Origin of the sequence: Nitratireductor sp. StC3 (assembly GCF_003015025.1) — a bacterium.
Classification (GTDB): domain Bacteria; phylum Pseudomonadota; class Alphaproteobacteria; order Rhizobiales; family Rhizobiaceae; genus Mangrovimarina; species Mangrovimarina alexandrii.
The window spans coordinates 1-215,259 of record NZ_PYBP01000007.1; the positions used below are offsets into that span (position 1 = coordinate 1).

Here is a 215,259-nt window from a genome sequence, read left to right on the forward strand (position 1 = left end):
TGATCGGCAAGTGACGGCTCAGTAATTGCCATTCGCGCCGGGATAGGCACCATCAACTCAGCATCGCCATTCCAAACATGGGGACACCGCACCGGACCGACAGAGACGGCTGGCAGAAGTGGCGGCTTTGGTGGGCGGAACTGTCTGAAACCCGCCCCGTCTTTGGATAAATGGAGCCGCAACCCACGGAAAAGACGCAGCTATTCCGAGACGGCGGGGAGACGGGAGTGGTGCAGGAAAAGAGTGGTGCCGANCTTGCGTGACTCGAACACGCGACCCCATCATTACGAATGATGTGCTCTACCAACTGAGCTAAAGCGGCCCTATGCCGGCGTCTGGACGAGCCGACGATACGGTGTGCGGGTGATATCGACAATGACGGCCGATTTCAAGCGTCCTGTGGCGACAAATCCGCGTCGCGCCGGAGCGCCCGCTGCCGATCGCGTTGCCGGTGGCGGGCCGCCGCGGCGCGCCGTTGCCGCCGGTGGCACCATGCGACCAAATTCCCATCGCGCGCACTGGAAAAACAATGCTGTGCCAATGGACTCTCGGTGCCGCTGCGTTAATCTTCGGCACCAGCCTTTCTGCGTTACAGATCGCGCGGTTTTCAAAACGAAGCGCTTTGGAGGAGGATCGATGTCTGAGGTTTCGATGAGTGTGAACGGCCGCGAGGTGTCGGCGACGGTCGAGGGCCGAACGCTGCTCATCCATTTTCTGCGCGAACATCTCGGCCTGACGGGCACGCATGTCGGCTGCGACACCTCGCAGTGCGGCGCCTGCGTGGTCCATGTCGACGGCAAGGCCGTCAAGAGCTGCTCGATGCTGGCCGCCCAGGCGGCCGGCAGCCAGATCACCACGATCGAGGGGCTGGCCGACGGCAACGATCTGCACCCGGTGCAGGCGGCCTTCAAGGAGCATCACGGGCTTCAGTGCGGGTTCTGCACGCCCGGCATGATCATGGCCGCGACCGACATGATCGAGCGCCATGGGCCCGGCAATCTCGACGAGGCCACGGTGCGCGCCGAGCTGGAGGGCAATATCTGCCGCTGCACCGGCTACCACAATATCGTCAAGGCGATCCTGGCCGCGTCGAAGACGATGGCCAAGGGCAAGGGCAAGGCAAAGAAGGCGGCCTGAGCCGCGGCCGGCTCGACGGCGGGCGGACGGCTTGTCCAGCGGGGCCCCGTGCCGGGCGTTCCGTCCCGGCCCTGCCCTCGAGCGGGATCGACGTGGTTTAAGCCCCAGATTTCCGGGAGGATATGAGAATGGGTGTTGAAGGTATCGGCGCGCGGGTGGCGCGCAAGGAAGACAAGAGATTCATCACCGGCGGCGGCCGTTACGTCGACGACATGGTGGTGCCGGGCATGAAGCATGCCGCGTTCGTGCGCTCGCCGCACGCCCATGCCGACATCAAGAAGATCGACGTCAAGGCGGCCAAGAAGATGCCGGGCGTGATCGACGTGCTGGTCGGCAAGGAACTCAAGACAGACGGCATCGGCAATCTGATCTGCGGCTGGATGGTCCATTCCAAGGACGGTTCGCCGATGAATATGGGCGCCTGGTCGCCGTTGGCGGTCGACCGCGTGCGTTATGTCGGCGATGCGGTGGCGATCGTCGTCGCCGAGACCAAGGGCCAGGCGCGCGACGCCGCCGAGGCCGTCGAGGTCACCTACAAGGAAAAGAAGGCGGTCACCGACACCGTCTCGGCGCTGAAGAAGGGCGCGCCGCAGCTTCATCCCGAGGCGCCCGGCAATCTGATCTACGACTGGGAGATCGGCGAGGCCGAGGCGACCGACAAGGCGATCGCCGCCGCCCACCATGTCACCACCTTGCAGATCGTCAACAATCGGCTGGTGCCCAACGCCATGGAGCCGCGCGCCGCGCTCGGCCATTACGACAAGGCGGAGGACCACTACACCTGCTGGACGACCTCGCAGAACCCGCATGTCGCCCGGCTGGTGATGAGCGCCTTCTACAATGTCGCGCCGGAAAACAAGCTCAGGGTGATCGCCCCCGACGTCGGCGGCGGCTTCGGCTCCAAGATCTTCATCTATCCCGAGGAGATCGTGTGCCTGTGGGCATCCAAGCGCACCGGCGTGCCGGTCAAATGGGTGGCCGACCGTACCGAAAGCTTCCTGACCGACGCGCATGGCCGCGACCACGTCACCGAGGTCAAGCTCGCCTTCGACGCCGACAACAAGATGACGGCGATGAAGGTCGACACGATCGCCAATTTCGGCGCCTACATGTCGCTGTTTTCGTCCTCGGTGCCGACCTATCTCTACGCCACCTTGCTGTCTGGCCAGTACAATATTCCGGCCATTCACTGCAATGTGCGGGCCGTCTACACCAACACCGCGCCGGTCGACGCCTATCGCGGCGCCGGCCGCCCGGAGGCGACCTATGTGGTGGAACGCGTCGTCGAAACGGCGGCGCGCGAACTGGGCATGAGCCCGGCCGAATTGCGGCGCAGGAATTTCATCACCGAGTTCCCGCACCAGACCCCGGTGATCATGAATTACGACGCCGGCGACTATGCCGCCTCGCTCGACGCGGCGATGAAGGCGGCCGACTATGCCGGCTTCGAAAAGCGCCGCGAGCAGGCCAAGAAGGCCGGCAAGCTGCGCGGCATCGGCATGAGCTGCTATATCGAGGCCTGCGGCATCGCGCCGTCGGCCGCGGTCGGCTCGCTCGGCGCCGGCGTCGGCCTGTGGGAATCGGCCGAGGTGCGCGTCAACGGCGTCGGCACCATCGAAGTGCTGACGGGTTCGCACTCGCACGGCCAGGGCCACGAGACGACCTTCTCCCAGCTCGTCGCCGATCGTTTCGGCGTGCCGCTCGATTCGGTCTCGATTGTGCATGGCGACACCGACAAGGTGCAGATGGGCATGGGCACCTACGGCTCGCGTTCCGGCGCGGTCGGCATGTCGGCGATCGTCAAGGCGCTCGACAAGGTCGAGGCCAAGGCCAAGAAGATCGCCGCCCACTTGATGGAGGCCGACGAAGGCGACATCGTCATCGAAAACGGCGAACTGAAGGTGGCGGGAACCGACAAGACGGTGCCCTGGTTCCAGATGGCGCTCGCCGCCTACACGGCCCACAACCTGCCGGAAGGCATGGAGCCGGGCCTGAAGGAAGGCGCCTTCTACGACCCGGCCAACTTCACCTTCCCGGCCGGCTGCTACATCTGCGAGGTCGAGGTCGATCCCGAGACCGGCCGCACAGAGATCGTGCAGTTCGTCGCCGCCGACGATTTCGGCAACATCATCAATCCGATGATCGTCGAAGGCCAGGTCCATGGCGGCATCGCCCAGGGCGTCGGCCAGGCGCTGCTGGAAGGGTGCCACTACGACGATAACGGCCAGCTGATCACCGCCAGCTACATGGATTACTGCATGCCGCGGGCCGACGATCTGCCCTCGTTCCAGGTCTCGACCTCGAACACGCCGTGCCCGTCCAATCCGCTCGGCATCAAGGGCTGCGGCGAGGCCGGCGCGATCGGGTCGCCACCGGCCGTCATCAACGCCATCACCGACGCGATCGGCAACAACGACCTGACCATGCCGGCGACGGCGCAGAAAGTGTGGTCGATACTGAACGCGGCGAAACATTGAGGACGAAACCCGTGCGGGGACGCCTGCAAGCCAGGCCGAGCGTGGTCGCGGACAAGGCCCGTCGGGCGCCGCGGCCCGCGCCCCCGCAAACGGCCGGCGCGCAGGCGCGCGCACGGTCCGCAAGCGAAAGGAATGCCAGATGTATTCGGTAAACTATCACCGTGCTTCGTCCGTGGCCGATGCGGTCAAGCTTTTGAAAAAGGCCGAGGACGGCCAGGTCGTGTCGGGCGGCATGACGCTGATCCCGGCGATGAAGACCAGGCTCGCCGCCCCGTCCGATCTCGTCGACCTGCGCCATGTCGATGAGCTCAAGGGCATCAAGGTCTCCGGCAAGACCGTCACCATCGGCGCGGCGACCACCCACGCCGAGGTCGCCGGCAACGACAAGCTCGCCAAGGTCTGCCCGGCGATCTGCGGTCTCGCCGCTCATATCGGCGATCCGCATGTGCGCCACATGGGCACGATCGGCGGGTCGCTCGCCAACAACGACCCGGCCGCCGACTATCCCGCGGCGATGCTGGCGCTCGACGCCACCATCGTCACCAACAAGCGTGAGATCGCGGCGGCGAAATTCTTCAAGGGCCTGTTCGAGACGACGCTCAAGGACGGCGAGATCGTCACTGCCGTCACCTTCACAGCACCGGCCAAATGCGGCTACGCCAAGTTCCCCAACCCGGCCTCGCGCTACGCCATGACCGGCGTGTTCGTCGCCAAGGGCAAGGACGGCGTGCGCGCCGCGGTCACCGGCGCCGGCGATGACGGCGTTTTCCGCTCCAAGGAGATCGAGGCGGCACTGGCCAAAAAGTTCGACGCCGCCGCGCTTGAGGGTGTCGCGGTGTCGTCGCGCGACCTGATGAGCGATATCCACGCCTCGGCCGAATACCGCGCCAATCTGGTCGTGGTGATGGCCAAGCGCGCGGTTGCCGCCGCCAACGCCTGAACGGCGTCGCGACGACAACGGCAGCATCCGTGTCGATACCCCCGCCGCGTGCGGGGGTATTTTTTTGCCGGGTGTTCCGGGTCACGGATTGGCAAGCATGAATGATCCTTGCCAGTGGACAGCGGGCGGCAAAACCGCCTAATTCGACCGGTCGTCCGATTTCCGTTCCCCAGGCCGGAGTAAGTCCATGGTTCGCCTGTGCCGGCAGCTCGCCGCTGCCCTTCTTGCCTCGTCGGTTGCCGGTTTTGCCGCCACTCCGGCCGCGGCCGGTCCGCTCCTCGACGAGACGGTTTCGTTCGCAGCCGAGATCTTCTTTCTCGATGTCGACGTGCCCGGCGTCGTCGTCGCGGCCGTCAAGGATGGCGAGACGACGGTGGTCGGGCTTGGCGAGACCCGCAAGGGCAATGGCCGGACGCCGACCGGCGACACGGTGCTGCGCATCGGCTCGATCACCAAGGCCTTCGCCGGCGCGATGCTGGCCCATGCGGTCGCCGCCGGCGAGGCCGGCTTCACCGATCCGGTCGCGCCGCTTCTGCCCGACTCGCTCGGCGCGGCGGCGGCCAAGCGTCAGCCGATCCGGCTGATCGATCTTGCCACCCATGCCGGCGGCCTGCCGCGCGAGGTGCCGCGCGCGCCGGGGCCGGACGGCGATCCGTTTTCCACCATCACCGACGATGCCTTCGCGACCTGGCTCGACGGCAACGACTTGCTGTTCCGGCCGGGCAGCGCCGTGCTCTACTCCAATTTCGGCTTCGACCTTCTGTCGGCGGCGCTGGCTGGTGCAGGCAAGAAACCCTATCCGCAACTGCTCGCCGAGCGCGTCACCGGCCCGCTGGGTATGGTTGACACGCGCTTCGAGCTCGCCGGCGACATGGCCGAACGGCTGATGAGCGGTCACGGTTTCGATGGCGCGCCGCTGCCGGACGTGCCCTCGGGCGCCGTGATTACCGGGTCGGGCGGCCTGCGCAGCACCGCCAACGACATGCTGCGCTGGCTGCAATGGCATCTCGACGACACCGCCGATGGGATAGCGCGCGAGGCGCGGTTCCTCGACCACGCCGTCTATCTCAGGCGCGACGGGCTGGCGACGGTCGTGGGGATGGACGAATCCGGCCGCATGGATGGCATGGGGCTTGGCTGGGTGGCGATGAACGCGACCGCACAACGCCCGTTCGTGCTGCAAAAGGCCGGTGCGCTGCAGGGGCAGATGTCTTATCTGGCCTTTGCGCCGGAAAAACAGGTCGGCATTTTCGTGAGCATGAACAAGTTCGATTTTTCCGCCGCCTATGCGATGGCCGCCTTCGCCAACCAGTTGCTGGTCGAGTTGGCCGGTGATTGACATATGCGGCGGCAACGCTGCGCAAGCGGGCGAGGGCGCTGGCAGCGCCGCTTGCCGGTGTTGGCCCATTTTGCCGTGCCGCCGGGATGTTTAACCTTAAACGATGACCAAAGACCGTCCTCTTCTCGGCATCGCGCTGATGACCGGCTTTTGCGCGCTGGCGCCGCTGGCCGATTCGATCGCCAAGATCCTCGGCGACACGATCCCGCTGATCCAGCTCCTGCTCGTGCGCTTCGCCTTCCAGGGCCTGCTGTTGTTGCCCTGGGTCGGCTGGCGGACGATCCGGCTGGCGCTGTCGCGCCGCTTCCTGTGGCTGACCGGATTGCGCACGCTGTTCCACATGATCGGCATCGGGGCGATGTTCGCCTCGCTGCGCTACCTGCCGCTGGCCGATGCGATCGCGATCGCCTTCGTCATGCCCTTCATCATGCTGTTGCTCGGCAAGCTGGTGCTCAAGGAGGAGGTCGGCCCGCGCCGACTGGCGGCCTGCGCCGTCGGATTCGCCGGCACGCTGCTGGTCATCCAGCCCAGCTTCCAGGATGTCGGCTGGCCCGCCCTGCTGCCGCTTGTGGTGGCGGTCGCGTTTTCGTTCTTCATGCTGGTGACGCGCCAGCTCGCCCGCGAAAGCGACCCGATCGCGCTGCAGGCGGTCAGCGGCCTGATGGCGAGCGCGGTGCTCGTGGTCGCGGTCGCCATAGGCTGGCGGTTCGCGGTTCCGCAACTGACGATGATTGCGCCAGAGGCGAACGAGATCGCGCTTCTGGTCACGATCGGCGTTTTGGGCACGTTCGCCCATCTGCTGATGACCTGGTCGCTGCGCTACGCGCCCGCGTCGACGCTGGCGCCGATGCAATATCTCGAAATTCCGTTCGCCACGATCATCGGCTGGGTGATCTTCCGCGACCTGCCGGACGGACTGGCGGCGCTGGGGATCGCGATCACCATCGCCGCCGGGCTCTATATCGTCGTGAGGGAGCGTCGCCTGGCGCGCGCGCAGAAAGCCGTGGCGCCGGCGGCGGAATAGAAGGGCCGGACCTGAAAGACCGCTCTACGCCTCCAGCGCGTCGACCAGCCGCTCGGCGCCGTCGCGGAACGGATCGACGGTCGGCAGTCCCATCCGGCTTTCGATCGCAGACAGGCACTCGGCCGCTTCTTCCGGGCTCAAGGCGGCGGTATTGACCGAAATTCCGGTCACGCGGACCTCGGGATTGACGATCCGAGCGACCGACAGCGAAAGTTCGCGCAAATCTTCCAGCGACGGCAGCCCGTAATGGGGCAGGCCGCGCATATGGGTGCGGGTCGGTTCGTGGCACAGCACCAGCGCGTCGGGCTGTCCGCCATGGATCAACGCCATCGTCACGCCGGAAAAAGACGGGTGAAACAGGCTGCCCTGGCCCTCGATCAGGTCCCAGTGATCGTCGTCATTGTCCGGGGTCAGCCATTCGACGGCGCCGGCCATGAAGTCGGCCACCACCGCGTCGAGCGGGATGCCGGAGCCGGTGATCAGGATGCCGGTCTGCCCGGTGGCACGGAACGTCGCCTTCATCGCCCGTTCGCGCATGGTCTTTTCCATGGCGAGCGCGGTGTACATCTTGCCGACCGAGCAATCGGTGCCGACCGCCAGGCAACGCTTGCCCCTGCGTTTCTTGCCGTCGGCGATCGGGTAGGTGTCTTGCGGCACGCGAACGTCGAACAGCCGGGTGCCGGCATCGCGCGCGGCCGCGACGAGTTCGGGAATGTCGGCAAGCTGATTGTGCAGCCCCGAGGCGATGTCCATGCCGGCGCGGCAGGCTTCGATCAGGCTGGCGCGCCAATTCTCGGCGATGACGCCGCCGCGATTGGCCGCGCCGACGATCATCGTTTGGGCACCGGCCGCACGGGCCTCGGCGATGCTCATCTCCGGCAGGCCGAGATCGGCCTTGCAGCCGTCGAGCCGGTGCTGGGCGAGCGCGAATTCGGGCCGCCAGTCCTTGACGCCCTGGGCCACCTTGGCCGCGAGCGGATCCGGCGCGTCGCCGAGAAAGAGCAGGTAAGGTGTCTTGAGCATGGGCGTCGCAACGTTTTTTGAAAATCAGTGCCGGAACGGCCCGCGATAGAGCCGCAAGCCGGCCGGCAATGTCAAGCATGCGTTTTATCCGCCGCTGATCGCGGTGAGGATGTGGACCTGGGCGCCCGGTTCGAGTGTCGCCTCGAGCCCGCAGCGCTCGCCGTCGACGAACACGTTCATATGCCGGCGTATCGCCGGCCGCGTGTCGCAGATGCGGTCGCGCATGCCCGGCCAGCGCCGGTCGAGCGCGTCGATCAGGCCGCGCACGCTGTCGGCCTCCACCTCGAGGTGGCGCGGCGCGCCCGGAAACAGGTCGGCCAGCACGCCGGCAAGGGTCACCCGTACCGGTTTTGGTTGCGTCATCGGCAAAGTCCCTTCAGGCGGGTGAGGCGGAGGACCGGGTTTCGCCCCTAACCGTCGAGCACCATCGTTTCCACCGAGAGGATCGCCGGCAGGTGCTGGGCGATCGTCTGCCAGCTTTCGCCCTCGTCGGCGCTGGCAAACAGCGCGCCGCCGCTGGTGCCGAAATAGACGCCGGCCGGATCGAGCCGGTCGCTCGCCATCGCCTGGCGCAGGACGCCGAAATAGGCGTTTTCCTGCGGCAGCCCGCGGCGCAGGTCCTGCCAGCTCTTGCCGCCGTCGCGTGTGCGCCAGACCGCGGCCCTGGCGTCGGGCACGTAGCGGCCGGCCGAATCGCCGTTGAGCGGCAGCAGGAACAGCGTGTCGGGCTGCCTGGGATGCGCGGCGGCGGGAAAGCCGAACGAGGAGGGCAGGCCGTCCTCGATACTGTGCCAGTTTCGTCCGCCATCGTCGCTGCGATACATGCCGCAATGGTTTTGCTGATAGAGCCGGTCGGGCATGCCGGGCGCCATCACCAGGCAGTGCACGCATTGGCCGAATTCGGGATAGTTCTGGCCCTCGGGCAGGAAATCGGCGCGCGTGCCCAGATTGCGCGGCTCCCAGCTATCGCCGCCATCGGCGCTGTAAAACACGCCGGCGGCCGAAATGCCGACCCAGATGCGCCTGGCGTCGGCGGGGTCGAAAACCAGCGAATGCAGGATGAGGCCGGCACCGCCCGGGTTCCATTCCGGCCGGGTTGGATGTTTCTGCAGCCCGTCGAGATGACGCCAGCTTGCGCCGTCGTCCTCGCTCTTGAACAGGCCGGCCGGCTGCACGCCGGCGTAAAGCCCGTCGGGCGCCAGCGCCAGGCTCCAGCCGGCCGCGACCGGCTCCTCGCCCTCGTCGTAGGCGAGCCCGTCGCTGGAATGCGTCCAGCTTGCGCCGAGATCGGGCGATTTCCAGACCGCCGGCCCGAACCATTCATTGCCGCCGGTGCCGTAGATCGTGCCGCTCCGCGGATCGCCGATGACATGGTTCATCGGCCATGTTTCGCAAAAGGGGCCGCGCAAGGTCCAGCCCTGACGGGTCTTGTCGCTTTCGGCGATGAAGACGCCCTTTTTGGTTCCGATCAGAACAACTACCTTAGCGGGCATTGCGCTCCTCCTCGTGCTGCCAGCGATCAGCCGGTGCTGGACAATGCGTTGATATCAACATAATACGGTGACCATGTCAAAACCCGAACCGCTGACCTTCGCCACGACGCTGGAAGTCCGCGACGCCTGCCTTTGTCTCCACGTCCAGCGGGCGGCGCGCGCCTTGGCGCGCCATTTCGACGAGGTGTTGCGCCCATACGGATTGTCGAACGGCCAGTTTTCCCTGCTGATGGCGCTCAACCGGCCCCAGCCGCCGCGCATGAAGGACGTCGCCGCCACGCTGGCCATGGATCGCACCACGTTGACGGCCGCGCTCAAGCCTCTGGAAAGGCGCGGCCTGGCCTCGTCGCAAATCGATCCGGCCGACCGGCGCAACCGCGTGCTTCATCTGACCGAGGCCGGCCGCGCCGCGCTGGCCGCCGCCGTGCCGGCCTGGCGCGCAAGCCACGCCGAGATCGAGGCCAGGCTGCCGGGGCGCGACGCCGACGGTTTGCGCGCCGCCCTGTTGGCTCTGTCATGAGCCGGCTGCGGTGTTGCGGCCGGGCCGGGTTTCAGCCGCGCAGCCTCTCCCGCCAGGCGATGGCGACCGCGCCGGTTACGATTAGCACCGAGCCGGCCAGGCTGTAGATGCCGGGCTTTTCGCCAAAAACGGCGAAATCGTAGAGGCCGGCGAAGACGAGGGTGGTATAGAACAGCGGGACGATGAAGCTGGCGTCGCCGCGCCGCAGCGCTTCGAGGAAAAGCGCCTGGGCGGCGACCATCGCAATCCCGATCGCGGCAAGCAGCGCCCATTGCGACGCGCTCGGCTGGCGCCACACGAACCCCGCCGCCGCGACCGACAGCACGGTGCCGAGGAAATTGCCGACCACGAGGATGCGCAGCGTCGGTTCGCGATTGGTCAGCTTTTTGACCAGCACGACTTCGAGCCCGATGAAAAGCGCCGCCGCCAGCGCGATCAGCGCCGCTGGCTGGAAGGCGTCGCTGCCCGGATTGGTCAGCACGAGCGCGCCGGCGAGCGCGATCGTCGCCGCGCCCCAGCGCCAGCGACCGACGGACTCGCCGAGGAGCGGGATCGCCAGCACCATCGCCACGATCGGGTTCAGGAAGCTGATCGCCGTGGCGTCGGCAAGCCGCATCAACGCCGAGGCGGCGAACAGGCAGGTAACGCCGGACCATCCGGCCGCCACCCGTGCCAGATGGTTGCCCCATGCGGTGCCGGCAAAGCGCGGGCGGCGCCATAGGATGATCGGCACCAGCGCGAGCAAGGCGAAGAAATAGCGGCCTGCCGAAACCTGCAGCGGGTGGATCGGCGCGCCGTCCAACGCGCGGCCGAGCATTTTGGCGAACAAGGTGGTGCCGGCGACCAGCGCGCAGGCAAGCACCATCATCCCGACGGCGGCGGCGACGTCTCCGGCGCGCCGCGTCCGGTTCACACGGCCAGTCTGGTCTTGGCGGCCTCGTATTCCTGCGCGAGGCGATCGACGAGTTCGCCCGCGCCGACGATGTCGGTGACGGCGCCGATGCCCTGGCCGCAGCCCCAAATCTGTTTCCAGGCCTTGGTTTCGCGGCTGTCGAAATTCATCTTCGACGGATCGGAGACCGGCAGGTTGGCCGGGTCGAGCCCCTGGGCCTCGATCGAGCCCTTGAGGTAGTTGCCGTGCACGCCGGTGAACAGGTTGGAATAGACGATGTCGGCGGCCCTGGAGTCGACGATCATCTGCTTGTAGTCCTCCACGGCCCGCGCCTCGTGGGTGGCGATGAAAGGCGAGCCGATATAGGCCATGTCGGCGCCCATCGCCTGTGCCGCCAGGATCGCACCGCCATTGGCGATCGCCCCCGACAGCAGCAGCGGCCCGTCGAACCATTGCCGGATTTCCTGGACCAGCGCGAAGGGCGACAGCGTGCCGGCATGGCCGCCCGCGCCGGCGGCGACCGCGATCAGCCCGTCCGCGCCCTTTTCGATCGCCTTGCGCGCGTGCCGGTCATGGATGATGTCGTGCAGCACGATGCCACCGTAGGAGTGGACGGCCTGGTTGACCTCCTCGACCGCACCGAGCGAGGTGATGACGATCGGCACCTTGTGTTCGACGCAGGCCCGCAAATCGTGATCGAGGCGCGAATTGGATTTATGCACGATCTGGTTGACGGCGAACGGCGCCGCCGGCCGGTCGGGATGCTTGGCGTCATGGTCGGCAAGCGTCTCGGTGATTTCGGCCAGCCAGTCGTGCAGTTGGGCCTCGGGACGGGCGTTGAGGGCGGGAAAAGCACCGACGATGCCGGCCTTGCACTGCGCCAGCACGAGCGGCGGGTGCGAGATGATGAACAGCGGCGACCCGACCACCGGAATCCTGAGGTTTTTCTTCAAAATGTCCGGCAGCGCCATGCGCACCTCCCGCGTCGGCTTGATTGACGTTTCCGTAAACGTCGCTTTTCTAGCAGATGCCGTCGGGCAGGCAACCGGGAATCTCGTTCGCCCGGCCCGGCTCCGTTCGCCGGGTGGCGATTTGCGGACCGACTGTTGCCGTAGGGGCATCATCGTCCGGAATCGTCGCCCGTGCCGTTCCGCGCCGGTCGGGTTTGGTTGATTGACGGCGGCACTGCCGCTAACGGTTACGAAAGGCGCAATGGGAATGATGCATTGAACCCGATTGAAAAGGCGATCAGGAACGCCCTCGACAAGGGCGATGCCGGTGACCGCGCTTTTCGCGAAAAGGTCTACCGATCCGTTCATGCCGCGCTCGAAAGAACGCTGCAGGCAAATCCCGACGTCACGCCGGACATTCTGCGCCAGCGCCGCCAGGCGCTGAAGACGGCGATCAGCGCCATCGAAACCGAATTCATTCCCGCCGTGGCGCCGCCCACCGCCGCTGACGGGCGGCCCGGCCCGGGCGACGAAGACCCGGCGGATGCGGCGCCGGCGGTGGATGCGGGGCCGCGCGAGCCGGCCGCGAGCAAGGCGCCGGGTGTGGAACTCGACGTCGCGGAAAAGCACGCGCCGGCGGCGCCGGCGGTGGAGATTGAAACCCCGCGCTCCCCGGCAGCGGCCGACGTCCCCGCCGCCGGGCCGCGCCGGGCGCGCGCGGCCGAGCGGCGCGAGCCGGCTTTCGAGACGGGCGGCGAAACCGTTGCCGTCAAACGCGACGAGAACGGCGATTTGCGCGCCGAAACCCGGCCCGCGCCGCGGCGCCGTCGCGGACGGCTGTTTGCCGGGCTGTTTCTGGCCGCGACCGTCGTGGCCGCGGTCGGCATCGGTGTGTGGTGGGTGTCCGAACAGGGTCTGCTGCGTTCGCCCGAGGAGCGCGACACGTCCGTGCCCAACCCGCCCAAGACGCTCGAGGAAGAGGAATTCCAACCGGCCGACCCGCCAAGGCTTGGAAGCGAGCCGAGCGAAGAGCGGAACTGGATCACGATCTTTTCCCCGGATAATCCGGGCGCGGTGGTGACGCCCGCCGGGGCGAGCGCGGAGGTGGTCGACTCCGATGGCGAGCCGGCGCTGCGGATCCGCGGCGAGGGTGCCGACACGCCGGTCCTGTTCGATGTCGGCCAGGGCGTGCTGCAGCAGATCGCCGGCCGGCGCGCTTTGTTCGACATTGTCGCGCGGTCCGAGGAGGGCGAGGAGACCCAGGTTTCCGTTACCTGCAATTTCGGCGAATTGGGCGATTGCGGCCGCAACCGCTACAGCGTCGTGCCGACGCGTTCGGACTACCTGTTCGACCTCGCCATGCCGGACGCGGCGCCGGGAGCCGCTGGCACGATCGCCATCGTGCCCGACGTCGACGCCGGCGCCAAGGCGATCGAGATTTTCGAGATCCGCGTGTCGGTTGCGCAATAGCCGGCCTACCGGTCGAGCAGCGCCTGAAGGGTTTCGAGCCTGTCGGCCTCGGCCGCCGGCTTGTCCCAGCGTAGACGCGCAATGCGCGGAAAGCGCATGGCGAGACCCGAGCGATGCCGCTTCGAACGGTTGAGGCCCTCGAAGGCGATTTCCAGCACCAGCCCGTGCCCGGGTTCGGCCCGCACCGCCCTGACCGGGCCGTAGCGCTCGACCGTGTTGTCGCGCACGAACTTGTCGATCTGTCGCAGTTCGTCGTCGGTGAAGCCGAAATAGGCCTTGCCGACCGGGACAAGCTCGGGCGCCTCCGGCGGGCCGGTCCACACCCCGAACGTGTAGTCCGAATAGTAGCTCGACCGTTTGCCGTGTCCGCGCTGGGCGTACATCAGCACCGCGTCGACGGTGAAGGGATCGCGCTTCCACTTGAACCAGGGACCTTTCGGCCGGCCGGCGACATAGGCTGCGTCCCAGCGCTTGAGCATGACGCCTTCGATCACCGGGTGTGGCGGCGCGCGCCGCAACGCCTCGAGCGCGCTCCAGTTCTCGAACCCGACCAGCGGCGACAGGTCGAATTTCGGCGAGGCGAGCGTGCCGACAAAATCTTCCAGCCTTTTGCGTCGTTCGCGAAAGGGTTTGTCGCGCAGCGTCTCGCCCTCGATCTGCAACAAATCGTAGCAGCGGATGAAGGCCGGATAGGTCTCCAGCGTGCGGGCCGAAACCGTCTTGCGGTTGAGCCGCTGCTGCAGGTCGGAAAAGCTGCCGGTCTCGCCGTCGGGTCGGCCGACCAGCAATTCGCCATCGAGTGCGGACTCGAAATCCAGACGGTCGATTATGTCGGGAAAGGCGGCGGAGATGTCGTCGCCGGTGCGCGAGTAGAGCCGGGCGCGGCCCCGTTCCGCCACCGCCTGCACGCGGATGCCGTCCCATTTCCATTCGGCCGCATAGTCGTCGGGGTCGAGGGTCTCCAGATCGCGATCGCCGAGCGGACTGGCGAGCATGACCGGCTTGAACAGCGCCGGCGCGGTCGCCGGCGGCCGTTCCGCGCGCCCTTCGAGCCAGGCGAACAGGCTAAGATAAGGCGGTTCCAGCCCGTGCCACAATTCCTCGATCTGGGCGATGTCGACGCCGCCCATCGCGGCCAGCGCCTGTTTTGCGCTGCGCGCCGATACCCCGATCCTGAGGCCGCCGGTGGCGAGCTTGATCAGCGCAAAGCGGGAAGAGGCGTCGAGCCGGTCGAGCAGGCTGGCCACGACGGCGGCGCCGCGCACGCGTCCAGCCGCCATCAACGCCTCGATCGCCTCGCTAAGCCGGGGCGACGGGCCGTCGGGCGGCTCGTCCGGTGCCGGCCACACCAGCGAAACCGTTTCGGCGAGATCGCCGACATAATCGTAGGAATAGGCAAACAGCACCGGGTCCATACGCTCGCCGACCAGGGTGCGCAGCATGGCCGGTTTGACGCCGGGTATGTCGAGGTCGCCGGTCAGCGCTGCCAGCGCCAGGCCGCGATCTGGGTCCGGCGTCGTTGAGAAATAATCGACCAGCAGCCTGAGCTTGGCGTTGCGCGACGGCGTCAGCACGAGCCGGTCGAGCAGTTCGGCGAAGCGGTCCATCAGTCGCCCTCGTCCTCGTAGCCGACGAGGTGGAGCGGCCGGGCCTTGATGCCGTTGAGTTCGCACCAGCGCACCAGGGCCTCCTCGCGGCCATGCGTGACCCACACCTCGCCGGCGCCGGTCTCGCCGATGGTGGCGACCAGTTCGTCCCAGTCGGCATGGTCCGACACGATCAGCGGCAGCTCGACGCCACGCTGTCTGGCGCGTTGGCGGATAAGCATCCAGCCGGACGCAAAGGCCGACACGGGGTCGGGGAAGCGCCGCGCCCAGCGCTCGGCGAAGGCGGCCGGTGGACCGATCACCACCGCGCCGGCGAAGCGGTCGCGCTGGCCGTCGTCGACGGTCGCCGGCGCAAGCGGACCGAGCGCGATGCCGCGGCTTTCGTAATAGGCGCACAGTTTTTCCAGCGCGCCGTGAATGTGGATGGGGCCGTCATGGCCGGCGGCGCGCAAAAGCGCGATCACGCGCTGCGCCTTGCCGAGCGAATAGGCGCCGACCAGATGGGCGCGCTCGGGAAACTGGGCCACCGACCTGATCAGCCTGGCGATTTCGCCGCGGTCGTCGGGATGGCGGAAAACCGGCAGGGCGAACGTGGCTTCGGTGATGAAGACGTCGCAGGCGACCGGCTCGAAGTCTTGGCAGGTTGGGTCGTGCCGGCGTTTGTAGTCGCCGGAGGCGACGATGCGCAACCCGTCCTTTTCGACTGCGATCTGGGCCGAGCCCAGAACGTGGCCGGCGGGATGAAACGAAACCCGCACCCCGCCAAGCGTCGTCGTCTCGCCCAGCTTGGCGGCCTGGCTGCTGGCGGCGAAATCCGCGCCGTAGCGCAGCGCCATGATATCGAGCGTTTCCCGGGTGGCCAGCACGGCACGGTGACCGGCGCGGGCGTGGTCGGCATGGCCGTGCGTGATCAGCGCGCGCGCAACCGGCCGCACCGGATCGATGAAGAAATCGCCGGCCGGGCAATAAAGCCCCTCGGGGCGCGGATGAAGCAGGTCCGGGGCGCGCATGGGAGCAAGATAGCGCGTTGCCGGCCCGGAGGAACCCCGCGAAAAAATCCTCTTGCCAAAGCGGGAAAGCCGGCGGATAAGCCTCGCCCGCTTTTTGCGGTTTTGGAAAAACCGAATGACCATGCCCTTTTTCTGCTCCGGAGATCGCATCGCCGACCGGCGGGCGGATTATGCCGCTATGTTGTGGGATATGGGCGACAAGCCCGCCGCCATCGATCTGATGGCCGACGCGCTGGCGTTGGCACCGGGCTGGGCGCCGGGTTGGTTCCGGCTCGGCGAGATGCGCGAAGAGGTAGGCGATCTGACCGGCGCGGCCGGAGCCTGGACCGAGGCGCTGCGGCTCGATCCCTCGGACCGCATGGGCGCCAGCCTCAAGCTCTGCCTGATCGGGGCCGCGCAGGGGATCGAGACGGCGCCGGCCGCCTTCGTGGAAACGCTGTTCGACCAATATGCGGACCGTTTCGACATGTCGCTGGTCGAGAAGCTCGGCTACCGGGTGCCCGACCTGATTGCCGGGGCTCTCTCCCGCCTCGGCGCGCGCACCTTCGCGCATGTCGTCGATCTCGGTTGCGGCACCGGCCTGATGGGCGAGAGGCTGCGTGGCCGGGCCAGTTTCCTGGAGGGCAACGACATTTCGCGCGCCATGCTGCGCAAGGCGGAGGCGAAACGGTTCTACGATCGGCTCGACCGCGTCGATCTTTCCGTGATGGAAGCCGGCGCGTGCCGGGCGGATCTCGTCGTCGCCGCCGACGTGCTGATCTATCTCGGCGCGCTGGACCGGATCGTGTCGGTGGTCGCGGGCATGGTGAAGCCGAACGGGCTGTTCGCCTTCTCGGTCGAACTCCACGATGGCCCGGAGCCGATGATGTTGCGGCCGTCGCGGCGTTTCGCGCATGCCCCGCATCATCTTCGGGCGTTGTTGACGCGCAGCGGTTTCGAGCTCGTTTTCATAGAGGAGACGGAACTGCGCCGCGATCGCGGCGAAGCCGTCGCCGGCCTGATCCTCGTCGCGCGCCGCACCGTCTCGGTCGGCGCCGTAGAACGGCTCGACGATCCCCACGCCGTCGGGCCCGCCCGCCCGGTGGCGCGATAGCGGCTTGGCGGCCAGTTCGTTCTGGTTTAGTTCTGGCGTGTGAGCGAGCAAATCAGCCTTTTCGACGGCGAGACAGCCGCGCGCCTGCCCGAGCCCTTCCTGCGCTGGTTCGCCGAGCGGGGCTGGTCGCCGCGTGCGCATCAGATCGAGCTCTTGGCCCGCGCCCAGCGCGGCGCCTCGGTGCTGTTGATCGCGCCCACCGGCGCGGGCAAGACGCTGGCCGGGTTTCTGCCCAGCCTGACCGGGCTCGCCGCCCGCGCACCGCGCAAACCCGGCCAGGCCTTCCGCGGCGTGCATACGCTCTACATCTCACCGCTCAAGGCGCTCGCCGTCGACATCGAACGCAATCTGGGTAAGCCGGTCGCCGAGATGGGCCTGCCGATCGCCATCGAGACGCGCACCGGCGACACGCCCACCCACAAGCGGCAGCGTCAGAAACACGTCCCGCCGGACATCCTCCTGACGACGCCCGAGCAACTGGCGCTTTTGATCGCGTCCGCGGACGCCGAACGGTTTTTCGCCGGACTGCGTTATGTCGTGTTCGACGAGCTGCATTCGCTGGTCGTCTCCAAGCGCGGCCATCTCTTGTCGCTTGGGCTGGCGCGGCTGCGCCGGCTCGCTCCGGACCTGCAGACAATCGGCCTGTCGGCGACGGTCGCCGATCCAGACGCGCTCAGGCGCTGGCTGGTGCCGCAGCACCCACCCGGCCGCATGGCCGACCGCATCGCGGTCGAGGGCGGAGCCAAGCCTGAGATCACCATTCTCGCCTCCGACGAGCGCGTGCCCTGGGCCGGCCACTCGGCGCGCTATGCCGTGCCCGAGCTTTACCAGGCGATCCGCCGTCACAACACCACGCTGTTGTTCGTCAACACGCGCAGCCAGGCCGAAATCCTGTTTCAGGAATTGTGGCGCGTGAACGAGGACGGCCTGCCGATCGCGCTGCATCACGGATCGCTCGACGTCGGCCAGCGCCGCAAGGTCGAAAAGGCGATGGCAGACAACGCCCTGCGCGCCATCGTCGCTACCTCCACCCTCGATCTCGGCATCGATTGGGGCGACGTCGACCTGGTCGTGCATGTCGGCGCGCCCAAGGGCGCCAGCCGGCTCGCCCAGCGCATCGGCCGCTCCAATCACCGCATGGACGAGCCGAGCCGCGCCATACTCGTCCCGGCCAACCGTTTCGAGGTGATGGAATGCCGCGCCGCGCTCGAGGCCAATTATATCGGCGCCCAGGATACGCCCGCTTTGCTCGACGGCACGCTCGACGTGCTTGCCCAGCACGTGCTGGGCGCGGCCTGCGCGGCGCCGTTTTCGGCCGACGCGCTGTTCGACGAGATCCGCACCGCCGCGCCCTATGCCGCGCTCGACCGCGCCACGTTCGACAAGGTGGTCGATTTCGTCGCCACTGGCGGCTACGCGCTCAAGAGCTACGAGCGCTATGCACGCATCCGCCGGACCAAGGATGGGTTGTGGCGCATCAGCCATCCGCGCGTCGCCCAGCAATACCGGCTGAATGTCGGCACGATCATCGAGGCGCCGATGCTCAATGTGCGCTACGTGCGCGCCGGTCGCGGCACGGCCTCGCGCGGCGGACCGGTGCTCGGCAAGGTCGAGGAATATTTCCTGGAGACGCTGAGCCCCGGCGACACGTTCATGTTTTCCGGCAAGGTGCTGCGTTTCGAGGGCATCCGCGAGAACGAGGCCTATGTGTCGAACGCCGCCGGCAGCGACGCGATGGTTCCTTCCTATGCCGGCGGCAAGTTTCCGCTGTCGAGCTATCTCGCCGATCAGGTGCGCGGCATTATCGCCGATCCGGCGCGCTGGCAGGCCCTGCCGGCGCAGGTTGCCGACTGGCTGCGCCTGCAGCGCGACAAGTCGGTGCTGCCGAAGCGCCGCGACCTGCTGGTGGAAACCTTTCCGCGCGGCGACCGCCATTACATGATCGTCTATCCGTTCGAGGGACGGCTGGCGCACCAGACGCTCAGCATGCTGCTGACGCGCCGGCTGGAGCGCGCCCGCGCCCAGCCGCTCGGCTTCGTCGCCAGCGAGTACGCGCTGGCGATCTGGGGGCTGCGCGACATGGGCGGCATGATCGGGTCGGGACGGCTGTCGCTGGCCGAGCTGTTCGACGAAGACATGCTGGGCGACGACCTCGAAGCCTGGCTGGCCGAGAGCTGGCTGTTGAAACGCACCTTCCGCGCTTGCGCGGTGATCGCCGGCCTGATCGAGAAACGCTATCCCGGCCAGGAGAAATCCGGCCGCCAGGTGACCGTCTCGGCTGATCTGATCTACGACGTCCTGCGCGCCCACGAGCCCGACCATATCCTGCTCAGCGCGACCCGCGCCGATGCCGCCGCCGGGCTGCTCGACATTCACCGGCTCGGCGAAATGCTGTCGCGGATTCGCGGGCGAATCGTGCATAAGCATCTGGAGCGCATCTCGCCGCTCGCCGTGCCGGTGATGCTGGAGATCGGGCGCGAGCCGGTGACGGGCGAGGCCAACGACGTGTTGCTGTCGGAGGTTGCCGGCGATCTAATCGAGGACGCGATGGGACCGACATGAATCTGGCAGCAAGGCCGCAGGACGCGACATCGCTCGCCGATTTGAACGGCGAGGCGGCGATGCTCGATCATCGCGGGGCCTTGTTCTTGCCCGACCACCGCCTGCTGGTGGTCTCCGATCTGCATCTGGAAAAGGGCTCGGCGCTGGCACGGCGCGGCGCGTTGATGCCGCCCTACGATTCGGCCGCCACGCTGGCGCTGCTGAGGGAACTGATCGAGGTCTACCGGCCCGAGATCGTCATCAGCCTGGGAGACAGTTTTCACGACGGCTGGGGCGCCGCGCGCATGCCCGAGCCGTTCCGGGCGCGATTGATGGCATTGATGGACGGCCGCGAGTGGTTCTGGGTCGCGGGCAATCACGATCCGGAGCCGCCCGCCGGCCTGCCCGGATCGACGGTGCGCGAAATCGCCGTCGGTCGCCTGGTCTTTCGCCACGAGCCGAGTCGCGCCGACGCGGCCGGCGAGGTCGCCGGCCATCTCCACCCCGGCGCGCGCATCGTGCGGCGCGGGCGCTCGGTGCGGCGGCGCTGCTTTGCCACTGACGGGCGGCGGCTGGTGATGCCGGCTTTCGGCGCCTTCACCGGCATGCTGAACCTGCGCGAGCGCGTGTTGTGGGGGCTGTTCGAGCCGGCGCGCCTGCACGCCTACATGCTGGGACGCGACCGCGTCTATCCGATCGCAGGCGCCCTGCTGCGGCCCGGATAGGGCCGGGCGCTTCTGGAGTCGTTCTGCTTTTCACGGTTTCACAGACCGGCTCCACCCTATTGTTTTAACGCGTTTCCGAACGGCGAACCGGCGTCCACCTCGCCTGGGAACGCTTCTAGGCCGTGGTCAGAAAGGCGAGGATCATCGCGCCGACGATCACGACGGTCGCGAAAAGGCGGGAACGGGCGAAGCGGGCGGTCGCGCCGCCGTCAGGCGCGGCGACCGCGTTCCAGGCGCCCTGCGCGGCAAAGGCGACCGCAAACAGCGCGAAGCCATAGGGCATGGGAACGAAAAAAAGCGCCCAGCCGACGAACAGTGCCAGGAGGCCGGCCGCCAGATCGCGCGGTGCGGTCGCGACGCCCCCGTCGGCGATGCCCCAGCGCGCCCCGCCGACGAAACACAGGGTCAGCGCCGCATAGGCTTTCAGAAGATCGACGGTCGCGCCGCGCCAGGGGTGGTCGTCGGCAATTCCGGCCAGCCACAGGGCGAGCACGACGAACGGCGCCAGCGCGAGCGCCGACAGGAAGCGGAAACTGCGAAGCGACGGTGCCGGCTGCTGGTCGTCTGGATCGGACATCGCAGGCTCTGGCCTCATGTCGGGCGAACGTCAGTCGCGCCGGAAGATGATGCGCCCCAGCCAGCCGGTGAACACGGCCAGAACGGACGCGAAAATTCCGTAGAACAGGCTGTATTCGTGCGCGAAGCGGAACACGCTCTGCTCGAAGCCGGCTTTGACGATGACGAGCTGGGCGGAGTTTTCCTTGATGAAGATGCCGTTGCGGAACAGGAAGGCGCGCGCCTTGTGGGTGCCTACCGGCACGTTGGGGGCGAGCGTCAGCGTCGCGCGGAACAGGCTCTGCGTGAGGAACTGCACGCCGCCGATGCGCTCCGAATAAAGGCCGGTGGTTTTCTTGAGCTGCCGCAGCGCGGTTTCGAATTCCTTGATGGTGGCCGTGTCGAGGTCCTTGTCGAGCGGTTCGATGTAGATGTTGTCGGCGCCGAGCGCGAGCTGGCGATAGTTGATCGGATCGGTGATGTCCTGGGGAACCCGCGTCGTGGCGACCGAATAGGACACCGGCACGTTCACGAACACCTCGGACTGGGTGTTCATCCACACGCCGAGAATGCGCTGCTTGCGCCTGACCATGACCGGGCGGGCCGGTCCTTCCAGCACGACGATGACGTCGTAGCGGCCCTGCCTGTTGATCAGCGGATCGGCATTGTCGAGCGCGCCGAAGATCGTCAGATCGGCGCCGGAGAAATCCGAGGTGATCGAAATCCTGTCCGTCGACAGGCCGATCTGGATGCTTTCGGCATTCGCCGGCGGTTCCGGGTCGGCACGCGGCACCGGCCCCTGCGCGCGTGCGCAGGCGACCGCCAGGAGGAGCGACAGCACCGTCACGGCGGGAAGGGTCGGGCCGCGCACGCGCATCACAGCGCCCCCAGCGCCGACAGCGAGTAGAGATTGGGCGGACGCACGAACAGATCGTAGGCCAGCCTGAGGGCGACGGCGAGCACCAGCGAGGCAAGCAGGGCGCGCAGCTGCTCGCCGCGCAGCTTCTGCCCCGCCTTGGCGCCGTACTGCGCGCCGGCCACGCCGCCGACCATCAGCGCCATGGCCAGAATGATGTCGACCGTCTGGTTGGTGGTGGCGTGGACGATGGTGGTGTAGGCCGACACGACCACGATCTGGAACAGCGACGTGCCGATGACGACGTTGGTCGGCACCTTCAACAGATAGATCATCGCCGGCACCATGATGAAGCCGCCGCCCACGCCCATGATCGAGGCCAGAAAGCCGATCGCCGCGCCGAGCACCAGGACGGGGATGATGCTGACGAACAGTTTCGAGGCGCGAAAGCGCATCTTCAGCGGCAGACGATGGATCCAGTTGTGCTGACCGGGCCTTTTCAGGCTCGGATTGACCCCGCGCCGTGCGTTACGGATGGCGTTGACGCTTTCCACGAACATCATGCCGCCGACCGTGCCGAGCAGGATGACGTAGAGCAGCGATACGAACAGGTCGAGCTGTCCCATCTGCCGCAGCAGCGAAAACACGTAGATGCCCAGGGTCGAGCCGACGATGCCGCCGGCAAGCAGCACCGTCCCCAGCTTGATGTCCAGCGTGCCGCGCTTGAAATGCGCCAGCGCACCGGAAAAGGATGAGGCCACGACCTGATTGGCGCCGGTGGCGACCGCGATCGCGGGGGGGATGTTGTAAAAGATCAGAAGCGGCGTGATCAGAAACCCGCCGCCGACGCCGAACAGACCGGACAAGAAGCCCACCGCCGCGCCCATCGCCAGGAGCACGAAGATATTGACTGACATTTCAGCGATGGGGAGATAGATGCCCACGCGACGAACTCGACCGATCTACCTGAGACAAGAGCCTGATTTGGCTCTTACATTATCGTAGGAAGCTTAAGGTGTTCTTGCGCCGACATTGAGGCCATGTCAAACGCCGCGCCGGCCGAAACGGCAAATCGTGCCGTCTTGGGAGACGGCACGAGCCTGGAGGCGTTTCGATGGCGCCGAAAACGGCCGGACGATCGGGCGGCTCAGTCCTGCTCGAGCAGCGAGCGCACCAGCGCCTCGTTGATCTGCCCGGTCGGCTCCATGCCCTGTTCGGCCTGGTAGGCGGCGATTGCGCTCTGTGTTTTGGCGCCCATGATCCCGTCCGCCGGACCGGCGTTGAAACCGCGCTTGTTGAGGATGTCCTGGACCGCGCGGATCGCCTGCTTGACGTCGACGGCGGCGGTGACAGTCTCGCTCTCGCGCCAGGATTCGGGGATGTCGACCGTATTGGCCTCCTCGACGACCGGCTTGGGCTTCCACAATTCGGTCGCAGCGCGCGCCTTGGCGAGCTGCTCCGGCCGCAGCGCCTTGGCGACTTCGTCGCGCTTGACCGCGGCGTCCTTGTCGCCGGCCTCCGCGACGAGCGCGAACCATTTGTAGGATTCTTCCAGGCTCTGCGGCACGCCGAGTCCCTTGGCGGCCAGGATGCCGAGGTTGAACTGGCTGTCCTTGACGCCGAGTTCGGCCGCTTTCATGAACCAGCGCGCCGCCGAATCGTTGTCGCGCGGCCCGTCGCCGCCCATGGCGAACAGCACCGCCAGATTGTGCATGGCGCTGGCATTGCCCTGGTCGGCGGCCAACTGGTACCAGGTCTTGGCCTTGGCGAGGTCGCGCGCCACGCCGACGCCTTTTTCGTAAAGATTGCCGATCCGGTATTGCGCCGGCGCCAATCCCAGCTCCGCCGAACGCTCGTACCACTGCGCGGCCTGCGCCATGTCGGTGTCGGTGCCGCGGCCCTGCTGGTAACGGTTGCCGATTTCGAACATGGCGCGCGGATCGCCGTCCTGCGCGGCCTCGCGCAGCGGCAGCGGTCCTGCCTCGTCCGGTATCGGCGCGGCGCGCGTGGCCGCCGCATCACTCGGCTCCGCAACCGGCTCGGCCGCGATTTCGGCGTCGTCCGCCATTGTCGGCTCGGGCCGCGCCATGTCCGTGTCCGGCGCCGGCGCGTCGATTTCGGCATCTTCCGCGGTTCGCGCCTCCGCTTCGGCGTCCGCCGCCTGCGCCATGTCGGCCGGCTCGCCGATCATGCGCACGGGCTCGGTCCGGGTCTCGTCCACCGGGGTCTCTTCGGCGTCGAGCATCGGCGCGCTGGCGATCAAGGGTTGCTCGACGGGCGCCTCGATGTCGCCGCCCGCGATGTCCTGCGATCCGCCGATAAAGGCCTTGCCGAGCTGCAGGCCGGCCAGCGCCATCATGATCGCCGCCGCCGCCATCAGGATCGGCTTGCGCTTGGCGCGCAGGAACTCGCCGGGGCTCAACTTGCGCGATTTCTTGCCCTTGTCGGAGCCGCGCTTGAAGGAATCGGCCTCGGCGGCGGCCGCTTGGGCGGCGCGCCGGGCGGCGGCGATGAAATCGGCCTTGGCAGCGCCGGGGTCGCCGCCGGACGCCGCCGCCTGGGCCCGTTCGGTCCTGACGCGTTTCATGATCGCGTTCAGGTTGGGCGCGCCCGAGCCGGGTTCGAGCGGACGATCCACGGCTTCGGGGTCGACGGGCTCGGTCGTTTCCGGCGCCGCCGACAGGCTCGGCTCGGCCTTGTCCTTGCGCGGCGTGTCGGGCTTGTCGGTGCCCCTCTTGCTTGTCAGCGCGCGCGCCAACCCGCCCAGCATCGATGTCTTGACCGGTTCGGGGGCGGCCGTGTCGGCGTCAACCGCGCTGAGCGCCGCCTTTGCGGCAGCGGCGGCGGCCTCTGCCGGCGAGCGGCTGCCGACAGGCGGTTCGGGGGTGAAATCGCCGGCAAGGGCGGGCTCGGGCAGCCTCGGCTCCAGGGCCGGTCCGACGTCTTCGGGCGCGATCGACGGGGCGCTTGCCACTGGAATCTTGGCCTTATCGGCCGGCTGGCTTTGCCTGGTTTCCAGAGTGCCGAGCCGGTCGACCACTTTCAAAAGCGTGTCGTGGATGGCCTCGAAGGTGCGCGAGTTGCGTTCGTCGGATTTGCGCATCAAGCCTTCAAGGGCCTTCAGGTCACCGGCAAGCAGGGTCGCGTCTTCGTCGGCGATGCCGGCCGTATCGAGCGAACGCACGGCGTTTTCGGCCGCTTCGCGCGCCGCGGCGACGATCATGTCGCGCTGCTCGCTCAAGGAGCGTTCGATGTCGTCGAGGCGTGGCGACAGCGTTCCGAGATCGTCGCTCGGCTTCGTCGGCCGGGACAGATGCGCGGTCAGATCGGCAACCTGGCTTTCCAGGCTGCGAATGAGATCGGAATCGATGTCGGAGCTGCGCTGGCTCGACAGGTCGAGGCGTTCGGAGATTTCCGTCAGCCGGCGTTCCAGGTCGGCCGCTAGTTGCGGCTGCACAGCGGTCTGGCTGTCGATACGGTCGCTCAGGTCGGCGAACTTCTCGTCGAGGGCGCGCAGCAATTCGGGATCGGCGGCCGGCGCTACCGCGCCCTGGTCGGCCATCTGCGCGTGCAGGTCCTCCAACCGACGGTCGAACTCCCTGAACAGCGCCTTGCTCTCGGCCTGCGAGTGGCCCTGCCGCTCCTCGATGAACGCCGCCATTTCCGACAGGCGCCGCTCCAGGCTGTCGACGATATCCTGCGCGCCGGCCTGGCCGCCGCCACGGTCCAGCTTAGCGGCGATGTTGGCGACCTGGGCAGTCAGGTGCTCGATCGCCTGTTCGGGCATCGCGACGCGGCCGGCAAGGTCCTCCACGCGCCTGGACAGCACGTCCATGCGCTGCAGCAGCTTGTCGCCGGGTGCTTCGCTGGCGACATCCTCAAGCAGTTCGGCGAGCGCGGAGATCCGCGCCTCGATACGATCCAGGGGCGCGTGGTCGACGGACGGGCTGCCGGCCGATGCCGCGATCGCGCGCGAAATCTCGTCGAGCCGGTCCTCGAGCTTGTCGATCAGGCCGGAATCGGGCTGCCCGGTCTGGGCGGCGAAATGTTCCAGTGCCGTGGCGAGCGAACGCACCTTGTCTTCCAGCGAGTGCAGCGACATCGAATCGGGCAGGTTGCCGACCGCCGCGCTGATCTGCTCGAGCCGGTCGGACAGGGCGCGGATTTCGGGATCGGGCACGCCGCCGGCCGCGCGGTCCTGCAATTTCTTCCATCGACGGTCGAGCGACCGGACCGTGTCCTCGCGCGCCAGTTCCGAGAGCGATTGGCGCACCTGCTCCAGCTCAAGCCGCAGCAGGCCGATGCCGCGGTCGTCGCTGCGTTCGGCGAGCGACTGGATCGTTTCGGACAGGCGTTCCAGCTCGGCATGCAGAGCCTGTCCGTCGGCGTGCGGGCCGCGCTGGGCGGCGACGCCGTCGATCTTGCGGCGCAGCGCGCTAAATTCCTGGCTCAGGTCGCTGGCGATCTGCTCATGCAGTTCCCGGCGCAGCGCCTTCAGGTCGCCGGTCAGGGCCCGGTGCGCGCCGTCGTCGCGATGATCGTCCTCGAACCGTGCCTGCGACCGCTCCCAGGGATAGGGCCGTACCGGGTCGTTGCCGCCCGCCGGGCGTTGGCGGCGGGGTTCGTCGCCGGAAAAGGTCCGTTCCAGCGACGTTCCGGAGGCCAGACGCCGGTCCCGGCGCGAACGCGCGTCGATGCCTTCGGTCTGCGGGCCGCGTTCGGCCGCGCCGCTGCGCGGCATGCCGAAGCGGCTCTCGAGATCGTCGAGTGTTTGATTGAGGTCCTCGATCGACGTGCGAGGCCGCCTTTGGCGCCCGACATTGAGGGACTCGAGATAGGAACGATGGCTGCTCATCAAGACGTCCGTTCGAGTTCGGCGTCACGGGCGGGTGCCCGTGTCATGACAGGGTGCACCAACGGGCTGGACACAAGGCCTGGCCGCTTGCGGGCCGTCTGCGCGGGCAATGTGCCTTCAACCCCGGTGCGCATCGCCGTGAATAACGCGAAACAGAATAACCACGGAAAATCGACAGCCGAACAATTCCCCACACGTGGTAAACAAGGCGTTAACCAAGCTTACCAAAGTGCTGACCGGCCCCTGATTTGCCGGCAATGCGGGCGCTCCGGTCGTGGATTGAAACAGTTTGTCGTCAAACTTGAGTTGAAATTCCGCATCGGCGTATTAGGTGCACTGCACAATCGGGTCGTCGATGTCGTGATTCGCGACCGTACGGCCGAACCAGCGATAGACCTGACAGGACCGTTCGGCGCGCGATGCGTTTGACGCCGTCGCCGCTGACACGCTTTTTTGGAACCATTGAATGATGAAGACTGTCTCAGCCATCGAAGCGATGGCCAACGCCGCCGAGGCGTTCGCCGAACCCCGGGACGGCTACGCGCGGATCGGCGATCTCGCCAAGACATTCGGCGTGTCGTTGCGCACACTGCGTTTCTACGAGGACAAGGGCTTGCTGAGCCCGCGTCGAGACGGCAGCGTGCGGCTTTATTCGCGGCGCGAAAGCGCGCGTCTGAAGCTGATCCTGCTCGGCCGCCAGGTCGGCTTCTCGCTGCGCGAGATCAAACAGATGCTCGATCTCCACGATCCCTCGGGCAGCAATGTGAAGCAGCTCAGGGTGACGCTGGAAAAGTCGGAAAAGCAGCTCGCACGCCTTCACAGGCAGCGCGCGGCGATCAGCGAGGCGATCGACCAGCTCGAGACCGCCGCCGACGTCGTCCGCGACAGGCTCGCGCAGCGCGCCGTCGCGGCCGCCGCCTCGTAAGGCGCGCGCGAGCACATTTCGACGTGGCAGCAAAAATTGACGTTTACGCAAACGTCAAAATTTGATACGGCTTGTCTCCGAAATCGGTGCCGCGCGCCGGCCTGTCGGCGCGCGGTCAGCTTTTGCCGGAGGAAATCATGCCGACCTATCGCGCGCCCGTCGAAGACACGCTGTTCGTTCTGAAGGATGTGCTCGGTTACGAGCGCTATTCCAATCTTCCCGGATTTTCCGACGCCACGCCTGACGTTCTCGAGGCGATCCTCGCCGAGGGCGCCAAGCTGGCCGAAAACGTTATGCATCCGCTGAACCGTGTCGGCGACGAACAGGGCTGCGTGCGCGCCGAGGACGGCTCGGTCAAGACGCCGGAGGGCTTCAAGGACGCCTACGACCAGTATCGCGAGGGCGGCTGGATGGGCCTGGCCACGCCGGCCGATTATGGCGGCCAGGGCCTGCCCTACACGGTGCATTCGGCCGTCGGCGAATATATGTCGTCGGCCAATATGGCGCTGATGATGTATCCGGGCCTCACCCAGGGCGCCATCGCCGCGATCCTGGTCCACGGTTCCGACGAGCAGAAGCAGACCTATGTGCCGAAGATGGTCGAGGGCCTGTGGACGGGGACCATGAACCTGACCGAACCGCATTGCGGTACCGATCTGGGCCTGCTGCGCACCAAGGCGGTTCCCGACGGTGACGGGGCCTACAAGATTTCCGGTCAGAAGATCTTCATCTCGGCCGGCGAGCACGACATGGCCGAAAACATCATCCATCTTGTGCTGGCCCGCATCGAGGGCGCGCCGGAAGGGGTGAAGGGCATTTCCTTGTTCATCGTGCCCAAATTCAAGCTCGACGCCGACGGCAATGCCGGCGAGCGCAACGCCGTCGCCTGCGGCTCCATCGAGGAAAAGATGGGCATTCACGGCAACTCGACCTGCGTGATGAACTACGACGAGGCGACGGGTTATCTGATCGGCGAGGAGAATGGCGGCCTCAAGGCGATGTTCGTGATGATGAACGAGGCCCGCCTCGGCGTCGGCATGCAGGGCCTGTCGGTTTCCGAGATCGCCTATCAGAACGCCGCCGCCTATGCCCGCGAGCGGATCCAGGGCCGCGCCCTGTCCGGGGCCAAGGCCAAGGACAAGAAGGCTGATCCGATCATCGTCCATCCCGACATCCGCCGAAACTTGATGACGATGAGGGCGATCAACGAGGCCGGCCGCGCGCTGGTGCTGTGGACGGCGCTGAAATCGGACGTGGCGCACCGCTCGGGCGACGAAAAGGAACGCCAGGCGGCCGACGATCACATGGGCCTGATGACGCCGGTCATCAAGGGCGTGCTGACCGACAAGGGTTTCGAGCATGCCGTCATGGCCCAGCAGGTCTTCGGCGGGCACGGCTATATCGAAGAGCACGGCATGAGCCAGTTCGTGCGCGATGCCCGCATCACCATGATCTACGAGGGCGCAAACGGCATCCAGGCGCTCGACCTGGTCGGCCGCAAGCTGCCGCAGAACGGCGGCCGCGCCGTCCAGGCCTTCTTCAAGGAGGTCGGCGATTTCTGCGAGGAAAACCGTTCCGACGAGCAGATGGCGCCACTTACCAAGGCGCTGAAAAAGGGCTTGAACGATCTGCAGGCGGCCACCATGTGGCTGATGCAGAACGCCATGCAGAAGCCCGACAATGCGGGCGCTGCCTCGAGCGACTACATGCATCTGTTCGGGCTGGTCGCGCTCGGCTACATGTGGGGGTTGATGGCCAAGGCCGCGCAGGACAAGATCGCCGCGGGCGCCGACGGCGCGACGGCGTTCTGCGAGAACAAGTTGGTGACGGCGCGCTATTTCATGGAGCGCGTCATGCCCGAAACGGCTGCCCATCTCGCCCGCATCTCGGCCGGTGCGGACTCCATGATGGCGCTCGATGCGGAGGCTTTCTGACCGCCGGCGGCGATCTACTCTGTTCAGACTTGAACGACTTTGCTATAGGCAATAACCAAAGAGGAGACGTCCATGGCCACCGATCCGGCAACCGTCCTCGCTCTTCCAAAGCCCGCCTGGGCGGACGAGGAGGTCACCATGCTTTACGACATGGCGACCAAATTCCTCCAGGCCGAGATCGCGCCGCATTACGAGGCGTTCGAAAAGGCCGAGATCGTCGATCGCGCAAGCTGGGAAAAGGCCGGCGCCAACGGCCTGTTGTGCGCCTCCATGCCGGAAGATTACGGCGGCGCCGGCGGCAGCTACGCCCATGAAAGCGCGATCATCGAAGCGATCAGCCATGTCGGCGTCGACGGCTTCGGCATCGCGCTGCACAATTCGATCGTCGCCCCCTATATCGCCCATTACGGCTCGGACGAGCAGAAGAAGAAATGGCTGCCGAAGATGGCGAGCGGCGAGCTGATCGGCGCCATCGCCATGACCGAGCCGGGCGCGGGCTCCGACCTGCAGGGCGTCAAGACGCGCGCCGAAAAGGACGGCAACCACTATCGCATCAACGGCTCCAAGACCTTCATCACCAACGGCCAGCTCGCCAATCTGATCATCGTCGTCGCCAAGACGGATCCCGAAAAGGGCGCCAAGGGAACGTCGCTGATCGTGGTCGAGACCGACGAGGTCGAGGGGTTTGAGCGCGGCCGCAACCTCGACAAGATCGGCCTGAAGTCGAACGACACGTCCGAGCTGTTCTTCAACGATATGCGCGTGCCGACGGCCAACCTGCTCGGCCACGAGGAAGGCCAGGGTTTTGTCCAGCTCATGCAGCAATTGCCGCAGGAGCGCCTGCAGATCGGCGGCACGGCGATCGCCATGGCCGAGCGCGCGCTGGCGCTGACCATCGACTACGTCAAGGAACGCGGCGCGTTCGGCCGCAAGGTGATTGACTTCCAGAACACGCAGTTCAAGCTGGCCGAGTTGAAGACCGAGGTCACGATCGGCCGCGTCTTCTACAATGATTGCGTCGCCCGCCATGTCGATGGCGGGCTCGATCCGGTGACGGCGTCGATGGCCAAATACTGGCTCTCCGACCTGCAGGGCAAGGTCGTGGACGAATGTCTGCAGCTTCATGGCGGCTACGGCTACATGAACGAATACCCGATCGCGCGCATGTATCGCGACGCGCGCGTGCAGCGCATCTATGGCGGCACCAACGAGATCATGAAGCTTTTGATCGGCAGGAGCCTTTGAAGATGGGCGCGGCGATCGTACCGGGCTTTTCCGCCGACCAGGCGCCGGCCACCGCCCGCTGGCTGGGCATGGATGTGGTGTCCTGGGACCGCGAGGCCGCCACCCTCAGGGTCTCGTTCGATCCGCCGCGCGACGTGATCAATTTCGGCGGTGTGATCCAGGGCGGTTTCCTGGTCGCCATGATGGACGACGCGATGGGCTTCAACGCCTTCATCAGCATGGACATGAAGAACGCCCAGGCCTCGATCGACATCCACACCCACTTTTTCCGTCCGGTCGCCTATGGCCGCACCGAGGTCGAGGCGCGTATCGTCAGGGCCGGCCGCAACGTCGCCTTCGTCGAGGCGGAGCTGTTCGACAAGGACGGCGTTCTGGCCGCGCGGGCGGTGTCCAGCACCAAGCTGACGCCGATCGGCGCCAGCCGAGCGGAGGCAAACCCGGCATGAGCGAGTTCACCCTGCATTGCTTCGCCGAGAGCGGCAACGCCTACAAGGCCGCGCTGATGCTGGAGATGTGCGGCGCCGACTGGCAGCCCAGGGGCATCGGCTTCTTCAAGGGCGAGACCCGCGGCGCGGACTATCGCGCCCTCAACGTTATGGGCGAGGCGCCGGTTCTGGTCCATCACCGCGCCGACGGCGATTTCACGCTGTCGCAATCGGGCGCGATCCTGATCTATCTGGCGCGTCATTTCGAAAAATTCGGCCACGAGACCGAGGCCGAGGAGTTCGAGATTCTGCGTTGGGTGCTGTTCGACAACCACAAGCTGACCAGCTACACCGCGACGGAGCGCTTCATGCGCCATTTCCGCGGCAAGGCCGGCGATCCGACCGCCGAATTCATCTATGCCCGCGCCAAGGACGCCTGGAACGTCCTGGAAACCCATCTGCGCGGTCGTGACTGGGTTGCCGCCGACCGGCCGACGATCGCCGATCTGTCGCTGTGCGGCTATCTCTATTGGCCCGAGCAGATCGGCGCGGACTGGAGCGACTATCCCGCCATCGACCGCTGGCTGCACAGGCTGAAGAAACTTCCCGGCTGGCAGGCGCCCGAGGCGCTGATGCCGTCCGGGCAATGACTGAACCAAAGACGCGACCCCTGCGCGGCCGCCCTCGGGCGCACCCGCCAGAAAAAGGAGACATCCAATGGCTGATGCATATGTCTACGACGCCGTGAGGACGCCGCGCGGCCGCGGCAAGAAGGACGGATCCCTGCACGAGGTGCCGGCCGTGCGCCTGGCCGCCCGCACGCTGGAGGCGGTGCGCGACCGCAACGGGCTCGACACGTCCAAGGTCGACGACATCATTTTCGGCTGCGTCGATCCGGTCGGCGAGGCCGGCTCGGTGATCCCGCGCGCGGCGGCCTTCGAGGCCGGCTACGCGACCGAGGCGCCGGGCATGCAGATCTCGCGTTTCTGCGCGTCCGGCCTCGACGCGATCAATTTCGGCGCGGCCAAGATCGCCGGCGGCTCCGACGAAATCGTGATCGCCGGCGGCGTGGAATCGATGAGCCGCGTCGGCATGGGCATGTCGGGCGGTGCCTGGTTCATGGACCCGTCCGTGGGCCTGCCGTCCTATTTCATGCCGCAGGGCGTGTCGGCCGACCTGATCGCCACCAAATACGGCTTTTCGCGCGACGATGTCGACGCCTACGCGGTCGAGAGCCAGAAGCGCGCCGACGCCGCCTGGAAGGACGGTCGCTTTAAGGACTCCGTGATCGCGATCAAGGACCAGAACGGGCTGACCATTCTCGACCACGACGAACACATGCGGCCGGGCACCGACATGCAGTCGCTGGCCTCGCTCAACCCCTCCTTCGTCATGCCGGGCGAGATGGGCGGCTTCGATGCCGTCGCCGTGCAGCGTTACCCCGAGATCGAAGGCGTCAACCACGTTCACCACGCCGGCAATTCGTCGGGCATCGTCGACGGCTCGGCTGCCGTCCTGCTCGGTTCCAAGAAGGCCGGCAAGACCATGGGCCTGACGCCGCGCGCCAGGATCAGGGCCTTCACCAATATCGGTTCGGAACCGGCGATCATGCTCACCGGGCCGGTCGACGTCACCGAGAAACTCTTGAAGAAGGCGAAGATGACGATCGACGACATCGATCTGTTCGAGCTCAACGAGGCCTTCGCCTCGGTGGTGCTGCGCTACATGCAGGCCTTCGACATCCCGCACGACAAGATCAACGTCAATGGCGGGGCGATCGCCATGGGTCATCCGCTCGGCGCGACCGGCGCGATGATCTTCGGCACGGTGCTCGACGAGCTCGAGCGGCGCGACCTCAACACGGCTCTGGTGACCTTGTGCATCGGCGCTGGCATGGGCACGGCGACCATCATCGAGCGGGTGTGACGCCTCGGTCCTCTCCGAAAGGGGAGGCAACGGGCGCCGGGAGGGTCGAACGGGCGAAGCGGCGGGCAGAGCGTCGAAATCGCCGCCCCGGCCCCTCCGGCGACAAGCCCGCGCCACCTGCGACGCACAGAGATTTCGAAAGGGAGAAATCCTAACATGGCCTACACGAATTTCACGGTCGAAACCGACAGCGACGGCATCGCACTCGTCACCTGGGACATGCCCGACCGCTCGATGAACGTCTTCACCGAGGAGGTGATGGACGAACTCGACCGCATCACCGACCAGATCGTCGCCGATGAGGCGGTCAAGGGCGTGGTGATCACCTCCGGCAAGGAAGCCTTTTCCGGCGGCGCCGACCTGACCATGCTGCAGAAGATGCTGAAGGTCTTCCAGCAGGAGGAGGCCCGCGACCACGAGGCGGCGATCAAGATGCTGTTTGAGGGCGCGGGCCGCATGAGCTGGCTGTTCCGCAAGATCGAGACCTGCGGCAAGCCCTGGGTCTCGGCGATCAACGGCACCTGCATGGGCGGGGCATTCGAATTGTCGCTCGCCTGCCACGGCCGGGTCGCGGCCGACGGCGACAAGGTCAAGATGGGCCTGCCCGAGGTCAAGGTCGGTCTTTTCCCGGGCGCCGGCGGCACCCAGCGCGTGCCGCGCCTGACCGACGGCCAGCAGGCTTTGCAGATGCTGACCACGGGTGCTGCCCTGTCGCCGAAAAAGGCCAAGGGCATGAACCTGATCCACGAGATCGCCGAGCCGGCCAAGCTGGTCGACGCCGCCAAGGCGATGATCAGGAACGGGCTCAAGCCGGTCCAACCCTGGGACGAGAAGGGCTTCAAGCTGCCGGGCGGGCCGGTCTATTCGGCCGCGGGCGCCAATCTGTGGCCGCCGGCGATCGCCATCCTGCGCCGCGAGACCTACAACAACTATCCGGCCGCCGCGGCGATCCTGAAATGCGTCTATGAGGGGCTTTTGGTGCCCTTCGAGACCGGGCTGACCATCGAGCAGCGCTATTTCACCGAAATCCTGCAGACCACCGAGGCGGCGATGATGATACGCTCGCTGTTCGTGTCGCTGCAGGAACTCAACAAGGGCGCGCGCCGTCCCGAGGGCGTGGCCCCGACCAAGTTCACCAAGATCGGCGTGATCGGCGCCGGCTTCATGGGCGCCGGCATTGCCTATGTCACCGCCAAGGCCGGCATTCCGGTCGTGCTCCTCGACCGCGACATGCCGTCGGCCGAAAAGGGCAGGGACCATTCCGCCGGCCTGATGGACGGGTTGATCAAGAAGGGCCGCGCCACGGCCGAGGACAAGGAAAAGCTGCTGTCGCTGATCACCCCGAGCGACGATTACGGCCAGCTCGACGGCTGCGAGCTGGTGATCGAGGCGGTGTTCGAGGATTCCGACATCAAGAAGGGCGTCACCGAGAAATCGGAGGCCGTGCTTGCCGCCTCGGCGACCTTCGCCTCCAACACCTCGACGATCCCGATCACCGGCCTGGCCAAGAACTCCAAGCGGCCGAAGAACTTCATCGGCATCCATTTCTTCTCGCCGGTCGACCGCATGATGCTGGTCGAGATCATTCTGGGCAAGAAGACCGGCGACGAGGCGCTGGCGGTGGCGATCGACTATGTGCGTGCGATCCGCAAGACGCCGATCGTGGTCAACGACACGCGCGGCTTCTACGTCAATCGCTGCGTGCTGCGCTACATGTCGGAAGCCTATCAGATGCTGATCGAGGGCGTGCCGGCACCGATGATCGAAAACGCCGCCAAGATGGCCGGCATGCCGGTCGGCCCGCTGGCGCTGACCGACGAGACCGCGATCGATCTCGCCCAGAAGATCATGAAACAGACGATCCGCGATCTCGGCGAAAAGGCGGTCGACCAGGAGCAGTTCGCGCTCATCAACACCATGGTCGACACCCATGGCCGCCACGGCCGCAAGAACGGCAAGGGCTTTTACGACTACCCGGCCAAGCCGGCGAAAAAACATCTGTGGCCGGGGCTTAAGGATCTCTATCCGCAGAAGGCGCCGGAGGAGATCGACGTCGAGGTGCTCAAAAAGCGCTTCCTCGTCACCATCGCGCTCGAAGCCGCGCGGGTGATGGGCGAGGGCATCGTCACCGATCCGCGCGAGGCCGATGTCGGCTCGATCCTGGCCTTCGGCTTCGCGCCCTATACCGGCGGGGCGCTGTCTTATATCGACGGCATGGGCTCGGCCGCGTTCGTCAAGCTCGCCAAGCAGCTGCAGAAGAAATACGGCCTGCAGTTCAAGGCGCCGAAAGTGCTGGTCGACATGGCCGCCAAGGACGAAAGCTTCTACCAGCGTTTCGACCCTTACGCGGATCGCCGGCAAAAGGCGGCCTGAGGACGACTCTGCTGCCGCGTCGCGGGCGCGGAAAGGATAAGCAAAGCAAAAGGGAGGACCGGCGCGCTGCCGGTCCTCCTTGCGCCCCTTCGGGGCCCTTCTTCCCGCCGATGGGGAGGAGGAAAGGAGCATTCCATGTATGTGTGGGGACGATTGTTGCGGGTCGCGCTGACCTCCAAATCGCGCGGCGCGTACCGCCTCGGCGAGGAAAGCAGGCTCTCTTTCCGCTGCCTGCCGTCCGATATCGATTCCAATATCCACTTGAACAATGCGCGCTACATGATGCTGGCCGATCTCGGCCGCATCGACTTGTTCCTGCGCGCCGGGCTTCTGGGGCTGGCGCGGAGCAATAAATGGGCGCCCATGATGGGCGGCGTGCAGTCGGTCTATGTGCGCGAGATCAGGCTGTGGCGGCGGTTCGACGTTTTGTCCTCGATCGAGACCTGGGAGGGCACCCAGGTGATCGGGCGCCACCGCTTCGTGCTCGAAAACGGCGAGACGGCGGCGCTGATCATGACGACGGCGGGCGTTTACGATTCCCCCAACCGGCGTTTCCTGGCGATCGACGAGGTCGTCGAGGCGCTCGGCGCGCGGGTGAGACCGCGTGCGCCCAATCCCGCGGAAGCCGAATTCATGGGCTCGCACGGACGCCTGCGGGCGCTCGCCAAATCGCTGCGCTGAGCGGTCCTGGCGCCCGGGGAGGCGGGAGGGCAGGGCCCCCGCGAATGTGAACGCCGTGGGCTTTCCCGGCCCTCGCGCGCCCTCTACTGTGCCGGGTCAAACCCTGGAGAGCAGCCAGCCATGTCCGCCGTCATCGACTATTATTTCACCGCCGTGTCGCCCTATGTCTATCTCGGCCACCAGGCCATGGTCGCCCTGGTCAAGAAACATGGCGCCTCCATCCACTACAAGCCGGTTCTGCTTCCCGGCCTGTGGGAGGTTTCGGGCTCGGTGCCGCTGGCCCAACGCTCGCCCACCCGCCAGCGATATCGCCTGCTCGAGCTGCAGCGCGCGGCGTTCCGGCGCGACCTGCCGATCAATCTGAAGCCAAAGTTTTTTCCAGCCGATCCGGCACTCGCCGACCATGTGGTGATCGCGCTGCTTCAGCGTCAGGCCGACCCGACCGGCTTCATGGGGCGCGTCTTTGCCGGTGTCTGGGCGAACGATGAAAACGTCGCCGACGCCGACACGCTCGCGCGCTATCTGGATGCCGAGGGGCAAGACGCCGCCGACGTGCTGAACGCCGCTCAGGGCGAGGCGGTCAAGGCCGAGCGCATGCAAAACACGGCCGATGCCGTCGCCGTCGATGCGATCGGCGTGCCCGCCTATGTGTTGAACGGGGAAGTGTTCTGGGGCCAGGATCGCATCGAGGACCTGGCGCTGGCGTTGGAGACGGGACGGGCGCCGTTTACCGCGGGCTGACCCCTCCGCGCCTTCGGGCGCCGGGCCGGTCGGCGACGGCCGGCCGCGGGCTGTTGCGGCACTGGCACTGGACAGCGGCGGCGCGGGGCATTAAAACGCCGCAAAAGGTATTTTTTCCTGTGTTTCCGCGAGGAATGCATCATGCTCTCGCATGAACGCGTGTGGGCTGCGATCGACGCGCTGGCCGAGCGTTATTCGCTGTCGGTGTCCGGCCTGGCCAAGCGGGCAGGCCTGGATTCGACGGCCTTCAACAAGTCCAAGCGCAGTTCCGCCGACGGCCGTCCGCGCTGGCCGTCGACCGAATCGCTTGCCAAGATCATGGAGGCGACCGGTGCCACGCTGGACGAGTTCGCGGCCCTGGTCGGTCGTGGACGGAGCGATGTGCAGGACGCGCTGCCGGTGCAGCGCTCGACCGTGCCGCTGCTCGGTTTCGCCCAGGCCGGCGCCGGCGGGTTCTTCGACGATGCCGGCTTTCCCGCCGGGCAGGGCTGGGACCTGGTCGACATCCCGGCCGGTGCGCGCGAGGGCGCCTATGCGCTCGGCGTCCAGGGCGATTCCATGCTGCCGCTTTATCGCGACGGCGACGTGCTGATCGTCGAGCCGGGGGCCAGCGTCAGGCGCGGCGACCGCGTGGTGGTCAAGACCGTCGCCGGCGAGGTCATGGCCAAGGTTCTGGCCCGCCAGACGACGCGTCAGGTCGAGTTGCGCTCCCTCAACCCGGACCATGAAGACCGCACCCTGGCGGTCGGCGAGATCGAGTGGATCGCGCGGATCGTGTGGGCGAGCCAGTAGCGGGTCGATGCGGGTCCTTCGTTTCGTCTCCCTGCTCGGCCTGTTGCTGGGGTCCGTGCCGGCCGTTTCCGCCCAGTCGCAGACGGCCCCCGCGCGCACGATCGCGCCCGACGTCGTCGCGCCGCCGGCGGTCGATCCGGAAGAGATCGAGCGCGTCGCGCCGCGCGCCCCGCTGAGCGAGATCGGTCCGGCCCGTCCGCCCGGGCCGCTGGCCGGGCAGACCGACTGGAGGCTGGCGCGCCCGCTGGTCACGGCCGCCGGCCGGCTTGAGGCGGGGGGCGTGACGGTGGTGCTTGCCGGCATCGACATCGTCGAGCCCGAGCGCCGGTGCCGTGGCCGGGACGGCAGCGATTGGCCTTGCGGCATGCGCGCCCGCACCGCGTTGCGCGGTTTTCTGCGCGGGCGCACCGTGGCCTGCGATCCGGTCGGCGAGGGGGACGGCGCGGTGCGTCGGGCCACGTGCCGGCTTGGCACGCGCGATCTGGGCGCCTGGCTGGTCGAGAACGGCTGGGCGATGGCGGCCGGACATGGCCCCTACGCCGACGCCCAGCGCCGGGCGATCGACAACAGGCGCGGCCTGTTCGCCCAGGGGCGCGGCAACCCGGCACCGGCCGCGGACGCGCCGCCGGTCTCCATCCTGCCGGCCGGCGAGGCGGCCTCAGGCCTCGGCGGCTGAGGCCAGGGTACGCGCGATCATCGCGCGGGTTTCCTCGATGCCGTAAAGGGCGACGAACGAGCCGAAGCGCGGACCGCGCTCCTGGCCGATCAGCACCTGATAGATCATCTGGAAAAACGCACCCGACACGCCGGGCCCGCCGCTCGGGCTGGTTTTCGTGTGGTCCTGGTAACGCTCGATGCCGCGCGCCACGTCCAGGAGCGCGTTCTGGATCGTCGCGCTGTCGGCGTCCGGCGGTAGCGTGGCGAGCTTGTCGGCCATGCCGGCCAGCGCCGCGCGCTCGACCGCGTCCGGCGCGCGGAACGTTTTCGCCGGCTTCACGAAATCGTCGAAATAACGGATCGCGTAGCCGACCAGCCGGTCGAGTTCGGGATGGGTTTGCGGCGTCACGCCGGGCGCGTAGCGGGAGATGTAGCCCCACAGCACGGCCGTGTCGTGGGCGTTGGAGGCGCTGACCAGGTTGAGCAGCATGGCAAACGGCACCGGCATGTCGATCGCCGGCGGCGCGCCGCTGTGAATATGCCAGACCGGGTTCGACAGGCGCGCCGCCCAGTCCTGGCGCGGATAGGCCGACAGGAACTGGTAATATTCGTCGACGGCGCGCGGAATGACGTCGAAATAAAGCCGCTTGGCGGTCTTCGGCTTCTGGAACATGTAGAGCGCCAGGCTCTCGGTCGGGGCGTAGGTCAGCCACTCGTCGATGGTCAGTCCGTTGCCCTTCGACTTGGAGATCTTCTCGCCGTTCTCGTCGAGAAAGAGCTCGTAGACGAAGTGCTCGGGCGGGCGGCCGTCCAGTGCCGCGCAGATACGGTCATAGACCGGCATGTTGGGGCCGTGATCCTTGCCGAACATTTCGAAATCGACGCCGAGCGCGGCCCAGCGCGCGCCGAAATCCGGCTTCCACTGCAACTTGACCTGGCCGCCGGTGATGCCGTGCGTGACTTCCTCGCCGTCCTCGTCGACATAGGTGATCGTGCCGGCATCGGCATTGACGGCCTTCATCGGCACGTAGAGCACGCGCCCGGTCTTGCGCGAAATCGGCAAAAACGGCGAATAGGTCGCGCGGCGCTCCTCGCCGAGTGTCGGCAGCATGATGTCCATGATCGCCTGGTAGCGCTCGGCCACCAGCAGCAGCACGGCGTCGAAGCGGCCGGTTTTGTAATAGTCGGTCGCGCTGGCGAAATCGTAGTCGAAGCCGAACGTGTCGAGGAACCGGCGCAGCATGGCGTTGTTGTGATGGCCGAAGCTCGCGTGGTCGCCGCCGAACGGGTTGGGCACGACGGTCAGCGGCTTGTGCAGATGCGGCTCCAGCGCCTTGGGGTCGGGCACGTTGTCGGGGATCTTGCGCATCCCGTCCATGTCGTCGGAAAAGCACAGCAGCCGGGTCTTGACCTTGTCCCCGGTCAGGACGCGGAAGGCATGGCGCACCATCGTCGTGCGCGCGACCTCGCCGAACGTGCCGATATGCGGCAGGCCGGAAGGACCGTAGCCGGTCTCAAACAGCACCGTGTCGGGAAAGCCGGACTTTTCGTAGCGTGCGATGACCTTGCGGGCTTCCTCGAACGGCCAGGCTTTGCTTTTTGTGGCTTCCGCAACGAGGTCGGGAGCAAGATCGATCGCGATCGCGGCTTTGTCTGACATGTCTTTCTTCCGTTCGGGCGCCCAACTGGAGCCAGTCCTGCGCTGAGGGGGTCGCACAGGCTCTAGAGCCGGCGGCTGACAGCGTCAATTGCGGGGCATATTTTTCCTTGCAGTGCAGCATACGGCTTTCTACTTTGCACCCGACCTTGCCGGACGGAGTTTTGCGGTGATCAAGCCAGAAAGCGTGCAGGAAGCCCTGATCCACATCATGGTGGTGGTGTCGGCGTCCGACAGCAACATGACCGACCGCGAACTGGCCAAGATGGGCAGTGTCGTGCGCACCATGCCGGTGTTCGCCAGCTTCGACCCCGACGCGTTGCTGGACGTGGCCAAGAAGAGCCAGGCGGTTCTTCAGCAGGAGGGCGCGCTCAACGCCATCCTCGCCTCGATCGTGGAAGCGGTGCCGGTGCGCCTGCACGACACCGCCTACGCCATCGCGGTGGAGATCGCAGCGGCCGATCTGCATGTCCGACCGGAGGAGCTTCGCATCCTGCAATTGCTGCGCGCGCAGCTCGGCGTCGACACGCTGACGGCAGCGGCGATCGAACGCGCGGCGGTGGTGCGCCATCGCACCGTATGAGCGCGCCGGAACCGCGCTCACCGCCTGTTGATTGGTGTTTGCCATTGCACGGTGGCACTGACCGCCTGAGCGAGCGAAAGCCGGTGGTGGAAATATGCAGGGGTTCGAGATATCCGAGGCGGCCGCGCGCCTAACCGCCTTTCTTGTCATATTCGGCGCCATGGCCGCGTTCGAACTGTGGTCGCCCCGTCTCGAGCGCGCCGAGATGGCCGGCACTCTGAAGGCCCGGCGCTGGTTCACCAATCTGTCGATGGTGCTGATCTCGTCGATCCTGCTGCGGCTGATCTTTCCCGCGGCGGCCGTCGGGGCCGCGGTGTGGGCCGAAAGCCGCGGCTGGGGCATCTTACGCTGGTTCGAGGTCGATCCGCGCCTTGCCGGGTTGATCGGTTTCGTGCTGCTCGACTTCGCTGTCTGGCTGGAACACGTCGCCAGCCACAAGATCCCGCTTTTGTGGCGCATCCACCGGATGCACCATGCCGATACCGGTTTCGACGTGACCACCGGCCTGCGCTTTCACCCGTTGGAGATCCTGCTTTCGATGGTCTGGAAGGCGGCCGTCGTTGTTGCGCTCGGTCCGCCGGTGCTGGCGGTGCTGGTGTTCGAGATCGTGCTCAACGGAACCTCGATGTTCAACCATTCCAATGCCAAGCTGCCGCTGGGCTTCGACCGGCTTTTGCGGCGGGTTCTGGTCACGCCCGACATGCACCGGGTCCATCATTCCTCGATCCGCGCCGAGACCGATTCCAATTACGGCTTCAATTTCCCGTTCTGGGACCGCCTGTTTCGCACCTATCGCGCCCAGCCGCGGCTTGGTCATGACGGCATGGAAATAGGGCTTTCGGACTATCGCGGCGAGGCGCCGTCCGGCCTCGCGTGGGCGCTGTTGCTGCCGTTTCGCGCCTTGCGGGCGGCGGGCTCCAATGCGCCGGGTGCCGGCAAGGAGGAACTGGCCGACGGAGCCGGGCCTAAAAGAAGCTGATCGGGAAATAACGCAGATAAAGCTCGGCGAAAGTGCCGTTGGCGTTGATCTCGTGCAGCGCATAGTCGAAGGCGGCGGCAAGCTCTGGCCTGTCGCGTCGCGTGGCGATCGCCATGCCGGGGCCGAGATAGGCCGGAAGCAGGTAGGGGCCGCCGACGAAACGGCAGCAGGATTGCGATCCGGAGCCCGAAAGCCAGAAGGACAGCGCCATGCCGTCGGCGAACGCGGCCGCGGTCTTGCCCTGGCGCACGTCGTCCAGCATCCAGTCGGAACGCGAATAGACCACCGGGCGCAGATCGGGAAACAGCGCCCGCAATATTTTTTCGTGCACGCTGCCGCCGCGCACGCCGACGCGTTCGCCGGCCAGCGCCTCGTGCATGGGCTCGGCGACGGTCTTGTCCTTGGCCGCCACGAAGCGGGCCGGCAGCCGCAGATAGGGCCGCGAGAAGGCGTAGAGCTGGCGCGTTTCGGCCGTGACCGCCAAGCCGGCCAGGATCGCCTCGCCCTGGCCCGCTTCCAGGGCGTTGGACAACTCGTCCCAGGGCAAAGCCTGTATCTGGCACAAATCTTCAAGCGACAATTCCGCGCAGATCGCGCGGGCGAGATCGACGTGAAAGCCGCTGAGGCGGCCATTGCGGTCGAGAAAATTGAAGGGCGGAAAATCGATCGTGGTCAGGAAGCGCAGGCGCGGCAACTCGCCGAGTTCGGGTTTCGCCAGCCTTTCGCGCGTGTCCCATAGGTTCGGGATGGCGGGCTCGGCGGCTGCCGGGGCCGCCGACAACGCCAGATAGACGAACACGGTGCACAAGGCTCTCAGCATGCATAAATCCCCAACCGCCCCGTGCGATGGCTAGCACGTGAGCGCGCCTTTTTCATCCTCCCGCGTTGTGGCCCAATCGTTTGTCGTATTTGCAACCACGGGTTAATAGATGAAAAATCCGTACACGCTATAGTGCGTTGCGATTCCAATCCGGCCATTTGGGGTCAAGAATGGGGCAGTTCGACGATACGCTGCAATTTATCGAAGAGCTGGATCGGGCTGAAACACCGGAAACGGTGTGTCGGCAGTTGCTCGGTCTGACGCGCAGCTTCGGCCTGACGGCGATCATGGCCGGTACCGTACCGCGCCCGGGAACGCCCAAGGGCAAGCAGAAAAGCCATGTCATGCTGTGCGACTGGCCGCAGGATTGGCTCGAGCGCTACGTGGCGCGCAACTATGTCGACCAGGATCCGGTGGTCACCTATATCAAACGCTCCCCCACGATGGTGAACTGGCGCAGCGCCACCAGCGAACTGCAGGCCGGCAAGACCGCCCGCCAGGTGATGGGCGATGCCGGCGAGTTCAAGCTCAAGGACGGTTTCGCCTTTCCCCTGATCACCATCGAGGGCACCATCGTGATGGTGTCGCTGGGTGGCGAGTTCGTCGACATCTCTCCCGAAGGGGTGGGGGTGGTTTCACTGGCTTCCACCTACGCGATCGGACGCGCCATGCAATTGCAAAATGCCCAGGCCATATTCGACCAGCGCCCCGATCTGACCCCGCGCGAGACCGAGTGCCTGAAATGGGCCGCGGAGGGCAAGTCGGAATGGGAGATCTCCCAGATCCTGGGAATTTCCGAGCACACATCGGAAAAACACCTGCTCAACGCCAAGCGCAAGCTGGGCGCGGCCAATCGCGTGCACGCCGTCGCCGAGGCCATTCGCCACGGATACATTTCCTGATCGCGTGAGCAGGCCGGGCATTACGTGATCACGTAATATTCGCTCTCCGGACTCGTCGTAAGTTTTTCTCTCCATCCACAGGAGGGAACCATGATCTACGCACTGACGACGAACGAGTTGGCCGACCGGTCCGATCTGTGGGACGAGGTTCGCCGGCTCAGGCACAAGATCTTCGTCGAGGAGATGGGCTGGGACGACCTTCGCAGTCCCGACAGCCTCGAAAGCGACCAGTTCGACCACGACGAAGCGGTCCATCACCTTTGCATGCGCAACGGCCGGCTCGCCGGCTACCAGCGCATGCTGCCGACCACACGTCCGCATCTGCTGACCGACATTCTGTCGGATCTGTGCGAGGGCGAAGGGCCGAAGGGCCCCAACGTGTTCGAATTGACCCGCTATGCGGTTGCCCACGCGCATCGGGACGGCCGGCGCGGCGTGTCCACGGTCGGCAGCGAGCTGATCGCCGGCTTCGTCGAATGGGGCCTGGAACGCGGCGTCGACCAGGTGATCATCGAATTCGAGCCAATGTGGGTGCTGCGCGCCCTGCAGCTCAGCTTCCTGGCCCGTCCGCTCGGCTATCAGCGGACCTATGGCCGCCAGCAGGTGGTCGCGACCTTGCTGACCTTCAACGAACAGACGCTGGACGTGGTGCGCAGCCGCCGCGGCCATCATGCGCCGGTCTTGAGCCGGGGCATGCCGGAGGACGAGGTCTTTCGGCGCGCGTCCTGACGCCAGATGGGGCGCCGCGCGCCGGCAAAGGCCGCGCGGCTTGGACGATGGGAGAAAATCATGGACAACGCACATGTCACCGAATTCGGCAATCACACGCTCGCGCTGACGCTGTCGGACGCGGACGGCCGTCCGGTGCTCGATCACCGGGCCTATCTGCGGCTCGCCCAGGCATTGCGCGAGGCGGAGGCGCGTGACGACGTTCGCGTGGTCGTCCTGCGTGGCCTGTCGGGATGCTTCTGCCTCGGTGGCGATCTTTCGGAATTCCTCGACGCCAACAAGCATCAATCCCTGATCGGGGCCGTCACCGACATGTTCCGCATGCTGGCGACCTTTCCCAAGCCGATTCTGGCCTGTGTCGACGGCGACGCGGTCGGCGTGGGGTGTACGGTGCTTTTCCACTGCGATCTGGTCTTCGCCTCGGTGCAGAGCACGTTCCGGGTGCCGTTCGTCGATTTCGGCCTTGTGCCCGACGCCGCGACCAGCATCCTGGCGCCGGAAAAACTGGGCTACGCCAATGCTTTCCGCTTCTTCTGCCTCGGCGAGACGCTCGACGCCAAAAAGGCGCAGGCGCTCGGCCTGGTGACCGATCTCGTGGAAACGGAAAAACCGGAAACCGCCGCCGCGCGGGTCGCCTGGCAACTGGCGAAGAAGCCAGTTCGGGCGCTCACCCAGACGCGGGGGCTTCTCAAGGGCGATGCCGCCCAGCTGTGCGCGCGCATCGACCGGGAGGTGTCGCTGTTTCACGACGCGCTGCAGGATGAAGCGACGCTGCGCCGGCTGAAGCGGATCGCGCGCATGGCCGCCTGAGCGCCGGCGGCAGAACCGGGCGTGCCCGGCCGGGGGGACAACGGCTACGGGCGCGCCTCGCCAGGGAGGGGAGACGGTGCAACAGCGCCTTGGAAAGGGCTGGCGCGGGCCGCAAGGCGCGCCGGGCGGGCTGAAGACGCCATATGCGCGGCGTCCATGGCGGCCGCCGTGGCACGACGGTGCGCGCCTGCTCGCCGGCATGGCGACCTTGGGCGGCTGGCGCGGGATGCTGCGCCGGCTGCGCCTGTCGGAGGACGAGGCGCTGCGGCTTGCCGTGCGCGCCGACCTCAACGGCACCGAACTGCTCGACGAACTCTACGTGGCCGGCCTCGTGCCCGAAGACGCGCTCTACCGCGCCCTGGCGGACGAGATCGGACTCGCCTTCGAACCGGCCACGCCGTCGGGCGCGCTCGTCCTGCGCGACCGGGAACTGCTTATGCTGCTTTCCCGGCCGCGCGGACAGCTTCACGTGCGCACCGATGCCGGCGGCCCGCCGGGGGTGCTGTTGTCGTCGACGAGGCTCAATCCGGGCGAGGCGCGCCGCCGCTTCGACGGTCGCGCCGATCTCGTCAGCCGCCTGCGCCTGGTCGCGCCAGGGAGCCTGCGCGCTGCGTTGCTGGATCTGGCGCGCCGTCTGTTGCTGGACGAGGCTTTGCGCGGCCTGTTCGCCGCCCGGCCGGACCTGTCCGCCCGCCAGGGCGCGACCTCCTGGCAGGGGCTGACGCTCGGGCTGCTGCTGATCGGTGGACCGGTCGCCTACGCCCTGGCGCCGGGAATTACGGTCTGGTCCGCCTTCGTGGTCATCACCGCGATGTTTTTCATGTGCGTCGGTCTGCGCCTGGCGGCGTTGACCCAAGCGCATCCCGCCGATCCGCGTCCGCCCGCCGTCGCGACCGCGCGGGCGCTGCCGGTCTACACGATCCTGATCGCCCTGCATTCGGAAGCCGAGATCATCGACGATCTTTTCGACGCGTTGGCGCGGATCGTGTGGCCGCGCAGCAAGCTGGAGATCAAGTTCGTCTGCGAGGCCGATGACGCGCCCACGCTCGCCGCCATCGCCCGCCAGCGGTTGCGACCGTGGATGGAGATCATTCGGGTCCCGCCGTGCCAACCGCGCACCAAGCCGAAGGCGCTCGCCTTCGCGCTGCCGGCGGTCGGCGGCGAACTGGTGGCGCTCTACGACGCCGAGGACCGCCCGCATCCCATGCAGTTGCTGGAGGCCTGGCAACGTTTTCGGGACGGCGACGAGCGGCTGGCCTGCGTCCAGGCGCCGCTGGTGGTGGCCAATGCCGCCGCCGGTGCGCTGCCACGCATGTTCCAGATGGAATATGCGTTGCATTTCAACGGGATTTTGCCCTGGCTCTCGCGGCACGGGCTGAGCTTCCCGCTCGGCGGCACGTCCAACCATTTCCGTCGGCGCGCGCTGATCGCGGTCGGTGGCTGGGATCCCTACAACGTCACCGAGGATGCGGATCTGGGAACCCGCTTCGCGCGGTTCGGCTATCGCTGCGAGACCATCACCTGTCCGACCCTGGAGGACGCACCCGACGAGGTCGGGGTCTGGCTGCGCCAGCGCACGCGCTGGTTCAAGGGCTGGATCCAGACCTGGTTCGTTCATATGCGTCGACCGGCGCGGTTTTATCGCGAGGTCGGGGCGGCGTCCTTCATCGCGGTCCAGGTGATGTTCGCCGGCATGATCGCCTCGGCGCTCGCGCATCCCGTCCTGCTGGCGAGCATCGCCTATCTGGGGGCCAAGCTGGGCTGGGCCGGCACGCTCGATGGCGGCGACGCCGTGCTGCTGGCGCTCGCGCTTTTCAACATGGTGCTCGGCTACGGCTCGTTCCTGGCTCTGGGCTTGCGCTGCCTCGACAAGGCCGACAGGCGCGGTTTCTGGAAGAACGCCGCGCTGACGCCGGCCTATTGGCTTTTGATGTCGGCGGCCGCGTTGCGCGCCTGCTGGCAGATCTGCTGGTGGCCGCATTATTGGGAAAAGACGCCGCACAAGCGCCACGCCGGCACCGAGGGCGAGACCGGCAGCCCGCATGCCCGCTTCCGGAGGTCCCCACGCCCGCCGCAACCGGCCGGTCCGCGCGTCAGCTTCCGATGATCTGCGGCCCGGCGCAGACGATCTTGTCGTCCTGATCGCCGATGAGCGCGTCGTCGCGGCCGTCATAAGGCAGCGACGACAGGATGTGGCGGATCGCCGCCAACCGCGCGCGCCGCTTGTCGTTGGTCTTCAGCACGGTCCACGGGGCGTGCGCGGTATGCGTGCGTTTCATCATCATGTCACGACGCCGTGTGTAGTCGTCCCAAAGGCCCATGCCGGCAATGTCGATCGGGGAGAATTTCCAGATCTTCAGCGGGTCGTGGCGCCGGTCATGAAACCGCTTGAGCTGCATTTCCTGGCCGATATTGAGCCAGAATTTGAAGAAATGAATGCCTTCATTGACGATCATGCGCTCGAAGGAGGGCGTTTCGCCGAGAAATTTCTCCATCTGTGCCGGTGTGCAGAACCCCATCACCGGCTCCACGACCGCCCGGTTATACCAGGATCGGTCGAAGGTGACGAATTCGCCCGCGGTCGGGAAATGCTCGATATAGCGTTGATAATACCATTGGCCGCGCTCGACCTCGGTCGGTTTCGGCAGGGCGACGTTGCGGGCCACGCGCGGGTTCATATATTGCCGGATGACGAAAATGGTGCCGCCCTTGCCAGCCGCGTCCCGTCCCTCGAAAAGCGACAGGACGCGATGTCCGCTGGCCTGCAGCCAGTATTGCAGCTTGACCAGCTCGATCTGCAGCCGTTCGAGCCGGTCTTCGTAGTCGTCCTTGTCCATCTTGTCGGCATAGGGATAGCCGCCGGACGCCATATCGTTGTCCTTGATCCAGTCCGGCAGCTTGGGATCGTTGATGTCGAACACGCGTTCCTCGCCGTCGATGGTAAGCTTGATCGGGTCTGCGTTCAGCTCAGGATGCGCGAGGTCGGCCTTGGACATTGATTTTTCTCCGAATTGCGGTCGCGGCCATGCTATGGGGCGCTCCGGCAGGCGTCCAGTGCAGCGGGTCGATTCCAAGACGCCCGCGCGTGGGGCGCGCACAGGCGGAGCGCGTTAGGCTCGATGGCGGTTGACGAGGCGATAGATCGGTGGATGCGGCGCGGCGCATCCAATCTGAGACGGGCGAAATGGCTCGTTGCGACCGGTTGCGCGGCGATCGTCGTCCTGGCCTGGCTCGGCGGCCTCGACTGGCCGGTCGCGGGGCTTGCGTTGGCCGCGGTTCTGGCGGTCGCCGCGTTCGGGCCCGGCGCGCGCGCACCGCTGCCGACTTCCGCGGGCGCGGCGGCACCGGCTTCCGCCGGGCTTCAGCCTTATTCGGCCGAATATCTGGCCGCCGCCATTCCCGATCCGCTGGTGATGATCGACCAGGCGGGCGCGATCGTCCATGCCAACGACGCCGCCCGCGCCGCGTTCGGCGATTTCCGGGCCGGGACGCTGATCCAGTTGCGGTTCCGCACGCCGGAATTCCAGAGTTTTTTGAGCGGGCTTCGCGAGGGTGCGGCCGAACCGCACGTTACCGACTATGCCGAGCGCGTTCCGATCGAACGCTGGTTCCGCGTCGTCGGACGGCCGCTCGGCCATGGCACCGGACTTTTCGTACTGGTCTTCAAGGACCAGAGCGAGACGCGGCGGATCGACCGCATGCGCTCCGATTTCATCGCCAATGCCAGCCACGAGTTGCGCACTCCGCTCGCCTCCGTGGCCGGGTTCATCGAGACCCTGCGTGGTCCGGCCCGCAACGACGCCAAGGCCCGCGATCATTTTCTGCAGATCATGCAGGACCAGACCGCGCGCATGGCGCGGCTGATCGACGATCTGCTGTCGCTGTCGCGACTGGAGATGAAGACCTATGCCGCGCCGTCAAGGGCGGTCGACCTGCGCCAGGTCATCGACCGGGTCATCGACGCGATGAACCATCTGGCCGCCGAGGTGGGCGTGACGATCGTCAGGGAAGTCCCGCCCGTGCCGGTGGAAATTCTCGGCCAGCCGGACGAGTTGATCCAGGTGTTCGAGAACCTGGTCGAAAACGCCTGCAAATACGGCCAGTCCGGCGGCAAGGTGGTGGTGTCGCTGGATGCGGGCACGGGCGCGGAGGCGAGCGGCCCCAGCGTGACGGTGCGCGATTTCGGGCCGGGAATACCTGAAGAGCACATTCCGCGCCTGACCGAACGGTTCTACCGCGTCGATGCCGAAACCAGCCGCGCCCAGAAGGGGACGGGGCTCGGCCTGGCCATCGTCAAGCATATTCTAACCCGCTACAATGCACGCCTGACGATCCGTTCGCCGTCTGGCGAGGGTGCGGCTTTCACGGTTCAGTTCCCGCCAAGCCAAAGCCGTTCGTCATGAGACGCGACGGCTGCAAGCCGTTCGCCCCGTTCTTTTTTAGGTCATGTGCATGGCGTATAGAGGGCCGATCCTGCGCCTTGGAGTGGCACCGCGATGAAGTCCGATCACATCATGAACGCCTACGACCAGGAACTGAAGTTCCTGGCCAATAGGATCGCCTTCATGGGCGGCCATGCTGAGCGTATGGTCGACCAGGCCGTCCAGGCGCTGGTCGCCTCCAACACCGATCTGGCGCGTAAGGTCGTCGCCGACGACATGGCGTTGGACGAGGCCCAGCGCGACATCGACGACAAGGCCGTCATCATCATCGCCCGACGCCAGCCGATGGCAGACGACCTGCGCGAGATCATCGGCGCGATCAGGATTTCCTCCGATCTCGAACGGGTCGGCGACCTCGGCAAGAACATCGCCAAGCGTGTCGTGTCGCTGAGCGACGCCGCGCAACCGATACAGCTCTTTCGCGGGCTCGAGGCGCTGGCCCAGCTTGCGCTGACCCAGTTGAAGGAGGTGCTCGACGCCTACGCCACGCGCTCCGTCGCCCGTATCGGCCAGGTGCGCGACCGCGACGACGATATCGACGCCATGTACACCTCGCTGTTTCGCGAACTGCTCACCTATATGATGGAGGATCCGCGCAACATCGCCTCGTGTACCCATTTGCTGTTCTGCGCCAAGAACATCGAGCGCATCGGCGATCACGCCACCAACATCGCCGAAACCGTCTATCACATCGTGACCGGCGATCAGATGCCGGCCGAGCGCCCCAAGGAAGACAAGAGCCACAAGGTCGTCATCCCGACCAAATGAGCCCGCCGGCCGGCGGGCCGCCTGAACGGTTCACAAGCTCCGACAGCCCGCACCGGTCGAGGCGCAGCAAGCGCAATTTTGAGGGATCGCGGTCGCCGCGCCTCGGTCAACGCTGACGTCTGCGCTCGGAGGCCGGCTGAAAGGCGAGGCGGGAATGGTAGGTGCAGTAGGGCCCGGTTTCCGCCGTTTCGTTGCCGCAGAAGTGGAAATCCTCGTGCAGCGGATCGCCGTTCGGCCATTTGCATGTCCGCTCGGTCAGCTCCGCCAGCGAAAGGCGCCGCGAGATCGGCACCACCACGTCTTCTGCCGGCCGCGGCATGGGGCGCGGGACGGCGTCGGCGTCGATCGCGGCATTGAGAGCGTTGGCGCCCACCGTCTGCGGCAGCGGGCGTGAGCCCGAGGAACGCGGCGCGGGCTTGCCGGTGGCGCCGGGCCGCGCGGTCTTCTTCGGCCGGCTCGGCGCAGCCGAGGCGCGGCCACGGCTGGAAAGCTTCAGACGATGAACCTTGCCGATCACGGCATTGCGGCTGACACCGCCCAATTGGGCCGCGATCTGGCTGGCGCTCAGGCCTTCCGCCCACAGCTTCTTCAGCAGTTCGACCCTTTCATCCGTCCAGTTCATCCGCTCACGCTCCTGGTGCATTCGGGTGGCGGAATCGGAATCGTTTCCCGTCCCGGCAAAGCCAGGAAGACACGAGATGTACCCGGTGAGATTGTCCGCCGCACGAAATATAGTTTTTTCTTGCGCTCAAACTACAATAGCGGCTGACTCCATGACAAGAGTCGCGCCGGTTCGCTGAATCCGATTTCTCGGTTTTCCCCAACTTGCCGCCGCCGCGTCCGGTCGGCCGGATTTGCGGCCTCGCTTCCCACGAAGCCGCAACATTGACTCTGGCGCCAAAAAAACCGATATGCTGACGACGCGGCCGCCCGGAGGGCGGCTTTTTGATTTGGTGGCCGCGGCCGGTTTTTACAAGGCTTTGCGGCCGATCCGAAACGCGGAACGGAGCGTGCGCTCATGAGTGGTTCAGCGCTGTATGAAACTTTTGCACGGGCTCCGCTCGCCTTCGAACGCGGCGAGGGCAGCTGGCTGATTACGTCCGATGGCGAGCGTTTCCTCGACTTCGCCGCCGGGATCGCCGTCAATTCGCTCGGCCATTCCCATCCGCATCTGGTCGCCGCCCTCGGCGAGCAGGCCGGCAAGCTGTGGCACGTCTCCAATCTCTACGAGATCCCCGGCCAGAGCCGGCTCGGCGAGCGTCTGGCGCAGAACACGTTCGCCGACAAGGTGTTTTTCACCAATTCCGGCGCCGAGGCGCTGGAATGCGCGATCAAGACGGCGCGGCGCTATCATTATGTCGCCGGCCGGCCGGAGCGCAATCGCATCATCACCATCGAAGGCGCCTTCCACGGGCGCACGCTGGCCACCATCGCGGCCGGCGGTCAGAAGAAATATCTGGAAGGTTTCGGACCCGACGTCCAGGGCTTCGACCAGGTGCCGTTCGGCGATATCGAGGCGCTGAAAAACGCGATCACGCCGGCAACGGCCGCCATCCTCGTCGAGCCGGTGCAGGGCGAGGGCGGCATTCGTCTGGTTGCCAACGACATGCTGAAAGCGATGCGCGATCTGTGCGACAGGCACGGCATTCTGCTTATTCTCGACGAGGTCCAGTGCGGCGTCGGGCGCACGGGGCGGCTTTTCGCGCATGAATGGGCCGGGATCGAACCCGACATCATGGCGATCGCCAAGGGCATTGGCGGCGGCTTTCCGCTCGGTGCGTGCCTCGCGACCGACGAAGCCGCCACCGGCATGACGGCCGGCGTCCACGGCACCACGTTCGGCGGCAATCCGCTGGCGATGGCGGTCGGCAATGCCGTTCTCGATGTCGTTCTAGGCGACGGTTTTCTCGACGAGGTCAACCGCAAATCCCTGCTCTTGCGTCAGGGCCTGGCCGAACTCGTCGACGCCTTTCCGGCTGTATTCGAGGAATTCCGCGGCACCGGGCTGATGCTCGGGCTGAAATGCCGGCAGGCCAATGCCGCCGTAACGCTCGCCTTTCGCGACGAAAACCTGCTCACGGTTCCCGGCGGCGACAATGTCGTGCGGCTGTTGCCGCCGCTGACGGTGTCGGACGAGGAAATCCGCGTCGCGCTTGGCCATATGCGCGATGCCGCCGAGAAGCTGTCCAAGGTGGCTGTCGATGCCTGACGCGACGGCAAACGCCCCGACCGCCAGGCGGCCGCGCCACTTCACCGATCTGTCGGCGCTGCCGCCGGAGACGCTGCGCGCCATTCTCGAGGATGCAAAAGCGCGCAAGGCGGTGTTGAAATCGGGTGTGCGCGAGCGGCCGTTTGAGGGCAAGGTCATGGCGATGATCTTCGACAAACCCTCGACCAGGACGAGGGTGTCGTTCGATGTCGGCATGCGCCAGCTCGGCGGCGAGACGATCATGCTGACGGGAACCGAAATGCAGCTCGGCCGCAGCGAGACGATCGCCGACACGGCCAAGGTGCTGTCGCGCTATGTCGACCTGATCATGATCCGTACGACCTCGCACGATCGCCTGCTGGAAATGTCGGCCAACGCGACGGTGCCGGTCGTCAACGGGCTGACCGACGACACCCATCCCTGTCAGATCATGGCCGATATCCTGACGTTCGAGGAGCATCGCGGTTCGGTCAAGGACCGGTTGTTCGCCTGGACCGGCGACGGCAACAACGTGCTGCATTCCCTGGTCGAGGCGGCTGCCCGTTTCCAGTTCGCGCTCAACATCGCCGTGCCCGAGGGCTCGGAGCCGGAGCCGTCCTATGTGGCCTGGGCGCGCGGCGAGGGCGCCAGCATCGCCTTCCACGACAAGCCCGAGGATGCCGTGCGCGATGCCGATTGCGTCGTGACCGACACCTGGGTGTCGATGGGCCAGGAACACCGCGCCCGCGGCCACAACGTCTTCGTGCCGTATCAGGTCAATGAGGCGCTGATGGAGAACGCCAAGCCCGACGCCTTGTTCATGCATTGCCTGCCCGCTCACCGCGGCGAGGAAGTGACCGACGCCGTCATCGACGGGCCGCATTCGGTGGTGTTCGACGAGGCGGAAAACCGGCTGCACGCGCAAAAGGCGGTGCTGGCCTGGTGCCTGGCGGGGACGGGCGCGGGTGACTGAACGGTTGAAGCTCGGCGATTTCGGTCATGCCGGCGACGACGTCATCGTGCCGTTCCAGGTCGAGGCGCTGGACGTGCGCGGCCGGGCGGTGCAGGTGGGGCCGATGCTCGACACCATGCTCGCGCGCCACGACTATCCCGAGCCCGTGGCCCGGCTGCTGGCCGAATGCGTGGTGCTGACCGCGCTTCTGGGCAGTTCGCTCAAATTCGACGGCAAGCTCATCCTGCAGACCCAGTCCGACGGACCGGTTGACATGCTGGTGGCCGATTTCGCCGCGCGCGGTGCCATGCGCGCCTACGCCCGTTTCGACGAGGCAAGGCTTGCCCGCGCCCAGGAAGAAGGACACACCGCGCCCGAGCAACTGCTGGGCACCGGCGTATTGGCCATGACGATCGACCAGGGCGCGCATATGCAGCGCTATCAGGGCGTCGTCCAGCTCGACGGGGCGTCGCTGGAGGAAGTCGCGCGCAACTATTTCAGGCAGTCGGAACAAATCCCAACCGACGTGCGGCTGTCGGTCGCCCGCCAGGTCCTGCCGGAGGCCGGCGGCAAGGCGTCGTGGCGCGCGGGCGGCATGCTGGCGCAGTTTTTGCCCGATGCGCCCGATCGCATGCGCCTGCCGGATTTGCCGGGCGGCGACGGCGAAAGCGACGCTGCCGAGCCGGTGCGTCTCGACGACGCCTGGGCCGAATTGCTGGCGCTGTTTGCCACCATCGAGGCGGACGAACTGCTCGATCCCACGATCGGGGCCGAACGGCTGCTTTATCGGCTGTTCCACGAGCACGGCGTGGTCGTCTTCCCCGGCCAGACGGTCGCCGACGACTGTTCGTGTTCGCGCGAGAAGATCAGCGCCATTCTCGACGGGTTTTCCGACGACGAGATCGCCGAAAGCGTCGAAAACGGCGAAATTCGCGTCAATTGCGAGTTCTGTTCCAAGGAATACCGGTTCGATCCGGCCGAATTCACGCGTTCCGACAGCGAGTGAAGACAGGACCGTTCACGCCCGTTCAATTCAACGTGCGCGCATCGTCTGGCAGATCGAGCGAGAAGGCGGGAATGTCGATCTCGAACATGGATCCGGCCGCGTCGCGCATCGTATAGTGGCCGGTCATGATGCCCGAAGGTGTGGAAAGCGGGCAGCCGGACGTATACTGGAAACTATCGCCGGGCCCCAGTTGCGGCTGTTCGCCGACGACTCCGGCCCCCCGCACTTCCTCGACGCGTCCCTCTGCGTCGGTGATGTGCCAGTAGCGCGACAGAAGCTGCACCGGCACCTGCGAATTGTTGGCGATCGTGACCCGATAGGCCCAGACATAGCGCGATTGTGACGGGTCGGAGCGTTCATCGAGATAGAAAGGCTCCACGCGCACCTCTATGTTTCGCGTTACCGCCTGGTACATCATTGAGGCTCCCGAACGTTCATGCACAGAATCCTTGCCGAGCCGGCCCGATGGGTCAAGCCGCGATCCGCACACGGGCTCTCGCGTGCGTCGTTTCGATCCGCGCGGCGATTTGGCCGGGCGGTCGGTCGGGATATCGGTCGTGCTTGACGGCTGGGTCAAGCCGCGGCTCGATCCGATGCTCGACGGGCTGGCCAGAAAACTGGCCGCCACCGGCGTCGGCGCCGACACCGTCACGGTGGTGGCCTGCGCGGTCGGGCTCCTGGCGACCGGCGCGATCGCCCTCGGCTATCTCTGGTCCGGGCTGGCGCTGTTGCTGATCAGCCGCCTCGGCGACGGGCTGGACGGGGCCGTGGCGCGGCTCAACGGCAAGACCGACTATGGCGGCTTCCTCGACATCGTGCTCGACTTCGTCTTCTACGGGGCGATTCCGCTTGGCTTCGTGCTGCTCGACCCGGCCGCCAACGCGGTCGCCGGCGCGGTGCTGATCTTCACCTTCTACGTCAATGGCGCGAGCTTTCTGGCGTTCGCCGTCATGGCCGAACGACGCGGGCTGTCGAGCGACGCGCGTGGCGAAAAATCGATCTTTTTCACCACCGGGCTTGCGGAAGCGACCGAAACCATCCTGCTTTTTGTCGCTTTCTGCCTTCTGCCGGCCAGTTTTGCCACGCTTGCCTATGCTTTCGCGGCGTTGACGGCCTATACGGCCGTCTCGCGCATCGTTCTGGCCAGGCGCAGCTTCTGAACCGTCCGTGACGCCGCGGCCGCGACGGGCCGCCAGGATCAGGCCGCCCGGGCCAGCGCCCGGTCGAGGTCGTCGATCAGGTCGTCGGCGTCTTCGAGCCCCACCGAAAGCCTGACCGTGCCCGCATTGATGCCGAGCTCCAGCCGCGCCGCCTCGGCGAGGTTCTTGTGCGTGGTCGTCGCCGGATGGGTAATCAGGCTCTTGGCGTCGCCGAGATTGTTTGAGATACGGACCAGGTCGAGCCCGTTCTGGAAGGAAAAGGCCGCGCTCTTGCCGCCCTTGACGTCGAAGCAGATTAGGGTCGAGCCGCCCGTCATCTGCCGCGCGACGATGTCGGCCTGCGGGTGGTCGTTGCGGCCGGGATAGACGACGCGCTTGATCGCCGGGTGGCAGGCGAGATGGCCCGCGATCCGGGCGGCGCTTTCGGTCTGCTGGCGTACCCGCAACGGCAGCGTTTCCAGCCCCTTGAGCAGAGTCCAGGCGTTGAACGGCGACAGGCTCGGCCCGGTATGGCGGAAATAGTCGTGCAGCTTGTCGTCGATCCAGGCCTTGTCCGACAGGACGACGCCACCCAGGCAGCGGCCCTGGCCGTCAATATGCTTGGTTGCCGAATAGACCACGACATGCGCGCCGAGCGCGAGCGGCTTTTGCTGCAGCGGCGTGGCGAACACGTTGTCGACCACCAGCCGCGCGCCGCACTCATTGGCGATCGCGGCGACGGCGGCGATGTCGATCACCTCCAGCGTCGGATTGGTCGGGCTTTCGAGGAAAAACAGCTTGGTGTTGGCGCGTACCGCGCTTTTCCAGGCGTCGATGTCGGTGCCGTCGACCAGCGTCGTCTCGATGCCGTATTTCGGCATCAGCGTTTCCACGATCCACCGACACGAGCCGAACAATGCGCGCGCGGCGACGACATGATCGCCGGCACCGAGCGAACACAGCAGCGCCGCCGCCACCGCCGCCATGCCGGATGCGGTTGCTCTGGCGTCTTCGGCGCCCTCCAGTTCGCACATGCGGCGCTCGAACATGTCGACCGTGGGATTGGCATAGCGCGAATAGATGAAGCCGGGCGCCTCGCCCTTGAAGCGCGCCTCGGCCGCCTCGGCGCTGTCGTAGACGAAGCCCTGCGTCAGGTAGAGCGCCTCGGAGGTCTCGCCGAAGGCGGAGCGCTGGGTGCCGCCGTGAACCAAAGCGGTTGCGGGTTTCCAGTTGCGCTTCGTTTCGCTTGTCATGGCCTTGCCTCGAACACAAAAAAACCGGTCGCGGAAAGTCGCGAACCGGCTTGCGTTCGGCCCTTTAGCGACTTGTTTAACGTGGCTGCAAGCCGACCGGCCAAATCACCACGGGATAAGTGTCCAATAAACGCCTACCGGCCTTGCGTCAACAATTTGCTCCGCTAATGCTCGCCGCGCCCGAAACATGACTGTCGATTGGCCCGGGAGCCGCCGACCTTGCGCAAGACTGGCATTCTGCCCGATCACGAAATCTCGGCCCTGTTCGAGATGGGCGCGCTCGCCGCGCCGATCCCGCTCGACGCCGACCAGATACAACCGGCAAGCCTCGACCTGCGCTTGGGCGAAAAAGCCTATCGCGTGCGCGCGAGCTTCCTGCCCGGTCCGCGCCATCGTGTCATCGACAAGCTCGATCGGCTGAAACTGCACGAGGTCGACCTGACGGGCGGTGCGGTTCTGGAAACGGGCTGCGTCTACATCGTCCCGCTTCTGGAGGCGCTGGATCTGGGCGAGGGCGTATCGGCGGCCGCCAACCCGAAAAGCTCCACCGGCCGGCTCGACATCTTCACCCGCGTCATGGCCGATTTCGGACCCGAATTCGACAAGATCCCCGCCGGCTACAAGGGCCCGCTCTATCTCGAGGTCAGCCCGCGCACCTTTCCGATCGTCGTGCGCACCGGCTCGCGCCTGTCGCAGATCCGCTTCCGCCGCGGCCGCGCGGCGCTCGACGAGGATGCGCTTCTGGCCCTGCACGACGCCGAAACGCTGGTCGCCTCCGACACGCCCAACATCACCGGGGGCGGCATCGCTCTGTCGATCGACCTCGAGGGGGCGGGCGGTGACGGCGGCCTGGTCGGCTACCGGGCCAAGCATCACACAGCGCTGATCGACGTCGACCAGCGCGCCGCGCACGATGTCCGCGATTTCTGGGAGCCGCTCGACATTCGCGACCGGCGCGAACTGATCCTCGATCCCGACGAGTTCTACATCCTGGTTTCGCGCGAGGCCGTGCACGTTCCCCCCGGCTACGCCGCCGAGATGACGCCCTTCGATCCGCTGGTCGGCGAGTTCCGCGTCCACTATGCCGGTTTCTTCGACCCAGGCTTCGGCCATTCGGCCGCAGGCGGCACCGGCAGCCGCGCCGTTCTGGAAGTGCGCAGCCACGAGGTGCCGTTCATCCTCGAGCACGGTCAGGTCGTCGGCCGGCTGGTCTACGAGCACATGGCCTCCGCGCCCGGCGCGCTCTACGGCGCCGATCTCGGCTCCAACTATCAGGCCCAGGGCCTGAAACTGTCGAAACATTTCCGCTGAGCCGGCGCTGCCCGCGGGCCCGCGCTCAGTCCGGCAGGAGCTCGGCCAGGAGCCGGATCTGGTTGCCGCCCATCACCCGCGCGACGTCCCGTTCTCCCAACCCTTCGGCAAGCAAGGCCTCGGTCAGGAGCGGCAGGCCGGTGGTGTCGAACGGCACGTCGACGGCGCCGTCATAGTCGGAACCGAGACCGACATGCTCGACCCCGATCAGGTCGATCACGTATTTCTGCGCCCGGGCGATCGCGGCCGGATCGGTGCCGCACACAGCCGTGTCCCAATAGCCGATGCCGACAAGTCCGCCATTGGCGGCGATGGCGCGCAATTGCCCGTCGCTGAGATTGCGGTTGTTGTCGCAGGTTCCCTTGACCCCGCCATGCGACACCACGACCGGCCGGGTCGCCATGGCCAGCACCTCGTCGATCTGCTTCTGCGAGCCGTGCGCGATGTCGACGATCATGCCGAGCTCCTCCATGCGCGCGATCATCTTCCGGCCGGCCTCGGTCAGGCCGCCCTTGTCGATGCCGTGCGCCGAGCCGGCCATTTCATTGTCGAAAAAATGGGTCGGCGCCATCATCCGGTAGCCGGCCGCGAACATGGCGTCGACATTGGCGGGGTCGCCCTCCAGAACCTGCGCGCCCTCGATGCCGAGAATGCCGGCGACGATCTCCGGTTCGGATTTGCGGCGTTCGAGAAACGCCGTCAGATCGGCCTTGGTCTTGACGATGACGAAACGGCCGTTCGAGGCGTCCGCCATCGCGTGCAGCCTTTCGGCCTGGTAGAGCGCGCGCTGCTTGAGGCTGAACCAGGTGCGCAGCGGCCAGCGCTGGCCGATGGCGAGCCAGGTGACGTTGTCGCTGTCGTCGGCGTTGCGCTCGATATTGAGGCCGCTCGGGGTCTTGGAAACCAGGGTGAACATCTGCACGGCGACATTGCCCTCGATCAGCCGGGGGATGTCGACATGGCCGCGTTCGCCGCGTTCGAGCAGGTCGCGGCCCCACAAAAGCGAATCCGCGTGCATGTCGGCGACAATCAGCGTCTCGTGCAGGCGCCGGGCGGCCGCCGTCGCCTCGTAGGGCGGCGCAACCAGCACCTGGTTCATCGAGCGCTCGACCATTGCAGGCGCGACGAAAAAGAAGATGCCGAGCCCGATCGCCACGACCAGCACGGCGGCGGCCGCGATTTTCAGGAACCGGCGCATCGATCGTCCCCCTTGGCGCTAACGCTTCACGGCCCGAACGGCCGTGGCTCAAGTCTTGCTTGTTTCGGCGCGCTGGCGCAACTCCTCGCGCAGCGCCCGGATCTCGGCCAGGATCAGTTCCTGCTCGCTTTGCAGGGCCTGGCGTTCCGCCGTCGCCTCGGCGTCGTGCTCCTCCTGCATGGCCGACACGATGATGCCGATGAACAGGTTGAGCACGGTGAAGGTGGTTGACACGATGAAGGGGATGAAGAACAGCCACGCCCAGGGGAAGACCTCCATCACCGGCCGCACGATGCCCATCGACCAGCTTTCCAGCGTCATGATCTGGAACAGCGAATAGGCCGACAGCGCGATGCTGCCGAACCAGTCTGGAAAGGCCGCGCCGAACAGCTTGGTCGCCATGACCGAAAACACGTAATAGACCAGCGACAGCAGCAGCATGATCGAGCCCATGCCCGGCAGCGCGGCGATCAGCCCGCCGACGACGCGGCGCAGCGACGGCACCATGCCGATGATCCTGAGCACGCGCAGGATGCGCAACGCGCGCAGCACCGACAGGTTGCCGGTGGCCGGCATCAACGCGATGCCGACGACCACCAGGTCGAAAATGCGCCACGGGTCGCGGAAGAAATCGGCCCGGTAGACGATAAACCGGGCCAGCAACTCGGCCACGAACACCGCCAGGATCGCCCGGTCGATCACCACCAGCAGCGGGCCGGCGGCGTTCATCGCGCGCTCCGACGTCTCCAGGCCCAGCGTGATCGCGTTGATGACGATCAGGACGGTGATGGCGAGATCGAAGCGACGGGATTCGATCAGAGATTTGAGCTGGTTCACGGCGGCGGGCTCCGGCAGGGTGGCAAGGTCGGCATCGCGGTCGCGGTGGACCTTTGCCGCCAGATAGGGGCTCGTCGGCGCCGTGGCCAGAGCCGCGGCGAATTATCATCGTGACTTCACGCCCCCCTCCGGCCTATGCGATGCTGGTTGGTGCCGGGTCCGCCTGGGCCTCGGCCTGGCGTCGCCCTCCGATCGCGGGACAATCGAATGAGCCGCCTCGACTCCTTCATCCGCCGCATGAGCGCACAGCGCGATCTGCTCGACGAGGCGGCGCGCCGGCTCGCCGAAATCGACGGCCCGGTGGTGGAACTGGGGCTCGGCAACGGCCGCACCTTCGACCATCTGCGCGCCCTGTTCCCGCAACGCCGTATTCTCGTCTTCGACCGCAAAATGTCGGCCTTCGCCGCGTCCAGGCCGGCGCCGGAGGATTTCGTCGAGGGCGAGATCCGCGAGCGCGCCGCCGCCTTCGCCGGCATCGGCGCAGCACTCGTCCATTGCGACATCGCCACCGGCTATGCCGAGGTCGACGACGCCACCATCGCCTGGCTTGCCGGTGTCGTCGCGCCGCTGCTGCGCCCCGGCGGTTTGGCCGTCAGCGGCATGCCGCTCGAGCATGACGAACTGGAAACGCTCTCCCTGCCGCCGAGTGTGGCCGAGGGGCGTTATTTTTTCTACAGGCGGCGTTGACGGCGGCGTCGTTCGTGTGGCGATTCCGCTTGACGCCCGCCCGCCGCTCGCCGATTAATGGCGCGAATGCGGGCGTAGTTCAGAGGTAGAACGCAAGCTTCCCAAGCTTGATGTCGTGGGTTCGATTCCCATCGCCCGCTCCAAATTCACGGATTTCGAACACACAGTGCCACTTCGTTCGCAAGGGTGCGAACGGAAATGGGCGCAGCGATGGTTACGGTTCGCGCCGGGCGACCGCCTTGCCGTTGCGGTCGAACAGATGCGTCTTGCCGGCCACAAGGTTGAGCGCGACCGTCGCGCCGGGCGCAAAGCGCCGCTCGGGCGGCGCCTTGGCCACAAGCGTTGCGCCCGATTGCGTCTCCACCTCCAAGAGCGTCTGGTCGCCGAGCCGTTCGACCAGGCGCACCGTTGCCAGCAGGTCGCCATTTGCGCCGGCGGCGGGAACGAGATGCTCGGGCCGGATGCCGAGCGTGACCGGCGCGCCCGGCGCAAGAGCCTGCATGTCGCGATCGGCCACCAGCAATTCGCCGGTTTCGGGACTGCTGACGCGCAGGCCGTTTGCGTCGGGGCCGACAATCTCGGCGGCGAGGAAATTCATCTTCGGCGAGCCGATGAACCCGGCCACGAACAGGTTTTGCGGCCGTTCGTAGAGTTCGATCGGCGTGCCGATCTGCTGGACGATGCCGGCGTCGAGCACGACGATGCGGTCGGCGAGCGTCATCGCCTCGACCTGGTCGTGGGTGACGTAGATCATCGTCGCGCCGAGATCGGCGTGGAGCTTGGCGATCTCGCGCCGCGTGCTGACGCGCAGCGCGGCGTCGAGATTGGACAGCGGCTCGTCGAACAGAAAGACCTGCGGATCGCGCACGATCGCCCGGCCGATCGCCACCCTTTGGCGCTGGCCGCCCGAAAGCTGGTTCGGGCGCCGGTCGAGCAGGTGTTCCATCTGCAGGATGCGCGCGGCCTCGCGCACCCTGGTCTCGATCTCCGCCTTCGGCCGGCGCGCCAGCTTCAGGCCGAAGGCCATGTTCTGGTAGACGGTCTTGTGCGGATAGAGCGCGTAGCTCTGGAACACCATGGCGATGCCGCGATCCTTCGGCGCCATTTCATTGCAGCGCTCGCCGCCGATATGAAGATCGCCGCCGGAAATCTCCTCCAGGCCGGCGATCATGCGCAGCAGCGTCGATTTTCCGCAACCGGACGGGCCGACGAAGACGATGAACTCGCCGTCGGCCACGTCCAGGTCGACGCCCTTGATCACCCGGAGATGGCCATAGGCCTTTTCGATACCGTCGAGCCTGACCGTCGCCATGGCGTTCCGCGCCCCTTTACAAAAGTCCGTCGCGGGCCGGCTTACGCCGAGCCCTTCATGCGGTCCTTGAAATGACCGAGATGCTTTTGCTGCGCCTCGATCATGCGTTCGCGGTACTGGCCGTAGATCAGGTCGGTGTCGGCCAGCGTCACCCCGGCGATCGTCGGCGAGGCGAAGGTCGGCAGTTCGATGCCGCGATCGGCGAGCTTTTGCGCGGTGCGCGCGATCAGTTCGTGCATCAGCATCATCGCAAGCACGGTCGAGGACCCGGAGACCGGCCGCGACCAGCCGTCCACCTTGACGATCGAATCCTCGATCGGCGCGCGCGTGTCGACGATCGCGTCGGCGATGTCGCCCAGCCGCTTGCCGGACGAATGGGTGGCCGGCTTGTCGAGATTATGGGTCGAGGTGATCGCGGCAACGAACAGGCCGCGTTTCTTAGCGTAGAGCGCGGTTTCGATGCCGGAGGCGTTGCGGCCGCTATGGCCGAAGATGACGATCGAATCGCCGGGATTGAGCGGCTGGTGGTCGAGAAATTTTTCGGCGTAGTTTTCGGTGCGCTCCAGCCACAGCAGTTCGCGCACGCCGCCCGCGCCGAGCACGTTGTGCCACATCAGCCGCGGATCGGTGAGCGGGTTGAACCCGACATAGGAGCCGTAGCGCGGAAACGCCTCCTGGCACGGCAGGACCGAGTGGCCGGAACCGTAGAGATGGACCAGGCCGCCATCGGCGAGCGAGCCGGCGAGTTTCGTCGACACCGTGTCGAGGGCCTCCTGGTTGGTTCGTGCGGCCTCCTCGGCGAGTTCGATCAGGCGGCTGATGTAAAGCGTGGACATGGGTGTGAAATGCCTTTCCCTTGCAGTTAAAGATGAAGGCGCGAGCGGATCTCGTAGCGATCGCCGCGCATGATGGAGTGGACGAATTCGAACGGGCCGATCGCGTCGCAGGTGATGCGTTCGACGACGAAGGCCGGACTGCCGGGCGCGATGCCGAGCAGGGCGGCGTCCTCTGCCGTGGCCGTGCCGACCCGGTAGACTTCCCGCGCCTCGCGCGGCGCGATCGAGAAATCGCGCTTCAGCGTTTCGTAGAGCGACGCGGAGGGCCGGTGCAGCGACACCAGGCCGGGCACGCGCGCGGCCGGCAGATAGGCCGTCTGCAGGCCGATCGGCGCCTCGTTGCCCAGCCGCAGGCGGCGCAGCTTGACCACCGGCGCGCCATCGCGGATTTCCAGCGCCGTCGCAACCTCGGGCGAAGCCGCTTCCTCGCCCAGATCGAGCAGGCGCGAGCCCACTTTCAGGCCGAGGCCGGCCATTTCCTGGGTGAAGCTGGTCAGGCCGCGCACCCCGGCGATCACCCGCGAGGACCGCACGAAGGTGCCGCGGCCGTGCTCGCGCCGCAGCAGGCCGGATTCTTCCATGTTGCGCAGGGCATGGCGCACGGTGATGCGGCTGACCCCGAGCAGGCTGCTCAGCCGCGCCTCGTTCGGCAATTGCATGCCGTCGGTCCAGGTGCCGTTTGCGATCAGCTCGCGCATCGCGGTTTCGGCCTGGTGCCACAGCGGCTCGGGCCGGCGCCGGTCGGGCAGGGCGGTGTTGCCGAGTTCGCTCATGCCGTCGTCTCCCACAAAGTGCTGCCGGCTGCCGCGGCCACGGCGCCCGCGAGCGCGGCGGTGTCGCCGAGTTGGCCCGGCCGGATCTCGATTTGGCGCAGATGCGGCGGCAATTGGCGCCGCATCGCCGCCGCGACGCGGTGCTCGATCACGTCGAACCCGGCCGCGACACCGCCGGCGACGATGACGATTTGCGGGTCGGTCAGCGCGACGGCGCCGGCGAGGCTGGCGCCGAGTGCCGCCGCCGGCCGGTCGAGCAATGCGTTGGCGGCGGCGTCGCCGGTGCGCGCGCGGGCGATCAGCGTGCCGCCGTCGGCCATGCCGTTGTTGCGTGCGATTCCGTCGAGCGCGCGGCCGGCCGCCTGCCGTTCGAGCCAGCCGGCGCGCCCGTCGCCGGGATCGTCCGGGTCCGCGCACGCCCAGCCGAACGAGGTCGCGCCGCCATGCGCGCCCCGAAGAATGCGTCCGCCGGCCAGCACCGCCGAGCCGATGCCGGTGCCGATCGCAAGCAGAAGCGCGTCTGCCATGCCGCGCGCTGCCCCGGCGCTGGCCTCGCCCAGAAGCGTCATATGGGCGTCGTTGCCGACCGCCACCGGCGTGTCGGGTACGAGCGTGGCCAGGTCCGCGCCCTCGAGCCAGGGCAGGTTGGGGATCCAGGCGCAGCGCGTGCCCAACACCAGACCCGGCACCGCGAGGCCGACGCGTGCCGCCTGATGCTGCTGAACCAGAGTGCCGATCAGGGCGACGAAATCCTCTAGGCAGGCGGGCGCGGCCCAGCGGCCGACCGGCTCGAGCGGGGCCGCCCGGCCCGGCCGGGCGATCGCGGCGCGCAGATTGGTGCCGCCGAGATCGATGGCGAGGATCGCGCTCATCCCTTCACCCCGGAACTGACGATGCTGTCGACGAAGAAGCGCTGCAGCAGAACGAACATCACCAGCGGCGGCAGCACCGCCAGTGTCGCGCCGGCCATGACCAGATGAGTGTTCATGGCGCCGCGATTATAGGACAGGAGCCGGCTCAGGCTGATGACGATCGGGTAGTCGTCGCTGTTGCCTTGCAGCACGGTCAGCGGCCACAGATAGGTGTTCCAGTGATAGACGAAGGCGAACAAGGTCAGCGCGGCGAGCGCCGGAACCACGCTCGGCGCGACGACGGAAAAAACGATCCTGAGTTCCGAGGCGCCGTCGACGCGCGCGGCGTCGATCAAATCGTCGGGCACGCCGGCGATGAACTGGCGCATCAGGAAGATGCCGAAAGCGTTGGCCAGATGCGGCACGATCACCCCGAACAGGCTGGCGTTGAGGCCGATCGCCGTGACCAGCCGGTAGAGCGGAATCAGGGTGACGATCGGCGGCAGGAACATGGTCGCGATCAGCAGCGCAAACAGCGCGTCGCGGCCACGGAAGCGATATTTGGCGAAAGCGTAGCCGGCCATCAGGCTGGTGATCAGGATGCCGGCGGTGGTCACGGTTGCAATCACCGCCGAGTTCCAGAACGAGCGGCCGGCATTGATGACGTCGGCGACCTCGCCATAGGCGTCCAAGGTTGGCGTGCCGGGCAGCCAGACCGGCGGCACCTGCATGCTTTCGGCCGGGGTCTTGAAGCTCGACAGCACCATCCAAACGAGCGGAAAGGCGGCGACCACCGCCGCGATCACGATCGCCAGCCGCAGGCCGGCGGATGCCGCATCGACGCGAATGCGAGGCCGGCGCGGCGGAGAGACGGTGCGCGGGTTCATTCCTCGTCCCTCCGACGGGCGAAGGCAAACAGCACCACGATGACGACGATCAAGGCGAGCATCAGCATGACCGCCATCGCCGAGCCAAGCCCGCCCTGGGCCCGTTCGATGCCGACCCGGCGGATGTGATAGGTGAGCACGTTGGTGGAGCCGGCCGGCCCGCCCTGGGTGATCAGGGCGACCGGCTCGAACACCTGCACGGCGTTGATGACGGCGATGACGGCGCTGAACAGCAGGGTGCGCTTGAGAAGCGGCAGGGTGATGCCGAAAAATTCCTGCATCCGGTTGGCGCCGTCGATCCGCGCCGCCTCGTAGAGCGCGGTCGGAATCTGCGTCAGCCCGGCGATGACCAAGACGGTAAAATAGCCGACCTGCTGCCAGACGTTCAGGAACACGATCGACAGGAGCGCGGTGTCGGGCGAGGACAGCCACGGCTGCGGGCCGAAACCGAGCCAGCCGAGCATCTGGTTGATCGGGCCTTCGTTCGGCGAATAAAGCTTCGACCAGACCAGCGCGACCGCGATCATCGGCACCATATAGGTGGAAAACAGGATGGTGCGCAGCACGTTGCCGCCGGCGACGCGGCGCTGGTAGACCAGAAGACCGAGCAGCACCGACAGCGGCAGGATGATGGCGACCGACAGGGCGGTGTAGAGCGCGGTGTTGGAGAAGGCGCGCTTGAAGTCGCGGCCGACCGAGATCGGCCCGAAAATGTCGTGATAGTTGCGCAAGCCGACGAAACGCGCGGTGGCGAACCCCGTCTGGGTCGACCAGTCGTGGAAGGACAGCCACACGGTCAGCGCCATCGGGATGACGATGAACACCCCGATCAGGCCGACCGCCGGGGCCAGCATGAGGCCGATCGGTCCGTTCGCTGTCCTGCTCATGGTCTCACATCCGCCCGTCGCGTGACCGGACACGAAGGCGTCCGTGCCCGGCCCACACGTTTCAACCTACTGGCGCGCGCGCTCCAGGATCGAGGCCGCGTCCGCCTGGGCGTTGGCCTGAGCCTCGGCGGCGGTGACTTGGCCATATTGCAGGGCTTCGATCACTTGCTGCAACGCTTCGGAGAACTCCTGGCCGCCCGGCACGACGGGGAAGGCCTTTGCATTGGCCAAGACGTCCACATAGCCGGCCAGGAAGTCGCGACCGAGCTTGTCCTGATAGGCTTCCACGTCCGAGCTGCGCGAGGGCAGAATGCCCATCGACATCAGGATGCCCGACATCGCCGAAGCGCCGTTCTCGCCCGACTCCGGACCGTTGATCCAGGCCAGGAAGTCCCAGGCCGCCTCGCGCCTGGCGTCCTCGGCGCCGGCATTGACCACCGTCAGCCAGGAATAGGAGATCGAGCGCGCGGTATCGCCGCTCGGTCCGACCGGGATCGGCGCCGTGCCGATCGTGGCGAAGGCGTCGCCCATGCCGGCGCGCAACGCGCTTTCCCACCAGTTCGCCATGATGATCATACCGGTATTGCCGGAGACGAAATTGTCGAGGAAGGGGCCGGTCGTGTTGGCGTCGGCCGTGCCCATGGCCGGATCGGTATAACCCTCGCCGATCATCGTCTCGTAGAGGGCGAAGGTCTCGCCGGCCGCCACGCTGTCGAGCGCCGGTTCGCCATCGAGAACCAGGTCGCCGCCATTGGAGACCAAGAGCGAGGCGAAGGGATGGACCACGCCCGCCGGCCAGGAATTGATCATGCCGAAACCCTGGCGGGTGATGCGCCCGCCCTCGGTCTTGGTGATCGCCGCGGCCGCCGCCTTCAACTCGTCCCAGGTCGTCGGCGGCGCGGCGATGCCGGCCTCCTCGAACAGGGTTTTGTTGTAGTTGAGGGCGTAGACATTGATCTCGTTCGGGATGCCGTAGACGGTGCCCTCGACGCCCGCCGCCGCGGCAATGCCCGCCGGCCATGCGGTGACGACCTCGCCAGCGACGGCCTCCGGCGCTTTTTCCACCAAGCCGTCGCGCACCAGCTCCGGCAGCCACAGATCGTATATGCCGGCAATCGTCGGGCCGCCGGCTCCCCCGCCCTGGGAACGGATGGTCGTCAACAGGTCGCCGAACGGCACGGCCTGGACGGTGACGGTCACGTCGGGATTGGCGCCGCGGTATTTTTGCGCCGCCGCCTCCAGCAGCGCGACCGTGTCGGGCGACCAGTGCGTCAGGTAGGAGATCTCGACGGGTTCGGCGAAGGCCGCGCAGGGTAGGGCCACGGCGGCGGCGAGGGCCAGCTTGATGCGCGTGAGATGTCTGATCATTTTCGTTCCTCCGGAAGCCTCTTTGACAGAGTGTTTGATATGTGTGTGCGCAAAATTGGTTATAACAACATAATCAATTTTGCAAATGCCGTTTCCCGGTTTGTCGGCTCAAATCGCCGGGCAAAGCCGGCAGCGGTGGGAATTGGCGTCGGATTCGTGTCATACGGTGCGCACAATTCGCGCTAGGCATTGCCGTCGGGGCGAAGCGTTCCGTCAGCCGCCGGTTGGCGGCAGCGGCCGCCCGACAGGCGGGCACCGCTCACGGTCCGTCAATCGCGCGCGATGCCGCGCGCATCGCCGGAAGAACAAGCGAAGGAAGACGATCATGTGCGGTTTCGTGTGTCTGTGGAACGTCGGCGACGAGGCGCTCGCCGCCGCGATGATCGACAAGATCGCCCATCGCGGGCCGGACGCCGTCGCCGTCGCCCGCGCCCCGCACGCGCCGGTGGTAATGGCGCATTGCCGTTTGTCGATCATCGGACCGCAGGACGGTGCGCAGCCGATCCATCAGGGCGACGACATTCTGGTGGTCAATGGCGAGATCTACAATCATGTCGATCTGCGCGCCATCCTCGGAGAAAGCGTCTTCGAAACCAAAAGCGATTCGGAGACGATCCTGCATCTGTCGCGCAACGCCAGCCAGCGCTGGGTGTCGCAGCTCGACGGCATGTTCGCTTTCGTGCTCGCCACGCGCGGGCGCATTCTTGCCGGGCGCGATCCGCTCGGCATCAAGCCGCTCTACGTCGCCCGGCTCGGCGGCGGTTTCGCCTTCGCTTCCGAGTTGAAGGCGTTCGACGGCTTGGCCGTGTCAGACATCGAGGCGATACCGCCCGGCTCCCTTTTCGACAGCGATGGCGACATGCGCCGCTGGTTTCGCCTGCCCCACGGCGCGGCCGAACCCGAGACGGGGCTCGACGAACAGGCGACGTGGCGTGAATTGCGTCTGGTGCTGGAGGACGCGGTCAAGAAATGGATGGTCGCCGATGTCGAGGTCGGCGCCTTCCTGTCGGGCGGGCTCGACAGTTCCATCGTTGCCGCGCTGGCGGCCAGGGCCGCGCCGTCGCGGCTGAAGACCTTTTCGGTCGGGCTGGACGGCAGCCCGGACCTCGTCGCGGCGCGGCGGGTCGCCGCCCATATCGGCAGCGAGCATTTCGAACACGCCTTCACCCCCGACGACGTCGCGCGCGTGCTGCCGCATGTGATCTACCATCTCGAAAGCGCGGATGTGGACCTGGTGCGCAGCGCCGTGCCGACCCATTTCGCCGCCGCGCTGGCGCGCCGCCATGTCAAGGCGGTGCTGACCGGCGAGGGTGCGGACGAGCTGTTCGCCGGTTACACCTATCATCACGCCTATGTCGACCGGCCGCGCGCGCTTGCCGACGAACTGACCCGTTCGCTGGCCACGATGCACAACATCAATCTGCAGCGCGTCGACCGCATTACCATGGCCGAGAGCCTGGAGGCGCGCACGCCCTTCCTGGACCGCGATCTGATCGCCTTCGCCCAGGCGATTCCCGCCTCCTTGAAAATGCGCCGCACCGACCCGTCCGCGGCCGAAAGCACGGGCCCGACCACGGAAAAATGGGTCCTGCGCAAGGCCTGCCAGGACCTGCTGCCGCACGATCTGATCTGGCGCAAGAAGGCGCAGTTCGACGAGGGGTCGGGCACGGTCGAGGCGCTGTCCGAGGCGCTGATGATCATGGAAGGGGCAAAGGCGCCGCTCGACCGGGAGGCCGAGGGCGCGGTCTACGAACGCCTGCTGCGTGCGCGCTACCGGAACCCCGAGCGCGTGCTGGCCAATGCCGGCAGATGGGAGGCTGGCCGGGTCGCGCTCGCGGTTTGACGCGGCGCGCGTCTACGGCCGCGCGTCGTTCCAGTGCACCATCGGCAGTCCGGCGACCGGGCTGCGAAAGGATGGAATGGTGGTGCCGCGCAGCGAACCGATATAGACCGTTTGCAGATCCGGCCCGCCGAAGGTGACGCTGGCGAACCAGGGCGCGATCGTGCCGCCGCAGGCCAGCATCAATTCCGGCGTCGCCTTGCCGGCTTCGAACGCCTCCATCAGCCGTCGGCTCGGCCCGGGATTGTCGTCGTCGAGGATGATGCGCAAATCGCCGTCCGGCGTGATGGCGAAGATGCGGTCGCTCATCACATGCGTGCCCCACAGATTGCCGTAGGCGTCGAAGGCGATGCCGTCGATGAAGGCGCCGTGGTCCTCGGGCCCGTAGGTCTGGCGCTGCGACAGCGTGCCGTCCTCGCCGACGCGGAAGCGGATCACCCTGCGGCCGGTGGTTTCCACGACATAGAGCCATTCCTCCTTGGCATCGAGGCGGATCTCGTTGGTGAAGGCGATGCCGTCGGCTACCGTGCGTACGCGCTCGCCCTCCACCAGCAGGATCGACCCGTCGCGGATCAGGCGGCCTGCGGCTTCCATCCAGTTCCTGATCTGGGTCGAGACCGTCACCCAGAGCCGGTCCCTGGAATCGCGCAGCACGAAATTGACCTTGCCGATCGGCTTGCCGTCGACCTGGTCGAGCAGCACTTTGGTGTCTCCATTGCGGGTCATCAGCTCGAGGCAGTCGGTGCCGAAATTGGAGATGTAGATCGAGCCGTCGCGGGCGAAGGCGAGCCCGTTCGGCAAGGTGCCTTCGGTAAAACGCTTGGCGTCGTCGGCCGCGGTGGCGAAGGCCTGGGCGTGGCTTTGCGCGATCAGTTCCTGCGAACCGTCGGGGCGGATATGCATGACGCCGGACCGTGCGTCGGCCGCCCACAGGCTGCCGTCGCGCTCGGCCAGAATGCATTCGGGCCGCTGCAGGTCGCGGCCGACATGGCGGATGTCAGCTTTGGAGACGGTGAAGCCGTCGATCGGGTTTTTTGTCATTTCAGACCTCCTGCCAGCCGTCCGCGGTCTTCATCCGGTGACGGATGGTGTTCCGCCGTCCCAGCGTCTGCTCGATGAAGCAGCCCTTCTTCGCCGTCTCGATCAGGGCGGCGACCTTGTCGTCCGCGTCCGGACTGTCGATCGAGACATCGATCTCGAAACCGCGCGGGGCGGTTTCGTAGACCCGGCCCGCCGCCTGCCAGTCCCATTGCACGCGGGCATCGACGGACAGGTCGTTCAGCGTGACGTCTAGCCGTTTGGCGAAGGCGCGGATCTGGGTCATGATGCAGCCGGTCAGCCCGGCCACGAACAGCGCCAGCGGCGGCGGGGCGCTGGCGTCGCCGCCGTGGAAGGCGCCCTCGTCGGTGGCCAGCGCGAACGGCCCCTCCTCGAAGGGCAGCACCATTGTCACGTCGAGCTCGTTGCGCATCTTGCCGGTCGCGGTGCCCCGGCAGTCGAATTGCACCATCGCCTTCTGCATTGCCGCGGCCATCAGAATTTCACCCGGTCGCCGCCCTTCAACTCCAGAATGTCGCGGGCCTCGGCCGGCGTGGCGATGGTGTGGCCGAGCTCCTCGAGGATTTTCCGGATCTTGGCGACCTGCTCGGCATTGGATTTCGCCAGCGTGCCCCGGCCGATATGCAGGGAATCCTCGAGCCCGACACGGACATGCCCGCCCAGCATGGCGGCCTGGGTGATGAACGGCATCTGGTAGCGGCCCGCCGCCAGCACCGACCAAACATAATCGTCGCCGAACAGCCGGTCGGCTGTCTGTTTCATGAAGATGACGTTTTCCATCTCCGCGCCGATGCCGCCCAGAATGCCGAAGATCGACTGCACCAGGAAGGGCGGCTTCACCAGGCCCCGGTCGACGAAATGGGCCAGATTATAGAGATGGCCGACATCGTAGCATTCGTGCTCGAAACGCGTGCCGCAGCCCTCGCCGAGATGTTTGAGGATATAGCCGATGTCGCGGAAGGTGTTGCGGAAGATGAAGTCGTCGCTGGCTTCCAGGAACGGCTTTTCCCAGTCGAATTTCCAGTCCTTGTATTTGCCGGCGAGCGGGTGCAGCGCGAAATTCATCGAGCCCATGTTGAGCGAGCACAGTTCCGGCTCGGCCTCAAGCGGCGCGGCCAGACGCTGCTCGATGGTCATGCCGAGCCCGCCGCCGGTGGTGATGTTGACGACCGCGTCTGTGGCCTGCTTGATGCGCGGCAGGAACTGCATGAACACCGCCGGGTCCGGCGTCGGCCTGCCGGTCTCGGGATCGCGGGCGTGCAGGTGGATGATCGACGCGCCGGCCTCGGCCGCCTCGATCGACTGGCGCGCGATCTCGTCGGGCGTTATCGGCAGCGCGTCCGACATGGTCGGCGTGTGCACGCCGCCGGTAACCGCGCAGGTGATGATGACCTTGTCGTTCTTGCGGGCCATGGGTCTGATCCTCAGTCGTTGAAAATGGCGACGGCGCGGGTGAAACCTGCCGAGGCCGCCTTGATCTTGAAGGGAAAGCAGGCGATCTCGTAGCCGGTCGCCGGCAGCTGATCGAGATTGGCAAGCTTTTCCAGGTGGCAGTAGCCGATCTCCATCCCGGCGCGGTGGCCTTCCCAGATGATTTTCGGATCGTGCGTTTCGGCGAATTTTTTCGCCGTGTGCACGAACGGCGCATCCCAGCTCCAGCCGTCGGTGCCGGTCACGCGCACGCCGCGCTCCAGCAGGTAAAGCGTCGCCTCCCGTCCCATGCCGCAGCCCTTGGCGACATAGTCTGGCTTGCCGTAATGCGCGCCGGCCGTGGTGTTGACCACGACGATGTCGAGCGGCTTGAGCGTGTGGCCGATGCGCGCCAGTTCCGCCTCGACATCGGCGGCGGTAACGACATAGCCGTCCTCGAAATGGCGGAAATCGAGCTTGACCCCGGGATTGAAGCACCATTCCAGCGGCACCTCGTCGATGGTGATGGCGCGCTCGCCATTGTTCATCGTCGAGGCGTAGTGCCAGGGCGCGTCGAGATGGGTGCCGTTATGGGTGGAGACGCTCAACTGCTCGACGGCCCAGCCTTCACCGTTGGGCAGTTGGTCCTTGTCGAGCCCGGGAAAGAAACCGGTGATCTGGTCGGCCGTCATTCGATGATCGAAATAGTCGATCTTCGGCAGCGCCATTGGCGGGTCCGAGGCGATATCGGTTTCGAGCGGAACGGAAAGGTCGACGATTCTGCGCGGCATGGGTGGTCCTCAACGGCCTAGGGGCAGGGTTGCAAGGGAGGGGAAGGCGAGCACGAGGATGAGCACGACGGCCATCATCAGCGCGAAGGGGGCGGCGCCGCGGAAAATGTCGCCGAGGCTGATCGTGTCGTCGTCGAGCGTCGACTTGATGACGAAGACGGAGATACCGAAAGGCGGCGTCAGCAGGCCGATCTCGACCGCGATCACCGTGACGATGCCGAACCAGACCAGGTCGACGCCCATCGGCTGCAGCACCGGCAGCATCAACGGCACCAGGATCAGCATGATCGAGGAGGAATCGAGGATCGTGCCCATGACGATGACCAGCAGCACATAGGCGATGATCACGCCCCAAAAGCCGATATCGGCGGTCGCCACGAAGGCGCCGAACTCGTTCGGCACGCCCGAAAGCGCCAACATACGCGAATACATCTGCGCCGCGATGATCAGGAAGCAGACCGAGGCCGTGACCAGTCCGGTATCGGTCAGCACGTTCCAGAAATTGGAGACGGTGAGCGCGCGCCGCCACAGGCCGATGACGATCGCACCGAGGCAGCCGACGGCGCCGGCCTCGATCGGGGTGAAGGCGCCCAGATAGATCCCGCCCAGCACGACGAGGATCAGGATCACGATCGGCAGTCCCTTGGCCATCATTTCGCGGCTCGACAGGCTGTGCAGCCGATCGCCGGACAGGTCCTCGCCGATGAAGCGCGGCCAGAAACGGGCCATCGCGATCACCCCGCCGGCGAAGATCGCGGCCAGCAGCAGGCCGGGAATGATGCCGGCGATGAACAGATCGCCCACCGATTGCTCGGTCAAGAGCCCGTAGAGAATGAGAAGCAGACTCGGCGGAATCAGCATGCCGAGCACCGAGGAGCCGGCGACGACGCCGACCGAAAACTGCTTGGTATAGCCGTGCCGCACCATTTCCGGCACGGCAATGCGGGTGAAGACGGCGGCCGAGGCGATCGAGATGCCGGTAATGGCGGCGAAGATCGCGTTGGCGGCGACGGTGGAGACGCCGAGCCCGCCTTTCAGGCGCTGGAAAAGCTGGGCGGCGACGTCGTAGGCGTCCCGGCCCATGCCGGTGACGGACACCAGGAACCCCATCAGCACGAAAAGCGGCACCACGCCGAAAAAATAGGACGAGATCGTCTCGGAAGCCGCGAGCGCCAGAAGCTTGCCGGCCAGGAGCGGCGAGCCCTTGATCAGCCAGACCCCGACATAGGAGCACAGCATCAATGCGATCGGCACCCACAGCCCGGCATAGACGAGCACGACCATGGCGCCGAGCGTGGCGAGACCGATTTCGAACGGGCTCATCGTCCGCGCTCCCCGCCCGCGCCGTCATCGTCTCCGGTCACCATAAGGTAGGCGGCGATCAGGCCGGAAATCGCCATTTGCATGATCAGCGCCGCGCAGCCGATCAGGATGACCAGCTTCACCGGCCAGTCCGGCGCGGTGAAGTCGCCGAACGTGCCGACATAGGTGTTGCGTTCCCAGGCTTTTTGAAACAGCGGATAGCTCGCCGACAACACGAACCAGATCAGCGCCAGCGCGGCGCTGGCATAGACCAGTTCGATAGCGTGGCGCAGGCGCGGGGCCCGTGCCGCGATCAGGTCGAGAAAGGCGTCCGTGCGGGTGAAGCGGCCCATGCGGAAGGCCTGCGACACCTGCAGGAAGACGATCGCCACGATCGACATCGAGACGATTTCCGGTACGCCGGAGATCGGCGCGAGGAACAGCTCGCGGCCGATCACGTCGGCATTGACCAGCACGACGAGGCCGAGGATCAGCAGCGTGCCGAGCACGTTGAGGCCGTTGGAGATGCCATCGGCGAGCGCGCGGAGGCGCCGTCCCGCCCCGGAGCCGCGGCGCGGCTCCGGCGTTTGCTGTTCTGTCATGGCCGCTTACCCGAGGAAGATTATTCCTGGTCCCAGTTGCGCACCGGCGCGCCGCCGGCCGCGCGGATCGCATCGAGATAGGCTTTCAGGATCTCGGTCCCCGCCTTGCCCTCGCTGTCGACCTGGGCCGCCCATTTCTTGGCGACGTTGTCCATGCCGGCGGCCCATTTCTGGCGGAACTCCGCATCGACGTCGGAGATCGTCGCGCCCTGTTCCTGCATCGCCTTGAAGCTCGCCGTCACCGCCTTGTCGAGATCGTCGAGATAGGCGGCCTTATAGGTGTCGGCGGCGTCCTTGAGTGCCTTTTGGACGGCGTCCGGCTGGCTGTCGAACCAGTCCTTGTTGGCCGCGATCGCACCGGCATATTGGGCGCCGAAGCCGATCCGTGTGATGTGCGGCGCGACCTCGTGCAGCTTGCCCGGCAGGGCGGCGGTGGCGAACACGATCACGCCGTCGTACACGCCGGTCTTGATCTCGTTGTAGTAGGTGGTGAGATTGCCCGAGACGCCGACCGCGCCGGTGCCTTCCAGCCAGTTCACCGCCGGTCCGGGCGCGCCGATCTTCTTGCCGTTGAGGTCCTCGATCGAGTTGACCGGGAACGTCGTCATCAACACGTAATCGTCAATGGCGATCGGCCCGCCGAGATATTCGAGCCCGTTTTCTTCCCAGGTCGACAGCATCGCCTGGTTGGTCTCGTGCAGGGCGTCGATGGTTTCCACCACCAGGCTCGGATCGCTGGAAACGAACGGCGTGTAATAGGTCACGTTCTGCAGCGACAGCTTGGCTGGATCGAAGACCGACGAGATGCCGCCGATTTCGGCCAGGCCTTCCTCGACGGCCTCGAGCTCGTCGCCGACCTTGGCCAGCGAGCCGCCATATTGCTCGTCCCAGTTGATCGTGTGCCCGCTGCCCTCCAACTGCTTGTTCACGGCCGGAATGAAGACCTCGTTGGCCAGCCGGACCCAGCGAAAGACCGGCGGATGCCCGGCCACGTAGGTCACATTGATGGTCTCGGCGCGGGCAGCCGTCGCCGCCGCCACGGCCAGGGCCGCGATCATCGTCTTGCGCAAGGTTGGTACGAACATCTTTTCCTCCCGGTGTTCGTTGGTCTGGCTTAGCGTTTCTGCATCAAGCTGCTGACGCCGCCACTGGCAAAGGCGACGACGGAGCGGATCAGTTGTTCGGTGTCGACGCGGTCGTAGCGATCGTGCGACATCGGGCCCGCGCGCCCCTCGATGCCGATCGAGGCGATGCCGGTGCCGAGCGACAGCAGATAGGCGCGGATGGCGTCGCTTTCGCTCATTGCGGGCGCGACCTCCTGGAACGCCTCCACGAATCGGCGCGCGATGCCGTCGAAATTCTCCGCCACGATCCGCTTGGCCAGGTCGTCGACGGAATGCGTCAGCACCGCCAGCAGTTTCACATAGGCGTAGCCGCCGCGCTCGCCGTCGGTTCCGAGCTCGATCAACGGGCGCAGGAACGCATCGATCAACTGCTCCACGCTCGGCGCGCCCGCCGCGCGCAGCGCGGCGAGCCGCTCCTGGCGCTGCGTGTTCACGAAGGTCGAACGCCTGCGCATGATCGCTTCGAGCAGGCCTTCCTTGGAGCCGAAATAATAGGCGATCATGGCCTGGTTGACGCCGGCCTCGCGAGCGATCGCGCGCATCGAGGCGCCGTTGTAGCCGAACTCGGCGAACGCCCTCTCGCCCGCGAACAGGATCGCGGTGCTGACGTCGTTATCCGCGCGCGACTGGGTGAGCACGGCAGCCTTCCTCCCTTATTCATTAAACGTTTGACGAATTCGCGGATCGTGTCAAGGCCGACGTCGCGTCCCCGCGCGGCGGCTGCGCCGCCGGGAGCGGGTGAGCCGAAGGGACCGACACGCTTGGAGCGCGCTATCGCGGGCTTTGACGGCCGTGGCGTGCGAGAGACGGTCGTTGGACAACGACCGTAACGTGTGGCGAATATCGGTGCGGCGGTTGACGTTGGCGCCGCGATGGTGCCTGAATACGCCACCACTTAACCCCAGTTAGAGGGAGGAAAACATGAAAAAACTGGTTGTCGGCGCCTTGTCCGGCGTGGCGCTCGCTGGGTTGAGCGGCCATGCAATGGCCCAGGATCAGCAGTTCATTTCGATCGGTACCGGCGGCGTGACCGGCGTCTACTATCCGACCGGTGGCGCGATCTGCCGTTTGGTCAACAAGAACCGCAAGGAACACGGCATTCGCTGCTCGGTCGAATCCACCGGCGGCTCCGTCTACAACATCAACACGGTGCGTGCCGGCGAGCTCGAGTTCGGCGTTGCGCAGTCGGACTGGCAGTATCACGCCTATCACGGCACCTCGAAATTCGAGGAGCAGGGTGCGTTCGAAAAAGAGCGCGCGGTGTTTTCCGTGCATGCCGAGCCGTTCACGCTCGTCGTGCGCAAGGACACGGGCATTGACGGTTTCGAATCCCTCAAGGGCAAGAAGGTCAATGTCGGCAATCCCGGTTCCGGCCAACGGGCAACGACCGAGATCGTCATGGAAGCCTTCGGCATGACCATGGACGATTTCTCGCTCGCAGCCGAGCTCAAGGGCTCGGAAATGGCGCAGGCGCTGTGCGACGGCAAGATCGATGCCATGATCTACACGATCGGCCACCCCGCCGCCGCAATCACCGAGGCGGCTACGACCTGTGACGTGGAACTGGTGTCGGTCGAGGGCGATCCGATCAAGAAACTGGTCGAAGACAACCCGTATTACCGCATCGCGACCATTCCGGCCGGCACCTACAAGGGCACCGACAAGGATGTGACGACCTTTGGCGTCGGCGCGACCTTCATTACCTCGGCCGACGTCTCCGAGGAGGTCGTCTACACCGTGGTGAAGGCGGTCTTCGACAATTTCGACGATTTCAAGAAGCTGCACCCGGCCTTTTCCAATCTCAAGGAAGCGGAGATGATCAAGGACGGCCTGTCCGCGCCGCTGCATCCGGGCGCTGAGAAATACTACAAGGAACGCGGTTGGATGTAACACCGCGCTGCGGCCCGGGCGGAAAACCGCCCGGGCCTTTTTGCATCGGCGGAGGGGCCGTTGCCGGGAGGGGAGAACAACGCGATGGCGGATAATCCAGCCACGAACAAAACCGGCGTCGATGTCGACATGATGGTGGCGGAGGTGGAGAGCGGCGCGCGCAACGCAACCGGTCTCGCCGGCAGGATCATCATCGCGATCGCCTTCGTCTGGGCCCTGTTCCAGATCTACATCGCCTCCAACATCCCCTTCACGTTGACCAGCCTGACCGGCGTCAACGTCGTCTTCAATAATCAGGAGGCGCGCCAGATCCACCTCGCTTTCGCGCTGGTGCTGGCCATGCTCGCCTATCCGCTGTTCAAGTCGAGCGCGCGCGATCGCGTCCCGGTCTACGATTGGGCGCTGGCGATCCTGGGGGCGGCGTCCTGCCTCTACCTGCTGTGGTTCAAGGAAGATATCGCCGGCCGCGCCGGCCTGCCGACCACGGCCGATCTGGTTTTCTCCTCGATCGGCATGCTCGCGCTCGGTATCGCCGTCTACCGTGCGCTCGGCCTGCCGCTGGTCATCGTGGCGAGCGTGTTCGTGTTCTACGTCTTTTTCGGCCATCTGTCGTGGATGCCCGACGCGATCCAGTGGAAGGGAGCCTCGTTCGGCAAGGCGATGTGGCACTACTGGATGCAGACCGAGGGCGTGTTCGGCGTCGCGCTCGGCGTCTCGGCCTCGATGATCTTCCTGTTCGTGCTGTTCGGCTCGCTGCTGGAAAAGGCCGGCGCCGGCAATTTCTTCATCAAGCTCGCCTTCGCCCTTCTCGGCCATTTGCGCGGCGGGCCGGCCAAGGCCGCCGTCGTGGCCTCGGCGCTGTCGGGGCTCTATTCCGGCTCCTCGATCGCCAATGTCGTCACCACCGGCACGTTCACCATTCCGCTGATGAAACGCACCGGATTCAAACCGGAAAAGGCCGGCGCGGTCGAGGTCGCCTCCTCCACCAACGGCCAGCTTACGCCGCCCGTCATGGGCGCGGCCGCGTTCCTGATTTCCGAATTCACCGGCGTTGCCTATCCCGAACTGATCAAGCACGCCTTCCTGCCGGCGATCATCTCCTATATCGCACTCGTCTACATCGTTCACCTGGAGGCGCTGAAGCTCGGTTTGAAGGGGCTGGAGCGCCCGCCGGTGATCGGCACGCTGGCCCAGCGTCTGGCCGGAGTTCTGTTCGGCTTTATCGCCATGGCCGTCCTGGCCGGCTTGGTCTATTACGGGCTCGGCTGGATCAAGGTCGTCTTTCCGGGCATGACCTTTTGGACCGCCGCGCTGATCTTCCTGGCGGCTTATGTCATCCTCGTGGAGCGCGCCGCGCGCCATCCCGATCTGGCCCAGGACGACCCCAACGCGCCGATGGACGTGTTGCCGCGCCCGCGCGATGTCGCCATCACCGGTCTCTATTTCATTCTGCCGATCGTCATCCTGATCTGGTGCATCCTGATCGAGCGTCTGTCGCCGACCCTGTCGGCCTATTGGGCGACGGTGTCGATGATCGTCATCGTGCTGACCCAGAAGCCGTTGAAGCGCATGTTCCGCGGCGAGGGCGGTTTCGGCCAGGGCTTTCGCGACGGCTGGGCGGATTTCTTCAACGGCATGATCGCCGGCTCACGCAACATGATCGGGATCGGGGTGGCCACCGGCGCGGCCGGGGTGATCGTCGGCACCGTGTCCTTGACCGGCGCACACCAGGTCGTCGGCGAGTTCGTCGAGTTCCTGTCGGGCGGCAATCTGATGGCCATGCTGCTACTGGTTGCGGTGATGAGCCTGATCCTCGGCATGGGCCTGCCGACCACGGCCAACTATATCGTCGTGTCGTCGCTGATGGCGCCGGTCATCGTCTCGGTCGGGGCGTCGACCGGGCTGATCGTGCCGCTGGTCGCGGTGCATCTGTTCGTGTTCTATTTCGGTATCCTGGCCGACGACACGCCGCCGGTGGGGCTTGCCGCCTTTGCGGCGGCGGCGATATCCGGCGGCGACCCGATCCGCACCGGCGTGCAGGGTTTCACCTACGACATCCGCACCGCGCTGCTGCCGTTCCTGTTCATCTTCAACACCGAACTGCTGTTGATCGACGTAACGGTCTACAAGGCGGTCTTCATCTTCATCGTCGCGGTGGTGGCGATGATGCTGTTCGCGGCCGCGACCCAGGGGTATTTCCTCACCAGAAGTCGGCTCTGGGAGACGGTGGCGCTGATCCTCGTCGCCTTCACCCTGTTCAGGCCAGGCTTCTGGCTCGACTATGTCCAGCCCCCCTATGAGGACCGCCCGGGGGCGGAGGTGGTGGCGATCGCCGCCGCACAGCCCGACGAGGCCAATTTGAGGCTGGTGATCACCGGCCCCGATTTCGACGACCCCGACAAGATCAGCGAGCGGACGATCCTGGCGGCACTCGGACCGACGGGCGACGGGTTGCAGAGGCTCGAGCAGGCCGGCCTGCCGGTGCGCGAGGAGGACGGCAAGGCGGTCCTCGATGAGCCCTTCGCCGGCACGCCCTTTTTCACCGATTTCACCGACACGTTCGATTTTTACGGCGACGTGCCGGTGGAGATCGCCACGGTGCAGCTTGCGGCCGAACGGATGCCCAAGGAGGTTTTTTACATTCCCGCCCTGTTGCTGCTCGTGCTGATCGTGCTGTCGCAGCGCCGCCGGCAGACCGTTCCGGCTTTTTAAGGAGCCCGTTAATGTTCGAGCGCATTCTTGTCCCGGTCGACCTGGGCGAACCCGCGATCGCTGCCCGCAGCCTGATCGTTGCCGAGGAACTCGCCGTCAAGCACGGTGCCCGGCTCGATGTCCTCACCGTGGTGCCGACCTATTCGATGTCGATCGTCGGCGCCGCCTTCCCGAAGGATTTCGAGGAGACCACGCTGGAGGCGGCCCGCTCGGCCTTGAAGACGATGCTCGATGCCCGCCCCGCCACCGAGGTGACGATCAAGGGACATGTCGCCCACGGCACGATCTACGACGAGATCATGAAGGCGGCCGACGCGCTCGGCGCCGACCTGATCGTCATGGCCTCGCACCGCCCGGCGCTGAAGGATTACCTGCTCGGGCCCAACGCTGCGCGCGTGGTGCGCCACGCGCGCCAGTCGGTGTTCGTCCTGCGCGACGCGGCGTAGCGGAGGGCGTGGAGGGCTGGCTGGTCAGGGGCGCTTTGCCTGCGTGCGGCGCCCAAACGTCATCCACAGAGTGGCGACCATCAGCAGCGTGGCGAGCATGAAGGTCAGTTGCATGCCGCTGGCGATCGCCGCACGGGATGCGCTGGCCAGGTTGGCCGTGCCGACGCCGAAGGCGAAGACCGCGCCCATGGCGGATGCGCCGACGACCAGGCCGATATTGCGCGACAGGCTCAGCAATCCGGAGATGCCGCCCCGGCGGTCTTTGGGCGCATCCGCCAGGACGGCGGTGTTGTTGGCGGCCTGGAAGAGCTGGTAGCCCGGTGTCAGAACGACCATCGCCAGGACATAGCCGGTTACGCCCAACGTTTCCGGCAGAACCGACAACAGAAATGCGCCGGCCGCAAGCATTGTCAGCCCGATCGCCAATATCCCTCGCGCTCCCCACGCGTCGACCGCGCGCCCGGAGGGGACGCCACTGAACATCGAGATGGCCGGACCGGCCGACATGACCAGACCGACCATCGCTTCTTTCAGACCGAGCCCCAGGCCGAGATAAAACGGGCCGACCACGAGTGTCGACATCATCACGGCGGCCACCAGGCAATTGGCCAAAAGACTGGGGACCAGGCTCCCGGTTATCATGGTCCGTAAGTTGGCTGTTTGCGTACGATCCTCGCCGGCATCCATGGGCAGTGAAATGAAGGCGAGAATCAGCGCCAATGCCGCGAGCGGAATTAGGACCAGAAAAATCCCACGCCAGTCGGTTGCCGCGATGATCATGCCCCCGAGCGATGGACCGATGGCTGTGCCGAGTGCCGAAACCGTGCCGAGCAGGCCCATGGCCTGGCCGATGCGCGTTTCGTTCGCCGTTTCGCGCATCAGCGCCAGGGTCAGGGTCATCAGAAAGGCCGCCCCGATGCCCTGAAGCGCTCTCGCTGCGATCAGCACCCACAGGGTTGGCGCGATGCCGCAAAGCAGCGATGCCAGCAGAAAAAGACCGAGGCCGAAAAGGTGCATGCGCCTCAATCCGTAGATGTCGCCAAGGCGTCCGGCCACGATCACCGAGACCGTCAGCGCCGCGAGATAAGAAATGACGACCCATTGGACGTGATGAAACGGCGCCGAAAACGCCCCGACCAGAACCGGCAACGCGATATTGGCGATGCTGGTACCCAGTGAGCCCAGCAGCATCGACAATGCCAGCGCTGCCATAACGCCCCAATTTGCACCGTCTAAAACAGATTGTCTGGTTTGCTCCATGGCTTTGCTGCCCCTTGTCTCGAATGTGATGAAAGGGCATCCTACGAATTCAAGTTGACTTGAGGTCAAGCATGGAATTTCTCGATATCGGAGATGTTTGCGACAGGACCGGGATACGGCCGTCGGCCTTGCGCTATTACGAGGAGATCGGGCTGATTTCCTCGGTTTTCCGCCATGGGTTGCGGCGTCAGTTTCCCGCCGACGTGCTATTGCGCCTGAAGCTGATCGCCATGGGAAAATCGGCGGGATTCTCGCTCGATGAGATTGCCGGCATCCTGGGCAAGGATGGCGCTCCGGAACTGCCGCGCGCGGTTCTGCACCAAAGGGCGGACGATCTCGACCGGCAGATTCGCGAACTGGCGGCGTTGCGCGATACGTTGCGCCATGTCGCGGATTGTTCGGCTCCGACCCATATGGAATGCCCGACATTCAGGCGGCTGGTGGATGTGGCCGGGCGACGGGCGGGTGGGCGCGTCCGCGCGCATGGGCGCAAGAAATCCGTCGGATAACAGCCGGCGCCCTGGCCGGCCTGGCGAGCCCCGACCCTAACCGACTTCCGCGACCGCGGCGTCGATCGCCGCGTCGAGCCGGTCGACGATCCGGTCCAGGTCCTGATCCTCGACGATGAAGGGCGGCGCGACAAGCACATGATCGCCGCGCGAGCCGTCGATCGTGCCGCCGGCCGGATAGACCAGGAGCCCGCGCGCCATCGCCGCCTGCTTGATGCGGGCATGCAGTTTCAGCGCCGGATCGAACGGCGCTTTCGTTGTCCGGTCCTCGACGACCTCCAGGCCGATAAACAGTCCGCGCCCACGCAGGTCGCCGACATGCGGATGCGTGCCCAGGCGCTCCGCCAGCAGGTTCCGCAGCCGTTCGCCCATCGTGCGCACGTTCTCCAGCAGCCCGTCTCGCTCGATCACCCGCTGCACGGCGAGCGCGGCCGCGCAGGCCATCGGGTGGCCGATATAGGTGTGGCCGTGCTGGAAAAGGCCCGACCCGGTGGCGAAGGCGTCGAAGATCGCCCGCGACAACAACACCGCTCCGATCGGCTGATAGCCGCCGCCCAGACCCTTGGCGATGGTCATCAGGTCGGGCGCCACGCCGTCCTGCGTGCAGGCGTGCAGCGTACCGGTACGGCCCATGCCGCACATCACCTCGTCGAGGATCAAGAGCACGCCGTGGCGGTCGCAGATCTCGCGCACCCGTTTCAGGTAACCGGGCACGGCCGGCACCGCGCCGGCGGTCGCGCCGACGACCGGCTCGGCGATAAAGGCCATAACCGTCTCCGCGCCGAGTTCTTGTATCTTGTCCTCCAGCGCCTGGGCGGCGCGCAGCCCGTACTCTTCCTCGCTCTCGTCGTCGCGCTTGTGGCGATAGGCGTAGCACGGCTCGATATGGTGGGTTTCGGCCAGCAGCGGCCGGAATTGGGCCCGGCGCATTGCGTTGCCGCCGGCCGCCAGTGCGCCGAGCGTGTTGCCGTGATAGCTTTGGCGCCGGGCGATGATGGCGCGCCGCTGAGGCTCGCCCTTTTCGACGAAATATTGCCGCGCCATCTTCAGCGCCGCCTCGACCGCCTCGGAGCCGCCGGAGACGAAATAGACATGGCTGATGCCGGCCGGCGCGTTGGCGATCAGCATGTCGGCGAGCGCTTCCGCCGGCTCGCTGGTAAAAAAGCCGGTATGGGCATAGGCGAGCCGGTCGGCCTGCTCGTGCAGCGCGCCGACGACGTCGGGATGGCCGTGGCCCAGGCAGGAGACGGCAGCGCCGCCCGAGGCGTCGATATAGGCGCGGCCGTCGCGGTCGAACAACTCGACCCCGCGGCCGGCAACGGCGACCGGCAGCGTGCCGTGAATCTGGCGATGCAGAATGTGGGTCATGGTCCTGTCCGTGGAGTGGGGGCGAGATGATGCACGCCGAAGGCGGCGAGTTGCTGTTCGGCCCGGGAGATCGCCGCCAGCGCCTCGGCGCCGCCGCGACCGGCCACCAGCGCGGCGAGTGTTTCGGCGGCCACGAAGGCCGGCGCCATCGAATGGAAGAAGGACGGGCTCTCCGTCGACACCAGGATCGTGTGCCGGGCGATCGCCGCCAGCGGCGAGACCGGGCTGTCGGTGATCGCCACCACGGGCACGTTCTCGCCGGCTGCCCAGTGGGCGATGTCGAGGGTCAGGCGCGAATAGGGCGCGACGCTGACGGCAAGCAGAGCGTCCTCGGCCCGGGCCACGCGCACGGCGTCGTAGCCGCCGAAACCGTCCGTGCCGAGCAGTACCGTCCTGTCGCCGAGAAAGGACATGATATAGGCGAATTGCGCCGCGACGGCGTGGCTCGACCGCAGGCCCAGGCAATGGATGCGCCGCGCCGTGGCCAGAAGCGCCGCCGCGTCGGCGAGTGCGGCCAGGCTGTCCGGCGCAGCGAGCCGGTCGATCTGGGTCGCGCCGGCGGCAACGATGTCGCGGGCAAGCGCGGTCTCGCCGCTTTCTTTCTGTCTGGCCGCCTGCCGTCCTGCCTTGCCGGCGAAACCGAGCTCGCCCTGTCTGATGGCTGTGGCGTGCAGGGCACGGATTTCCTCGTAACCGTCATAACCGAGCCGTTTGGCAAGCCGGCTCATCGTCCAGGGCCGGACGCCGGCGCGGCGCGCCTGTTCGCGCATTGAAAGCAACGCCACGTCGTCCGGATTGTCGACGATATAACGCGCCGCGATGGCGAGCTGAGCGGGCAGGTCGGGAAAGCTGTCGATGATCCTTTGGGCGAGCGCGTCACGGTCCATCGTCGGACTGTAGACCTCGAGTGAGAGATATGCAACAAATGTTGCACAATGTCCATTTGTGCAATGAACGGTGTTTTATGAGCGGCGTCCCGCACGCTTACCAGCCCGATCCGCGGCCGGTCGCGATTGCCGTCGCGCCCAATGGCGGTCGGCGCACCAAGGCCGACCATCCGGCCCTGCCGCTGACGCCGGCGGAGCTGGCCGAAACGGCTTTCGCCTGCCGCGAGGCCGGCGCGGCGATGATCCATCTGCACGTGCGCGACCGGCAGGGCGCGCATCTGCTCGACGCCCAGGCCTATCGGCATGCAACCGATGCCGTGCGCGGCGCGGTCGGCAACGATCTCATCGTTCAGGTCACCAGCGAAGCGCTCGGGGCCTACACGCCCGCCCAACAGATGCAGGTGGTGCGCGAGACGCGGCCGGAGGCCGTCTCGCTGGCCCTGCGCGAACTGGCCGGCGAGCCAGCCGACGAGGCCGAGTTCCTGCGTTTTCTGGCCTGGCTCGCCCGCGAACGCATTACCCCGCAGATCATTCTCTACGCGCCCGAGGAGGCGACGCGGCTCGCCGGGCTGATGCGCCGCGGGCTGGTGCCGTTCGAAACGGTGCCGGTCCTGTTCGTGCTCGGCCGTTACGTGCCGGGCCAGCGCTCGACGCCGCGCGACCTGCTACCTTTTCTCGACGGGCCGGCCGACCGCTTTGCGCACTGGATGCTGTGCGCGTTCGGGCCGCGCGAGACGGCCTGCGTGACCGCCGCCGCGCTGATGGGCGGCCATGCCCGTGTCGGCTTCGAGAACAATCTGCAACTGCCCGATGGCACGGTCGCCGCGGACAATGCCGCAATCGTGCGCGCGACCGCGCGGGCTTTGGAAGCCTGCGGCGTGCCGCTCGCCTCCGCCGGCCAGTTGCGCGATCTCTGGGCCGCCCTCCAGGCCTGAAAACCGTGCGCCGTGGCGTCAACCCATTTCGGAACGGACCTAATCGCGTCCCGGCCGGCCGCGATAAGCCTGTGTGAGTTCCGGGTCGACCTCGGCGTCGTCGTAGAGACCGATCAGAATGCCGGTGCGGCCGCCGCCATGGCGCATCGCCTCGATCTCGGCGTTTGAGCGCGTGGTGCGTTGCGACGGCCGCCGCGCCCAGGCCGCCAGCCGCTCGGCCATCATCGCGGCAACATCGGTATGGTCCGGATCGCCACCGAGATCGCGGAATTCGTCCGGGTCGGTCTCCAGGTCGAACAGCATCGGCCGAAACCCTTCGGCATGGACGTATTTCCAGCGCCGGTCCGCCACCATGAACAGCCGCGCCCGGTCCGGGGCGACACCGAGTTCGGCCGCCATCGGCGTCGGCCCGTAATCATATTCCGACACCGCGAAGTCGCGCCACGTCTCCGGCGTGTTGCCGTGCACGAAAGGCAGCAGCGAGCGGCCCTCCACGATATGGTCCGGCACCGCCGCGCCGGCGGCCTCGATGAAGGTGGCGGCTAGATCGATCGATTCCACCAATTGGTCGCAGACCGTGCCGCGCGTGGCGTCGGCCTCCGGCGACGGGTCGTAGACGATCAGCGGGACCTTGACCGACTGTTCGTGAAACAGATCCTTTTCGCCCAGCCAGTGGTCGCCGAGATAATCGCCGTGGTCCGAGGTGATGACGATCATCGTGTCGGCGAGGTCGCCCCGCTCCTGCAGGAAGGCGAGCAGCCGGCCGAGCTGGTCGTCGCATTGCTTGATCAGGCCCATATAGGCGGGAATCACTTTTTCGCGCACCGCCTCGCGCTGAAAGGCGCGGCCGATCTGGTTGTTCATGAAGGCCTCGTAGACGGGGTGCGGGTCCTGCCGCTCGCGTTGCGAGCGGATGGCCGGCTGCACATCCGCCGGCCCGTATATCGCGTGATAGGGTGCCGGAACGATATAGGGCCAGTGCGGCTTGATGTAGGACAGGTGACACAGCCACGGCCGGTCGTGTGCGGAGGCGATGAACTCCTCCGCCCGCCGCGTCATATACGGGGTCTCGGAATCTTCCTCGGCGATATTGGCCGGCCGGCCGGCGTTCTTCATGAACCAGCCCGAGGCCATGTCGCCGTTTTCGTCGAGCGCGGCATTGGCGAAATCGTGCCAGGGATTGTCGCCTGGATAGCCTTTGGCTTTCAGGTAGTCGTTGTAGGGTTGCGGTCCGCGATCGTAGTAGCCGTCGGGTCCCTTGCCCCATAGCCCGTCGTCGCGCTCCCAAAGGTCGAAGCCGCACTCGGCCACCCGCGCGCCGATCATCGTGTCGCGCGACAGGCCGAGCCGCTCCATCCCGTCGGCGTCGACGCGCATATGGGTCTTGCCCACCAGCACGGCGTCCATGCCGGCCTTGCGCAGATGGTCGCCGAGCGTGCTCTCGCCAACCTTGAGCGGGTAGCCGTTCCAGCTCGCGCCGTGCGAATGGACGTAGCGGCCGGTGTAGAAGCTCATCCGCGAGGCGCCGCAGATCGGCGACTGCACATAGGCGCGCGAGAAGCGTACGCCCATCGCCGCGACGCGGTCGAAATGCGGCGTCTTTAAGTGCGGGTGTCCCGTGCAGCCCAGATAATCGAACCGGAGCTGGTCATACATGATGAAGAGGATGTTTTTGCGCCGATCCGCCATCGATGCCCTTCATGGTGGCCGTGGAAACAGGCAGCGGCGTCGACAAGCAGCGCCGCTGTCGCGCGACGATAACGCACGCGGCCGGCTCTGTCGTCCCGTCGCAAACCGCGAAGAAACCGGACCAGGCCGGTCCGTTATCGTTCAGGCCATGCCGTGCGCGGCGCCGAGATAGATTTCGGCCACGCGGGGGTCGGCGGCGAGTTCGCCGGCCGGGCCGCGCATCGTCGCCGCGCCGAGTTCCATCACGTAGCCGTGGTCGGCGATCCGCAGGGCGGCACGGGCGTTCTGTTCCACCAGCAGGATCGACACGCCCTCGTCGCGCAGTTCCGACACGGTCTGCAAGATGTCGCGCACGATCAGCGGCGCCAGACCCAGGCTCGGTTCGTCGAGCATCAACAGGCGCGGCCTGGCCATCAATGCGCGCCCCATGGCGAGCATCTGCCGCTCGCCGCCCGACAGCGTCCCGGCTTCCTGGCGGTGCCGTTCCTCGAGCCGCGGAAAAAGCGCGTAGACCCGTTCCAGGCGCGCCGGGATCTCGGCGCGTCCGCGCCGGAAAGCGCCGAGCGCGAGATTGTCGGCCACGCTCATCGTGCCGAACAGGTCGCGCTGCTCCGGCACCAGGCTGATACCCATCGCCACCCGCTCCTCGGCCGGCACGCGGGCAAGGTCCTGGCCGTCGAAGACGACGCGCCCACGCGACGGCAAAAGTCCCATGATCGCCGCAAGCAGGCTGGTCTTGCCGGCGCCGTTGGCGCCGATGACGGTCGCGATCTCGCCGCTTTGCACGGCCAGCGAGACCGCGCGTACGGCTTCCACGCGGCCGTAATTGACCGACAGATCGCCGACTTCCAGCAGCGCGCTCACGCCGGGCTCCCCAGATAGGCCTCGATGACGGCCGGATCGCGCTGGATTTCGGCGGGCGCGCCGGTGGCGATCCGCGCGCCGAAATTCAGGACCACGATATGGTCGGTCAACTGCATGACGAAATCCATGTCGTGCTCGACCAGGAGCACGCTCATGCCCTCGTCGCGCAGCCGGCGGATCAGGTCGGCGAGCGCCTGTTTTTCCAGATGGCGCAGCCCGGCTGCCGGTTCGTCCAGCAACAGCAATTTCGGATCGAGGCAGAGCGCGCGCGCGATTTCGGCCAGGCGCTGCTGGCCGAGCGCCAGCGCGCCGGCCGGCTGATGCATGGCTTCTGCAAGCCCGACGCGCTCGATCTGGCGCGCCGCCTCGCCGAAGATCCTGCGCTCCTCCTCGCGGTCGAGCCGCATGATGCCCGAAACCATGCCGGCCCGGCCGCGCAGATGCGCGCCGATGGCGACGTTTTCGAGCACGCTCATCGTCGGCGCCAGCTTGACATGCTGGAAGGTGCGCGCGATGCGCCGGGCCGCGATTTGTTCCGGGCCGAGCCCGTCGACGCGTTCGTCTTCGAAATGGATTTCCCCGCCCGACAGCGCCAGCACGCCCGTCACTAGGTTGAAGGTCGTGCTCTTGCCGGCGCCGTTGGGCCCGATCAAGCCGACGATCTCGCCGCGACCGACCTCGAAGGAGACGTTGTCGACCGCGACTAGCCCGCCGAACAGGCGCCGCGCGCCCTGGACACGCAGCAGGGCGCCGTCGCCGGCGTCGAAGCCGCGGCCGGGCAGGGTGCCGGTCGCGTCGACGACGCGCGGCGCCGCTTTGCCGAGCCGGCCGGCGATCACCGGCCACAGCCCGTCGCGCGCGCCCTGCAGCATGACGATCAGCAGGATGCCGAACACGATGCCCTCGTAATTGCCACCGGCCCCGAAGAAAAGCGGCAACAGGTCCTGCAGGAAATTCTTCAACACCACGACGATGCCCGCGCCGAGGATGGCGCCGTAAATGTAACCCGCGCCGCCCAGAACGGCCATCAGCAGATATTCGATGCCGACGGTGAGGCTGAACACGCCCGGTGTGACGGCGCGCTGGAAATGGGCGTAGAGCCAGCCCGACAGGCCGGCGAGCAGCGCGGCATAGACGAACACGGTGAGCTTGGCGCGCCAGACATTGACGCCGACCGACTCCGCCGCCGCCGCGCCGCTGCGCAGCGCGCGGATCGAGCGCCCGACGCGCGAATCCAGCAGGTTGGCGGTCGCCAGGATCGCGGCGAGCACGAAACCCCAGACCACGAAATAGAACGACCGGCTGTCGAGAAGCGGCATGCCGAATATGGAAAGCGGCGGCACCGAGGAAATGCCGTCATAGGCGCCCAGCGTCTTCAGATTGCCGAACAGATAATAAAAGCAGATGCCCCAGGCGATGGTGCCGAGCGGCAAATAGTGGCCCGACAGCCTGACCGTGACCAGCCCGATAACAAGCGCGGCGGCCACGGTGACGGCGAGCGACACCGGCAGGGTCAGCCAGGGCGACCAGCCATAAGCCGTCGTCAAAAGTGCTGTCGCATAGGCGCCGAAGCCGACGAAAGCGGCCTGGCCGAAAGAGGTCATGCCACCGACGCCGGTCAGCATCACCAGCCCGAGCGCGACCAGGCTGGCCAGCCCGACGAAATCGAGCAGGGTGACCCAGAAATCCGGCACGAAGGGCAGGAACGGGATCGCGACCATGATGGCGGCGAAGACCAAAAAGCGGGTGAGGTCGCGTCGGTTCACCGGCCTTAATCCTCCTCGTCGCCATGGGTGGAGGTCAGCGAGCGCCACAACAGCACCGGCAGGATCGAGGCGAAGACGATCACTTCCTTGAAGGCGCTGGCCCAGAATGAGGAAAACGCCTCCAGCAGACCGACGGCGAGCGCGGCGGCGACGGCGGCCGGATAGGCGCCGAGCCCGCCGATGATGGCGGCCACGAACCCTTTGAGCCCGATGATGAAACCGCTGTCGTAATAAAGCGTGGTCAGCGGCGCGACCAGCACCGCCGAAACCACGCCGATCGCCGCGGCCATGGCGAACGCGATCCGCCCCGACAGCATCGTGGGAATGCCGACCAGGCGTGCGCCGCGCCGGTTGATCGCAGACGCCATCAGCGCCTTGCCGATCAGCGTGCGCCCGAAGAACAGCGCCAGCCCCGCAAGCAGCGCCAGCGTGGCACCGACCACCAGCAGGCTCTGGCCGGTGACGAATAGCGGTCCGATCTGAAACGAGCCCGACACGACCGGCGAGGTGCGGTAGCCCTCCGCGCCGAACAGCACCAGGCCGAGCGCGGTGAGCGCCAGATGCGCGCCGACAGACGCGATCAGAAGCACCAGCACCGAGGCGTCGGCGAGCGGCTGGAAGGCGACCCGATAGAGGTAGGGGCCCATCGGCACGATCAGCGCCGCGCACAGCACGATGTTGACGCCGAGCCCGAGTTGGAGCGGCACCATCGCCAGCACCGCCGCGGCGATGGCGATCGCCGGCACAAGGTTCCACGCGGCAAGCCGCACGGCCTTGGCGGGGCTGCGTTCGCGCAGCGCGGCGCCGGCGTCCATGGCCGCTGCAGCGGCCGCCAGCACAAGCAGCAGCCAGACCGCGCCGGGCACGCTGCCGGTTTCCATCGCCGCCAGCGACAGGCCGGCGAAGGTGACGAATTCGCCCTGCGGGATCAGGATCACCCGGGTGACCGCGAACACCAGCACCAGCGCCACCGCCAACAGCGCGTAGATCGCGCCGTTGATGATGCCGTCCTGGATCAGGAAGAGTGCGATGGTGACGTCCAAGTCCTGCCCGCCCTGTCGATGCCGCTCGTCCGATGAGCGGTCGTTAACCTATTCGAGGCCGATGAAATCGGCCGGATCCTCGCCGTGCAGACGTTTAACCTCGTCGGCTCGGCGGGAGAGTACGGCGCGCTGGTTGACGTAACCCTTGTCGGTGATTTCACCCGCGTCGACGGCGGGCGTGGCATCGAGCAGGCGCGCGCGGGTCGCATGGCGCGAGGAGCCGCCGCCGCGCGCCTTGAGCGCGGCCAGGCCATTGCGCACATGCGCGCGCACCCGCTCGTGATCGAGCACGGCCCTGAGCGGCGCGTCGTCGCCCAGCCCGGCCAGCTTTCGGCAGGCCGCAGCGTTGGGAAACACCAGGAAGCCGACCTCCTCGCGATCGTGGCCGGTGACGACGATGTCCTGCGCGACCGGATCGAGCGCGGCGATGCCCTGCACGCGCAGATCGCCGACGCTGACCCAGGTGCCCGACATCAGCTTGAAATCCTCCGCCACGCGACCGTCGAAGAACAGCCCGCGTTCGGGGCGCTCCGGGTCGGCGAGCCGCACCGCGTCGCCGATCTTGTAAAACCCTTCCTCGTCGAAGGCCGCCCGCGTGAGGTCGTTGTTCTTCAGATAGCCCGGCGTCACGTTCGGACCGCGCACCCGGATTTCGAGCTTGTCGCCGGCCGGCACCAGCTTGAGTTCGGTGCCGGGAACCGGAATGCCGATATTGCCGCTGCGCTCGGCCTGGAAATGGCAGTCCGTGGCGAGCGGCGCGGTTTCCGTCGAACCCCATGAACTCACCATCGGCACCGCCGCGCCGGTGGTCTCGCGCGCCATCGTCTCCAGCGCCGCCCACAGGTTCTGCGGCAGGGCCGCGCCGGCATAGAAGATGACCTTGGTGCGGGTGAAGAAGCGGTGGCGCAGGTCCGCATCGTCGCGCAGCGCGCCGATCAGCATGTCGAAGCCGCGCGGCACGTTGAAACAGATGTCGGGGCCGACTTCCTTCAGATTGGCGACTGTGTGATGAAACAGATGCGGGGCCGGCTTGCCGGCGTCGATATAAAGCGTGCCGCCGTTGCGCAGCACAAGGTTGAAATTGTGGTTGGCGCCGAATGTGTGGCTCCACGGCAGCCAGTCGACGATCACCGGCGGCTCGCTGGCTAGAAACGGCCAGGTCAGCGCTTTGGCTTCCTGACTCGCCGTCAGCATGCGGTGGGTGTTGATCACCGCTTTCGGCGCGCCGGTCGAACCGGAGGTGAACAGGTAGCGCGCGGTCGTGTCGAGGCCGACGGCGGCGAAGGCGGCGTCGACGGCCGCATCGTCGCTTTCGGCCAAAAGCGCGCCAAAATCGGTTGCCACGCCATTTTCGGCAAGGCGGCTGGTGACGACGAGACCGTCATGGCGGTCGGCGACCGCGGCCAGGGCGGTCGAAAACAGCGCCTCGTCGCTGGCATAGACCAGACCCGGCTGCAGCAGGGTGATCATGGCGCGCAGTTTTTCGTGATCCTGAGACATCAGCGAATAGGCCGGCGAGACGGTCGCCACCGGAACGCCGGCATGCATGGCCCCAAGTGCCAGAAGCGCATGGTCGATGGCGTTGTCCGACAGGATGGCGACCGGCCGCGCCGCCGAAAGGCCGCGCTTGAGAAGGAAGGCGGCGATCGCGCGCACCCTGGTCAGCGTTTCGCCGTAGGTGATGGTTCGCCAGGCGGCTGCCGGGTCGTCGCGCTCGGCGAGGAAGGTCCGTTGCGGGTCGTCCCGGGCCCAGCGGACCAGCCATGCGCCGACGCAGCGCGCCGGCTCGGGCAGCGCGACGGGGCTCGACAGGATCGTCGAGCCGTCGTCGCGCCGGGTCATGCACACCCGGGGTTCGGCAAACAGGGCAGACATCGGGCCGGAACTCCTCGCCGTGGCGACCATGACGAGGCCTATTCCATATATTTCCAAGCCCCGTTCTCGACCCTCACCAGCACGCGGCTGCGCTCGTCATGCCCGTAATGGTCGTCCGGCGAGGTGTTGAAGACGCCGTGCACGCCCGCGACCTCGTTCATGTTTTCCAGCGCGTCGCGCAGCGCGGCGCGGAACTCCTCGCTGCCCGGCGCGCTCTTTTCCAGGGCGACCGGCACGGTTGCCAGGATGATCTGGCCGGCATCGAACATATGGCCGCCGAAGGACGACAGCGAGCCTTCGCCATGCGCGGCCTCGTAGGCCTTGGTGTATTCGACGCCGAGCGCCTTGGAGGGATGGGAATCGGGCAACTGGGCGGCGACAACGACCGGGCCGACAGGCAGGATGCTGCCTTCGGCCGAGGCGCCGGCGACCCGGATGAAGTCGAGGCTGGCCGAGCCGTGGGTGTGGTAGATCTGGCCTTCATAGCCGCGCTCGGCCAGTGCCAGGTTGGGCAAGGCCGCCGGCGTGCCCGAGGCCACCACCAGCACGGCGTCGGGCCGGGCCGCCACCAGCTTCAGCACCTGGCCGGTCACGCTGGTGTCGTTGCGCGCGAAACGCTCGATCGGCTCCATCGTGATGCCGGTGCCTTCGAGCGCCTTGTTCATGACGTTCAGCCACAATTCGCCGTAGCCGTCGGCATAACCGATGAAGCCGAGCGTCTTGACCTCGTTCGCGGTCATGTGTTCCACCAGCGCGCCCGCCATCTGGCTGACCGGCTGCGGCGTACGGAACGCCCAGACCTCCGATTCCTCCGGCAGGCCGACGGGGGCAAGCGTGAGCACCGGCGTCTTGGTCTCGGCCGCAACGCCGGCGACCGCGATCGTCGTGGGCGTCGTCGACGAGCCAATCAGAAGGTCGGCCTTCTGCTCCTCGATGCATTTACGCACGTTCTTGACCGCCGCCGTCGGATCGGTCGCGTCGTCGAAGGAGATGTAGTTGATTGCCTCGCCGGCCACTTCCTTGGGCAGCATGGGGATGGTGTTGTTTTCCGGCACGCCGAGCGAGGCCGCCGGGCCGGTGGCCGAAACGGTGATGCAGACCGAGATGTCGGCAAGGGCCGGCGTCGCGGCGAAAAGGCCGCAAAGCCCGGCAAGCGCGAATTTCACTTTCATCGAAGACCTCCCTGTTGCTTTGAGCGCGTCCCGCCTCCTGCGGGGCGCTGCCCTATGGTCTAGGCCGGCGTCGAGGCCGAACCCGGCGCGCTATCCGTGGCATGAAGTCAGGCCCGGCGCACGCTGCAATGCACAAATCCACTCGCCTGGAATGTTGCATTGCGAAAAGTTCCTATACGGTAGCGTATGTTATTTTCTGTTTATTTTCCAAACGTTGCCGTAAAGCATAAAACATGTCAATACGGTTGCGTATGGTCATTGCAATCATGGCCGAAAATGCCAATTGCCGTCGGTGCCTTCATGTCGATTACGTCCGATCGAAACGAGCCCAGTCTTCGCAGTTCCGCCGCCGGCGGCAACCGGCTGACGGAGCGCGAATGGATCGACGCGGCCTTCCGGCATATCGCCAAGGCGAATTTCGACGACATCCGGGTCGAGGAACTGGCGCGCGAGATCGGCGTCACCAAGGGCAGCTTTTACTGGCATTTCCGCAATCGCCAGCATCTGGTCGAGCGCGTGCTGGAACATTGGATGGACCGCGCCACCATTCAGGTGACGCGCTGGGCCCGCTCGGAGGAGGGCACCGGCAAGGAGCGGCTGGCGCGGCTGTTGTCGCTGCCGGCCAACACGCCGCCCGACAAGCACGGCGCGGACATCGAGCTTGCGGTGCGCTCCTGGGCGCGGCGCGAGAAGCTCGCCGCCGAAACGGTGCGCAAGGTCGACGAGATGCGGGCCGAATTTTTCCTCGAATTGATGGGCGCGCTCGGTTTTTCCGGTGGTGAGGCGCGCCGCCGCGCCGCGATTGCCCAATCCTTTATGTTGGGAGAAGCCTTGCTGAAGACGCATCCGGACCGGCAGGAGCGTCTTGCCGCCGTCGACATGTGTGTTGCGTTCCTCAGCGGCGCCGCTCGATAGGTCGCCAGGATCGCCGGTTTCGGGCCCCGAGCGGCGTTGCCGTATCGGCAGCGCGCCCTGCCGCCACATCTCCCGTTGACGCAGAGCCGGAAATCCGCGCTAAAGGGCGCGCACATGACAGCGGACCGAGCTGGAAAAAACAGGACAGGAACAGACCATGGCGGAACTGCATCGCAACCTCATCGACGGCGTTTGGGTGGACGGCGAAGGAGTGGCCAACATCAACCCGTCCGATACGAACGATGTCATCGGCCATTATGCGGGCGCCACCGGCGATCAGGCTGCCGACGCCATCCGCGCCGCGCGGGCAGCGTTCCCCGCCTGGTCGCGTTCCGGCCTGATGGAGCGTCATGCGATCCTGCGCAAGACGGCCGACGAGATTTTCGCCCGCAAGGACGAACTCGGCCGGCTGCTGGCCCGCGAGGAAGGGAAAACGCTTCCGGAGGGTATCGGCGAGACGGTGCGCGCCGGTCAGGTTTTCGAGTTCTTCGCTGGCGAAGCGCTTAGACTGGCGGGCGAGACCGTGCCGTCGGTCCGGCCCGGCGTCGGGGTGGAGATCACCCGCGAGGCGGTCGGTGTCGTCGGCATCATCACGCCGTGGAATTTTCCGATTGCCATCCCAGCCTGGAAGATCGCGCCGGCGCTGTGCTACGGCAACACGGTCGTGTTCAAGCCGGCCGAACTGGTGCCGGGCTGCGCCTGGGCGATCGTCGACATTCTCCATCGCGCCGGCCTGCCCAAGGGCGTGCTCAATCTTGTCATGGGCAAGGGCTCCGTCGTCGGCCAGGCCATGCTCGACAGCCCCGACGTCGATGCCATCACCTTTACCGGTTCGGTGGCGACCGGCACACGTGTGGCGGCCGCCTGCGCAAAACACATGCGCAAGGTGCAGCTCGAGATGGGCGGCAAGAACCCGCTGGTCGTGCTCGACGACGCCGATCTGGCGACCGCGGTCGACTGCGCCGTCAACGGTGCCTTCTTTTCCACCGGCCAGCGCTGCACCGCCTCCTCGCGGCTGGTGGTGACGCAAGGCATTCACGACCGCTTCGTCGAGGCCGCGACCGAAAAGCTGCGCGCGCTGGTGGTCGACAACGCGCTCAAAGAGGGCACGCAGATCGGCCCGGTGGTCGACGAGAATCAGTTGGCGCAGGACGAGAAGTACATCGCCATCGGTCGCGACGAGGGCGCAAAGCTCGCCTTCGGCGGCGAGCGCCTCAACCGCGAGACGCCAGGATTTTACCTGCAGCCGGCGCTGTTCACCGAGGCCAGCAACACCATGCGTATCTCGCGCGAGGAGATTTTCGGGCCGGTGGCCTCGGTCATTCGGGTGAAGGATTACGAGGAAGCGCTGTCGGTTGCCAACGATACGCCCTTTGGGCTTTCCGCAGGCATCTGCACCACCAGCCTGAAGCACGCCACGCATTTCAAGCGCAATGCAGAGGCCGGCATGGTGATGGTCAATCTGCCGACCGCCGGCGTCGATTTCCACGTGCCGTTCGGCGGACGCAAGGGCTCCAGCTACGGGCCGCGCGAGCAGGGCCGTTACGCGGCCGAGTTCTACACGACGGTGAAGACCGCCTACACGCTCGCCTGAGCCGGGCATGCCGGCGGGCGGGTCGATTGCCGTCGCGTCCGCGCGGCGGATGGCGGTCGCCGGCAGCGTGTCTTCAAACGGGCCGTAGGGGTTGAGTTCGCGCCGGGCGATGGATATGTCAGGCCAAACCTGTCAGGCTAGTGTCATATGGCGCCACGTATTGCAGTTCTTGGATGCGGTTACTGGGGGAGCAACCACATCCGGACTCTCAAGAAGCTCGGCGTCCTTCATGCCGTCTCGGACGCCAACGGCGCGCGTGCGGAAGGTTTTGCCAGCGAACAGGAATGTCTGGCCATCGCGCCGGACGAGCTCCACCGGCGCGATGATGTCGACGCGGTGGTTTTGGCGCTGCCGCCGCAATACCATGCCGAGTTCGCCGAACGGCTGGTCACGGCGGGCAAGGACGTGCTGGTCGAAAAGCCGATCGCGCTGACCGTTGCCGACGCCGAGCGCACCGTCGCCGCGGCGCGCGCGCATGGCCGCGTCTTCATGGTCGGCCATGTGCTGCGCTTCCATCCCGCCTTCGAGACCCTGAAGGCGCTGATCGACAAGGGCGAGCTCGGCGAAGTCAGATATATCCACTCGCATCGGCTCGGCTTGGGCAAGTTCCACACCGAAAACGACGCGCTGTGGGACCTCGCCCCGCACGATTTGTCGATGATCCTGGCCATTACCGGCACCGCGCCGCTGGAAGTGCGCGGAGAAGGGGCCGCGATCCTCGACAATCTGAGCGATTTCGCGCATCTGCACATGCTTTTTCCCGGTGGCGTGCGCGGCCATCTGTTCACCTCGCGTCTCAATCCCTACCGGGAAAGGCGGCTGACGGTCGTGGGCACCAAGGCGATGGCGGTGTTCGACGATGTCGAGCCCTGGGAGCGCAAGCTCGCCGTCTACCGCCATGCGGTGTGGCAGGATTCCGGCCAGTGGGCGTTCACGGCCAACGAGCCGTCTTATGTCGAGGTGCAGCAGGGCATGCCGCTGACCCGCGAACTGGAGCATTTCATCGACTGTCTCGACACGCGCGCCGAACCGCGCACGACCGGCGAGGAAGCGGTCACGGTTCTGAAAATACTGACCGCCGGAACGGTCATTCACGATTAGAGTGGGCGATCGCGCCGACGCGCTGCGCCGGCTGTTCACTCAGCCATGCGCCGACACGGTGCGCAGGCGCGCCAGGGCGGCTTCGGCCTCGTCCGCGCGGCGCGAGCGTTCGATGAAGCCGCCGCCATACACCCGCGCTTCATCGCCGGGGTCGGAATAAAGCACGCAGGCCTGTCCTGGCGCCACGCCGGTCTCGCCGTCGAGAAGCTCCACCACCGCCGCGCCGTCGCGCCAGTGCAGGACGGCCGGCCCCGGCGGTCGCGTCGAGCGCACGCGGGCGAAGACCTCCATGCCTTCGGCCGGCAGGGTCTCGGGCGCGCCGTCGCCCAGCCAGTTGAAATCGCGCAGCGTCACCTGGCGGGTTTCGAGCGCCTCGCGCGGTCCCACGATCACGCGTGCGCTCTGTGCGTCGAGCTCGACGACGTAAAGCGGCTCGCCGGCCGCGATCCCGATGCCGCGACGCTGCCCGATCGTGTAGTTGACGATGCCTTCGTGACGGCCGAGCGTGCGCCCGTCGATATGGACGATGTCGCCTTGCGTGGCCGCTTCAGGCTTCAGCCGGGCGATGATGTCGGCGTAGCGGCCCTGCGGCACGAAGCAGATATCCTGGCTGTCCTGCTTGCCCGAAACGCTGAGCCCCATCTCCTCGGCCATCGCGCGCACCGCGTTCTTGGCCATGCCGCCGAGCGGAAAGCGCAGATAATCGACCTGCTCCTGGGTGGTGGCGAACAGGAAATAGCTCTGGTCGCGATCGGCATCGGCCGGGCGGTACAGTGCCCTGTGCGCACCGTTGGCGCGCGAGCGGATATAGTGTCCAGTGGCGAGCGCGTCGGCGCCGAGCTCGCGCGCGGTCGCCAGAAGATCGGCGAACTTGACCGTCTGGTTGCAGGCCACGCAGGGAATAGGCGTTTCGCCGGACAGATAGCTGGCTGCGAAGGGAGCGATCACGGCCTCGCGGAAACGCTTTTCGTAATTGAGCACGTAATGCGGCACGTCGAGCGTTGCCGCCACGCGCCGCGCGTCCTCGATGTCCCGGCCGGCGCAGCACGACCCGGACCGGTGCGCGGCCTCGCCATGATCGTAGAGTTGCAGCGTGATTCCGACGACGTCGTAGCCTTCGCGTTTCAACAGCCCGGCGACGACGGAGGAATCGACGCCGCCCGACATCGCCACGACGACGCGTGTATCTTGCGGGCGGCCCGGAAGGTCGAGACTGTTCATGATCGATACGGCTCGTCGTTCGAAGTCGCGGCGGTAATGCCAACACCCCTTAGATAGGTCAAGCGGACCGCTATCGCCAGTCGGCGGCGGGGTAGAGCGGACGATGCTGGTCGCGTCCGCCGAATGGGCCCAAAACGCTCAAGTTTTATCCAGTCTCGTTTCGCAACAGGGCGGTGTGGAACGTTTAGCGCTTTTTTAAAGCTGTGGGTCTAGTCTGGTGAGGATTAGTGTTTGAGTGAGTAGTTCAGAGAGTGCAATGACCGAGCTGGTTAGACCTCGCGTTAAGTACGTTATTGGGCCAGACGGCAGCCCGCTCACCATTGCCGACCTGCCGCCTTCGAACACGAGGCGCTGGGTGATCCGCCGCAAGGCGGAGGTCGTGGCGGCGGTTCGCGGTGGTCTGCTCAGCCTCGACGAGGCCTGTCAGCGCTACAAGCTGACCGTCGAGGAGTTCCTGTCCTGGCAGGCGTCGATCGACGAATACGGCCTGGCGGGCCTGCGTACCACGCGTATCCAGCAATATCGCCACTAGATAGTCCGGTTGCCGTCACCGGTGGCGCACAAGCGCCGCCGCCGTCGCCGTCAACACCACCGAGGCGGCGAAAAACCAAAGGCCGGGCTGGGCGGCGGCCGCGGCCAGACCGCTGGTCTTGGCGGCGAAAATCACCAGGGCGACCAAAACCACATCCAGCATCGACCAATTGGACAGGGCTGCCAACCAGCGCGGCACTGACCGGTGCGCGCCGTCGCCGGCATAGGCGGCGACATGCAGCAATCCGAGTTTCAGCGTCGGCAAGGCGATCGAAAACAGCCCGACAAGCAGGGCCAGCAGCCAGTCGCCCGCGGTCCACAGGCCGAAGACCAGGCCGACGAGAGACGGCTCCTCGGTGAACACCAGCAGCCTGTCGACGCGCAGGAGCGGCAGGACGATCCCGAGCGCAAAGCACAAGGTCGCGGCAAAAAGCAGAACGGGCAGCAGATAACGCATCCCCGCCCTATAAGCCAGCAATGACGGCAGGGACAGCCGCGCCATGCGGTGAGACCGCACGCGGCGGGTCTGTTGAGCGTAGCATCGCGAGAAAACGTCCGCCCGCCGGGGGAGCGGGAGGCGTGGCGGTTCTGGTGCCAGGATCAGCCGACGATGGCGCGGCGCAGTTCGTTTTCGGCCTCGCGTACGCGTGTGTCGCGCGTCTCGAGTTGTTCGGCCTTGGCGAGTTCGGCTTCCGCCTCGGCCAGCGCCGCCTCTGCATTGGCCTTTTGCTCGATCAGGTCGAGCCGCGAGTTGTTGAGGTTGTCCCGGCGCTGACGGGCCGCCTTGGCGAAGGTGGGATAGGCGAAATGCGACGTATCGGTGATGCCGGACTTCTTTTCCTCGTGCAGGATCTGGGCGTCCAATTCAGAGGCCATACGGTCGAAATCTGCGATCATCGCATCGATCTGAGCCAATTGCCGGCGGGCTTCACTGACCTTGAACTGTTTCAGTCGCACCAGGTTTCCACGTGATTTCATAACCCACACTCCACACTACGCTACTCACGATCGCGCGCATCGAACTCGTCGCGCGTCCCCCCGGTCGCGGCCGCCACCACAGATATCCTCAACTTTCTCTGTCGCGGTAACCATTCGTTTACGGGCACCGTTAATCATAGTGGGGAGGGCTTAAGGCCGGGTAAAGAAACCTGGTTCGCCGGAGACGAAACCGACAAGCTGAGTCGCCTGAGTCGCTTATGCCGGTTTTCTAAGCCAGAACATTAACGAGCGTGATCGAAGATTCATGTGTGGATTCAAGACGGTGACAAAACGTGCTCAACGTTTGGCCTGCGCTTGCCAGACTGAATCAGATTTTGTTAACCATTTGCTGGCAGCCTCCGATTCACGTAATGGCTGCTCCCGGGACGGTCGAGCCGCGACGGCGGTCGGGCGGCAGAGAAGGGGAATGAGATGCGCGTCCTTTTGATCGAAGATGATGGTGCCACGGCGCAGAGCATCGAGTTGATGCTCAAGTCGGAGAGCTTCAACGTCTACACCACCGATCTCGGTGAAGAAGGTGTCGACCTTGGCAAGCTCTACGACTACGACATCATCCTGCTCGACCTGAATCTTCCGGACATGTCCGGCTACGAGGTCTTGCGCACGCTGCGGCTTTCCAAGGTCAAGACGCCGATCCTCATCCTGTCGGGTCTCGCCGGCATCGAGGACAAGGTTCGCGGCCTCGGCTTCGGTGCCGACGATTATATGACCAAGCCGTTCCACAAGGACGAGTTGGTGGCACGCATCCACGCCATCGTGCGCCGCTCGAAGGGCCATGCCCAGTCCGTCATCACCACCGGCGACCTGATCGTCAATCTCGACGCCAAGACGGTGGAGGTCGGCGGCCAGCGCGTGCATCTGACCGGCAAGGAATATCAGATGTTGGAGCTTCTCTCCCTGCGTAAGGGCACGACGCTCACCAAGGAGATGTTCCTCAACCACCTTTACGGCGGCATGGACGAGCCGGAACTGAAGATCATCGACGTCTTCATCTGCAAATTGCGCAAGAAGCTCGACGCGGCCTCCGGCGGCCAGAACTTCATCGAGACGGTCTGGGGGCGTGGGTATGTGCTGCGCGAACCCGAGGAAGTACGCGCCAGCGCCTGACCGGGACGGGCCTCAGGATCCGAGACGATGCCCGGCCATGCCGGGCATTTTTCGTTCCGTTCCGGGTTTCAATTCGTTGCAGGTCTCAGAACGCGACCGGCTCTTTTACGGGAGCGGGACACAGGTCAAGCCGCATGCCCAAAGGTCGGAAATCCCACCGACACGGTGCCAACGGCTGCGGACAGGCGGGCGCGGCCGGCCTACGCGGCTTCCTGCAATTCGCGAAACCGCTCGACGAGCTGCGCCCGGTTGAACGGCTTGAACATGTAGCCATTCGCCCCAGCGCGCTTGGCGCGCATGATGGTTCCGATATCGAATTCCAGGATCGAGATCAGGATGCGCACGTTCTTGCCAGCGGGCAGCGCCTTGACGTCGCGGATGAAGTCGCTGGAGGCCATGTCGGGCAGCACGCAGTCGACGATGATCGTGTCGGGCATTTGCGTGGCGCACATCGCCAGGGCGTCGGTGCCGTTGGAAGCCTCTACGACCACGGTGTCCTGGCTTCCCAAAATCCGATTGACGACTTTGCGGATAATGCTGGAGTCGTCGATGATCATGCAGCGCTTCATCGTCCCAATCCCTGATTGCGGCCCAAAATGCCGGCATGCCGGCTACCCCGACTGCATCCTAGAACGGGATCGTAAAGGAATTGGCCTAACCGGGACCTAAAATTTGAACCGTCGCCGGGATCGGGTTTGGCCTGGCCTGGCCGGTCAGGCGGCCGTCAGGGTCACGTCGTCGGCCGTGGCGCGGATCGAGATCGTCATGCCGGCCTCGCGCGCCAGCAGCAAGGTGTAGTAGGGCTGCACGGCATGGGCGTCGATCGGCTCTTCGGGTTTGGTGCCCGAGTGCATCTCAAGGAATTTCGGCGGCACGCGCACCATCGGCCCGCTCGCCTTGATGGTGAAGCGCGGGCTGGTTTCCAGCTCGGCCAGGTCGACCGCAAGGCGGCCGCCGCGCGGAATGGCGCCGGCTGCCACCATCAACAGGTTCAACAGCAGCTTGACCTTGTTCTTGGGCAGCAGCGCCCGCGCGCCGTTCCATTCGAGCTCGGGTTTTTCATTGGCGAAAAACGCCGCCGCTACCGAGGCCGCGTCGCCGGTGTCGATCTGCATGCCTGCCGATCCCGCCGCGCCGAAGGCGATGCGCGCATATTGCAGCCGTGCCGAGGCGGTTCGGGCGCTCTGGCGGATCAGCGCCATGGCATCTTCGTCGGCGCCGCCTTCGTCGAGGAGTTCCAGGCCGTTATTGATGGCGCCGACCGGCGAGATGATGTCGTGACAGACGCGGCTGCACAAAAGAGCTGCCAGGTCGGGAGCGGAAAGTGTGAACAGTTCGGACATTGACCGTTTCTCCTCGCGCATACGGAACGCCGTGGCTTGCCGCGCCGGTCCCGCCTGAAATAACGCCCGTGTCGGCAAGCGGATGCCCGGCGCGAATCACCGGTTCCATGCCGGTCCGTTTCGTTACACATGGTCGCGGCCGCTGCAACAAAGGCGGAGGCACGCCGGCGCTGGTTCCGGCCTTTGAAGCGCCATCTTCGTTCGCTTAGTTGCGGCTTGGAAAACGTTTGGTAACCAGGTTTCGTCAATTATGAGGCTCGCCGAACCGCGATGCTTCGGCCGTTCATGGCCCGGCGCGCGCGCCTGAGCGCCGCCGTCCGGCGCCAGTCGGCGCCAACCCTCGTTCACGCCGCTCCGCAAGGGAGACCGATTTGAGATTTTTGCAAAAGCCCCGGACGACGGTCCGGCAGATATTCGCCGCGGCATTCGTCGCCATGGCCGCGCTGGTGATGGCGCCGTCTCCGGCCGCTGTCGCGCAGGAGGGGTACACGGCCCAGGAAATCGTCGATTCGGGGCATCGTTTCTTCGGCGCGACCTCGGGCGGTCTTGCCGCGGTGATCGAGAAGATCTTTTCCGCCTATGGCACCCCCAATGGCTATATTCTGGGCGAGGAGGGTTCCGGTGCGCTGGTCGGCGGGCTGACCTATGGCGAAGGCAACCTCTACACCAAGAATGCCGGCGACCACCCGGTGTTCTGGCAGGGACCTTCGATTGGCTGGGATTTCGGCGGCCAGGGCTCGCGCACCATGATGCTGGTCTACGACCTGCAGACGATCGACGGTCTTTTCCGCCGTTTCGTCGGTGTGGCCGGCTCGGCCTATGTCGTTGCGGGCGTGGGGTTCAACGTGCTCAAGCATGGCGACATGCTGCTGATCCCTGTGCGCACCGGCGTCGGTGCCCGGCTCGGCGTCAATGTCGGCTATCTAAAGCTCACCCAGCGTCCGACCTGGAACCCGTTCTGATCTCTATCGGGCCGGCGGGCTGCGCTCGGCCTTAACGTTAAGGCAAAGTAAACGCGCATGCACTATGGATCGTGACGACGCCGTCGTGGCATCTTGCCTGCGTGCAATCGCGACTTGAAGCTTGGCAGGGCGGCCGGTCTTGATCGAATCCACACTGTTCTTCTCACTGGGTTTTTTGTGCGCGGCCTTTCTCGCGCTGATGATCGCGCCCGCGCTGTGGCGGCGCGCCGTCGCGCTGACCCGAAAACGGATCGAGGCGTCGGTGCCTTTGACGCTGGGCGAGATCGAGGCCGACAAGGATCGCATGCGCGCGGAGTTCGCCATGTCGACCCGGCGTCTGGAAATGAGCATTCAGACGTTCCGCGACAAGGCCGCCAACCAGATCATCGAAATCAACCGCAATCACGAGCAGCTCAAGAAACTGGCTGCCGAGCGCGCGGAGAAGAACGATGCGATCACCGCGCTGGAAAAGCAGGCCGGCGAGTTGCGCGACGAGTTGCGCCAGCGTGAGGACCGCCTGCAGCGCCTCGGCGAGCGGCTGGCGGAGACCGAGCGCGATATCGAGGACAAGGCGGTCGAGCTCGACAAGCTCGGACGCATGTATGACGAGGCCAGCCTGACCGCCAGCAACCGACAGATCGAACTGGTCGCGCGCGAAGCGGATTTCGAGCGCGTCTCCGGCGACGTCGGCACCCTGCGCGAGCAGCGGAAGGACGCCGAGCGGCGCCTGCGCGAGGCGGTCGCCGAAAGCAAGAGTTTGCAGGACAGCCTGCGGGCGGAGAAGAAGAAGAGCGGCGGGTTGGAAAAGAAGCTGGAGCGACTGACCACGACGTTGAGCGATCGCGAAGACAAGCTCGACCGGCGCGAGAAGGAACTCGCCCGGCTGCGCGGGCAGCTCAAGGGCTCGTCCAAGACGGAAAGCGATCTCAGTGCCGAGCTTGCCGAATCGGAAAAGAACCGGGTCCAACTCGAAGCCGAAATCGCCGATCTGACATTGCAGATGTCGACGCTGCTGTCGGGAGCGACCGGCGGCGATGTCGAGAAGGCGGTTGCCAGGGTCGACGAGCAGCGCGCCCGGCTCGAGGAACGCATGAAACTCGTCTTGCGCGAAAACCGCAAGCTCAAGACCGAATTGTCGACCCATGCGCGGGCCCGCTCCGACGATTGGGACGAGCAGCGTCGCGAAAACGCGCTGCTGCGCGAGCAGATCAACGATCTCGCCGCCGAAGTTGTCAAGCTGACCGAGATGCTCGATGGCCCCGACTCGCCGATCGGCGAGGAACTGGCCAAGGCCGGCGAAGGGACGCCGTCCAAGGGGGCGCCGGCGACCAGCCTCGCCGAGCGTGTACGCGCCCTGAAGGAAGCGGCCTCAGTCCGCTGAGCCCGCGCCGTGCCAGAGCCGGTGCAGGGCGATGGCGGAGGCGGCGGCCACGTTCAGGCTGTCGAAACTGTCCGACATCGGGATGCGCACCGTGCGCATCGAGCGCATGACCGGTTCCGGCAGTCCGGGACCCTCGCTGCCGAAAAACAGCGCCCGACGCCGGTTGGGCCGGTATGCGCCGATGGCCGTGCCGCCGGACGGTGACAAGGCCAGGCAGTCGAAGCCGTTTCCGGAAAGACGGTCGACTATCTCCTCCACGGCACCGGCCCGCACGAACGGCACCTTCAGCGCCGCGCCGACCGAGACCCGGATCGCCTTGCGGTAGAGCGGGTCGCCCGCGGTTTCGTCGAGAACGATCAGGTCGGCTTCGAAGGCGGCGGCGTTGCGGAAGATGGCGCCGATATTGTCGTGATTGGCAAGCCCGGCCAGCACGACCACCAGCGCGTTGTCTCCGAGCGCGCCGAGTGCCGTATCGAGGTCGCGCGCCGGGCCCCGGCGGCCGAGCCCCAGAATGCCGCGATGGACGTGGAAGCCCGCCACCGCGTCGAGCACGGCGGCCGGACAGACATAGGCCGGCACGCCGTCGGGCGCGGCCTCGACCAGCCCGGCGACACCGGCGAGCCGGTTTTCCAGCAAGAGCAGCGATTCGGTCTCGAACCGGCTTTGGCGCAACAGGACGTTGAGCACCACCTTGCCTTCGGCGATGAAACGGCCCTGCCGGCCGACCAAATCGCGTTCGCGGATGTCGCGATAGTCGGCGAGCCGGGGATCGGCCGGATCGTCGACGGGAATGATCTGGGCTGGCATGCGGGGAGATCCGGAATCGGTAGCAAAATCCGATCATCGGCCAAATCGGCAAAACTGTGAACCGGGCCCGTCGCGCCGGAGTGCCTATGCTGGGGCGCCTATGCCGGGGCGCCTAAGCCGGGGCATTTGAGCCGGTCAGCGCTGCTCGGAAACCGCGCTCTCGTCTTCGTCTGCGAAAATGTCGTCGAGGGCCTTGAACAACCTTCTGACGTCGTCGGACCCGCAGGAATAGTAGATGGTCTGCTTGTCGCGGCGCGTGTGCACCAGACCGAGATTGCGCAGGCGCGCCAGATGCTGCGAGAGCGCGGACTGGCTGAGCCCGACCTTTGAGGCGATCACCCCGACCGGCAATTCGCGCCCGAGGATTTCGCACATGATCTGTATTCGCTTGCTGTTTGCGAAAGCGGTTAGGAATTCTGCTGCGGTGTCGGCATGAGCCAAGAGTTGTACTGGTGCCAATGTCCGCCTCCTGCGAGGGGATTGATCTGATCGTTGTTTCAGGAAGCCAGGATCGGAAAACGATCCAACCGGGTGCCCCATACCCAGCCGTTACCCCCTGTATCAATGAAGTTAGTCCAGATTCGTAGCGGACGAAAGCGCAGGTGCGTCAAATAATGCCGCTTGGCCTCACGAAGTCGTGGATGCGTCGTCGTTACGCGCCGTTTTTGCCATGTCGACAAGCACGCCGCGCAAATCGGCGGCGTCCGCCAGCGGGCTGGCGAAGAAAATCCGCCGGCTCTCTTCGCCGCTGGCGATATCCAGCCCTTCGGCATCGACGCCGGTCAAAAGCCAGGCGCGCCGGTCCTTGACGCCGGCGAAATGGCGGGCATAGGCCGCGACCGCGTCGCCGTGGTCGGCGTTCATGTGGTCGATCGCGCCCTGTTCGGTATCGGCGAGGGCCGCATTGGCGGCATGGTCGGCGACGAGGTCGGCCCGCGCCAGGACATAGGCCCTGGCAAAACCGCCATTCAGGCTGGCGCCCTGGGGGGCAAGCCTGAAAAAGGAAAAATCGCCGAAATCGGCATAAAGCTTCGCTTTCGGATGCCGGTTGAGGTAGCGGCGGCGGGCGCGCGTGCCCTCTGGGGCGTTGCGGTCGAGCTTTTCGGCGCGACAGCTAAGCGTGATGCGCGGATGGGCGAGCGGGTCGCCCTTGCCTGGCTCGCCGAGCAGCAACGAGCAGCGCGGATCGGCCATCAGCCCGGCGGTATGGCCGGACAAGGCCGAGACCAGGATCAGCGGCGTACCGTCAAGATCGGTCGCCGTCGCCACCCGGCTGGCCGAGGGCGCTCCGGTCTTTGGGTCGAGCACGGCCAGCGCGCCGAAGCGGGCCGTGCGGATCAGCGTGCTGGCGAGCCGGATCGATTCGGCATCGGTTTCACGGATCGGATCGAATTTCTTCTCGGTCATTTTTGTCCCGCGAAGCGGTCGCATTGTTGCTGCCGTTCATGCATCGAGAATGCCCGCGTCGACAAGAGGGGCGGCTCTGGCCGCCTCGATGCCGAAATCGCCCAAAATAGCGGCGGCGGGCCGTTTGGCCACCGGCCCGCGCGGCGCGGACGGGGTTTCGGAGAAGCGGGGAGCGGGGCCGGGCCGAGTCAGGCCGCCGGTCTTGATATGGGTCGCCCGCGCCCGGTTGTGCGGATGCGTCGGCGCTTCGGCAAGCGACAGCACCGGCGCCACGCAGGCGTCGCTGTCTTCGAACAGGGCCGCCCAGTGGTCGCGGGATTTGGATTTCAGCCTGGCGGCGATCGCGGCGCGCATCTCGTCCCAGCGCGCGGTGTCGTACTGCGCCTTGGCCAGGCTCTCCTCGAGCGGCAGCAGGCGCGCGAATTCGGCGAAGAATTGCGGCTCCAGACAGGCGACGGCGACATGTTTGTCATCGGCCGTCTCGTAGGTGTCGTAGAACGGGCAGCCGGAATCGAGCAGATTGGCGCCGCGTCTGTCCTGCCAGATACCGGCCGCCATGAAGGCGAAGAACGGTGCGGCGAGCATGGAGGCGCCGTCGATCATCGCCGCGTCCACAACCTGGCCTTTGCCGTTGCGCCCCCGCGCCACCAGGGCGGCCAGCACGCCCGCGATCAGAAACATCGTCCCGCCGCCATAGTCGGCGACGAGGTTGAGGGGCGGCAGCGGCTTGCCGTTTCTGGGACCGATCGCGTGCAGGACGCCGGACAGGGCCAGATAGGTCAGGTCGTGTCCGGCCCGTCCGGCGAGCGGCCCGTCCTGACCGAAACCGGTCATGCGCCCATAGACGAGCCCGGCATTGTCGGCGCACAGCACGTCCGGCCCCAACCCCAGCCGTTCCATGACGCCGGGTCGGTAGCCTTCGATGACGATGTCGGCGCCGGCGGCGAGGCGGCGCACCAGTGCCACGCCCTCGGCGTGTTTGAGATCGATCTTGAGCGTGTCGCGGCCGTGGCGGTCGAGATCGAAGGCCTCCGGGATGCTCAGGAACGGGCGCCCGGCGCGCAGACGCTCGACGCGCAGGACCTGCGCCCCCATTTCGGCGAGCAGGAGGCCGGCGAGCGGTACCGGGCCGATCCCCGCCATCTCGACGACCTTGAGGCCGGCGAGCGGTCCGGTGCGCTGCGTGCCCTCCATCGCCCGCCGCTCCGGTTCAGCGGGGCGCCATGCGGATCGCGCCGTCGAGGCGGATGGTCTCGCCGTTGAGCATCTGGTTGTCCACGATGTGGCAGGCGAGCGCGGCATATTCCGAAGGCTCGCCCAGGCGCGGCGGGAAGGGCACCTGCTGACCGAGCGATTGCTGCGCCTCTTCCGGCAGGCCCGCCATCATCGGGGTGCGGAAAATGCCTGGCGCGATCGTGCACACCCTGATGCCGGCGCGCGACAGGTCGCGCGCAACCGGCAGGGTCAGGCCGACCACGCCGCCCTTGGAGGAGGAGTAGGCTACCTGGCCGACCTGCCCGTCGAACGCCGCCACGGATGCGGTGTTGATGATCACGCCGCGCTCGCCGCCGTCGAGCGGCTCCAGCTTCTCGCAGCGCACGGCGAAAAGCCGGATCATATTGAACGTGCCGATCAGATTGACTTCGATCACCTTGCGATAGGCGTCGAGCGAATGCGCGCCCTCCTTGCCGGTGGTCTTCATGGCAATCGCGATGCCGGCGCAATTGACCAGGATGCGCGGCCCGCCCAGCGTGTCGGCCACCTCCGCGATCGCGGCTTCTCCGCTCTCGGCGCTGGAAACGTCGCAGCGCACCGCGATGCCGCCGAGTTCGTCGGCGACTTTTTGCGCGCGCTCCATGCCGACGTCGAGAATGGCGATCTTGGCGCCCTTGGCGGCGAGCGCCCTTGCCGTCGCCTCGCCCAGTCCCGAGCCGCCGCCTGTGACGATCGCAATCTCGCCCGATGGGTTCATGGTGAGTTTCCTCCAATAATGTTATGAAATAGAACCATCCAGTCTCATCGTAGCGCCGGCCGAGGCGGCTGCGCAAGCCGGGCGGCGACAGTGCGGTCGATTGCGGTGACGATCAAGCGGAAAAAGCGGATCGGGCGGGGCGGTTCCGACGAATACTATGAAGCCCGTCATCGCGCGGCCCTGGCGCCAAACGGCGCGACGCGCCGAGACTTTATCGTCCGTGCGCGCCGCGCTCCCCTCGGATGATCGGGCTTCCGTCAGCCCGGCGACATGCCGCGCAGCCGCTCATTGCGGCGCCGGATCATTTCCAGCGTACTCAAGAGCAGGATCGACAGCGCCACCAGCAGGCTCGCGAGCGCCAGGATCGTCGGGCTGATTTCCTCGCGCAGGCCGGAGAACATCCGCACCGTCATCGGCGTCTGTTCCGGGCCGGCCATGAAGTTGACGATGACGACTTCGTCGAGCGAGGTGACAAAGGCAAACAGCGCGCCGGAGATCACGCCGGGCAAGAGCAGCGGCAGGATCACCTTGAAGAAGGTGCGCGTCTGGTTGGCACCGAGGCTTTGCGAGGCGCGGATCAGCGTCTCGTTGAAGCCGGCGAGCGAGGCCGTCACGGTCAGCACCACGAACGGCGTGCCGAGCACGACATGGCTGAGGATGATGCCGGGGAAGGTCTGTGACAGGCCGGCGCGGGCGAAAAAGCTGAACAAGGCGGCGGCCGTGATGATCAACGGCACGATCATCGGCGAGATCAGCACGGCGGTGATCAAGCCGCGTGCCGGCATGCTGGGCCGGTTCAGCCCGAGCGCAGCCAGCGTGCCGAGCGCGGTCGCCAGGATCGTCGAGGCGATCGAGATGATGAAGGAATTGCGGATCGAACTCATCCATTCCGTCGAACCGAACAGATTGTTGAACCAGCGCAGGGAATAGCCGTCCGGATTGAAGGTCAGCATCTCGCGCGTGAAGGTGAAATAGGGTTCGGCGTTGAAGGCGAGCGGAATGATGACGATGATCGGCGCGATCAGGAAAAAGAAGATCAGCCCGCAGATTATATTGAAGGCGTAGTGCCAGATGCGCTCGACCGGCGTTGCGTATGACGGCAGGGCCATGGGTGCCTCCTATCCGAACTTCAACCGGTCGACGCCGACCAGCTTGTTGAACACCCAGTACACGATCAGCACGGCGACCAGCAGGATGGTGGCCAGCGCGGCCGCCAGCTTGAGCTGGGCGCTCGATCCCTGCATGTTCTGCGCGATCAGGTTGGAGATGAAGATGCCGCTGTCGCCGCCCACCAGGGCCGGCGTGATATAGTAGCCGATCGCCAGGATGAACACGAGAATGCAGCCGGCCGCCAGGCCCGGAATGGTGAGCGGGAAATAGACCCGCCACCAGGCGCGGAACGGATGCGCGCCGAGCGATTTCGCCGCCCTGAGGTAGCTCGGCGGGATGGTCTTCATCACCGAATAGAGCGGCAGCACCATGAAGGGCAGGAGGATATGCGTCATGGCCACGATCGTGCCGGTTCGGTTGTAGATCATGCGCAGCCGGCCGTCGTCGCCGATAATGCCGACCGCCACCAGCAGCTCGTTGATGACGCCCTGCTGCTGCAACAGCACGATCCATGCCGAGGTGCGCACCAGCAGCGAGGTCCAGAACGGCAGCAGCACCAGGATCAAAAGCAGATTGGCGATCCGCGCCGGCTGCGTCGCCAGCATGTAGGAGATCGGATAGGCCAGCACCACGCAGATCAGCGTGATCAGGATGCTCATCCAGGCGGTGCGGAAAAACAGCCCCTTATAGACCTGGTAGACTTCTGGACGCGGCGCGATCTCGCCCTGGGAATTGTATTCGTAGTCGACGGCCAGCAGATAGTAGGTCGGCGTCAAAAGGCGCGATTCGCGCTTCAGGATGCGCCACAGTTCCGGATTGGCCCAGTCGGCGTCGGCGTCGAGGAATTTTTCGCGATAGGGCGCCGACCATTCGTCGACCTGGCGGGCGGTGCGCATCACGGTGCTGCGCGCGCCCGGGATTTCGCGGTTGATACGCGCGGCGGCGCGGCCGATCGTGCGGTTCTCGATGCCGACGATCATGTCGGCGGCCATGGCCTGGAATACGGGTTCCGGCGGCACGTCCTGACCGTCCCATTGCTGAAGCGCGGCCGCGGTCTGCGGCAGGTAACCCCGGATTTCGGGATTGTAGACCGAGCGCCAGATCATCGCCAGGATCGGCACGACGAACACGATCAAGAGAAAGATCAGCAACGGCGCCACCAGCGCGAAGGCCCGGCGCCTTTCGGCCTTTTGAGAGCGGCGCAGCGCCTGCTTCAAAGGCGTGCCGTCGGCTGCGAGGATCGGCTCGCGGGAAGTCTTTCGTGACGATGCCATGGGTCCGTCCGGTCGGGTTCGGGATGCGGCGGCGAAGCGGGCGGGGCGCGCTGGCGCCCCGCCGCCGTTTTTGGGGTCAGCCGGCGACCCAGGCGTTGAAACGCTCTTCAAGCGCGTCGCCGTAATCGGCCCAGAACTGGACATCGAACGGGATCGCGGTCTCGAGATTCGTCGGATTGGTCGGCATGTGCGGCTTCATGTCGATATCCGTACCCTCGAGCATACCCACCAGCGGCGCGGAAGATTTGCGCGCCGGACCGTAGGAGATGTACTTGGCCTGGTCGGCGAGGCGCTGGGTGTCGGTCGCGAACGCCAGATAGTCCTTGATCGTGTCGAGATTGCCGGTATCGACCGGCACCACCCAGCCGTCGGTTTCGAACATCTGGTGGTCCCACATGATCTCGAACGGCTGGTCCTCGTTGACCTGCGCGTTGAAGATGCGGCCATTATAGGCGGTGGCGATCACCGCTTCCTTGTCGGCCAGCATTTGCGGCGGCTGCGCGCCTTCCGACCACCAGATCACGTTGTCCTTGATCTCGTCGAGCTTGGCGAAGGCCCGGTCCTGGCCCTCCTTGGTGGCGAGCACCTCGTAAACCTTGTCGGTCTCCACCCCGTCGGCGAGCAGCGCCCATTCGAGGTTCTTCTGCGGAATCTGCTGCAGCGCCCGGGTGCCGGGGAATTTTTCCACGTCCCACACATCCTCGACCGTCTGCGGGCCGCCGTCGGGGAACGCCTCGGTGTTGTAGGCGAACATGGTGGCGTAGAGGATCTGCGGGATGAAGCACGGGCCGAGCGTGCCTTCGATGAAGTCTTCGGAGGCTGGCGTGCCGTCCGGTGCGGCCTTGAGCCACTCGTCGTGCGGCACTTCCATCACCAGACCCTCGTCGCAGGCGCGCTGGGCGTCGGCCTGCAGCATGTCGACCACGTCCCAGGTCACGTTGCCGGCCTCGACCTGGGCGCGAATGCCGGCGAGCGCGTTGGCCGATTTGTCCTCATTGAGGATCTCCACGCCGGTCTTTTCGGTATAGGGCTTGTGGTAGGCCTCGATCTGGGATTTCGAATAGGCACCGCCCCACGAGACGATCGTCAGTTGTTTGTCCTGCGCAATCGCGCCGCCAAACGCGATCGCCGCGGCCGTGCCGGTTAAGATCAGAACCCGTTTCATACTGACACCTTCCTTTGATTTTTTTCTGCTTTGACTTCGGGATGAAAGACACATCGAGTTTGTGTCCGACGCTGGTTTTTCTTTCTCTCAAGGTCCGCCGGATGACCTGTTCGGACCGCGCCCGCGCCGGGCACTCAGTCGCCGTGGTCGAGGGCCCGGCAATCCTCGGTCGCCCACCCGACCCGCACGCTTTCGCCGGCCTTGAAGCGGCGCGCGCCGAGCCGGTTGCGTGTCTTGACCACGAAGGCGCTGTTGCCGGCGACCGTCATGCGGGTGCGGATATGGTCGCCGAGATAGATCACCTCTTCGACGCGTCCCGTCACCGTGTGATCCGTGACGCTTTCGTCGGGATCGATCTCGACACGCTCGGGCCGGATGGAAAGCTGGGTGCGCTCGCCGGGGCCGGCATTGATTGCTAGCGCCATGACCTCCTCGCCGTCGTTCAGAAGAACCCGCGCGATGCCGTCATTGATCGATCGTATCTTGCCGACAAGCGTGTTGTTCTCGCCGATGAACTGGGCGACGAAGCTGTTTTCCGGCTTTTCGTAGAGCACCTCGGGCGAGGCGAGTTGCTGGATGACGCCGTCATTGAAGACGGCGACCCGATCCGACATCGTCAGTGCTTCGCTCTGGTCGTGGGTGACGTAGATCACGCTGACGCCGAGCGATTCGTGCAGGTGCTTGATTTCGAACTGCATGTGTTCGCGCAGTTGTTTGTCGAGCGCGCCGAGCGGCTCGTCCATCAGGACCAGTTCCGGTTCGAACACCAGCGCGCGGGCGAGCGCCACGCGTTGCTGCTGGCCGCCGGACAGCTGAGCCGGTCGGCGGCCGTGAAAGCCGCCTTCGCCCATTTGCACCATGTCGAGCGCGCGCTGAACCTTCTTCTCGCGTTCGGCCTTGTCGAAACCGCGCACCTCGAGCGGAAAAGAGAGGTTTTCGGCGATCGTGAGATGGGGAAACAGCGCGTAGTTTTGAAAAACCATCCCGATGCCACGCTTGTGCGGCGGGACGCTGTTGATGGGCTGGCCGTCGAGATAGATTTCGCCATGCGTGGCCGGTTCGAAGCCGGCGACCATCATCAGGCAGGTGGTCTTTCCGGACCCGGACGGTCCGAGCATGGTCATGAATTCTCCCCGCTCGAGGCGGAGATTGAGGTTTTTTACGACAAGTGTCTCGCCGTCATAGGATTTCTGCACTTCTTCGAAGAGAACCATCGGCTGGTCAGCGGGCGCGCTTTGGCGCTGTGACCTCGATGACGACCCGGCTTCCCGCTCCTCGTCGACAAGCTCATTCAATGTTTTCTCCCTCTGGTTATCTTTTTTTGTGACCCTAGAGGAATATAGCCGCGTGATCAAATCCCTTGTTTCACATGTTCGATAGCATATTAGCCATCTTGAAAGTAATTAGCTTTATTTTTGATTATAAAGCTTTTTGGAAATGTTTTAAAAGAATAGAAAGTAATTATATTGCTATTCTTGGTTGCGAAAAAAATATCAAAATATGGGCGCGTTCCTGAAAATTCCAAAAAAATATACACGATTATTAGCCGGTTCACAGACCCGCTGCCATGTCGTCGGCCGCCGACGGGCCTCTCGCCCGCAGAGGGAAAACCATGCGCCTCCGGTCGTCGTGCGATGCCGGTTCGCGATGGTAGGCCCGATCCTGGCGAGCGGCCTCAGCGGCGCAGCACGGCACCGAGCACGTCGCGGATACCGATGGCGCCGATGAAGCGCGACTGTTCGTCGAACACGGCGACCGGTGCGGTCTGCGACTGGTGCATGGCGTGCATGACCGCCTTCAACGTCGTGCCCGGCTTGGCCCAGTAGACTTGGTGAGAATCTTCCGGCAGCGTTTCGAGCGGGTCGCACGCCGCCCAGATTGCGGGCTTTCCGTTGCGCTCGGCGCCGATGACCAGCATGTTCTCGTCAAGTCGGAAGCGGGTCGTCTGCCGGCGGTCGAGCCAGACCCAGCCGTCGCTGCCGATATCCAGGTCGCGCCGGTCGCGCATGACGTTCCACGCCGTCAGCACCGAAAGCGGATTCACGTTGGAAATGAAGTCGCGCACATAGTCGTTGGCCGGTTCCAGCACGATCTCCTCCGGCGAACCCGACTGTACGATGCGTCCGCCTTCCATGATGGTGATGCGGTTGCCGATCTTCAGCGCCTCTTCCAGGTCGTGGCTGACGAAGATGATCGTCTTTTTCAGATCGCTCTGGAGCTGCAGCAATTCGTCCTGGAGTTTTGTCCGGATCAAGGGGTCGAGCGCGGAAAACGGCTCGTCCATCAAAAGGATCGGCGCCTCGGTGGCGAAGGCGCGGGCCAGCCCGACGCGCTGCTGCATGCCGCCCGACAGCTCATGCGCATACTTGTCCGCCCACTGGTCGAGGCGGACGAGTTCGAGCTGGCGCGCGACCCGCTCGCGCCGTTCCTTTTCCGGCACGCCGGCAAGTTCGAGGCCGAAGCCGACATTTTCGGCCACCGTGCGCCAGGGCAGCAGGGCGAATTGCTGGAAAACCATCGCCACGCATTCGCGGCGGATCTTGCGCAACTCGGCCTCCGAACAGGACACCACATCGGCCTGCCAGTCCTCGGCGTGCACGATCACTTCGCCCCGTGTGACCGCGTTCAGGCGGTTTACCGCCCGCAGCAGGGTCGATTTGCCCGAGCCCGACAGACCCATAAGCACCGAAATCTCGCCTTCCTCGACGGTCAGGCTGCAGCCCGCGCAGCCGAGCACGCTGCCCGTTTTGTCGAGGATCTCGGCCCTGTCAGCGCCCTTGTCGAGCAGGGCGAGCGCAGCCGCCTGCTGCTCGCCGAAAATGATGTCGACGTCGCGAAATTCGACCGCCGTGCTCATGTGTCGTCTCCCCGGCCGATCCGCGACATCCGGTCGAGGATGATCGCCACGATGACGATCGCCAGACCCGCTTCCAGGCCGAGCGGAATGTTGACAGAGTTCAGCGCCCGCACGACCGGTTTGCCGAGGCCGTTTGCGCCGATCAGCGCCGCGATCACCACCATCGACAGGCACAGCATGATGCATTGGGTCAGCCCCGCCATGATGGTCGGCAGCGCGGCGGGCAGTTCGACCTTCCACAAGAGCTGGCGCTTGGTCGCGCCGAAGGCTTCGCCGGCTTCCAGCATCGGCTTGGGCACCGAGGTGATGCCGAGATAGGTCAGCCGGATCGGTGCCGGCGAGGCGAAGATGACGGTCACGATCAGGCCTGGTGCGATGCCGAGGCCGAACAGGATCAGCACCGGGATCAGGTAGACGAAAGTCGGCAGGGTCTGCATCAGGTCGAGCAGCGGCTGCAGGAAGCGGTAGACGCTTTCCTTGTGCGCGGCCCAGATGCCGATCGGCACACCGATCGCCATCGAAACGGCGGCGGCGGCGACGACCAGCACCAGGGTCTCGACGGTTTCCTTCCACAAATCCTGGTTGACGATGAACAACAGCCCCAGCGCGACGGCCAGGGCGAGTTTCCACGAGCGTTGCAGATACCAGGCAAGCGCGGCGATCGCGGCGACCAGCACCACCGGCGGGGCCAGAAGCAGCAGGTCGACGAGGCCGTCGAGGACGAGCTTGAGCCCGTCGGCGATCGAATCGAAGAACCACTCGAAATTGGTGGTCAGAAAATCGAAAAACTGCTTGCCCCAGCGCCCGATCGGTATCTTGACGCTGGCGATCCAGTCCGAAATCGGATCCATGTCTTAGCCCCCACCGGATGCGCCGCCGACCGGCGCATCCATGCTCATCTTGCGTCGCCAGGCCCCGCAGTCGCCGCAACGCGCTCGAATGGCTGTGCCCGTGCGTCCGCCGGCGGCACCCAGCGTCGGCACGCCACGAGCCGGTTCTGTCGCGGCGGCGCCCCCGCGGCCGCGATCGGCGATCACATGCCCAGCGCCGATTTGACCGCAGCCATGCCGTCGCCGCCGTCAAGCGTGGTCACGCCGTCCAGCCACGGCGCGATCGCGTCGGGATTGGCTTTCAGCCACGCCGTCGCCGCGGCCTTCGGCTCGGCGCCGTCATCGAGAATCGCGCCCATGATCTCGTTTTCCATTTTCAGCGAAAAGACGAGGTTTTCGAGCAGCTTGCCGATATTCGGGCATTCCGTGGTGTAGCCGGCGCGCACATTGGTGTGCACGGTGGCGCCGCCGTAATTGGGGCCGAACACGTCATCGCCGCCGGCAAGGTAAGCCATCTCGATATTGGCATTCATCGGATGCGGTTCCCAACCCAGGAAGACCACATCCTCCTTATTGCCGACCGCCTTGGAGACCGCCGACAGCATGCCGGCTTCCGAGCTTTCCACCAGTTCGAAGCCCGACAGGCCGAACGTGTCGTTCTCGATCATGTCGAGGATCAGGCGATTGCCGTCATTGCCGGCCTCGATACCGTAGATCTGGCCGTCGAGCTTGTCCTTGAACGTGGCGATGTCGCTGAAATTCTGCAGGCCGGCGTCGAACGTGTATTTGGGCACCGCAAGCGTGTACTTCGCGCCTTCGAGATTGGTGGTGACCGTTTCCACCGTGCCGTCGTCGAGATAAGGACGGATATCGGCTTCCATCGTCGGCATCCAGTTGCCGAGGAAGATGTCGATGTCGTTCGACGCCAGCGATCTGTAGGTGACGGGAACCGATAGGATTTCCACGCTGGGCTGGTAGCCGAGCGCCTCGGTGATGACGGAGGCCGCCGCCGTCGTTGCGGTGATGTCGGTCCAGCCGACATCGGAGAAGCGCACTTCCTTGCAGCTTTCGGGGTCGGCGGCCTGGGCATGAGCCGACAGCGCGGCGCTCAGGCCGAGCGCGATGGCGAAGGTCTTGGTGCGGTGCATGAATTTTCTCCCGTTGAGACGCTTTGTCGGAGCGCGACGGCATTGGTCCGCACTCCTTTTGTTGGGTATGCGAACCAAACACCATTTTGCGGTCGATTCAAGCGTCGTGCCGGCCGTTCTGCCGCGGCCGCGTGTGCGGGAGGCGAAAAATATGCATGATTTGCGTGGATGACCGTGGCTTTTGTAGCTGCTTCGTCGCCCGGCATCTCCCCGCCGGCGGCGGACTGCGCTTATAGGGACATATGGCCAAGCTTTATTTTCATTACGCCACGATGAATGCCGGCAAGTCGACTATGCTTTTGCAGGCGTCCTACAATTACCGTGAACGCGGCATGACGACGATGGAGTTCATCGCCGCCTTCGACGACCGCGCCGGCCAGGGCCGCATCGGCTCGCGTATCGGCCTGGCGGCAGGGGCGGAGACGTTCAGGCAGGACGACGATCTCTACCGGCGCGTCGCCGAGCACCACGCGCATACCGTCGTGCATTGCGTCTTCGTCGACGAGGCCCAGTTCCTGTCGCACGAGCAGGTCTGGCAACTCGCCCGGGTCGTCGACCGGCTCGACATTCCGGTGATGTGCTATGGGTTGCGCGTCGACTTCCAGGGCAATCTGTTTCCCGGTTCGCACGCGCTGTTGGCGATCGCCGACGAGTTGCGCGAGGTGCGTACGATCTGCCGGTGCGGACGCAAGGCAACGATGGTCGTCAGGCTTGGACCCGACGGCAAGGTGAGCCGGCAGGGCGAGCAGGTGGTGATCGGCGGCGACGACAAATATGTCTCCTTGTGCCGGCGCCATTGGGAAGAGGAAATGGGCCGTTGGCCGGCCGAGGATATGGTCGGCTTCGCGCGCGGCTGACGGGTCGAAGCGCCGGGCGGGCTTGAAAACGCCGGGTCGTCGTTGACGGCAAGCGGACTTTCAATCGCAACATTCGGCTCATATATTCAACCACCGCCGCGCGACCGCCGGCATCGATCAGCGAAGTGGAGAAACTGGATGGCGACCCTGCAAAATTTCGATGCCGAAATCGCCAGGACCCGGAAAACGGTCGAGGACATGCGCTCCAAGATCGAGCAGTCGGGGATCGTGCTGGATCAGATCGCGCAGGCCGACAAGAAGATCGGCGAAGTCGATTTCGACATCGAAAACGCCCGTATCGCCGACGTGCTCAAGCAGCAGAAGACGATGGAGGCGAATATCGCCGACCTGATCATCGGGCTCGAAGACGCCACCAATGTGTTCGGCGCCGAATTCGAGAGCATGAAAAGCTATACCGGCTGGGAGACCTTTGTCGGGTTCTTCTCCAAGCAGCGCCAGCAGCGCATGCGCACCGAGCGCGTCCGCAACATGTCGCTGGCCGGAAACCTGCAGGAATTGCTCGGAAAGTCCGACACGATCGTCGGCATCCTGACCGACCAGAAACAGGTGCTGGACGAGCGCTACAAGACCTCCGAGGCGAGCCTGGCGGAAGTGATCGAGCGCCGCAAGACGACCATGGACACGCTGACGACGACGCAAAAGCGCATCGAGGAACTGAATCCGATGCTGCTCGACATCGAAAACCGCATCGCCGCCTCCACCAGCCAGGCCGACCGCACCGAACTCGAGGGCGAGCGCTCGAAGCTGGCCACCGAATATAACGAGATGCAGGCCAAGGAGCAGGAATTGCTGGCCGAAAGCCAGACGCTCGAGCGCTACACCTCGATGTTCCAGACCTTCGTCGATTCGCTCAACAATCAGATCGCCGCCCAGAACACGCTGATCAACAAGCTGACCATCGACACCGAACAGCGCATCGTCTTGTACAAGGCGCTCGAGGACTCCTTGAAGACGGCGGCCCAGCAGGACGTCGCCCACCGCATCAACACGTTGGGCAGCCAGGTCGACAACACCGCCGAGGAGACGATGGCGGGCATCGGCGCGGCCGCGCAGCGCCATATCGGCGACCTGCTCGAACTGCACGAGAAGAACATGGTCACGACCGCCGACATCCAGCGTCGCAAGAAGCTCGCCGACGATGCCTTCGCCCGCCGCTTCGACGAGGTGATGAAAAAGCACAATGCGGCCGACTACGTGCAACAGTAGTCGAAACGTCCGCGCATGACCGATACTAGCACAGCCGCGAACCGCTATTTCGACGCCATTTCGGCTGCCCTGAAGGGGCTCGATATCTTTTTGCGGCACGACAATTCGCCGCTTTACGGCCACGGCCTGGTGGCGCAGGTCGTGTCGGAATATATCGCCCGGCTGGAAAATTCGTTTGCGTGCTGGAAGAACCGGCTTGGCTTCACCCAGTCGTTCCGCATCTCGCGGGCCGAAAGCGGCTTCCCGGTGTTCCAGAACGTCATGGAACTGGAGAAAGACCGCCGCACCGCCGATCAAAAGCTGGCTGCGATCCCCAAGCCGGACGAGCTGCGCGCGGAGATGGTCGACTTCATCCTGCGCCGCAAGGCGTTTCCGAGCGATCTGCAGCGCTCAATGGCCGAGCGGCTTTATCTGCAGGATGTGGGCACCGGTCTCGTCTTCGCCCCCTTCATCCTGCCCAAGACGGTCCGGGTGTCGGTCAATCCCAAGACCGGGCGGCCCTACTGCCTGGTCCATTGGGGCGCCTTCGACGGGTCGGCCAACCTGCCGCTCGTCTATATGGCGATGATCGAGGATTCGTCCGACGACATGGTCGGCGCGCTGGTCACGCGGGACGGCAAGCTCAACGAAACCGTGCCGATCCCCCTGCCGGTCGAGGGGCTTCTCAACCCGGACCTGGCGCACCGCTTCGACGATTTCGCCGAAAAGAACTCGGCCTATTCTCTGTCGCCGGCGACGATCGCCGGCAATCTCGACAAAGATTTCGACACGCTGCACCCCAAGCAGCTGCGGCGCGTGGTGCTGGGGCCGTTTTATTCGGCCGGCATTACCGAGCACAATTCGACCGTGGCCGAAGTGCTGGACAAGGTGCGCGATTCCAAAAATGCCTGGCTTTTGACCTGGACGATCCAGGAGGTGTTTTCCAAGGGGGAAAAACCCGGCCGGCGCGGCTTGTGGTCGAGCACACCGGCGCGCGACGAGTTTTTCATCAACACCGACGACCTGGAGGCGGCCAGACAGGGCGTGAGCGCGTACGAAAAACACGCTTTGGTGCCGCACGAGGCCTATCAGGCGCTGTATGCGGCCGGCGAGGCCGAGACGATCTTTTCGGGCTACAAGGTCCACATCCTGTCCGGCGAGCGGGTGATCAGCGATGTGTAGCCTCCGCGACGGTGTCCGGGGCGGTTGTCAAGCAATGCAGAGGATTCGGGGCGTAAGATGGATACCGGCCTGACCACGATCGGCGAAGCCGACATCGAAAAGCACCGCGCCGTGGCGCAGGGCATGATCACCCGCATCATCGTGATGGAGGACGGCGGCGGGCGCTCTTCGACCGCGCTTGCCGGCACCGGCCGGCGTTTCGTCTCGACGGTATCGACCGGCTCCGTGCGCCGCACGCGCGAGGTCGAGTTCGCCAAATCGGTCGCCGCCGTGCGCGCCGACGACGTGATGATGTCGATCCCCCAGCACACGTTATTGTTTCGCGCCCGCCGCGGGCTTGCGGTCGCGCTGGCGGTCGGCGACGTTTTCGCCCGCTCCAGCGAACTGGAAAGCCTGCAGGCCAAAAACAGCCGTGCCCCGCTGGAGGGCGATGAGGCCCAGCGCTTCAAGCGGCTGTTGTCGGCCTCGGCCTATGTCGCCGCCTTCAGCCTCGCTTGCTACCTCTTGCAGACCATCGAAAGCGACGCCGAGGCGCCCAACGACGTCGAGGAACCGGATTTCCTGTTCGACACGCCGCAGGATGCGCTGAAATCGATGATCGCCGGCCTCGATGCCGCGATTGCCGGCGCCAAGGACGATCAGGACCTGTTGAGCCGGGCGCGCGCCTTTGCCCGCGAGGCGGTCGAGGGTCTGCTGGCGCGCAAGGGCCGGTTCGACGGGCTGGGGCCGTTCGAGGACGCGCATATCCGTATCGACCAGGACGATTTCACCCTTGACGGGTTCGACGTTGCGCCGGGTCAGAAGCGCAAGCCGTTGGTGATGACGTTCAAGAAGCCGAACGAGATCGTTGGCAACCACATCGCCAAATATCAGGCCATGAAGCTTGCCAAGATGCTGATGGCCTATGATTTCGACCGCCAGCTTAACCCGTTCGTCGAACTCGGCGGGTTTTTGTTCACCTTCATCGGCGACGGCGCCCCGGGCACCGGCAAGACGATCCTGATCCAGATGACGGCCGGGCTGATCAACGACTACTGCCAGATTGCCGGCTACCCGTTCCATTACGAGAATTTCGGCGTCGACCAGATCTCGTCCTACCAGGGCAAGTCCGGCCAGAACTGCAAGCAGTTCGTCAACAACGTCATCAATCCGCGCGCCATCGGTTTCGGCACGGTCGACGACATCGATCAGGTCGCCGCCAAGCGCTCCGACGACCGCGCCTCGGCCGGCCAGCAGGAGATCACCGGCGTGTTGATGGAAAGTTTCGCCGGCGCCTCGACGGTTGTGCGCGGCAATTGCTCCTTCGGCATGTTCTCCAACTATCCCGAAAATGTCGACGACGCGCTCAGGCAGCGGGCCGGGGCGCGCTGGCTTGTCGACGGGCCGCAGACGCGCGACGATTATATCGACATTTTCGTGCTGCTGGCCGGCAAGAATCACGGCATCCCGCTCGGCGAGCATGATCTGTTCGACGCCCAGGTGATCCAGCGCGCCGTCAACACCGCCTACGAGCATCATTCCAAGCCGCAGGAAGAGGGCCTGCAGAAAGTCTATGAGCGTTATCTCGACCAGTATGGCGAGCCCCGCACGCTGGCCGACATCGGCTCGTACCTGCATCTCATCAAGGAGGCGGAGCCGCGCTTCACCGGCCGGGCGATCAAGAACATCACCGATGCCATCAAGATGCGGGCCATGGATATCGAACTGCCCGACGACTGGTTCGAAAAACCCGAAACCTTCATGCACAAGGCCTATGACGACAAGAAAGCCATGATCGAGGAGTTGCGCGGTCCCTTCACGATGGCGATGGTCATGCAGGAGATCAACCGCTACGCCGATTCCGAGTTCCGCTATTCCGATCGCTCCGACGACGCCGCGGTCTCGACCATGATCCGCGACGCGCGGCTGCGCGAGCGCGCACTGCGCGAGATCGAGCAGATGAAGGCGAAAGGAACGTGGCATGCGTGAGTGCCGCGCGGCGGACGCCGAGAGGATCCTTTTTCTGCGTTGCCGCGTGCGAGGCGGCGTATCGACCGGTGGGCCTGTGCGGCGTCCGGAGAAACGACCGACCGAGCACTTTCACGCCGCCTTGGCTAAAGCAGCCATTCGATCGGCAGCCAGCCGAACACGGTGACCATGATCCGGTCGGTCAGCGAGGCGCCGGGCTCGGTATCCAGTGCCGTGGTGGTGCCGTCGGGACCGGTCTCGATCCAGCGCAGTTCACCGTTCTGCAGTTCCACCCGGTAGGCGCTGTGGGCCAGATCGCGCGTAAACGCCTCGTGGATGCGCCGGGCCATCGATGCGCTTTCGATCAGAAAACCCATCTCGCAATTGAGATGGACCGAGCGCGGGTCGAAATTGAACGAGCCGACGAAGACGCGCTGGCCGTCCACGCTCAGGGTCTTGGCATGCAGGCTGGAGCCCGATGAGCCGGTCGCCGACAGTTCCGAGGCGCCATCGGGCAGGCCGGGCCTGGGTTTGAGCTCGTAGAGCGCGATGCCGGCCTTCAACAGGCGCCGGCGATACTTGCTGTAGCCGGCATGGACCATCGCGACGTCGGTCGATTTGAGGGCGTTGGTAAGGATGGTGACTGCGGTGCCGGAATTGCGGATCGACTTGAAATAATCCATGCCGCCCTTGCCGGGAACGAAATAGGCTGAGATCACGTCCAGCCTCTTGCGGACGGGGCCGAGAGCCGACCCGAGCTGGCTGATCATCAACTCGCCGGGTTTGGCTCTGCCGAGCCCTTTCGAGGGCGGATCGCTGAAAAGCCGGACATCGGTCCATTCCAGGGTGATGTCGCCGCTGTTCAGACGCCCCGCGACGGATTCTTCCAGTTCCGGCATCCGTTTCAGCCATTCGGCCTCCGGCGAGGTGCCGCCTTCCGTCAGCCAGTCCGGCAGCCGCCTGTCGGCGTTGGGGGCCACCGCGTCGATCGGATAGGCGGATTGGCTGTTCCAGTAGCGGTCGAAATTCGCCGCCGTCTCCGGCACGACCGTACCGGCCGCCAGCACGTCGAGGTCGAGGAAATAGTTCTGTTCGCCGATGCTGAAATATTCGTCGCCGACATTGCGCCCGCCGATGATCGCGGCCGCGCCATCGACGATGAAAGCCTTGTTGTGCATGCGCCGGTTCATGCGGAAAAAGTCGAACACGAAACCCGCAAGCTTCAGCCGGCGTACGCGCGACGGGTTGAACAGCCGCACCTCGAAGTCGTCCTGTGCGTTCAGCGCGGCCAGCGTCGCGTCCATTCCCGAAACGCCGTTGTCGTCGAGCAGCAGGCGTACACGCACGCCGCGCCGCGCGGCGTCCGCCAGCGCCCGCAGCAGCAGGCGGCCGGAAACGTCGTCGTGCCAGATGTAATATTGTACGTCGAGCGAGCGTTCCGCCTGGGCCGTCAGGAGAAGCCGGCTGGCCAGCGCCTCGTGTCCGGTGGCGAGCGGCAGAACGCCGGACTTTTCCGGGTGGTCGCGGACCGAGGCCGCAAGGCCGCGCCCCCAGGCCGTCTCCTTCGACAGGGGTATGGCCGTGCTCGGCGTGCGCGCCTGCAGGTCGGGAAGGGGCAGGAGCAGGCGCGCGGAGACGATCAACAGGCCAAGGCTGGCCGAGACGCCAAGCAACCATTTGAGAAGGCTTAACAAACTGTCTGTACCCCGCAACGCGACGATCTAGCGTTTCATGGACCAGGGCGAGGGGCAAGCCTGTCTTTCTGCGCCGGTCGTCGTCCTTCGAGCAGAGGGCCGTGCCGGGAATGTGGCCGTGGCCGCGAACCATGCCTTGAGGGAAACAGCGCGAGCCTTTAGATCATAAACGGTGCTCGCCCGGAAATTGCCGGCGAGGTCGCATGTTGCGAGCGAGAAGGACGGGATGAAGCGCCTTTACGACAGCGAGCTGATCTACGGCCGTTTGATGCGGGTCGACGAACCGCACCTCGTCGCGCGTTACAACAAGGCGCTGACCGCCTTCGGCCTCAAACCGACCGCGCTCGAGGCGATCGATGTCGACCGGACCGGGTTTTCGCCGCAAGTGGCCGACGAACTCGGCGACGACAACTATCTCGATCCGAACCGGATCAACCGGCGTTTCATCATCCTGTCGCCGCGTCAGGCCGACTTACCCGTCGTACACACGGCCTTTTCCAACACCGCTCAGCTGATGTTCGAGTTTTTCAGCCGCAATCGCCGAGCGATTGACGCGTTGACGATCAAGGACGTCATCTACGGCGAGATCGAGGACACCGTCGCCAAGGTCGAGGACATCGAGGATCTCCTGTCGATCAACCAGGTCGAGTTCCGCGTGCTGTCGGCCGAGGACGTGCTCGGGAAGGCGGCCGAACTCGGCCGGCTGGCCGATCGGCTGCGTCAGGAACCCGACGCCTGGCGCAACGACGCCATGCTGGAGCGTATGGTCGACCTTGCCAAGGTGACGGGCGACATTCGCGAGAACGCGCTGGTGCCCGATCAGGTGATTTTTCGTCACAACGCGTTCTGGACCAGCCATTTCGGCGGGCTTTACGTCTTTGTCGATCCCGACGTGACGACCGTGATCTCCGACCCCGCCGCGCCGGGCTTTCGTCGCTCGCGGCCCTGGCAGGTGAGTTATCTGTCGATCCGCGACCCGGAACGCGTGTTCGACTTCCTGCTCAAGACCGGTCGGCTCGATCTGCCGCGCGAATCCTGGCTCGAGCGCTCAGGCTATCTCGAGCACCGCGCCGAGATGGTGGTGCGCGGCCTGATCCGCAAGGCCGACCCCGAAGCCGATCTGAACCGGGTCGACAAGGTCTGGTTGCAGACCTGGATCCATCGCCATGCCGACTTGATTCAGCGCGACGGCGCTTTTCCGTTCCTGAACGCGGCCAAGCGCGAAGCCGCCCAAACCGGCCAGATCGATCTCGATGAAATCGCGCCGCATCGCCGGTTCCTGGTCGTGCGTCCGAAACCCGACCATCCCGATGCCTGGCTCACCGGCCGGCTGATCTCCGATTTCGTTCCCGACGACTTCGTTTCGCGCTATGTCTTCAACAAGCAGGGTTTTTACCGCGATTACGAAGCCCTGAGCGAGCGCTGGCGACGCCATGTTGTCGACACGCTCCAGACCACATATCTCCGCGACAAGCGGGCATTCCGCCAGAAGCTCTATGGCTTGACGGACTGAAAGGGGTTCCGGACACATGCTTGATCCGATCGTTGCGTTTTTTACCCGCGTGTTTGAGTGGATCGGCCGCGGCATCGGCATTGTCGTGGCGTGGATCTTGTGGCCGTTCCTGGCCGCCAGCCGCTGGTATGCGCGCCGCGGCTGGCTGCTCAAGGGGCCGATCGGCATCGGTCTCCTGATCCTGGTCGGGCTCTACGGCTACTTCTTCTGGCAGACCCAGCGTTGGACCGGGTTCGATCCGGATTATGTGGCGGCGTACGGTTTCGACACGCGAAATCTCTCGGCCGGCAAGGAGGCGCCCGACGGCCGCGTTGGCGCCGAAAAGACCTGCGGGCGCTCCGCGCTCACCGATCTCACCGCCGACCTGATCGATTTCAACGTCAACGAGAACGCCTGGATATCCTCCATGCTGCTCTACAAGCTCGGCTTGTTCGGGGTCGACTGGGATCACACGCCGTTCATGGACAACAAGGCATCCTTTCAGCGCGGCATCCATCAGGCCGTGCGGCGCGTGTCCATCGAACTGGTCGACACGCTCGGCCGTGTGCGCGGCACCTCGCAGATCGACCAGAACCTGCAGGACGCGCGCGGCGCCGTCACCTTCGACGAGGAAACCTGGTATTTCGGCATCAATCCGTTCGGACCGAAAACGCCGTCGCCCAGCTTTTACCGCTCTGCCATCAAGGATCTGCAGGTCTTCAACGATCGCCTCGAGGCCTGCAACGCGATTTTCGACACGCGTGCCGACAATCTCATTACCTTTCTCGACCGCATCGCCAGCGATATCGGCTCGACGTCGGACCTGTTGCGCGCGCGGTCGGAAGAATACAATCTCGGCTGGTTCGATCCGCGCGCCGACGACCGTTTCTGGTTCGCCTACGGGCAACTTTATGCCTATTACGGCGTCTTGAACGCCACGCGCGCGGATTTCGACGACGTGATCGTTTCGCGCAGCCTGGCCCCGTTGTGGAGTCGGACGGAACAGCAGTTCCGCGCCGCGCTCAACATTCAGCCGCTGGTGATCTCCAACGGCAACGAGGCGGGCTGGATCATGCCGACCCATCTCGCGACCATGGGGTTTTACGTGTTGCGCGTGCGCTCCAACCTTGTCGAGCTCAGAAGCGTGCTCGACCGCTGAGCTTTTTCGTGGCCGCACGGTGAAGGTGAAAGAGAGCGCTCGCCCCAGCGGGCGGCCGGTCCGTCGGCACCATGCGTGCCCATGCTGGCCAGTCCTGTCGCATTTCGTGCATTCGGCGACCGAAACGGGACGGCAGGATGTCCGATTCTCGCGCTTCTATGCGCCCCGCGAGGGGGCGGAGCGGCCGCACTTCGAAAACCGACCGCAGAGGAGCCGATATGGCTGAAGTGAAGTCCGACATCGAAATCGCGCGCGCGGCGACCAAGAAGCCGATCCAGGAGGTCGGCGCCAGGCTCGGCATCCCGTCCGAACATCTGCTGCCATACGGCCATGACAAGGCGAAGCTTTCCGCCGACTACATCCGTTCGGTCCAGGACAGGGCGGATGGCAAGCTGATCCTGGTGACCGCGATCAATCCGACACCGGCCGGCGAGGGCAAGACGACGACGACGGTCGGGCTCGGCGACGGACTGAACCGGATCGGCAAGAAGGCGATGGTGTGTCTGCGCGAGCCCTCTCTCGGCCCCTGTTTCGGCGTTAAGGGCGGGGCCGCCGGCGGCGGTTATGCCCAGATCGTGCCGATGGAGGACATCAACCTCCACTTTACCGGCGATTTTCACGCCATCACCTCCGCGCATAATTTGCTCTCGGCGATGATCGACAACCACATCTACTGGGGCAATGCGCTCGAGATCGACACGCGCCGCGTCGCCTGGCGGCGGGTGATGGACATGAACGACCGGGCGCTGCGCCAGATCGTGTGCTCGCTCGGCGGCGTCACCAACGGCTTTCCGCGCGAGGCCGGCTTCGACATCACCGTCGCCTCCGAGGTGATGGCGATCCTGTGCCTGGCCAGCGATCTGAAGGATTTGGAACGGCGGCTGGGCGACATCATCATCGGTTACCGGCGCGACAAGAGCGCCGTCTATGCCCGCGACATCAAGGCCGACGGGGCGATGGCGGTGCTGCTGAAAGAGGCGATGTCGCCGAACCTGGTGCAGACGCTGGAAAACAACCCCGCCTTCGTGCATGGCGGGCCGTTCGCCAACATCGCCCATGGCTGCAATTCGGTGGTTGCCACCACCACCGCGCTCAAACTTGCCGACTACGTCGTTACCGAGGCCGGTTTCGGCGCCGATCTCGGCGCGGAGAAGTTTTTCGACATCAAGTGCCGCAAGGCCGGGCTGAAGCCGGCGGCGGCGGTGATCGTCGCGACCATCCGGGCGCTGAAGATGAATGGTGGAGTGAAGAAGGAGGACCTTGGTGCCGAAAATGTCGAGGCGGTGACCAAGGGCTGCGCCAATCTCGGCCGCCATATCGAGAACGTGAAGCAGTTCGGCGTGCCCGCGATCGTGGCCATCAATCATTTTATCTCCGACACCGACGCCGAGATCGAGGCCGTCAAGGCCTATGTAGAGCAGACGGGTGCCGAGGCCGTGGTGTGCATGCACTGGGCCAAGGGATCGGAAGGCACGATCGAGCTCGCACAAAAAGTTGTCGAGCTCGTCGAAAGCGACGTGGCGCAGTTCTCGCCCCTTTATGCAGACGAAATGCCGCTGTTCGAAAAGATCAACACCGTCGTCAAACGCATCTATCGCGGCTCGGAGGCGATCGCCGACAAGGCGGTACGCGATCAGCTCCACCAGTGGGAGCAGGCGGGATACGGCAATTTGCCGGTCTGCATGGCCAAGACGCAATATTCGTTCTCGACCGATCCCAATCTGCGCGGAGCCCCGACCGACCATGTCGTACCGGTGCGCGAGGTCAGGCTTTCCGCCGGAGCGGGCTTCGTCGTGGCGATCTGCGGCGAGATCATGACCATGCCCGGCCTGCCGAAAGTGCCGTCTTCGGAACGGATCATGCTCAACGAAGCCGGTTATATCGAAGGGCTTTTCTAGGCCACGGGTCCGGAGGGCGGCCTCCCGCCTTCGGGAGCGACCGCGGCCTGAAGAAAGACCGTGCGTGCGCGGTGCGTCTCCAAGTCGGACGGAATGAGAGGCGCCCGGTCGCGCGGACCGGGCGCCTCGCCGTTTTCTATGGGGTCATCAGGGCAATCAGCCGCCCTGCACCCAAACCACCGTGCGGCTGGACGTGTTGACCAGTACGGGGCCGGCTTCGGTATAGACGTAGGCATAGGCCGGATCGTTGGGGATCCGCACCAACTCGACCTCGGCCGGCACGCTGGCGCCGAGCGTCAGGCTGGCGCCGGTCATCGGATCGACCGGATTGGCCTTCACATAGGCCACGCTCTCGTCGGGGACGAGATAGCCGGGCGAATAGACGACCTCGCGCGTCTCGGCCTTCACGATCAGCGGACGGCCATCGACATAGACATAGGCCAGATCCGGATGCTCGGGAATCGGCTGCAGCGCGGCCGAGGCGGGGATGGTCACGCCTTCGCGCAATTCGCCCTCGATCACCACCGGCTCGACCGGGTTGGCGACAACGTAGTCGACCGCGGGCTGGGGTACGGAGGCCGCGGTGCCCAGCATCGCGCCGGCGAAACCGCCGATCACCGCGCCGACCGGACCGCCGACCACCGCACCGGTGATGGCGCCCGCAGTGCCGCCGACGGCAGCGCCGGTCTCGGCATTCTCGTTGGTGCTCTGCGTGGTGATCTGGTCCTCGGCGCGCTCGGTCGCCGGTTGCTTGACCGGCGATTCCTGCGCCTGGGCGGCGCCGAGCGTCAGGGCCGACAGGGCGGCGGAGGCGAGTAGAAGCTTACGCATGGGGTCTTCCTTTCGGTTGCTTGCGTCCCTCGGCGCAAAAACGCCCATACCGGCAGCGTGTTCCGTGATGATTTTGTGGCAAATCTGTCGCCTAACGATGGCGCTCGGCCGGCCCGCCGCCGCTGTTTGCATGTCGAAAGAGGTCACGCCTTTGGGGGCGATTAGCCCTCAGGCGAAAGGCACCGCGCTGGTGCCTTTGGGGAGCTTGGCTTCCTCGTCGGGCTCGACATGGATGATCACCCGCAAGGATGGAATTTCGGCCTCGAGGGCTGCCTCGATGCGATCGCAGATCGCATGCGCGTCGCCGACCGACATCGTGGCGTCGACGACGAGATGAAACTCCACAAAGGTGGCGCGGCCGGCGATCCGGGTCTTCAGGTCGTGGACTTCGAGCGCCCCGCCGGAATTGGCCGAGATGATGTCGCGCAGCTTCATCGTCAGTTCGGGATCGGCGGCGACGTCCATCAGCCCCTGCACCGACTGGCCGATCACCTTCCAGCCCTGCCACAGAATATTCATCGCCACGATCAGCGCCAAAAGCGGATCGAGCGCGCGCCAGCCGGTGGCCATCGCCACCAGCAGGCCGCCGATGACGCCGACCGAGGTGATGACGTCGGTCATCAAATGGCGTCCGTCGGCCTCGAGCGCCGGCGAGCGGTCGGCCGCTCCGACCCGCAGCAGCAGCGTCGCCCATACGACGTTGACGACCGTGGCGAGCGCGTTGACCGCCAGGCCGGCGAAGGGTTCTTCGAGGCTGCGCGGCGTCTGCAGGGCTGTCCAAGCCTCCGAGATGATCAGGAAGCTCGCCAATACGATCAGCACGCCCTCGAGCACGGCGGAAAAATACTCCGCCTTGTGGTGCCCGTGCGGATGATCGGCGTCGGCGGGTTTCTGGCTCAGCCTGATCGCGTAATAGGCCGCGGCCGCCGCGATCACGTTGACGATCGATTCCAGCGCGTCGGAATAGAGCGCGACCGAACCGGTCATTCGCCAGGCGACGAATTTCAACGCCATCACCGCAAAGGCGATGATGATCGACCAGAAGGCGAGACGCCGGATTTTGTGCTTCGCTGTCATCGTGTCGTGATGCGCCGCCCGGTTTTCCGTGTTGCGGAAAACCGGGCGGCCTTATTGCTCCTAAGCCGCCTGTTCCCGCGCCCGGCGCGGCAGGTGTGCCACGACGTTCTCGATCATGCGCATACCGGCATTCTGCCCCAGGGACATGATCGATTCGGGATGGAATTGCACGGCCGCGACCGGTTCCGTCTTGTGTTCGATCGCCATGACGGTGCCGTCTTCGGTTTCGGCGGTGATGGTGAAACAGTCCGGCAGGCGCACGGCGTCGGCGAAGATCGAGTGATAGCGGCCGACGGTGACGTCGTTCGGCAAGCCGGAAAACACGATGCCCGGCGTGGTCACCCGGATGCGCGACGGCTTGCCGTGCATGGGCACCCGCAACTGGCGCAGTTCGCCGCCGAAGGCCTCGGCGATCGCCTGCAACCCCAGGCAGACGCCGAACAGCGGCAGGTTGCGCCGCCGAACCATGTCGATCGTGGCCTTGCAGTCGAAATCGGCCGGCGCGCCGGGGCCGGGCGACAGCACCACCAGGTCGGCCGCGACCCGGTCGAAGACCGCCTCGGCGACCGGCGAGCGGACCGTGGTCACGCTCGCGCCGGTCTGGCGGAAATAATTGGCGAGCGTGTGAACGAAGGAATCTTCGTGATCGACGAGCAGGATGGCGAGACCGGCGCCGACCCGCGCGGTCTCGCGCTCGGTTCCCGCATCGCTGGCCTTGCCGGCATCGCGGATTGCCGAGACCAGTGCCGACGCCTTGAGCTCGGTCTCAGCTTCCTCTTCCTCAGGCACCGAATCGTAGAGTAGTGTCGCGCCGGCGCGGATCTGGGCGATCCCGTCCTTGATGCGCATGGTGCGCAGCGTCAGGCCGGTGTTCATGTCGCCGTTGAAATGCACCATGCCGACGGCACCGCCATACCAGGCGCGCGGGCTCTTTTCGTGCTGTTCGATGAAACGCATCGCCCACAATTTCGGCGCGCCGGTGACGGTCACCGCCCAGGCGTGGCTCAAGAACGCGTCGAAGGCGTCCATGCCCTCGCGCAGCCGCCCCTCGATATGGTCGACCGTGTGGATGAGGCGCGAATACATCTCGATCTGGCGTCTGCCGATGACACGCACCGAGCCGGGTTCGCAGACCCGGCTCTTGTCGTTGCGGTCGACGTCGGAGCACATCGTCAGCTCGGCCTCGTCCTTCTTCGAATTGAGCAGTTTCAGGATCTGCTCGGAATCGGAGATGGCGTCCTCGCCGCGCCTGATCGTGCCGGAGATCGGGCAGGTCTCGACGCGCCGGCCCGACACGCGTACGAACATTTCCGGCGACGCGCCGACCAGATATTCCTGCTCGCCCAGATTGATGAAGAAGGAATAGGGCGACGGGTTGATGGTCTTCAGTCGGCGCGAGATCGCCGACGGCGCGGTTTCGCAGCGTTCGTAGAACATCTGCCCCGGCACGACCTCGAACAGGTCGCCGCGCCGGAATTTCTCCACAGCCTTGCGCACCAGACCGGCATATTCGCCCGGCTCGTGGTCGCCGCGCGGCGGCGTCGTGTCGGCGAGTTTGAAAGGATCTTCGACGTGCGTGCGCGGCAGACCCTCGGTCGAAAATCCATCGCCGGAATAGTCGTAACGGTCGAACCAGGCGCGGGCGGCATGGTGATCGACAACCAGAACTTCGTCGGGCAGGTACAAGACCAGGTCGCGCTGGCTTTCCGCCCGTTCAAGCCGCAGGTCGACCGGATCGAACTGGAAGGCGAGATCGTAGCCGAAGGCGCCGAACAGTCCGAGATCGGGATCGTGCTCGCTGCGGAAAAGCGCCACGACCGCCCGCAGAACGGTGAAGACGGAGGGCGCGCGCGACCGCTCTTCTTCCGACACGATGGTGGCCGGCGGGTTGACGGTGAATGTCGCCGCTTTCGCATCGCGCGGGCCGGGCGTGACCTCTTCCAGCGCGTCGATCGCAGCCACGATCGCCGGCATCACGGCCTCGCCGCGCTTATTGAAGGCCTCGATCGTCATTGCCCGCCCGCGCGCGGAGATGGCGAGCGGCGGGTCGATCGTGGCGGTATCCCAGCGCGTGTAGCGGCCCGGATATTCGTAGTTGGAGGAAAACACGCAGCCGCGACGGCTGTCGAGCCCGTCGAGATAGGGTTCGATCGCGTCTTGATAGGCGGTTTCGATCCGCTTGCGCGTGATCGTCAGCCCGCCTTCGGTGCGGTATCGTTCTGTTCCGTCTTCCAGGACGTCCATCGTCATCTTCAATCCCTCCGAATTGGCGGAAGACCGGACACCGCATGAAAAAGGCCGCCCGGAACTCCCGCAGCGGCCATCATCCATTTCGAACGCAAGCACGATCGGGCCGCTGTCAGCAGCCCCACCACCATGCCTGTGCGATCATCGTTACGCTCATGGGGTTTCCATACCCGGCAAGGGGGCCGGACGCAACCGATTTTGGCGTGCGCGACGCAGGGTTGCGTCGCGGTCAGCCGCTCGCCGGTGCGCGCGCCGGTTGCCCGGCGACAGGATCGGCGCCGACGAGTTGGGCGGCGGCCCGGACGCGGTCGAAATCCGGACGAAACGACAGGCTCGTCTCCGCGCGCTGCAGGGCCAGGCGGGAGCGCTGTATCGCGACGTCGCGGAAGCGTCCGTCGCCGGCGCGCGCCAGCGCGGCCAGTGCCTTGTGCAGGCGGATCTGCACCTCGGCCAGGCCTGCCCCGTCGCGCTCGATCGGTGTAAAAATATCGTCGACGAGATCGGCCATCTCGATTTCGGGCACCAGCACGCGCGGAAAGGCGGGCTCGCCGTTCCGGCCTTCATTCGTCCATATCGCCAGCACGCGCACAGCCCGGCCGAGTACGTCGATCGCCGTGCCGGGATCGTTGATCCCCGGCGACAGCGCGCGCGAGGCGATCTCGGCCAACACCGCAAGGCCGAAGCGCGGATCCTGATCATAGGAGCGTTCGTTGGCGATCGTGAAGGCGGCGCGGATCGCGGGTTCATGGTCCTCGTCGCCGTTGAACCGGGCCAGGAGGTGGCCCGGATCGATGAAGGTGCCGGGGACGGCCTCGACCACGATCTCGGTTTCGGCCTTGTCCGCCACGCTCGAAAGCGCGCGCATGTCGACATGCTGGACATAGCCGATCCGGTCGCAGAAGACCGACCGGCCGCCGGGCCGGAGACGGGCTTCGGCGGGAGAGATCGGCCGCCCGCCGAGGCAGGGACGCTCGACATGCCCGCGAATCGCCTGCGCCGCCGCGGTTTCGACCTGCTGGGTCGTTTCGCTGACGCGGCCGAGCCGTAGAAGATAGTCGATCCAGCGCAGAAGCGTGACCACGATCAGCAGGACGACGAAGATGGTCACCGCGAACAGCAGCACGCGCCCGCGCTCGCCATAGGCACCCATGGCGAGCGTGATGATCGCCACCAGGCTGAACAGGAACGAGCCGACAAAGGTGCCGAGCACGTTCTGGGTCGTGGTGTCTTCGATCAACAGCCGGGTCGCTCGAGGCGTGACGTTGCCCGTCGCGGCCGCATAGGCCGCCACCATCGTGCTCAGCGAGAAGGTGGTGACGGCGAGCATGCTCGAGGCGATGATGTTGAGAATGTTTTCGACCGCGCCGGCGCCGATCTGCGCCGAAAGCCCCTGCGGCAGGTAGGGCGAGACCACCAGCGAAAGCAGCGCGGCCGCCACCGCCAGCAGCGAAATCAGCGTGGCGCGAAACCACAGGCGTCGCGTCACCTGTAGGAGCAGCCATCCCCATCGCGACACCATGTGCCGTCTCCTCGGATTGCAAAAGTGGTGTCCTTTATGGCCGTGGCCATGGTCCTGCGCAACGGCCGCGCGTTGCCGCGGGTCGCGGCGGCGGCACCGAGACGATGCGCGATAAGGGGATTGGCATGATCGCCGCAAGCCGACATAACGGACTGGATTGTCACGGTAACGCTTTCCGTCCATGTCCGTTCCAAGAATGTCGGCCCGTTTCGAACATCTGTCGGCGCCATGGCAATGGGGCCTGCTTTTCGTTGCGTCCGCGCTGTTGGCGGGCGGGCTGGAACTTCTCGGCATGCCGGCTGCGCTGTTGATCGGCCCGATGGTGGTTGCGGTGCTGTGCGGTGTCGGCGGCGCGTCGGTGCGTGTGCCCGAACCGGCCTATTTCGCCGCTCAGGGCGTCGTCGGCTGCCTGGTCGCGATGGCGATCGCGCCCCAGGTCCTGGCCGGTTTTCTGGAACGCTGGCCGCTGTTCCTGGGTGTCGTGCTCGCCACGCTGGTCGCCTCAGGCCTGTTGGGCGCCATCGTCGGTCGCTGGGGTGCGCTGCCGGGCACGACCGCGGTCTGGGGTTCCGCGCCCGGCGCCGCCTCCGCCATGGTGGTGATGGCCGACGCTTTCGGTGCCGATGCCCGGCTGGTCGCGTTCATGCAATATCTGCGCGTCATCTTCGTCTCGCTGTCGGCCGCCCTGTTCGCCCGCCTGTTCGTCGACACGTCCGGCGTCGCACCGCCGCCGATCGACTGGTTTCCGCCACTGCGCCTGCCGGACTTTCCCGCCACGGTGGCAATCGCGCTGGTCGGCGCGTTCGGTGGCCGGGCGTTGCGCTTTCCCGGCGGCGCGCTGCTGGCGCCCATCCTGCTCGGTGCCGCCTACCAGCTTTCGGGTCTGGGCACCCTGCAATTGCCGGAATGGCTGCTTGCGGCGAGCTATGCCGTGATCGGCTGGACGATCGGGCTCAAATTCACGCGCCCGATCCTGGCGCACGCCGGCAGGGCGCTGCCCCAGGTCGTGCTCGCCATCCTGCTGTTGATCGCGTTTTGTGCCGGGCTGGGCGTCGCCATGGCGCCGGTTTTCGGCGTTGACGGTTTGACCGCCTTCCTGGCCACCAGCCCCGGCGGAATGGATTCGGTCGCCATCATCGCGGCCGCCTCGCGCAGCGTCGACCTGTCCTTCGTCATGACCCTGCAGATGGCGCGCTTCGTCATCGTGCTGGTCTTCGGCCCGCCGGTGGCGCGGCTGATCGCGGGCCGAATGAAAAGCTGAACGCTTATTGCGGCCTTGATGCCGGCGCGGCCAGCCTCTATGTGGCGCTGACGGAAACAGCAGCGGATGAGAGCAAGCCAGTGGCAGGACGCGTGACCCGGATCCTCGGCGACAGCCCCGTTCGCCTGGTGCTCAAGCTGCTTGTCGTCTCCTTCCTCGTCGGCATGGTCATGGATGCGTTCGGCTGGTCGGCGCTGGCGGTATGGATGGAAGTGCGCGACGTCATCTTGGATATCTGGCACATGGGCTTTTCCGCCCTCGGCCGTTTCGCCGACTATATCGTGCTCGGTGCGGCCGTCGTCGTGCCGGCTTTCATCATCCTGCGGCTGCTCAGCGTCAGGCGGTGATTTCGGGCGCCTCGGCGCCTGCGAACTCGGCCGCGACCTCGAACAGGATTGCGTGGCGTTCTGCAAGCGCCGGCACGTCGGTCGAATAGCCGCCGCCGATGACGCCGCAGACGGGCACGCCCCGGCTGTGGAAATGGCCGATCACCGCGCGGTCGCGGCGGCGCAGTCCGTCCTCGCTCAGGGCGAGCTTGCCGAGCCTGTCGTCGGCATGCGGATCGACACCGGCATTGTAAAACACCAGGTCGGGCCGGCCGTAGTCGCACAACAAAGGCAAGATCGCGTCGAGGCGAGCGAGATAGGCGGCGTCGCCGGTGCCGTCCGGCAGCGCGATGTCGAGGTCGGAGGCGCGTTTGCGCGCCGGATAATTCTTCGCCGCATGCATGGAAAAGGTGAACACGCGCGGTTCGCCGGCAAAGATATCGGCGGTGCCGTCGCCCTGGTGCACGTCGAGATCGATCACCAGCGCGCGCCGGATGGCGGCTTGCCCAAGCAGCGCGAGGGCGGCCACGCCGACATCGTTGAAGGTACAGAAACCGGCGCCCTGGGCGCGGCGCGCATGGTGCGAGCCGCCGGCCGTGTTGCAGGCGATGCCGTTTGTCAGCGCCAGCCGCGCGGCCAGCAGCGTGCCCGAGGCGGCCAAATGCGCCCGTCGCGACACTTTGGCGCCGACCGGAAAGCCGATTTCGCGCTCGATCGTCGCCGGTACCGTGCAGGTCAGCACCTGTTCGACATAGGCCGGATCGTGCGCCAGCGCCAGGATCTCGGCGCCGACAGGTTCGGGAACATGCACGCTGGCGGCTGGCGTGAGGCCACGCCGGCGCAGCGCCTCCATCAGGAAACGGTATTTGCCCATCGGAAAGCGATGATGCGCGGGAAACGCGGCATCGTAGTCGGGATGATGAACGATCGAAAGCGCCATCGGCAAGAACTAGGGCCGCCGGACCGCCAAGAAAAGCCCGGGCCTGGCACTATTGTGTTGTCCCCCTGCGGCCGAATAGTAAGCACCACGTCCGCACGGGCGGGGGCGTACGGCGGTGGCCGGCGCAGTCAGCAAACGGGAACGGCATTGATGGACGCCAAACCGGAGGTCGTGAACGAGCCTTCCGCGCCCCAAGGCAACCAGCGCGCTTTCGTCGTCACCCATCGGCTGATCCTGTCGATCGCCGTGCCGATGACGCTTGCCTATCTGACGACCCCGCTGCTCGGTCTGACCGACACGGCGGTGGTCGGCCAGTTCGGCGATCCGGCCCTGCTCGGCGGCCTCGCCGCCGGGGCGATCATTTTCGACCTGGTCTTCGCCAGCTTCAACTTCCTGCGTTCGGGGACCACCGGCCTGGTCGCGCAGGCCTATGGGCGCGGCGACGCACGCGCCGAACAGGCCTGGTTCTGGCGCGCTTACGCCGTGTCGCTGGTGTCTGGCGGGCTGCTGCTGGCGGCCGCGCCGCTGATCGCCTTTCTCGGTGCCTGGTTCATCGACGGCGAGGCCGCCGTCACCGAGGCCTTGCGCACCTATGTGCTGATCCGGTTGCTGTCGGCGCCGATGGCGCTCGCCAATTACGCGATCCTCGGCTATGTGCTCGGCCGTGGCGAGGGCATGCGCGGCCTTTTCCTCCAGATCGTGCTCAATGGCTGCAACATCGCGCTGTCGGTCTGGTTCGGCCTCGGCCTCGGCTGGGGCATCGAAGGCGTGGCCTGGGGCACGGTCTGCGGCGAGGCGGTCGCCTTTTTGGTCGGCACCACGATGGTTATGCGCCGCTTCGCGCGGCTGCCGCGGCCGCGCCGCTCGGAACTGCTCGACGCCACCGCGCTGCGCGAAATGTTCGCCGTCAACCGCGACATCATGATCCGCTCCTTCGTGCTTCTGTCGGCGTTTGCGCTGTTTGCCCGCCAGGGCGCGCAACTGGGCACGCTCACCTTGGCGGTCAACGCCGTTCTGCTGAATTTTTTCCTCGTCGCCGGCTATTTTCTCGACGGGTTCGCGACCGCCGCGGAGCAACTGGCTGGCCGTGCCGTCGGCGCGCGCCAGCGTCAGTCGTTCGTCGACGCGGTGCGGCTTTCTTCGCTGTGGGGTTTCGTCATGGCCGGGCTGGCGGCGCTGGCGATGCTGGGATTCGGCAACGGGATCGTGGCGATCATGACCACGGCGCAGGAGGTGCGCGCCGGCGCCGCGGTCTATCTGCCATGGGCCGCTTTCACCGCCGCCTCGGGCGTGCTCGCCTTTCAGATGGACGGGGTCTATATCGGCGCGACCTGGTCGCGCGACATGCGCAACATGATGCTGTTGTCGTTCGCCCTGTTCGTCGTCGCGTTGATCGCGCTGCCGCAATGGTGGGGCAATCACGGGCTTTGGGCCGCGCTGCATGTCTTCCTGATCGCGCGCGGGCTGAGCCTGACCGCCGTTCTGCCCGGCCGCATTCGGCGAACCTTCGCCACGCCATAAGGGGTCAGTCGATCGGCGCGGCCAGCCATTTGGCGACATGGCTGTCGCGGAGTTCGGCCAGCGAGCGCAGGCCTTCCTTTTCGGCATGGCGGGCGAGCCCGGCCACGATCGCGCCGGGCAGGGACGGGCCGGCATAGATCATCCCCGTGTAAAGCTGGACCAGATCGGCTCCGGCGCGGATTTTCTCCAGCGCCGCCTCGGTACCGTCGACGCCGCCTGCGCCGATTAGGGCCGGCTTGGGACCGAGCCGCTCACGCATGCGGGCAAGCACGGCGGTGGAGCGGCGAAAAAGCGGCTTGCCCGAAAGCCCGCCGGCTTCCGTACGCTTGGCCGAACGCAGCCCCTGGCGGGAGAGCGTGGTGTTGGAGATGATGACGCCGTCGATTCCCTGCGCCGTGACTTCCAGGGCGATGTCGTCGAGATCGCTTTCGCCGAGATCGGGTGCGATCTTGAGAAGGATCGGGATGCCCGGCGCCGGAGAGGAAGCCCGCGCTTCGCCAACCCGCTGTAACAGTGTTTTCAGTTCGCCACGACCCTGCAGATTGCGCAGGCCGGGCGTATTGGGCGAAGAGATGTTGATGGTCAGATAGGAGGCGAGCCCGGCGAAACGGGCAACGCCGGCCGCATAGTCGCCGATCCGGTCCTCCGCTTCCTTGTTGGCGCCGATATTGACGCCGACGATCCCGGGCTTTCGCGCGCGCGCGGCCAGCCGAGCAGCGGCGGCGGCATGTCCCTGATTGTTGAAACCGAGCCGGTTGATCACCGCCTCGTCCTCGATCAGCCTGAAGATGCGCGGCCTTGCATTGCCGGGCTGCGGCAGCGGCGTCACCGTACCGACCTCCGCGAAGCCGAAGCCGAGCCTCAGCAGTGCGTCGGGCACCTCGGCGTTCTTGTCGAAGCCTGCCGCCATGCCGAGCGGATTGGCGAAGGTTAATCCCGCGACCGTGGTTGCAAGACGTGGGTCGACGAGCGGCCGCCGCGCCAGCGGCAGGCCGGATTTCAACGCTGCGATAGACAGGCCGTGGGCCGTTTCCGGGTCGAGGCTGAACAGGGCTCGCCGCCCGAGCCCGTCGACAAGCGCCTTCACCGATCGAGGTCCGGAAACGCGTGCCAGCCGTCGGGACCGAGCGGAAGCGGTTTCACCCAAAGCACGCCGGCGGGATCGAGCGGCGCGTAGAGATGGGGAAACAGCGCGCCGCCGCGCGAGACCTCATATTTCAGGGCTTCGCCGAGCCCTGCCGCGTCGACGGCGATCAGAAGAAGATCGTCCATGCCGGAAAAATGCTTGGCTGCGGTTTCGCGTGCCTGTTCGGCGGTCGAAAAATGGATGTAGCCGTCGGCAGGGTCGATCGCCGCGCCCTCGAAGACGCCGCGCGCCTCAGCCTCTCGCCAAAGCGTTCGGGGGCAGATTTTGTAAATGACGGTGCTCATGCACGCCCTATAGAACCGCACGCCGTCGCGCGGAAGCGGGCGGCGGCAAATTATTGCGCCGCTGTGGACAGCAACCGCAATTCCGGCGCATTGCCGTGCTGGTGTCGGCCCGCGAAGAAACGGAGGGCGAGATGCGAATCGAAATTCTGGCGGCGGCCGCGTTTGGCGCGATCATGACCGCCGGCGGCACAGCGTCCGCACAGGATGGCGAGCGTTATTGGGTCGAGAAGTCGCAGGACGGTTACGTGCGCATGGATCGCCAAACCGGGGAGATGTCCTATTGCAATCAACGGGATGGCCGGCTCGTTTGCCGGCTGGCCGCTGACGATCGGCGCGCATTGCAGGACGAGATCGCGCGATTGCAGGACGAGGTCGCGGCAATCGAGGAGCGGCTCGCCGCGCTCGAGAACCGGCCGCGCGAGGAAGGGCTGCCGAGCGAGGACGAGTTCGAAAAGACGATGGGCTACATGGAGCGTTTCTTCCGTCGCTTCATGGGTATCGTCAAGGAGTTCGAACGCGATCTCGGCGGCGAACCCGACGACGGCACATCGCAGAAGACCTGACGGCCGCCGGCGTCAATGCCCGCACGCGCTGTCCGTGTCGAGCGTTGCGGGAAGCGCCACGCTCTTGCGCGTCTGAAGGTCGAGAACCACCGCCACCACCTCGCCGGTCACCAGCGACGCGCCGTCTGAAAGTCGTTTCATTTCGTGCCGCAGCCGGAAGGTCTTGCCCGAAAAGGCCGAGGGGCGCGCATAAAGCAGCAGCCCGTCGCCGGCGCGCGCGGCCTGATGGTGGGTGATTTTCATTTCCAGCGCGACGCGGCCGTAATTGTGGCGCCGCAGCCAGCGGATGGTTACGCCGCCTTGCTCCCACACATGCGGCGCGGCGTCGGTGAAGCGGGCGACATAAAACTGTTCGGTGAGCCGGCCGGCAGCGTCGCACTCGCCGGGCAGCGCGATCGAGCGGCTGGCGATCAGCCCGTTTGCCGCGAGCACGGCTTCGCCGGGCATGGGGACGGCGGGCTCGGGCTCAACGCCGCGCGGCAGCGCGCGCGCCACGGCTGCCGCCGGGACGGCGCGGGTGCCGTCCGCGCCGTTGGGCGTGTCGAGCGCGGTCGCCGCCAGCGCGCCGGTCTCCAGATTTTCGAGCAGATGCACCACATATCCGCGAAACGGACCGTCGGCGATCGTTCCGCTGAGGATGCGGGTGATGGCGCCGACATGGAGTTCGGCGTGAAAGCGCACGTGGCGCACATGCGGCAAGGCGCCGTCGAGCGCGCCGCCATGCGTGGCGGCAAAGAATCGCGCCGCCTCGTCGATGCGCTTGAAATAGAACTGCACGTTGAGATGGGCGTTCTCGTCGCATTCCCAGGTGTTGACGAAGGCGCGATGCGTTTCGGCAAGCTCGGCCGGCGTCGGCGCAGTCTCGGCTGTCGTGTCCACGAATCCTCCCTAGGTCGATGGCGGGGCGACCCCATGCAGCAGCCCGGCCTGGACGGTCTTCGAACTAGCGCATGATTCGGCTCGCGTCTGCCAGGATTTGCCTTGCCGTTCACGAAAACCGCGCTACGGGCGGATCTGGCTGACGAGGGGCGTTGCCGGGGTGAACGGGGCCGTATCGAAACCCAGTGCGACCAATCCCATCGAAACGGCGAAAAACCCACAGGCGATCAGGAAGCTGGCGCGGGCGAAGCGGCCATAGACCTCGCGCAGGGTTTTCAGGAACACCAGCCTGGCTTCGGGGTTTTGCGGTCGGAACTGTTCGGCGAGATTGAGCCAGACTTCGGTTCGTTTCGGATTTTGCGACATGGCGGCCACGGCCTTGAAGGTGAGGATGCCGGCCATGACCATGGTGGTGATCGCGCCGGAGCGGAAGGCGAGCGCCGGATTGAAGGAAAAAGACAGCATGACGAGCGCGATCGCGATCGCGCCGAACATGACGGCGCGGCCGATACAGACCATGGCGACTTGACGAATCGGTTCCATCAACGGGGTCCGCGGCTCCGAGACGGCACCGACAATGCCCGGTTTTCCGGCCGGCGCACAAATCACAATCGGGCGACGGGCAACGGCAAACCGTTGCGCCGGCTGTCTTTCGGTGTCCCCGGCAGGGCATGCGGCCGCCCGTTTGTTGCCCGGTTTGGCCGCGCGGCTTGAAATGGCGTATCATCCCCGCATAATCGGCGCGTCATCCGTTCGGGCAAGGAAACGGAGACAGGGAGGGCCGGGCGTTTGTCTTCAGGCTATACGTTCATCGTCGCGGACGACCATCCGCTGTTTCGTGGCGCGCTGAAACAGGCGCTGGTGTCGATGGACCGCGACATCACCATCCTCGAGGCCGGGACCTTTTCGGAAACCAAGGCGGCGGTATGCGGGCGTGACGATGTCGATCTTTTGCTGCTCGATTTGACGATGCCGGGGGCGAGCGGCCTGTCAGGCCTCGTCGCCCTGCGCGCCATCAATTCGGTCGTGCCGGTGGTTGTGGTGTCGGCGCGTGACGACACCGACACGATCCGGCGGGCGCTGGAGCTCGGCGCGTCCGGTTTTATCTCCAAATCCGCCAGCATGGACGAAATACGCATCGCCGTGACGACGGTACTCGAAGGCGGGGTTTCGGCCCCGACCGAAGAGGAGCTCGGTCCGGAATCGGATCCGGAAATCTTCGACCTGATCCGGCGCCTGCGGTCCCTGACACCGCAACAGGCGCGCGTGCTCAATATGCTGGCCGACGGGCTGCTCAACAAGCAGATCGCCTACGAACTTGGTGTGTCGGAAGCGACGGTGAAGGCTCACGTTTCCGCAGTGTTGCAAAAGCTCGATGTCGACAGCCGCACCCAGGCGGTCATCCAGCTTGCCCGGATCGGCGCCGACGCCCTTCTCGCGCCGGAAAACTAGGGACTTATTCGGCCGCGGGGCTGATCCGCTGCCAGCGCGCCAGCAGGCTGCGCAATTGCGCGGGCTTGATCGGCTTGTTGAGCACCGGCACGTCGATTTCGGTTGCCTGGTCGCGGACGTCGGCGGAGCGGTCCGCGGTCAGCAAAATTGCCGGGATCGTTTCCTTGTGCAGTTTGCGCAGTGCCTTGACCACGGCCACCCCGTCATCGTCATTGTCGAGGTGATAATCGGCCAGGATGACGTCGGGGGCGCCGCGCTCGGCGCTGCCGCAGCCGCGATAGGCAGCCAACCCGGTTGCCGTCGTCACGTCGCAGCCCCAGCCCTCGAGAAGCAGGCGCATGCCGTCCAGAATGCGGTTTTCATTGTCGATGCACAACACGCGTAGCCCGGCCAGCGAGTAGGCCGCGCGCGGCTCGCCCGCCGCCCGTTCCGCCGCCCGTTCCGCGATTGCGGGCGCGACCGGCAGGATCACCGAAAACACCGTGCCGCGGCCATGATGCGAGCCGATCCTGATCTCGAGCTGCAACACGCGTGCGATACGGTCGACGATCGACAGGCCGAGTCCCAGGCCCTGGGCCTCGCGCGCACCGGCGTCGAGGCGATGGAATTCCCGGAAAACCGTGTTGAGCTGGTCGGCGGGAATGCCGATCCCCGAATCGAGCACCTGGATTTCGACCAGGTCGCCGCGTCGCCGCGCACCGACCAGCACGGTGCCGTTGCGTGTATATTTGATCGCATTGGACACGAGGTTCTGCAACAGGCGGCGCATGAGGTTGCGATCGGTGGCCACCGTCAGCGAGGACGGTACGATGCGCAGATCCAGGCCTTTCTCGCGGGCAAGCGGCAAAAAATCGGTTCCGATCTGGCGCATCAGGCCCTCGAGACGGAAGGCGCTGGCGGCGGGTTTCATCGCACCGGCATCGAGACGGGAAATGTCGAGCACCGCGCCGAGGATGAATTCGACCGATTCCAGCGAGGAGTCGATCGCCGCTGCTGCGGCCGAAACCGGCTCCTCGCTGGTCCGCTCGATCAGCGAGGAACAATAAAGCCGCGCCGCATTCAGCGGTTGCAGGATGTCGTGGCCGGCGGCGGCCAGAAACCGCGTTTTGCCGAGATTGGCCTCCTCGGCCAGCATCTGCGCCTGGGCAAGCTCCTCGTTGACCCGTGTCAGTTCGCCGGTGCGGTCTGTGACCCGTTGTTCCAGCGTCTCGTTGGCGGCCTTGAGGGCCAGATCGGCGCGCACGCGCTGGGTGATGTCGGCATAGGTGGCGACGATCCCGCCATCAGGCATCGGATTCGACCGCACTTCGATGATGCGGCCGCTGGTGAGAAGTTCGATCAACCAGGGCTTGCCGAAACGCGTCAACCGGTCGATCGTGTCGGCCTCCGTGCCGTCGGCGATGTCGCCGCGACTGGCGAGCGCGTCGACGACCTGGCCGAGCGACACGCCGACGCGGCCGAGCTCGTCCGGCAGGTCGAACAGGGTCCGGAACTGCCGGTTCCAGCAGGTCAGCCGGAAATCGCGGTCGAACACCGTGATGCCTTCCTCCATCTGGTCGAGCGCGATCTGCAAGAGGTCGCGATTGTGCTGCAGCGCCTCGGAGGCGTCGTCCAGGAGGCGGTAGGCGTCCTTGGCCGAGGGGTCGTTGCGCTGGAAAAGCAGCGACAGAACCAGCCGCGCCGACGACGAGCCGACGGCACTGGCCAGCAACTGCTCGGAATAGCGGATCAGCGCCATGTCGGCCTGCTCGTTGCCGGAAATCCGCCGGCCCTCCGAGCGGGCGAAGCTCTCAAAGGAGCGTTCGGTACGTTCGACGCCGAGATAACGCGAGATCGTGTCTTTGAGGTCGTTGACCGTGACCGCGGTGCGAAAGCGGCGCAGGCTCGGCATCGGACTGACGTCGCGCGGCACGAAGATCGAGGCCTGAATGCGCTCCAGCGGCACGGCCTGCCGCGACAGCGAGCCGAACACGAAACCGATCGTGTTGAGCAGCAGGCTCCAGAACGTGCCGTGGTTGAGCGGCTCGGCTTCAACGCCGAACAGCGCCTGCGGGCGCAGCGCCTCCAGGCCGAACAGCCCATTGACGATAATGTCGGTGTCGGGCGGCGCGATTGACGGCAATAAAAGCGTGTAAAACCAAGTCAAGATACCGACCGTCATGCCGATCAGGGCGCCGCGCGCATTGGCGCCGCGCCAGAACAGCCCGCCGAAGAAGGACGGTGCGAACTGGGCGATGGCGGCGAACGACATCAGCCCGATCGAGGCCAGACGCGTATTGTAGGTCGATTCCCGGTAATAGAGAAACGCCACGAACAGGATGCAGAAGATCGCCGCGCGCCGGACATTGAGGATGACGGTCGTCCAGTCTTCGTGCTCGCGCCTTCCATGCGTCAAAAGCCGGCGAAACATAAGCGGAATGACGAGATCGTTGGAAATCATGATCGACAGCGCGACGCTGGCCACGATCACCATGGCCGTGGCTGCCGACAAACCGCCGATAAAGGCGATCATCGCCAGCAGATCGTGGCCGCTCATCAGCGGCAGCGACAGCACGTAGAGGTCCGCGCTCGTCTGCCCGCCGACGACGGCCAGCCCGGCAAACGCGATCGGCAGCACGAACAGGTTGATCGCCACCAGATAGGCCGGAAACACCCAGCTCGCGCGGCGCAGCTCCGTCTCGCTGCGGTTTTCAACGATCATCACGTAGAACTGGCGCGGCAACATGATGATGGCGAACGCGCTCAGGCCCGTCAGCACGAACCAGGTGGCAAGCGAGGTCGGATAGGCCAGCGCCGCGTCGACTGCGGCATCGGCGGCGACCATGTCGATCAGCCCGCCGGCGCCGTCGAACAGCACGAACGCGACCATGGCGCCGAGCGCCAGGAAGGCGGCGAGCTTGACCACCGATTCGACCGCGACCGCCAGCACCAGCCCGTCCTGGTGTTCGGTCGCGTCGGAGTGGCGCGTGCCGAACAGAACGGCGAAAAGTGCCAGAAGCAGTGCGACCAGCAGCGAGATGTCGCCGAGGAACAGGTCGATGGCCGGCGGCGCGCCGTTATAGTGCTCGACCATCAGGCTGACGGAACCCGAGATGGCCTTCAATTGCAGCGCGATATAGGGAACCGCCCCGACGGTGGCGATGAGCGTGGCGATCGCCGCGACCGCGAAACTCTTGCCGTAGCGCGCCGACAGGAAGTCGGCGATCGAGGTGATCTTTTCGGCTTTCGACAGGCGGATGATCCGGCGCAGTAGCGGAAATCCGAACAGGAACACCAGCGTCGGGCCGATATAGATGGCGATGAACTCGAAGCCGCGCTCGCTCGCCAGCCCGACCGAGCCGAAAAAGGTCCATGAGGTGCAATAGATCGCCAGGCTGAGCGCGTAGATGATCGGGCGCGAGCGCATCGTGTCGCGATTGGCGGCGCGTCGGTCGCCGATGCTGGCAATCGCAAACAGCATGGTGACATAGGCGATGGCGATGATAACGACGACCCAACCGCTCAACGACGTTCCACCTCCCGTCCCTGTCGTGCGATCATGATCGGCAGCGTTTCACCGCGGCGGCGAAATTGCAATTGATGCTTTGGAGGCACAGCCACCTGGCCGTGATGGCAATGGCGCCGATTTGTGCCGCGGTCGGCATTTTCTTTGAGCCGCCCGCCAGTATAGTCACTGTCGGCGGCGCGCTCGCGCGGCCGGGGGATTCGGCGTTAGGAGAACAGTATATGCTGAAGGAATTTAAGGAGTTCGTCGCCAAGGGCAATGTCATGGACCTTGCCGTCGGCGTCATCATCGGCGGTGCGTTCGCGCTGATCGTGAAATCGCTGACCGACGATATCATTATGCCGATCGTGGGGGCGATCTTCGGCGGTTTCGATTTTTCCGACTATTTCGTGCCGCTGTCGTCGAGCGTTACCGCCGCGACGCTGGACGCGGCGCGCGAGCAAGGTGCCGTACTCGCCTACGGTAATTTTATCACCGTGCTGCTCAATTTCCTGATCCTGGCCTGGATCATCTTCCTGATGGTCAAGGCGGTCAACAATCTGCGTCGCCGGCTGGAGGCCGAAAAGGAAGCTGCTCCGCCGCCGGCGCCTCCGGCCGACGTGAAGTTGCTGACCGAGATCCGCGACCTGTTGGCCAAGGGCAAATAGGCGCGGCGAGAAGGAGGTTGTGCGGGCGGCGAACCGACCTGGGCGGTTTTCGCTATATCCCGTGCGACAGCAGCAAGACGATCATGGCGGCGAGACAGCCGCCGCCATGATCTAGCGCATTGGCGCGGCGCAAGGGCCTGCCGCGCCGGTTTGGTTGATTGTTTGCCGGAGCCGGACGTGTCGTCGAAGCTTTTTCATCACCTGCGCGATGAAGCGCGGCGTGCGCCCGAAAGCGGCATCACCGCCGTTATCGGTCATGGTCGCGGCCGCCCGGGTCTCATTCCACTCTGGGTCGGAGAAGGGGATCTGGCCACGCCCGGTTTCATCTGCGACGCGGCCGTCGACAGCCTGCGCGGCGGCGACACGTTTTACACCTGGCAGCGCGGCATCCCGGAGCTGCGCGCCGCGCTCGCCGCCTATTACCGGCGTCAGTTCGGAGCGGATTTCTCCGACGAGGAGTTCATCGTCACCGGCGGCGGCATGCATGCCATCCTGCTCGCGTTGCAGGCGGTGGCCGGCCATGGCGACGAGGTCGTTTATATCGCGCCGGCCTGGCCGAATTTCGCCGCCGCTGCCGAAATCGCCGGCGCGCGTGCCGTGCCGGTCGAGCTCGACCTGTCGGAGAATGGCTGGACGCTGGACCTGGCCCGGCTGGAGGCGGCGATCACCCCGCGCAGCCGTGCCATATTCGTCAACTCGCCGTCGAACCCGACCGGCTGGACCGCGGACAGGTCGACGCTGGAACAGCTGCGCGACAGCGCCCGCCGCAAGGGGCTTTGGCTGATCGCCGACGAGATCTATTCGCGCTTCCATTATGACGATGCGCGCGCGCCGTCTTTCCTCGACGTGACGCAGGCCGGCGACAGCATCCTGTTCGTCAACAGTTTTTCCAAGAACTGGGCAATGACCGGCTGGCGGATCGGCTGGTTGCGAATTCCGCCGCATTTGCAGCAATCGTTCGAAAACCTGGTGCAATATTCCAATTCCGGAGTGCCGCATTTCCTGCAGCGCGGCGCGGTTGCGGCGCTGGAACAGGGCGACGCCTTCGTGGACGAACAGGTTGAACGCGCGCGCACCGCCCGCGACCGTATCTGCCGCGCCTTGACGGCGACCGGGCGGGTGCGGCTGGCGGTGCCCGAAGGCGCGTTCTATCTCTTCTTCGGTATCGCCGGAGTGACGGATTCGCACCGCGCCGCGCTCGACATTATCGACGAAGCCAATGTCGGCCTGGCACCGGGCGCGGCGTTCGGCGCCGGCGGCGAAGGGTTTTTCCGCTTGTGCTTCCACCGGCGTCTCGACCATGTCGAGGAAGCTGCGGCACGGCTTGCGGACTGGATCGTCGCGCGCTAGCGCCGGGCGTCGGGCCACATCCCGCCCGGGCCCGCCGGCGGTGCCGTCTTAACCTTCCGCTAGGGCAAAGCTGCGCATGATGCGCGATGACCGCGCTGCATTCAGGTTCTGGCGTATTGTTGAATCGCGGATTTTCACCGGCGTGCGGCGGACCGCCCACGCGCCGCTGCGCCATTGCCGATGCCGCCCGGAGACAGAGGCGAGCCAAACGGGGGTAGGGCGATGGCGGTGCTTATCACCGGCGGAGCCGGCTATATCGGCAGTCACATGGTCTGGGAATTGCTCGACCACGGCGAGGACGTCGTCGTCGTCGACAATCTGGCGAGCGGTTTCGAATGGGCCGTCGCGCCCGAGGCGGCGTTTTATCGGGGCGATGTCGCCGATTCAGCGCTCGTGCGGCGCGTGATCGCGGCACACGGGATCGAGGCGGTGATCCATTTCGCCGGATCCGTGGTGGTCCCCGACTCCGTCGTCAGGCCGTTGGCCTATTACGAAAACAACACCTGCAAGTCGCGGGCCCTGATCGAGAGTGCCGTCGACGGCGGCGTGCGCCATTTCATCTTTTCGTCGACCGCCGCGGTCTATGCCGCCGGCGGCGTCGAGCCGCTCGACGAGAACGCGCTGGTCGCCCCGCAAACGCCTTACGGCATGTCGAAGCTGATGGTCGAGCAGATCCTGTGCGATGTTGCCGTTGCCCATCCCCTCGACTACGCCGCCTTGCGCTACTTCAACGTCGCCGGGGCCGACCCGAAGGGGCGCGCGGGCCAGTCAACGGCGGGCGCCACCCATTTGGTCAAAGTCGTCTGCGAGGCCGCGCTCGGCAAGCGCAACCAAGTCGATATTTTCGGCACCGATTACGATACCAGGGACGGAACCGGCGTGCGCGACTTCATCCACGTCAGCGACCTGGTGCGTCTGCATCGGCTCGCCCTGCAGCGCCTGCGCGCCGGCGGCGGAAGTCTGATCGCCAATTGCGGCTATGGCCATGGCTATTCCGTGCGCGAGGTGATCGAAAGCGCCAAAAAGATCTCCGGCCGCGACTTTGCAGTCCGCGAGGCCGCGCGGCGCCCGGGCGACCTCGCCAGCGTCATTGCCGATGCCGCGCGCGCGCGCAAGGAGCTCAAATGGGCACCGGGCTTCGACGATCTCGACGAGATCGTGGAATCCGCGCTCGCCTGGGAAGATGACCTGTCGCGCAAGAATTCGGCCGCCTGACCGCGGTGCCGTTCGGCCGCAGGCCTTCACATTTCGGTAATCATCCCCATATAGGGTCCAAGCAGATTGCTTCCATCGCCGACCACGGATGTACTGGCGGGATGTTGAGGCAGTGGAGAAAGGTCGGGTTTGCCCCGGCCTTTTTCGTTTTTTGCGCGGTTTTTCCGGCGAGGCATGCGGGGTGCGCGCGCGGCTGGCCTTTGGCCACGACCGGCAACCGTGCGGGAAAAGCGCTCGAAACCAAGGGAAGTTATGCGTCTGGTGCTGCCGGAGAGATTTGAACTCTCGGCCTCTCCCTTACCAAGGGAGTGCTCTACCCCTGAGCTACGGCAGCAGTCCGTGCGACGCGGCGGACTTCTGGCATATCGCACAGGCAAGCGCAAGCAGCCGGCCGCCATTTTTGACAGCGCCGCAAAGCCGTCGCCGGGGCTCGGTTTTCGGCACGGTTGATCGACGCCCATCGGGCGGGCTATTTCTGGGGCGACCATTTTACATCGGGCCGGGGAGACGATGGCCGACAAGACGCACAAGCAGGACGACGGCGCGGCGCGCAAAGCGCGGCTCGCCGGACAGCTGCGCGCCAATCTCGCACGCCGCAAGGCGCAGGCGCGTGCGCGCCGCGCCGGCGAGGCCGATCAGCGCCCCGACGGCCTCGATGCCACATGCGCCGAAAACGGTGAAAAGACAGCGCGAGACGACGGGCAATAGATGCACCGCCTGATTTCGGCCTTGTTGCCGGCTAGAGGTTTTGCGGGGATTTTCTTGAACCGGGCGGCCGGCTGACATAGACCGGCTCGTCAAGAAAGCAACACCAGCGGGCGCGGAAGCGCCGAAAGCGGGTTTAATGGACAAGATCAGGATCGTCGGCGGCAACACTTTGAACGGGGCGATCCCCATTTCCGGCGCGAAGAACGCGGCCTTGCCGCTGATGATCGCCGCGCTTTTGACCGACGATACGCTGACCCTGGAAAATGTCCCGCATCTGGCCGACGTCGAGCAGCTGATCCGCATTCTCGGCAATCACGGGGTGGACTATTCGGTCAATGGGCGCCGGGAAAGCCAGGGCGACGGCTATTCGCGCACCATTCATTTTACCGCCCGCAACATCGTCAACGCCACCGCGCCCTACGAGCTGGTTTCCAAGATGCGGGCGAGTTTCTGGGTGATCGGCCCCTTGCTGGCGCGTATCGGCGAGGCGCGCGTGTCGCTGCCGGGCGGCTGCGCCATCGGCACGCGGCCGGTCGATCTGTTCATCGACGGGTTGCGCGCGCTCGGCGCGGAGATCGACATCGACAACGGATATGTCGTCGCCCGCGCCAGGAACGGGCTTGCCGGCGGCCGTTATGTCTTTCCCAAGGTTTCGGTCGGCGCCACCCATGTGTTGATGATGGCGGCGTCGCTGGCCAAGGGCGAAACGGTGATCGAAAACGCCGCGCGCGAACCCGAGGTCGCGGACCTTGCCAATTGTCTCAACGCCATGGGCGCACGCATATCCGGCGCCGGAAGCGACACCATCCTGATCCAGGGCGTAAGCGCATTGTCAGGGGCGCGCCACCGCGTCATCCCCGACCGGATCGAGACCGGCACCTATGCGATGGCGGTGGCGATGACCGGCGGCGACGTGCTTTTGGAAGGCGCGCGCGCCGACCTTCTCGAAACCGCGCTCGAGGCGATCGCGCGCACCGGCGCCGAGATCAGCACCACCAATGAAGGCATCCGCGTCGCCCGCAACGGCGCCGGCATCGCGCCGGTCGACATCTCGACCGCACCGTTTCCGGGCTTTCCGACCGACCTGCAGGCCCAGTTCATGGGACTGATGACCCGCGCCGAGGGCCGCGCGCGCATCACCGAGACGATTTTCGAAAACCGCTTCATGCATGTCCAGGAACTGGCCCGGCTCGGCGCCCATATCAGCCTGTCGGGGCAGACGGCGATCGTGGAGGGGGTGCCGCAACTGAACGGTGCGCCCGTCATGGCGACCGATCTGCGCGCTTCGGTGTCGCTCGTCATTGCTGGCCTGGCCGCCCAGGGAGAGACCACGGTCAATCGGGTCTATCATCTCGACCGCGGTTTCGAGCGGCTGGAAGAAAAGCTCTCGCGCTGCGGGGCCGAGATCGAACGTATTTCCAGCTGAGCGTGCTGTTTGGCCGCTCGTGCAGCCAAGGAATCGCGGCGCCGGATTGCGCTTGCCGAAAAGACCGCCTAACACAGGCGCGAACTGGCACACCGACCGGAACCGAGCCGATATCCATGTCTTTTCTGAAACTTGTGGCGCTCGACACCGACGATCTCCGCATCATCTCGGCCCACGTCCAGGACGCGGTGATCAAGATCGGCGACATCGACTATCTGCCGCGCGAGCGGCGGGTGGTGCTGCCGATGAACCGGTTCGTGTGGGAAGCGCCGAAAAAGCTGCTGGTGCCGCACAATGAGCGCCGCAACGCGATCCTGCATTTCGACCGCGTCCTGTCGGTCAAGTCCGCCGGCATTGCTCGCGAGAAACCCGACGACGTCCTGTCGCTGCTTGCCCTGCGCTTCATCGAGGGCGACGCGCCGGGCGGGGTGGTCGAGCTGGTTTTCGCCGGCGGCGGCGTGCTGCGGCTCGCGGTCGAGTGCATCGAGGCGCAACTGGCCGATCTTGGCGGCGCCTGGGAGGCGCGCGCCCGGCCCAGCCACGGTATTTGAGGAACGGCCGGCAATGGCAATCACACTCGATGCGCAGAAGGCCGATTTCGAGACGCGCTTCGCGGCCTTTCTGGAAACCAAGCGCGAGGTTTCCGACGACGTCGACCAGACCGTTCGCGACATCGTTGCCGATGTGCGGGCACGCGGCGACGAAGCCCTCATCGACTATACGAAACGCCTCGACCGCAATTCCCTGAGTGCCGAAACGCTGCGCGTCGGCGAGGCTGAGTTCGACACCGCGCTCGCCGCCGCCGATCCGGAAACGGTCGAGGCACTGGAGCTGGCCCGCGACCGGATTTCGGCCCATCACCGGCGCCAGTTGCCGGCCGACGACCGCTATACCGATGCGTTGGGCGTCGAGCTCGGTTCGCGCTGGACGCCGGTGGAATCGGTCGGGCTCTACGTACCCGGCGGGACCGCGAGCTATCCCAGCTCGGTGCTGATGAACGCCGTGCCCGCGCGGGTTGCCGGTGTGGAGCGTATCGTGATGACCGTGCCGGCGCCCGACGGCGTGCTCAACCCGCTTGTGCTGGTGGCCGCGCGCCTGGCCGGCGTGTCGGAGGTCTACCGCCTCGGCGGCGCGCAGGCGGTCGCCGCGCTCGCCTACGGTACCGGGACGGTTCGGCCGGTGGCCAAGATCGTCGGGCCGGGCAACGCCTACGTCGCGGCCGCCAAGCGCCAGGTGTTCGGCAAGGTCGGCATCGACATGATCGCCGGCCCCTCCGAGGTGCTGGTCGTTGCCGACGCCGACAACGATCCCGAATGGATCGCCGCCGACCTGCTTGCCCAGGCCGAACACGATACCGCCGCCCAGTCGATCCTGATCACCGACGATGCTGCGTTCGCGGCAGCCGTCGAGACCGCCGTCGACGGTCAGCTCAAGCAGTTGACGCGCGGCGAGACCGCGGCGGCGAGCTGGCGCGATTTCGGCGCCATCATCTTGGTGCCGTCGCTCGACCGGGCCGTCGCGCTTGCCGACCGGATCGCGCCCGAACATCTCGAACTTGCCTTCGACGACGCCGAAGCCTTTGCCGCGCGGGTGCGCAATGCCGGCGCGATCTTCATCGGTCGCTATACGCCGGAGGTGATCGGCGACTATGTCGGCGGCTCCAATCACGTCCTGCCGACCGCGCGCTCGGCACGGTTTTCTTCCGGTCTGTCGGTACTCGATTTCGTCAAGCGCACCTCGATCCTGAAACTGGGATCGGAGCAGTTGCGGGCGCTGGCGCCGGCGGCGATCGCGCTGGCCGAGGCCGAGGGGCTGGGCGCCCATGCCCGCTCCGTGGCCATCCGGCTCAACATGTGAGGCGGTGGTGGAACAGGGCACCGGCACCAAGTCCCGCCTTGTCGACGTCGTCCTCGATGAATCGATCGGGCGCTCGACGCCCGATGTCGAACATGAACGCGCCGTCGCGATTTTCGACCTGATCGAGGAAAACCACTTCCGCCCCGTCGGCGACGACGGCGGCCCCTATCGGTTGCGCCTGTCGTTGGCCGAATCCCGGCTGGTGTTCGAGGTATCGCGCGAGGACGGCGCCGCCGTCGTCACCCATATTCTGTCACTGACGCCCTTTCGGCGCATCGTGAAGGATTACTTCATGATCTGCGAAAGCTATTATCAAGCCATCCGTAGCGCCACGCCGTCGCAGATCGAGGCGATCGACATGGGCCGGCGCGGGCTCCACAATGAAGGCTCGCAGACATTGATGGATCGGCTCGCCGGCAAGATCGATGTCGATTTCGACACGGCGCGGCGGCTGTTCACGCTGATCTGCGTGCTGCATTGGCGTGGGTGAGGGCGCTCTTGAGTGTGCCGGACGTTCCCGCATCCAACCCGTCGCCGGGTATCGGTCGCGCCGCGCCCAACTCCATCCTTTTCGTGTGCGGCATGAACGCGATCCGCTCGCCGATGGCCGAGAGCATCGCGCGTGCGCTGCTGCCGGCCAATGTGTTTCTGGCCTCGGCCGGCGTGCGGGCCGGCGAGCGCGACCCGTTCGTCGATGCCGTGCTTGCCGAGAACGGCCTCGCGCCGCTTGAGCGCCCCCCGCGCATGCTCGACGATCTGGAGGACGACTATTTCGACCTGATCGTCACGCTGGCGCCCGAGGCGCATCACGCCGCGCTCGAACTGACGCGGGCACTGTCGGTGGAGGTCGAATACTGGCCCACGCCGGACCCCTCGATCGTCTCGGGCTCGCGCGAAAACATCCTCGCCGCCTATCGCGAGGTGCGCGATCGCCTCGAAGCCCGGATTCGCGATCGCTTCGGCGGCGGCGCGCCGGCGCAATAAGCGTGTTCACAAGTGCGGGATAATCATATAGGTTCCGCGCGATCTGCGGCCCGCCCGGGTGCCGGCCGCATATGTTCTCAAGAAAAGGTACCGAATGTCGAAGGAAGAAGTCCTCGAATTTCCGGGCACCGTCACGGAATTGCTGCCCAATGCAATGTTCCGGGTCAAGCTCGAAAACGAACACGAAATCATCGCCCATACGGCTGGACGGATGCGCAAGAATCGCATTCGCGTTCTGACCGGCGACAAGGTTCTGGTCGAAATGACGCCCTACGATCTCACCAAGGGCCGCATCACCTACCGCTTCAAATAGCGCTGGCCCAAACCGGCCGCGTGCCGACGGTTCATTCATGAGCGTATTCCAGAATCTGGTGCTGGCCTCGGGGTCGCCGCGACGCATCGAACTGCTGCAGCAGGCCGGCATCGAGCCGGATCGCGTCTTTCCCGCCGACATTGACGAGACGCCGGCCAAGGCCGAGCATCCGCGCTCTCTGGCCAAGCGCCTGTCGAAGACCAAGGCCGAAAAGGCGTTTTCGGCGCTGTCGGAGGAGGACGGTTTCGAGGGCGCCTTCATCCTGGCCGCAGACACTGTGGTGGCGGTCGGGCGCCGCATTCTGCCCAAGACCGAGCTGCTCGACGAAGCCTCCAACTGTCTGCGACTGTTGTCGGGGCGTTCCCACCGCGTCTATACGGGCATCTGCCTGAAGACGCCGTCCGGCAAGACGCGCCAGAAGCTGGTCGAGACCAGGGTGCGCTTCAAGCGGCTGTCGCGCGAGGAACTGGAGAGTTATCTCGCCTCCGGCGAATGGCGCGGCAAGGCCGGCGGGTATGCCGTGCAGGGGCTTGCCGGCACCTTCGTCGTCAAGCTGGTCGGTTCCTATTCCAACGTCGTCGGCCTGCCGCTCTACGAAACCGTCGGTCTGCTGACCGGCGAGGGCTACAAGGTGCATTTCGCCTGGCTCTCGGGCGCCCGCACCGCCTGACGGACGATGCCCGAGCCGACAGGCTTGTTTGACGCCGCGGCCGACAATCCGATATGGCGGGGCCGAAGGACCGGTTTTTTGGCGCAGCCGCTGAGATCGAGATGAACACTGCACACGACCCCAAGGTGACGCCGCTCAGGCCGCGCGCCAAATGCCCCGAATGCGGCAAGCCGTCGGCGCGCCCCACCTTTCCCTTCTGCTCGACGCGCTGCAAGGAGGTCGATCTCAACCGCTGGCTTTCCGGCCGCTATGCCATTCCCGGCGAATCGGCCGATATCTCCGGTGACGGCGACGACGGCCAAGCCTGACACGGGCCGGTTCGCCCCGGTCTCGGCCCGCTCGCCCGGCGTGAATCGGCGCCGGTCAGGCCGTTGCGAGGACATCTGGTATCTTGAAACGGGGCGCCGTTTCGGCCCTCCGCTGCGTTTCGCGCCCGGTCTTCCGCGATTGCCGGGCCCGTGTGCCGGGGCGTCGGGAGGCGCGGGAAAACGGGTTCGTCCGCGCCTGCGAATTTTCCCTGTGGCGACGCTGGACAGGGGCCAAACTCGTGCTATAACCCACGCGCTTTCGGGCTGGTTCGCGCCGGCCTTCAGCACTCCGGCCGGCGGTCGACCGCTAGCCGTGCCCAGGTAGCTCAGTTGGTAGAGCAGCGGATTGAAAATCCGCGTGTCGGTGGTTCGATTCCGCCCCTGGGCACCATTAGCCCTTCCCATAGCTTCTCATAGCGTCCCTCCCATCAATAAAAATCAATGAGTTAGCTGGTTCTGGCTGCTCATGGCGCCCCGCCACATACCATTGCAACGCATCAGTTTGTGGGTAACGATCCGGGTATTACCCATTACCCCGGAGGCCCGTTACCCATGCCGCTTTCCGACTTCGCCTGCAAGAACGCCAAACCCAAGGACAAGCCGTATCGTCTCGCCGACGGCGACGGGCTCTATCTCCTCGTCCAAAAAAGTGGCTCCAAGCTCTGGCAATTGCGCTATCGCTACCTGGAGAAGGAAAATATCCTCTCCTTTGGGAAATACCCGCTGGTGTCGCTTCTCGACGCGAGAGAGAAGCGCGACGAAGCCAAGAGGCTGCTTATTGCCGGTATCAACCCCTCCACAAAACGCAAGGAGGAGAAGATCGCGGCCATCACGGAAGCGCGCACCACGTTCGGCCTGATCGCCGAGGAATACGTCAAGCGGATGGAGGAACGGAAGGCGGCGGCGGCCACCGTCACCAAGACCAAGTGGCTCCTCGAAGACCTAGCCAGCCCGCTCGCCAGGCGTCCCATCAAAGAGATCACCCCGGCCGAAATCCTCCAGCTCCTCCAGAAGATCGAGAAGAGCGGTCGAAGAGAGACGGCGCGGCGCTTGCGCGGCGTGATCGGCAGTGTCTTTCGGCTGGCCATTGTCACCCTCAGGGCTGAAACCGACCCTACCCTGGCCCTCCAGGGCGCGCTCCAGCCGCCGAAAGCCAATGGCCGTGCCGCTATCACTGATGAGAGAAAATTCGGTCAGCTCCTAGTGGCGATCGATGACTACGACGGCTGGCCGACCATCAAAGCTGCTCTCCAGTTCCTCGCCCTCACCTGTGTCCGTCCCGGCGAGGTACGGGGAGCGGTCCGCGACGAGTTCGACCGAAAGAAGGCTGTTTGGCGCATTCCCGCCGAGCGTATGAAGATGCGCGTTCCGCACGACGTGCCGCTGTCCAAACAGGCGCTCCGAGTGTTGGAAGAGGTCTGGCCACTTTCCGAACACGGTGGTCTGGTCTTTCCTTCGATCCGTTCGACCAAGCGTCCGCTTTCCGAAAACGCCATGAATGCCGCGCTGCGGCGTATGGGGTACAGCAAGGACGAAGTGACCGCGCACGGCTTCCGGGTGACCGTGAGCACCATCCTCAACGCCCGCAACTACGATCCAGACGTAATTGAGGCGGTCCTGGCGCATCAGGACAAGAACGCCATCCGGCGGACCTACAACCGCGCCACCTATTGGGAGCAGCGGGTTACGCTGATGCAGGAGTGGGGAGATTTGCTAGACGCATTAAAGGCGGGCCGTTAGTTTTACGCGCATTCCACGGCCGGCTCGCGGCCTCCAGGTGGCATAATCGTCGCCAGCGGCATAAGCAGTTAAGCCGCTCAATGGGCGGCCACCTCGCGATCAGGTTCAGGCTCTGGGGCTAGGCAGCGCGATCGTATTCGTCGGATCTCACGCGTTCGGATCCCGCCCAGTCCGCCGGGGCGAAAACGATGAAACCGAGAACTACGTCTACGCTATAGCCCTCCATGGTTCTCCTTAATGCAAATTTCTAAGGACAGTAGAACGGGTTGGTCGAATCGTATTTCAGCCAACCCGATCCAGCTTACCATCCGGCCCAAGGTCGAGCGGAAAATTCCAATGCGAGGGGAGCACAGGATCGGAGGACTGAAGCAAGGTAGGCGAGCAGTTCTCTTCCGGGGACAGGTCGGTCAGAAAAAGGCAGATCGGCGCCATCAGCGGCTTCGAGAGTTCGTTGAAGATGATCTCGACCTTTACTTCAAGATGCCGCTGCCGGTTGGCGAATCCGGCGAAGAGGCGTCCTCGACGGCCGTCCGCTAGGATGATTGCCGAGCCGTGCATGAGGGCGATCGCGTAAAGCGCGAGGAAGGTGCGCGTCTCCTCAGAAAAACCGCCATCTCCCGGTTTAGTGATGCCGGTTCGGAGCAACACCTCTATGAACTCGGCGGCAAGCTGCGCGGCAGTAAAGGCAGGCTTCCAGATGAACCGGTTACCAAGGTAGTCGAGCGTCTGGACTTCCTTGTCAGTCGGCCTCTTTCCCTGCTCGACTTTGACCAGCGCTCGTTGCAGCCGCTGCTTGGCAGACGATCGCTTACAACCACATCCAGCCTTTAGCTGCTCGTCGGATGCGAGCCGGAAATTTGCGTGGGCGGCGCGGGCGATGTCCGCCCAAGTCGGTTCGCGGCCGCGCATCTTTGAGCTCCAGACATCCACACTAGTGAACACGTCCCGGCCGACTTGGGTTATGAGGCCCTTCTCGCGGGTGTCGCGGTGGGCGACGAAGTCTCCGATTTCACGAAAACAGGCCTGAAAGCCGGCGCGTGCTCTGAGTCCGAGAAACAGGCGATCGAGGTCGGCCACGCGACGGTCGCCGGCCATGAGCCGGCGGGCACGGTGACGAAGGTCCTCGTCGAGCATGTCTTTTGAGACCTCCTACTCGCCGTCGCTTGGAGTGGGACTGGCCGACACAAACGTCAAGCGCCAGCGGTTAAGCCCGGGCGTAGGCCCTGCGCCTTCTTCTCTTCGGTTCAAAACGTCTTGCACGTCATCGGGTATGCGGTCCGATACCTCGGGAACGTCGGGGAGGGTGTCGCCAGGTTGTTCGGCTAGATCAGCGCTCTCCAGTAATGCCGCTGCCCTGAGATCAAGTACGCGGGCACGAACACCAGCTGGAGTGGGCGGCATCGCGACGCCCAGGACGCGACGGCCTGCGGATACACTAAGATACATGGGTGATGAGACCGCTCCGGGTGCAAATGCGAAAGGTGGTACCGGCGCGATCATAGCTGGGCAGAACAGAGCCGACAGCGGTGCCAGCTTCGGTGCGATAACCCGCAGGCTCTTATTGCTCGTGCGGAGGGTGCGCGTGGTTGCGGCCTTGACAAGCCGCTCGATCACGAAGCCGTCGGCAATGTTGACGCCGGCGATCGATGTATTACCGGAACGCCGCGCCATCTCACAGGTGCCGGCGGCATGATAGAAGATATAGAGCGGGTACGTCGACGACCTTGGCAGGCGCGCAGCATCGCACAACGCCTCCGCTTGTAATTTGCCTCCCGAGCCGGACGTGTGCAGCAGTTCCCGGTAGCAGTGTCGCGTCCATATCGACCCGTCGCCATATGCCTGCTTGGCTTGCAACATGAGGCGGAAGAACGTTGACGTGCGCCTGTCAACGAAGTTCCACTCCATATCGGCACCGGTGATCGGCTCGTCCGGGAACTCAACAACTAGACGTCCGCCTCCAGCCGTGATGAGCCCACCCATCAAAATGTCTGTAACAGTCTCTTCCCGGAAACGACGGCGCAACATGCGCCCCTGGTTGAGAAACTGTTCAACGAATAGGGGAAACTGGTGTGAGAAAGTACAGAGCATCGTTTCGCAATACAGCCTCAGAACGGGTCAAGCCGCAATTTCATCTCTGTCGTAGCCATGTTTAAATCGCGAGGGGCCGCTCCGTTGTACCTGCTGCAAGTATACATATTTACTATTCAACATGAGATTCTACTGAGACGCCAAGCTTTACGATTAACTTATCCTTGTTGGATTTCGCCCATTTAAGGAATAGGTGGCAGGTCGGCCCTGAGAAGATCGGTTTGAGCGTAACGAGCCAGTTTTCATATTCGTCCTTCGGCAAGCACGCGGCGCCGGAAATGAATGCGGGCTGCTCGAAGGGCGGAATTTGCCCGGCAGCGGCTTTGTTCATGCGAAAGAAATGTTTGTTGTTGGTCCTACTCCGGATAATATGAAGCTGCCTCTTATCCAGTAGCGACGATAGGTTTTCGATTTTCTGGAACTGTATACCTGTGATCGGCACGGTGCCGCGCACGAACAGTTCCAGTAGCCAGGTTCGCATGACTTGGATGCTGGACGCGGGGGGTTCCAAGACTGCTGAAATAATGCTCTCCGTGAGGTCGTTGAAGCAGCCAGGGACTTCCTCCTCCAACGCCTGCATCAGAAGGCTAACCTCCTTAGCGAACACCGCAAGTTCCGAAAAGTTCGATATGATGTATTCGATGGCATCTGGGGGCTTTGCGATCTTAAGGGCGCGGAAAATAACCTTGATACGGCCAACATCATAGTCCTCCTTGCCGATTTCCTCCTGAAGAAACCCAAGCAAATTAAGTGTTTTGAGAGCCTCTACATCCTCAGGATCTGGCGATTCCTCGAAATAGATGTCCGCAGTTAAGGTTTCGAGCGCCTCTCCCTCGGCTTCCTCCGATATGTCACTGGTCAGCCCTTTGAGCGTTTCCAAATACGCCGTCCGGGACATGACCCTCGTCTTTGCAGCATTGAGCGATAAGCCCTCGTTTATGCTGAGCTGCTGGGCAAGAAAGCTTAGGACGTCATACGGATTGTCGCCGGCGTTCAGAAAGATGCGGAAGTCATCGACAAATCGCGTGGCTATGATGCCGTGGTCTATGAGCGCCTTGTCAGTGTCGGAAAGTGCCAGCTCAGCCAGCAGTCTCGCCGCAGTACCGCCAACCGGCAATCCAAACGACTGCTTCGCCCGGATGACCTTGATCACTTTCTTGATGTATCTTGCCGCGCCGTTCGCGGGGGCGGCCTCGTCGAGTAGATTTTCCAAGCGGTGAAAATTTATGCGGGCATAGAAGTCCGAGATGTCCGTCAGCACCACCTGCTTTATCTTGAGGCTACCCTGAATTCGGTTCTGCTGCGCATGGAGCCAATCCTTAAATGTACGGTTTGGCAGGAACAGTGACTCCTCGGTCGCACTGTCGAAACGATACGAAAACGCTTCAAGACCTTTCGGATCAGGTCGCCTAGCTTCGATCAGAGAGCCGATCTCTATGACCGCGGCAAGAAGCAGGACCGTGTCCACAGCACTCAACTGATGAGTAATCCTGAAACCGAAACGGCTCTTCGGCGCAAGAGCCTCGAACGCGCCACCTGGGTTATAGGAATCAAGGTCAAGTTCCTTGAGTTCAGTCACGATGGCTGCACTCTCGTCCCGAAAGAACGCAAGCTCCGGCAAATGGGGGAACACATCGGTGTCACCGTATTTGCAAAGATGCTTGATTGCTTTCTCAAGTGCTGAAACGGGGAGTTTGAACGACACGACTGCCTACCTTGTGTATTAAGAGTGGTGGTATGAATATGACTGATGGTTCTGACAAATATAACGGCATTCCGCTTTCCACCGATTCCGTCCGTGTGTGGCAAGCATCGAGACATGCATTTAGCTTAGAACGGAATTTGGTCGTCGACTTCGTTCGCCTGCTCGGCAGGCTCCGGCTCGTCTTGAGGCGCTGGCGCAGCAGGCAATGGCTGGACCGGATGTGCTGCGCGGAAAGCATCGAGGAAGGGTTGGTGGTCATTCAAGCGCACGAGGACCGGATTCTCGCAGGACGAGGCCTTGCCGAAAATTACGGCATGCCGCGCTTCGAGGCTGGGAAGTACGCCTGCATAGTCGCGGCCGATGTAGTTGGACAGGAATTCCTTTCCCGTATCGTCGAAGGTTCTCATGGCGAAGATCGTGTTGCATTGATTGAGGATCGTCTTGGTCACATTGGCCGTGCGCTGCGTGATGAGCAGACAGCCGAGACCGTATTTGCGTCCTTGCAGGATCGCCCGCGCGCTCCGCGCCGTTGCCGCCTTATCTCCTTCTGCAACCACCGAGTTCCATTCAGGGACAAGTGAATGTGCTTCTTCGTAGATGAGGCAGACCCGCGCCTGGTCGATCATGCCGAGTTCCTGGCACACCGTTAGGGCGGCATCTGATATGATCGCTGTTATTTCGGTGGGCGTTAAGGACGCCATAGATGCGTCGCCGGTCTTGTAGTCCTTGAAGCCCGTTTGCCTCCACACATCGAACGCTGCGGGATTCAGAACGCGCAGATTGCGGCCATCCTCGACAACGAACGCGCGTAGCTGTTCCGCGAGCTTCTGCGAAAATTGATTAATGGTACCGCCTTCCTCGCGGTTCTGTTCGGCTTTGCCTCGACCGCCAGCCTTTTGCAGTTCGTCATCCAACTGCTGTTCATGCGCGTCATCCAAGAACTCGCTCAGCAGCTTGGCGTACTGGTCCGTCAAATCGAGGCAGATCACCTTTATTCCATCGGCGATCATCCGCTCGACCAACTCGATCGACAGGTAGCTCTTGCCAATGCCGAGAATGCCGAGGATCGCAGTGTTATGCGTCACCGCGTCCGAGATATTCAGTCCAACGCCGAAATTCGTACTCGGAAAATGTCCGACCGCGCCGGGAGAGACGGCTTGCTCGTGGGAATCCAGCAGAAAGACGGGCGCATTGATCCGGGGCAGCCATTTCACTGGTACGAATTTTTCGGCCTCTGCGTCCCACCGGCCGATCTTCCGGGCCTTGGCCCGCGCATAGCCGTAAGTGTTCTTCTGCTGGACGATTTCCTCTCTCGTCAGTCCGTCGATGATCTGGAAAATAACGTGATGGTCGCCGATGCGGGCTTCCACCAGCCGCCCCTCCGCTAGGTCCCTGTCTTCCGTGACTTCAAACAACACGTAGTCGAGATTGGTGTCGCTGACGACTACGCCGCACAGACGACTGATCCATTGGATGGCGGGCACATCGGCCAGTTCTTCCGGCGCGGCGGATAGTGCGAGGGCGATACCTGTGCCCCGTGCCTTCGGCAACTTGCTGATACGGCTCTTGAGGCCTTCCGGCAGCCGCACGGTGAGCACACGAAGCAGGTTGCCCTCGTCGCGCCCGACATAGTTCAGGGCGACACCCAGCATCCACGGCCCGTTATTGTCGGCAACCACCATGGGCGTGCCGCGCGGCACGCTGCTATCGCCGAGCTGCCGCACCAGTACGATTCCTGGCGACTGATAGGCCGCTATCGCGCCGATGACCTGATCGGCCCTGACCACGCCCCATTGTTCTCTGGCCCAATCGACGAAGCTTAGGACCGACTCCACGGGCCGCAGGACGACGATCACAGCCCAGGCGCTGAGAATGGCCGTAACCTCGTCGGCGCGGGTCCGGTGAAAGAGCCAGGCGCACAGCAGGATGACGATCGTGAAGATCACGACCGGGCTTCCCAGCCCGCGAACCGCCTTGTCCGCGAGCCGAACGAGGGGGCGGGTTTCCGCGCCGACCGGGGCCCTGATGAGCAGGACTAGGACGGATATGACACATATGACGGCGCAGAGCGCAATAATGGCCCGCAACAGCACGGCATCGGCGCTGCCCGGCGCAACGACAAGGGACCCCGCTATCAGCGCCGCCAGCGCCATGAATGCGTTCGTGGCCGCGTCCGCCGGAGGCGTGAAATGCGGATTGAGCAGGCGGCTGCCAAACAGGAGACTGGCGAATCCGCTATACAGCCAGATGGCGTTCTCGTTGGGCGTGAAGCCCGTCGAGACCACCCAATACTGGACCGTCCCCAGCAAAGCGGCGTAAATCAGCAGGCTGGCGACCCTATGTCGCGTCTGTCGTCTTGCTGCCTCCACCATCGCCCCCCTCGTGCATTTTGCCGCTATGGGGAAGGTAGAAGATAGCCCTTGTCGAGTCGATCACCTAGATTTGGCACCATACAACATCTATCTCGAGTTGATCTCTCTCAGTCCTAACTAAAAGGCTACAGGTACAGGCGGAGTTGGAGCGGCCAATACTATAATCTCACTCTAAGAGCCCGTGCCGAAACGGTTGAGTAGCTGGCGCGGTCGTGATTCCGAATTGGGTGTCGAAGCCTATTCGGAGAGACCTGATGTGGACGCCAGCTACCCGCCGCCAGCATAGCCGAGAGCACCTGCGTTACGAAACCGACTTGAAGGATCGGGAATGGAGTTTGATCGCGCCGATGATGCCGGGGGCGGCGAAGACGGGACGGCCGCGCCGATGGCCGCTGCGCGAGATCATGAACGCGATCTTTTACGTCATGCGCGGCGGCATCGGCTGGCGGCTTCTGCCGTCGGACTTCCCGCCCAGAAGCACAGTGTTCCGCTGGTTCCGCCGCTTCCGCGACGAGTGCCTGTTCGAAAAGATCAACCACCGTCTGCTGATGCTGGACCGCGAGCGCTGCGGACGCGAGGCCTCGCCCACGGCCTCGATCATCGACAGCCAGACGGTCAAGACCTGCGAGAGCGGCGGGCCGCGGGGCTATGACGCCGGCAAGAAGATCAAGGGCCGCAAGCGCCACGCCCTCGTCGATACCGACGGCCGGGCGCTGGTGCTGTTCCCGCACCCCGCCAGCATCCAGGACCGCGACGGTGCAGGCCCCGTTCTGCAAGCCTCACGGCGGCCGTTCCCCTTCATCCGCAAGGTCTTCGCCGATGCCGGCTATCAGGGTCCGCGGGTAGCCGAAGCCACCTCCATCGCCGTCGAGATCGTCAAGCGCAAGCCCGACCAGATCGGATTCACGGTCCAGCCAAGGCGGTGGGTAGTCGAGCGCTTCTTCGCGTGGGTCAGCCGCAACCGCAGGCTATGGAAGGATGCAGAGGCCACCATCGAATCCGCCACCGCATTCCTCTACGCTGCAGCCGTCATGATCCTCGTCAGGCGCATCGCACGAAACTCATGAGCGGTTTCGGCACGGACTCTAAGAGCGGGCGGTCGGTAAAAAGCCAAATCTGGTCATGCCCACCCTGTTCGCCGATGGATGCAAAGGGCATTTTAGCGCATTATCGGCGGTTGTACTCATAGGGCGATTCTGCGTGGTAGAGCGTGCAAGAACCTGCCCCTTAGATCAACTGCCTAGCAACCACCTATCTGATTGATAATTAAGGAGATACCCGGTGAATTTGTGCTGCAATAGGCGGTGTTTGGCGGGCCGTGACCGATAGTGATGAGCACTACATTTACACCATAGCCCTATAATATGGCTCGCCCCTGCCTTGACCGTCCCAACCTGCCGGCGAGGTGGAGCAGATTGCGCAGCGTCGCGCTCTGATTATAGGGCGACCAGACTGCTGAGAACGGGACCGGCTCCGGTTCGTCATAGAACGGCCGGAACGCAACGCCGGCCATGTTGATCAGCGCCGTCGCCCGTCCTGCTATGGACACGCCGAAGCCCTGCGCGATCATCTGCATCAGTGTGTTGCGCTCGACGTCGCAGCGCAGGATCGACGGCCCCGCCGGCCAGCGACCGGCAAGGCGCTGGATGATATATTCATAAGCTTGGGGGCCGGTCCCGCCGTTGCGGACGAGGAAGGTTTCGCCTGCCAGATCGGCCCAAGTCACACCCGACCGGTCCACAAGGGCATGATTGGCGGGCAGGGCGGCGAAGAGCGGTTCGTGCCAGATGCGACGGGTATGACAATCGGGGAGATCGGGCGCACCGGCGACGAAGGCTATGTCGAGTTCGCGCGTGCGAAGCTGGTGGATGCTGTCGTGCGCGGTGCCTTCGGCAATCTCAATGATGACCTGTGGATGTGCTTCGCGATAGCCAGCGAGAAGGCCATCGAGGAAACTGCCTGGGGCGAGCGCATGGACGCCAATGCGAATGCGGCCGAGATCGCCGCATGCGAAGGCACCGGCCGTCTTTACAGCATGGTCGAGTTGGTCGATTCCAGCGGCAACACCTTCAACGAAGCGGCGCCCGGCCTCGGTTAGCCGGACGCCGCGGGTGCTCCGCTCGAACAGGAGGATGCCGAGTTCTTCTTCCAGCAACTTAATGCGACGGCTAATGCTGGACTGGGCGATGCCGAGCATGTTCCCAGCATGACGGAAACTCAGATACTCAGCGACGGCAAGTGTCTGGATCAGCGACGAGAGGGGAATACGCGACCCAAGTGAAGTCGGAACTCCCCATTGACGATCAATCATCGGCGCTGATCGTCGTTTCCGCATGGCTATCCCGACAGCTTTTTCGGCATCCACAACCAAACGGCGATGCCGACGATCAGCGTGAGCAGCCCGCCCACACCGACCGTGATATGCAAGCCGGTAGCCGTCATTCGCTCATCTTTATGAACCAAGTGATCGCCTTCCTGTAACCAGACTGCTCCAGCAGAGTGATCTTCGACTGCCAAGCCGCCGGACAGACGACCATAACCGAGGCGTCGCCTCGGGTTCTTCGTGCAGCTTCCGCGGCCGCAAGTAACTCGGCGGCCGTGGTGCTGCCCGCATCAAGTCCTTGGGACTGCTCTAACTCTTCATGGAAATAGTCATCAATCACGCCAACGGCAGAAATGTCGTGCGGGCTCGGAAAGTGCAGCGGGGTCGCCGGGTGCGAGATCGCATAGCCCCGCAGCCTTCCACCCGAATCCGAAACGAACATATTCCGGTCGCTCAACGTCAGGCTGCGTTTCATCCACGATCCGAAGCGGTCGTCCGCATCATCGTGCGGTTTCCAAAAGAACGGGTGTAGCCCCTTTAAAATCTGCCTGTTTACGGCGCTTGAGGTGACAATGTTCGGGACATCTTCCTCAATCGCTTGCCTTACATCAGTGAAATCGCGGGCTTCGCACAGGCCGGTCTTCGCAAAATATAGCGTAAGTGGCTCGAAGCCTTGACGGAGGTATTCGCTTTCCCAGTCACCCCCCTCGACACTGGAGGCCAGTAGTATCCGAGCACCCGCATTCACCAGATCGGCTTCGGCAGCTCGAAGAAGCGCGGCTCGCGTCTCCGGCGGCGCGTCGGGTTTGATGAAGCAATCTTCCATGATCAAGCCCGGCGGGCCGAACTCGCCGGCATAAATAGGAGGAACTGGCAAAAGAATTGAATGTGTCACGCCAACGATATCCCGGCCGGTATCTGCGACCAGCCATTGCTGGCGGAATCCAGGCTTGTCGGCCTCCATCGCCAGCGTCACGGTAGCCAGAATTTTTTCTCGGGCAGCGCTGTCCAGCTTCCATAGCTGAGGGTCAAGCGCACAACGAGCCTCGGCGTCAGCCAGCAGCAGTTCTGAGATCCTCTCCAAGTCTGACAGCATGGCAGGTCTGATAGTCGTCCTCATCGGAGGGCCTTCCGCTTTTGGAGATCGTCCGTCGTCTGGACGACTGAAACTTTGTCAGTGATCGCAGACCATGGAAGCATTGACAAAACAGCATAATTGTCCAAGGATTTAGAAAATCTAACACCTGTGGCTTCGATGGTCCATAACGTCAATCTGAACGCGTTGCGCGTGTTCGCCATTGCTGCACGCTACGGTAACTTCCTGCGGGCGGCGGAGGCGCTGAACATCTCCCACGGCGCGGTTTCTCAACGCATCAAGCAGCTTGAGCTTGATCTCGGGATTACATTGTTCGAGCGAAAGGCGCGCGGGGTTAGTCTTACGCCGAACGGCGAGAGATATCGCGAGGCTGTCGAAGAGGCGTTATCGATTCTGGCGACTGCGGCGGCAGACTTAGAACGCGTGGGTGCCCCGGTTATCCTACACCTCGGGGCGTCGTTCGCTTCCAGATGGCTCATGCCTCGAATGAAGTGCTTCGCCGCCCAGTTTCCGAGCGTGTCCATTACAACCGAAACACATGAAGAATTGCTTCAGAGAAATCTTGGCTTAAACGAGATTGCGATTTGGCCTGCTAAGACCAGCAACAAAGCCCCCGGGGGTCAGGTAATACGTCTCGCGGAACTTCAATTCGTTGCTGTGTGCAGCCCACATCTACTCAGGCCCGACTGGCCATTGGATTTGAAGACGGTATTGTCTTTGCCGCTCTTGCAGGACTCGAATCGCAGATGGGAACGCCTGATCGATTCCGCAGGCCGCTGCGAAAGAAACAGTCTGCTAAATTTCGACCGATCGGCTTTGGCGTTGGAGGCGGCAATCAATGGTCATGGAGTTGCCATCGCGCCAACCTACCTGATCGCTGACGACCTTGCGGCGGAGCGTCTGGTGGAGATTTGGCGTAATCCCGAATCCTCGGGCGAATACCTCTTCATGTCTTGGGTGGCGCAGAGAACGGCCCGCAATCCTGTTATGCAGACAGTGAATTGGATTCTGTCTGAGTTCGGGCTGGCGGCGGTGCATTGATAGCCCTTGCGCCCGCGTTGAGGATGGCGACGTGATCGGATGTGGCGAATAAGAAAGCCCCAATATCACTAGATAGCTCGCTCACCGGGACTGACGATGCAATGGCCGGCGTGTTGTGTTGGTTACGCCCAAATGGCGAGCCCCCTCTGCCACCCTAACTGACACCGATCCGCCCTGCACGACTCCGATAACCTCGCGGCCAAGCTGGCGATCGATGACGGGCTGCCAAGGGATAAGGGTGGACTCATGGCTCTTTTCCACCACGGCAGACTTGCCGTCCGACAAAACAATATGAACCGTGTTTGCGCGGCAAGCTGCGATATTTGAGGTCTTCGCGCCGCCCGCCATCGGCTAAGACCGACTGTGCTGGCCTGGTGACACGGTAGGTGTCTCGCCGTTGTGTTCCGCCGAGAACGCCTGCTTCCCCTTTTCGGCCCAGAGCGCGCGTGCATATTCGCCTTGCTCGCTGTTGAGCTTGTCAGCCACCCAGAGCAGCGCCCCGAGTATGGTGGAGCGATTATCGCCGGTCAGTTCGACGATCCCCGACTTGACGACGAGGCCGCCCAGTTCGATCAGATGCCGCGTGCGCTTGCGGCGCTCGACCTGCCAGTTGCGCATGTCATGCCGCACCCGTGCTGCCCTGTGGCGGTTGCCCGCTGCCCGGTTGCGCCGGAGCGCCGCCAGCGTCGCGCTCAGGCGCGGGAGCAGTTCGCCGCGATTTGCTCCGAAACCACGCCGCTCCGCGCTTGGCCCACGACTCCCGCTTTCCGGCATCTTTGGTTTCGACCAGCACGATCAGCGCGCCGGCCAGTTCATCGGCGGTGAGCGCATCGGCTCCGGTGGCGATCACCAGTTCGCCGAGTTGCTGCACCTTGCGCGTTTTCAGTTCCCGTGCCTTGTCCTCCAGTGCTTTCAGTTCCGCGTCGTAGTCGCGTGGTTTCCGCATCATCGTCTCCGTCATCGTACAAATTCTCGATGGAGCGATGATAGTTGAGCGCCTGCCGGAATGATTCTATGTTGCCGGGACGGTCTGGCACGGCCCGATCCATCCCGAGATTTTTTCGAGGGAGGGCGCGCTTATACGTCGTTCCGACGTTCGCTTTGCCGTGGCAATTCTTGATCGCAATGGCGATCTATCATCTTCACGTCAAGGTCATTGGCCGCAAGACAGGCTCCAGCGCGGTGGCGTCCGCCGCCTACCGCTCGGCCTCGCGGTTGCGCGATGAGCGCATCGACCGCGTTCAGGACTATTCCGCCAAGCGCGGCGTCGTCCATTCCGAAGTCATGCTACCGGATGGTGCGCCCGAGCGTTGGTCCGACCGCGAACGGCTCTGGAACGATGTCGAAGCGTTCGAGGTCAGAAAGGACGCGCAGCTTGCCCGCGAGGTGGAGTTCGCCATTCCGCGCGAAATGACGCAGGCGCAAGGCATCGAACTCGCCCGCGACTTCGCGCAGTTGGAATTTGTCGATCAGGGCATGATCGCCGATCTCAATGTGCATTGGGACATCGAGGATGGGATGCCGAAACCCCATGCGCATGTCATGCTGACGATGAGGTCTGTGGACGAGGATGGTTTCGGTCCGAAAGTGCGGGACTGGAACCGCACGGAGATGGTCGAGCGCTGGCGGGTGCGTTGGACCGAGCTTGCCAACGAGCGTCTTGCCGAACTCGACATCGACGCGCGGATCGACCATCGCAGTCTTGAGGCGCAGGGCATCGAACTGGAGCCGCAAAGCCAGATCGGTGCGCCTGCGCAGCGCATCGAGATCGACGGGATCGAGGCTGCTGACCGCGCCGAACTGCACCGCGAGATTGCCCGCAACAATGGCGAGCGCATCATCGCCGATCCTTCCCTCGCACTGGACGCCATTACACACCAGCAATCCACCTTCACGCGCCGCGACATGGCGCGGTTCGCGCATCGGCACAGCGACGGCATAGACCAGTTCAACGAGGTTATGGGCGCGATGCGCAACGCGCCCGATTTGGTCGAACTCGGTCAGGACGGACGCGGCGTGGACCGCTTCACCACGCAGGCGATGATCGAAGCCGAACAACGACTGCACCGCGCGGCCGAACTCATGGCCGAACGGGAACGCCACGAGGTGAGCGATGCGGACCGCGAAGCCGCCTTGGCGCGTGCGGAACAGCGTGGGCTTGTCCTGTCCGGCGAGCAGGCCGACGCGCTGGCGCATGTCACGGACGGGCGTGATCTTGACATTGTCGTCGGCTATGCCGGAACGGGAAAGAGCGCCATGCTCGGCGTAGCGCGGGAGGCATGGGAAGCGGCAGGCTACGAGGTTCGCGGCGTTGCACTGTCCGGCATTGCGGCCGAGAATTTGGAAGGCGGGTCGGGCATATCCTCGCGCACTATCGCCAGCATGGAGCATGGCTGGGAGAACGGCCGCGACTTGCTCACGTCACGCGATGTTCTTGTGATCGACGAGACCGGCATGGTCGGCACGCGCCAGTTGGAGCGCGTGCTCTCCCATGCCGCCGATGTCGGCGCAAAAGTCGTTCTGGTTGGCGATCCGCAGCAGTTGCAATCGATCGAAGCGGGTGCGGCGTTCCGCTCGATCTATGAGCGCCATGGTGGTGTCGAAATCGAAACCGTGCGCCGTCAGCGCGAGGACTGGCAGCGCGACACGACGCGCGATCTGGCGACAGGGCGAACGCGAGATGCCATCCATGCCTATGACAGCCATGACATGGTGCATGAAGCCCAGACTCGGGAACAGGCACGTGACGAGCTGATTGACCGCTGGGACCGCGACCGGCAGGCATCCCCGGACGCCAGCCGGATCATCCTCACCCATACCAATGCTGAGGTTCGCGAACTCAATGAAGCGGCGCGGGAGAAAATGCGGGATACGGGCGGCCTCGGTGATGACATTCGCCTCACAGTCGAGCGCGGCGAGCGCCGCTTTGCCGCTGGGGATCGCGTCATGTTCCTGCAAAACGAACGCGGTCTTGGCGTGAAGAACGGTACCCTCGGCACCATCGAAGACATCAGCACGCAGAGCATGATGGTACGCACCGACGATGGGCGCGACATCTCGTTCGACCTCAAAGACTATGACCACATCGACCACGGTTACGCGGCCACCATCCACAAGTCGCAGGGCATGACAGTGGACCGCACCCATGTTCTGGCAACACCGGGGCTCGATGTCCATGACAGCTATGTCGCGCTTTCCCGGCCCAGGGATGCTATGGACCTGCATTATGGCCGCGACGACTTCGCTACCCAGGATAAGCTGATAAATGCCCTGTCGCGCGACCGCGCCAAGGACATGGCGACAGACTACGAGCAGCAGCTTGATCCGGCACAGGACTATGCCGAGCGTCGCGGTATCACCTTCCGCGCCCGCGTCGCCGAAATCATGCGGAAGGTCGTGCCCGAGCAGGTTCGCGACAGGATCGACAGGTTGCTCGACGGATTGCACTCCCCCGGAGACGGTGTGCCTAGTCCTGCCGACGCGCAGCGGCCGGAGAGGGGAAGTGCGGATGTAGCGGCCGCGCAGCACGACTCCATGCGGCCAGAACGAATGGAGGAGGAAGACCCGGAAGCGGCGCTGCGCAAAGCCCGCACGCGGGCGCTCATCCGTCACGCTGGCGCTGTGGGCGCGATCTTTGAGACGCAGGAGATGGGCGGCAAGGCGACCCCGGAACAGGTGAAGGAACTGAACGATGCCCGCAAGGCTTTCGAGGATGTGCGGCCCCACGGCTGGCAGGATGCCGAAGCCGCTTACGCCAAGGACGGAGACCTTGCCTGCGAGGCTGGATCAGGCAAAGTTAACCGCGCCATCCGCGCCCTCCAGCTTGAAACCGAGCTGCGCACCGATCCACAGCGCCGCGCCGACCGCTTCGTGGAACGCTGGCAAAAGCTCGACCGGACCAGCCAGCGCCAGTATCAGGCAGGCGACATGTCCGGTTACCAATCCACGCGGATGGAGATGGGCAACATGGCCAAGAGCCTGGAGCGCGATCCGCAACTGGAATCACTGCTCGCCAATCGCAAGCGAGAACTAGGCATCTCGTTCGAATCAGGTCGCAGCCTTGGGCGAGAACTCGCCCTCACCCACGGCATCGACCTCGGCAGAGGGCGCGGACTTGGGCTGTAATCTTTCCTATTTACCGCCGTTTCTACGCCACTGTTCGACGCCAGCCAAATACCTCTTGCACAACAACAAATCGCTGTTTCTGTCTGGATCAGAAGCGACCAGCAGGAGGCAACACGACTATGGACCAACCAGACCGTATCATCCGCCTGAGAACCGTCCTCGTCCGCACCGGCCTGTCCCGCTCCACCATCTATCGCAAGATCGCAGAGGGCACGTTCCCCGCCCAGATTAAAATCAGCATCCACGGGGCCGGGTGGCGGGAATCCGACATCAATCGCTGGATCGAGGATCCCGTATCCTGGAGGCCGAGGCGAGAAGGTGATGAAGTCCGATAAGGCCGGAGGAATTGGCTGCTGCTTCAACAGTATCCTCGTCACGATGACTCCCAATATGTGGAGGCATCGCAATGCCCCGGCTGACGGCATTGCGCAAGGTGGCGGGACGATAGCACAGGGTGTATCATGTAATGCAGTTACCTGTGGAAAACGGAATCGAACCGCCGGTATGATTTTGGATTGGGTAATTTTGCGGGTATTGGCCGTTAGCCACACTGCTTATTTATAAATAAAATCAAGTTGATAGACTATAAGCTCGATTCCGCCCCTGGCACCATTTTTCTTCAATGAAACCAAATATTTAACAGAATAGCGCCGCTGCTCTGGGGTGTGCCGAAGCGTGCTGGCGTGTGCGATTTGCGCTGGCCGCCGCGCCGGGTCGGCGTCCGATCGCGCTCGCCAAGTCAGGCCGAACGGGCAGCGTTTTGATCCACGTCAATGCCGGGATGGCCGGTAGGCCGTCTTAATATCAAAAATGCTGCGACGACAATTCGGGCCTGACAGAAGGAGGGCATCATGGTCACCACCCCTAATGTAACCCGCAGAAGCATGCTGGCGGGGACGGCCACGGTTCTGGCAGGCGGCTTGTTGCCATGGTCGGCGACCGACGTCCGGGCTGCCACGGCGGCGCTTCCGCAGACATGGGATGAGGAATTCGATGTCGTTGTCGTCGGCACCGGTTTTGCCGGACTGGCCGCCGCTCACGAGGCCGCGAAGGCGGGGTCGTCGGTGGCCTTGTTGGAAAAAATGCGCACGCCGGGCGGGAACTCGATCATCAGTGGTGGCGTCATTGCGGCCGCCGGCTCGCCGCTGCAGGCCGAGGCGGAAATCGAAGACACCGTCGACAGCCTCTATGACGACATGCTCAAAGCCGGGCTGCATCTCAATCATCCGGAGTTGGCGCGCATCGTCGCCGAGAAGTCGGTCGAAACCGTGCAGTGGACGATCGACGAATTGGGGGCCGAGTATACCGGCCTCACCCATATGGGCGGCCACGCCGTGCCTCGGTCCTACGCGCTTGCCGCCGGCAGCGGATCGGGCATTATCGGACCGCAACTGGCCAAACTCAAGGAAATGGGCGTCGAACCGCGCACCCGCACGCTTTTGAAGCGTCTGATCCGCGATGGTGACGGGCGCGTGAAGGGCGTGATCGCTCACAGCGGATTCAGCCATCCCGATCTGGAGAGCGGTACGCCGATATCCATCAAGGCGCGCAAGGCGGTGGTGCTTGCGACCGGCGGCTTCGGCGCCGACCCTGTCTTCCGGGCCTTGCAGGATCCGCGTCTTGGCGGCGAACTCGACACCACCAATCAGCCGGGCGCCACGTCCGAGGCGCTGCGCGAGGCGCTCGGCATCGGCTGCGTCCTTGTTCAGCCATCCTGGATTCAGCTTGGTCCGTGGACGAGTCCGGACGAACGCGGCTTCGGGCGAACCCCGCATTTCGCTCAGGGCGTGGCGGCGTCCTACGGGCTGTGGATCGACACGCAGACCGGCAAACGGTTCGTCAACGAACTGGCCGACAGGAAGACCCGTGCCGATGCGATGCTTGCCGTGGGCAACAAGACCGTCGCCTTCGTGGATTCCGCCGGCTATGCCAAGGGCAGCGCGGCCGGCCGCCGCGAACGTTTCGAACGCATGAAGGAAGCCGGCGTGCTGATGGAATATGCCACGCTCGAGGAGATGGCCGAGGCACACGAGATTCCGCTCGCGCCGTTGAAAGCGACGATCGAGACCTTCAACGAAAGTGTCGATGCGGGTGCCGATACCGAATTCGGACGATACATGCAGGCGGATGCCGGCAAGATCGGCACGCCCCCCTTCTATGTCGTCAGGCTGTCGCCGAAGATTCACCACACGATGGGCGGCTGCGCGATCAATGGCGACGCACAGGCGCTCGATGTCCTGTCGAGCGAGCCGATTGCCGGTCTCTACGTGGCCGGCGAGGCCGCCGGCGGCATCCACGGCGCGTCACGACTGGGGTCTTGCGCCTATACGGATTGTCTCACGTTCGGTCGTATTGCGGGGCGGAACGCCGCGGCGGAAAAGGGCTGGGGCTGACCTGGCACATAGAGGGCGCAGCGTTTTCGGGATATGACGATGTGCGGCAAAGATAGGCGGCGCGTGCTGTGGGCGACGCTCGGGCTGGCGGTGCTTCTTGTGGTGTCGGCAGCGCCCGCCGCGACGGCGTTGCTGATGCACAGCGACGACCCCGGTGATTGCGCAACCTGCCACGGCGACACGCAGGTGCTGTCACCCGGACACGTTCCCACCGCCGGCATGAAGCGTGATGACTGTGTGGCCTGCCATGCGCCGGACACCCCGCTCGCGCTGCTGTCGGCGATCCCGCTCGATCACAGCCACCTGCTTAGCGGGGTGACGTGCCAAACATGCCACAATCAAACCGAGGCGCCGGGGCCGATGTCGACCGAGCAGTGTCTCGCCTGCCACGGCCCATTGGAAGACCTTGCAGCACGGACGGCCGACACGCATCCGGCAAATCCGCATTCGACGCCGCACGGCCCGACCTTCGCCGAATGCGACCTTTGCCACAAGGTCCACCAAGAATCGGAGAATTTCTGCGCCCAGTGTCACGATTTCGACTATTCCGTGCCGTGATCGCGGCCGCCAAGACCGGGCCGCATTCCGGTGCCGACGGCGTGTCCGAACGGGCGATCGACGCCCTGTAGCAAAAAACACGCCGCGGCGCGCGAGACGTCCCGTCGGGCTGGCTGCTCGCCGCGCGCAGGACAGTATTTGTCTGCGGCGCGCGGGGATGAGGCGGCTGGGAAAACCACGCCTCGAACCGGCTGACGCCGCCGATCCTGCCCGAACCCGTGCGAAAAAAGAAGATCCGCGTCCCGCAATTCGCGCCGCGCCCCAGCGTCAAGCGCGATCAAAAACATGTCCGGTTTGTCCGCTCGGGGCCTAGGGGAGCGGGCCTGGACGTCGTACAGTCCATCCGCACCACGTCAGGGCCAAGGAGCTTCGCAGTGACCATCCGCAATCTCGAGCGCGCCGTTCACCCGAAATCGCTGGCGGTCTTCGGCGCCTCGGTCCGCGACGGGGCCGTCGGCGACGTGGTGATGCGAAACATCGTCGATGCCGGCTTTCAGGGCGAGGTTTGGCCGGTCAATCCGAAATATGAGGAGGTCGCGGGGCGGCGTTGTTTTGCCGGCGTCGCCGACCTGCCACGCACTCCCGACCTCGCCGTCATCGCCACGCCGCCGGCGACCGTGCCCGGCATCATTGGCGAGCTCGGCGCCAGGGGCACGCGCGCCGCGGTGGTCATCACCGCCGGCCTGACGCACGAAAACGGCTTGCGCCAGGCCATGCTCGAGGCCGCCCGCCCGCATCTTTTTCGCATTATCGGGCCGAACACGCTCGGGCTGATGATTCCGCCGGCCAGGCTCAATGCCGGCTTCGCGCATATGGCGGCCAAGCCCGGCAATATAGCGCTGCTGTCGCAATCGGGCGCGATCGCCACCTCGCTGATCGACTGGGCGGCGGAAAACCATCTCGGCTTTTCCCACATCGTCTCGCTGGGCGACATGGCCGATGTCGACGTCGGCGACTGGCTCGACATGCTGGCCGGCGACGCGCACACGAGCGCGATCGTGATGTATCTCGAGACGATCCCCGATCCGCGCAAATTCATGTCGGCGGCGCGCGCGGCAGCGCGCCTAAAACCGGTGATCGCCATCAAGTCTGGCCGCCACGAGGCCGCGGCCAAGGCGGCCGCCACCCATACCGGCGCGCTGTCGGGCGCCGACCGCGTGGTCGAGGCCGCGCTGCAGCGGGCCGGGATCCTGCGTGTGACGAGCCTGGCCGATCTGTTCGATGCCGCCGAGACCACAGCCCGTTTTGCCCCGCTCGAACGCGCGCGGGTCGCCATCGTCACCAATGGCGGTGGCGCCGGGGTGCTGGCCGTCGACCAGCTCGTCGATTGCCGGGGCGAACTGGCCGCGCTGGCGGACACGACCATCGAACGGCTGAACGCGGCCCTGCCGGCCACCTGGTCGCACGCCAACCCGGTCGACATTATCGGCGACGCTGCGGCCGAGCGTTACGGCGCGGCGGTCGCGGCGGTCGCCGCCGATCCGGGCGTCGATGCGGTCATGGTGCTCAACTGTCCGACCGGCCTGGCCTCGCCGATCGAGGCCGCCCGCGCGGTTGCCGGCCTGACGACCAGGGGCAAGATCGGCGGCAAGCCGGTTCTGACCTGCTGGCTCGGCGACCATACCGCCCGCGAAGGACGTCGCATCCTGCAGGAAGCAGGGCTAGCCAGCTTCGAGACACCGGCCGCCGCCGCCACCGCGGTTTCCTATCTCAGCGACTGGTCGCGAGCCCAGCGCGCGCTGATGCGGGTGCCGTCGAGCGGCGGCGAGAATGTCGCAAAAAATGGCGATGAAGTCCGGGCCGTGTTCGCTGCTGTGGCCAGCGAAGGCCGGCGCATGCTGACCGAACCGGAAGCCAAAACCGTCATCGCCGCCTACGGGATCGCCGTGCCGGAGACGGTCGTGGCCGAATCGCCGGCCGAGGCCGGCAAGGCGGCAGCGAGGCTTTTGCAGGCTTGCGAAAAAGTGGTGGTGAAGCTGCTGTCGAAGGCGATTTCGCACAAGTCGGATGTCGGCGGCGTCGTGCTCAATCTGAGCACGCCCGAGGCGGCGGAGGCGGCGGCCGCCGAGATCGAAAGCCGCGTTCGCGCGCACGCGCCGCAGGCCGATATCCAGGGTTACGCCGTTCAGCCGATGGTGGTGCGCAAACATGCCCAGGAATTGATTCTGGGCATGAGCAACGATCCGATCTTCGGGCCGGTCGTCCTGTTCGGAGCCGGCGGCATCGCCGTCGAGGTGATGGACGACACCGCGATCGCGCTGCCGCCGCTCGACAGTGTGCTCGCCGGCGATCTGATCGATCGAACCCGTATCGGCCGTCTTCTGGCGGGCTATCGCGACCGCAAGCCGGCCGATCGCGCGGCGATCACGGCGGCGCTCAAGGGCCTGTCTCAGTTGATCGTCGACTTCCCCTGCATCGTGTCGATCGACATCAACCCGCTTCTGGCGGATGCCGACGGCACGATCGCGCTCGACGCCCGCGTCGAGATCGACCCCGGACGCGTCGGCGAGGCCGGCCCCAATTCGGATTTGGCGATCAGACCCTATCCCGACGGCTGGGAAAAGCGGATCGACGCCGGCCCGGCGCGCTACGACATTCGTCCGATCCGCCCGGCCGACATTGCGCTCTATTCGGACTTTCTGGCCCGCATTGCGCCCGACGACATCCGTTTCCGCTTTCTCGCCCAGCGCAAGAGTTTTCCCCATCAGATGCTGGTCCGGCTGACCCAGCTCGACTACGCGCGCGAAATGGCGTTCGTCGCGCTCGACGCAAGCAGCGGCGACCTGGCCGCCGTCGGGCGGCTGTCGTCGGACCCCGACAAAGAAAAGGCCGAATATGCGCTTCTCGTGCGCACCGACCTGCAGGGACGCGGGCTCGGATGGGCGCTGTTGTCGCAGCTGGTCGACTATGCGCGCAGTGAGGGCATCCGCCGCATCGAGGGTTTCGTGCTCGCCGACAACGAAAAGATGCTCGCGCTGTGTCGTGAATTCGGCTTTGCGGTCGCGCGCAGCGAAACCGAGCCGGGTCTCTGCGTGGCCGCGCTGGATCTGGCCTGAGGGCGGTTCGCGCGGTCGCAAGCGGTCCCGGTCACGGCCGGCTTTGTGCGGATTTCGGGTCGCCGCCTATTCCTGGATGCTTTTCATATAGGTGACGATGTCGTTCACCTGGCGCTCGTCCGGCTCGAATTGCGGCATCACCGCGTGCCGGAGAAAAAGGTCGCCGAGCATGTCGGCCGGCAGTGTCTCGAGCGGCCGGCGGTTGGCCATGTGTCTGAATGGCGGCGCGTCGGGATGTTCGCTTTCGTCGATCTGCGCGATGGCGTGGCACGGCGCGCAATTGGTCTCGGCCAAACGGCGGCCGCGAAACGCACTTTCCGGATCGAGGCTCTGCGCGACCGCCGGTACCATCGCGACCATCGCCAAAAGTGCCACGGCGATGGCGGTCGTCCGCCCGGCTTGTGTTGTGTGCATCACTGGCATTCCCCCGACAGGTCCGAATTGGAAATCCATGGCGTTGCGGTCTGCGGTCATCCTCTCGTTCCGGTGCGCACGCCGTCACGGTCCGGCAGGCTCTTTGAGCCATGTAGGGCAAGGATGTCGGCGACGATCCGCTCCAGCGGTCTGGCGGCATCGAGCTTGGTCCACTCGATATCGTCGCGTGTGCGCCGCAACTGTCCCGCCAGCACCGCGACCGTGGCGTCGGACGGGCCGTCGGCGGACCTTTCGCTGACGCGACGTTGCAGAAGTGCGGCGCCGGCATCCAGCCAAATGCCGATAAAAGGCGTTGCGGTGTCGCGCGCGCACTGTCGGATCCGCGCGCGGTCGCCGGGCCGGTCGAACACGGCATCGGCGACGACCGTGCCGCCGTCGTCGAGCAGTTTGCGGGTGCGGCGGGCTATGTCGGCATAGACCCTGGCGGAGTTCTCGGCGCTGTAGGCCTCCGCGGGCAATCGCGTCTCGGCGGCGACGTTGAACATCGCCTTGCGCAGCCGGTCGCTTTCCAGGATGCGCGCTCCCGGAGCTGCGCCGACATGGGCGGCGAGCGCCTCCGCAACCGTCGTCTTGCCCGAGCCGCTGAGCCCGCCGATCGCGGTCAGCCGCGCGGGAGGCTCTTCGAGCAGGGCTCCGGCAAGGTCGAAATAGGACCGTGCCTCGTCGGCGAGCGCCCGGTTTTGCCGTCCGCCTTCCTCGTACTGGGTTGCCGTGACATGCGCGCGCACGGCCGCGCGTACGGCCATGAAAAACGCCAGCAGCACGAACCCGTCCTCTTCGTCCTGGGCGTCGAAATAGCGGTTCATAACAAGGTTCGCGAGATCACGGTGCCCGCGATGCCAAAGATCCATCAGCAGGAAGGCGAGATCGTAGAGCACGTCGACGGTCGCGATCTGGTCGTTGAACTCGATGCAGTCGAACAGGCAGGGCACGCCGTCGAGCACGCAGATATTGCGCAGATGCAGATCGCCATGGCAGCGGCGGACCTTGCCGGCCGTCTCGCGGGCGTCGAGCAGGGCCGCATGGCGGGCGAGCGTCGCGCGGAAGCGATCGCCGAGTGCGGCGACCGCATCGGGCGAGAACAGCGTGCTGGTCGCGAACCCCGCCGCGTTGATGTCGAGCACGCCGGCAATATTGTCGGCGCCGCCGCCGTCATGCACGACCGGCGCCGCGTCGTGGAAACGAAGAACGGCGCGCGCCACATCCCTCATCAGGCGCGGCGTCAGGGTGCCCGCCTCCGCTTGCCGGTCGAGAAGGCAGGACTGGTCGAAGCGCTTCATTTCCACCACCGCGTCGACGAGCGCGCCGTCGCCATCGAATTCGAGCCCGCCATCCGGTGTCGCGGTGATGCGCCGCGTCCCCAGATAGAGATCGGGCGCGGTGCGCGAATTCAGCGTCACCTCCTTGCGGCAGGCCGACAGCCGCTGCTGCGGCGTGGAAAAGTCGACATAAGGCAGTCGCACCGCCCGCTTCATCTTGAAGGCGCGATCGCCGACGAGAAAGATGCGCGAAATATGCGTCTCGATCACCTCGACCGGGGTGCCGAGCCGATAGGTCTCCGGCTTCGACAGAAATCCGGTCGCCGCATCCTGCGCGCCGTCTTCATTGATCGTGCTTTGCGGTGTCATATCGGCCGGCCTCATGGTGTGCGCTCTGGCGCGGTGGCCCGCTTTGGTCCACGCAACCCACCATGCGGGGCTGCGACGGGCGGTGCCTTGATGCGGATCAAGATCGCACCGGAATGGCGGCGATGGGCCCCGCTTGATTTATCGCAACGACGGCATGCGCGCCAACGTCTATCGAACGCGAGTGTAGGCCGTGATGTCGATACGGCGAACGGAGAACGGATTATGACCATCAAAACGATACTCGCTGTCACCGGGCTGGAGGCGAATGACGACGACCTGCATCGTGCCGCCGAATTGTGCAGTCAAATTGACGCCCACCTCTCGGTGCTCGTGCTCGTCATCGCCGCTCCGCCGCCGGTCGGCGAATACGCCGCGATGGCTTCGGATGTCTGGGCCAGGGAGCGCAAGGAGGATATCGAGCGGCTGGACGCGCGTACCGAGGCGGTGTCGAAGCTGGTCGCAGCGCTTCCGGTTCCCGGCGATGTCGCCAGCGACTATGTCGAGCAGGCCTGGGCCGACGACGCCATAGGCCGGCGCGCCCGCTATGCCGATCTCGTCCTGGCCGGGCCGGGGCTGCGCGACAATCCCGCCTTGTGGGACAAGATGGTGGAAGGCGTGCTGTTTTCGTCCGGTACGCCGCTGCTGCTGGTGCCGCAAGGCGTGACGCCGAACCTGCGTCCCGAGCGCGTCACCGTCGCCTGGGACGCCCGCCCGGAGGCGTCGCGCGCCGTGACCGCGGCGCTCGATCTGCTCGTCGGTGCGCAAGACGTGTCGCTGGCGCTGGTCGATCCTGTCGCGGGGAATACGGTCCACGGCGAGGAGCCCGGCGCCGACCTGGCCGTCTATCTGTCGCGTCACGGCGCCAAGGTCACCGTCGACCGGCTGCCGAGCCAGGGCCGCCCGGTCGCCGACATCCTGCGCCGGCACGCCACCGACAAGAATGCGGAACTGATGGTAATGGGCGCCTACGGACATTCGCGGCTGCGGGAACGCCTGTTCGGCGGGGTGACCAAATCCATACTCGAACAACCGCCCGTGCCTGTGCTGATGGCGCGCTGAGACCGGTCCGTCGCGGTGGTTCGGGTCGGTTCAGCCGGTTTCCAGCGCGGCGTCCAGATCCGCGATCAGGTCGGCGGGGTCCTCTAGGCCGACATGCAGGCGGATCAGCGCGCCGCGGGCCTGCCAGCGCGTCGCGGTCCGGTATGCCGCCGGATCGGCGACGATTGCCAGGCTTTCGTAACCGCCCCAGGACGATCCGATCCCGAACAGCCGCAGGCGGTCGACGATCGCCGCGGCGCGGTCGGCGCGCTTGGTGGCGAGTTCGAATGCCATCAGGCCGCACGCCCCGGCAAAGTCGCGTCGCCACAGCGCGTGGTCCGGGCTTTCCGGCAAGGCCGGATAAAACACCGATGCGACGTCGTCGCGCGCGGCGAGCCAGGCCGCGACGGCGAGTGTGCTTTCTTGATGCTGGCGCAGGCGTACCGCCATCGTGCGCAGTCCGCGCTGCGCCAGATAGGCCTCGTCGGCGCCGACGCAGATGCCGGTCTGGCGGGCGCCGTCGCGCAGTCGCGGCCAGCTTTCCTCATTGGCGATCGCAATCCCCAGCATGGCATCGGAATGGCCGGCGATATATTTGGTGCCGGCATGGATCGAGACGTCGACACCATGCGCGAGCGGCTGGAAGAAAAGCGGCGTCGCCCAGGTATTGTCGATCATGACCGTCGCACCGGCCGCCTTCGCCGCCCGGGCGATCGCCGGCACGTCGGCGATCTCGAACGTGAGCGAACCCGGAGATTCCAGAAAGACCAGCTTGACGTCCGGTGTCATAAGCCGGGCGGTGTCTGCGCCCAGCCGCGGGTCGAAATAGACGGTCTTCACTCCCATGCGGCGCAGATAGGTGTCGCAAAACGTTCGCGTCGGCCCGTAGGCGTTGTCCGTCATCAAGATGGTGTCGCCTGCCGTGACGAAGGCCGTGATCGCGCTGGCGATCGCGCTCAAGCCCGAGGGATAGAGTTGGGCGCGATGGCCGCCCTCCAGTTCGCAAAGCGCGTCCTCGAGCGCGCGGGTGGTCGGCGTGCCGGTACGGCCGTAAACCATGCGCTTGCCGTCGGCTGCGCGCTCTGCGAAGGCGGCCTTGCGGTCCGCCATGCTGGCCTGAATGACGGTCGAGACCCGATAGAGCGGCGGGTTGACCGCACCGTTCCACGCTTCGGGATCGCGCCCGGCATGGACCACGCGCGTCATCGGCCGGTCTCCACCCTCGCCGCCGCTCATGGCGTCACTCCCCGGGCGATTTTCGGCGGGTCGTAGGCCGTCACCGGCGGCGCGTCGGCCGCCCGCTCGACCTCGACGAGGGCGGTTTGGGCGATCGGCCCCTGACCGAGCCTGGAGGTACCCTTGTCGAGGGTCAGCACGTTCGGATTGCCGTGCTTGTCGGTGCTGCCGTCGCGGCTGGGGTCGGCGGGGTCGTACCAGGAACCGGTCGCCAGTTGCACGACGCCGGGGCGGATCGTGTCGGTGATCCTGACCCCGGCGAGCACGGAGCCGCGCGCGTTGAACACGCGCACGATGTCGCCGTCGGCAAGCTGGCGGGCTCCCGCGTCGGCGGGATTGATCAGGAGCGGCTCGCGTCCGCCGACTTTTCCAGAGCGGCTAAGCGCGGTGTCGTCCAATTGTCCGTGCAGCCGGTTGCGCGGCTGGTTGGAGATCATATGCAGCGGATAGGTGCGGCTATGCGGCGAGCCCAGCCATTCGGCCGGCTCCAGCCAGGTCGCGTGTCCGGGACAGTCGTCGTAGCCGAAGCCGGCGATCGTCTCGGAATAGATCTCGATGCGGCCCGACGGCGTTTTGAGCCTGGACCCTCCAGGGTCGGCGCGAAAATCGGCAAACAGGTCGAAATCCGCAGCCGGTGGCTCGATTTCGGCAAAACCCCGTTCCCAGAAACTATCGAAATCCGGAAGTTGGACCTGGCGGCGCGACGCCTGTTCGCGGGCGGTTTCGTAGAGGTGGCGGATCCAGTCCCGTTCCGAGCGGCCCTCGGTAAAAGCCTGCCGCGTGCCCATACGTTCGGCGAGGCCGCGAAAGATGTCGTGGTCGTTGCGTGCCTCGTGAAGCGGCTCGATCGCCTGTTTCATCGCGATGATGAAGCGGTCGCGTCCGCACGCCCCGACATCGTTGCGTTCCAGCGTTGTCGTTGCCGGCAGCACGATGTCGGCGAAGCGCGCCGTGGCCGTCCACCAGCTCTCGTGAACGATGAAGGTTTCCGGTCGGCGCAGCGCCGTGCGCATCCGGTTGATGTCCTGGTGGTGGTGAAAGGGGTTGCCGCCGGCCCAGTAGACCAGCCGGATGTCGGGATAGTGGCAGGTCCGGCCGTTGAAATCGTAGGCCGCGCCGGGATGCAGCAACATGTCGGAGATGCGGGCCACCGGGATCGCGGTCTCGACCGGGTTGGCGCCGGCGCTGAGGTTGGGCGAGGCGATCTCCGTGCGCGGCGTGCCCATGCCCGAGATCGAGCCGTGCCCGAACGCGATCCCGCCGCCGGGCAGGCCGATCTGGCCGAGCATGGCGGCAAGCGTGATCGCCATCCAGAAAGGCTGTTCGCCGTGGTCGGCGCGCTGCAGCGACCACGTCATGGTGATCATCGTGCGCGTTGCTGCCATGCGCCGCGCCAGGGCGCGGATCGTTGCCGGATCGATACCGCAGATCGCCGCCGCCCAAACGGCGTCCTTTTCGGTGCCGTCCGTCCGCCCGGCGAGATAGGCCTCGAAACGCGCATAGCCCACGCAGTAGCGCTCGAGAAAGGCGCGGTCGTGCAGGTTTTCGGCAAGCAGCGTGTGAGCGATGCCGAGCATCAGGGCGGTGTCGGTGTTCGGTCTGGGGGCGATCCACTCCGCATCGATTTCCGCATCGATGTCGCTCCGCAACGGGCTTATGTTGACGAATTCGACGCCGGCCGCGCGCGCGGCACGGAGCCCCGACGGCGCGGCATGTTCGGCCGGCCCGCCCGCGGCGACCTGAAGGTTCTTGTCCGGCACGCCTCCGAACGCGACCACCAATCCGCTGTTGCGGGCGATGCTGCCCCAGCCGGTGAGCGGGCCGCTGCAGGCCTGCGTCGAGCCGAGCAGATGCGGCAAAAGCGTCAGTCCGGCGGCGATGGAATAGTTCTGGATCTGGCCGACGAAGCCGCCGGTCGTGTTCAAAAATCGGTTCAGCTGCGTCTTGGCGTGGTGGAAACGACCGGCACTGCTCCAGCCGTAGGAGCCGCCGAAGATCGCCTCGTTGCCATGGACGGAGCGCACCCGCTCCAACTCCGCGGCGACGAGATCGAGCGCCTCGTCCCAGCCGACCGCGACGAATTCGTCGCGTCCGCGCGCCTCGCGTGAGGCCGCGCCGCGTTCGAGAAAGCCGCGACGCACCGCCGGCGTTGTGATCCTGCTCCCGGCGTGGACGGCGTCCGGTATGGCGCCGGTCAGCGGCGAGGGGTGCAAATCGTGCCGGAAGGGTCTGACGCCGACCAGCCGGCCGTCGCGCACGCCGGCGTCGAACGCCCCCCAATGGGAGCTGTGGGAAACCCAGCGAATGGCGGGGTCGTCGAGAAATTCGGTCATGTGTCCTCCAGCTTGGATGCGTCGGCCATGCCCGTGTGCGACGACGGAGCGGCCAGGCAAACGCCGGCTTTGGTCAACGCCTCGGTCTCTTCGGTCGAGAAGCCGCAATCGGCGAGCGTCTCGACCGTGTGCTCGCCGAGGCGCGGCGCCAGGCGGCGCACGCTGCCGGGCGTACGCGCAAAGCGGACCGGGATGTCGACCTGGCGCAGCGCGCCCTCGGAGGGATGCCGGTCGTGCCGCAGCAGCCCGGTCGCCTCCACCTGCTCGTCGGTCAGGAGCTCCTCGAGCGAATTGACCCGCATGGCGGGAATATCGCCTTTTCGGCACAAAGACAGCCATTCCTCCGTGCCGCGCTCGGTCAGGATCTCGGCAAGCGTGGCGTAGAGCCAGTCGACATGGGTCGAGCGCGCCGTGGCGGAGCCGACGCGCGGATCGCCGGCGAGATCGGGCCTGCCGGCGGCAGCGAAGAAGCGCGTCCACTGCCGGTCGGTATAGGGGATGACGCTGATATGGCCGTCGCGCGTCGGATAGGGCTTGCGGTGCGGCGACAGAACGCGCGCGTAGCCGGCCGGTCCCTCGGGCGGCTCGAAGGTCAAGCCCTGCAGATGCTCGACCGCCATGAACTGGACCATTGTGTCGAACATCGGCACGACGACCTCCTGGCCGAGGCCGGAGCGCTCGCGTTCGAACAGCGCCATGGCGATCGCCGAGGCGGCGTGCAGGCCGGCGGTCTTGTCGACCAGAATGGTGCTGACGAAGCGTGGTGGCCCGTCGCCGCCCTGCAGGCGGGCGACGCCGCTTGCCGCCTGGATGACGTCGTCGAGAGCGGGCAGGTCCGCATAGGGGCCGGACGAGAAGCCGCGCACCGCGCAGTGGATCAGGCGCGGATTGATCGCCGCCAGCGAGGCATAGTCGAGGCCGAGCCGCGTGGCGGCTTCCGGGCGGATCGAATGCAGCACCACGTCCGCCCCCGCAACCAGTCGCCTCACCACCTCGCGCGCCGCCTCGCGCTTGAGGTCGATCGCCAGGCTCTTCTTGTTGCGGTTGAGGTTGAGGAAGATCGCGCCCATTCCCGGATTGCGGAACGGTTGTGCGTGCCGCATCACGTCGCCATCGAGCGACTCGATCTTGAGCACCTCGGCCCCCATGTCGCCGAGCATCAGCGCGGCGAACGGTCCGAGCACGACCGAGCTGAAATCCAGCACCCGGATCCCGGACAGGGGACCGCTCATCGCGCCGCTTCCTGGCGGCCATCGCGGACGATGGTCTCGCCCGAGAGATTGTCCACCGTGACCGCGCATTCGTAGTAGGTGACAACCGGTTCGACACCGAACAGTTCGGTCATGCGCGCCTTCCAGGCCCCGTCGTACCAGGCTTCCGCCTCGCTGCGGCTGCGCCAGGTGTAGACACCGCCGCCGCCGGCCGGCCCGTTGAGATAATCCTTGCGCACCAGCCCCTTTGGCGCGAGCGCCCGATAGGTCGGCGCGCTTTTCAAGGCGGACGCGATAGCGGCCTGACGGCTGCGCCCTGAGAGCGGGATCTGCACGATCGCGATCGTCAGCGGGGCGGCGCTCATTTCGGCTTGTCGCCGTAGCTGAAATCCATGCCCGGCCCGGGATCGGCGTTGGGGCCGTAGGGAATGATCGGATAGCGCAGTCCGGCCCGCGACAGGCCCTCCATGCCCTCGATGGCACGCGCAAGTTCATGCGGTCGCAGCGCCATCAAAAGCTCGTCGTCGGCGACGCCGCCATAGCGCCGCTCGGCAAAGCAGGGGATCGACAGGCTGGTCTTGCCGGTCGCCAGCGCCGTGCCCCAGGAATCGGCGCACGCGCTTTCACCGGTGACCGAGAAATCAAACCGCTCGTAGCGCCGCCACTGCAGGCCGTTGATGAAGATGATCATCTGGCCGGGCGTGCCGTAAAACAGCACGATATTGGGGTCGTCGAGGCGGGCCGAGCGGAGCGGGGAAACCACGACCCCGGCATAGCGGCCATGCGGGACGCGTGGCATCTGCTGCTGGTGCTGGCGGGACGCTTCCTGGTTCTCGAACCAGATGCCGTTCATCCGCTCGCCCGAAAGATAGGCCTCGGACGGCTTGTTGAGGCCGAGGATGCCGCCGCAATTGGAGTGCGGGCGCACATTGTCGTGCGTGAAGCCGAGCGTGACGCCGGAATAGCGGCACCGGGTCACGAGCTGGCAGGAGGTGAAGGCGGTGCCGGCTTCCGGCAACCGCAGTCCACGGACGGCCTGCATCGCCTCCACCGTCTCGAACAGTTTCATGGCGATCGGCAAGGTGCGCAGACGCAACAGGTCCTGTAATCGTGCCCCCAAGGACTTCAGCGCCTCAGCGTCGAGGGCGTCAGACATAGTCGATGAGGGGTGGTCCGCGGTGCTGATGTCGGCCATAAGCGGTTCTCCCGGCATTCTGGTCAAGGTCGAGCCCGGCCGAGCCAATATCGGCCCCGCTGCCTCTGACGGCCATTCGCTACGGGAAAGAGCGGCGGAATGGATACAAGACCGCCGCCGAGTGTCCATACAGTGAATACTTTGATGCCAAGCGACTTGTGGTCGAGGCCACTCCTGCCGACGCTTGTCGCATCCCGGTGGGAACTGTTGATCGGAGATCGGTCGACGCTAGAAGCGACAAGAAAAAAATGGAAGGAGGCGAGTATGTTTCGAACACGGATACTGGCGGCGGTGGGGCTGGCGGCCATGTGCCTGGCGCCGGTCGCGCCCGCGCAGGCCGAGGACGTCGAATTGCCCGGCAACATGGTCTGGGTTTCCTACGATGTCGGCGCCACGGCCTATAACTCCGCGGTCTCGATCGCGGCGACGTTGAAAAACAAGACCGGTACCGAGGTTCGAATCCTTCCCGCCAAGAGCGATGTGGCCCGGCTGACGCCGCTCAAGGACGGGCGGGCCCAGTTCGCCACGCTTGGCACGGATTCGATCTTTTCGCAGGAGGGCGTCTACGAGTTCGGAGCGCCCAATCTCGGTCCGGTCCCCGTGCGCTACGTGGCGCTCAGCATCTCGCAAGGCTCGACCGGGCTGATCGTGGCGGCGGACGCAGGCGTCGAGAGCGCGGCCGACCTCAAGGGCAAGCGCATGGCGATCGTGAAAGGCTCGCCGGTGTCGCGGCGTCTGAACCTGTCCTATCTCGCCTTTGGCGGTCTGGATTTCGACGATGTCGAGGTGGTCGAGGTGGCCAGTCTGAAGGCCGGCATCGACGCGGTCATCGACGGTCGGGCCGACACGGCGATTTCCAACACCAACAATTCAGACGGCGTACGCGTTTCCTCGTCGAACCGCGGCCTCACCTGGCTGGTGACGCCGCATGACGACAAGGAAGCCTGGGAGCGCATGTGGAAGGTCTCGCCCTGGCTGATCAAGCATGTCGCCACGATCGGTCCGGACGTACCGGAAGCGGGGTTGGAGATGGCGACGCTCGCCTATCCGATCTTTTCCGCCGTCGACCAGACCGACGAGGAACTCGTCTACAATTTCACCAAGGCGTTGTTCGCCTATTACGACGACTTCAAGGATGGCTATCCGTCGAATGCCGGCTTCAAGCTGGACAGTCAGCGTTTCAGCAATGTCTTCGTGCCGATCCATCCCGGCGCGGTTCGTTATTACAAGGAAATCGGCTTCTGGACGCCTGAGTTCGAGGCGCGCCAGCAGCGCAATCTCGAGCGCCAGGCTCTGTTGGCCGAGGCTTGGGCCGAGGCCAAGGAAAAGGCCGGTGACGACAGCGATGCCGATTTCGTCAAGGCGTGGCAGACGATCCGGGCCGAAAAGCTGGCTGCGGCGGGTCAGGACACCGTGTTCGAGGACTGGTAGGAGCCGGTTAGGCCGAGGCTGCAAAAAAGCGGAGCTTTGAAAAGGCGGGGTGGAGCAGGGCTGTTCCACCCCGCGCTTGCATCGTGCTAACAGAACCGGGCGCAGAGCGGGGAGGACGTCGGCTGTCGCAGGAAAACGAGACCGGTTTGGAAGCGAGCGCCCGGCGCGGCTCGTCCGGTTACGAGCCGGTCAGGGCCGTGCTGCGCGCCTTCCGGGTGCTGGAGGAAGTCAATCGCCTCGGTCAGGCGCGCCTGCCGGAGATCGTCCGCGCGGTGGGGCTGCCGCGCGCGACCGTCATTCGCATGCTCGACACGCTCGAGGTCGCCGATCTGGTTCACCGCGATCCCGATCAGGCCGTCTACCAGGCGACACCGAAGGTGCATTTGCTGTCGTCGGGTTTCAACTTCAACCTGTGGCTGGAAGCGGCGACGACCCCGATCCTGCTCAAATTGCTGCGCCGGATCGGCTGGCCGTCCGACATCCTGATGCTGCACGGTCGCGAAATGGTGGTCAGCCATTCCAATCGCGGCCATTCCGTCATCGACATCAACCCGCGCTTCGTCGGCATGCGCTCGCCCGTGCTGGGCTCGGCGTCCGGCCGCGCCTATCTGGCCTGGTGCCCGGAAGAGGAGCGCGAGCGCCTGATCCGCATCGTATGCAATCTGCAGGACCAGCGGCGCATCCGTGCCGAGATCAAACATACCCGCGCGGCCGGCTACGGATCGCGCGACCTCGCCCTGCCGCCGAAGGTCGGCGCGATTGCGGTTCCCGTCATGATCGGCGACCGGGTGGCGTGCTGTATCGACACCGTGTTCCTGCCGCAGGTCACCACCGCGGCCGAGGTGGCCAGAAAATGTCTCGGCCCCCTGCGGGAAGCGGCGGCGGAAATCGCCGCCGAAATGAGCATGACAGTGCAAACCAGGCAGGATCTGGGGTTCCTCGCGTTGTCCACTCCGTGAATAAAATGCCACTGTGTGGTGGCTGCTTGCAGGCGCGCGCCATTAGAAGGCGGGCACTAAAAGCATGGAGCAGCCTATATGATCCGGTTGGCCACCGATATCGGCGGAACCTTCACCGACCTCGCGCTCGACCGCGACGGAGACCTGCTGACAGGCAAGCTCTTGACCACTTTGGACCGTCCGGAGGAGGCCGTCCTGGACGGCGCGCGCGATTTGCTGGCCCGCGCCGGGGTCGCGCCCGGTGAGGTCGACCTCGTCATTCACGGCACGACGCTGGCCACCAATGCGATCATCGAGCGAAAAGGCGCCAGGACCGCCTTCGTGAGCACGTCCGGCTTTACCGACATGATCGATATCGGACACGAAAACCGGTTCGAGCAATATGATTTGATGATCACCCGGCCGCGGCCGCTGGTGCCGCGGCCGCTGCGTTTCGGCCTGCGTGAGCGCATCGACGTGGAGGGCAACGTGATCACCGCGCTCTGCGACGAGGCGCTCGAGGACCTGGCGGAATTTCTTGCCAGCACGCGGCCGCAAAGCCTCGCGGTCTGCCTGCTGCACAGCTACGCCAACGCGGCGCACGAAAGGGCCGTTGCCCGCTTCGTGCGGGAGCGCTTTCCCGAGATCAGCGTCTCGCTGTCATGCGACATCTCTCCGCTGGCGGGTGAGTACGAGCGCGCCTCGACCACATGCGCCAACGCCTATGTGAGACCGATTGTCGTCGACTATTTCGTGCGGATGGAAAAACGCCTGCGCGCGATGGGCATCGACGCGCCGGTACTGATCGTGATGTCGGAAGGCGGCCTGGCGTCGATCGAGACGGCGTGCGAGGCGCCGGTTCGCCTGGTCGAGAGCGGCCCGGCGGGTGGCGCGTCGCTGGCCGTGTCGGTCGCCCATGCGTTCGGTATCGACAAGCTCCTGTCCTTCGATATGGGCGGCACGACGGCGAAAGTCTGCATCGTCGACGATTTCGTGCCCCAATATGATGCCTGGTTCGAGGTCGACCGGACCTATCGTTTCCAGAAGGGCAGCGGCCTGCCGCTTCGCATTCCCGTCGTCGATCTCGTCGAGATCGGGGCCGGCGGAGGATCGATCGGCCATGTCGACGCCATGGGCCAGATCGAGGTCGGCCCGCATAGCGCCGGCAGCGAGCCGGGGCCGGCGGCCTACGGGTTCGGCGGCGACCGGCCGACCGTCACCGACGCCAATCTGGTGCTCGGCAAGCTCGATCCGCAGCGTTTTGCCGGTGGCCGCATCGTTCTCGACCAGGCGCGGGCCGAGGCGGCACTCGCCGCCGTCTTCGCAGAACCTCTGGGCCTGGAGCCGGCCCAGGCGGCGTCCGCGCTCGCCGAGGTCGTGGACGAGAACATGGCCAATGCCGCGCGCATGCACGCCATCGAGCAGGGCAAGGACATTTCCGAATACACCATGGTCGCCTTCGGCGGCGGCGGCCCGCTGCACGCCGCGCGCATCGCCCAGAAGATCGGCATCGGCCATGTCATCGTGCCGCCCAATGCCGGGGTCGGCTCGGCCGTCGGTTTCCTCGCCGCCCCTATCGCCTACACGATCCGGCGCACCAGCTATCTCATGCTCGACGACGTCGAGCCGCACAAGGTGGCCGCCGAGCTCGACGGAATCGTGGCTGCCGCGTCCGGTCACACCGGCCGCTTCGCCGCGACCGCCGAACCGGACATCGAGTGGAAGGCGCTGATGCGATATGCCGGGCAGGGCCACCATATCGAGGTGCCCTTCGAATATCCCTTTGCCAGGGACGATTTCCGAACCTGGATGACCGATCTGTTCGAAGCCGAATATCTCAGGCAGTTCGGTCGTGTTTTGCCGCATCTGCCGATCGAGATCGTCGGCTGGGTTCACCGCAACGCGCTGTCGCTGAGCGACCCGGCCACGATGTGGAACGGACGGCGGGCCCCTTCTGCAAAATCGGTCGAAACGGCGCCGGCGCGGGCCTACGATCTGGCCGAGGCCGACTACGTGGCGGCCGACCGCTTCGAGCGCGAAACGCTGGATGCGGGCTGGCGGGGCGCCGGCCCGGCCTATGTCACCGAAGAGCAGACGACGACGGTGGTACCCGCCGGGTTCGCTTGCGAGACGGATGAGCGCGGCTTCATCCATTTGAGAATGTCGACGTAGGGGATGAGCGGCATGTCCTTCCAAACCGGCGACCTCGCCCGGCAGATCATGTGGCGACGCCTGACTTCGGTGGTCGAGGAACAGGCGCAGACGCTGATCCGGACCTCGTTCAGCCCGACCACGCGCGAGGCCGGCGATCTGTCGGCGGGGGTGTTCACGCCAGACGGGCGCATGATCGCGCAGGCAGTGACCGGCACGCCCGGCCACATCAACTCCATGGCCCGATCGGTTTGCCACTTCATCGACGCCATCCCCCTGGACGACTGGCGCGAGGGCGATGTCGCGCTGACCAACGATCCCTGGCAGGGCACGGGCCATCTCAACGACCTGGTCGTGGTCACGCCCGTCTTCCGGGCCGGCCGGCTGATCGCCTTCTTCGCCGCCACCAGCCATCTGGTGGATATCGGCGGGATGGGGCCGGGGTTCGACGCCAAGGACGTTTTTCACGAAGGCATCAGGATACCGATCACCAAAGTGGTCGATGCCGGGCGCGTCGACGACAAGGTGCTGGGCATCCTGCGTGCCAATGTGCGCATGCCCGAACAGGTGACCGGCGATCTGATGTCGCTGATTGCCGGCAACCATACCGGTGGCCGGCGCCTGCTGGCCATGTGCGACGAGTTCGCTCTCGCCGATCTCGAGGCGCTGTCCGATTTCATTTTCGAGCGCTCCATGCGCGGCATGCGCGAGGAGATCGAGCGCGTTCCGACCGGCGTTTACGAGGCGGCGCTGACGCTCGACGGCATCGACCGGCCTGTCGCGATGACCGCGACGATGACGGTCGCCGACGGGCGCATCGACGTGGAATTCGGCGGCGATCTGCGGCCGTCGCCGCGCGGCAACAACGTTCCGTTCTGTTATACCGAAGCCTATGCCAGCTACGGTGTACGCTGCATTGTCGGGCGTTCGGTGCCCAACAACTGGTCCTCGCTTTCCGCCGTCACGATCCGCGCGCCGGAAGGGTCGATCCTGAACGCCACCGATCCTGCGCCGGTTGCCTCGCGGCACCTGATCGGCCAGATGCTGCCTGATCTGGTGTTTCGCTGCCTGGCCCAGGCCGTGCCCGACAGGGTGCCGGCCGAAGGCGCGGGCACGCTTTGGAACATCCGGCTGCTGCGGTCGGCGCATGGCGACGGCAAGGCGGGTTTCAACGCGCTGTTCTTCCATTCCGGCGGCACCGGCGCGCGTCCCGGCCTGGACGGCCTTAACGCGACCGCGTTTCCCAGCGGCGTGCGCGCCATCCCCATCGAGATATCGGAAAAGAGCGCGCCCGTGCTTTACCGGCGGCGCGCGCTGCGCTGCGATTCGGGCGGTGCGGGCCGGACCCGGGGCGGGCTCGGCCAGGTCATCGAGGTGGCGAGCCGCGACGGCGATCCGTTCTGGATGGCCGCGTCCTACGAGCGCACCGGCAACGCGCCGCGTGGCCTCGACGGCGGACGAGACGGCGAACCCGGCACGGTGCGGCTTTGTTCCGGGCGTCCTTTCAGTCCCATGGGGCGGCAGGAAGTGCCGGGCGACGACGTCATCATCGTCGAACCGCCGGGCGGTGCCGGCCGCGGCGATCCGTTCGCCCGCGACCCGGCGCGGGTGCGCGAAGATGTCGAAAACGGCTTCGTGAGCCGCGAGGCGGCCATGCGCGATTACGGGGTTGTGCTGACGGCCGCTCTGGAGGTCGACGAGCCGGCAACCGCCGCGCTGCGGGCGGGGCCCAACAGGCGAGCAGCATCCAACTGAGGGAGGTCGGGAGGATGAAACGGCAGGAGGAGCCAACCGTGCGGGAGGGATCGAGCCGAGGCGGGTTCGAGCGCATGGTGATCTTCACGGTCGCGATCGTGGTGACCGCGATCAGCGTCAACCACACGTTCGGGCTGGATTTTCTCGTCGGCTACGTGCTGATCGAATCGACCGCCGTCATGCTGATCATCGGCCTGCTGATTGCGACCGCCTTTCTGGTGATGCCGTTGCGGCCGATCGGCCACAGCGCCCTGTCGCGGGCGGTCGATGCCGGCCTCGCGCTCGTCAGCCTGGCGATCACCGCCTACCTGTTCGTCAAGGCCGACATCATCTTCGAACAGGGCTGGGAGTTCGCCGCGCCGAACGATGCGAAGTGGATCGCGCTGGCGATGTGGGCGCTGTGCATGGAGTGCGGCCGGCGCGCCGGCGGTACGCCGGTCTTCATCGTCTGCCTGCTGCTTTCGGCCTTTCCGCTGGTCGCCGCCCATCTGCCGAGCCCGTTCAACGGTATCTCCCAGCCGCTGCTCGATCTCGCGGCCTATCACGTCTATGGCGGAGAAAGCGTGTTCGGCCTGCCGAGCCGGACGGTCGCCACCTCCCTGCTCGGCTTCATCATCTTCGGCGTCGCGCTGCAGCATACCGGCGCCGGCGCTTTTTTCATCGACGTCGCCTTCGCGCTATGCGGCAAATATCGCGGCGGCCCGGCCAAGGTGGCGGTCGTCTCCAGCGGCTTGTTCGGTTCCCTGTCGGGCAGCGCGGTCGCCAATGTGATGTCGACCGGCACGTTGACGATCCCGGCGATGAAGCGCAGCGGCCTGTCGGCACGCATGGCCGGCGCCGTCGAGGCCTGCGCCTCGACGGGCGGCGTGCTCGCCCCGCCGGTCATGGGCGCCACCGCCTTCGTCATGGCGAGCTTCCTCAACGTGTCCTACGCCACGATCGCGATCGCGGCCACGATCCCGGCATTCCTCTATTTCTTCGGCATGTTCGTCCAGATCGACGCCTATGCGGCGCGCACCCGCCTGCGTGGGCTCGATCCGTCGCTGATGCCGGAATTTCGCAAGGTTTTGCGGGAAGGTTGGTATTATGCGGCCGTGATCGTGGCGCTGGTGCTGCTGATCCTTCTGACCAGTCTGGAGGAGAAGGCGCCTTACTACGCCACGATGCTGCTGCTGGTGATCAACCAGTTCAATCCGCGCCATCGTCTCGACCTGCGTGGCGCGGCAAATTTGGTGACCGGCATCGGCGTCGCGCTGGCCGAACTGGCCGCCATCGTCGCCTCGATCGGCTTCGTCATCGGTGCGCTTTTCGTCAGCGGCGTCATCGGCTCGCTGACCAACGATCTGCTGGCGCTCGCCGGCGGCAATGTCTATGCGCTGCTGCTGATGGGCGCGGCGACCTGCTTCATCCTCGGCATGGGCATGCCGATCACCGCCAGCTACATCTTTCTCGCCATTCTGCTTGTTCCGGCATTGACCAGGCTGGGCATCGACCCGCTCGCCGCCCATATGTTCCTGCTCTATTACGGCGCCGTGTCCTACATCACCCCTCCGGTCGCGATCGCCGCGCTGACGGCGGCGACGATCTCCCATTCCGGTCCGATCCAGACCGGCTTCGAGGCCATGCGCATCGGCGCGATCATCTATATCGTCCCCTTCGTCTTCGTTTTCCATCCGGCCCTGCTGATGGACGCGCCCGCGTCCGAGATCCTTTTGGCTTTCGCCACCGCCGTTGTCGGCGTCACCTGTGTGTCCTGCGCGCTCCAGGGTTATCTGCCGGGGGCCGGCGTGGCCGCAGGGCTCGCCGAGTGGCCCGCCCGCGCGCTGGCGCTGGCCGCGGGCCTGCTGCTGGTCCTGCCGAGCGGGACCATTTCCGCTGAATACGGCGTCTGGTCCTCGCTGCTGGTCGCGGCCGCTGCCTACGGGCTCGGCGCGATCTTGCTGCGCCTTGCAGGGCGCGGCAGGCAACGGGCGGCCGCGCCGACCGCGCCCAAACCCAGCCCCCGGAAAGCCTCATGATCACGACCAACTATTCCGATCCCGCCAACAACACCCGTTCCGGCGACGAGATCCGCGCCATGCAGGACCGGCTGATCGTGCGCCAACTCGCCTATTGCCACGAGCGTTCGCCCTTCTTCCGCGAACGTTTCGCCGCGCATGGCATCGACCCGCGCGACATTCGCGGGCTCGAGGACCTGCGCGCGATGCCGGTTCTGATGGGCAAGGACGACGAGCGCCGCAGCGCCGAGGAAAGCCGTGAGAAACTCGGCCACCCTTTCGGCATGCATCTGTGCGCGCCGCTCGAGGACCTTCATCTGACGGCGACGACGTCGGGCACGACCGGCGTCCCTACCTTTTCCTATACGTTTTCGCGCGACGACATCGACCGGTTGAGTGGCGCGATCGCGACCCGGTTCCGCAATATCGGCGTGCAGCCCGGGCAGCGCGTGCTGTTCTGCTTCGCGCTCGGCATCTACGCCACGACGATTTCGCTGTTCGGATTGCGCAAGGCGCGCGCATTGCCGATCGACATCGACGCGCGCGCGGGTACGGAGGTGATGCTGCGCATGGCCGCGCTGACGCGGCCGCAATGGCTGTCCTGCACGCCCTCGCTGGCCGAATATCTCGCCGCGCGGGCGCCGGAGATCATCGGCATGGAGATTGGCGATCTGGGGTTGCGCGGGCTGATCCTGACCGGCGAAAGCTGGGCGACGATCCCGGGCGTAAAGGCGCGCATCGAGGAGACATACGGCGCCCGTGCCTATGACGTGTGGACGCCGGCCGGCCATGCCTCGGGCCATTCCTGCGACAGCGAGGCCTATCACGGCCTGCACGGCATCGCGCCCGAACTGTGCACCAGCTATCAGGATCTGATCGATCCGGTGACCCGCGCGCCGGTCGATCCCGTGCATGGGGCGATCGGCGAGATGGTCCACACATCGCTTCAGCGCGAGGCCTGTCCGACGATCAAATACGCCTATGGCGATATCGTTCAGCTCCTGCTCGACGAATGTCCGTCCTGCGGCTTTCGCGGGCCGCGCGTCAAGCTCGTCGGCCGCTCCGACGACATGCTGATCGTCAAGGGCGTCAACGTCTATCCGGCCGCGATCAAGTCGGTCGTCAGCGAGTTCGCCCCCGCCGTCACCGGCGACATGCGCATCGTGCTCAACGCGCCGCCGCCGACCGTGCTTCCGCCGCTCGGACTGCGGATCGAACATGCCCCCGAAACCGGTGCCGGCGATCTCGAGGATCTTGGTCGCCGCATCGCGGCTGCGCTGCACCGCACCCTAAAAATCAATCCGCAGATCGAGTTCGTGCCGCCGGGCACGTTCGAGAAGGCGACACGCAAGACGCCGTTGTTCGAACGCCGCTATTGAGGGGCGTCGGCGGCCGCGTTCCGCTCAGCCGCGATAGCGCGTCATCCGCAACGCGATCGCGGTCGAGCCGATCGTGATGACGAGAAGCAGGGTGGCGATCGCGTTGATGGAGGGGTCGAGCGAGGTGCGCATCTTGCCCCAGACGAAGGTCGACAGCGTGTTGCCGGACCCGATCGTGAAGATCGTGATGATGAATTCGTCGAGCGAGATGGCGAAGGCCAGCAGCGCCGCGCCGACCAGCGCTGCCCTGATCTGTGGCAGCGTGACGTGCCGGAAGGCCTGCCACGGGCTCGCGCCGAGGTCGCGCGCCGCCTCCAGCGCGACCCGGTCGAAGCTCGCCATGCGGGCGCTGACGACCAGTGCGACCAGCGGCTGGGTCAAAAGCAGGTGCCCGCCGATCACGGCGCCGAGCCCGAGCGGCACCGACAGCCAGCGCACGTAAAGCACGACAAGTCCGATCGCCACGACGAGCGGCGGGATCATGATCGGCACCGAAAGCGCCGTCAGCAGCGGGACGCTCGCCGCTGCGCTCTTGCGGGTGAGAGCAAGGGCCGTCATCGTGCCGGTTACCGTCGCCAGCAACGCGGTCGGCACCGCCACGGCGAGACTGTTCTGGAACGCGGCCCAGAACTCGGCCGACGAAAACAGCGTCCGGTACCAGTCGAGGCTGAAACCGGTCAGCGGCAGGCTGACCAGCGCCCCGGAATTGAACGAAAACACCACGACGATTGCCAGCGGGCCGAGCATGAACAGCACCAGCGTCGCGATCACGGCGAACCAGAGGACAGCGCCAAGCGGTCTCAAGACGGTCTTCTCCTGACGAATAGGGCGCCCACCAGCCCAAGCACCAACAGGCTCGCCGCCATCAGCACGAACGACATCGCCGCGCCGGCGGGCCAGTTGAAACGGGTCGAGAATTCCTGGGCGATGAACTGGCCGATCATCGAGCCCGACCCGCCGCCCAGAAAGCGTGGCGTGATGTAGTCGCCGGCGGCGTAGAGAAACGAGATCGCGAAGGCGGCGAACAGCCCGGTTCTGCATTGCGGAACGATGACGCGCATCAACGTTTGGCGCCCGCTTGCCCCCAGGTCGTGCGCGGCTTCGATCTGGATGTCGCTCACGTTGCGCAACTGGCCGTAGATCGGCAGGATGGCGAAGGGCAGCAGGAAGTGCACCAGCGCCACGATCACGGCGCCGCGATTGTAGAGCAGCGTGTCGAGCGGCTGGGCGCTCAGCCCGGACGCGATCAGGATGGCATTCAGGAAGCCGTCCGTGCTCAGGATCGCCTTCCAGGCGTAGATCTTGACCAGATAGCCGCCGAAAAGCGTGACGATCGCCACGAGGATGAGGGCATCGCCCCAGCGGCCGGCGCGAAAGCGTGCGGCATAGGCGAACAGGAAGCCGAGCCCGACGCAGATCAGCGCGGTCAGGCCCCCGTTTATCATCGTCGAGACGAGCACGTCGCCATACGTGTCGAAGACGCGGGCGTAGGCGGCCAGGGACATGTCGGGTGTCAGCGCGAAATTGCGCACGCGCCAGAAACTCACGACGAAAAGCAGCAGCATCGGCACTGCGAACAGCACCGCCAGGATCGCGAAGGCGGGGGCGGCAAGCAGAACGGCGCGCAGGCGACGCGAGGGCATGCGTGCGCCGGTCATGGCGCCACGTCGACCATGGCGGCCTCGGGCCAGCTTGCCGTGACCCTGCCGCCGACGGCGATCTCGTCGACCATGGTTCTGGAGATGCCGGCAATCTCGATCCTGTGCCCGCCTTCCAGTTCGAGGACGCATTGGGCGAATGGGCCGAGATCCACGATCTCCACAATGTTGCCCGCGACACGGAGCCGGCCGTCTTCGGGCCCGCCCTTGTCGGTGGTGTGCAGGCGCGCCGCCTCGGGGCGCAGCATGAGGTGCAGCGGACCGTCCGGGCCGGCCAGGTCGAATTCTACGCCGATAGCGAGCGCGACCCGCCCGTTTTTGCGCTCGCCGGCCAGAAAATTGGCGTCGCCGACGAATTCGGCCGCAAACCGGCTGCGCGGACGCGCATAGACCTCGCCGGGCGGTCCTGCCTGTTCGATCCGGCCCTTGTTCATGACGATGAGGCGGTCACCGAGCGCGAAGGCCTCGGCCTGATCGTGGGTGACGAAGATGAAGGTGCCGCCGGCGTCCTGATGGATGGCGCGCAACTCCTCCTGCATCGCCTGGCGCAGTTTGAGGTCGAGGGCGGAGAGCGGTTCGTCGAGCAGCAGGATCTTGGGGCGCATCACCAGCGCGCGCGCCAGCGCCACGCGCTGCTGCTGGCCGCCGGACAGCCGATCGACGGGGCGGTCTTCGAAGCCGCTGAGCCTGACCAGCTTCAGCGCGTCGGCCACCCGCTCGGCGATCTCCTCGCGCGGGCGTCGGGCGAGCGACAGGCCGAAGGCGACGTTTTCGCGCACGCTCATATGTGCAAACAGGCCGTGGCTCTGGAACACGGTGTTGGTGGGGCGCTTCTGCGGCGGCAGGTAGGTGACGTCCTCGCCGTCGATCTCGATCCGGCCGGAAGTCGGCAGCGTCAGGCCGCCGATCATCCGCAACAATGTCGACTTTCCACAGCCGGACGGGCCGAGGATCGAGGTGAACGATCCGCGAGGGATCGCAAGCTCGATATCCTTGACCACGTCGCTCTGGCCGTAGCGTCGGCCCAATCCCGCCAGAAGCAGGATCGGGTCTTGGGGTGCCGTTGCGTGCATCGATCAGGCTCGCAGGAAGCGCTGGTACTCTTCTTGGATCTGGTCGTAGCTGGCGTGCTCGCCGTCGTCCTGCAGCGGCCAGAACGGGTTGAAGCGGGCGCTTTGGAACAGGCTTTCGAAGTCGCCGTACTGATAGACTTCGCGGTTGACCTGATCGACCAGCGGGACGGCGTCGCTGCTGACGACGGCCTGGGTGAGATCGGACGCCATCACCGTCTGTCCGCTCGCCGAGACCGCCTGCGACAGTGCCTTGTAGGCGGCGTCGCGGTTGGGCGCACCGCTCGGAATGGCCAGCGTGTCCATGAAGACCATCACGCCTTCCTGCGGGCGTACGAAAGCCAGTTGCTTGTCCTTTTCGGCGGCGAAGGCCACCTGCGCGTCCCAGCCGATCGCCGAAATGACGACCTCGCCGCGAGCGTAAAGGTCGGTCGCCTCGCCGTAGTTGGGCGACAGGGTGCGGGCGTGCTCGCGCTTGATCTTGATCAGAAAGTCGATCGTCTGCTTCAGCTCATCCGGCGTCAGGCGGGTCGGCGTCTTGGTGCCGGTGACGATCGGCGCCCAGGTCGAGATCAGGCCGGTAATGTCGTCGGTAAGCGAGACCTTGCCCTTGTATTCGTCCTTCAGGCAGTCCTTCCACGAGGCCGGTTTGGCGATCGCGGCGGGATCGTAGACCATCGACAAGGTGCCCCAGGTGAAGGGCACGGCGTAGAGCTTGCCGTCCTTGCGGATCGTGTCGACGTCGAGGAATTCGGGGAAGATTTTCTCGATGCCCGGCACGCGTGCTTCGTCGATGGGTTCGACCAGCCCGGCATTGGCCAGGATCGGGATGTGCCCGAAATAGATCGAGATCAGGTCGAGTTGACCGGCTCCGCCGGCCTGCAGCTTGGTAATGATCTCCTCGTTCGAGCTGATATAGGTGGTCGACAGGTCGATGTCGTTGTTTTTCAGAAAGTCATCGGCCTTGAGGGGGGCATCGTAGCCTTGCCATCCGATCCACGACAATTGCGTGGCGGCCATGGCCGAACGCGGAAGCGTCAGCATTGCCGCGGTCGCGGTGCCGGCGGCGATGAAGCTGCGGCGGTCGAGGCCGTGGCGCGGTTTGGCGTGATTACGTTGCATTCTTTTCTCCCTGTTGTTGTTCCTGGGGTGTGTTGCGGGCGGCAGGCGTCTCCTTGCCGTAGGTCCATGACTTCAGGCGGGCGAGAACCGCCGCCTTGAGCATGGGGTCGTAGTTCATCAGGCCGAGGCTTTCCGAGAACCACAGGCCGTCGATCGCCATGCGCACGATCGTGGCGAGCACGGGATCGGGCGAGTCGGCGATGATGGCGTCCTGGTGGCGGCGGCCCTGGGCCTGGACGGCGGCAAGCCGTTCGGGCGTGTTGGCGAGCGCGGCGGTGATGGCGCCGTTCACCCGGTCGAAATATTCCCCGGTGAAGGCGTCGCCTTCGTGGGTGGCTGCGATATAGGCGCGCACGGCCCGTCCGCTCGCGTCGGGATCGGAGCCCATCGCGTGCGACAGCGCGGCGTCGAAGCGCGACACCAGCCGTTCGATCATCGCGGTGATGAGATCTTCCTTCGAGGCGAAGTGATAAAGCACCGTGCCCTTGGCGACGCCGGCATCCTTCGAAACCCGGTCGTAGGTGAGGCCGACGAGACCGTCCCTGGCGACGATGGTCTCGGCGGTGTCCAGCAATTTTTGGACCGTCGGGTGAGAGGTCTTGCGCTTGCTCATAGTTCTTTGTACTGTCCGGACGGTACAAAAACAAGGGGCGATCCGCTCGCGCCTTGAAACACCCTTCAGCGGAGAGTTTCCAATGGGCTACAAATCGTCGCCGCGGCCTGTTTTCGACAGGCCGACCCACATCCCCTATGCCGAGGTTACGCGTCATGTGTGGGGCGATGCCGGAGCCGGACTGGTCGACGACCTGATCTACGCCTCCACCGACAAGATCCACCAGCTCGTCTTCAGCCTGGCCGGCGGCACGGGTTTCAAACATTCGGAAGATTACCGCACCGTGTTCGGCGCCGACGAGGTGCTTTACGTGCTGTCGGGCACGTTCGGCGCGGCCAATCCGGAAACCGGCGAGGTTCGCATCGTCCAGGAAGGCGAGGCGATCTTCTTCCGCAAGGACACCTGGCATCACGGTTTCAGCCTGTCCGACAAGCCGGTGCGCGTGCTCGAATATTTCTCGCCGCCGCCGTCCACCGGCACGTCGGGCGTCTATGCCCGCACCCGTCCCTATCTCGAACAGTCGACCTATCGCCAGGAGCGTTTCATCGGCCGCTGGCCGATGGCCGCCGACGAGGAAAAGCAGACCGCGACCATCAAGACCTTGCGCGACGCGGACCTGCTTTGGGAACTCGACCCCGAGGATCAGGGTGTCATCACCGGCCTTTACGCGGCCACGGAACATCTGGAAAGCGGCAAGACGACCGTGCTGCCCGGGCGCAAATCCTCGATGATCACCCGCAAGGGCGACGAATGTCTTTATGTGCTTTCGGGCTGCCTGCATGTCCTGTGCCCGGACAGGGAAGGCCAGGTCTGGTTCGAGCTCAATCCGGGCGACGGCTTCTTCTTTCCCGACGGCACGCGCCACCAATACGCCAATCTGCGCGGCGAACCGGCAAGCTTCGTCTTCGGTGTCGGCCCCGGACTGGGCGACAAGGGCGTGTGAGCTGACGGCGCATGAACGCAATCGGTATCGACGTCGGCGGCAGCAAGACCGTCATCGGTCTGGTCGACACCGTCAGCGGACGGGTCGACCGTACCGTGCGGTTGGAAACCCCGGCGCGCGCGCGCGCCGGGAGCGATTTTCTCCGCCGTGTGGCCGACGAGGCGCGGGCGCTGTCGGCTGATGCCGCGGTTCCGCTGGGGGTCGGCATCTGCGAGGCCGTCGATACGGCCGGCGAGATCGTCAGCGCCCATCGCGTTCCGTGGACGACGGCGGAGTTGCGCGCGGCCTTTTCGTTCGCGCCGGCCTTGACGATCGATTCCGATGTCCGCGCCGCGGCCGTGGCCGAGGCGTGTTTCGGCGTCGGACGCGGACTGGGCGACTGGCTTTACGCCAATGCCGGGACCGGCATTGCCAGCGTCGTGATGCGCGGCGCCGTGCCTTATTTGGGGTGTCGCGGCCGGGCGATGGGGCTTGGCATGAGCCACCTGGTCGAGGAGGACGCGCGCCGCGAGCCGCTCAGCGTCGAAGACATTGCCGGCGGCGCGGGCATGTTGGCGCGCGCGCGTGCGGCCGGCCTGGCCGTGCCATCCGTGGCCGCGCTGATCGCCGAGGCGGAAGCGAACGAGCCGGGCGCGCACGGTGTTGTCGCCGGCGCCGGCGCGCTGCTGGGCCGCGCACTGGGCTTCCTGGCCAATGTGCTCGATCCCGAAGTGGTCGTTCTGGGCGGCGGGATGCCGTCGGCGAGCCCGACCTATCTCGCCGCATGCAGGCGCGCGCTCGACGCAAGCCTGTGGCGCCCGGCGCCGCTGTGCCCTGAGCTGCGGGTGGCCGGGCTCGGCCCCGAATCGGGCCTCGTCGGCGCGGCGCTGCTGGCCGCACCGCAGGAAGCAACAGCGTTCCGAAGCGGCTGAACAGTCAACGCCGGCGCAAGCCCGTGCCGGGGCAAAGATGTCGGCCGTGTCGCCCGGACCCGGCATGCCTTCCCTTGTTATTTGCGTCGGCCGCTGGCGCTGATCGCGACCGCGGCGACGATGATCAGCCCGGTCGTCAGATCCTTGTAGAACGGGTCGGCGTTGAGGATGTTGAAGCCGTTATTGACGAGCGCGAGCATGAACACGCCGGCGACCGAGCGCCACACCGCGCCCTGGCCGCCATAGATGCTGGTGCCGCCGATGATGACGGCGGCGATCGCCTCCAGTTCCATGCCCGTGCCGGCCGTGGCCTGGCCGAGCGAAATCCGCGAAACCGCGATCGCGGCCGCGAGGCCGGCTGCGAAGCCGTTGATGGAAAACGCGATGATCTTGATGCGCCGGGTGCGGATGCCCGACAGGATCGAGGCTTCCTCGTTGCCGCCGACCGCGAACATCTTGCGGCCGAGCGTGGTCCTGTTGAGCACCACCGTCAATATGACGGCGAATGCGATCAGGACGAGCACCGCGACATAGACCGGGCCGATCCGCTCGCGCCCGAGCCAGGTGAAGGCGTCAAGGCGCACGGGGATGAGCGTGCCGCCGGTGATCAGGATCGCGATGCCGCGATAGACCAGGCCGGTGGCGAGCGTGGCCAGGAAGGAATGGATCTTCAGCGCTGTGATGGTCAGGCCGTTGACGAAGCCGAGCGCCATGCCGACCAGCGGCGCGGCGATGAGCCCGGCAACCGGATGCACCTGCAGCGCCAGCGCGGCCGCGACCACGCCGCCGACGGCGAAGATCGCCCCCACTGAAAGGTCGAACCCGCCGCAGATGATGACCAGCGTCATCGCCGAGGCCATGATCGCCAGCGGCGCGTTCTGGTTCAAGATGTTGATCAGGTTCTGCAGCGTCAGGAACGAATCGCTGAGGATCGTCAGAAGAACGATCAGGGCCGCGATCATCACCGCCACGGCATAGGTTTGCAGGAACCGCAGCACCGGCAGCAGGGCGGCGGCGGATGCTTCGGGGGTCGTATTGGTGGCACTCATGCGCTTTTCTTTGCCTCCTGCTGCTCCTGTTCGTGGAACAGGCGCCATATGACCTTGTCGAGGGTGGTTTCGCGCGGCACGAACTGGCCCGTCACGCGTCCGCCAGACACGGTGTAGGCGCGGTGGGCCAGGCCCATCACTTCCTCGATCTCCGAGGAAATCAGAAGAATGCCGGCGCCGCGGCGCGCCGTCTCGCCGATGAATTCGTGAATGCGCCGTCGCGCGCCGATGTCGACGCCGCGGCTGGGCTCGTCGAGAATGATGATTTGCGGATCGCCAAGGATCCATTTGCCCATCACCACCTTCTGCTGATTGCCGCCGGAATAGTTGACCACCTGGCCGTCGACCTGGTTCGGATGCACCCCGAAATACTCGACGAGCCGGGCGACCGCGTCGCGTTCGTCGCGTTCGCCGATCAGGCCGAGCCTGGCGAAGGCGCCAAGGTGCGGCAGCGTCATGTTGGCCCGCACCGGTTGGGTGAGCACGAGGCCCTGTTTGCGCCGGTCTTCCGGCACCATCGCAAGACCGCGTGCGATCGCGGCGTGCGGCGAACGCTCATCAAACGGCTCGCCGTCGATTTCGACCGTGCCCGAAAGGGCCGGGTCGGCGCCGAAGATCCCACGCACGATTTCGGTGCGTCCGCTGCCGACCAGCCCGACCAGCCCGACAATTTCGCCCGGATAAAGCGCGAGATCGGCGGACCGCACGCCGGTTTCGGTCGACAGGCCGTGCACCGAAAGCAGCGGCGTGCCGGTGCGCCGCGGTTCGGGCGGCAATTCGGGATAGGCGACGTCCTGGGCTGACCGGCCGATCATCGCCGTAATCAGCGATGCCTTGGTTTCGTCCTTCGCCGGGCCGGTGCGGATAATTGCGCCGTCGCGCATCACCGTGACGGTGTCGCAGACGGCAAGCACGTGATCGAGGAAATGCGAGACGTAGATGATGGTGTGGCCGCGGTCGCGCAGTCGCGTCATGACGCCGTGCAGGCGCTCGGCCTCGTCATGGGTCAGCGAGGAGGTCGGCTCGTCCATCACGATCACGCGCGCCTCGCGCGCCAGCGCGCGCATGATCTCGACCTTCTGCTGGTCGGCGATGCTGAGCGTGCCGGCCCGCACCGACGGGTCGAGATCGAAGCCGGCGAAGGCGGCAATCTCGGCCAGCCGCGCTGCCTCGTCGCCGGCCAGAAAGCCGGCGTGGCTGGTCTCGATGCCCAAAAACACGTTCTGGGCGACGGTGAGGTCGGGCACTAGTTGCAGTTCCTGGTGCATCATGGCGACACCGCGCGCCAGCGCCTGCGGCGGGTCCCAATGCCCGACCGTCTCGCCGAAGACGGTGAGCGCCCCGCCCGAGCGGGTGTAGTAGCCGCCCACGATCTTGCCGACCGTGGACTTGCCGGCGCCGTTCTCGCCGATCAGGCCGTGAATTTCCCCGGCGTTAAAGTCGATATCGATGCCGCGCAGAACGCTGACGCCGGAGAACGATTTTGAAACGCCCCGTAAGCTGATGCACGGGGCAGTCCGATCGCCGCTCCCGTGTGCTTCATGGCTGTGGGGCGCCGTTTCGTCCATTGGCCGCAACGTCCTTTCGCCAGATCGATCAGTCCGACGCCGCTTCCTGCCGGCGCGGTGCGGTTTTGGCGGCATCGATGGCTCCGTCCTCGGTCACCGCCACACCATAGAGCGAACGCGCAGCCTCGCGCGAGACCGTGCCGGCGAGAACGTCGGCGAGCACCTCGTCTTCGGGCCGCGCCCTGGGGTCGCCATAGCCGCCGCCGCCGCCGGTGCGGGTGACGACCAACGTGCCTTTTGGAAAACGCTTGGCGCGCATCTTGAGCGGTTTTTCGACGGAGCCGTCCGGCAGCACGATATCGTTGTCCGGCCCGGCGCCGTCGCTGCCGCCCTTAATACCCCAGGCCGGCGTCTTGGACCGTTCGAACCACAGCGCGCCGAAACAGTCGTCGAGCAGCCGATAGCTGCGCACCACGCCGCAGCCGCCGCGCCAGCGTCCCGCCCCGCCGGAATCGCGGCGCAGAGCGAACTCTTCGACCCGTACCGGGAATTTGGTCTCATAGACCTCTGCCGGCAGGTTGCGGAAACCGCCGTTGACGAGGTTGATCAGCGCGCTTTCGCCGTCCTGTCCGACCGTGCCGCCCCAGCCGCCGGCTGTTGGCTCGACGGAAATCCACTGGCCGCGCTCGGGATCCATGTCGAAAAAGGCCGCCACCATGGAATCGCCGTAGTGGGCGGCGGTCGCCTTGTGCGGCATCGCCTCGCCCAGACAGGAAATCATCAGGTCGGCGAGCAGGCCGAGCCCGGTGAAATACCACTCGCAGGCCGCAGGCTCCTTGGCGTTGAACATGCACTTTTCGGGAATGCGCACCTCCATGGTCGAAAACGACCCGCCGGTGATGGCGCGGTCCGGGTTGATCATGGTCTTGTAGGCCAGCCGCAGCAGGGAGCCGGTCTGCACCGCGCCGCAATTGATCGAGCCTTCGACCGGTCCTGAGGAGCCGTCGAGATCGATGATCATGCGTTCGCCTTCGATCGTCAGGCTGAGCGCGACTTTCACCGGCTCGGCGCCGACGCCATCATCGTCGAGATACCCCTCGCGGGTGTAGGTCCCGTCCTTCAGTTTGGCGATCGCCTCGCGGTCGAGCAGCCGCGCCTGCTCGAAGATGTTGGCGCAGGCGGCGCGATAGGTGTCCGATCCGATCCGGTCGAGGATCTGGCCGAGACGACGCTCGCCGGTGCGGATCGCCGTGATCTGGGCGTTGAGGTCGCCGATCGTCATGTCCTTGAGCCGCGTGTTGCGGGTCAAAAGATCATACCACTCCGGAATCCGCTTGAAACGGCTGACGATGCGCGTCGGGCCGAGCCGCAGGCCCTCGTGGAAGATCGAGGTCGAGCCCATGGTCGAGCCGGGATCGATCGCGCCGATGTCCTGCCAGTGGGCGCGCGCGGCGCCGAAGCCGACGAGCTCGTCCTTGTAAAACAGCGGCCCGATGGCGGTGACGTCGTGCAGATGCGTGCCCTGCAGGTAGGAATCGTTCAGGATGAAGATGTCGCCGGGATGGATGTCGTCGCCGTAACGGTCGAGCACCAGTTTCACACAGGCGTCGATCGCGCCGACGAACAGCGGCACACCGGTCGACTGGCCGAGCATGTTGCCCTCTTCGTCGAGCAGCGCCACGGCGCTGTCGCGGCCTTCGTAGATGATCGCCGAGAACGCCGAACGCCACAGGGCGGCATTCATGTCCTGGGCGCAGGAGATGACGAAATTGCGGACCACTTCCGTGGTGATCGGGTCGGCGTGAGCCATGGTCTGGTTCCTCCGCGGCCTAGCGATGTGTCAGGAGAAGCTGGCCGCCGGCGATTACCTCGGCCCGCCAGTCGGGCGGCAGCAGTGTCGTGGCGGTCGCCTCCTCGATGATGGCTGGTCCTTCGACGGTTTCGCCGGCTGCGATCTCGGAGCGGTTGACGATGGCCGTTTCGTGCTCGATGCCGTCGAAATAGACCTTGCGCCCGCGCGCGGCCGTTCGCTGGCTCGCCAGCGGATCGGGAATGGCAGGCCGCTCCAGCGTTCCGAGCGCGGCGACGCGCAGATTGGCGACTTCGACCACCGCGTCGGGGCTGGAGTGGCCGTATTGGCGTTCATAGGCCGCGTCGAAGCTGCCGCGCACGGCGTTCAGGTCTACGGGGCCGGCCGGAACCGGGATCGTCAGCACATATTCCTGGCCGTGATAGCGAAAGTCGGCAAAGCGTTCGAAGGATATCTCGGCGTCCGTGAAGCCCTCCTTGCGCAGATAGTCGCGTCCGTTTTCTTCCAGGCTGTCGAATTTCTCGGCCAGGTCTTCGGGAGCGATCTCGTGCCAGTAACCGTAATAGGTCATCTTGAAGTCGTGCCGCACGTCGGTCTGCAGCATGCCCCAGGCCGAAAACGCCCCCGGCATCACCGGTATGATGACCTCCTTGATGTCGAGTTGCTGGGCCAGCGCCGCCGCCTGGGCCGGGCCGGCACCGCCATAGGCGACCAGGGCGAAATCGCGCGGGTCGATGCCGCGTCGGATGGTGATGGTACGGATCGCATCGGCCATCTTGGCGTTGATGATGTCGATCATGCCCTGCGCCATCGCCTCGGTCGACATGTCGAACCGGTCGGCCAGTTTTTTCACCGCCATCCGGGCCTTGTCGCGGTCGAGCGTCATTGAGCCGCCGGCGAAATTCGACGAATCGAGCCGGCCGAGCACGAGGTTGGCGTCGCTGACGGTCGGCTCCGTGCCGCCGCGCCCGTAGCAGGCCGGTCCCGGCACCGAGCCGGCCGATTGCGGCCCGACGCGCAACGCGCCGGCCTCCTGCCAGGCAATCGAGCCGCCGCCTGCGCCGATGACGTGGATGTCGACCACCGACATCTGGATCGGCAGGCCTTCGAGTTCCGCCTCGTTGGAGGCGGATGGCTGGCCGTCGATGATCAGGCTGGCGTCGAAGGAGGTGCCGCCCATGTCGACACAGATCAGGTTCGGCCGGCCGGTGGTCTCGGCCAGCGTGCGTCCGCCGATCGTCCCACCGACCGGGCCCGACAGCAGCGTCTGCAACGGCATCTCGGTCGCCGCGCCCGCCGTCATGGCGCCGCCGTTCGACTTCATCACGTGCAGTTGCCGCCCTTCGGGCAACCGCGCCGACAGCCGGCTCACCAGCGTGTCGAGATAGCGCCGCACCACGGGCGCGGCATAGGCGTCCATCACCGTCGTTGACGTGCGCGCGAATTCTCGCCATTCCGGCGAGACCCGATGCGACAGCGTGATTGCGATGTCGGGCAGGTGCTTGCGCAGATAGGCTTCGACGGCCAGTTCGTGCGCGGGGTTCTTGAACGAAAACAGCAGGCAGACCGCGATCGCCTCGTAGTTCTTGTCGCGCACCGCGGCGATCAGCCGGTCCAGCTCGCGTTCGTCGAGCGCGGTTTCCACCTCGCCCTTGGCATTGATACGCTCGTTGACGGTGTAGGTGTCGGGGATCTCCACCAGCGGGCGCGGCTTGCGCCAGTGGATGGAGAAGATCTCGCCGCGGTCGTTGCCCTGGATCGTGTAGACGTCGCGATAATTCTGCGTCGTCAACAGCGCCACGCGCGCGCCGCGTCGCGTCAAGACCGCGTTGAGACCGACCGTCGTGCCGTGCACGAAGAAGGCGACATCGGCGCCCGCGGGCACGTGGCGATCGACGCCTTCGATCACGGCGAGCGCAGGGTTGTCTGGCGTCGAGAGCACCTTGTGCGCCTCGCAATCGCCGGTGTCGGCATCCTGAAACACGATATCGGTGAATGTGCCGCCAATATCGGCCGACACGCGATAGGACCTGCCCGTCACGTCAACTCTCCCAGATGGTGATTGCAGCTATGGCCGGCCGCCATGCAATGCAGCCGGCCGGAAGCGCCTATTGCGCCCACTCGCCCTTGAAGTCCGGATGCTTTTCGAGCACGGCGGCGTCGATCAGGGCCGGCACCGGTCCGACCTCGTCCATGTTGATGACCGTGGGCGCGTCCTTGCCCTCCAGCACCTTGACGACAGTGTCGAGCGCGTATTCGCCCATTGATACCGGGAAATGGGCCAGGGTCACGTCCCAGCGGCCCTCGCGGATCGCCTCGATGGCGACCGAGGCGGCGCCGCCGCCGGACAGATAGAGGTCGGCAACCGACTTGCCCGCGGCTTCCAGAGCGATCTCGACACCGATCAAATGTTGATCCGCATTGGACAGCACGACGTCGATATCGTTGTTGGCCTGCAGGATGTCCTGCATCACCGACAGCGATTTGTCGGGATCGTAATTGCCTTCGCCGGTGGCCACCACCTTGATGTTGGCGTGCTTGTCCAGCACCGCGCGATAGGCCTCGTAGCGCAGATTGTCGAACGGATAGATGCGCTGGCCGATCATGATGACGACCTTGCAGGGATCGCGCTCGGCGCAGAATTCAACCACGTCCTCGGCTTGGGCGCGTGCCCCGTCGGCGGGCGGGCTGGCCACGGTCGCGGTGACGCCCGGCACCTGCGGCTCCAGCTTGGACAGATCCGGTCCGATCGGAAACAGCGTCGTGGCCAGCGGCTTGCCTGCCGCGCCGACCTGCTCGACCGCTCCGGCGATGCCGACAGTATCGTTCGGCACGACGATAAAGGCATCGAACTGTCCGCCGGCCAGCACGTCCTCGATCTGGCTGTATTGGCGCGCGGCGTCGAACTGGCCGTCATAGATGGCGGTTTCGATATTGCCGAGTTCCTTGGCCTTCTTCTCCACACCCTCATAGACGGCCTGATTGAAGCCGTTCTGGCCCGACGACGCGAAGAACGCGACCTTCCAGTCCTTTGCGGCCGCGGTACCCGAAAGGGCGAAGGTCAAGACCGCAGCCGACGCGGCCAGTCTTTGCAGTGAATTCATGATTGCGTCTCCTCCCACAAATGCAAACGAACCCTCTAGACGTCGAAGCGTAGTCATAATACAAACTTTATGCAACTGGAATTTTGAAACCGGAATTTTCGCTTTGCCGGGTCGCGCTCACTCGATATTGAGCGCGAACAACAGCGGACCCAACGGTTGCAGGGAGTAGGACGTGGCACCGAGCACGACGAAGAAGGCCAGGATGAAGTCTGGTGCGAGCGACGGCCAGGAGGACCCGCCGGCCAAACGCGGGCGCGGTTCGACGGCGGTGTACGAGGAACTGCGCGAGGACATCCTGTCGCTGCGCATGGCGCCGGGGACGGCTTTCGACGAGGTCGCGCTCGCCGCTCGCTTTGGTCTGTCGCGCACGCCGGTGCGCGAGGCGCTGTTGATGCTGTCGCGCGAGGATCTGGTCACGTTTCTGCCGGGACGCAGCGCCATCGTCACGCCGCACACAATGAGCAATGCGCACGAATACATGGACACGCTGATGTTGTTGTCGCGCGCCATCAACCGGCTTGCGGCCGAAGTGCGCACGCCAAACGCCCTCGCCGTCGTCAGGCAGTGCCAGGCCCGCTATTCCACGGCGGTCGAGGGCGGTGACATCCACGCGATCGCGGCGGCCGACCTTGCCTTTCATCTCGCCATTTCCGAAGCCAGCGCCAACGGCTTTCTCGGCAATTTCTATCGGCTAGCGCTCGACTATGGCCGGCGCATGCATTTGTTGCACTACTACCCGATCTTCAATGCCGAGGAGGCCGAGCGCAGCCTTGCCGAGCACGCGGCCATGGCCGCTGCGATCGAGGCCGGCGACGCCATGGGCTCGGAGGAGGCGGCCAGCGCCCACGTGATGTCGGAACTGCGTGTGGTGCAACGCTCGCTGGAACCCAAGGTCGGCGTGAACTTTTCGCTCGGCAACGGATTGAGGAGCCCGAAATGATCGACCCAGAACTCAGGCAGGCCCGTCGGGAACGTCTGCTTTCGGCGATGGAGGCTACCGACGCCGAAGCGGTCGCGATCGTGCCGGGCGCGAATTTCTATTATCTGACCGGCGCCAATTTTCACCTGATGGAAAGGCCGACGGTGCTGTTCGTGACCCGCTCCGGCACGATGCACGCCGTGGTTCCGGAACTGGAAAAGGCGCGCTGGGCGGCGTTGGCGCCGGAGGTGGAAACCGCCTACTGGCAGGATTCGGACGGGTATGTCGATGCCTTCGCCGTGGTCGCGGCCAGGCTCAACGCCTCGCGCATCGGGGTCGAGGGCCAGCGCATGCGCGTCTTCGAGGCGAACTCGATCCGCCACGCCTTTCGCGACACCCCGGTTATCGACGCGCATGCGGCGATCTCGCGCATGCGCCTGTACAAGGACGAGGCCGAGATCGCGGCGATCGAGCGCGCGATCGCCATCAGCGAGGCAGCCCTGGCCGACACGCTGGCCGCGACCGTGGCCGGCATGAGCGAGCGCGCCGTGCGTGGGGTGTTGATGGCGGCGATGCTCGAACACGGCGCCGACGGTGCCGCCTTCGATCCGATCGTGCTGACCGGTGCCGCCGCCGCCGATCCGCATGGCGAGCCGAGCGTGGAGCGCGTGCTGGCCAGGAGCGACGCGCTGTTGATCGATTTCGGCGCCGCCTGGGGCGGCTACAATGCCGACATCACCCGCACCGTATTCGTCGAGACCGTCAGCAACGAGCATCGCCAGATCTACGCGGCGGTGGCGGCCGCCAACGCGCATGGCCGCGCCGTTTCCAGGCCCGGCCTGTCGCTGCACGAGCTCGACCAGGGCGTAACCGACGTGATGGTCGAGGCGGGATTTGCCGATCTCGTTGTCCACAAGACCGGTCACGGCCTTGGCCAGGACGTGCACGAGGCACCGCAGGTGATGATCGGCAACCATCAGGCGATGGAGCCGGGGATGGTGTTCACCATCGAACCCGGCCTTTACCGGCCGGGTGAGATCGGCGTGCGCATCGAGGACGACGTGCTGGTGATGCCACAGGGCTGCCGCTCCCTGACCGGCTTTTCCCGCGACCTGACCCTGATCGGCGGGTGAGGTGATGACGGCCACCGCCGCCGGCCTGCCCGAAGCCGTCGCCCGCGGACCGGACGCGCTGTTTGCGCTTTTGGCCGAGCGCGTGGCGCGGGCGGTCGGATACGACCTTCTGACCGTGCTCGCGCCGACGCCCGGCGGGCGCGTGCTGACCCGGCTTTTTTCCTCCAATCCGGAGCAATACCCGCTCGGCGACGCCGACCGCGTCGAAGATACGGCCTGGTTCCGTCAGCTTTTCGGCCGCGGCGAGCCGATTATCGCCAATAACGGCCGGGAAATCGAACGCTGGCTGCCCGGTTTCGACGTCTTTTTCGCCGAACAGGGGTATGGCGCGCTCGCCAATGTGCCGGTGATCGTGGCCGGTAGACCGGTCGGCCTGGTCAACATGATGGGGCAGGCGGGGCATTTTTCGCCGCAACGGCTGGCTGCGCTGCGACCGCATTTGCCGCTGGCCGCACTGGCTATTCTGGCCGCCGCCTGGACGCCCCGCTGAGACGCGCCGACCTGAAGGCGATCTTCGGCGAAGGAGCATGGTCAAGCGGGGCCCGGAGCCGGCGAAACAGCGGGCTGAACGTCAATTTTCCGTTTGAGGTCGTGGCAGCAATCCGATTGGATTGGCCGTTGCGACGCTGCCTCTTGGAACATGGACGGCCGCTCATGAATGAAAACGAACAGCGCCTTTCCGCCTCCGCCGTGCCGGACATGCTCGTGTTCTGGGGCAAGACCTATGATGGCGAGGCCGCGTCCTCGTCGAAACCCGTGGTGCATCATCTGTTCGATGTCACCGCCGTTGCGCATGAGTTGCTGGCGTGCCGTCCGGCGTTCCTTGCCAGGCTTTCGCATGCGCTTGGCGTGCCGGGGCCCTAAATTTCAGTACGCTGCTTGCCGGGCTGCACGATCTCGGCAAGTTTTCGGCTCCCTTTCAGGCCAAACGGCCGGATCTATGGCCGGCGGCCGCGCTCGGCCGGCTGGACGACGTTGGCATAGATGGCGGCCATTGGTGCTACACCGCGTTGCTGATGCATGAGGGCGGCGTGGCGGCATCGCGCGAACGTGCGTTCAAAGCCGCGTGGAGGGAGATCCGCGACGAGATCGTGGCTGTTGTTGCGGGACATCATGGCCGGCCGCCCGCGGCCGAATGGCTGGGCGTTTCCGGCCCGCGCGGGTCGGCGCGTACGCTCCGCTCGGAGAAGCGGGCCTTGCCGACGCTTGCCTGCACGCTGCCGCCGAAACCCTGGTCGATGTTCTGGCGGGGCAGGTGTTCGAACCCATTGGCAAGGCGCGGCTGACGAAGGTGTCTCTGCTTCTCAACGGTTTGGTGAAGACAGCCGACTGGATCGCATCCGGTTTTCCGGCGCCTGAAACCAGCGCGCGTCAGCCTTTCGGCGCGTCGGCCTATTGGGACGCGGCGCGCGCGATGGCGCATTGCGCCATCCGTGTGAACACGGCCTCGCGCCGCCGGCCGTCGCCACGCTCGCATGGCCGTCGCTCGGGTTAGCGCATGACGGCCTGCGCCCCATGCAGGCTGCGATCGACGAAGTCGCGATCGAACCGGGCCCCAACCTCTTCATCATCGAGGACATGACGGGCGCCGGCAAGACCGAAGCGGCGTTGATGCTGGCCTCGCGCCTGATGCGTGCCGGCAAGGGCGAGGGCGTTTATTTTGCGCTACCCACTATGGCCACGGCCAACGCCATGCATGAGCGCTTGGCGGCATGTCACAGGGCCTTTTTCACATCGGAGGACGCGATCGAGCCCTCTCTGGTGCTTGCGCACGGCAAGGCCGGCCTGGCCCGGCGGATCGCCCGTCTCGGTGCCGGCGAAAATACGGGTGGGGTCGCTGCGCATTGCAACGACTGGATCGCCGACAGCCGCCGCAAGGCCTTGTTTGCCGAGATTGGCGCGGGCACGATCGATCAGGCGTTCCTGGCCGTGTTGCGCAAGAAATTCCTGACGCTGCGCTAGGCTCAGGACTCATTGATCAAAGCCAGAAGATGACGGTGGCTGCGATGCAGATGGCGGAGAAGAAGGTGTGGGCACACCGGTCATAGCGTGTTGCGATACGCCGCCAGTCCTTGAGTTTG

Annotated in this window: 192 protein-coding genes, 4 tRNA genes, 2 pseudogenes and 1 riboswitch; of the genes and pseudogenes, 98 read left to right on the forward strand and 100 right to left on the reverse strand. The window is 65.4% G+C overall.

What is annotated here, in order from left to right; genetic code table 11:
- Nucleotides 1-244: 244 nt before the first annotated feature.
- Nucleotides 245-322 (reverse strand) — tRNA-Thr (locus C7T96_RS15145).
- Between the two features lie 314 nt (nucleotides 323-636).
- Here C7T96_RS15145 and C7T96_RS15150 point away from each other — a divergent pair.
- The 5 genes from C7T96_RS15150 (at nucleotide 637) to C7T96_RS15170 (ending at nucleotide 6,917) form a co-directional block, all read left to right on the forward strand.
- The gene (locus C7T96_RS15150; RefSeq protein WP_106572097.1) at nucleotides 637-1,137 is read left to right on the forward strand and encodes a (2Fe-2S)-binding protein; all 501 of its coding nucleotides are present in this window, start codon (nucleotides 637-639) and stop codon (nucleotides 1,135-1,137) included.
- Between the two features lie 128 nt (nucleotides 1,138-1,265).
- Complete coding sequence (locus C7T96_RS15155) at nucleotides 1,266-3,614, forward strand: xanthine dehydrogenase family protein molybdopterin-binding subunit (protein ID WP_106572098.1); 2,349 nt, start codon at nucleotides 1,266-1,268, stop codon at nucleotides 3,612-3,614.
- Nucleotides 3,615-3,753: 139 nt separating this feature from the next.
- Nucleotides 3,754-4,554: a xanthine dehydrogenase family protein subunit M gene (locus C7T96_RS15160; RefSeq protein WP_106572099.1), complete on the forward strand. Its 801-nt coding sequence runs from the start codon at nucleotides 3,754-3,756 to the stop codon at nucleotides 4,552-4,554.
- 187 nt (nucleotides 4,555-4,741) lie between these two features.
- A complete protein-coding gene (gene ampH / locus C7T96_RS15165; RefSeq protein ID WP_106572100.1) occupies nucleotides 4,742-5,893 on the forward strand; it encodes a D-alanyl-D-alanine-carboxypeptidase/endopeptidase AmpH in 1,152 nt (383 codons plus the stop codon).
- A 103-nt stretch (nucleotides 5,894-5,996) separates the two neighbouring features.
- A complete protein-coding gene (locus tag C7T96_RS15170) occupies nucleotides 5,997-6,917 on the forward strand; it encodes a DMT family transporter (protein WP_106572101.1) in 921 nt (306 codons plus the stop codon).
- A 24-nt stretch (nucleotides 6,918-6,941) separates the two neighbouring features.
- Here C7T96_RS15170 and dgcN read toward each other — a convergent pair whose 3' ends face one another.
- The 3 genes from dgcN to C7T96_RS15185 all read right to left on the reverse strand — a co-directional run bounded on the left by dgcN (nucleotide 6,942) and on the right by C7T96_RS15185 (nucleotide 9,433).
- On the reverse strand, nucleotides 6,942-7,940 hold the full coding sequence (gene dgcN / locus C7T96_RS15175) for an N-acetyltransferase DgcN (RefSeq protein ID WP_106572102.1): 999 nt from the start codon (nucleotides 7,938-7,940) through the stop codon (nucleotides 6,942-6,944).
- Nucleotides 7,941-8,024: 84 nt separating this feature from the next.
- Complete coding sequence (locus tag C7T96_RS15180) at nucleotides 8,025-8,303, reverse strand: MoaD/ThiS family protein (protein ID WP_106572103.1); 279 nt, start codon at nucleotides 8,301-8,303, stop codon at nucleotides 8,025-8,027.
- A 47-nt stretch (nucleotides 8,304-8,350) separates the two neighbouring features.
- The gene (locus tag C7T96_RS15185; protein WP_106572104.1) at nucleotides 8,351-9,433 is read right to left on the reverse strand and encodes a sialidase family protein; all 1,083 of its coding nucleotides are present in this window, start codon (nucleotides 9,431-9,433) and stop codon (nucleotides 8,351-8,353) included.
- Between the two features lie 73 nt (nucleotides 9,434-9,506).
- Here C7T96_RS15185 and C7T96_RS15190 point away from each other — a divergent pair, with 73 nt between their 5' ends.
- Nucleotides 9,507-9,953, forward strand: a complete 447-nt coding sequence (locus C7T96_RS15190) for a MarR family winged helix-turn-helix transcriptional regulator (protein ID WP_106572105.1) — start codon at nucleotides 9,507-9,509, stop codon at nucleotides 9,951-9,953.
- A 31-nt stretch (nucleotides 9,954-9,984) separates the two neighbouring features.
- Here C7T96_RS15190 and C7T96_RS15195 read toward each other — a convergent pair whose 3' ends face one another.
- On the reverse strand, nucleotides 9,985-10,866 hold the full coding sequence (locus C7T96_RS15195) for a DMT family transporter (protein WP_199190488.1): 882 nt from the start codon (nucleotides 10,864-10,866) through the stop codon (nucleotides 9,985-9,987).
- Complete coding sequence (locus C7T96_RS15200) at nucleotides 10,863-11,816, reverse strand: nitronate monooxygenase family protein (RefSeq protein ID WP_106572106.1); 954 nt, start codon at nucleotides 11,814-11,816, stop codon at nucleotides 10,863-10,865. The genes C7T96_RS15195 and C7T96_RS15200 overlap by 4 nt, the downstream gene beginning before the upstream one ends.
- A gap of 255 nt (nucleotides 11,817-12,071) precedes the next feature.
- Here C7T96_RS15200 and C7T96_RS15205 point away from each other — a divergent pair, with 255 nt between their 5' ends.
- The gene (locus C7T96_RS15205; RefSeq protein WP_106572107.1) at nucleotides 12,072-13,265 is read left to right on the forward strand and encodes a hypothetical protein; all 1,194 of its coding nucleotides are present in this window, start codon (nucleotides 12,072-12,074) and stop codon (nucleotides 13,263-13,265) included.
- 5 nt (nucleotides 13,266-13,270) lie between these two features.
- Here C7T96_RS15205 and C7T96_RS15210 read toward each other — a convergent pair whose 3' ends face one another.
- Complete coding sequence (locus C7T96_RS15210; protein WP_106572108.1) at nucleotides 13,271-14,872, reverse strand: cisplatin damage response ATP-dependent DNA ligase; 1,602 nt, start codon at nucleotides 14,870-14,872, stop codon at nucleotides 13,271-13,273.
- A complete protein-coding gene (locus C7T96_RS15215; RefSeq protein WP_106572270.1) occupies nucleotides 14,872-15,882 on the reverse strand; it encodes a ligase-associated DNA damage response exonuclease in 1,011 nt (336 codons plus the stop codon). Before C7T96_RS15215 ends, C7T96_RS15210 begins: the two co-directional genes overlap by 1 nt.
- A 115-nt stretch (nucleotides 15,883-15,997) precedes the next feature.
- Between C7T96_RS15215 and C7T96_RS15220 the strand changes: the two genes are divergently transcribed.
- From C7T96_RS15220 to pdeM, 3 genes are read left to right on the forward strand one after another with little or no spacing between them, the layout of a single operon-like run.
- Nucleotides 15,998-16,975 carry a methyltransferase gene (locus C7T96_RS15220; RefSeq protein ID WP_106572109.1) on the forward strand — a complete coding sequence of 326 codons (978 nt, stop codon included), beginning with the start codon at nucleotides 15,998-16,000 and terminating at the stop codon, nucleotides 16,973-16,975.
- Nucleotides 16,976-17,014: 39 nt separating this feature from the next.
- A complete protein-coding gene (locus tag C7T96_RS15225) occupies nucleotides 17,015-19,537 on the forward strand; it encodes a ligase-associated DNA damage response DEXH box helicase (protein WP_106572110.1) in 2,523 nt (840 codons plus the stop codon).
- Entirely contained in the window at nucleotides 19,534-20,241 is a 708-nt protein-coding gene (gene pdeM, locus C7T96_RS15230; RefSeq protein ID WP_106572111.1) for a ligase-associated DNA damage response endonuclease PdeM, read from the forward strand. The genes C7T96_RS15225 and pdeM overlap by 4 nt, the downstream gene beginning before the upstream one ends.
- Before the next feature lie 115 nt (nucleotides 20,242-20,356).
- On the opposite strand, the gene C7T96_RS15235 is transcribed toward pdeM, so the two are convergent.
- The 4 genes from C7T96_RS15235 to C7T96_RS15250 form a co-directional block, all read right to left on the reverse strand.
- On the reverse strand, nucleotides 20,357-20,818 hold the full coding sequence (locus C7T96_RS15235) for a DUF3429 domain-containing protein (protein ID WP_158264390.1): 462 nt from the start codon (nucleotides 20,816-20,818) through the stop codon (nucleotides 20,357-20,359).
- Nucleotides 20,819-20,848: 30 nt separating this feature from the next.
- A complete protein-coding gene (locus C7T96_RS15240) occupies nucleotides 20,849-21,673 on the reverse strand; it encodes a TIGR02186 family protein (RefSeq protein ID WP_106572113.1) in 825 nt (274 codons plus the stop codon).
- Nucleotides 21,673-22,596: a sulfite exporter TauE/SafE family protein gene (locus C7T96_RS15245; RefSeq protein WP_106572114.1), complete on the reverse strand. Its 924-nt coding sequence runs from the start codon at nucleotides 22,594-22,596 to the stop codon at nucleotides 21,673-21,675. The genes C7T96_RS15240 and C7T96_RS15245 overlap by 1 nt, the downstream gene beginning before the upstream one ends.
- Nucleotides 22,597-22,799: 203 nt before the next feature.
- Nucleotides 22,800-26,507: a peptidoglycan-binding protein gene (locus tag C7T96_RS15250; protein WP_106572115.1), complete on the reverse strand. Its 3,708-nt coding sequence runs from the start codon at nucleotides 26,505-26,507 to the stop codon at nucleotides 22,800-22,802.
- Nucleotides 26,508-26,552: 45 nt separating this feature from the next.
- Between C7T96_RS15250 and C7T96_RS23905 the strand changes: the two genes are divergently transcribed.
- The 12 genes from C7T96_RS23905 to C7T96_RS15305 all read left to right on the forward strand — a co-directional run bounded on the left by C7T96_RS23905 (nucleotide 26,553) and on the right by C7T96_RS15305 (nucleotide 38,225).
- On the forward strand, nucleotides 26,553-26,936 hold the full coding sequence (locus C7T96_RS23905) for a hypothetical protein (RefSeq protein ID WP_146149190.1): 384 nt from the start codon (nucleotides 26,553-26,555) through the stop codon (nucleotides 26,934-26,936).
- Between the two features lie 67 nt (nucleotides 26,937-27,003).
- Entirely contained in the window at nucleotides 27,004-27,432 is a 429-nt protein-coding gene (locus C7T96_RS15255; protein ID WP_245414154.1) for a MerR family DNA-binding transcriptional regulator, read from the forward strand.
- Between the two features lie 137 nt (nucleotides 27,433-27,569).
- Nucleotides 27,570-29,366, forward strand: a complete 1,797-nt coding sequence (locus tag C7T96_RS15260) for an acyl-CoA dehydrogenase C-terminal domain-containing protein (RefSeq protein ID WP_106572271.1) — start codon at nucleotides 27,570-27,572, stop codon at nucleotides 29,364-29,366.
- A 72-nt stretch (nucleotides 29,367-29,438) separates the two neighbouring features.
- Complete coding sequence (locus C7T96_RS15265; protein WP_106572117.1) at nucleotides 29,439-30,611, forward strand: acyl-CoA dehydrogenase family protein; 1,173 nt, start codon at nucleotides 29,439-29,441, stop codon at nucleotides 30,609-30,611.
- A 2-nt stretch (nucleotides 30,612-30,613) separates the two neighbouring features.
- A complete protein-coding gene (locus tag C7T96_RS15270) occupies nucleotides 30,614-31,057 on the forward strand; it encodes a PaaI family thioesterase (RefSeq protein ID WP_106572118.1) in 444 nt (147 codons plus the stop codon).
- The gene (locus tag C7T96_RS15275; RefSeq protein ID WP_106572119.1) at nucleotides 31,054-31,686 is read left to right on the forward strand and encodes a glutathione S-transferase; all 633 of its coding nucleotides are present in this window, start codon (nucleotides 31,054-31,056) and stop codon (nucleotides 31,684-31,686) included. Before C7T96_RS15270 ends, C7T96_RS15275 begins: the two co-directional genes overlap by 4 nt.
- A 67-nt stretch (nucleotides 31,687-31,753) precedes the next feature.
- A complete protein-coding gene (locus C7T96_RS15280; protein ID WP_106572120.1) occupies nucleotides 31,754-32,962 on the forward strand; it encodes an acetyl-CoA C-acetyltransferase in 1,209 nt (402 codons plus the stop codon).
- Between the two features lie 156 nt (nucleotides 32,963-33,118).
- Nucleotides 33,119-35,335, forward strand: a complete 2,217-nt coding sequence (locus C7T96_RS15285) for a 3-hydroxyacyl-CoA dehydrogenase NAD-binding domain-containing protein (RefSeq protein WP_106572121.1) — start codon at nucleotides 33,119-33,121, stop codon at nucleotides 35,333-35,335.
- 135 nt (nucleotides 35,336-35,470) lie between these two features.
- Entirely contained in the window at nucleotides 35,471-36,016 is a 546-nt protein-coding gene (locus tag C7T96_RS15290; RefSeq protein WP_106572122.1) for an acyl-CoA thioesterase, read from the forward strand.
- Nucleotides 36,017-36,136: 120 nt separating this feature from the next.
- Nucleotides 36,137-36,757 carry a 2-hydroxychromene-2-carboxylate isomerase gene (locus C7T96_RS15295; protein ID WP_106572123.1) on the forward strand — a complete coding sequence of 207 codons (621 nt, stop codon included), beginning with the start codon at nucleotides 36,137-36,139 and terminating at the stop codon, nucleotides 36,755-36,757.
- 141 nt (nucleotides 36,758-36,898) lie between these two features.
- Entirely contained in the window at nucleotides 36,899-37,549 is a 651-nt protein-coding gene (locus C7T96_RS15300; RefSeq protein ID WP_106572124.1) for a helix-turn-helix transcriptional regulator, read from the forward strand.
- Between the two features lie 7 nt (nucleotides 37,550-37,556).
- Nucleotides 37,557-38,225, forward strand: coding sequence for a thermonuclease family protein (locus C7T96_RS15305; RefSeq protein WP_106572125.1), 669 nt, complete (start codon nucleotides 37,557-37,559; stop codon nucleotides 38,223-38,225).
- On the opposite strand, the gene C7T96_RS15310 is transcribed toward C7T96_RS15305, so the two are convergent.
- Nucleotides 38,208-39,866 carry a lysine--tRNA ligase gene (locus tag C7T96_RS15310; RefSeq protein WP_106572126.1) on the reverse strand — a complete coding sequence of 553 codons (1,659 nt, stop codon included), beginning with the start codon at nucleotides 39,864-39,866 and terminating at the stop codon, nucleotides 38,208-38,210. The two genes, C7T96_RS15305 and C7T96_RS15310, sit on opposite strands and share 18 nt — an antisense overlap.
- 166 nt (nucleotides 39,867-40,032) lie before the next feature.
- Between C7T96_RS15310 and C7T96_RS15315 the strand changes: the two genes are divergently transcribed.
- On the forward strand, nucleotides 40,033-40,446 hold the full coding sequence (locus tag C7T96_RS15315; protein WP_106572272.1) for a tellurite resistance TerB family protein: 414 nt from the start codon (nucleotides 40,033-40,035) through the stop codon (nucleotides 40,444-40,446).
- Between the two features lie 94 nt (nucleotides 40,447-40,540).
- Entirely contained in the window at nucleotides 40,541-41,425 is an 885-nt protein-coding gene (locus tag C7T96_RS15320) for a sterol desaturase family protein (protein ID WP_106572127.1), read from the forward strand.
- On the opposite strand, the gene C7T96_RS15325 is transcribed toward C7T96_RS15320, so the two are convergent.
- Nucleotides 41,412-42,245, reverse strand: coding sequence for a transporter substrate-binding domain-containing protein (locus tag C7T96_RS15325; protein ID WP_106572128.1), 834 nt, complete (start codon nucleotides 42,243-42,245; stop codon nucleotides 41,412-41,414). The genes C7T96_RS15320 and C7T96_RS15325 overlap by 14 nt on opposite strands.
- 170 nt (nucleotides 42,246-42,415) lie before the next feature.
- On the opposite strand from C7T96_RS15325, the gene C7T96_RS15330 reads away from it, so the two are divergent.
- The 4 genes from C7T96_RS15330 to C7T96_RS15345 all read left to right on the forward strand — a co-directional run bounded on the left by C7T96_RS15330 (nucleotide 42,416) and on the right by C7T96_RS15345 (nucleotide 46,793).
- Nucleotides 42,416-43,147 carry a LuxR family transcriptional regulator gene (locus C7T96_RS15330; RefSeq protein ID WP_106572129.1) on the forward strand — a complete coding sequence of 244 codons (732 nt, stop codon included), beginning with the start codon at nucleotides 42,416-42,418 and terminating at the stop codon, nucleotides 43,145-43,147.
- A gap of 90 nt (nucleotides 43,148-43,237) precedes the next feature.
- Complete coding sequence (locus C7T96_RS15335; protein WP_106572130.1) at nucleotides 43,238-43,876, forward strand: acyl-homoserine-lactone synthase; 639 nt, start codon at nucleotides 43,238-43,240, stop codon at nucleotides 43,874-43,876.
- A gap of 60 nt (nucleotides 43,877-43,936) precedes the next feature.
- The gene (locus C7T96_RS15340) at nucleotides 43,937-44,686 is read left to right on the forward strand and encodes an enoyl-CoA hydratase-related protein (protein ID WP_106572131.1); all 750 of its coding nucleotides are present in this window, start codon (nucleotides 43,937-43,939) and stop codon (nucleotides 44,684-44,686) included.
- A gap of 76 nt (nucleotides 44,687-44,762) precedes the next feature.
- Entirely contained in the window at nucleotides 44,763-46,793 is a 2,031-nt protein-coding gene (locus C7T96_RS15345; protein WP_245414150.1) for a glycosyltransferase family 2 protein, read from the forward strand.
- On the opposite strand, the gene ppk2 is transcribed toward C7T96_RS15345, so the two are convergent.
- Complete coding sequence (gene ppk2, locus C7T96_RS15350; protein ID WP_106572132.1) at nucleotides 46,780-47,682, reverse strand: polyphosphate kinase 2; 903 nt, start codon at nucleotides 47,680-47,682, stop codon at nucleotides 46,780-46,782. The two genes, C7T96_RS15345 and ppk2, sit on opposite strands and share 14 nt — an antisense overlap.
- Before the next feature lie 123 nt (nucleotides 47,683-47,805).
- On the opposite strand from ppk2, the gene C7T96_RS15355 reads away from it, so the two are divergent.
- Both C7T96_RS15355 and phoU read left to right on the forward strand, forming a co-directional pair.
- Entirely contained in the window at nucleotides 47,806-49,089 is a 1,284-nt protein-coding gene (locus C7T96_RS15355) for an ATP-binding protein (RefSeq protein ID WP_245414151.1), read from the forward strand.
- A 93-nt stretch (nucleotides 49,090-49,182) separates the two neighbouring features.
- Nucleotides 49,183-49,896: a phosphate signaling complex protein PhoU gene (gene phoU / locus C7T96_RS15360; RefSeq protein WP_106572134.1), complete on the forward strand. Its 714-nt coding sequence runs from the start codon at nucleotides 49,183-49,185 to the stop codon at nucleotides 49,894-49,896.
- A 106-nt stretch (nucleotides 49,897-50,002) separates the two neighbouring features.
- Here the strand turns inward: phoU and C7T96_RS15365 are convergent, their stop codons facing one another.
- Complete coding sequence (locus tag C7T96_RS15365; protein WP_106572274.1) at nucleotides 50,003-50,518, reverse strand: GcrA family cell cycle regulator; 516 nt, start codon at nucleotides 50,516-50,518, stop codon at nucleotides 50,003-50,005.
- A 396-nt stretch (nucleotides 50,519-50,914) separates the two neighbouring features.
- Between C7T96_RS15365 and C7T96_RS15370 the strand changes: the two genes are divergently transcribed.
- The 3 genes from C7T96_RS15370 to C7T96_RS15380 are packed head-to-tail and all read left to right on the forward strand — an operon-like array spanning nucleotide 50,915 to nucleotide 54,042.
- A complete protein-coding gene (locus C7T96_RS15370) occupies nucleotides 50,915-52,105 on the forward strand; it encodes an aspartate aminotransferase family protein (protein WP_106572135.1) in 1,191 nt (396 codons plus the stop codon).
- Nucleotides 52,098-53,057 (forward strand): ornithine carbamoyltransferase, encoded by a 960-nt coding sequence (gene argF, locus C7T96_RS15375; protein ID WP_106572136.1) that lies wholly within the window; start codon nucleotides 52,098-52,100, stop codon nucleotides 53,055-53,057. The genes C7T96_RS15370 and argF overlap by 8 nt, the downstream gene beginning before the upstream one ends.
- Nucleotides 53,050-54,042, forward strand: coding sequence for an Hsp33 family molecular chaperone (locus C7T96_RS15380; RefSeq protein WP_245414152.1), 993 nt, complete (start codon nucleotides 53,050-53,052; stop codon nucleotides 54,040-54,042). Before argF ends, C7T96_RS15380 begins: the two co-directional genes overlap by 8 nt.
- 22 nt (nucleotides 54,043-54,064) lie before the next feature.
- Here C7T96_RS15380 and apaG read toward each other — a convergent pair whose 3' ends face one another.
- Entirely contained in the window at nucleotides 54,065-54,457 is a 393-nt protein-coding gene (apaG, locus tag C7T96_RS15385; RefSeq protein WP_106572138.1) for a Co2+/Mg2+ efflux protein ApaG, read from the reverse strand.
- Between the two features lie 142 nt (nucleotides 54,458-54,599).
- Between apaG and C7T96_RS15390 the strand changes: the two genes are divergently transcribed.
- Nucleotides 54,600-55,202, forward strand: coding sequence for a CDP-alcohol phosphatidyltransferase family protein (locus C7T96_RS15390; protein ID WP_106572275.1), 603 nt, complete (start codon nucleotides 54,600-54,602; stop codon nucleotides 55,200-55,202).
- A 38-nt stretch (nucleotides 55,203-55,240) separates the two neighbouring features.
- On the opposite strand, the gene C7T96_RS15395 is transcribed toward C7T96_RS15390, so the two are convergent.
- Nucleotides 55,241-56,434 carry an O-succinylhomoserine sulfhydrylase gene (locus C7T96_RS15395; protein ID WP_106572139.1) on the reverse strand — a complete coding sequence of 398 codons (1,194 nt, stop codon included), beginning with the start codon at nucleotides 56,432-56,434 and terminating at the stop codon, nucleotides 55,241-55,243.
- 44 nt (nucleotides 56,435-56,478) lie between these two features.
- A riboswitch (SAM riboswitch) is annotated at nucleotides 56,479-56,556 on the reverse strand.
- Nucleotides 56,557-56,653: 97 nt separating this feature from the next.
- Between C7T96_RS15395 and C7T96_RS15400 the strand changes: the two genes are divergently transcribed.
- Entirely contained in the window at nucleotides 56,654-57,745 is a 1,092-nt protein-coding gene (locus C7T96_RS15400) for a 2'-deoxycytidine 5'-triphosphate deaminase (protein ID WP_106572276.1), read from the forward strand.
- 25 nt (nucleotides 57,746-57,770) lie between these two features.
- On the opposite strand, the gene C7T96_RS15405 is transcribed toward C7T96_RS15400, so the two are convergent.
- Together C7T96_RS15405 and C7T96_RS15410 are read right to left on the reverse strand one after the other, a co-directional pair.
- Nucleotides 57,771-58,943: a membrane dipeptidase gene (locus C7T96_RS15405; RefSeq protein WP_106572140.1), complete on the reverse strand. Its 1,173-nt coding sequence runs from the start codon at nucleotides 58,941-58,943 to the stop codon at nucleotides 57,771-57,773.
- A gap of 48 nt (nucleotides 58,944-58,991) precedes the next feature.
- Nucleotides 58,992-59,780: an ion transporter gene (locus C7T96_RS15410; protein WP_106572141.1), complete on the reverse strand. Its 789-nt coding sequence runs from the start codon at nucleotides 59,778-59,780 to the stop codon at nucleotides 58,992-58,994.
- Nucleotides 59,781-59,987: 207 nt separating this feature from the next.
- On the opposite strand from C7T96_RS15410, the gene C7T96_RS15415 reads away from it, so the two are divergent.
- Complete coding sequence (locus tag C7T96_RS15415) at nucleotides 59,988-60,467, forward strand: class I SAM-dependent methyltransferase (RefSeq protein WP_106572142.1); 480 nt, start codon at nucleotides 59,988-59,990, stop codon at nucleotides 60,465-60,467.
- Nucleotides 60,468-60,535: 68 nt separating this feature from the next.
- Nucleotides 60,536-60,610, forward strand: a tRNA-Gly gene (locus C7T96_RS15420).
- A 71-nt stretch (nucleotides 60,611-60,681) separates the two neighbouring features.
- Here C7T96_RS15420 and ugpC read toward each other — a convergent pair.
- From ugpC to C7T96_RS15455, 7 genes are all read right to left on the reverse strand, one after another.
- The gene (ugpC, locus tag C7T96_RS15425) at nucleotides 60,682-61,779 is read right to left on the reverse strand and encodes a sn-glycerol-3-phosphate ABC transporter ATP-binding protein UgpC (protein ID WP_106572143.1); all 1,098 of its coding nucleotides are present in this window, start codon (nucleotides 61,777-61,779) and stop codon (nucleotides 60,682-60,684) included.
- A 41-nt stretch (nucleotides 61,780-61,820) separates the two neighbouring features.
- Nucleotides 61,821-62,615: a sugar isomerase domain-containing protein gene (locus tag C7T96_RS15430; protein ID WP_106572144.1), complete on the reverse strand. Its 795-nt coding sequence runs from the start codon at nucleotides 62,613-62,615 to the stop codon at nucleotides 61,821-61,823.
- Nucleotides 62,616-62,641: 26 nt separating this feature from the next.
- A complete protein-coding gene (locus C7T96_RS15435; protein WP_106572145.1) occupies nucleotides 62,642-63,388 on the reverse strand; it encodes a GntR family transcriptional regulator in 747 nt (248 codons plus the stop codon).
- Nucleotides 63,385-64,260 carry an ROK family protein gene (locus tag C7T96_RS15440; protein ID WP_106572146.1) on the reverse strand — a complete coding sequence of 292 codons (876 nt, stop codon included), beginning with the start codon at nucleotides 64,258-64,260 and terminating at the stop codon, nucleotides 63,385-63,387. Before C7T96_RS15440 ends, C7T96_RS15435 begins: the two co-directional genes overlap by 4 nt.
- On the reverse strand, nucleotides 64,257-65,126 hold the full coding sequence (locus tag C7T96_RS15445; RefSeq protein WP_106572147.1) for a carbohydrate ABC transporter permease: 870 nt from the start codon (nucleotides 65,124-65,126) through the stop codon (nucleotides 64,257-64,259). The genes C7T96_RS15440 and C7T96_RS15445 overlap by 4 nt, the downstream gene beginning before the upstream one ends.
- A complete protein-coding gene (locus C7T96_RS15450) occupies nucleotides 65,123-66,013 on the reverse strand; it encodes a sugar ABC transporter permease (RefSeq protein ID WP_106572148.1) in 891 nt (296 codons plus the stop codon). Before C7T96_RS15450 ends, C7T96_RS15445 begins: the two co-directional genes overlap by 4 nt.
- 66 nt (nucleotides 66,014-66,079) lie before the next feature.
- On the reverse strand, nucleotides 66,080-67,381 hold the full coding sequence (locus C7T96_RS15455; RefSeq protein ID WP_106572149.1) for an extracellular solute-binding protein: 1,302 nt from the start codon (nucleotides 67,379-67,381) through the stop codon (nucleotides 66,080-66,082).
- Between the two features lie 325 nt (nucleotides 67,382-67,706).
- On the opposite strand from C7T96_RS15455, the gene asnB reads away from it, so the two are divergent.
- Nucleotides 67,707-69,224 (forward strand): asparagine synthase (glutamine-hydrolyzing), encoded by a 1,518-nt coding sequence (gene asnB, locus C7T96_RS15460; protein WP_106572150.1) that lies wholly within the window; start codon nucleotides 67,707-67,709, stop codon nucleotides 69,222-69,224.
- A 12-nt stretch (nucleotides 69,225-69,236) separates the two neighbouring features.
- Here the strand turns inward: asnB and C7T96_RS15465 are convergent, their stop codons facing one another.
- The 8 genes from C7T96_RS15465 to C7T96_RS15500 are packed head-to-tail and all read right to left on the reverse strand — an operon-like array spanning nucleotide 69,237 to nucleotide 76,147.
- Nucleotides 69,237-70,262, reverse strand: a complete 1,026-nt coding sequence (locus tag C7T96_RS15465) for an SMP-30/gluconolactonase/LRE family protein (RefSeq protein WP_106572151.1) — start codon at nucleotides 70,260-70,262, stop codon at nucleotides 69,237-69,239.
- 1 nt (nucleotide 70,263) lies between these two features.
- Nucleotides 70,264-70,755, reverse strand: coding sequence for an OsmC family protein (locus C7T96_RS15470; RefSeq protein WP_106572152.1), 492 nt, complete (start codon nucleotides 70,753-70,755; stop codon nucleotides 70,264-70,266).
- The gene (locus C7T96_RS15475; protein WP_106572153.1) at nucleotides 70,755-71,693 is read right to left on the reverse strand and encodes a 3-keto-5-aminohexanoate cleavage protein; all 939 of its coding nucleotides are present in this window, start codon (nucleotides 71,691-71,693) and stop codon (nucleotides 70,755-70,757) included. Before C7T96_RS15475 ends, C7T96_RS15470 begins: the two co-directional genes overlap by 1 nt.
- A gap of 11 nt (nucleotides 71,694-71,704) precedes the next feature.
- On the reverse strand, nucleotides 71,705-72,481 hold the full coding sequence (locus tag C7T96_RS15480; RefSeq protein WP_106572154.1) for a cyclase family protein: 777 nt from the start codon (nucleotides 72,479-72,481) through the stop codon (nucleotides 71,705-71,707).
- A gap of 9 nt (nucleotides 72,482-72,490) precedes the next feature.
- Nucleotides 72,491-73,804, reverse strand: coding sequence for a TRAP transporter large permease (locus C7T96_RS15485; protein WP_106572155.1), 1,314 nt, complete (start codon nucleotides 73,802-73,804; stop codon nucleotides 72,491-72,493).
- Entirely contained in the window at nucleotides 73,801-74,385 is a 585-nt protein-coding gene (locus C7T96_RS15490) for a TRAP transporter small permease (RefSeq protein ID WP_106572156.1), read from the reverse strand. Before C7T96_RS15490 ends, C7T96_RS15485 begins: the two co-directional genes overlap by 4 nt.
- A 20-nt stretch (nucleotides 74,386-74,405) precedes the next feature.
- Nucleotides 74,406-75,470 carry a C4-dicarboxylate TRAP transporter substrate-binding protein gene (locus C7T96_RS15495; protein ID WP_106572157.1) on the reverse strand — a complete coding sequence of 355 codons (1,065 nt, stop codon included), beginning with the start codon at nucleotides 75,468-75,470 and terminating at the stop codon, nucleotides 74,406-74,408.
- A gap of 29 nt (nucleotides 75,471-75,499) precedes the next feature.
- Entirely contained in the window at nucleotides 75,500-76,147 is a 648-nt protein-coding gene (locus tag C7T96_RS15500) for a TetR/AcrR family transcriptional regulator (protein ID WP_106572158.1), read from the reverse strand.
- A gap of 283 nt (nucleotides 76,148-76,430) precedes the next feature.
- On the opposite strand from C7T96_RS15500, the gene C7T96_RS15505 reads away from it, so the two are divergent.
- The 3 genes from C7T96_RS15505 to C7T96_RS15515 all read left to right on the forward strand — a co-directional run bounded on the left by C7T96_RS15505 (nucleotide 76,431) and on the right by C7T96_RS15515 (nucleotide 80,557).
- Nucleotides 76,431-77,399, forward strand: a complete 969-nt coding sequence (locus tag C7T96_RS15505) for a TAXI family TRAP transporter solute-binding subunit (RefSeq protein ID WP_106572159.1) — start codon at nucleotides 76,431-76,433, stop codon at nucleotides 77,397-77,399.
- Nucleotides 77,400-77,483: 84 nt separating this feature from the next.
- Nucleotides 77,484-80,111 (forward strand): TRAP transporter permease, encoded by a 2,628-nt coding sequence (locus C7T96_RS15510; RefSeq protein WP_106572160.1) that lies wholly within the window; start codon nucleotides 77,484-77,486, stop codon nucleotides 80,109-80,111.
- Nucleotides 80,112-80,122: 11 nt separating this feature from the next.
- Nucleotides 80,123-80,557: a universal stress protein gene (locus C7T96_RS15515; RefSeq protein ID WP_106572161.1), complete on the forward strand. Its 435-nt coding sequence runs from the start codon at nucleotides 80,123-80,125 to the stop codon at nucleotides 80,555-80,557.
- Nucleotides 80,558-80,581: 24 nt separating this feature from the next.
- Here the strand turns inward: C7T96_RS15515 and C7T96_RS15520 are convergent, their stop codons facing one another.
- Nucleotides 80,582-81,817: an MFS transporter gene (locus tag C7T96_RS15520; protein WP_199190496.1), complete on the reverse strand. Its 1,236-nt coding sequence runs from the start codon at nucleotides 81,815-81,817 to the stop codon at nucleotides 80,582-80,584.
- Nucleotides 81,818-81,888: 71 nt separating this feature from the next.
- On the opposite strand from C7T96_RS15520, the gene C7T96_RS15525 reads away from it, so the two are divergent.
- The gene (locus C7T96_RS15525) at nucleotides 81,889-82,326 is read left to right on the forward strand and encodes a helix-turn-helix domain-containing protein (protein ID WP_106572163.1); all 438 of its coding nucleotides are present in this window, start codon (nucleotides 81,889-81,891) and stop codon (nucleotides 82,324-82,326) included.
- 36 nt (nucleotides 82,327-82,362) lie between these two features.
- Here the strand turns inward: C7T96_RS15525 and C7T96_RS15530 are convergent, their stop codons facing one another.
- Nucleotides 82,363-83,694, reverse strand: coding sequence for an aspartate aminotransferase family protein (locus tag C7T96_RS15530; RefSeq protein ID WP_106572164.1), 1,332 nt, complete (start codon nucleotides 83,692-83,694; stop codon nucleotides 82,363-82,365).
- Nucleotides 83,691-84,581, reverse strand: a complete 891-nt coding sequence (locus tag C7T96_RS15535; protein WP_106572165.1) for a MurR/RpiR family transcriptional regulator — start codon at nucleotides 84,579-84,581, stop codon at nucleotides 83,691-83,693. Before C7T96_RS15535 ends, C7T96_RS15530 begins: the two co-directional genes overlap by 4 nt.
- A 77-nt stretch (nucleotides 84,582-84,658) precedes the next feature.
- Here C7T96_RS15535 and C7T96_RS15540 point away from each other — a divergent pair, with 77 nt between their 5' ends.
- Complete coding sequence (locus C7T96_RS15540) at nucleotides 84,659-85,516, forward strand: 3-keto-5-aminohexanoate cleavage protein (RefSeq protein ID WP_106572277.1); 858 nt, start codon at nucleotides 84,659-84,661, stop codon at nucleotides 85,514-85,516.
- A 39-nt stretch (nucleotides 85,517-85,555) separates the two neighbouring features.
- Here the strand turns inward: C7T96_RS15540 and C7T96_RS15545 are convergent, their stop codons facing one another.
- The 6 genes from C7T96_RS15545 to C7T96_RS15570 form a co-directional block, all read right to left on the reverse strand.
- Nucleotides 85,556-87,205: a sulfatase-like hydrolase/transferase gene (locus C7T96_RS15545; RefSeq protein WP_106572166.1), complete on the reverse strand. Its 1,650-nt coding sequence runs from the start codon at nucleotides 87,203-87,205 to the stop codon at nucleotides 85,556-85,558.
- Nucleotides 87,206-87,346: 141 nt separating this feature from the next.
- The gene (locus tag C7T96_RS15550; RefSeq protein WP_106572167.1) at nucleotides 87,347-88,069 is read right to left on the reverse strand and encodes an ABC transporter ATP-binding protein; all 723 of its coding nucleotides are present in this window, start codon (nucleotides 88,067-88,069) and stop codon (nucleotides 87,347-87,349) included.
- On the reverse strand, nucleotides 88,066-89,790 hold the full coding sequence (locus C7T96_RS15555) for a branched-chain amino acid ABC transporter ATP-binding protein/permease (protein ID WP_106572278.1): 1,725 nt from the start codon (nucleotides 89,788-89,790) through the stop codon (nucleotides 88,066-88,068). The genes C7T96_RS15550 and C7T96_RS15555 overlap by 4 nt, the downstream gene beginning before the upstream one ends.
- Before the next feature lie 50 nt (nucleotides 89,791-89,840).
- Nucleotides 89,841-90,878: a branched-chain amino acid ABC transporter permease gene (locus C7T96_RS15560; RefSeq protein ID WP_106572168.1), complete on the reverse strand. Its 1,038-nt coding sequence runs from the start codon at nucleotides 90,876-90,878 to the stop codon at nucleotides 89,841-89,843.
- A gap of 48 nt (nucleotides 90,879-90,926) precedes the next feature.
- Nucleotides 90,927-92,753 (reverse strand): feruloyl-CoA synthase, encoded by a 1,827-nt coding sequence (locus tag C7T96_RS15565; protein WP_245414153.1) that lies wholly within the window; start codon nucleotides 92,751-92,753, stop codon nucleotides 90,927-90,929.
- A gap of 38 nt (nucleotides 92,754-92,791) precedes the next feature.
- The gene (locus C7T96_RS15570; protein WP_106572170.1) at nucleotides 92,792-93,925 is read right to left on the reverse strand and encodes an ABC transporter substrate-binding protein; all 1,134 of its coding nucleotides are present in this window, start codon (nucleotides 93,923-93,925) and stop codon (nucleotides 92,792-92,794) included.
- 300 nt (nucleotides 93,926-94,225) lie between these two features.
- Here C7T96_RS15570 and C7T96_RS15575 point away from each other — a divergent pair, with 300 nt between their 5' ends.
- The 3 genes from C7T96_RS15575 to C7T96_RS15585 all read left to right on the forward strand — a co-directional run bounded on the left by C7T96_RS15575 (nucleotide 94,226) and on the right by C7T96_RS15585 (nucleotide 97,535).
- Nucleotides 94,226-94,840 carry a TetR/AcrR family transcriptional regulator gene (locus C7T96_RS15575; protein WP_158264391.1) on the forward strand — a complete coding sequence of 205 codons (615 nt, stop codon included), beginning with the start codon at nucleotides 94,226-94,228 and terminating at the stop codon, nucleotides 94,838-94,840.
- Nucleotides 94,841-94,997: 157 nt separating this feature from the next.
- Nucleotides 94,998-96,434: an aldehyde dehydrogenase family protein gene (locus tag C7T96_RS15580; protein ID WP_106572172.1), complete on the forward strand. Its 1,437-nt coding sequence runs from the start codon at nucleotides 94,998-95,000 to the stop codon at nucleotides 96,432-96,434.
- A 147-nt stretch (nucleotides 96,435-96,581) separates the two neighbouring features.
- Entirely contained in the window at nucleotides 96,582-97,535 is a 954-nt protein-coding gene (locus C7T96_RS15585; protein WP_106572173.1) for a Gfo/Idh/MocA family oxidoreductase, read from the forward strand.
- Between the two features lie 39 nt (nucleotides 97,536-97,574).
- On the opposite strand, the gene mnmA is transcribed toward C7T96_RS15585, so the two are convergent.
- Nucleotides 97,575-98,756 (reverse strand): tRNA 2-thiouridine(34) synthase MnmA, encoded by a 1,182-nt coding sequence (gene mnmA / locus C7T96_RS15590; RefSeq protein WP_106572174.1) that lies wholly within the window; start codon nucleotides 98,754-98,756, stop codon nucleotides 97,575-97,577.
- A gap of 256 nt (nucleotides 98,757-99,012) precedes the next feature.
- Between mnmA and C7T96_RS15595 the strand changes: the two genes are divergently transcribed.
- Nucleotides 99,013-99,288, forward strand: a complete 276-nt coding sequence (locus C7T96_RS15595; protein WP_106572175.1) for a DUF1153 domain-containing protein — start codon at nucleotides 99,013-99,015, stop codon at nucleotides 99,286-99,288.
- A 15-nt stretch (nucleotides 99,289-99,303) separates the two neighbouring features.
- Here the strand turns inward: C7T96_RS15595 and C7T96_RS15600 are convergent, their stop codons facing one another.
- Nucleotides 99,304-99,744 carry a paraquat-inducible protein A gene (locus tag C7T96_RS15600; RefSeq protein WP_106572176.1) on the reverse strand — a complete coding sequence of 147 codons (441 nt, stop codon included), beginning with the start codon at nucleotides 99,742-99,744 and terminating at the stop codon, nucleotides 99,304-99,306.
- A gap of 143 nt (nucleotides 99,745-99,887) precedes the next feature.
- Nucleotides 99,888-100,265, reverse strand: a complete 378-nt coding sequence (locus C7T96_RS15605; protein WP_106572177.1) for a flagellar export protein FliJ — start codon at nucleotides 100,263-100,265, stop codon at nucleotides 99,888-99,890.
- Between the two features lie 432 nt (nucleotides 100,266-100,697).
- Between C7T96_RS15605 and ctrA the strand changes: the two genes are divergently transcribed.
- Complete coding sequence (gene ctrA, locus C7T96_RS15610) at nucleotides 100,698-101,393, forward strand: cell cycle two-component system response regulator CtrA (RefSeq protein WP_106572178.1); 696 nt, start codon at nucleotides 100,698-100,700, stop codon at nucleotides 101,391-101,393.
- 200 nt (nucleotides 101,394-101,593) lie between these two features.
- Here ctrA and C7T96_RS15615 read toward each other — a convergent pair whose 3' ends face one another.
- Both C7T96_RS15615 and C7T96_RS15620 read right to left on the reverse strand, forming a co-directional pair.
- Nucleotides 101,594-101,962 (reverse strand): response regulator, encoded by a 369-nt coding sequence (locus tag C7T96_RS15615; RefSeq protein ID WP_106572179.1) that lies wholly within the window; start codon nucleotides 101,960-101,962, stop codon nucleotides 101,594-101,596.
- A 144-nt stretch (nucleotides 101,963-102,106) separates the two neighbouring features.
- A complete protein-coding gene (locus C7T96_RS15620) occupies nucleotides 102,107-102,736 on the reverse strand; it encodes a histidine phosphotransferase family protein (RefSeq protein WP_106572180.1) in 630 nt (209 codons plus the stop codon).
- 434 nt (nucleotides 102,737-103,170) lie between these two features.
- Here C7T96_RS15620 and C7T96_RS15625 point away from each other — a divergent pair, with 434 nt between their 5' ends.
- Both C7T96_RS15625 and C7T96_RS15630 read left to right on the forward strand, forming a co-directional pair.
- Nucleotides 103,171-103,698: an EipA family protein gene (locus C7T96_RS15625; protein ID WP_106572279.1), complete on the forward strand. Its 528-nt coding sequence runs from the start codon at nucleotides 103,171-103,173 to the stop codon at nucleotides 103,696-103,698.
- 139 nt (nucleotides 103,699-103,837) lie between these two features.
- Nucleotides 103,838-105,079 carry a hypothetical protein gene (locus C7T96_RS15630; RefSeq protein ID WP_106572181.1) on the forward strand — a complete coding sequence of 414 codons (1,242 nt, stop codon included), beginning with the start codon at nucleotides 103,838-103,840 and terminating at the stop codon, nucleotides 105,077-105,079.
- Here C7T96_RS15630 and C7T96_RS15635 read toward each other — a convergent pair.
- The 12 genes from C7T96_RS15635 to C7T96_RS15690 all read right to left on the reverse strand — a co-directional run bounded on the left by C7T96_RS15635 (nucleotide 105,068) and on the right by C7T96_RS15690 (nucleotide 117,649).
- Nucleotides 105,068-105,886 (reverse strand): RNA methyltransferase, encoded by an 819-nt coding sequence (locus tag C7T96_RS15635; protein ID WP_106572182.1) that lies wholly within the window; start codon nucleotides 105,884-105,886, stop codon nucleotides 105,068-105,070. The genes C7T96_RS15630 and C7T96_RS15635 overlap by 12 nt on opposite strands.
- Nucleotides 105,887-106,021: 135 nt before the next feature.
- Nucleotides 106,022-106,345 carry a metalloregulator ArsR/SmtB family transcription factor gene (locus C7T96_RS15640; protein ID WP_106572183.1) on the reverse strand — a complete coding sequence of 108 codons (324 nt, stop codon included), beginning with the start codon at nucleotides 106,343-106,345 and terminating at the stop codon, nucleotides 106,022-106,024.
- A 168-nt stretch (nucleotides 106,346-106,513) separates the two neighbouring features.
- A complete protein-coding gene (locus C7T96_RS15645; RefSeq protein ID WP_106572184.1) occupies nucleotides 106,514-107,293 on the reverse strand; it encodes a HugZ family protein in 780 nt (259 codons plus the stop codon).
- Nucleotides 107,294-107,329: 36 nt separating this feature from the next.
- Nucleotides 107,330-108,487: a CaiB/BaiF CoA-transferase family protein gene (locus tag C7T96_RS15650; RefSeq protein ID WP_106572185.1), complete on the reverse strand. Its 1,158-nt coding sequence runs from the start codon at nucleotides 108,485-108,487 to the stop codon at nucleotides 107,330-107,332.
- 16 nt (nucleotides 108,488-108,503) lie between these two features.
- Nucleotides 108,504-109,265 carry a 3-hydroxyacyl-CoA dehydrogenase gene (locus C7T96_RS15655; RefSeq protein WP_106572186.1) on the reverse strand — a complete coding sequence of 254 codons (762 nt, stop codon included), beginning with the start codon at nucleotides 109,263-109,265 and terminating at the stop codon, nucleotides 108,504-108,506.
- A 257-nt stretch (nucleotides 109,266-109,522) separates the two neighbouring features.
- Nucleotides 109,523-110,374 carry an ABC transporter permease gene (locus C7T96_RS15660; protein ID WP_106572187.1) on the reverse strand — a complete coding sequence of 284 codons (852 nt, stop codon included), beginning with the start codon at nucleotides 110,372-110,374 and terminating at the stop codon, nucleotides 109,523-109,525.
- A gap of 9 nt (nucleotides 110,375-110,383) precedes the next feature.
- Nucleotides 110,384-111,649 carry an ABC transporter permease gene (locus tag C7T96_RS15665; protein WP_106572188.1) on the reverse strand — a complete coding sequence of 422 codons (1,266 nt, stop codon included), beginning with the start codon at nucleotides 111,647-111,649 and terminating at the stop codon, nucleotides 110,384-110,386.
- A gap of 76 nt (nucleotides 111,650-111,725) precedes the next feature.
- Nucleotides 111,726-112,814, reverse strand: a complete 1,089-nt coding sequence (locus tag C7T96_RS15670) for an ABC transporter substrate-binding protein (RefSeq protein WP_106572189.1) — start codon at nucleotides 112,812-112,814, stop codon at nucleotides 111,726-111,728.
- A gap of 134 nt (nucleotides 112,815-112,948) precedes the next feature.
- Nucleotides 112,949-114,028 carry an ABC transporter ATP-binding protein gene (locus tag C7T96_RS15675; RefSeq protein ID WP_106572190.1) on the reverse strand — a complete coding sequence of 360 codons (1,080 nt, stop codon included), beginning with the start codon at nucleotides 114,026-114,028 and terminating at the stop codon, nucleotides 112,949-112,951.
- Between the two features lie 461 nt (nucleotides 114,029-114,489).
- A complete protein-coding gene (gene choV / locus C7T96_RS15680) occupies nucleotides 114,490-115,671 on the reverse strand; it encodes a choline ABC transporter ATP-binding protein (protein WP_106572191.1) in 1,182 nt (393 codons plus the stop codon).
- Nucleotides 115,668-116,522 (reverse strand): choline ABC transporter permease subunit, encoded by an 855-nt coding sequence (gene choW, locus C7T96_RS15685; protein WP_106572192.1) that lies wholly within the window; start codon nucleotides 116,520-116,522, stop codon nucleotides 115,668-115,670. The genes choV and choW overlap by 4 nt, the downstream gene beginning before the upstream one ends.
- 182 nt (nucleotides 116,523-116,704) lie before the next feature.
- Nucleotides 116,705-117,649, reverse strand: a complete 945-nt coding sequence (locus C7T96_RS15690; protein ID WP_106572193.1) for a choline ABC transporter substrate-binding protein — start codon at nucleotides 117,647-117,649, stop codon at nucleotides 116,705-116,707.
- Nucleotides 117,650-117,891: 242 nt separating this feature from the next.
- Here C7T96_RS15690 and C7T96_RS15695 point away from each other — a divergent pair, with 242 nt between their 5' ends.
- The 4 genes from C7T96_RS15695 (at nucleotide 117,892) to C7T96_RS15710 (ending at nucleotide 122,862) form a co-directional block, all read left to right on the forward strand.
- On the forward strand, nucleotides 117,892-118,506 hold the full coding sequence (locus tag C7T96_RS15695; RefSeq protein WP_106572194.1) for a thymidine kinase: 615 nt from the start codon (nucleotides 117,892-117,894) through the stop codon (nucleotides 118,504-118,506).
- Between the two features lie 138 nt (nucleotides 118,507-118,644).
- On the forward strand, nucleotides 118,645-119,733 hold the full coding sequence (locus tag C7T96_RS15700) for a hypothetical protein (RefSeq protein WP_106572195.1): 1,089 nt from the start codon (nucleotides 118,645-118,647) through the stop codon (nucleotides 119,731-119,733).
- 15 nt (nucleotides 119,734-119,748) lie between these two features.
- A complete protein-coding gene (locus C7T96_RS15705; RefSeq protein ID WP_106572196.1) occupies nucleotides 119,749-120,894 on the forward strand; it encodes a hypothetical protein in 1,146 nt (381 codons plus the stop codon).
- 57 nt (nucleotides 120,895-120,951) lie between these two features.
- Nucleotides 120,952-122,862, forward strand: a complete 1,911-nt coding sequence (locus tag C7T96_RS15710) for an AAA family ATPase (RefSeq protein ID WP_106572197.1) — start codon at nucleotides 120,952-120,954, stop codon at nucleotides 122,860-122,862.
- A 125-nt stretch (nucleotides 122,863-122,987) separates the two neighbouring features.
- Here C7T96_RS15710 and C7T96_RS15715 read toward each other — a convergent pair whose 3' ends face one another.
- Nucleotides 122,988-124,535, reverse strand: a complete 1,548-nt coding sequence (locus tag C7T96_RS15715; RefSeq protein ID WP_106572198.1) for a phospholipase D family protein — start codon at nucleotides 124,533-124,535, stop codon at nucleotides 122,988-122,990.
- Nucleotides 124,536-124,761: 226 nt separating this feature from the next.
- Between C7T96_RS15715 and C7T96_RS15720 the strand changes: the two genes are divergently transcribed.
- The 3 genes from C7T96_RS15720 (at nucleotide 124,762) to C7T96_RS15730 (ending at nucleotide 129,084) form a co-directional block, all read left to right on the forward strand.
- Complete coding sequence (locus C7T96_RS15720) at nucleotides 124,762-126,048, forward strand: DUF6638 family protein (protein ID WP_106572199.1); 1,287 nt, start codon at nucleotides 124,762-124,764, stop codon at nucleotides 126,046-126,048.
- Nucleotides 126,049-126,064: 16 nt separating this feature from the next.
- Nucleotides 126,065-127,186 carry a DUF2333 family protein gene (locus tag C7T96_RS15725; protein ID WP_106572200.1) on the forward strand — a complete coding sequence of 374 codons (1,122 nt, stop codon included), beginning with the start codon at nucleotides 126,065-126,067 and terminating at the stop codon, nucleotides 127,184-127,186.
- Between the two features lie 218 nt (nucleotides 127,187-127,404).
- Nucleotides 127,405-129,084 carry a formate--tetrahydrofolate ligase gene (locus C7T96_RS15730; protein ID WP_106572201.1) on the forward strand — a complete coding sequence of 560 codons (1,680 nt, stop codon included), beginning with the start codon at nucleotides 127,405-127,407 and terminating at the stop codon, nucleotides 129,082-129,084.
- 156 nt (nucleotides 129,085-129,240) lie between these two features.
- Here the strand turns inward: C7T96_RS15730 and C7T96_RS15735 are convergent, their stop codons facing one another.
- From C7T96_RS15735 to C7T96_RS15750, 4 genes are all read right to left on the reverse strand, one after another.
- Nucleotides 129,241-129,915, reverse strand: a complete 675-nt coding sequence (locus C7T96_RS15735; RefSeq protein WP_158264392.1) for a DUF1236 domain-containing protein — start codon at nucleotides 129,913-129,915, stop codon at nucleotides 129,241-129,243.
- Nucleotides 129,916-130,083: 168 nt separating this feature from the next.
- A complete protein-coding gene (locus C7T96_RS15740) occupies nucleotides 130,084-130,992 on the reverse strand; it encodes a cation diffusion facilitator family transporter (protein WP_106572203.1) in 909 nt (302 codons plus the stop codon).
- Between the two features lie 60 nt (nucleotides 130,993-131,052).
- On the reverse strand, nucleotides 131,053-133,242 hold the full coding sequence (locus C7T96_RS15745; RefSeq protein WP_106572204.1) for an anthranilate synthase: 2,190 nt from the start codon (nucleotides 133,240-133,242) through the stop codon (nucleotides 131,053-131,055).
- 226 nt (nucleotides 133,243-133,468) lie between these two features.
- Nucleotides 133,469-134,758, reverse strand: a complete 1,290-nt coding sequence (locus tag C7T96_RS15750; protein WP_199190489.1) for a DUF2254 domain-containing protein — start codon at nucleotides 134,756-134,758, stop codon at nucleotides 133,469-133,471.
- A 181-nt stretch (nucleotides 134,759-134,939) separates the two neighbouring features.
- Between C7T96_RS15750 and C7T96_RS15755 the strand changes: the two genes are divergently transcribed.
- Together C7T96_RS15755 and C7T96_RS15760 are read left to right on the forward strand one after the other, a co-directional pair.
- Nucleotides 134,940-136,019: an AbrB family transcriptional regulator gene (locus tag C7T96_RS15755; protein ID WP_106572205.1), complete on the forward strand. Its 1,080-nt coding sequence runs from the start codon at nucleotides 134,940-134,942 to the stop codon at nucleotides 136,017-136,019.
- A 92-nt stretch (nucleotides 136,020-136,111) separates the two neighbouring features.
- Complete coding sequence (locus C7T96_RS15760; protein WP_238719661.1) at nucleotides 136,112-136,366, forward strand: DUF6460 domain-containing protein; 255 nt, start codon at nucleotides 136,112-136,114, stop codon at nucleotides 136,364-136,366.
- Here the strand turns inward: C7T96_RS15760 and C7T96_RS15765 are convergent.
- Nucleotides 136,356-137,285 carry a histone deacetylase gene (locus tag C7T96_RS15765; protein ID WP_106572207.1) on the reverse strand — a complete coding sequence of 310 codons (930 nt, stop codon included), beginning with the start codon at nucleotides 137,283-137,285 and terminating at the stop codon, nucleotides 136,356-136,358. The two genes, C7T96_RS15760 and C7T96_RS15765, sit on opposite strands and share 11 nt — an antisense overlap.
- A gap of 150 nt (nucleotides 137,286-137,435) precedes the next feature.
- Here C7T96_RS15765 and C7T96_RS15770 point away from each other — a divergent pair, with 150 nt between their 5' ends.
- Entirely contained in the window at nucleotides 137,436-138,806 is a 1,371-nt protein-coding gene (locus C7T96_RS15770; protein WP_106572208.1) for an MATE family efflux transporter, read from the forward strand.
- A 4-nt stretch (nucleotides 138,807-138,810) separates the two neighbouring features.
- On the opposite strand, the gene C7T96_RS15775 is transcribed toward C7T96_RS15770, so the two are convergent.
- Both C7T96_RS15775 and C7T96_RS15780 read right to left on the reverse strand, forming a co-directional pair.
- Nucleotides 138,811-139,893, reverse strand: a complete 1,083-nt coding sequence (locus tag C7T96_RS15775) for a quinone-dependent dihydroorotate dehydrogenase (RefSeq protein WP_106572209.1) — start codon at nucleotides 139,891-139,893, stop codon at nucleotides 138,811-138,813.
- Complete coding sequence (locus tag C7T96_RS15780; RefSeq protein ID WP_106572210.1) at nucleotides 139,890-140,237, reverse strand: DUF952 domain-containing protein; 348 nt, start codon at nucleotides 140,235-140,237, stop codon at nucleotides 139,890-139,892. The genes C7T96_RS15775 and C7T96_RS15780 overlap by 4 nt, the downstream gene beginning before the upstream one ends.
- A gap of 131 nt (nucleotides 140,238-140,368) precedes the next feature.
- On the opposite strand from C7T96_RS15780, the gene C7T96_RS15785 reads away from it, so the two are divergent.
- Nucleotides 140,369-140,800, forward strand: a complete 432-nt coding sequence (locus C7T96_RS15785) for a hypothetical protein (protein ID WP_106572281.1) — start codon at nucleotides 140,369-140,371, stop codon at nucleotides 140,798-140,800.
- A gap of 12 nt (nucleotides 140,801-140,812) precedes the next feature.
- Here C7T96_RS15785 and C7T96_RS15790 read toward each other — a convergent pair whose 3' ends face one another.
- Nucleotides 140,813-141,679, reverse strand: a complete 867-nt coding sequence (locus C7T96_RS15790) for a thioesterase family protein (protein ID WP_106572211.1) — start codon at nucleotides 141,677-141,679, stop codon at nucleotides 140,813-140,815.
- Nucleotides 141,680-141,802: 123 nt separating this feature from the next.
- The gene (locus C7T96_RS15795) at nucleotides 141,803-142,222 is read right to left on the reverse strand and encodes a hypothetical protein (RefSeq protein ID WP_199190491.1); all 420 of its coding nucleotides are present in this window, start codon (nucleotides 142,220-142,222) and stop codon (nucleotides 141,803-141,805) included.
- Between the two features lie 246 nt (nucleotides 142,223-142,468).
- Here C7T96_RS15795 and C7T96_RS15800 point away from each other — a divergent pair, with 246 nt between their 5' ends.
- Nucleotides 142,469-143,131 (forward strand): response regulator transcription factor, encoded by a 663-nt coding sequence (locus C7T96_RS15800; RefSeq protein WP_106572212.1) that lies wholly within the window; start codon nucleotides 142,469-142,471, stop codon nucleotides 143,129-143,131.
- A 4-nt stretch (nucleotides 143,132-143,135) separates the two neighbouring features.
- Here the strand turns inward: C7T96_RS15800 and C7T96_RS15805 are convergent, their stop codons facing one another.
- Entirely contained in the window at nucleotides 143,136-146,636 is a 3,501-nt protein-coding gene (locus tag C7T96_RS15805; protein WP_106572213.1) for a NahK/ErcS family hybrid sensor histidine kinase/response regulator, read from the reverse strand.
- 221 nt (nucleotides 146,637-146,857) lie between these two features.
- On the opposite strand from C7T96_RS15805, the gene mscL reads away from it, so the two are divergent.
- From mscL to galE, 3 genes are all read left to right on the forward strand, one after another.
- A complete protein-coding gene (mscL, locus tag C7T96_RS15810; RefSeq protein WP_106572214.1) occupies nucleotides 146,858-147,283 on the forward strand; it encodes a large conductance mechanosensitive channel protein MscL in 426 nt (141 codons plus the stop codon).
- Between the two features lie 177 nt (nucleotides 147,284-147,460).
- Nucleotides 147,461-148,633, forward strand: a complete 1,173-nt coding sequence (locus tag C7T96_RS15815) for a pyridoxal phosphate-dependent aminotransferase (protein ID WP_106572282.1) — start codon at nucleotides 147,461-147,463, stop codon at nucleotides 148,631-148,633.
- A gap of 222 nt (nucleotides 148,634-148,855) precedes the next feature.
- Nucleotides 148,856-149,848, forward strand: coding sequence for a UDP-glucose 4-epimerase GalE (gene galE / locus C7T96_RS15820; protein WP_106572215.1), 993 nt, complete (start codon nucleotides 148,856-148,858; stop codon nucleotides 149,846-149,848).
- Nucleotides 149,849-150,107: 259 nt separating this feature from the next.
- Here the strand turns inward: galE and C7T96_RS15825 are convergent.
- Nucleotides 150,108-150,182, reverse strand: a tRNA-Thr gene (locus C7T96_RS15825).
- 176 nt (nucleotides 150,183-150,358) lie between these two features.
- Between C7T96_RS15825 and C7T96_RS15830 the strand changes: the two genes are divergently transcribed.
- The 11 genes from C7T96_RS15830 (at nucleotide 150,359) to C7T96_RS15880 (ending at nucleotide 157,854) form a co-directional block, all read left to right on the forward strand.
- Nucleotides 150,359-150,556 (forward strand): hypothetical protein, encoded by a 198-nt coding sequence (locus C7T96_RS15830; RefSeq protein ID WP_199190492.1) that lies wholly within the window; start codon nucleotides 150,359-150,361, stop codon nucleotides 150,554-150,556.
- A 136-nt stretch (nucleotides 150,557-150,692) separates the two neighbouring features.
- Nucleotides 150,693-151,982 carry a UDP-N-acetylglucosamine 1-carboxyvinyltransferase gene (gene murA, locus C7T96_RS15835; RefSeq protein ID WP_106572217.1) on the forward strand — a complete coding sequence of 430 codons (1,290 nt, stop codon included), beginning with the start codon at nucleotides 150,693-150,695 and terminating at the stop codon, nucleotides 151,980-151,982.
- 116 nt (nucleotides 151,983-152,098) lie between these two features.
- On the forward strand, nucleotides 152,099-152,533 hold the full coding sequence (locus C7T96_RS15840) for a DUF2948 family protein (RefSeq protein WP_106572218.1): 435 nt from the start codon (nucleotides 152,099-152,101) through the stop codon (nucleotides 152,531-152,533).
- A 13-nt stretch (nucleotides 152,534-152,546) separates the two neighbouring features.
- On the forward strand, nucleotides 152,547-153,839 hold the full coding sequence (hisD, locus tag C7T96_RS15845) for a histidinol dehydrogenase (protein WP_106572219.1): 1,293 nt from the start codon (nucleotides 152,547-152,549) through the stop codon (nucleotides 153,837-153,839).
- A 7-nt stretch (nucleotides 153,840-153,846) separates the two neighbouring features.
- Complete coding sequence (locus C7T96_RS15850; RefSeq protein ID WP_238719663.1) at nucleotides 153,847-154,329, forward strand: UPF0262 family protein; 483 nt, start codon at nucleotides 153,847-153,849, stop codon at nucleotides 154,327-154,329.
- Between the two features lie 14 nt (nucleotides 154,330-154,343).
- Nucleotides 154,344-154,823 carry a low molecular weight phosphatase family protein gene (locus C7T96_RS15855; protein ID WP_280951740.1) on the forward strand — a complete coding sequence of 160 codons (480 nt, stop codon included), beginning with the start codon at nucleotides 154,344-154,346 and terminating at the stop codon, nucleotides 154,821-154,823.
- 94 nt (nucleotides 154,824-154,917) lie between these two features.
- Nucleotides 154,918-155,136, forward strand: coding sequence for a translation initiation factor IF-1 (infA, locus tag C7T96_RS15860; RefSeq protein WP_106572222.1), 219 nt, complete (start codon nucleotides 154,918-154,920; stop codon nucleotides 155,134-155,136).
- Nucleotides 155,137-155,173: 37 nt separating this feature from the next.
- Complete coding sequence (locus C7T96_RS15865) at nucleotides 155,174-155,806, forward strand: Maf-like protein (RefSeq protein WP_106572223.1); 633 nt, start codon at nucleotides 155,174-155,176, stop codon at nucleotides 155,804-155,806.
- Nucleotides 155,807-155,907: 101 nt separating this feature from the next.
- Complete coding sequence (gene yacG / locus C7T96_RS15870) at nucleotides 155,908-156,114, forward strand: DNA gyrase inhibitor YacG (RefSeq protein ID WP_106572283.1); 207 nt, start codon at nucleotides 155,908-155,910, stop codon at nucleotides 156,112-156,114.
- Nucleotides 156,115-156,429: 315 nt separating this feature from the next.
- A tRNA-Phe gene (locus C7T96_RS15875) sits at nucleotides 156,430-156,505 on the forward strand.
- 161 nt (nucleotides 156,506-156,666) lie between these two features.
- On the forward strand, nucleotides 156,667-157,854 hold the full coding sequence (locus C7T96_RS15880) for an integrase arm-type DNA-binding domain-containing protein (RefSeq protein ID WP_106572224.1): 1,188 nt from the start codon (nucleotides 156,667-156,669) through the stop codon (nucleotides 157,852-157,854).
- A gap of 282 nt (nucleotides 157,855-158,136) precedes the next feature.
- On the opposite strand, the gene C7T96_RS15885 is transcribed toward C7T96_RS15880, so the two are convergent.
- The 4 genes from C7T96_RS15885 to C7T96_RS15900 form a co-directional block, all read right to left on the reverse strand.
- Nucleotides 158,137-158,988 carry a hypothetical protein gene (locus C7T96_RS15885; protein WP_106572225.1) on the reverse strand — a complete coding sequence of 284 codons (852 nt, stop codon included), beginning with the start codon at nucleotides 158,986-158,988 and terminating at the stop codon, nucleotides 158,137-158,139.
- Between the two features lie 15 nt (nucleotides 158,989-159,003).
- Complete coding sequence (locus C7T96_RS15890) at nucleotides 159,004-159,942, reverse strand: DUF6615 family protein (RefSeq protein WP_106572226.1); 939 nt, start codon at nucleotides 159,940-159,942, stop codon at nucleotides 159,004-159,006.
- Nucleotides 159,943-160,054: 112 nt separating this feature from the next.
- Complete coding sequence (locus C7T96_RS15895) at nucleotides 160,055-161,647, reverse strand: reverse transcriptase domain-containing protein (protein ID WP_106572227.1); 1,593 nt, start codon at nucleotides 161,645-161,647, stop codon at nucleotides 160,055-160,057.
- A gap of 125 nt (nucleotides 161,648-161,772) precedes the next feature.
- Nucleotides 161,773-164,019, reverse strand: coding sequence for a DUF87 domain-containing protein (locus C7T96_RS15900; RefSeq protein WP_106572228.1), 2,247 nt, complete (start codon nucleotides 164,017-164,019; stop codon nucleotides 161,773-161,775).
- Nucleotides 164,020-164,273: 254 nt separating this feature from the next.
- Between C7T96_RS15900 and C7T96_RS15905 the strand changes: the two genes are divergently transcribed.
- A complete protein-coding gene (locus C7T96_RS15905) occupies nucleotides 164,274-165,086 on the forward strand; it encodes an IS5 family transposase (RefSeq protein ID WP_106572229.1) in 813 nt (270 codons plus the stop codon).
- 290 nt (nucleotides 165,087-165,376) lie between these two features.
- Here C7T96_RS15905 and C7T96_RS15910 read toward each other — a convergent pair whose 3' ends face one another.
- Nucleotides 165,377-166,330, reverse strand: coding sequence for a LysR family transcriptional regulator (locus C7T96_RS15910; protein WP_106572230.1), 954 nt, complete (start codon nucleotides 166,328-166,330; stop codon nucleotides 165,377-165,379).
- A 127-nt stretch (nucleotides 166,331-166,457) separates the two neighbouring features.
- Nucleotides 166,458-167,462, reverse strand: a complete 1,005-nt coding sequence (locus C7T96_RS15915) for a hypothetical protein (RefSeq protein ID WP_106572231.1) — start codon at nucleotides 167,460-167,462, stop codon at nucleotides 166,458-166,460.
- A gap of 135 nt (nucleotides 167,463-167,597) precedes the next feature.
- On the opposite strand from C7T96_RS15915, the gene C7T96_RS15920 reads away from it, so the two are divergent.
- Nucleotides 167,598-168,479 (forward strand): LysR family transcriptional regulator, encoded by an 882-nt coding sequence (locus C7T96_RS15920; protein WP_106572232.1) that lies wholly within the window; start codon nucleotides 167,598-167,600, stop codon nucleotides 168,477-168,479.
- A gap of 81 nt (nucleotides 168,480-168,560) precedes the next feature.
- On the opposite strand, the pseudogene C7T96_RS15925 reads toward C7T96_RS15920, so the two are convergent.
- From C7T96_RS15925 to C7T96_RS15935, 3 genes and pseudogenes are all read right to left on the reverse strand, one after another.
- A pseudogene (locus tag C7T96_RS15925) lies at nucleotides 168,561-168,779 on the reverse strand (DUF3363 domain-containing protein); the annotation flags it as partial.
- A gap of 51 nt (nucleotides 168,780-168,830) precedes the next feature.
- Nucleotides 168,831-169,097, reverse strand: coding sequence for a conjugal transfer protein TraD (locus C7T96_RS15930; RefSeq protein ID WP_106572233.1), 267 nt, complete (start codon nucleotides 169,095-169,097; stop codon nucleotides 168,831-168,833).
- A 1-nt stretch (nucleotide 169,098) separates the two neighbouring features.
- Nucleotides 169,099-169,425, reverse strand: a complete 327-nt coding sequence (locus C7T96_RS15935; RefSeq protein WP_199190497.1) for a conjugal transfer protein TraD — start codon at nucleotides 169,423-169,425, stop codon at nucleotides 169,099-169,101.
- 179 nt (nucleotides 169,426-169,604) lie between these two features.
- Between C7T96_RS15935 and traA the strand changes: the two genes are divergently transcribed.
- From traA to C7T96_RS15960, 5 genes are all read left to right on the forward strand, one after another.
- Nucleotides 169,605-172,604, forward strand: a complete 3,000-nt coding sequence (traA, locus tag C7T96_RS15940; RefSeq protein ID WP_106572235.1) for a Ti-type conjugative transfer relaxase TraA — start codon at nucleotides 169,605-169,607, stop codon at nucleotides 172,602-172,604.
- Nucleotides 172,605-172,723: 119 nt separating this feature from the next.
- Nucleotides 172,724-172,939, forward strand: coding sequence for an AlpA family phage regulatory protein (locus tag C7T96_RS15945; RefSeq protein WP_106572236.1), 216 nt, complete (start codon nucleotides 172,724-172,726; stop codon nucleotides 172,937-172,939).
- Between the two features lie 516 nt (nucleotides 172,940-173,455).
- Nucleotides 173,456-174,997 carry a flavocytochrome c gene (locus C7T96_RS15950; protein ID WP_199190494.1) on the forward strand — a complete coding sequence of 514 codons (1,542 nt, stop codon included), beginning with the start codon at nucleotides 173,456-173,458 and terminating at the stop codon, nucleotides 174,995-174,997.
- Between the two features lie 63 nt (nucleotides 174,998-175,060).
- Entirely contained in the window at nucleotides 175,061-175,555 is a 495-nt protein-coding gene (locus C7T96_RS15955) for a cytochrome c3 family protein (protein WP_158264393.1), read from the forward strand.
- 374 nt (nucleotides 175,556-175,929) lie between these two features.
- Nucleotides 175,930-178,611 carry a bifunctional acetate--CoA ligase family protein/GNAT family N-acetyltransferase gene (locus C7T96_RS15960; RefSeq protein ID WP_106572239.1) on the forward strand — a complete coding sequence of 894 codons (2,682 nt, stop codon included), beginning with the start codon at nucleotides 175,930-175,932 and terminating at the stop codon, nucleotides 178,609-178,611.
- A gap of 66 nt (nucleotides 178,612-178,677) precedes the next feature.
- Here C7T96_RS15960 and C7T96_RS15965 read toward each other — a convergent pair whose 3' ends face one another.
- On the reverse strand, nucleotides 178,678-179,025 hold the full coding sequence (locus C7T96_RS15965; protein WP_158264394.1) for a cytochrome c: 348 nt from the start codon (nucleotides 179,023-179,025) through the stop codon (nucleotides 178,678-178,680).
- A 56-nt stretch (nucleotides 179,026-179,081) separates the two neighbouring features.
- Nucleotides 179,082-180,674 carry a bifunctional aminoglycoside phosphotransferase/ATP-binding protein gene (locus C7T96_RS15970; protein WP_106572284.1) on the reverse strand — a complete coding sequence of 531 codons (1,593 nt, stop codon included), beginning with the start codon at nucleotides 180,672-180,674 and terminating at the stop codon, nucleotides 179,082-179,084.
- 222 nt (nucleotides 180,675-180,896) lie between these two features.
- On the opposite strand from C7T96_RS15970, the gene C7T96_RS15975 reads away from it, so the two are divergent.
- Complete coding sequence (locus C7T96_RS15975) at nucleotides 180,897-181,733, forward strand: universal stress protein (protein WP_106572241.1); 837 nt, start codon at nucleotides 180,897-180,899, stop codon at nucleotides 181,731-181,733.
- A 30-nt stretch (nucleotides 181,734-181,763) separates the two neighbouring features.
- Here the strand turns inward: C7T96_RS15975 and metC are convergent, their stop codons facing one another.
- The 5 genes from metC to C7T96_RS16000 are packed head-to-tail and all read right to left on the reverse strand — an operon-like array spanning nucleotide 181,764 to nucleotide 187,687.
- The gene (metC, locus tag C7T96_RS15980; protein ID WP_106572242.1) at nucleotides 181,764-182,948 is read right to left on the reverse strand and encodes a cystathionine beta-lyase; all 1,185 of its coding nucleotides are present in this window, start codon (nucleotides 182,946-182,948) and stop codon (nucleotides 181,764-181,766) included.
- Nucleotides 182,945-185,281: a molybdopterin guanine dinucleotide-containing S/N-oxide reductase gene (locus C7T96_RS15985; protein ID WP_106572243.1), complete on the reverse strand. Its 2,337-nt coding sequence runs from the start codon at nucleotides 185,279-185,281 to the stop codon at nucleotides 182,945-182,947. Before C7T96_RS15985 ends, metC begins: the two co-directional genes overlap by 4 nt.
- Complete coding sequence (locus C7T96_RS15990) at nucleotides 185,278-186,513, reverse strand: CoA transferase (protein WP_106572244.1); 1,236 nt, start codon at nucleotides 186,511-186,513, stop codon at nucleotides 185,278-185,280. Before C7T96_RS15990 ends, C7T96_RS15985 begins: the two co-directional genes overlap by 4 nt.
- On the reverse strand, nucleotides 186,510-186,857 hold the full coding sequence (locus C7T96_RS15995) for a monooxygenase (protein WP_106572245.1): 348 nt from the start codon (nucleotides 186,855-186,857) through the stop codon (nucleotides 186,510-186,512). The genes C7T96_RS15990 and C7T96_RS15995 overlap by 4 nt, the downstream gene beginning before the upstream one ends.
- The gene (locus tag C7T96_RS16000; RefSeq protein ID WP_199190495.1) at nucleotides 186,854-187,687 is read right to left on the reverse strand and encodes a DUF169 domain-containing protein; all 834 of its coding nucleotides are present in this window, start codon (nucleotides 187,685-187,687) and stop codon (nucleotides 186,854-186,856) included. Before C7T96_RS16000 ends, C7T96_RS15995 begins: the two co-directional genes overlap by 4 nt.
- Before the next feature lie 264 nt (nucleotides 187,688-187,951).
- Here C7T96_RS16000 and C7T96_RS16005 point away from each other — a divergent pair, with 264 nt between their 5' ends.
- The 6 genes from C7T96_RS16005 (at nucleotide 187,952) to C7T96_RS16030 (ending at nucleotide 197,338) form a co-directional block, all read left to right on the forward strand.
- Nucleotides 187,952-189,118, forward strand: a complete 1,167-nt coding sequence (locus C7T96_RS16005; protein WP_158264395.1) for a TAXI family TRAP transporter solute-binding subunit — start codon at nucleotides 187,952-187,954, stop codon at nucleotides 189,116-189,118.
- Between the two features lie 146 nt (nucleotides 189,119-189,264).
- Entirely contained in the window at nucleotides 189,265-190,077 is an 813-nt protein-coding gene (locus C7T96_RS16010; protein WP_146149192.1) for a helix-turn-helix domain-containing protein, read from the forward strand.
- A gap of 78 nt (nucleotides 190,078-190,155) precedes the next feature.
- Nucleotides 190,156-192,228, forward strand: a complete 2,073-nt coding sequence (locus tag C7T96_RS16015; RefSeq protein WP_106572248.1) for a hydantoinase/oxoprolinase family protein — start codon at nucleotides 190,156-190,158, stop codon at nucleotides 192,226-192,228.
- Nucleotides 192,229-192,240: 12 nt separating this feature from the next.
- Entirely contained in the window at nucleotides 192,241-193,962 is a 1,722-nt protein-coding gene (locus C7T96_RS16020) for a hydantoinase B/oxoprolinase family protein (RefSeq protein WP_106572286.1), read from the forward strand.
- Between the two features lie 14 nt (nucleotides 193,963-193,976).
- Entirely contained in the window at nucleotides 193,977-195,980 is a 2,004-nt protein-coding gene (locus C7T96_RS16025; RefSeq protein ID WP_106572249.1) for a TRAP transporter fused permease subunit, read from the forward strand.
- Nucleotides 195,977-197,338 carry a phenylacetate--CoA ligase family protein gene (locus tag C7T96_RS16030; protein WP_106572250.1) on the forward strand — a complete coding sequence of 454 codons (1,362 nt, stop codon included), beginning with the start codon at nucleotides 195,977-195,979 and terminating at the stop codon, nucleotides 197,336-197,338. The genes C7T96_RS16025 and C7T96_RS16030 overlap by 4 nt, the downstream gene beginning before the upstream one ends.
- A 24-nt stretch (nucleotides 197,339-197,362) precedes the next feature.
- Here C7T96_RS16030 and C7T96_RS16035 read toward each other — a convergent pair whose 3' ends face one another.
- From C7T96_RS16035 to C7T96_RS16055, 5 genes are read right to left on the reverse strand one after another with little or no spacing between them, the layout of a single operon-like run.
- Entirely contained in the window at nucleotides 197,363-198,142 is a 780-nt protein-coding gene (locus tag C7T96_RS16035) for an ABC transporter permease (protein WP_106572251.1), read from the reverse strand.
- Nucleotides 198,139-198,996: an ABC transporter permease gene (locus tag C7T96_RS16040; protein ID WP_106572252.1), complete on the reverse strand. Its 858-nt coding sequence runs from the start codon at nucleotides 198,994-198,996 to the stop codon at nucleotides 198,139-198,141. Before C7T96_RS16040 ends, C7T96_RS16035 begins: the two co-directional genes overlap by 4 nt.
- Nucleotides 198,993-200,069 carry an ABC transporter ATP-binding protein gene (locus C7T96_RS16045; protein WP_106572253.1) on the reverse strand — a complete coding sequence of 359 codons (1,077 nt, stop codon included), beginning with the start codon at nucleotides 200,067-200,069 and terminating at the stop codon, nucleotides 198,993-198,995. Before C7T96_RS16045 ends, C7T96_RS16040 begins: the two co-directional genes overlap by 4 nt.
- A gap of 3 nt (nucleotides 200,070-200,072) precedes the next feature.
- A complete protein-coding gene (locus C7T96_RS16050; protein WP_106572254.1) occupies nucleotides 200,073-201,188 on the reverse strand; it encodes an extracellular solute-binding protein in 1,116 nt (371 codons plus the stop codon).
- Nucleotides 201,178-201,801, reverse strand: a complete 624-nt coding sequence (locus C7T96_RS16055) for a TetR/AcrR family transcriptional regulator (RefSeq protein ID WP_106572255.1) — start codon at nucleotides 201,799-201,801, stop codon at nucleotides 201,178-201,180. The genes C7T96_RS16050 and C7T96_RS16055 overlap by 11 nt, the downstream gene beginning before the upstream one ends.
- Nucleotides 201,802-201,883: 82 nt before the next feature.
- On the opposite strand from C7T96_RS16055, the gene C7T96_RS16060 reads away from it, so the two are divergent.
- Entirely contained in the window at nucleotides 201,884-202,744 is an 861-nt protein-coding gene (locus C7T96_RS16060) for a cupin domain-containing protein (protein WP_106572256.1), read from the forward strand.
- An 11-nt stretch (nucleotides 202,745-202,755) separates the two neighbouring features.
- Nucleotides 202,756-203,655: an ROK family protein gene (locus tag C7T96_RS16065; protein WP_106572257.1), complete on the forward strand. Its 900-nt coding sequence runs from the start codon at nucleotides 202,756-202,758 to the stop codon at nucleotides 203,653-203,655.
- Between the two features lie 77 nt (nucleotides 203,656-203,732).
- Here C7T96_RS16065 and C7T96_RS16070 read toward each other — a convergent pair whose 3' ends face one another.
- From C7T96_RS16070 to C7T96_RS16090, 5 genes are all read right to left on the reverse strand, one after another.
- Nucleotides 203,733-204,704: an ABC transporter permease gene (locus C7T96_RS16070; protein WP_106572258.1), complete on the reverse strand. Its 972-nt coding sequence runs from the start codon at nucleotides 204,702-204,704 to the stop codon at nucleotides 203,733-203,735.
- Nucleotides 204,701-206,272: a sugar ABC transporter ATP-binding protein gene (locus tag C7T96_RS16075; protein WP_158264396.1), complete on the reverse strand. Its 1,572-nt coding sequence runs from the start codon at nucleotides 206,270-206,272 to the stop codon at nucleotides 204,701-204,703. The genes C7T96_RS16070 and C7T96_RS16075 overlap by 4 nt, the downstream gene beginning before the upstream one ends.
- 28 nt (nucleotides 206,273-206,300) lie before the next feature.
- Nucleotides 206,301-208,022 carry a hydantoinase B/oxoprolinase family protein gene (locus tag C7T96_RS16080; protein ID WP_106572260.1) on the reverse strand — a complete coding sequence of 574 codons (1,722 nt, stop codon included), beginning with the start codon at nucleotides 208,020-208,022 and terminating at the stop codon, nucleotides 206,301-206,303.
- A gap of 19 nt (nucleotides 208,023-208,041) precedes the next feature.
- Nucleotides 208,042-210,063 (reverse strand): hydantoinase/oxoprolinase family protein, encoded by a 2,022-nt coding sequence (locus tag C7T96_RS16085; RefSeq protein WP_106572261.1) that lies wholly within the window; start codon nucleotides 210,061-210,063, stop codon nucleotides 208,042-208,044.
- A gap of 67 nt (nucleotides 210,064-210,130) precedes the next feature.
- A complete protein-coding gene (locus C7T96_RS16090; RefSeq protein ID WP_158264397.1) occupies nucleotides 210,131-211,126 on the reverse strand; it encodes a sugar ABC transporter substrate-binding protein in 996 nt (331 codons plus the stop codon).
- Between the two features lie 172 nt (nucleotides 211,127-211,298).
- Here C7T96_RS16090 and C7T96_RS16095 point away from each other — a divergent pair, with 172 nt between their 5' ends.
- The 6 genes from C7T96_RS16095 (at nucleotide 211,299) to C7T96_RS16120 (ending at nucleotide 215,140) form a co-directional block, all read left to right on the forward strand.
- The gene (locus C7T96_RS16095) at nucleotides 211,299-212,066 is read left to right on the forward strand and encodes a GntR family transcriptional regulator (RefSeq protein WP_146149194.1); all 768 of its coding nucleotides are present in this window, start codon (nucleotides 211,299-211,301) and stop codon (nucleotides 212,064-212,066) included.
- On the forward strand, nucleotides 212,063-213,178 hold the full coding sequence (locus C7T96_RS16100; RefSeq protein ID WP_106572264.1) for a Xaa-Pro peptidase family protein: 1,116 nt from the start codon (nucleotides 212,063-212,065) through the stop codon (nucleotides 213,176-213,178). Before C7T96_RS16095 ends, C7T96_RS16100 begins: the two co-directional genes overlap by 4 nt.
- Nucleotides 213,179-213,182: 4 nt before the next feature.
- Nucleotides 213,183-213,668, forward strand: coding sequence for a GAF domain-containing protein (locus tag C7T96_RS16105; RefSeq protein WP_106572265.1), 486 nt, complete (start codon nucleotides 213,183-213,185; stop codon nucleotides 213,666-213,668).
- A gap of 164 nt (nucleotides 213,669-213,832) precedes the next feature.
- Nucleotides 213,833-214,042, forward strand: a complete 210-nt coding sequence (locus C7T96_RS16110; protein ID WP_106572266.1) for an HD domain-containing protein — start codon at nucleotides 213,833-213,835, stop codon at nucleotides 214,040-214,042.
- Complete coding sequence (locus C7T96_RS23910) at nucleotides 213,985-214,464, forward strand: HD domain-containing protein (RefSeq protein ID WP_146149195.1); 480 nt, start codon at nucleotides 213,985-213,987, stop codon at nucleotides 214,462-214,464. The genes C7T96_RS16110 and C7T96_RS23910 overlap by 58 nt, the downstream gene beginning before the upstream one ends.
- A 109-nt stretch (nucleotides 214,465-214,573) precedes the next feature.
- The gene (locus C7T96_RS16120) at nucleotides 214,574-215,140 is read left to right on the forward strand and encodes a hypothetical protein (RefSeq protein ID WP_146149196.1); all 567 of its coding nucleotides are present in this window, start codon (nucleotides 214,574-214,576) and stop codon (nucleotides 215,138-215,140) included.
- A gap of 16 nt (nucleotides 215,141-215,156) precedes the next feature.
- Here the strand turns inward: C7T96_RS16120 and C7T96_RS16125 are convergent.
- Nucleotides 215,157-215,259, reverse strand: a pseudogene (locus C7T96_RS16125) (IS5/IS1182 family transposase); the annotation flags it as partial.

Coding starts and splice junctions, on each gene's coding strand:
- C7T96_RS15270 (WP_106572118.1), top strand. CDS start 30,614: ATGGGCGCGGCGATCGTACCGGGCTTTTCCGCCGACCAGGCGCCGGCC.
- C7T96_RS15635 (WP_106572182.1), bottom strand. CDS start 105,886: ATGCCAGCCCAGATCATTCCCGTCGACGATCCGGCCGATCCCCGGCTC.
- C7T96_RS15755 (WP_106572205.1), top strand. CDS start 134,940: ATGTCCGTTCCAAGAATGTCGGCCCGTTTCGAACATCTGTCGGCGCCA.
- C7T96_RS16105 (WP_106572265.1), top strand. CDS start 213,183: ATGACGGCCACCGCCGCCGGCCTGCCCGAAGCCGTCGCCCGCGGACCG.
- C7T96_RS16055 (WP_106572255.1), bottom strand. CDS start 201,801: ATGAGCAAGCGCAAGACCTCTCACCCGACGGTCCAAAAATTGCTGGAC.
- C7T96_RS15445 (WP_106572147.1), bottom strand. CDS start 65,126: ATGAACCCGCGCACCGTCTCTCCGCCGCGCCGGCCTCGCATTCGCGTC.
- C7T96_RS15515 (WP_106572161.1), top strand. CDS start 80,123: ATGTTCGAGCGCATTCTTGTCCCGGTCGACCTGGGCGAACCCGCGATC.
- C7T96_RS15240 (WP_106572113.1), bottom strand. CDS start 21,673: ATGCGCGTGCGCGGCCCGACCCTTCCCGCCGTGACGGTGCTGTCGCTC.
- traA (WP_106572235.1), top strand. CDS start 169,605: ATGGCGATCTATCATCTTCACGTCAAGGTCATTGGCCGCAAGACAGGC.
- pdeM (WP_106572111.1), top strand. CDS start 19,534: ATGAATCTGGCAGCAAGGCCGCAGGACGCGACATCGCTCGCCGATTTG.
- C7T96_RS15865 (WP_106572223.1), top strand. CDS start 155,174: ATGAGCGTATTCCAGAATCTGGTGCTGGCCTCGGGGTCGCCGCGACGC.
- argF (WP_106572136.1), top strand. CDS start 52,098: ATGCCTGACGCGACGGCAAACGCCCCGACCGCCAGGCGGCCGCGCCAC.
- C7T96_RS15905 (WP_106572229.1), top strand. CDS start 164,274: ATGTGGACGCCAGCTACCCGCCGCCAGCATAGCCGAGAGCACCTGCGT.
- C7T96_RS15405 (WP_106572140.1), bottom strand. CDS start 58,943: ATGCGCCGGTTCCTGAAAATCGCGGCCGCCGCCGTGCTGGTCGTGGCG.
- C7T96_RS15565 (WP_245414153.1), bottom strand. CDS start 92,753: ATGTCTGCCCTGTTTGCCGAACCCCGGGTGTGCATGACCCGGCGCGAC.
- C7T96_RS15395 (WP_106572139.1), bottom strand. CDS start 56,434: ATGACAAGCGAAACGAAGCGCAACTGGAAACCCGCAACCGCTTTGGTT.
- C7T96_RS16090 (WP_158264397.1), bottom strand. CDS start 211,126: ATGAATTCACTGCAAAGACTGGCCGCGTCGGCTGCGGTCTTGACCTTC.
- C7T96_RS15290 (WP_106572122.1), top strand. CDS start 35,471: ATGTATGTGTGGGGACGATTGTTGCGGGTCGCGCTGACCTCCAAATCG.
- C7T96_RS15170 (WP_106572101.1), top strand. CDS start 5,997: ATGACCAAAGACCGTCCTCTTCTCGGCATCGCGCTGATGACCGGCTTT.
- C7T96_RS16040 (WP_106572252.1), bottom strand. CDS start 198,996: ATGACCGGCGCACGCATGCCCTCGCGTCGCCTGCGCGCCGTTCTGCTT.
- C7T96_RS16075 (WP_158264396.1), bottom strand. CDS start 206,272: ATGGACGAAACGGCGCCCCACAGCCATGAAGCACACGGGAGCGGCGAT.
- C7T96_RS15745 (WP_106572204.1), bottom strand. CDS start 133,242: ATGACGATGGACGTCCTGGAAGACGGAACAGAACGATACCGCACCGAA.
- C7T96_RS16045 (WP_106572253.1), bottom strand. CDS start 200,069: ATGCACGCAACGGCACCCCAAGACCCGATCCTGCTTCTGGCGGGATTG.
- C7T96_RS15645 (WP_106572184.1), bottom strand. CDS start 107,293: ATGACCGAGAAGAAATTCGATCCGATCCGTGAAACCGATGCCGAATCG.
- C7T96_RS15910 (WP_106572230.1), bottom strand. CDS start 166,330: ATGATTGATCGTCAATGGGGAGTTCCGACTTCACTTGGGTCGCGTATT.
- C7T96_RS15575 (WP_158264391.1), top strand. CDS start 94,226: ATGTCGATTACGTCCGATCGAAACGAGCCCAGTCTTCGCAGTTCCGCC.
- C7T96_RS15440 (WP_106572146.1), bottom strand. CDS start 64,260: ATGAGCGCGATCCTCGCCATCGATCTCGGCGGCACCAATCTGCGCGCC.
- C7T96_RS15310 (WP_106572126.1), bottom strand. CDS start 39,866: ATGTCAGACAAAGCCGCGATCGCGATCGATCTTGCTCCCGACCTCGTT.
- C7T96_RS15480 (WP_106572154.1), bottom strand. CDS start 72,481: ATGCCGCGCAGAATCGTCGACCTTTCCGTTCCGCTCGAAACCGATATC.
- C7T96_RS15570 (WP_106572170.1), bottom strand. CDS start 93,925: ATGAAAGTGAAATTCGCGCTTGCCGGGCTTTGCGGCCTTTTCGCCGCG.
- C7T96_RS15490 (WP_106572156.1), bottom strand. CDS start 74,385: ATGACAGAACAGCAAACGCCGGAGCCGCGCCGCGGCTCCGGGGCGGGA.
- C7T96_RS15200 (WP_106572106.1), bottom strand. CDS start 11,816: ATGGCGCTGCCGGACATTTTGAAGAAAAACCTCAGGATTCCGGTGGTC.
- C7T96_RS15190 (WP_106572105.1), top strand. CDS start 9,507: ATGTCAAAACCCGAACCGCTGACCTTCGCCACGACGCTGGAAGTCCGC.
- C7T96_RS15950 (WP_199190494.1), top strand. CDS start 173,456: ATGGTCACCACCCCTAATGTAACCCGCAGAAGCATGCTGGCGGGGACG.
- hisD (WP_106572219.1), top strand. CDS start 152,547: ATGGCAATCACACTCGATGCGCAGAAGGCCGATTTCGAGACGCGCTTC.
- C7T96_RS15945 (WP_106572236.1), top strand. CDS start 172,724: ATGGACCAACCAGACCGTATCATCCGCCTGAGAACCGTCCTCGTCCGC.
- C7T96_RS15185 (WP_106572104.1), bottom strand. CDS start 9,433: ATGCCCGCTAAGGTAGTTGTTCTGATCGGAACCAAAAAGGGCGTCTTC.
- C7T96_RS15655 (WP_106572186.1), bottom strand. CDS start 109,265: ATGAACCCATCGGGCGAGATTGCGATCGTCACAGGCGGCGGCTCGGGA.
- C7T96_RS15660 (WP_106572187.1), bottom strand. CDS start 110,374: ATGGCCCTGCCGTCATACGCAACGCCGGTCGAGCGCATCTGGCACTAC.
- dgcN (WP_106572102.1), bottom strand. CDS start 7,940: ATGCTCAAGACACCTTACCTGCTCTTTCTCGGCGACGCGCCGGATCCG.
- C7T96_RS15520 (WP_199190496.1), bottom strand. CDS start 81,817: ATGGAGCAAACCAGACAATCTGTTTTAGACGGTGCAAATTGGGGCGTT.
- C7T96_RS15265 (WP_106572117.1), top strand. CDS start 29,439: ATGGCCACCGATCCGGCAACCGTCCTCGCTCTTCCAAAGCCCGCCTGG.
- C7T96_RS15650 (WP_106572185.1), bottom strand. CDS start 108,487: ATGGAGGGCACGCAGCGCACCGGACCGCTCGCCGGCCTCAAGGTCGTC.
- C7T96_RS15880 (WP_106572224.1), top strand. CDS start 156,667: ATGCCGCTTTCCGACTTCGCCTGCAAGAACGCCAAACCCAAGGACAAG.
- ppk2 (WP_106572132.1), bottom strand. CDS start 47,682: ATGTCCAAGGCCGACCTCGCGCATCCTGAGCTGAACGCAGACCCGATC.
- C7T96_RS15740 (WP_106572203.1), bottom strand. CDS start 130,992: ATGACAGCGAAGCACAAAATCCGGCGTCTCGCCTTCTGGTCGATCATC.
- C7T96_RS15335 (WP_106572130.1), top strand. CDS start 43,238: ATGATCTACGCACTGACGACGAACGAGTTGGCCGACCGGTCCGATCTG.
- C7T96_RS15595 (WP_106572175.1), top strand. CDS start 99,013: ATGACCGAGCTGGTTAGACCTCGCGTTAAGTACGTTATTGGGCCAGAC.
- C7T96_RS15285 (WP_106572121.1), top strand. CDS start 33,119: ATGGCCTACACGAATTTCACGGTCGAAACCGACAGCGACGGCATCGCA.
- C7T96_RS15620 (WP_106572180.1), bottom strand. CDS start 102,736: ATGTCCGAACTGTTCACACTTTCCGCTCCCGACCTGGCAGCTCTTTTG.
- C7T96_RS15665 (WP_106572188.1), bottom strand. CDS start 111,649: ATGGCATCGTCACGAAAGACTTCCCGCGAGCCGATCCTCGCAGCCGAC.
- C7T96_RS15900 (WP_106572228.1), bottom strand. CDS start 164,019: ATGGTGGAGGCAGCAAGACGACAGACGCGACATAGGGTCGCCAGCCTG.
- C7T96_RS15530 (WP_106572164.1), bottom strand. CDS start 83,694: ATGACCCACATTCTGCATCGCCAGATTCACGGCACGCTGCCGGTCGCC.
- ugpC (WP_106572143.1), bottom strand. CDS start 61,779: ATGGCGACGGTCAGGCTCGACGGTATCGAAAAGGCCTATGGCCATCTC.
- C7T96_RS15625 (WP_106572279.1), top strand. CDS start 103,171: ATGGCCGCGCTGGTGATGGCGCCGTCTCCGGCCGCTGTCGCGCAGGAG.
- C7T96_RS15255 (WP_245414154.1), top strand. CDS start 27,004: ATGGCCAACGCCGCCGAGGCGTTCGCCGAACCCCGGGACGGCTACGCG.
- C7T96_RS15340 (WP_106572131.1), top strand. CDS start 43,937: ATGGACAACGCACATGTCACCGAATTCGGCAATCACACGCTCGCGCTG.
- C7T96_RS15675 (WP_106572190.1), bottom strand. CDS start 114,028: ATGGTTCTCTTCGAAGAAGTGCAGAAATCCTATGACGGCGAGACACTT.
- C7T96_RS15930 (WP_106572233.1), bottom strand. CDS start 169,097: ATGCGCAACTGGCAGGTCGAGCGCCGCAAGCGCACGCGGCATCTGATC.
- C7T96_RS15355 (WP_245414151.1), top strand. CDS start 47,806: ATGGCGGTTGACGAGGCGATAGATCGGTGGATGCGGCGCGGCGCATCC.
- C7T96_RS15695 (WP_106572194.1), top strand. CDS start 117,892: ATGGCCAAGCTTTATTTTCATTACGCCACGATGAATGCCGGCAAGTCG.
- asnB (WP_106572150.1), top strand. CDS start 67,707: ATGTGCGGTTTCGTGTGTCTGTGGAACGTCGGCGACGAGGCGCTCGCC.
- C7T96_RS15430 (WP_106572144.1), bottom strand. CDS start 62,615: ATGTCCACGCTTTACATCAGCCGCCTGATCGAACTCGCCGAGGAGGCC.
- C7T96_RS15280 (WP_106572120.1), top strand. CDS start 31,754: ATGGCTGATGCATATGTCTACGACGCCGTGAGGACGCCGCGCGGCCGC.
- C7T96_RS15995 (WP_106572245.1), bottom strand. CDS start 186,857: ATGAGCGCCGCCCCGCTGACGATCGCGATCGTGCAGATCCCGCTCTCA.
- C7T96_RS15235 (WP_158264390.1), bottom strand. CDS start 20,818: ATGTCCGATCCAGACGACCAGCAGCCGGCACCGTCGCTTCGCAGTTTC.
- C7T96_RS15470 (WP_106572152.1), bottom strand. CDS start 70,755: ATGGCCGCGGCAATGCAGAAGGCGATGGTGCAATTCGACTGCCGGGGC.
- C7T96_RS15785 (WP_106572281.1), top strand. CDS start 140,369: ATGCGAATCGAAATTCTGGCGGCGGCCGCGTTTGGCGCGATCATGACC.
- C7T96_RS15605 (WP_106572177.1), bottom strand. CDS start 100,265: ATGAAATCACGTGGAAACCTGGTGCGACTGAAACAGTTCAAGGTCAGT.
- C7T96_RS15495 (WP_106572157.1), bottom strand. CDS start 75,470: ATGTTCGTACCAACCTTGCGCAAGACGATGATCGCGGCCCTGGCCGTG.
- C7T96_RS15710 (WP_106572197.1), top strand. CDS start 120,952: ATGGATACCGGCCTGACCACGATCGGCGAAGCCGACATCGAAAAGCAC.
- C7T96_RS15540 (WP_106572277.1), top strand. CDS start 84,659: ATGAGCGGCGTCCCGCACGCTTACCAGCCCGATCCGCGGCCGGTCGCG.
- C7T96_RS15795 (WP_199190491.1), bottom strand. CDS start 142,222: ATGGAACCGATTCGTCAAGTCGCCATGGTCTGTATCGGCCGCGCCGTC.
- ampH (WP_106572100.1), top strand. CDS start 4,742: ATGGTTCGCCTGTGCCGGCAGCTCGCCGCTGCCCTTCTTGCCTCGTCG.
- C7T96_RS15975 (WP_106572241.1), top strand. CDS start 180,897: ATGACCATCAAAACGATACTCGCTGTCACCGGGCTGGAGGCGAATGAC.
- C7T96_RS23905 (WP_146149190.1), top strand. CDS start 26,553: ATGACAGGGTGCACCAACGGGCTGGACACAAGGCCTGGCCGCTTGCGG.
- C7T96_RS15260 (WP_106572271.1), top strand. CDS start 27,570: ATGCCGACCTATCGCGCGCCCGTCGAAGACACGCTGTTCGTTCTGAAG.
- C7T96_RS15580 (WP_106572172.1), top strand. CDS start 94,998: ATGGCGGAACTGCATCGCAACCTCATCGACGGCGTTTGGGTGGACGGC.
- C7T96_RS15180 (WP_106572103.1), bottom strand. CDS start 8,303: ATGACGCAACCAAAACCGGTACGGGTGACCCTTGCCGGCGTGCTGGCC.
- C7T96_RS15920 (WP_106572232.1), top strand. CDS start 167,598: ATGGTCCATAACGTCAATCTGAACGCGTTGCGCGTGTTCGCCATTGCT.
- C7T96_RS15585 (WP_106572173.1), top strand. CDS start 96,582: ATGGCGCCACGTATTGCAGTTCTTGGATGCGGTTACTGGGGGAGCAAC.
- C7T96_RS15545 (WP_106572166.1), bottom strand. CDS start 87,205: ATGGCGGATCGGCGCAAAAACATCCTCTTCATCATGTATGACCAGCTC.
- C7T96_RS16015 (WP_106572248.1), top strand. CDS start 190,156: ATGATCCGGTTGGCCACCGATATCGGCGGAACCTTCACCGACCTCGCG.
- C7T96_RS15765 (WP_106572207.1), bottom strand. CDS start 137,285: ATGGCGCTTTCGATCGTTCATCATCCCGACTACGATGCCGCGTTTCCC.
- C7T96_RS15415 (WP_106572142.1), top strand. CDS start 59,988: ATGAGCCGCCTCGACTCCTTCATCCGCCGCATGAGCGCACAGCGCGAT.
- C7T96_RS16000 (WP_199190495.1), bottom strand. CDS start 187,687: ATGGCCGACATCAGCACCGCGGACCACCCCTCATCGACTATGTCTGAC.
- apaG (WP_106572138.1), bottom strand. CDS start 54,457: ATGTACCAGGCGGTAACGCGAAACATAGAGGTGCGCGTGGAGCCTTTC.
- C7T96_RS15300 (WP_106572124.1), top strand. CDS start 36,899: ATGCTCTCGCATGAACGCGTGTGGGCTGCGATCGACGCGCTGGCCGAG.
- infA (WP_106572222.1), top strand. CDS start 154,918: ATGTCGAAGGAAGAAGTCCTCGAATTTCCGGGCACCGTCACGGAATTG.
- metC (WP_106572242.1), bottom strand. CDS start 182,948: ATGAGCGGCGGCGAGGGTGGAGACCGGCCGATGACGCGCGTGGTCCAT.
- C7T96_RS15690 (WP_106572193.1), bottom strand. CDS start 117,649: ATGCACCGCACCAAGACCTTCGCCATCGCGCTCGGCCTGAGCGCCGCG.
- C7T96_RS15250 (WP_106572115.1), bottom strand. CDS start 26,507: ATGAGCAGCCATCGTTCCTATCTCGAGTCCCTCAATGTCGGGCGCCAA.
- C7T96_RS15780 (WP_106572210.1), bottom strand. CDS start 140,237: ATGAGCACCGTCATTTACAAAATCTGCCCCCGAACGCTTTGGCGAGAG.
- ctrA (WP_106572178.1), top strand. CDS start 100,698: ATGCGCGTCCTTTTGATCGAAGATGATGGTGCCACGGCGCAGAGCATC.
- C7T96_RS15700 (WP_106572195.1), top strand. CDS start 118,645: ATGGCGACCCTGCAAAATTTCGATGCCGAAATCGCCAGGACCCGGAAA.
- C7T96_RS15600 (WP_106572176.1), bottom strand. CDS start 99,744: ATGCGTTATCTGCTGCCCGTTCTGCTTTTTGCCGCGACCTTGTGCTTT.
- C7T96_RS15275 (WP_106572119.1), top strand. CDS start 31,054: ATGAGCGAGTTCACCCTGCATTGCTTCGCCGAGAGCGGCAACGCCTAC.
- C7T96_RS15670 (WP_106572189.1), bottom strand. CDS start 112,814: ATGAAACGGGTTCTGATCTTAACCGGCACGGCCGCGGCGATCGCGTTT.
- murA (WP_106572217.1), top strand. CDS start 150,693: ATGGACAAGATCAGGATCGTCGGCGGCAACACTTTGAACGGGGCGATC.
- C7T96_RS15935 (WP_199190497.1), bottom strand. CDS start 169,425: ATGCGGAAACCACGCGACTACGACGCGGAACTGAAAGCACTGGAGGAC.
- C7T96_RS15435 (WP_106572145.1), bottom strand. CDS start 63,388: ATGAGCGAACTCGGCAACACCGCCCTGCCCGACCGGCGCCGGCCCGAG.
- C7T96_RS16065 (WP_106572257.1), top strand. CDS start 202,756: ATGAACGCAATCGGTATCGACGTCGGCGGCAGCAAGACCGTCATCGGT.
- C7T96_RS15735 (WP_158264392.1), bottom strand. CDS start 129,915: ATGCGTAAGCTTCTACTCGCCTCCGCCGCCCTGTCGGCCCTGACGCTC.
- C7T96_RS16030 (WP_106572250.1), top strand. CDS start 195,977: ATGATCACGACCAACTATTCCGATCCCGCCAACAACACCCGTTCCGGC.
- C7T96_RS16060 (WP_106572256.1), top strand. CDS start 201,884: ATGGGCTACAAATCGTCGCCGCGGCCTGTTTTCGACAGGCCGACCCAC.
- C7T96_RS15730 (WP_106572201.1), top strand. CDS start 127,405: ATGGCTGAAGTGAAGTCCGACATCGAAATCGCGCGCGCGGCGACCAAG.
- C7T96_RS16100 (WP_106572264.1), top strand. CDS start 212,063: ATGATCGACCCAGAACTCAGGCAGGCCCGTCGGGAACGTCTGCTTTCG.
- C7T96_RS15885 (WP_106572225.1), bottom strand. CDS start 158,988: ATGCTCGACGAGGACCTTCGTCACCGTGCCCGCCGGCTCATGGCCGGC.
- C7T96_RS15535 (WP_106572165.1), bottom strand. CDS start 84,581: ATGGACCGTGACGCGCTCGCCCAAAGGATCATCGACAGCTTTCCCGAC.
- C7T96_RS15890 (WP_106572226.1), bottom strand. CDS start 159,942: ATGCTCTGTACTTTCTCACACCAGTTTCCCCTATTCGTTGAACAGTTT.
- mscL (WP_106572214.1), top strand. CDS start 146,858: ATGCTGAAGGAATTTAAGGAGTTCGTCGCCAAGGGCAATGTCATGGAC.
- C7T96_RS15320 (WP_106572127.1), top strand. CDS start 40,541: ATGCAGGGGTTCGAGATATCCGAGGCGGCCGCGCGCCTAACCGCCTTT.
- C7T96_RS15915 (WP_106572231.1), bottom strand. CDS start 167,462: ATGAGGACGACTATCAGACCTGCCATGCTGTCAGACTTGGAGAGGATC.
- C7T96_RS15305 (WP_106572125.1), top strand. CDS start 37,557: ATGCGGGTCCTTCGTTTCGTCTCCCTGCTCGGCCTGTTGCTGGGGTCC.
- C7T96_RS15965 (WP_158264394.1), bottom strand. CDS start 179,025: ATGCACACAACACAAGCCGGGCGGACGACCGCCATCGCCGTGGCACTT.
- C7T96_RS15215 (WP_106572270.1), bottom strand. CDS start 15,882: ATGCGCGCCCCGGACCTGCTTCATCCGCGCCCCGAGGGGCTTTATTGC.
- C7T96_RS15160 (WP_106572099.1), top strand. CDS start 3,754: ATGTATTCGGTAAACTATCACCGTGCTTCGTCCGTGGCCGATGCGGTC.
- C7T96_RS15455 (WP_106572149.1), bottom strand. CDS start 67,381: ATGATCAGACATCTCACGCGCATCAAGCTGGCCCTCGCCGCCGCCGTG.
- yacG (WP_106572283.1), top strand. CDS start 155,908: ATGAACACTGCACACGACCCCAAGGTGACGCCGCTCAGGCCGCGCGCC.
- C7T96_RS15450 (WP_106572148.1), bottom strand. CDS start 66,013: ATGAGCAGGACAGCGAACGGACCGATCGGCCTCATGCTGGCCCCGGCG.
- C7T96_RS15615 (WP_106572179.1), bottom strand. CDS start 101,962: ATGAAGCGCTGCATGATCATCGACGACTCCAGCATTATCCGCAAAGTC.
- choV (WP_106572191.1), bottom strand. CDS start 115,671: ATGAGCACGGCGGTCGAATTTCGCGACGTCGACATCATTTTCGGCGAG.
- C7T96_RS15990 (WP_106572244.1), bottom strand. CDS start 186,513: ATGAGCGGTCCCCTGTCCGGGATCCGGGTGCTGGATTTCAGCTCGGTC.
- C7T96_RS15295 (WP_106572123.1), top strand. CDS start 36,137: ATGTCCGCCGTCATCGACTATTATTTCACCGCCGTGTCGCCCTATGTC.
- C7T96_RS15150 (WP_106572097.1), top strand. CDS start 637: ATGTCTGAGGTTTCGATGAGTGTGAACGGCCGCGAGGTGTCGGCGACG.
- C7T96_RS16025 (WP_106572249.1), top strand. CDS start 193,977: ATGAAACGGCAGGAGGAGCCAACCGTGCGGGAGGGATCGAGCCGAGGC.
- C7T96_RS16110 (WP_106572266.1), top strand. CDS start 213,833: ATGAATGAAAACGAACAGCGCCTTTCCGCCTCCGCCGTGCCGGACATG.
- C7T96_RS15525 (WP_106572163.1), top strand. CDS start 81,889: ATGGAATTTCTCGATATCGGAGATGTTTGCGACAGGACCGGGATACGG.
- C7T96_RS15750 (WP_199190489.1), bottom strand. CDS start 134,758: ATGGTGTCGCGATGGGGATGGCTGCTCCTACAGGTGACGCGACGCCTG.
- C7T96_RS15555 (WP_106572278.1), bottom strand. CDS start 89,790: ATGGTCGCGATCCCGTTCCTGCCCTTCGTGCCGGATTTCTGGGTCACC.
- C7T96_RS16080 (WP_106572260.1), bottom strand. CDS start 208,022: ATGGCTCACGCCGACCCGATCACCACGGAAGTGGTCCGCAATTTCGTC.
- C7T96_RS15840 (WP_106572218.1), top strand. CDS start 152,099: ATGTCTTTTCTGAAACTTGTGGCGCTCGACACCGACGATCTCCGCATC.
- C7T96_RS15725 (WP_106572200.1), top strand. CDS start 126,065: ATGCTTGATCCGATCGTTGCGTTTTTTACCCGCGTGTTTGAGTGGATC.
- mnmA (WP_106572174.1), bottom strand. CDS start 98,756: ATGAACAGTCTCGACCTTCCGGGCCGCCCGCAAGATACACGCGTCGTC.
- galE (WP_106572215.1), top strand. CDS start 148,856: ATGGCGGTGCTTATCACCGGCGGAGCCGGCTATATCGGCAGTCACATG.
- C7T96_RS15830 (WP_199190492.1), top strand. CDS start 150,359: ATGGCCGACAAGACGCACAAGCAGGACGACGGCGCGGCGCGCAAAGCG.
- choW (WP_106572192.1), bottom strand. CDS start 116,522: ATGGATCCGATTTCGGACTGGATCGCCAGCGTCAAGATACCGATCGGG.
- C7T96_RS15505 (WP_106572159.1), top strand. CDS start 76,431: ATGAAAAAACTGGTTGTCGGCGCCTTGTCCGGCGTGGCGCTCGCTGGG.
- C7T96_RS16050 (WP_106572254.1), bottom strand. CDS start 201,188: ATGCAACGTAATCACGCCAAACCGCGCCACGGCCTCGACCGCCGCAGC.
- C7T96_RS15220 (WP_106572109.1), top strand. CDS start 15,998: ATGACCATGCCCTTTTTCTGCTCCGGAGATCGCATCGCCGACCGGCGG.
- C7T96_RS15720 (WP_106572199.1), top strand. CDS start 124,762: ATGAAGCGCCTTTACGACAGCGAGCTGATCTACGGCCGTTTGATGCGG.
- C7T96_RS16070 (WP_106572258.1), bottom strand. CDS start 204,704: ATGAGTGCCACCAATACGACCCCCGAAGCATCCGCCGCCGCCCTGCTG.
- C7T96_RS16020 (WP_106572286.1), top strand. CDS start 192,241: ATGTCCTTCCAAACCGGCGACCTCGCCCGGCAGATCATGTGGCGACGC.
- C7T96_RS15365 (WP_106572274.1), bottom strand. CDS start 50,518: ATGAACTGGACGGATGAAAGGGTCGAACTGCTGAAGAAGCTGTGGGCG.
- C7T96_RS15330 (WP_106572129.1), top strand. CDS start 42,416: ATGGGGCAGTTCGACGATACGCTGCAATTTATCGAAGAGCTGGATCGG.
- C7T96_RS15325 (WP_106572128.1), bottom strand. CDS start 42,245: ATGCTGAGAGCCTTGTGCACCGTGTTCGTCTATCTGGCGTTGTCGGCG.
- C7T96_RS15510 (WP_106572160.1), top strand. CDS start 77,484: ATGGCGGATAATCCAGCCACGAACAAAACCGGCGTCGATGTCGACATG.
- C7T96_RS15705 (WP_106572196.1), top strand. CDS start 119,749: ATGACCGATACTAGCACAGCCGCGAACCGCTATTTCGACGCCATTTCG.
- C7T96_RS15985 (WP_106572243.1), bottom strand. CDS start 185,281: ATGACCGAATTTCTCGACGACCCCGCCATTCGCTGGGTTTCCCACAGC.
- C7T96_RS15210 (WP_106572108.1), bottom strand. CDS start 14,872: ATGGACCGCTTCGCCGAACTGCTCGACCGGCTCGTGCTGACGCCGTCG.
- C7T96_RS15770 (WP_106572208.1), top strand. CDS start 137,436: ATGGACGCCAAACCGGAGGTCGTGAACGAGCCTTCCGCGCCCCAAGGC.
- C7T96_RS15475 (WP_106572153.1), bottom strand. CDS start 71,693: ATGGCCCGCAAGAACGACAAGGTCATCATCACCTGCGCGGTTACCGGC.
- C7T96_RS15155 (WP_106572098.1), top strand. CDS start 1,266: ATGGGTGTTGAAGGTATCGGCGCGCGGGTGGCGCGCAAGGAAGACAAG.
- C7T96_RS15970 (WP_106572284.1), bottom strand. CDS start 180,674: ATGACACCGCAAAGCACGATCAATGAAGACGGCGCGCAGGATGCGGCG.
- C7T96_RS15370 (WP_106572135.1), top strand. CDS start 50,915: ATGAGTGGTTCAGCGCTGTATGAAACTTTTGCACGGGCTCCGCTCGCC.
- C7T96_RS15485 (WP_106572155.1), bottom strand. CDS start 73,804: ATGAGCCCGTTCGAAATCGGTCTCGCCACGCTCGGCGCCATGGTCGTG.
- C7T96_RS15465 (WP_106572151.1), bottom strand. CDS start 70,262: ATGACAAAAAACCCGATCGACGGCTTCACCGTCTCCAAAGCTGACATC.
- C7T96_RS16005 (WP_158264395.1), top strand. CDS start 187,952: ATGTTTCGAACACGGATACTGGCGGCGGTGGGGCTGGCGGCCATGTGC.
- phoU (WP_106572134.1), top strand. CDS start 49,183: ATGAAGTCCGATCACATCATGAACGCCTACGACCAGGAACTGAAGTTC.